Source organism: Xanthomonas sp. WHRI 1810A, from assembly GCF_040202885.1.
In the GTDB taxonomy this organism is placed as follows: Bacteria; Pseudomonadota; Gammaproteobacteria; order Pseudomonadales; family Pseudomonadaceae; genus Aquipseudomonas.
Genome location: NZ_JBEGED010000001.1, coordinates 218,338 through 447,396, shown reverse-complemented (window position 1 = coordinate 447,396; position 229,059 = coordinate 218,338). Strand labels below are relative to the sequence as shown.

Below are 229,059 nucleotides of genomic sequence, written 5' to 3'. Positions count from 1 at the left end.
GGTGATCGGCTACGTGGCGGTAAGCAACTCCTTCGACCTGGCCGCCCTGACGCTGCTGGTGATGTTCAGCCTCTGGCAGATGCCGCACTCGTACGCGATTGCGATCTTCCGCTTCAACGATTACCGCGCTGCTTCAATCCCGGTTCTGCCGGTCAAGCGCGGTATTCGGGTCGCCAAGCTGCACATCCTCATCTACATCCTGGCATTTCTGCTGGCGACCCTGATGTTGACGTTCGGCGGTTACGCTGGCCTCAATTACCTGGCTGTTGCCGCCGCCATGGGCATGTACTGGCTGTACATGGCCTGGACGGGCTACAAGGCTAAAGATGACGTTGTGTGGGCACGCAAGTTGTTTGTGTTCTCTATCTTCACCATCACTGCACTGAGCGTGGCCATGTCGCTGGATTTTCAGGTAACTAAGGAGCTGCTGGTCACTTACGCAGCCCCTTGATTGCACTGATCTGAAACGCAAAGCCCCGTCGTTCGAAAGAGCGACGGGGCTTTTTTATTGCCTGCGCAACCCGGCTCGGCGCGGGCTGCGGTGTGCAGGGAGTTGGCCGGACGAATCTGCCGATGACAAAACCCCTCGATTTGCATCATCATGTATTCGTTATGTATCGGATTGTGGCCAGCGTGCGCGATCCAGTCTCTCGTTATAAAAAAACTAATCATGACTGACGAAAATCATACTTCAGGATATGCGCCGGCGAGAGATTCGACCCCTCTCGTGTCGATCATTGCGCCTTGCTATAACGCGGAAAAGTACCTGGAAGCTGCGCTCGACAGTATTTTTTCTCAGGACTACAGCAACTTTGAAGTCATCATCGTCGACGACGGTTCCACCGACAACAGCGTTGCCATGCTCCAGTCGCTGCAAAGCAAATACAACTTTCAGCTTTATTCCCATCCCAATCAGGGCGTTAGTGCAGCACTGAACCTTGGGCTCAAGTATGCCAAGGGTGTTTACGTTTCAACCCCGGACCTTGATGACATCATGCTGCCGTCGTCGGTGCGGGTTCGTGCGCAATACCTGAACGAGCATCCGGAAGTGGGTTGCGTGGGCGCGCTCATTATTTACATGGACAGCGACGGCAACGACACCAAGTCGCAGAGGCTCGACGGCATCAAGGCGCTGAGCTTCGACGAGATACTGGCTGACGCGCTGGTCGTCGGCGCGCCGGTTTCCCTGTATCGCATGGACGCCCTCAAGGCAGCCAACTTCTATGATCCCGACATCAGGGTTCAGGACTTCCAGATGACGCTGAGAATTGCGCATCAGGGTTTCGGGATTCATATTTTGCCCGTAAGCGTGACGCGCTACCGTCGACACCCCAATAATCTGTCGCGCCGATACAAGGTGCTGCTCGACGCCGACCTGCGCACCATTGCGCCCTATAAATCGCACCCGGCGTACGGACAGGCGCTCACCTCGATTCTCAATAAGGCGTTGAAATATGCTGTTGTGACGGACAAGAAGCACGCCTGGAGCCTGCTGCGCTCAATCCCTTTCCGGCAGTTCAACAAGACCACGCTTCGTCGATTCAAGCGTCTGCTGTTGCACCGTCAGAACAGCCAATGAAGGGTCAGTGGCACTCGTCATTCCTCTCGGACTTTTGAATGAAATTCTTCGAACTCCTGAAAACCCGCCAGACCCGAAAGCGCCTGCGTCAGATGGACAAGCTAGAACGGGCGGCCGAAAAGATCCGCCTGCGTTACCCCAACTACGTTGTAGGCACCGGCACCTACGGCATTCCGGAGGTTTTCGAGTTTGGTGACAAGACCATCCTGCGGGTGGGTTCGTACACCTCCATTGCTGCAGGCGTGCGGATTCTGCTGGGCGGCGAACACCGGACCGACTGGCTCACCACGTACCCTTTCCCGGCAATGATGGCAGGCCTGGAAGATATCAAGGATTACGCGCCGAGCAAAGGCGACGTGGTGATCGGCAGCGATTGCTGGATTTGCGCCGATGCAATGATTCTTTCCGGCGTGACCATCGGACATGGCGCCATTGTCGCGGCAGGTGCCGTGGTCACCCGTGACGTGGCGCCGTTTGCCGTGGTGGGCGGGAATCCCTGCAAATTCATCCGCTGGCGATTCGACGAAGAGACCCGCCAACAGCTGCTGGACGCCGCCTGGTGGGATTGGCCGATGGACGAAGTGAAGTCCGTGGCGCGGATGTTGTCGGGTTCGGACCTTGACGCGTTTCTAGCCTATCTCCAGTCCCGTGAGGCAACGGTAGCAGACCCGGTTTATTCTGCGGCGTCCTTCAACTCCGGCGTCTGATCCTTCGAAGGGCCCAAGACGATAGCCAGATGTCGAAGGTCCTCGATCACCACGCTGAAGCTTTTTCCCGACGGACTTGCCGCCAGCGTGCCCAGCGCAAACACCGTGAAAAACCGTATGTCTTGCGCATGGCTGAGCAGTTCGCTGATGTAACGGCTGGAGCGGTAGGCCTGCATCTGAGCGGGCGAGACGTACAGCGTGGCGGGTTTCCCCTGAAGCCGATCAAAGAACTTGAACTTGAACCCCGCGCCGTATCGCTCAACCAGCCCGCCGCCGTACAGCACCCGACGCTCTTCACCGACCTGCGCGAACTTGATGTGGCGAAAATAGGCCCGCAGCGTTGTTTCACCTTGTCCCGGAACACGCAGGGTCAGCAGGTTGAATTCGTCCTTGGTCAGTTGCGCCTGCGCCTGACGAAAGCTGTCGACCAGTCGTTCAAAATTGTTGGTACGGGTTTCCTTCGGTTTCGTCGGATCAACGGAGCGAGGCTGCGGTGCCGGTGCAGAGGGTTTTGGATCCGGCATGTCGGCAGTGGCGACCGGTGAGATGTCGGATTTCGGTCTTTCCTTGATCGAGGGGTCGAACACATCGATGTAATCATCCAGCTTGTGCTTGGCCTTGCGTAGGGCGCTTTCGGCCTCTGTCTCGCCGGCGATTGTCTGGTCATTGCCCGCAGTGTCTTCATCGACCCATTCACACTGGGCATCATGGGCGTAGTTGGGATTGGCGCGAAAATGCGCAGCGACGAAGGTCGGGTGCTCCTGCGGCTTAACGTCGTAGCGCACACCCGTGATCTTCACCCCGTGTTCACGACAGGCTTCGGTCGAGCATAAAAAATTGAACCGCGTCCGGGGTGGCTCCATTGAGAAATACTCTCGCCGGGCGGCCACAATCGACAGCTCTGCCTGCAACTCGACACAGAATGCGCGGGTGATGCTTCTGCTGGTTTTCATAAGGGCTGTCGAGTCCATGCCGGGGTCGCGGGGGATGATGCTCGAGTTGAAGCGTTATTGCCTACTCCCCAGGCACCGCCAACCATTCGGCCACGACCTTTTGATAGGCGCCGGTCGCTTTGCTGAGCTTCAGCCACTGATCGACGTAGCTTTTCCAGGCGGCATCGTCGCGAGGCAGCAGGTAGGCTTTTTCGCCGTACTGCATGTACTTCGTGGGGTTGACGGTGCACAGGCCCGGCATGCGTTTCTGTTGATAGAGCGCTTCGGACGCGTCGGTGATCATGACGTCGGCTTGCTTGTCCAGCAGCGTCTGAAAGATGGTCTTGTTGTCGTGAAAGGCGAGGTTGGCCTTGGGCAGGTAGGCGTGCACGAAAGCTTCGTTGGTTCCGCCTTGAGGCTCTATCACCCGCACGGATGGCTGGTTGATCTGCTCGATAGTCTGATAGCGGGCCTGATCCTCGCACCGTACGAGCGGCACTTTGCCGTCGATGTCCAAGGTGCTGCTGAATGACGCTTTTTTCAGGCGCTCAAGGGTGACTGAAATTCCGCCGGCCCCGATATCACACTTGCCGGCGACCATGTCGGGCATCAGCGTCTTCCAGGTGGTTGGCACCCACTTCACTTTTACGCCCAGGCTTTGCGCCAGGGCCTGCGCCAGTTCGATGTCGATGCCTTCGTATTGGCCGTCTGGACGCAGGAAGGTGTAGGGCTTGTAGTCACCGGTGGTGCAGACCGCTAACTCACCCTGTTCGATTATCGTGTCCAGGTGAGAGGCAGACGCCTGCGCGTGAGCAATGCTCGACAATCCCAGCAGCAGTCCGGCGCAAAGGCGCTTGTTCATGGTGTCGATCCCTGTTCGATTTGACCCTGTGCGTAGTTTTAAAAGTAATAACGGCAGAAGGGAAGTCAGTGTTTCGGGTTTTGGCTGGTTTTCGCTTTGGCGCGGTAGTGTCGAAACAGCGCAACGCCACACCCCAGCACGACCACGGTCACTGCAATCGGCAAACGATACGGCTTGAGGTTGCCGAGCATTTCCTCAAGGAACTGGCCGGCCCAGTACCCGGCGCACGCGAAAACCGTGGCCCAGACCACTGCACCTACCAGGTTGACCAGCGAAAACCGCAGCGGGGACAGACCACTTGCGCCAATCACCATGGGGCCCACCAGGCGCATGCCGTAGAGAAAGCGCACGGAGAAAATCGACGCCGTTGGATAGCGCTCGATCAAGCCTGAAACACGTTTGATCGTCGCTTCATGACGATGCAGGCGGGGCAGAAGACGTGCGCCGAAATAGCGGCCGACCCAGAACAGGATCTGATCGCCGAGCATGCCCGCAACGCTGGCGTAAGCGATGACTGGCCAGAGACTCAAAATTTGCTGGTGCGCAGCCATGCCGCCGAGCAGCAGGATGGTCTCGCCTTCCAGCAGACACCCGATAAACACCGCCCAATAGCCGTAAGTGGCGAGCAGATAGTTGAGGTCAATGTGTTCAAACATAAGGGAAGAGCGGCCTTTGATGATGAGTTAGCCGCAGGATATTGCAGCGCAGTACGTAGCCCGATTCGGAGCCGCGCAAGCCTTTCGACCAAACGTCTGTAAAAACAGTTCTGCCCCGATGCATGACAAATCGGGATTGCTCAATCGGCGTATTCCGCCTCCAGCGCTGCCAGGTCTTTCTCGATCGCCTTCATCAACATTTCCCACTCGGCCTGAGTACGTTTCAGCGCCTCCCCTTCATGGGAATAAAGGAAATCGATGACATTGGCGGTTTCCTTGGTCCTGCTGGCGCTGGGCTTGAATGCATCCATGCTCAATACGCGTGCGAGCATGTCCAACTCTGTCGCGTAGTTGACCCCATGCCAGTTGTGCTTGATCACCACTTTATCGAGCAGGACGCACTGCTTTTTGAAAGCCCGAAGACTCATGCCGAACGGGCTGGCACTGAGCAGTGTCGTGATCCGAGCGCCCTCGTTGTTGGCCTTATCCACCGCGTTGGGCTCGAAGAACCACTCGTTGAAACTCAGCTCGATTTCACGGAATGCCACGTTGGCTTCCCAAATGATCCCAAGCGCCTTGTTGTGGATCATCTCGTTCTTCCACGCGCGATAGGCCTTGAACGCAAGCCCGACCAAGCCTATTGCCGCCAGGGCCTGCACCAGCGCGCTGACCGAATTGATCACGTCATACGCCCGCGCTGAACCCGATGCAGCCGCGCCCGAGTAAGACTCGTAAAAGACAGCGCCCGTGATTGCCATCAGGGCAAACAGCGCGCAGTAAAAGCCGAACGCGTACGGGTCTTTCATTATTGCTTTTATCCGATCAGCCAGGTTTAGAGAGTGGTCCAACGGCTAGGGATCAGTTAGTTTCAGGCTAGTAGAAGTCGGGGAGATTTGCAGGTGGAGCGGTAGGAGGCAGGATGTAGCGGACGTGGTCTGAGCAAATGTCAGGCACAAAAAAACCGGCTCAAATCTGGCCGGTTTTCTGTTTGTTCAAGCTCGGTAAAGACTTGAATGTGCTGCTGTTTGGTGCCCCGAGGGAGACTCGAACTCCCACTCCTTTCGAAAACGGATTTTGAATCCGCCGCGTCTACCGATTCCGCCATCAGGGCTCAATGGCGGCGAAGTATAGAGAGGGTCCTACCGTTGGTCAATCATGTTTCATGGTCAATTTTCACTATTTCCGCTAAACTTTCGGGCCCTGCTAGACGAACCCCATCATGCGCGTTGCTGACTTTACCTTCGAGCTCCCTGATTCCCTGATCGCTCGCCATCCTTTGGCGGAGCGACGCAGCAGCCGTTTGCTGACCCTTGATGGGGTGAGTGGCGCGCTGGCCCACCGCCAATTCACCGATCTGCTGGAGCACCTGCGCCCCGGCGACTTGATGGTGTTCAACAATACACGCGTGATTCCGGCGCGGTTGTTCGGCCAGAAGGCGTCGGGCGGCAAGCTGGAGATTCTGGTCGAGCGCGTGCTCGACGCCCATCGCGTGCTGGCCCACGTGCGCTCCAGCAAGTCGCCCAAGCCCGGCTCGTCGATTCTGATCGACGGCGGTGGCGAGGCCGAAATGGTCGCGCGTCACGATGCGCTGTTCGAGCTGCGTTTTGCCGAAGAGGTCCTGCCGTTGCTGGAGCGGGTAGGGCATATGCCGCTCCCTCCTTATATAGATCGTCCGGACGACGACGCCGATCGCGAGCGTTATCAAACGGTGTATGCGCAGCGTGCCGGTGCAGTAGCCGCGCCGACGGCGGGGCTGCATTTCGATCAGCCAATGATGGATGCTATCGCGCAAAAGGGTATCGAGACCACGTTCGTGACCTTGCACGTTGGCGCAGGGACGTTTCAGCCGGTTCGCGTTGAGCGGCTTGAAGACCATCACATGCACAGCGAATGGCTGGAAGTCAGCCAGGACGTGGTCGATGCCGTCGCTGCCTGTCGGGCACGGGGTGGCCGGGTGATCGCGGTGGGCACCACCAGCGTGCGGTCGCTCGAAAGCGCCGCCCGGGACGGTGAGCTCAAGCCTTTCAGTGGCGACACCGATATCTTCATCTTCCCAGGCCGGCCGTTCCATGTGGTCGATGCCCTGGTGACCAATTTCCATCTGCCAGAATCCACGCTCTTGATGCTGGTTTCGGCGTTCGCCGGTTACCCGGAAACCATGGCGGCCTACTCGGCGGCGGTGGAGCACGGGTACCGCTTCTTTAGTTATGGTGATGCCATGTTCATCACCCGCAATCCCGCGCCGACCGCTCCACAAGGCCCGGCCCCAGAGGATCAAGCATGAGTCGCACCTGTCGTATGTCTTTTGAGCTGCTGGCCACTGATGGCAAGGCGCGTCGCGGTCGCTTGACCTTTCCCCGTGGCGTCGTTGAAACCCCGGCGTTCATGCCGGTGGGCACCTATGGCACCGTCAAGGGCATGCTCCCTCGGGATATCGAGGCGACCGGCGCGCAGATGATTCTGGGCAATACCTTTCACCTTTGGCTGCGTCCGGGGACTGAGGTCATCAAGCGTCACGGTGACCTCCATGATTTCATGCAGTGGAAGGGACCGATTCTTACCGACTCCGGCGGTTTCCAGGTCTTCAGCCTGGGCGCCATGCGCAAGATCAAGGAGGAGGGCGTGACGTTCGCCTCTCCGGTGGACGGCGCGAAAGTCTTCATGGGCCCCGAAGAGTCGATGCAGGTGCAGCGTGACCTTGGCTCCGATGTCGTGATGATTTTCGACGAATGCACGCCGTACCCCGCGGATGAAGACGTCGCGCGTATCTCCATGGAGTTATCGCTGCGCTGGGCCAAGCGCTCGAAGGTCGCCCACGGCGAGAACACCGCTGCGCTGTTCGGCATCGTTCAGGGCGGAATGCACGAGGACTTGCGCAAGCGCTCGCTTGATGGCCTGGCCGAGATCGGTTTCGACGGCCTGGCGATTGGCGGCCTGTCGGTGGGCGAGCCCAAGCACGAAATGATCAAAGTGCTCGACTACCTGCCAGGGCTCATGCCCGCTGACAAACCTCGTTACCTTATGGGAGTAGGCAAGCCCGAAGACCTGGTCGAAGGTGTGCGCCGCGGAATCGATATGTTCGATTGCGTGATGCCCACCCGCAACGCTCGCAACGGCCATTTGTTTATCGATACCGGTGTGCTGAAAATCCGTAATGCGTTTCACCGTCACGATGATTCGCCGCTCGATCCGACGTGCGATTGCTACACCTGTCAGAACTTCTCGCGCGCTTATCTGCATCATCTGGACAAGTGCGGTGAAATGCTCGGAAGCATGCTTAATACGATCCACAATTTGCGCCATTACCAGCTGCTTATGGCTGGTTTGCGCGAGGCTATTCAACAGGGTACATTGGCCGCCTTTGTCGATGCCTTCTATGCCAAACGCGGGCTTGCAACGCCGCTGCTGGACTGAATGACAGCCGGTCTTTCTGCTTCTATTAAAATTATGCAACTGGAGTGCTAAATGAGCTTTTTCATCTCTTCCGCTTTCGCGGATGCTGCTGCACCTGCCGCAGGCCCAATGGGCGGTGGCTTTGAGTGGATCTTCCTGGTCGGCTTCCTGGTCATCTTTTATCTGATGATCTGGCGCCCGCAGGCCAAGCGTGCCAAAGAGCAGAAAAACCTGCTGGGCAACTTGCAGAAAGGCGATGAAGTTGTAACTTCTGGCGGCATCGCCGGCAAGATCAACAAAGTGACTGACGACTTCGTGGTTATTGAAGTTTCCGACACTGTCGAACTGAAGATCCAGAAGGGCGCTATCGCTGCAACTCTGCCCAAGGGCACTCTGAAAGCCATCTGATTCCAGTCTTTTACCAATCGACGGGGCGCGCAAGGCGCCCCGCGTTATAAGCAGGCGGCGTGATGCTGAACAAATACCCTCTGTGGAAATACATCCTGATCCTGGCAGTGCTGGTGGTCGGCTTTATATATTCCGCACCCAATCTCTACCCTGATGACGCGGCCATTCAGGTCACCGGCGCAAGCACTGCGCTGCAGGTCAATCAGGCTGATCTGGATCGCGTAAGCAAGGCGCTTACCGATGCTGGCATCGCGGTCAAGGGCGCGACCCTGGCCGAGAATGGCAAGGGCGGTTTGTTGCGTCTGACCAAGCAGGAAGACCAACTGCCGGCCAAAGATGTTGCCCGCAAGGCGTTGGGTGATGACTATGTCGTTGCACTCAACCTCGCACAGACGACACCAAAATGGCTGCGCGGCATTGGCGCCACCCCGATGAAACTGGGTCTGGACCTTTCCGGCGGCGTGCACTTTCTGCTCGAAGTGGACATGGACAAGGCGATCAGCGCCCGTCTGAATGTCTACGAAGGCGAAGTAAAGAGCCTGCTGCGCAAAGAGAAACTGCGTTATCGCAGCCTGCCACAGGCCGACGGCGGCATTCAGCTGGGTTTCAGCGATGCTGACGCCCGCGAGCAAGCCCGTGCCCTGATCCGCAAGAGCTTCACCGATTTCGACATTACCCCAAGTGACCGTGGCGAAATGCCGATCCTGCGCCTGGCCATGACGCCGGCCAAGGTCGCGGAAATTCGCGAATACTCTATCAAGCAGAACCTGACCACGGTACGTAACCGGGTCAATGAGCTGGGCGTTGCCGAGCCATTGGTTCAGCGTCAGGGCGCCAACCGCATCGTGGTTGAGCTGCCGGGCGTACAGGACACGGCAGAAGCCAAGCGTATTCTGGGCAAGACCGCTAACCTTGAGTTCCGCCTGGGTGCAGGTCCGGATGACAGCAAAGCCACCACCGAAATGTTTGAGTTTCGTGAAGGTGGCCGTCCAGCTGCGCCGGTCGAGCGTAACCTGATCATTACGGGCGATCAGGTCACCGACGCCAAGGCAAGCTTTGATGAACATGGCCGTCCACAGGTGAACATCAACCTTGATGGTCACGGTGGCGATCTGATGAGCCGCGCGACGCGCGCCAACGTCGGTCGCAGCATGGCGGTGATCTTCATCGAGCAAAAGCCGCTGACCACCTACACCAAACAAACAGTCAACGGCGTCGAAAAAGACGTGCCGGTTCAGACGTTCAAGGAAGAGAAAAAGATCATCAGCCTGGCGACCATCCAGTCGCCATTGGGTGCGCAGTTCCGTATTACCGGTCTGGACGGTCAGGGCGAAGCTTCCGAGCTGGCACTGCTGTTGCGTGCCGGTGGTCTGGCAGCCCCGATGTACTTCGCCGAAGAGCGCACCATCGGTCCGAGCCTGGGTGCTGACAACATCACCAAAGGTATCGATGCTTCCCTGTGGGGCATGCTGTTCGTTTCCCTGTTCATCATCGCCATCTACCGTTTCTTCGGTGTGATCGCGACGGTGGCGCTCGCCTTGAACATGGTCATGCTGCTCGCCTTGATGTCGTTGCTGGGTGCCACACTGACTCTGCCGGGTATTGCGGGTATCGTCTTGACGATGGGCATGGCGGTGGACGCCAACGTGCTGATCTTCTCGCGGATTCGTGAAGAAATTGCCAACGGCATGACGGTTCAGCGTGCGATCAATGAAGGTTTTGATCGTGCCTACACGGCGATTCTCGACGCCAACCTGACGTCGTTGCTGGTCGGCGGGATTCTCTATGCGATGGGCACCGGCCCGGTCAAAGGCTTCGCCGTCACCATGTCGCTCGGTATTTTTACTTCGATGTTCACAGCCATCATGGTGACCCGCGCAATGGTCAACCTGATCTATGGCGGTCGTGACTTCAAGAAGTTGTGGATTTAAGGGGCTGACATGAAACGTACCATCAACTTCATGGGCGTTCGCAATATTGCGTTCGGCATCACCATGCTTCTTACCGTGCTGGCGCTGTTCAGCTGGTTCCATAAAGGGCTTAACTTCGGCCTCGACTTCACCGGTGGCACGCTCATCGAGCTAACGTACGAGCGTCCAGTGGACCTGGGCAAGGTTCGTGAAGAACTGGTCGTCGCCGGTTACACCGAAGCCGTTGTTCAGAGTTTTGGTGCAACCACCGATCTGCTGGTGCGTATGCCCGGTGAAGACCCGCAACTGGGGACTCAGGTCGCGGAGGCGCTGCGCAAGAACGGCGGCGATAACCCGGTCACGGTCAAGCGTGTTGAGTTTGTCGGTCCTCAGGTCGGTGAAGAACTGCGCGACCAGGGCGGCATCGGTATGCTGCTGGCGCTCGGTGGCGTATTGATCTACCTGGCTTTCCGCTTCCAGTGGAAGTTTGCGGTAGGCGCGATCATTTCGTTGATTCACGACGTGGTGGTGACGATGGGTATCGTGTCGTTCTTCCAGGTGACGTTCGACCTGACCGTGCTTGCTGCCGTGCTGGCGATCATTGGCTACTCGCTCAATGACACCATCGTGGTCTTCGACCGGGTGCGTGAGAACTTCCGTCTGCTGCGCAAAGCGTCGCTGATCGAGAACATCAACATCTCCACCACCCAGACCTTGCTGCGTACGATTGCAACGTCAGTGTCGACCTTGCTGGCGATCATTGCACTGTGGGCATTTGGCGGAGACAGCCTGCATGGTTTCTCGGTGGCGCTGTTCATCGGCGTTCTGGCTGGTACCTACTCGTCGATCTACATCGCCAACGTGGTACTGATCTGGTTGAACCTGCGTAGCGAAGATTTGCTGCCCCCTGTAACAGCTGAGAAAGTGGACGATCGCCCGTAAGGCTTTTCTTCCCCGGCTGTCATCCGAAAGGCGCGAGTGTTGAACTCGCGCCTTTTTTTATGCTCCAAGGCTGGGAGTAGCGCGAGCGATCGCGCTGAAGATCCTCAGGAGGTTCAAGTGAACAAATCGTTGCTAGTTGGTGCTGTATTGGGTGCTGTCGGCGTTACTGCCGGGGGTGCTGTCGCCACCTATAGCCTCGTTAAAAGCGGTCCCGAATACGCGGACGTGCTCGCTGTAGAGCCCGTTAAAGAACAGATTAAAACCCCGCGTCAGGTCTGCAAGGATGTGGCAGTGACTCACCGCGCTGCCGTCAAGGATCAACACCAGATCGTCGGCAGCGTCCTGGGTGCAGTTGCAGGCGGTTTGCTGGGTAACCAGGTGGGCGGCGGCAACGGCAAGAAAATCGCCACCGTTGCCGGTGCGGTCGGTGGTGGTTATGCCGGTAACAAGGTTCAGGAAGGCATGCAGAACCGCGACACTTACACCACGACCGAAAGCCGTTGCAACACCGTCAATGACATCAGCGACAAGGTGGTTGGCTACAACGTGAAGTACAAGCTCAACGATAAAGTCGGGCAGGTGCGTATGGACCGTGACCCAGGCGGCAAAATCCCGGTCAACAAGGACGGGCAACTGGAGCTGAGTCAGGCCGAGTAAGGCGCTGACAGGCTGAAGTGACAAAAGCACCCTCGGGTGCTTTTGTCGTTTCAGCCAGACAACAAAAAACCGGCCATGGCCGGTTTTTTGTGAGGCGTCACACGCTTAGCGTTTCAGCGATGCCGGCACGTGCGGAGCGATGGACGTCAGTACCGCTTTAAAGCACTTGGTGTTGCCCGCAACGATGTGGCCCTTCTCAAGGAAATCATGCCCACCGTTGAAGTCGCTGACCAGGCCGCCCGCTTCCTGGATCAGCAATGCGCCGGCGGCCATGTCCCACTCGGACAGTCCCGACTCCCAGAATGCGTCGAAGCGGCCTGCGGCGACGTACGCCAGGTCCAGGCTGGCAGCGCCTGCACGACGGATGCCGGCGGTCTGGCCGACCAGGCTGCGGAACATGCCCAGGTAGCTTTCGAGATTATCCATCTGGTTTTCGCGGAACGGGAAGCCGGTGCCAAGGAGGGCGCCTTCCAGGCTCTTGCGATTGCTGACGCGCAAGCGGCGGCCGTTGAGTGCGGCGCCACGGCCACGGCTGGCGGTGAACTCTTCCTGGCGAACCGGATCGAGAACAACGGCGTGCTCGAGACGACCGCGGTATTTGCAGGCGATGCTGACGGCGAAATGGGGGACGCCACGTACGAAGTTGGTGGTCCCGTCCAGCGGGTCGATGACCCACAGGTAATCGGTGCCTTCGCCGCTGCCCTCATGCAGGCCGCTTTCTTCGCCGAGGATGCCGTGGGTAGGGTAGGCCTTGCGCAGGGCGGTGATGATGCTTTGCTCGGCGGCGCGATCAATCTCGGTTACGTAGTCTTTCGCGTCTTTTTCGTCGACCTTGATGGTATCCAGGCGCTCGATGGAGCGGAAAATCAATTCGCTGGCGCTGCGGGCGGCGCGCAGCGCGATATTCAGCATGGGCTGCATGGATGTATCACCTAGGTCGTTAAAGAGAGCCGAACATTCTATGGGTTATCCCTGCTGATTTCCAGCGCGAGTTCGTCCGCTGGGAGCGGGAAGAGCGCTCGCACTGAGATAAGGTGCATCTGGGCGACGCCCTCCTGGGGGGTAAATCACGCACAGATAAGTATGGCTTCGTGGCATATGCCGGCCTGCTTCTGTAATATTCCCCACCCCTTTCACCTGCCTGTGAGACCTCACCCTTGCTGCGAAATATTCGTGTTGTCCTGGTCGGTACCAGTCATCCAGGAAATATTGGTGGCGCTGCGCGTGCCATGAAGAACATGGGGCTTTCGCGTCTGGTGTTGGTCGATCCCGCGATTTTCCCCAATCACGAAGCCGATGCGCGCGCCTCGGGTGCCAGTGACATCCTCGAGAACGCCGTCGTGGTCGCTACCCTCGAAGACGCCTTGGTGGGCTGTAACCTTGTGCTCGGCACCAGTGCCCGGGATCGTCGTATTCCGTGGCCATTGCTGGACCCTCGCGAAGCCGGGATCAAGACCATCGAGCACGCAGCGCTAGGTGAAGAAATAGCCCTGGTGTTCGGGCGTGAATACGCAGGCCTGACCAACGAAGAGCTGCAGCGCTGCCATTACCACGTGCATATCCCGTCGGACCCTGAATTCAGCTCGTTGAATCTGGCCGCCGCCGTTCAGGTGCTGAGCTATGAAACACGCATGTCGTGGCTTGCCGCTGAGGGGCAGGCGAGCAAGGTCGAGAAGTTCGAAGTCAACTCCGTGCGCAGTACAGAGCTGGCGACAATGGATGAAATGGAAAAATTCTATGAGCATCTGGAGTCGACACTCGTCACCATCGGCTTCCTCGATCCGGACAAGCCGCGTCATCTGATGGCCAGACTGCGTCGGCTCTACGGGCGTTCGGCCGTCAATCGATCTGAAATGAGCATTTTGCGTGGCATCCTCACCGAAACCCAGAAGTCGGCCAACGGTGAGCCCCACAAACGTAAGGATCAGTGATGTTCGAGCGTCTGCGAGAAGATATCCAGAGCGTTTTTCACCGCGACCCGGCGGCACGCAATGCGTTTGAGGTGCTGACCTGCTATCCCGGCATGCACGCCATCTGGTTGCACCGATTGTCCCGTTTCCTGTGGATCAATGACCTGAAGTGGCCAGCCCGACTGGTCTCCAATTTCGCGCGATGGTTGACCGGGATTGAAATTCATCCTGGCGCCAAGGTGGGTCGGCGGTTTTTCATCGATCATGGCATGGGCATCGTCATCGGCGAGACCGCAGAAATTGGTGACGACGTGACGCTTTATCAGGGCGTAACGCTTGGCGGCACCAGTTGGAACAAAGGCAAGCGCCACCCGACGCTGGAGTCCGGTGTGGTGGTGGGCGCGGGCGCCAAGGTGTTGGGGCCGTTCACCGTCGGCGCGGGCGCGAAGGTGGGCTCCAATGCAGTCGTGACCAAGGCGGTGCCGGCCGGTGCGACGGTGGTCGGTATTCCTGGGCGCATCATCATCAAGACCGACGACGAGGCCGAGGCCAAGCGCAAGGTCATGGCCGAGAAGCTGGGCTTTGATGCCTACGGCGTCGGCGAAGACATGCCGGACCCGGTTGCCAAGGCCATCGGTCAATTGCTCGATCATCTGCAGGCGGTGGATGTGCGCCTGGAAGACATGGGTGATGCCCTGAAAAAAATGGGCTGTGAGTACCGCGAGAAGGAGCTGCCTGCCTTGCGCAAGGATGTCTTTGACTGCGTCAAGGATAACGACGAAACCAAGGCGGGATGAAACGCTGGCTCCGATAGTCATGCCAGGAGGCGGTGTGCCCGCCGGGCCGAGTATTTGCTAAGATACGCCCGCTGTTTTGCGGGTAATCCCGACTACTGCGCTAGGTCTTATAGTTGACTTAAATACTCGGGAATAGCATACTCGCCCTCATTCCGAACCCTCTGCGGTATATGCCATGCGACTGACTACAAAAGGCCGATACGCTGTAACTGCCATGCTTGACCTGGCGTTGCACGCGCAGCATGGGCCAGTATCCCTGGCCGATATCTCCGAGCGGCAAGGCATCTCCCTCTCCTACCTGGAGCAACTGTTCGCCAAGCTGCGTCGCAGCAATCTGGTGTCCAGCGTGCGCGGGCCGGGGGGTGGCTATCAGTTGTCCCGCACCATGCAGGGTATCCAAGTCGCCCAGGTGATCGATGCGGTCAACGAGTCAGTAGATGCCACGCGTTGCCAGGGGCTCGGTGATTGCCATGCTGGCGACACCTGTCTGACCCACCACTTGTGGTGCGACCTCAGTCAGCAGATTCACGAATTTCTAAGCGGCATCAGTCTGGCTGACCTTGTAACTCGCCGTGAGGTGCAAGAAGTCGCCCAGCGTCAGGATCAGCGTCGTTGCAACAGCAAAACGCAGCAGCTGGACAAGATTGAAACATCCGCCGTTGAGTGAACGTAGATGAACGCCCGGCGAGCCTGCCCGATAGGAGATATTCAATGAGATTGCCGATTTACCTCGATTACTCCGCGACGACCCCGGTCGATCCGCGTGTTGCGCAGAAAATGAGCGATTGCCTGCTGGTTGACGGAAACTTCGGCAACCCTGCATCGCGCTCCCACGTCTTTGGCTGGAAAGCCGAAGAGTCGGTCGAAAACGCGCGCCGTCAGGTGGCTGACCTGGTCAACGCCGATCCGCGTGAAATTGTCTGGACCTCCGGTGCTACCGAATCCGACAACCTGGCGATCAAGGGTGCTGCGCACTTTTATTCCACCAAAGGCAAACACCTGATCACATCCAAGATCGAGCACAAGGCTGTCCTTGACACCATGCGCCAGCTGGAACGTGAAGGTTTCGAGGTCACTTACCTCGATCCGCAGGAAGACGGTTTGATCACGCCTTCGATGATCGAAGCCGTGCTGCGCGATGACACCATTCTGGTGTCGATGATGCATGTGAACAACGAAATCGGCACCGTCAACGACATCGCGGCCATCGGCGAGCTGACCCGCTCGCGCGGCGTGTTGTTCCATGTTGACGCTGCCCAGTCGACCGGCAAGGTTGCTATCAATCTCGCCGCCCTGAAGGTCGACATGATGTCCTTCTCCGCTCACAAAACCTATGGCCCTAAAGGCATCGGCGCGCTGTACGTGAGCCGCAAGCCGCGTGTGCGCATTGAAGCGACCATGCACGGTGGCGGCCACGAGCGCGGCATGCGTTCCGGTACGCTGGCGACTCACCAGATCGTTGGCATGGGCGAAGCCTTCCGTGTGGCCAAGGAAGACATGGCCGCTGAAAATGTCCGTATCAAGGCGTTGAGCGACCGCTTCTACCGTCAGGTCGAGCATCTGGAAGAGCTCTACATCAACGGCAGCATGACCGCTCGCGTACCGCACAACCTGAATCTGAGCTTCAACTATGTCGAGGGCGAGTCCCTGATCATGGCGTTGAAGGATCTGGCGGTTTCGTCCGGTTCGGCGTGCACCTCCGCGTCGCTGGAGCCTTCGTACGTACTGCGTGCGCTGGGCCGCAACGACGAGTTGGCACACAGTTCGATTCGCTTCACCTTCGGCCGCTTTACCACCGAAGAAGAGATCGATTACGCAGCGCAGAAAGTCTGTGAATCCGTGACCAAGCTGCGCGCTCTGTCGCCGCTGTGGGACATGTACAAAGACGGCGTCGATATCTCGAAAATCGAGTGGGCGGCGCACTAATTTAAAGTCGCCTACCACGCGGGCCCTGCTTGACCAATGGTCAGCATGGCCCGAAGAGCGGCTCACCTGTTGAGAGGATAGATATCATGGCTTACAGCGAAAAGGTCATCGACCACTACGAGAACCCGCGCAACGTCGGCAAGATGAATGCGGAAGACCCTGACGTCGGCACCGGTATGGTCGGCGCGCCGGCGTGCGGCGACGTGATGCGTTTGCAGATCAAGGTAAACGAGCAGGGCATCATCGAAGATGCCAAGTTCAAGACCTACGGCTGCGGCTCCGCCATCGCTTCCAGCTCCCTGGCTACCGAGTGGATGAAGGGCAAGACTCTCGATGAAGCAGAGACCATCAAAAACACTCAGCTGGCCGAAGAACTGGCTTTGCCGCCGGTGAAGATTCACTGCTCCGTACTTGCGGAAGACGCCATCAAGGCCGCCGTTCGCGATTACAAGCTGAAGAAAGGCCTGCTCTAAGCAGTTCTTTGTACGAAGCTTGCGTTCAGTAACTGCTGTGAACTGACTGCTGTGAACCAACAGCAGTGAATTAAGGAGTCCCGATGGCTATTAGCATGACAGAAGCCGCCGCCAGGCACGTACAGCGCTCCCTTTCGGGTCGCGGTAAAGGCGACGGCGTTCGCCTGGGTGTTCGCACCACGGGCTGTTCCGGTCTTGCCTACGTGCTTGAGTTCGTTGACGAAGCGCAGAGTGAAGACACCGTCTTCGAATTGCATGGCGTCAAAGTGATTGTCGATCCCAAGAGTCTGCTTTACCTCGACGGCACCGAGCTTGATTTCGTCAAGGAAGGGTTGAACGAAGGCTTCAAGTTCAACAATCCCAATTCGCGCGGTGAATGTGGCTGCGGCGAAAGCTTCAACATCTGAGGCTTATTGTGGGTACTCCTTGTCACTTCGCTTTATTCGACCTGCAGCCTGGTTTTCTTGTCGACCTTGATGTGCTGGCCACGCGTTACCGTGAGCTGGCCCGTGGCGTGCATCCAGACCGCTTCGCTGACGCGCCCGAGCGTGAGCAGCGTATTGCGCTGGAGCGTTCGGCGAGCCTGAACGACGCCTATCAAACCCTCAAGAGCGCACCCAAGCGGGCGCGTTACTTGCTGGCGATGAATGGCGGCGAGGTGCCGCTGGAAGTCACGGTGCAGGATCCTGATTTCCTGATGCAGCAGATGCAGTGGCGCGAAGAGCTCGAGGACCTGCAGGACGAGGCAGATCTGGAAGGCGTCGCGGCATTCAAGCGTCGATTGAAGACCGCGCAGCAAGAACTGAACGAAAGCTTCGCAGCCTGTTGGTACGATGCTGCACAACGCGAGCAGGCTGAAAGGCTCATGCGGCGTATGCAGTTCCTCGACAAGCTCTCCTACGAAGTGCGCCAGCTAGAAGAGCGCCTCGACGATTAATCCCGCGCTGCTCCTGGCCGCGCGCCTGTGAAATCAGAAAAGCAATGGCTCTACTGCAGATCGCCGAACCCGGCCAAAGTCCAAAACCTCACCAGCGCCGTTTGGCCGTCGGGATTGACCTCGGCACCACCAACTCGCTGGTTGCTGCATTGCGCAGCGGTGTCTCTGAACCCTTGGCTGACGCTGACGGTGAAGTCATCCTGCCGTCTGCTGTTCGCTACCATGCAGATCGCGTGGAAGTAGGGCAGTCGGCCAAGATTGCCGCCGCTACCGATCCTTTCAATACCGTCATTTCCGTCAAGCGCCTGATGGGCCGAGGCGTTGCCGACGTGAAGCATCTGGGTGAGCAACTGCCTTACCGCTTCATCGGTGGCGAATCTCACATGCCTTTCATCGACACGGTCCAGGGCCCAAAAAGCCCGGTAGAAGTGTCTGCCGATATCCTGAAAGTGTTGCGTCAGCGCGCTGAAGCCACATTGGGCGGCGAGCTGGTGGGTGCGGTGATTACCGTCCCGGCTTACTTCGATGATGCCCAGCGCCAGGCGACCAAGGATGCGGCCAAGCTGGCCGGTCTCAACGTCTTGCGCCTGCTCAATGAGCCGACCGCTGCAGCCGTAGCCTATGGCCTGGACCAGAATGCCGAGGGCGTCGTCGCCATCTACGATCTGGGCGGCGGCACCTTCGATATTTCGATTCTGCGTCTGACCGGCGGTGTGTTCGAAGTCATGGCCACTGGCGGCGACAGTGCGCTGGGCGGCGACGATTTCGACCACGCAATCGCCAGCTGGATCATTGCCGAAGCCGGTCTGTCCGGCGACCTCGATCCTTCGGCCCAGCGGAGTCTGCTGCAAGCGGCTTGTGCGGCCAAAGAAGCCCTGACCGACAGCGATTCGGTGGAAGTGACGTACGGCTCGTGGCATTCGGCCCTGACGCGCGAAGCGTTCAACGCGCTGATCGAACCGATGGTTGCTCGCACGCTCAAGGCCTGCCGTCGCGCTGTTCGTGATTGCGGGATCGAGCTGGAAGAGATCGAAGCCGTCGTGATGGTGGGCGGCTCAACCCGCGTGCCGCGCGTACGTGAGGCAGTCGCCGAGATGTTTGGTCGCCCGCCGCTGACCGAAATCGACCCCGATCAGGTGGTTGCCATTGGTGCGGCCATCCAGGCCGATACCCTTGCGGGTAACAAGCGTGATGGCGGTGAGTTGCTGTTGCTGGACGTGATCCCGCTGTCCCTGGGCCTGGAAACCATGGGCGGCTTGATGGAGAAAGTCATTCCGCGCAACACCACCATCCCGGTGGCTCGCGCTCAAGACTTCACCACGTATAAAGACGGCCAGTCGGCCATGAAGATTCACGTCTTGCAGGGCGAGCGTGAGCTCATCAGCGACTGCCGTTCACTGGCGCGGTTTGACCTGCGCGGCATCCCGTCGATGGTCGCGGGCGCTGCGAAGATTCGGGTCACGTTCCAGGTGGATGCCGATGGCCTGCTCAGCGTCGCTGCACGCGAACTGGCGTCGGGCGTTGAGTCGAGCATTCAGGTCAAGCCGTCTTACGGGCTGACCGATGGCGAGATCGCCCGCATGCTCAAGGATTCTTTCCAGTACGCCGGTGATGACAAGGTCGCCCGCGTATTGCGTGAGCAGCAGGTCGACGCCGAGCGCCTGCTCGAAGCCGTGCAGGGCGCGCTGGATGCCGATGGCGACCGCCTGCTGGACGCCGAGGAGCGCATGGTCATCGACCTGCAGATGGAAGAACTGAGTGAATTGATGAAGGGCACCGACGGCGCGGCCATCGAGCAGCAGACCAAGCGTCTGTCGCAAGTGACCGATGCGTTCGCTGCTCGCCGCCTGGACTCGACGGTGAAAGCCGCCTTGTCAGGACGCAACCTGAATGAGATTGAGGAATAACTGATGCCGCAGGTCATATTTCTGCCACACGCCGAGCATTGCCCGGATGGCATGGTTGTAGAAGCTGAGGTCGGTCAGTCGATTCTGGAACTTGCACACGACCACCACATCGAAATCGAAAGCGCTTGTGGTGGAGTGTGCGCGTGCACCACGTGTCACTGCATCATTCGCGAGGGCTTCAACACCCTTGAAGAAGCTGACGAACTGGAAGAGGATTTTCTGGACCGTGCATGGGGTCTGGAGGCGCACTCACGGCTCTCGTGTCAGGCCAAAGTCGGAACCGAAGACCTGACGGTCGAAATTCCGAAGTACTCCCTCAACCATGCCGCCGAAGCGCCGCACTGATTAAGGAAGGCTGTCATGAGCTACGGTTGGAACGATGTACAACGCATTGCGGAGGAGCTGGCCGAGGCCCACCCAGAGGTCGACCCTTACTCGGTGGGTTTCACCAGGCTGCAGCTTATGATCCAGCAGCTGCCGGAGTTTGACGCGACCTCCGGGCGGGTAGGCGAGAAGGTGCTGGAGGCGGTTCAGACGCTCTGGGCCGATGAAATAGACTGATCATCTTCGTGCGTTAGGCAATACACCAGAACCCGCGTATAATTCGCGGGTTTAATTTTTCGCTTTAATCACTGTTTGTGGAGTTACACCATGGCTGTTCAACGTACTTTCTCGATCATCAAGCCTGATGCCGTTGCTAAAAACGTAATTGGCGAGATCACCACCCGTTTTGAAAAAGCCGGTCTGCGCGTTGTCGCTTCCAAGCTCAAGCAGCTGTCAAAGGCTGAAGCCGAAGGTTTCTACGCTGAGCACAGCGCTCGTGGCTTCTTCGGCGACCTGGTTGCCTTCATGATTTCCGGCCCGGTTGTCGTTCAGGTTCTGGAAGGCGAAAACGCCATCGCTCTGAACCGCGAACTGATGGGCGCCACCAACCCTAAAGAAGCAGCAGCCGGCACCATCCGTGCTGACTTCGCTGATTCCATCGACGCCAACGCTGTTCACGGTTCCGATTCCGAAGCAGCCGCTGCTCGTGAAATCTCGTACTTCTTCGCAGCTACTGAAGTAACCGCTCGATAAGCCTTTTGGCCCATGAGCGAGGGTGAATTCATGACAGCATTGACTGGCAAAACAAACCTGTTGGGTCTGACCCAGCCGGAAATGGAAAAATTCTTCGAGTCAATCGGGGAAAAACGCTTCCGCGCCGGTCAGGTAATGAAGTGGATTCACCATTTTGGCGTCGATGATTTCGACGCCATGACCAACGTCAGCAAGGTGCTGCGCGACAAGCTCAAGACCCAGGCTGAAATTCGCGGCCCTGAAGTCGTCAGCGAGGACATCTCCACCGATGGCACCCGAAAGTGGGTGGTTCGTGTCGAGTCCGGCAGCTGCGTAGAGACCGTTTATATCCCCCAGGGCAAGCGCGGCACACTGTGCGTTTCCTCCCAGGCGGGTTGCGCGCTGGATTGCAGTTTCTGCTCTACCGGCAAGCAAGGCTTCAACAGCAACCTCACAGCGGCCGAAGTCATCGGTCAGGTGTGGATTGCCAACAAATCCTTTGGCAGTGTCCCGGCAACCGCCGACCGTGCCATCACCAACGTGGTGATGATGGGTATGGGTGAGCCACTGCTCAACTTCGACAATGTCGTGGCTGCCATGCATCTGATGATGGATGACTTGGGCTATGGCATTTCAAAACGTCGGGTGACGCTGTCCACCTCCGGCGTGGTTCCCATGATCGATGAGCTGTCCAAGCACATCGATGTCTCCCTGGCGCTCTCGCTGCACGCACCCAACGATGCGCTGCGCAATCAGTTGGTGCCGATCAACAAGAAATACCCGTTGAAGATGCTGCTCGAATCCTGCCAGCGCTATATGTCGTCGCTGGGCGAGAAACGGGTGCTCACCATTGAGTACACCATGCTCAAGGACATCAACGACAAGGTCGAGCACGCCATCGAGATGATCGAGCTGCTCAAGGACACGCCTTGCAAGATCAACCTGATTCCGTTCAACCCGTTTCCCCATTCGGGTTACGAGCGTCCGAGCAATAACGCGATCCGTCGTTTTCAGGATCAGTTGCATCAGGCCGGCTATAACGTCACCGTGCGCACCACGCGTGGCGAAGACATTGATGCCGCCTGTGGCCAGTTGGTCGGGCAGGTAATGGATCGCACGCGTCGCAGTGAGCGTTATATCGCCGTGCGCGAACTCAGTGCCGAGGCCGAAGTGACTCAGGTCGCCGCGTCCCGTAGCTGATTGCGACAATTGACTGAAAGGATCTCTATGTCTGTGCGCGCTGCGCTATTGCTGTGTCTTGCCACGTCGCTGGCAGGCTGTGTTTCGTCTGGCAACGTCAATCCGCTGACCACCAGCAAAGGGCGGGACGAGGCGCGTCAGGCTTACGTGCAATTGGGACTGGGTTATCTGCAGCAAGGGCAGGTCGAGCGCGCCAAGGCACCGCTCAAAAGTGCACTGGACCTGGACAGTTCCGACGCTGATGCCAACGCGGCATTGGCCCTGGTGTTTCAGGCCGAGCAGGAACCGGAACTGACCGACAAGTATTACGCCAAGGCATTGTCGGCTCGTTCAAAAGACGCCCGTATTCTCAACAATTACGGCAGTTTTCTTTACGAGCAAAAGCGGTACAAGGAAGCGTACGAGCGTTTTCAGCAAGCCGCACAGGACACCCTCTATGCCGAGCGGGCTCGCGTTTTCGAGAACCTCGGTATGACTGCGTTGATGCTGGGTGATCGCGAAGGCGCACGGGAGCATTTCGCCAAAGCACTGCGACTGGATCAGCAGCAACCGCGTTCGCTGCTGGAAATGGCTGAGTTGTCTTACGAAGACAGGCATTATGTGCCGGCACGTGATTTTTACGATCGGTTTAGCCAACTCAGCGAGCAGAATGCACGTAGTCTCTTGTTGGGTACCCGGTTAGCGAAAATATACGATGACCGCAACAAGGCGGCCAGTTATGGGCTGCAATTAAAAAGACTCTATCCCGGTACGCCGGAATATCAGCAATACCTGTCGGAGCAATGATGAAAGCGGCGCATCCCGAAGTTGTAGCAGCCACTCGCACCAATCCTGGAGAGACCTTACGTCAGGCGCGCGAGAACAAGAACTGGTCGCTGCCAGATGTGGCTCTCAGGTTGAACCTTACCGTGACTTCCCTGAGCAATCTGGAAACCGGCAATTTCGACAAGCTGCCCGGGCACACATTCGCCCGAGGTTATATCCGCGCCTACGCCAAATTGATGGATCTGGATCAGGCGTCACTGGTCAATCAATTCGATCAGTACACCGGCACCGACGGCAAAGGCAGCAACGTTCACGCCCTTGGCCGCATCGAGGAGCCAGTGCGCCTTTCCCACAACATCCTGCGTATCGTCAGCCTGCTGCTGCTGATTGCCTTGGTGGGCGGCGGTTTTGTGTGGTGGCAGGATCAGGCGGCGATGCGCGGCAAAGAGCCTGCGAGCATCGGCATGGAACACGTCGAAGTCGAAAGCGCCGACGGGACGACTCAGATTCATCCGCTTGATGAGCCGGAAGACCAGGCGGTCGCGGACGCGCAGAACGGTAATTCAGCGCCATTACCCCTGAACAACAGCGAGCCCGTTGCGCCATCGGTGCCGGTCAACCCGTCGGCCTCGACGACCACAGCCACGGCACCTGCGACCACGGCGACTGCGCCCGTCCACACAGCAACGACGCCAGCCACCCCCGCTGCGCCAACACGTACTCCGTCAACTCCGACCGCCACAGCGCCGGCCGCGGCCCCGACTGCAACCGCCGAAGCAGCGCCGGTCCCTGCCGGTTCAGGTCAGGTCCAGGTTCAGTTCACTGCCGATTGCTGGACCCAGGTCACCGACGGCAATGGCAAGGTCCTGACCAGTGGCCTGAAGCGCAAGGGCGACAGCATCGACGTCAACGGCAAGCCGCCCCTGACCCTGCGCCTGGGCTATGCCCGCGCAGCTCAGGTGAGTTACAACGGCCAGCCGGTTGATGTCGCACCTTTCACCAGCGGCGAAACTGCTCGCCTGAAGCTAGGGCAATAAGTCATGCACGGCGAATCACCGATCAAGCGTCGCGAATCTCGTAAAATCTGGGTCGGCTCGGTACCGGTAGGCGGCGATGCGCCGATTGCTGTGCAGAGCATGACCAACAGCGACACCAATGACGTCGCGGCTACCGTGGCACAGATCAATCGCCTGGAAGCTGCAGGTGTCGACATCGTGCGTATTTCGGTACCGGACATGGATGCCGCTGAAGCATTCGGGCGCATCAAGCAATTGGTGAAAGTCCCGCTGGTGGCCGATATTCACTTCGATTACAAAATTGCGTTGCGGGTTGCCGAGCTGGGCGTGGATTGCCTGCGCATCAACCCGGGCAACATCGGCCGTGAAGACCGCGTGCGTGCTGTGGTGGATGCCGCGCGTGATCGTGGGATACCAATCCGCATCGGCGTGAATGCCGGTTCGCTGGAAAAAGACCTGCAGAAAAAGTACGGCGAGCCAACGCCGGCTGCGCTGGTCGAGTCCGCGCTGCGTCATGTCGAGCACCTTGATCGTCTGGATTTCCATGACTTCAAAGTCAGCGTCAAGGCGTCCGACGTGTTCATGGCCGTCGAAGCCTACCGCCTGCTGGCCAGGCAAATTGTGCAGCCGTTGCACCTGGGCATCACCGAAGCCGGTGGTTTGCGTTCAGGCACAGTGAAATCGGCCGTCGGCCTAGGTATGCTGCTCGCCGAAGGCATTGGCGACACCATTCGTATTTCGCTGGCTGCTGACCCGGTCGAAGAAGTGAAAGTCGGTTACGACATCCTCAAGTCCCTGCACCTTCGTTCCCGTGGCATCAACTTCATCGCCTGCCCGAGCTGCTCCCGGCAGAACTTCGATGTGGTCAAGACCATGAACGAACTGGAAAACCGGCTTGAAGATCTGTTGGTCCCGCTGGATGTGGCAGTGATCGGTTGTGTGGTGAACGGTCCGGGTGAAGCGAAAGAAGCGCACATCGGCCTGACCGGTGGCACGCCGAATCTGATCTACATCGACGGCAAGCCTGCACAAAAGCTGACCAACGACAATCTGGTGGATGAGCTGGAACGTTTGATCCGTCGTAGAGCGGCCGAGAAGGTCGAGGCCGAGTCTGCCTTGATCCTGCGTAGCTGACAGTGCCGCCAACCCCGTTTCTAAGGATTTTTTGTGAGTAAGTCTTTGCAAGCCATTCGTGGCATGAACGACATCCTGCCGGATCAGACGCCACTGTGGCGCTACTTCGAGGGCACTGTTTCGCGGTTGCTGGATAACTACGGTTATCGCCAGATCCGCATGCCGATCGTCGAGTTCACGGACCTGTTCAAGCGCTCCATCGGCGAAGTCACCGATATCGTCGAAAAAGAGATGTACACCTTCGAAGACCGCAACGGCGACTCCCTCACCCTGCGTCCTGAAGGCACAGCGGCCTGCGTTCGCGCCGTCCTTGAGCACGGGATCATCGGCGGTGGCCAGGTCCAGAAGCTGTGGTACATCGGCCCCATGTTCCGCCACGAGCGTCCGCAAAAAGGCCGTTACCGTCAGTTCCATCAGATCGGTCTGGAAGTGTTCAACCTCGACGGCCCTGACATCGATGCCGAGCTGATCGTCCTGACCTGGCGTCTGTGGGAACAGCTGGGTATCCGCCATGCGGTCAAGCTTGAATTGAACAGCCTGGGCACCAGCGAAGCGCGTGCCCGGTACCGCGAAGCGCTGGTCGAGTTCCTGTCGGCGCGCCTGGATCAGCTGGATGAAGACAGCCAGCGCCGTCTGAACACCAATCCCCTGCGCGTGCTGGACACCAAGCACCCTGAAACCCAGGCGGTGCTGGTTGATGCGCCGAAGCTGGCGGATTACCTGGACGACGAATCGCGGATCCACTTCGAGGGCTTGAAGGCCCGACTGGACGCCGCCGGCATCCCCTACGTGATCAACCCGAAGCTGGTGCGTGGCCTGGATTACTACAGCAAGACCGTTTTCGAGTGGGTAACCGATCAGTTGGGCGCTCAAGGCACCGTCTGTGCGGGCGGCCGTTATGACGGTCTGGTCGAGCAAATGGGCGGCAAGCCCACCACCGGTGTCGGTTTCGCCATGGGCATCGAACGTCTGGTGCTGTTGCTGGAAACACTGGATCAGGTGCCGGCAGAAGTGCTGCGCACGGTGGACGTTTATGTGTGCGCCTTCGGTGAAGCTGCCGAGCTGGCCGCGCTGACACTGTCCGAGCGCCTGCGCGATCAGGCGCCCGACCTGCGCCTGCAAGTTAATGCCGGGGCTGGCAGCTTCAAGAGCCAGTTCAAGAAGGCCGACAAGAGCGGCGCACTGTTTGCGCTGATTCTGGGTGATGAGGAACTGGCGCGCAGAGAAGTGGGCGTCAAGCCGCTGCGTGGTCAGGGCGAACAACAAAATATTGCCTGGGATGCTCTTTCCGAGCACCTGGCCACCTGCATCGTGCAGGGTTGAAGCTGACAAACAGCGGATTTAGCGAATAGGAGTATTGGGGTGTCGAGTAGCGATGATGAACAGCTGGTGGCGGTCAAGGATTGGTGGCAGCGTAACGGCAAGCCGCTGGTAACTGGCGGTCTCCTCGCGCTGATCGTGGTGTTGGGCTGGCAGGCCTGGCAGAAGTATCAGAGCAATCAGTCCCAAGGTGCATCGGCGCTCTATCAGCAGTTGCTGGAAACCGCGTTGACCCCGAGCGGTGAAGCGGATGCCGGTCGTGTCGCCGAAATCGCCGGCAAGCTCAAGAGTGACTTTGGTGGCACGCCTTACGCCCAGTACGGCAGCCTGTTCGTGGCCAAAGTGGCGGTTGATACCGGCAAACTGGATGATGCAGCGGCAGAATTGAAGGCCGTGGCCGACAAGCCGTCCAGCCCGACACTCGGCGAAATCGCGCGTCAGCGTCTGGCCCGTGTCCTGGCGGCTCAGAACAAGCCTGAAGACGCACTGAAGTTGCTCGATGGCGAGGCTGACAAAGCGTTTCTGGCCAGCCGTGAAGAATTGCGTGGCGATCTGCTGGTTCAGCTGGGTCGTACCGATGATGCGCATGCTGCCTACGTAAAAGCCAAGGCGGCACTGTCGGAAGAAGCCGCTGTAGGTGGTCTACAAATGAAGCTCGACGATCTGGCCAAAGGGGATGCGTGACGTGATTCGTTGGAAACATGCAGCATTGCTGGCCCTGGCCATTTTGGCCGCGGGTTGCAGCAGCAACAGCAAGAAGGAATTGCCTCCAGCCGAGCTGACGGACTTCAAAGAAGAAGTGGTCCTGCAAAAGCAATGGAGCCGCTCGGTCGGTGACGGCCAGGGCGAAACCTACAACATGCTGATCCCGGCTATCGACGGCGAATACATCTTCGCCGCCGACACCACCGGTGTCGTCATGTCGGTCAATCGCTCCAGCGGCGACGTGGTCTGGAAGAAAGAACTCGACAAGCCTGTCTCCGGCGCCGTGGGCGTTGGGTTCGGCATGGTCATGGTCGGTACGCTGAAAGGCGAAGTGATCGTGCTCGACGAGTCGACCGGCGAAGAAAAATGGCACGCCCGGGTCACCAGTGAAGTATTGGCGGCCCCGGCCACCAACGGTGACGTGGTGGTGGTTCAGACTCAGGATGACCGTGTGATCGGCTTCGACGCCGCTACCGGTACCCAGCGCTGGATCTACGAGAGCACACCGGCGGTCCTGACCCTGCGTGGCACCGGTGCGCCGATTGTCACCAACCGTCTGGCCGTCGCCGGTCTGTCCACGGGCAAAGTGGTCGCACTCGATACCACCAACGGTGTTCCAGTGTGGGAACAGCGCGTCGCGATTCCACAAGGTCGTTCCGAGCTGGATCGCGTGGTCGATATCGACGGCGGTCTGCTGTTGTCGGGCGGCACGCTGTACGTGGCTACTTACCAGGGCCGGGTTGCAGGTCTGGAACTGGAAAGCGGTCGCATACTCTGGCAGCGCGATGCGTCGAGTTACGCTGGCGTCGCTCAAGGTTTCGGCAGCGTTTACGTGAGCCTGGCCAACGGCACCGTGGAAGGCATCGATGAGCGCTCGTCGACTGCACTGTGGAGCAACGACTCGTTGGCCCGCCGTCAGTTGGGCGCGCCGGAAGTGTTTTCCAGCTACGTTGCCGTCGGCGACATGGAAGGCTATCTGCACCTGCTGAGCCAGGTCGACGGTCGTTTCGTCGGTCGCGAGAAGATTGACGGCGATGGCCTGCGTGCCCGCCCACTGGTATCGGGCAACACCATTTACGTCTTCGGCAACAGCGGCAAGCTCGAAGCCCTGACGATCAAGTAGTGGCTGTCTATGCTGGAGGGGTTTGCCGTGAGGTGCCCCGCTAGCAGCCTTGCTCCGGCAAGGCTCGTGGCACATTGAGTGCCACGCCGAACTCCGGCCGCTGCCTTGCAGCGGCTTTTGTATTTTCTGAAATAACGAAGTGGAGAGCCGCATGGTTCCCGTAATCGCCCTGGTGGGTCGACCGAACGTCGGCAAGTCCACCTTGTTCAACCGCCTGACCAGGACTCGCGACGCCATCGTCGGCGACTTGTCCGGTCTGACCCGTGATCGCCAATACGGTGAGGCCAAGTGGCAAGGGCGCAGCTATATCCTGATCGACACCGGTGGTATCTCCGGTGACGAGCACGGCATGGACGAAAAGATGGCCGAGCAGTCGCTGCTGGCCATCGAAGAAGCCGATGTCGTGCTGTTCCTGGTGGATGCGAAGGCAGGTTTCACCGCCGCCGACCAGATGATCGGCGAGCATTTGCGCAAACGAAACAAGACCTCGTACGTGGTCGCCAACAAGGTCGACAACATCGACCCTGAACTGGCCCGCGCCGAGTTCAGCCCGCTAGGCATGGGCGACGCTATTCCGGTCGCTGGCGCGCACGGTCGTGGCATCACGCAAATGCTGGAAATTGCGCTGAGCTCGTTTCCGAAAGATGACGAGGAAGAAGAGGGCGAACCTGAAATCGTCGCCGAAGGCGAGGAAGCCAAGCGCATTCCTGGCCCTAGCGAGAAAGACGGCATCAAGATCGCCATCATCGGTCGTCCAAACGTCGGCAAATCGACGCTGGTCAACCGCATGCTGGGTGAAGACCGGGTCATCGTATATGACGAGCCGGGCACTACGCGGGACAGTATCTACATCCCGTTTACGCGTAACGACGAGAAGTACACGCTGATCGACACCGCCGGTGTGCGCAAGCGCGGCAAGATCCACGAGGAAGTCGAAAAGTTCTCGGTAGTCAAAACCCTGCAGGCAATCAAAGACGCCAACGTGGTGATCTTCGTGATGGACGCCCGCGAAGGCGTTGTCGACCACGACCTCAACCTGCTGGGCTTTGCGCTGGAAGCCGGTCGCGCACTGGTCATCGCACTGAACAAGTGGGATGGCATGGTGCCGAGCGAGCGCGACTACGTGAAGACCGAGCTGGAACGCCGGTTGTTCTTCGTCGACTTCGCCGATATCCACTTCATCTCGGCGCTGCACGGCACCGGCGTGGGTAACCTGTATCAATCGGTGCAGAACTCGTTCAAGTCCGCGGTCACCCGCTGGCCGACCAGCCGCCTGACGCAGATCCTCGAAGATGCGGTCAGCGAGCACGCGCCGCCCATGGTTGGCAGCCGTCGCATCAAGCTGCGCTACGCGCACTTGGGTGGCGCCAACCCGCCGTTGATCGTGATCCACGGTAACCAGGTCGACAAGGTACCCAAGTCCTACGTCCGTTATCTGGAAAACACCTACCGTCGCGTACTCAAGCTGGTCGGTACGCCGATCCGCATCGAATTCAAAGGCGGCGAGAACCCGTACGAAGGCAACAAGAACACGCTCACGGACCGTCAGGTCAACAAGAAGCGTCGGATGATGTCGCACCACAAGAAAGCCGACAAGAAGCGCCGGGACAAGCGCTGATTGAGTTACGGGGTTTCTCGAAAAGGGCGCCAATGGCGCCTTTTTTTGTGCGCGCTGTTTGGGCTATCCTGCGGGACCCCGAGCCGTCCAGGAGCCGGGTGTGGAGCAGGAACCCCTATGATCACCAGCAAATTGCCTAACGTTGGCACCACCATTTTCACCGTGATGTCCCAGCTTGCAGCCGAAACCGGCGCGATCAATCTGTCCCAGGGATTCCCCGATTTCGATGGCCCGCAGGCGCTGCGCGAGGCGCTCTGCCGACACACCATGGACGGCCACAACCAATACGCACCGATGACCGGCCTGCCCGCACTGCGTGAGCAAGTCGCGGCCAAGATTGCCCGGTCCTACGGCCGGCAAGTCAACGTCGACACCGAGGTGACCATCACCCCCGGCGCCACGCACGGCATCTTTTGCGCGATCCAGACCGTGGTTCAGGCGGGCGACGAAGTCATCGTCTTTGATCCCAGTTACGACAGTTACGAGCCCTCGGTCGAACTGGCCGGCGGTCGCTGCGTTCACGTCCAGCTCAAGGATGGGGATTTCTCCATCGATTGGGAGCAACTCGGCGCTGCGCTAACCCCGCGTACCCGCATGATCATCATCAACAGCCCGCACAACCCCAGTGGTGCATTGATCACCCGCGACGAGCTGGACCAGTTGGCTGCGTTGATTCGGGATCGCGACATTTATCTGGTCAGCGATGAGGTCTATGAGCACCTGGTGTTCGACGGGGTGAAACACGCCAGCGTTCTGGCCCATGAAGAGTTGTACCAGCGCGCCTTTGTGGTCAGCTCGTTCGGCAAGACCTACCACGTGACCGGCTGGAAAACCGGGTACCTCGTAGCGCCGCCGGCATTGACCGCCGAGATGCGCAAAATCCATCAGTTCGTGGGTTTTTGTGGCGTGACCCCGTTGCAGTGGGCGCTTGCGGATTTCATGGCGCAATGCCCCGAACACGTCGAAGAGCTGCCGGCGTTCTATCAAGCCAAGCGGGATTTTTTCTGCGATCAACTGGAGGCGTCACGCTTTGTGTTCCGTCGCTCCCAGGGCACTTATTTCCAGCTGGTGGATTACGCACACATTCGGCCGGACCTGAACGACGTCGACATGTCGCTGTGGATGACCCGCGAGCATGGCGTCGCCAGCATTCCGATTTCTGTGTTTTACCAAAAGCCGCCTGAAGGGCAGCGTCTGATTCGTCTGTGCTTTCCCAAGCGCGAAGAGACGCTGCGTCAGGCTGCGGAGAAATTATGCGCGATCTGACCCTGCTGCCCGATCTGGACATCGCGCTGGTGCAAACCACCCTGGTCTGGCACGACTGCCCGGCCAACCACGCGCACTTTGATGAGCTGCTGAGCGAAGTGCAGGGCGCCGACTTGGTGATCCTGCCGGAAATGTTCACTACCGGTTTTTCCATGGAGTCCGAACGCCTGGCCGAGCCTGCTCGCGGCGTCACCAGTGACTGGATGCTGGCCCACGCCAAGCGGCTGAACGCGGTGATCACCGGCAGTGTCATCACCCGTGCCGAGGACGGCAGTCATCGCAATCGGTTGCTGTGGGCGCGCCCCGACGGCGAGTTGCTGCACTACGACAAGCGCCACCTGTTCCGCATGGCGGGGGAGCACGAGCACTACAGCGCAGGTGAGCGTCAGGTGCAGTTCGAGCTCAAGGGCTGGCGGATTCGTCCGCTGATCTGCTACGACCTGCGTTTTCCGGTCTGGAGTCGCGACGCGCACAACACTGACCTGTTGCTGTACACCGCCAACTGGCCGGGCGCGAGACGGCTGCACTGGAACCGACTGTTGCCGGCCCGCGCGATTGAAAATCTCTGCTACGTGGCCGCGGTTAACCGTATCGGCACCGACGGCAAGGGCTCTGCCTACACCGGCGACAGCCAGGTCCTGGATTTTCAGGGCGAAAGTTTGCTCAACGTCGGGGCGGCAGACGGGGTGTTTCAGGTCACCCTGTCAGCCGGTAGCCTGGCGGCGTATCGGAGCAAATTCCCGGCATGTCTCGACGCTGATACATTCGAGATACAGTAACGCTATGGAGTTGGGGCGGCGGCGGTCGATAGCGGTGGTATCGAAACCGGAGTTCAGTCATGACCACGATCAACGCCTCTTCCCTCAGCACTCACGCCACTGCCTTCGCTGTCACAGTGAAGAAAGACGCCACTGTCACCACTGACAGTGACACCACTGCCACGACGGCCGCCACGGCCAGCGACTCCACTGGGGCTACCGAAAAGGCCGGTGGGGCGGGCGGCAGCGGTGGGGCCGGTTCATCGAGCAGCAGCACGAGCGAAGCGGCCATTGAGAAGCTGGAAGAGCAAATCAAGGAAACCCAGAAACGCCTGCAGGAACAGCAAGAGCAACTGGCTGTAGCCCAGGCCAGCAAAGGCTCCGACGATCAGAAAGCGGCGCGGGTCATGGCCATCGAAGGCCAGATCGCCAGCAGCAGCGCCTCGTTGGCGACGCAAGAAGCCGCTCTGGTGCAGTTGCAGAAGTCCGGCAGCATCAACACTACCGCGTGAATTCATGCAGCACGGTCATGTCCCGTCCTGAAAAACGGGGCTTTCATCGACGTGGGCGGTACGCGGCGGTGGGCTCCAGTTCTGTACACGCTGGCCGATAGCTCCTGTAACAAAACAGGAGTTAGGTCATGACCACCATCAACACGGGTTCTCTGGGTTTTTATTCCAGCGTATTTGCTACAGGGGTTAAAACGGACGATTCCAAAACCAGCGATGCGACTTCGGTCACTGTCAATGTCAGTGGCGTGACCAGCAAGGCAGGGGCTACGGAAGGATTGTCGCCCTCGCAGCAGGCGATCCAGCAGTTGCAGGACCAGATAAAAGAGGCGCAGAAGCGTCTTCTTGAGCAGCAAAAGCAACTGGCTGCCGCTCAAAACAGCAAGCTGCCTGAAACCGAAAAGGCACAGCAAGTCATGGCCATGCAACAGCAGATCACCGCCACCATGGCGCAGGTGTCGACGCTGCAGGGCGCATTGCTGGAATTGATGAAAGGCAGCGTCAGCACCACCGCTTGATAACCGCATTAAACGAAAAAGGCCCTGAAGCATTCACTTCAGGGCCTTTTGCGTTTCCTTCAAGTGCTTAAGCAGCCTTGGCCTCGGCTTGAACCAGCGACCGGTTCAATGCACTGAACAATGCACGGAAGCTTGCCGTGGTGATGTTCTCATCAATGCCGACGCCGTGGACGGCACGGTCGCCATTCACTCGCAGCTCGATGTAGGCAGCGGCCTTGGCCGTGGTCCCCGCACCGATGGCATGTTCGTTGTAATCCATGATTTCCACGCCGACGGGCAGGCTCGACACTAACGCTTCCAGCGCGCCGTTGCCTTTGCCGCGCCAGTGCAGGTTGGTCTCGCCGTCGCCTTTGGCAGACACCTCCACCTCAACAGCGCTGTGGCCGTTCTCTTCCTGCAGACGGTGGCTGACGAGGGCGTACGGCTTGTTCGCCTGCAGGTATTCCTGCTTGAACAGCGCGTAGATCTGCTGCGCTGTCATTTCCAGGCCCAGACGGTCGGTTTCGCCCTGAACCACCTGGCTGAATTCGATCTGCATGCGGCGTGGCAGCGAGATGCCATATTCCTGTTCCAGCAGATAAGCGATGCCGCCTTTGCCCGACTGGCTGTTGACGCGGATGACCGCCTCGTAGCTGCGGCCGATGTCCGCGGGATCAATCGGCAGGTACGGGACTTCCCACATCGCGTCGGGCTTCTGCTGGGTGAAACCCTTGCGGATGGCGTCTTGGTGCGAGCCGGAAAATGCGGTGTGAACCAGATCGCCCACGTACGGATGACGCGGATGGACCGGGATCTGGTTGCACTCTTCGACCACTTTGCGCACGCCGTCGATGTCGGAAAAGTCCAGCTGCGGGTTCAGGCCCTGGGTGTACATGTTCAGAGCGACTGTCACCAGATCGACGTTGCCGGTGCGCTCGCCGTTACCGAACAGGCAGCCTTCGACGCGGTCGGCACCGGCCATGAGGCCCAGTTCTGTGGCGGCAACACCGGTGCCACGGTCGTTGTGGGTATGCAGGCTGATGATCACGCTGTCGCGGCGCGTGATGTTGCGGCTGAACCACTCGATCTGGTCGGCGTAGATGTTCGGTGTGGCGACCTCGACCGTGGCAGGCAGATTGAGGATGACCTTGTTCTGCGGCGTGGCGTTCCAGACTTCGATGACCGCATCGCAGACTTCCTTGGCGAACTCCAGCTCAGTGGCGCTGAAGGTTTCGGGGGAGTATTCGAACTGCCATTGGGTTTCTGGCTGTTGGGCTGCGTATTTGACGAACAGCTTGGCCGCGCTGACGGCGATTTCCTTCACGCCAGCCTTGTCCTGATTGAAGACGATGCGGCGGAAGGAAGGGGAGGTGGCGTTGTACAGGTGCACGATGGCTTTCTTGGCGCCGCGCAGCGATTCAAAGGTGCGAGCGATCAGGTCTTCACGGCCTTGGGTCAGCACCTGAATCGTGGTGTCGTCCGGGATGTGCCCGTCTTCGATCAGGGTGCGCACGAAATCGAAGTCGGTTTGCGAGGCAGCGGGGAACGACGCTTCGATTTCCTTCACGCCCACCTGGACCAGGGTTTTCCAGAAGCGCAGCTTTTTGACGGCATCCATGGGCTCGATCAACGACTGGTTGCCGTCGCGCAGATCGGAACTGCACCAGATCGGCACCTCGGTGATGGTCTTGGAAGGCCATGTGCGGTCGGCCAGATCAATCACGGGAAACGCGCGGTACTTGGTCGAGGGGTCTTTGAGCATGGTCATGTGAGCAGTCCTTTAGATACTGAGGGCCGAAGAAAGGCGGCCAGCCGTTGCGACGTAAGACAAGGGTCGGTTACCGCTATTCAGCCCGGCAGTCGTGCACTGACGAGGTTAAGGCAGCGATGCTGACGCAACAATATGAGGGTGTGAGAGGCTTTCATACCGGCAACCGTAACCAATTGGGGTGAAAGCTGGCAAGCGGCGGAGAAAAATTGGTACGGGTCTTCGGTAAAACGCTTGAATCAAGATTTATAAGCGCATATTTCGCGGATGGCGAGATTTAATTGCTGGGCCGGTTTGCCTTGCGCAATGCTGGCCTGTAGGAGCGCGCTTGCCCGCGATGGCGTCGCATCAGTCGACATCGCGCTGGTCTGAGGGACTGCTATCGCGGGCAAGCGCGCTCCTACACACGTGATGCACTATGGCTGGAACGCACCGATGAAAATCGCCGGGTCCACCCGCGCATCATTGAGGCTGACGTTCCAGTGCATGTGCGGGCCGGTAGCGCGACCGGTCGAGCCGACGCGCCCCACCACGCCCCCGCGCGGCACAGCGTCACCGACCTTCACATCGATCTTCGACATGTGGCAGAACATGCTGATGAAGCCCTGCCCGTGATCGACGAAAACGGTGTTGCCGTTGAAGAAGTAGTTGCCGATCAGGATGACCTTGCCTGCCGCCGGCGCCTTGATCGGCATGCCGGCCGGCACTGCGAAATCCAGCCCCGCGTGGGGGTTACGCTCTTCGCCATTGAAGAACCGCCGCACGCCGAACTTGCTCGACAGCGGGCCGTTCACCGGCTTGTCCAGGATTAGGTTGCTGGGCGTGCCGGGGCTGAAACTGCGATACGCCTGGACCTGCACCGCCAGTTCGCCTTCGATGCGCTTCAAGTCCTCGGGGTCAGGATTGACCTGACGCTTGTTCTTCAGGGTGATGCGCTGTTCCGGGTATTTCTTGCTGCCGACGACGAAGGGTACGTTGCGATTGCCGCTGGCGTCGCTGGCCACCAATTGCTCATTGCCCGGTTTGGCGGTCAGCGGTACGCCCACGATCGCCAGCCAGCGGCTGCCTTGTTCCTTGACCACCATCACCGGTTTGCCCTGATACGTGGCCTTCGGCGCTTGAGTGCCAGTGCCCAGGTCCACGACTGCGACGCCTCCTGGCACCGGCTTGTTGAGCGCGCGGGTGATGAAGCTATCCGAAGGCGCGGCGGCAAACGCCGGCATTGCGAGACAACACGCCAGTGTGGCAGCCAGAAAGGGTCGAGCGAGTAAGCCCAGCATCAATAGATCAATCCAGTAGAGAAAGGGTGACAGGCGTCAGGTGGTTATCTTCAACGCGTACCAGCAGTTCGCCTTCGCCCAGTTTCGCGGTGAGACGCTGGCCCGGCTTGGTCTGTTCGGCATTGCGGATCGCATGGCCCTTGTCGTCCAGCAGAATGCTGTAACCGCGACCGAGCGTGGCCAGCGGGCTGACGACGTTCAGCGTCTGCACCTGATTCTGTAGCTGCAGCTGACGGGTCTTGAGGTTGTCCCGGATGGCTTTCGGCAAACGCTGGGCGAGCAGATCCAGGCGTTGGCGCAGGAACGCCAGGGTCCGCCCCGGATGTTGCGCCGCCAGCCGGCTTTCCAGGTGGCTCATGCGCACCTGGCGTTTGTGCATCTGCTGCTCGAAGGCGCGGCGCATGCGCATGTCCAGATCGTCCAGGCGCTGGGCCCGCTGGCGCAGACGCTCGCCAGGATGACGCAAACGGCGGGAGATACCGTCCAGCCGCAGCTTCTCGCGCATCAGGCGGTCTTGCATGCGGCTGATCAATCGCCGCTGCAGGCTGTCGACCCGGCGATGCAGGTCGCTGGAGTCCGGTGCAAGCAGTTCGGCGGCAGCGGAAGGGGTAGGGGCGCGAACGTCCGCCACAAAGTCGCTGATCGAGACATCGGTCTCGTGACCGACAGCACTGACAATCGGCGTCACGCAGGCGTCAATCGCGCGCGCCACGGCCTCTTCGTTAAAACACCACAGGTCTTCCAGCGAGCCGCCGCCCCGCGCCAGAATCAGCGCGTCGAAGCCGCGTCCATCCGCCAGTTTCAGGGCTCGCACGATCTGCCCGATGGCCTCGCGGCCCTGCACGGCAGTGGGGATCAGGGTCAGTTCGACCTGGGGTGCGCGACGACGAAACACGCTGATGATGTCGCGAATCACCGCGCCGGTCGGCGAGCTGATGATGCCGATGCGCCGTGGGTGCAGCGGCAGCGAGACTTTACGTTCAGCGCTGAACAGGCCCTCGGCGCTGAGCTTCTCCTTCAGTGCATCGAAGGCCAGGCGTAGCGCGCCGTCGCCCGCGGGCTCAACCGTGTCGAGGATCAGCTGATAATCGCCGCGCCCCTCGAACAGCGAGACCTTGCCCCGCACCTTGACCGCCAGACCGTCCTTCAGTGCCTGGCGCACCCGCGCGGCGTTCTGCCGGAACAGTGCGCATCGCACCTGCGCACCGGTGTCCTTGAGCGTGAAATACACGTGGCCGGAGGCGGGGCGTGACAGGTTGGAAATCTCGCCCTCGACCCAGATGTTGGAAAACACATCCTCCAGCAGCACGCGCGCGCGGCCGTTGAGCTGGCTGACGGTGAGGACTTCCCGGTCGAGGCCGAGTCTTGCGAAGGGGTCTTTGATCATGGCGGGCATGATAAAGGTAATGGGGTGTGGCTGACGATCATTGTTGGAGCGAGGCTTGCCCGCGAATGGGTTTCACCTGTGATCAAACCAATACCTGACACAACCTCTTCGCGGGCAAGCCTCGCTCCAACAGAATCTTGTGAAGATCGCTTCCTATATATGTATGGCACACGCCCCCAAGGACTGGTTACAGTCTGCGCCGATCATTTTCAGTCAATCAGTTCGGAAGGGAGGCGCTGTGACCATGGCCGGGTTGTTGGGCGAATTCAGTCAGCTGGGGTTTACCCCGATGGATTGGCTGGTCATTGAATTGGGAGTGATTGCTGCTTATCTGGTGTTCGCCATCGCAGGGTTCGGCACAGCGTTGGTGGCCGGCCCGGTGCTGATTCATTTCATGCCTTTGTCGCGGATCATTCCGTTGCTGGTGATGCTCGACTTCCTTGCTGCCTTCAGCCATTTCCTTCCCTCCCGGCAACAGGTGGTCAAGTCCGAGCTGATGCGGATGGTGCCCTGCATGGCGGTTGGCTGCACCCTTGGCGTGCTCTTTCTGCTCAACCTCAAATCCGATCTACTGCTGTTGCTCATGGGCATTTTCCTGATTGCCTACTCGGTCTACAGCCTGGCGATCAAGATACGTCCTACCCAACTGTCCGCCGGTTGGGCGGTGCCCATGGGGTCTGTCGGGGGGCTGTTCGGCGCCTTGTTCGGCAGCGGCGGCTTCCTGTATGCCATCTACCTGAATGGCCGGCTGACCGACAAGAACCAGGCCCGCGCCACACAAAATGCACTGATCAGTTGCAGCACCATCGTGCGCCTGAGCCTGTTCGTGATCACAGGCGTCTACGCCCAGATATCCCTGCTGTTGCTGGCGGTATGCATTCTGCCAGCGATGATCATCGGCTCCTGGATTGGCCGGCATCTGGTCAGCAGGCTTTCGCGCGAGATGTTTGTGCGGCTGGTGACCTGGCTGGTGCTGGTCAGCGGAGTCACGCTGATTGGCCGTTATCTGGCGGGCTGATGGGTAACCTTGACCTCAGCCGCGACGGCATTAAGCTGCCCACCTCCAGATGATCGTCAGCGACAGGCAGGCCATGAACACCCAAAGCATCATCGTTCCGCAGATATCCAGCTTCCCCGCACGCGAAGCGAAAGCCCGCGCCATCCTGCGCTGGCTGGTCAAGCTGGACGTGGTCGAAGAAGCACTGACCACCTGCGGGCGCAGTTACAACAAGATGGCCTACGCCGTGGCGCCAGGCGCGCGGCGCTTTGTCGAGAACCCCGATGCACTGCCCTTCGGCAAGCCGGTCAACGGGCTGGAAATCGTGTTGAAGCGCTGCATCTATACCCCGCAGCAGGGTTTTGTCGAAGAAGCGGGCTGTCCTGAATGTCGGCGTGAGATCGGCGAAGCACTGTTCGACAGTCTGGAGGAGTGGATGCCGGGTCATACCGACAACTTCATGTGCCCCGAATGCCGGCATGAGGACGACATCAACGGCTTTCTGTTCCTGCAACCCTGCGCTTTTTCCAACCTGGGTTTCATTTTCAATGACTGGCTGGAGGCGGGTTTCAAGCGGAGTTTTCTCGACGATTTCGCCGAGCGTCTGGACCGCCCGGTGTCCTTCGTTAAAGTGCGTCTTTGATCAAGGCCGGGCAGGGCGGGGCAGTGATAGACCGCGTCGATCACTCCGGTGATTAAATAGACTGATCTTTACATTGAGAACGGGTACCTCTCTGAGTATAATGGCGCGCTTCCAATTTCCCGCTCGGGAGCCCCCGCGATGCTGCGTATCAGCCAAGAAGCTCTTACATTCGACGACATTCTCCTAGTGCCCGGTTATTCCGAGGTGCTTCCTAACGAAGTCAGTCTGAAAACCCGCTTGACCCGTGGCATCGAACTGAATATCCCCCTCGTTTCTGCCGCCATGGACACCGTGACGGAAGCCCGTCTGGCCATTGCCATGGCTCAGGAAGGCGGCATCGGGATCATTCACAAGAACATGACCATCGAGCAGCAAGCTGCCGAAGTCCGCAAGGTCAAGAAGTTCGAAGCCGGCGTAGTCAAGGACCCGATCACCATCGAGGCCGACGCTACCGTCCGCGACCTGTTCGAACTGACCCGCCAACACAACATCTCCGGTGTACCGGTCCTGCATGACGGCGAGCTCGTCGGCATCGTGACCTCGCGCGATGTGCGCTTCGAAACCCGCCTGGAAGCCACCGTTCGTGAAGTGATGACGCCTAAAGAACGTCTGGTCACTGTTCGCGAAGGCGCCGACAAGTACGAAGTCCGCGACCTGCTGCACAAGCACCGTCTCGAGAAAGTCCTGATTGTCGACGACAAGTTCGCGCTCAAGGGCATGATGACCGTCAAGGACATCGAGAAATCCAAAGCCTACCCACTCGCCAGTAAGGATGACCAGGGTCGTCTGCGTGTTGGCGCTGCGGTCGGCACCGGCAAGGACACCGGCGAACGCGTGACTGCGCTGGTTGCTGCCGGCGTTGACGTCGTGGTGGTCGACACCGCGCACGGTCACTCCAAAGGCGTGATCGACCGGGTTCGCTGGGTCAAGCAGAACTTCCCTGAGGTTCAGGTGATTGGCGGCAACATCGCCACCGCTGCAGCGGCCATCGCACTGGTCGAAGCCGGTGCCGACGGCGTCAAGGTCGGTATTGGTCCTGGCTCCATCTGCACCACGCGTATCGTTGCCGGCGTCGGCGTCCCGCAAATCAGCGCAATCGCCAACGTGGCCGAGGCGCTCAAGGGCACTGACGTCACGCTGATCGCTGACGGCGGCATCCGCTTTTCCGGTGACCTGTCCAAGGCCATCGTTGCAGGCGCGAACTGCGTGATGATGGGTTCGATGTTCGCCGGTACTGAAGAAGCACCGGGCGAGATTGAGCTGTTCCAGGGCCGTTCCTACAAGGCGTATCGCGGCATGGGTTCGCTGGGTGCGATGTCCCAGACGCAAGGTTCCTCGGACCGCTACTTCCAGGACTCGTCCGATGGCGCTGAGAAGCTGGTGCCGGAAGGTATCGAAGGCCGTGTGGCCTACAAGGGCTCGCTGGCTGCCATCGTCCACCAGTTGATGGGCGGTCTGCGTTCTTCCATGGGCTACACCGGCAGCGCGCACATCGACGAGATGCGTACCAAGCCAGAGTTCGTGCGCATCACCGGTGCCGGCATGGCCGAATCTCACGTCCACGACGTGCAGATCACCAAGGAAGCGCCGAACTATCGCGTAGGTTGATCCGGAATGCATTCGGTCCGACCGGGTGCATTTCCACATTGTGTAGCGGGGCTGTTCAGTACAGCCCCGTGTCGTTTCTGAATTCAGCTCATCGAGAATGACTCATGGCCCTCGACATCCACGCCCACCGTATCCTTATCCTCGACTTCGGTTCCCAGTACACCCAACTGATCGCCCGCCGCGTGCGTGAAATCGGCGTGTATTGCGAACTGCATCCGTTCGACATGGACGATGAAGCGATTCGCGAATTCGCGCCGCGCGGGATCATTCTCGCTGGCGGTCCGGAGTCCGTACACGAAGCCGACAGCCCACGTGCGCCACAAGCAGTCTTCGACCTCGGCGTACCGGTCTTCGGCATCTGCTACGGCATGCAGACCATGGCCGAGCAGTTGGGCGGCAGAGTTGAAGGCTCCGAGATGCGTGAGTTCGGCTATGCCCGTGTCGACGTGGTCGGCAAGAGTCGCATACTCGACGGCATCGAAGACCACGTCGATGCAGACGGCGTGTTCGGCCTCGACGTGTGGATGAGCCACGGCGACAAAGTCACGCAAATTCCGGAAGGCTTCCATCTGCTGGCCAGCACGCCAAGCTGCCCGATCGCTGGCATGGCCGATGACACCCGCGGTTACTACGGCGTGCAATTCCACCCGGAAGTCACCCACACCAAGCAGGGCGGTCGCATCCTCTCGCGCTTTATCCTCGACATCTGCGGCTGTGAAGCGCTGTGGACGCCGTCGAAGATTGCCGAAGACGCCATCGCTCACGTCCGCGCTCAAGTGGGCACCGACAACGTGCTGTTGGGCCTGTCGGGCGGCGTCGACTCCTCTGTGGTCGCAGCGCTGCTGCACAAAGCCATTGGCGATCAACTGACCTGCGTGTTCGTAGATAACGGCTTGCTGCGCCTGCATGAAGGCGAGCAGGTGATGGCCATGTTCGCCGAGAACATGGGCGTCAAAGTGATTCGTGCCAACGCTCAGGACCAGTTCCTCAACAACCTGGCCGGCGAAAGCGATCCAGAGAAGAAACGCAAAATCATCGGCCGCACGTTTATCGACGTGTTCGACGCCGAGTCCTGCAAGCTGGACAACATCAAGTTCCTGGCCCAGGGCACGATTTACCCGGACGTGATCGAGTCGGCCGGTGCCAAGAGCGGCAAGGCCCACGTGATCAAGTCGCACCACAACGTGGGTGGCTTGCCGGAAGAAATGAACCTGAAGCTGGTCGAGCCCCTGCGCGAACTGTTCAAGGACGAAGTCCGCCGCCTGGGCCTCGAACTCGGCTTGCCTTACGACATGGTCTACCGCCACCCATTCCCCGGCCCAGGCCTGGGCGTTCGTATCCTGGGTGAAGTGAAGAAGGAATATGCCGACCTGCTGCGTCGTGCCGACCACATCTTCATCGAAGAACTGCGCAAGGCCGACTGGTACCACAAGGTCAGCCAGGCATTCGTGGTGTTCCAACCCGTGAAATCCGTCGGTGTTGTCGGCGACGGCCGTCGTTACGCATGGGTCGTTGCACTGCGCGCCGTGGAAACCATCGACTTCATGACCGCACGCTGGGCGCACCTGCCCTACGAACTGCTGGAAACCGTCAGCGGCCGCATCATCAATGAAATCGAAGGCATCTCCCGCGTGACTTACGACGTGTCGAGCAAGCCGCCGGCGACGATTGAGTGGGAGTGAGCCCACATGGCTGCATGATAGAACCGGCTTAGGCCGGTTTTTTTATACCTTCACTAGTGTCGCTTAGTCTCACTATAGAAAGTGCCGCATTGTGTTGGCAGCAGCTCTTTGTCGGTGGCTGGATATCGTCAAATAAGGAAGATCAGTATGAAAGTCCTCACAGATGATGAAATTAACGTTGCCTACGCTCACGTCAGGGCAGTAGACGAAGGGCGTGTGGGACCAGATAGAGGAAATTATCTTGCGTTAACGGACGCTGATTTTGAACTTCTCCTGTACAGCATCTATCGAGGGCGTGCATCTGAGTCGTCGTGGTACAGCAATGCTCGCTTGATGGTCACAGGAGCTGATCAAGGGCGGGATGTTTGGCTCACGAAGGATGAACTGCCAGTTGGGCTTATTCAGTGCAAAAAGGTTAAGGCTGGTTTCACCCGGCCGGACACGCTCCGTGAGGTAATCAAGTTCCTTCTAAATGTCGTGCTTGAGCCGGCGCTTATGCCGGACCCGGCCGGTTTCCGATTTATTCTTGCCCTTGCTTCGGATCCTGCCAGCACCACAACCGATTTTTTCGATGCGCCACAGACTTGGCTAACTGCCAATGAAGCAGAGCTTTTAGGTCTGGCTACCGACGTCATTAAAAAGTATGAAGCATTCTCGACGCTGAAGATCGAGGCTGTCATGCCAAGCATAAGGACGGTCCTGAAGAACCTGAAATATGAGCTTCTTAGACCAGTCGACCTCGACGCGTTACTGGAGGGCATTCCTGCTGTCCGTCAGCGGTTTTTCAAAGTTCAACTTGTCGTGGCTGTTGAGGATGCCGAGGCCATGATTGAGGCTCGGTTCGCTGCAGTTGGCTTGGTCTCAAAGAGCACACAAACATTCACCAAAGCTGATGTTGAGGAAGACATTACGCGCGGGTCGCGCGGTCTGGCCGACTGGCCTCAACTGATTTGGGGGCAGCATATAGAGCGACCAGAGTTCGGCGATCTGATCCAGCGGATCAATCGGCATCCTGCAGGCTCCACGCTGGTCGTCGGAGGAGCAGGGACTGGGAAGTCAGCACTTCTCGCTGAGCTGTATTGTGCCCTCAAAGCTCGCGGCCAGATTGTGTTAGCGATAAAGGCCGACATGCTTAGCCCTAATATCGTGAATTTCACCGAACTCGCTCGCGATCTTGGCATGTCAGGTGATATCGAACAGGAGCTTCTCTCACTGGCGGTTGAAGCTCCGGTTGTGCTGATCATTGATCAGCTTGACGCTGTCAGTGAAGTGATGGACCAGAGTTCACAGCGCATGCAGGTCTTACTTCGCCTTGCGTCTCGGCTACAGGAGGCAGAGAGTCAAGAGGGCGATAAACTTCCCATTCATGTCATAGTTTCTTCGCGACCATTTGAGGCGAAGTTCGACGCTCGATTTAGGTTGCTTGATGCAAATGAGTTGCTACTTACTCTGCCTCCGTTCGAGCGGATATCCACACTGCTCGGTGAGCTCGGTATCGACTCCACGGTCGTGCCGGATAGTCTCAAAGAGACGCTGCGTACACCTTTTGCTCTCGGTATATACGTCGATCTTGCCAAATCTGGTTTGAATCCTGCGGATTTGACAGCAGCAAACTTACTTGATCGATGGCTCGACAAAAAACTACCTGTAGGGACCGCGCGCGCTTCGTGTCTGGCGTTCTTGCGCCAGCTCGCAGCTGACATGACGCAGTATGAGAGCCTCTGGCGGCCGGCCGCTTACTATGACCCGGACTACAGCGAGATGCTGCGTTGGGCCGAGTCGATTGGCATCGTCATCCGTGAAGACGCTAGCATTGGATTCAGTCATCAGTCATGGCTCGATGATTTCCAAGCTAAGACACTCCGAACCGCACAAGGGTTGGCTGATTACGCATGGAGTCGCCAAGAAGGGTTATTTGCGCGGGGAACAATCTTGCGCGGCCTTGAGCACATGCGAAGGGTTGATATGGCTTCCTATGAGGTGTCTATTCGCTTTTTGCTACCAAACCCCAAGACACGCAGACATTTGCGCCATCTTGTGGCTGATTATTTGGCGAGTGCTGATGATCCGAGCGCAAGTGATATTGCTTGGATCGATTGGATGGCGCGTAACGATCATGCACTTGCGAATCGGGCATTCAGGCAGGTTGCGATAAGATGGCCGTGCTGGAGGTCAGGGGTGCTGCCGCTTCTTCCTTTTCTTCTACAGGACGAAAAGCATCGCTGGAATGCGACCATGCTGCTCGTTCAAGAAGTTGCTGAAGACTCGAGCCAAGTCATGGATCTGGTCGACCGCTATTGGTCGGATGCTTCACATGACGGAGACGTGTTTAGTCTCTTCGAGCGTTCTGGTATTGCGACCGACCGTGCAATCGCCCATGTCCGTACAATCTTTAATCGAACGACGTTGGCAGATTGGGCAATATCCCGTTACGCCAAGACTTTGCATGAGAACGGTAATACCCGTGTTGCCTTGGATCTCATCTCATTTTGGGCTGAGTTGCAGCCTGCGGATCGGCACAATGGCATCAAGGTTTATGGTATTGAAAAGATTGCCGCAGCCGCACCGCTCTATTGTGCCGAGCGGCTCCTGCCTTGGTTTGTCGGGGTTGCATCGCGAGAGGTTGGTGATGGGCGGCCCGGGCATCGGTATCCGCAATCGATATCTGTTCCATACGATTGGGAATATGATTCTGGCGAGGGGTATTTGACGCAGCTTCTGCGGAGTGTGCTCGAAGAGGCAGCAGTTTCTGACCCGCTAGGTGTGCGCACCTTGCTTGCTACTATCGTTGCTGTAGAAATTGACGAGGTCCAGTCACTAGTGGCCGATACCCTGGCGGCGAACTCGGCTGTATTTGCTGAGTATGCGCTCGCTTTTCTCCTTGCCGATCAGCGGCGTCTTCATCTAGGTAGCAACACGTTCGACGATGAAAGAAGTGTCGGCCACGTGATCTGCGGTTGGTCGTCAAGCACACTGATTGCCCAGATCATTCCCTACCTCTCTCTCGCTGATATTGAGCGGATTCGCGATTACATCGAGACTTGGGAGCCTTGGGGGGAAGAATTACAGGAAGAGCGAGATCCTGCCCATAGAAGGCAATTGCTCCGTTGGTCTGATGAGCGGAGGTTGCGTTTACTTGCCAAACTACCTATGTGCGTGCTGACGCCCCGTCGTCGTAGGCAAGTTAAGGAGTGGCAGGTCGAACAGCCCACGCTAAACGCAAAGCATGGCGGTCGGAGGGTGGCGCAGGTTGTTGGATCACCCATGAGCCACGATCAGATGGCGAAAGCCAGTGATGATGCGATTATCAAAATGTTCGTCGCAGTAAATGACCATACTGGCCGTCATGAGCACCCGAGACACAGGCTGAAGGGCGGTGTTACTGAGTTGTCTCGGGCTTTTGCCGCGCTTGCGAAGTCGTTTCCAGATCGTGTTCTTCGTATAATTTCGCGTTTACAGCCGGGTCTGCACGAGCAGGTTACGGGCGCTGCAATTAGGGAGTTGTCGGCGGTTGAGGCAGTTGACGCTCAGATACAAAAAACTTTGATTTGGGATGCCCAATCCCGTGGCTTTTCGTCGGCTAGCTTTCGCCACGATGTTGCCAGCGCCATGGAGGTACTTGCTAAACGCCTGAAAGGTCTTGAGGGTCGTGACATCGAGTTGCTCAAGGGCTGGCTGCAGCGTGACCCCAATGTGCTGGCCGCAGAAACAATACGTCATGCCGAGTTAAACAAATCCAATCGTGAGCGGAATGAGAAACCAGATCAACGCCCTGAGGCCATGCTATTCGGCCGGGGCGACGGGATGCATTTTGTCCCTCAGCGCAATTTCACGCTGTTGTCAGCGATCGCGGCGGGATATCTCCATCGTGAAGGCGTGGATTGTGATGGTTGGCTCGCGGAGTTGGAGCTACACGTTACTCATCCTGAAGATCCCGAGGTTTGGAGTGCGATCCTAATGTTCAGGTCGCATGAACTTTGGTGGGCGGACGCGGCAAGAGTGGGCGAACTGATTGAGGCGATTTGGCGGAGGTTTCCAGCGGCGTTTGAAGATGCAGCTGTAGTCCAGTCGTTGTGGCGCCTGCGCGTTCGCATGCATACGAGCCTACAGCAGGAGATTGTCAACTTCTGGCTCAGTCATAGGGATCATAAGCTTAGGCAGATTGGTGGTGAGTTCTCTGCTGCTAGCGTGATTGTCGATAGCGCTGCTTCTTGTGGGATGGGCGAGATCGTCGAAGCGGTGATGGCCGGGAATGATATTTCTGCCAGGTCTGGCGTGTTATTTGCGGCTGCAGCGGGGTGGGGTGAACTTGATCTCGATATTCGAAGCCGCTCGCATGCCTACCTCATTTATGTCGCCAGCATTGTCAGCGGGTTCGAGGCTCATGCTCTATCTACAGCTGTAGATCGTGGCGAGCGATTACCTCCCGATGAGATGACGCGAGCCCTGCTGGCTTCTGTTGCAGTAAATATTGATTTGCTCAGAGAATCGATGGGGCTGGTGTTTGTACGCTCGCTTCAGCACCTGTTGCTTTATCCAGGCTTTGAAATGCTTGTGCTTGAAATCGCAGAGGCTGCAACTGAGCTTGCACGTACATCGCCAGATAGGACCGTTGGAGGGTTGTACGACGGCGAATTTATAGGACTTGTGATTGCACTTCAGCGTTCACCAATCGAGATCAAAACTCGTGCGATGACGATCTACGAGCGCCTGCTTGACGCTGAGGTTCACGGTGCAGAGGACGCAGCAGCATTTGCGCTGCGCCGTTAAGGCCCAAGCCGTATCCGCTCAACCCGTCCGCTTCCTGGCCTCCCGCCGCTTGGATGAGACGAGATCCCAATCGGTCGCCAGATTCGATTATGGGCTGATGTTCGCCGGATTCTGGTCTTGATGCGGCAGCTTTATACCGGCGTTGCCCTAGGTAGGTGTTTCCTAGCGATATCACCCACAAGAGAGTTTCCCGTATGGTATTTCTCATGGTCTCGAAATAGCTGTTGCTTTAAAAAGTGCGCTTCCAAAGGTTTAAATGTGCCTATTGATAATAGAGTGGGAATGACCGCCCATGTCATCTCACCACAAACCAAAACCAGGTAAGCCAATAGGCTTACCCGGTTTTTTTATGCATCAAGAGTCAACGTTGACGGGTCATGCCCATCAGCACAAGCGCGCTCGTCAAATCGTTTATGTCTTCAAATCTGCGTCCGCTGACGACCGACCAGCGCGGTCGTTCGATGTAGATGCGATTCCCATCAGATTTTATAGGCGTTGTGACCAGTGTCCCGTCGTTGCTGCGGTGAATGATCGCCGGCGTCATGCCGCGATCGTCCACCAGGAACATGCCGGGCCTACGTAGGGTTTGCTCGAAGTCCTCAGGTGTCGCTGCGGGTGGCGCCGCCGGACCTCTGGTCGGCATGCTCAGGCGCAGATCGCTTTTGATGACGCCCTGAGGTCTGCCAAGATTGTCGGTCATTTCCTGGCCGGGGTCGGGCTCTATCCGGGTGGTTTCGGTGAGGGCCACGTCTTCAACGCGCACCCCGATTGCCCCTTCCAGTTCGCTCACGCCTGCGATATCTGCGTAGGTGTTCGCGTGAGCGTTGCCCACCAGGGCGATCCATTTCTTCCCGCCCGTTGCTGCCTGTTCGGCATCGATAACGGTTTTCGCGAAGAAATTCATGACCTTCACCCGCAGGTGTTGATCGTACAGGCCCTGCAGTCGGTAGCTCGCCATGCAGTCGATCGGGCGTATGCGAATATGGTGCTTATTGGCGGCCTTGAGCAGGGTCATGAAGTTGAACTGACCAGACGGGTCGGTGCGATGGCCTTTGTCCAGGTCCCTCACGTAGTCGGCAAGCTCTTCAGGCATCTCGCCGGTACGCGTAAAGGTGGCCAAGTCTGCCTGATGAAAGTCGCTGAGAAGGTGTTCCATGTACAGCGTCTTGACCTTCAACTTGGCCAGCAGCGGCATGTTTTCGATCAGGAATTTCTTGCTGCCGATGCTCGCGTGGCTTTCACCGATCACGATCCCTTGAGTGCGCGCCAGGAGATTTTTCATCGTCGTCTTGATTGGCTCAGCGGCCTCGATATCGGGAACGTGCGGACGAGGGGGCAGCTCCGGTTGTCGATAGAACATTTGGGTATCGGCACACAGCTGGCGGCGGATGCGCTTGAATTGGTCATAGGGGTCGCGGGCATTGAGGTCCGGCACCCCGTAGGCCTCATCCACGTCTTTGCCCGCGAACAAGGCACCGTTTTTGACCTGCGGCCGCAGTGCCTCGGGGATTTCATAGGGACTGGAGAACGGCGGCGTTTCAGGAGCAACCGTCCCGGAGCGGCCCCAACCCAACCTGCCAAATATCTTGCCGCCTCCCTGCAAGCCGGTTCGAGTGACCGGACGCCATTCCCCAAATGCGTTGAGCCTTACCGGCATATTCCGATAGAACGAGAACGGGTTCTGTGGATCGATGATGACCCAGCTTTGCAGCTCATTGACATAGCGCACCGCATACGCGAACTCGTCGATCTCAATGAAGGTTTCGCCGCGCTCAGTCAGATAGATGCCCTTCATCCGGCCTTCTTCGGCGATGGGTTCCCAAGCGTTGAGGATCATATTGGTTTCGAACGGTGCGAGCAGTGTGGCTGATTCGACCGGGTAAACAGGACCGGGCTCCAAAACCGACAGATCTGCTATCGGGACTTCGGGTTCAGGGTCGGCGGGTGATAGAGACTCGTCGATGATCTCACCATTCAATCCGGGTTCCTGTACTTCTCCGCCTTCGGCCGCGTTGGCGTCCAATAGAAAAAGGCCGTTGAACAGCGCTTCGACACCTGCACTGACTGCCCCGATCACGCCTGCCTTGCGCTCGGCCGTCGTGTGGCCATTGACCGCCTGATCGATGTTCAGACTCATGTCCGCGAGCCCGGCGCCCACTGCCGCCAGCGCAATCGGCCAGTCAAGGGCGGCAAGGGCGCCGCTGATGCGGGTGAAATCCTTGAGATAGCCCAGCCACATCTGCTTTCGCAGCTCTGCGTTGGATCGCAGGGAAATCTCGGCGTCGGCCTGCATGCGCGTCCGGGTTGAGTCACGCAGCCAGGTGAACGGGTCGCCTGTCAGCGTCCGGGTCTTCTGATTGATCACACCGGGATGGGCCGTTCCCCAAGTGCTGTAAAGCAAGTCCAGGGCACGCAAAAGACCGGCGTTGTCGTCAGCCTCCCCACGGACAGACAGCGGGAAATGGCTCATGAACCTGGCGCGATTCTGCGGGCGGTTGTTCTGCGAAAGCAGCCACCAATGCAGGTCCGTGGCGGTGTCGAAGGCATGGAACGCCTGGACTTCCCCCGGTACGTAGAGGATTTGCCTCCCGGATTCATGAACGATGCGCAGGATGTCGCTGGCTTCGTGCCCGACAACGTCAAACGTGCGGAAGCTGACTTCGCCAGTGGCGATGAATTCCGATTGCAGCGTGTGCAGGTTCACCGGGCCAGCGATATCAACACCTGCCGCCTGGAACAGGATTTCCAGATCGTTGCGGGTCAGCCAGCCTGCGGTGTGGTCTTCCAGCGCCTTCCCCAGAAAGACTTCCTTGCTCAGCGTCCTGAAAGCATCGGCGTGGTGATGCCAGTACGTCTGCAACTGATCGTGATAGCGCGTTTTGAAATCGATAACCCAGAAGTCGTTCAGCACCTCGGCTGGCAGCATCCTGACTTCGTTATCCTCGTCGTACCTCTCCGCGTGAGGGCCGGCAATATAGAAACCGCCGAGCATCTGCAACGTGTCGGCGTTGTCCTGATCGTGAGGGTTAAAGCGGTGCATGGCCAGTTGCGGCAGCGTCATCGATTCGTAAGGTGGATCGACATGCTGCCAACCGGTGAAGGACCGAGGACTGCTGAGAGCGGTGTGAAATCGGTGCCAATACACCCGGTCCGGCTCGATGTCGGAAGTGTGGTGTTTCGTGAGGATGTCCTGCGCGATGGTGCGTGCCATTTCGCGCACGTCGGGACAAGCCTCGACCAAATGCCGACTCATCTCGACAAGCGTGGAAATGTCCTGAGTGTCTTGCCGGGTGGACGGATACCCTTGGGGAGCGTTCATATTCGTCATCCTTGATGAATGGAGCGCATAGCGTGGTGCGAATCGAAACTCAATTGGTACTGCATATGTACCGCACCGTCCGTTTGCTTAAATTTCTGTAAGTGCAGGTGTATCGTGTCCGCCCTGCATCGTTGCCCGGATGCGTCCCTTCATTACCCGTGAGGTCGCTGTATTCATGTCTTTCACCCGTCGACAAATACTCGGAGGTCTGGCCGGTCTTGCCGTCGTCGGGTTGGGCGCCGGTGGCGCTTCGCGTTATTGGCTGGGCCGCACCAGGCCGGGGGAGGGGCATGATTACGAGCTGATCGCCGCGCCGCTGGACGTCGAATTGGTTCCGGGCCATCAGACGCCGGCCTGGGCGTTTGGCGGGTCGGTGCCGGGCTCGGAGTTGCGTGTCAGGCAGGGCGACTGGCTTCGGGTGCGCTTCATCAATCATCTGTCTGTAGAGACCACGATTCACTGGCACGGTATCCGCCTGCCGCTGGAAATGGACGGCGTGCCGTATGTGTCGCAGCTGCCGGTCAAGCCGGGGGAATACTTCGACTACAAGTTCCGTGTCCCGGATGCCGGCAGTTACTGGTATCACCCCCATGTCACCAGCAGCGAGCAGCTTGGCCGTGGGCTGGTGGGGCCGTTGATTGTGGAGGAGCGCGAACCCACCGGTTTTGCCCATGAGCGCATCATCAGCCTGAAAAGCTGGCACGTGGACGAAGAGGGCGCCTTCACGCCGTTCAGCAGCATTCGAGAGGCCGCGCGCGAAGGCACGGCGGGGCGGTTGTCGAGCATTAACGGCATTCCCCAGGGCATCGTTGAGTTGCCAGCCGGGCAGATCGTGCGGGTGCGGATTCTCAACCTCGACAACACCGTCACTTACCGCTTGAACCTGCCGGGCGCCGAAGCGCAGATATACGCCCTGGATGGCAATCCGGTGAAACCGCGGCCCTTGGGCAAGGATTATTGGCTCGGGCCGGGCATGCGTATTTGTCTGGCGATCAGGGCGCCGGCGGTGGGGGAGGAAATCGCGCTGCGCAATGGTCCGGTGCGACTGGGCACGTTCCGTTCCGTCGCCAACGAAGACACACCCGGCGACTGGCCGCCTGAGCTGCCGGCCAATCCCGTTGCCGAGCCGGATCTGGCCAACGCGGAAAAGCTCAACTTCAATTTCGAATGGGTGGGGGCGGTTTCGGTCAATGTCGATAACGGCAAGCCGCCCAGCCTGTGGCAGATCAACGGCCAGGCGTGGGACATCACCGATAAAACCTGTGCGGACCGTCCGATCGCCAGGCTGGAAAGGGGCAAGAGCTACATCTTCGAACTGAAGAACATGACCCAGTATCAACACCCGATCCATTTGCACGGCATGAGCTTCAAAGTCCTTGCTTCGGATCGCAGAAAGATCATCCCGTATTTCACCGACACGTTTTTGCTGGGCAGAAACGAGCGCGCACGCGTCGCGCTGGTAGCGGATAATCCCGGCGTGTGGATGTTCCACTGCCATGTGATCGATCACATGGAGACCGGTCTCATGGCAGCTATCGAGGTTTCGTAATGCGCCAACCGCAAATCATTGACCGCAGCCGCGATCAGCATTTCATGCGCGAAGCGTTGGCGCTTGCCGCTCAAGGCGCGCTGCTGGGCGAAGTCCCGGTGGGGGCGGTGCTCGTACACGACGGGGACATCATCGGGGGCGGTTTCAACTGCCCCATCAGTGGCAGCGACCCCAGCGCCCATGCCGAAATGGTCGCCATCCGCGCCGCCGCCCAGGCGGTCAGCAATTACCGATTACCCGGCAGCACACTCTACGTGACCCTCGAACCGTGCAGCATGTGCGCGGGCTTGATCGTCCACTCCCGCATCAATCGCGTCGTGTTCGGCGCCCTGGAGCCGAAGGCCGGGATTGTGCAGAGTCAGGGACAATTCTTTACCCAGTCGTTTCTCAATCACCGCGTGCTGTTTGAGGGCGGGGTGCTGGGCGAGGAATGCGGGGCGATGTTGAGCGAGTTTTTCAGGATGAGACGCGCGAAGGGGTAAAGGCGACTGGAGGACGTCGGGGTTACAGCGGCGCCTTTTCCTCAGGCGGTTTGCTTTTGTCCACGCCCGGCACGTGCAGGTTGCTTTCGGCGACCTGGCTGCCTTCCAGTTGAGGCTGGGTGACCCAGGTGAGGATGTCGTAATAACGGCGGATGTTGGCCACAAAGCTGACCGGCTCTCCGCCTCGGGCATAGCCGTAGCGGGTTTTGCTGTACCACTGCTTCTGCGCCAGACGCGGCAGCATCTTCTTCACGTCCAGCCATTTATTCGGATTGAGCCCCTCGTTCTCCGCCAGCTTCCGCGCGTCTTCCAGATGGCCGCTGCCGATGTTGTAGGACGCAAGCGCCAGCCATGTACGATCCGGCTCCTGAATCTTTTCATCCAGCTGATCCTTCACGTAGGCCAGGTATTTCGCGCCGCCCTTGATGCTTTGCTTGGCATCCAGCCGGTTGGAAACACCCATGGCCTGCGCGGTGCTTTGGGTCAGCATCATGAGCCCGCGCACGCCGGTCTTGGAGGTCACGCTCGGTTGCCATAACGATTCCTGATAACCGATGGCCGCCAGCAGGCGCCAGTCAACCTGCTCTTCCTTGGCCGATGACTGAAAACTCTTTTCGTACTTGGGCAAGCGCTCCTGCAGGTGCTGGGCGAAGGTGTACGCACCGACGTAACCCAACACATCCACATGGCCGTAATAACGGTCCTTCAAGCGCTGGAGCATGCCGTTTTTCTGGACTTTATCGAGGAACGCGTTGATCTCGTTGAGCAGGCTATTGTCGTCACCCAGTGCTACCGCCCAGCGTTGATCGCGGCCATCGCCCAGGTCGAAGGCCACGCGCACGTTGGGGAAGTAAACCTGGTTCATCGCCAGCTCGTTGGAGTCGACCAGCGTGAGATCGATCTGACCCTCATCGACCATGCGCAGCAGGTCAACGACTTCAACCTGATCAGATTCTTCGTACTGCAATTGGGGATATTTCAGTTTCAGCGCCGCCAGTTGTTCGGCGTGACTGCTGCCTTTAAGCACCAGAATGCGCTTTCCCACCAGGTCACCTGGATCGGTGGGGCGGTTTTGACCGTTGCGGTAGATGACCTGGGGCGTGACTTCAAGATACTGATGGGAGAAACGCACCTGCTGTGCGCGCCGATCCGTGCTGACCAGGCCTGCCGCTGCAAGGACGGGGCCGCCCGGTTTGTTCATCTGGTCGAACAGGTCGTCCAGGTTGTCGGCGGTTTCGATCTTCAGCTCTACGCCCAGGTCGTCGGCGAAACGCTTCACCAGTTCGTATTCGAAACCGGTTTCGCCGTTGCGATCCTGAAAATAAGTGGCCGGGCTGTTACGGGTGACGACGCGCAAAACGCCATCCTCCTTGACTCGTTCAAGCGTGTTGGGTTTTTCAACACACGCACCGAGCAGCAGGAAGATTCCGGTTGCGATGAGCCACTTGGCGCAGCGTGGGCGGATATCTGATTGGGAAAACATCGGTGCAGTATACGCAAAGCAGCCTGAGCACCATATCTCGACAGCAAAGGCTGCGTCTGTTAGAGCAGCGACCGGGTGCGCGCTCATGACGCACACAGGGCCGCGCCGACATTCGGGTGCGTTCGATGCAGTCGTTTCGGGTGCCGACGGTGGCGGTTTACGCTAGAATGCACGGCCTCAAAGCACACCCCTTCCCCGAGGCTGTCCCGACGATGTTGATCCTGCGTGGTGCTCCCGCCCTTTCTGCTTTCCGCCACAAGAAATTACTGGAGCAGCTGAACGCTAAAGTTCCAGCTGTTCGTGGCCTGTATGCTGAATTCGCCCACTTCGCTGAAGTCGCCGGTGTTCTGACCGACGAAGAGCAGCAGGTCCTCGCCCGTCTCTTGAAATACGGCCCGAGCGTGCCGGTTCAAGAGCCACGCGGCCGCTTGTTTCTGGTCCTTCCGCGTTTCGGCACGATCTCGCCGTGGTCCAGCAAGGCCACCGATATCGCCCGTAACTGCAGCCTGACCAAAGTCCAGCGCCTGGAACGCGGCATTGCCTTTTATGTAGAAGGCCAGTTCAGCGACGCCGAAGCCCGGCTGATCGCGGACAGTCTGCACGACCGCATGACGCAGCTGGTGCTGGACACGCTGGAGCAGGCCGCCGGCTTGTTCCGCCACGCCGAACCCAAGCCGCTGACCGCCGTTGACGTGCTGGGTGGCGGTCGTGCCGCACTGGAAAAAGCCAACGTCGAACTGGGTCTGGCCCTGGCCGAAGACGAAATCGATTATCTGGTCACCAGCTTCAACACGCTCAAACGCAACCCCCACGACATCGAATTGATGATGTTCGCCCAGGCGAACTCCGAGCACTGCCGTCACAAGATCTTCAACGCCAGTTGGGACATCGACGGCCAGAGCCAGGAAAAAAGCCTGTTCGGCATGATCAAGAACACCTACGTCATGCACAGCGAAGGCGTGCTGTCGGCGTACAAGGACAACGCATCGGTCATCGTCGGCAGCGTCGCCGGACGGTTCTTTCCGGACCCTGACACCCGCGAATACGGCGCGGTTCAGGAGCCTGTCCATATCCTGATGAAGGTGGAAACCCACAACCACCCGACCGCGATTGCGCCATTCCCGGGTGCTGCCACCGGCTCCGGCGGCGAGATCCGCGACGAAGGCGCGACTGGCCGCGGTGCCAAGCCCAAGGCGGGCCTGACCGGTTTCACTGTCTCCAACCTGAACATTCCGGGTTTCGTCCAGCCGTGGGAAAAGCCATACGGCAAACCCGAGCGCATTGTGACCCCGCTGGACATCATGATCGAAGGCCCGCTCGGTGGCGCGGCGTTCAACAATGAGTTCGGACGTCCGGCGCTGACCGGCTATTTCCGTACCTTCGAGCAGACCATCACCACCCCTCAGGGCAATGAAGTCCGTGGTTACCACAAGCCCATCATGCTGGCGGGCGGCATGGGCAACATCCGTGAAGGCCATGTCCAGAAAGCTGAAATCAAGGTCGGCGCCAAGCTGATCGTGCTCGGTGGCCCGGCGATGTTGATCGGTCTGGGCGGCGGCGCAGCTTCTTCCATGGCTACCGGCACCAGCTCGGCCGATCTGGACTTCGCCTCGGTTCAGCGTGAAAACCCTGAAATGGAGCGTCGTTGCCAGGAAGTCATCGACCGTTGCTGGCAGCTGGGCGAACAGAACCCGATTGCGTTCATCCACGACGTAGGCGCAGGCGGTCTTTCCAATGCCTTCCCGGAACTGGTCAACGATGGCGGTCGCGGCGGTCGCTTCGAACTGCGCAATGTGCCCAATGACGAGCCGGGCATGGCCCCGCTGGAAATCTGGAGCAACGAATCCCAGGAACGCTACGTCATGGCGGTCAGCGCCGAGAACTTCGAGCGCTTTAAAGCCATCTGCGAACGCGAGCGTTGCCCGTTTGCCGTCGTTGGCGAAGCCACCGAAGAGCCGCAACTGACGGTCACTGACAGCCATTTCGGCAACAGCCCGGTGGACATGCCGCTGGAAGTGCTGCTGGGTAAAGCCCCGCGCATGCACCGTTCGGCCGTGCGTGAAACCGAGCTGGGCGACGACTTCGACCCAAGCACGCTGGACATCGAAGAAAGCGTGCAGCGCGTGCTTCGTCATCCAGCCGTGGCCAGCAAAAGCTTCCTGATCACCATTGGCGACCGCAGCATCACCGGTCTGGTCAATCGCGATCAAATGGTTGGCCCATGGCAGGTGCCTGTGGCTGACGTAGCCGTAACCGCCACCAGTTTCGACGTCTACACCGGTGAAGCCATGGCGATGGGTGAGCGCACGCCGCTGGCCCTGCTGGATGCTCCGGCGTCCGGGCGCATGGCCATCGGCGAGACGCTGACCAACATCGCGGCCTCGCGCATCGGCAAGCTGTCCGACATCAAATTGTCCGCCAACTGGATGTCCGCAGCCGGCCACCCGGGTGAGGACGCGCGTCTGTACGACACGGTCAAGGCCGTCGGCATGGAGCTGTGCCCAGAGCTGGGCATCACCATTCCGGTGGGCAAGGACTCGATGTCCATGAAAACCCGCTGGAGCGACGAGGGCACGGAAAAAACCGTAACCTCGCCGATGTCGCTGATCGTGACAGGCTTTGCGCCGGTCACTGACATTCGCGGCACGATGACCCCGCAGTTGCGCATGGACAAGGGCGTCACCGACCTGATTCTCATCGATCTGGGTCGCGGTCAGAACCGCATGGGTGCTTCGATCCTGGCGCAGACCCACGGCAAGCTGGGCAAGATCGCACCGGACGTGGACGACGCCGAGGACCTCAAGGCCTTCTTCGCCGTCATTCAGGGCCTGAATGCAGACGGCCATCTGCTGGCTTATCACGACCGGTCCGACGGCGGTCTGCTGGTGTCGGTGCTGGAAATGGCCTTCGCGGGTCATTGCGGCCTGAATCTGAAACTCGATGCTCTGGCTGAAAGCAAATCCGCCATCGCCTCGATCCTGTTCAACGAAGAGTTGGGCGCGGTGATTCAGGTCCGTCAGGACGCCACCCCGGATGTGCTGGCACAGTTCAGCGCGGCAGGCCTGGGCGGCGGTTGCGTCGCGGTCATCGGTCAGCCGGTGAACAACGACGACGTGCACATCAGCTTCAACGACGAACCGGTGTTTACCGGCCAGCGCCGTTTGCTGCACCGCCAGTGGGCCGAGACCAGCTATCAGGTCCAGCGCCTTCGCGACAACGCCGAATGCGCGGATCAGGAATTCGATGCTCTGTTGGAAGAAGACAATCCGGGTCTGAGCGTCAAGCTGGGCTACGACGTCAACGACAACATTGCCGCGCCTTACATCAAGAAGGGCGTTCGCCCACAGGTGGCGGTGCTGCGTGAGCAGGGCGTCAACGGTCAGGTGGAAATGGCCGCCGCGTTTGACCGCGCCGGGTTCGCCGCAGTCGACGTGCACATGAGCGACATCCTCGCCGGTCGCGTCGACTTGAATGAGTTCAAAGGGCTGGTCGCCTGCGGCGGCTTCTCCTACGGCGACGTGTTGGGCGCGGGCGAAGGCTGGGCCAAGTCGGCGCTGTTCAACACCCGTGCACGGGACGCGTTCCAGGGCTTCTTCGAGCGTCAGGACAGCTTCGCGCTGGGCGTTTGCAACGGTTGCCAGATGATGTCCAACCTCAGCGAACTGATCCCGGGCAGCGAGTTCTGGCCGCACTTCGTGCGCAACCGATCCGAGCAGTTCGAAGGCCGCGTGGCGATGGTGCAGATTCAGGAGTCGGCGTCGATCTTCCTGCAGGGCATGGCTGGTTCACGCATGCCGATCGCCATTGCTCACGGGGAAGGCCACGCTGAATTCAAGAGCCCGGAATCGCTGCTCGAAACCGATCTGTCGGGCACTGTCGCCATGCGTTTTGTCGACAACCACGGCAAGGTCACCGAAAGCTATCCGGCCAACCCGAACGGCTCGCCGCGCGGGATCACCGGCCTGACCACTCGCGACGGTCGCGTCACCATCATGATGCCGCACCCTGAGCGCGTGTTCCGTGCGGTGAACAACTCATGGCGCCCGGAAGAGTGGAACGAAGACGGCGCGTGGATGCGGATGTTTAGAAACGCCCGCGTCTGGGTCAATTGACGCCCCATGTACAAACTGGCGTTCTTCGTGCCGCCGAGCCATGTGGAGCAGGTCAAAAGCGCTGTATTCGCCGCCGGTGCGGGGCGAATTGGCGCTTATGACTGCTGCGCTTGGCAGGTGCTCGGTCATGGCCAGTTTCGCCCGCTGGACGGCAGCCAGCCGTTCATTGGTCAGGCCGGGAAGATCGAGCAACTGGAGGAGTGGAAAGTCGAGATGGTGGTCGCAGATGACCTGATTCATCAGGCGGTGGCTGCGCTCAAGCACAGCCACCCCTATGAAACGCCAGCGTACGAAGTCTGGAAGCTGGCGGATTTTTAGACGATTCGGCGCCAGGCCTGGCCCGTCATCTTGCTGCGACCAACCCCCGCAACGCCTCGCTCAACCCCGGCGCTCGTTCCCCCACCAACACGTGCCACACACCGTTTCCGACGTTCCTCACGCCTTGACAGCCCAGCGCCTCCAACTGGCTCACCGCAATGTGTTGTCCGTCGTTGAGTTGCACCCTCAGCCGTGTAAGCGCAACGCACTCCACTGCGGCCAGGCCTTTGCCGCCCAGCGCCTTGAGCCACTGAGCCGCCTGGGCTGGATCAATCGCCACGCGGCTGACGGGGGTGTCCCCTGCCGCCTGTGACAAATCAGCGGTCGCGTGCGGCAACGCCCTGCGCAGTTCATCGGCAATACCATCGGCCATCGGCCCCACAACCACTTGCAGACTGCCAGCATTGCCTGGCCGCACCACCGCCATCGCCCCCAAGGCCTTGAGTTCGGCGTCATTGGCCTTTTTGCGATCAACCAGCTGCAGGCGCAGACGGGTGGTGCAGGCATCGATGCTCAGCAGGTTTTGAGCGCCGCCCAGCGCACCTATATAGGCGCCGGCGCGGTCGCTGTGGGCGACGGGCGTGATGGCGGTGACCACGCCTTCACGACCGGGCGTCTTCAGATTCAGACGCCGAATGCACTGGTCGAACACCACGTAATACACCACGAAATACACGGCCCCCAGCGGGAAAATCATCCAGCCATTGGTCGAACGGCCCCAGCCCAGCGCCATGTCGATGGCCCCGCCTGAGAAGGTGAACCCCAGGCGGATGTTCAACAGGTCCGTCAGCGCCATGGACAGCCCCGTCAGCAGCGCGTGAATCACATACAGCAGCGGCGCCAGGAACATGAACGCGAACTCGATGGGCTCGGTGACGCCGGTCAGGAACGAGGTCAGCGCCATCGACATCAACACGCCACCGATCAACTTGCGCTGGCCCGGCAGGGCATTGCGATACATCGCCAGACACGCCGCCGGCAGACCGAACAACATCACTGGAAACATGCCGGTCATGAATTGCCCGGCCTTGGGATCGCCGGCGAAATAACGCGCCAGATCCCCGGTGACCACGCGTCCCGTTTCCGGATCGGTGAACGTACCGAACACGAACCACACCAGATTATTGAGTATGTGATGCAAGCCGGTAATGATCAGGATGCGGTTCATCACGCCGAAAAAGAACGCTCCAATGCTTCCGCTTTCCAGCATCAGCTGACCCAGGCTGTTGATGCCCTGCTGAATCGGGGGCCAGATCAGGCCGAAGATCAGCCCGAGCAACACCGCCGACAATCCGGTGACGATCGGGACAAAGCGTCTTCCACCGAAAAACGCCAGATAGGCGGGCAGCGCGACGTCTTTGAAGCGGTTATACAGCCCGCCGGCCAACAGGCCGCTGATGATTCCCGCCAGCATGCCCATGTCGATCTGCGGATCGAGCACCTTTAGCGTCGCCGTCATTACCAAGTAGCCGATGGCACCGGCCAGCCCGGCGGTGCCGTTGTTGTCTCGGGCAAAACCGACCGAGATACCGATGGCGAAAATCAGCGCCAGATTGCTGAAAATCGCGTTGCCCGCGGCATGAATGACTGCGATGTTCAACAGATCGGTATCGCCCATGCGCAGGAGCAAGCCGGCGATGGGCAGTATGGCGATGGGCAACATGAGCGCACGGCCAAGGCGTTGCAGGCCTTCGATGAAGTGCGGATACACGGCGTCTCTCCTTGATTATTGTTGTGAGAAATGGCTCTGCCGGGCCAGGCTTTACCGGGCAAATTCACTGCAGGCCTGGCGCACCTCCGCGGCACTTCCCAACGTGAGAAGCCGTTGGGCCAAGCGCTCGCAGTCCCCGGTATCAAGCTGGCGAACCCGTGCCTTGATTTCGGCCAGTTGTGGTGAGCTGACCGATAGCTCACGCACGCCGAGCCCGATCAGCGCCGCCGTGGCCAGAGGGTCGGATGCCACCGCGCCACAGACACCGACCCAACAGGATTTGCCTGTTGCGGCTGCGCACGTCATGGCAATCAGCCGCAGCAGTGCAGGGTGTAGCGCATCGACGCGACCTGCGAGGCCTGCATGGTCTCGATCCATCGCCAGGGTGTACTGCGACAAATCATTAGTGCCGATAGAGAGAAAATCTGCATGTTCGGCCAGTTGCCCGGCCATCAACGCCGCTGAGGGCACCTCAATCATCACCCCCAGCTGCGGACGTGCGGCGATGCCCATGTGCGATGCCAGCGCGTCCAGCCGCTGACGCACGGCGATCAGTTCACCGACCTCGCTGATCATCGGCAGTAGAATCTGGCAGCGACTCAATGGCGTGACCTGCAGCAGCGCACGCAGTTGTTGATCGAGTAACTCAGGTCGCGCCTGCCCCAGGCGAATCCCGCGCAAACCCAGCACCGGGTTGGCCTCAGGCGCGAGTGGCAGATAGTCCAGTTGCTTATCGCCGCCAATGTCGAGGGTGCGGATAATCACCGGTTTATCCTCCATGGCGTCGAGCACCGCCTGATAGGCCGCAAGCTGCTCGTCCTCACTGGGGGCGGTGCGTCGTTCGAGGAACAGAAATTCGGTGCGCAATAGCCCGACGCCGTCGGCCCCTGCCTCCAGGGCCAGCCGCGCCTCGCTGGCCGAAGCGACATTGGCAGCGATGTCCATGGTCACGCCGTCCCGCGTGGTGGCAGGCAATCGGGACTGTTGCTGGTGATGATGACGTTGCTCTATACGTCGGGCTTGCAACGTGGCGACCTGCTGCAGTCGCGCCGGGTCGGGCATGAGCTCCAGCTGTGCATTGTCGGCGTCCAATACCACTGTCTGCCCGGCCAATGCGTGGGTCGACGTCAGCAACGACCCGCCCACGGCCACCACACAAGGCAGGCCCTTGGCACGGGCAAGAATGGCAACGTGAGACGTCGCACCCCCTTCGGCCACGCACACCCCGGCGATGTGATGCTCGCTCAACAACATCAGGTCCGATGGCGTCAATTCCTGAGCAATGACGATGGCGTGGGGCGAGATGACCAGCGGCCGATCCGCCCCCAGCAGTTGGCGCAATACTCTCTGACGCAAATCCCGCAGGTCATTGGCGCGCTCGGCCAGCAAAGCGTTGTCGAGCGCCTGAAGCCTGGCGCATTGCGCCATCAGCGCCTGGCTCCATGCATGGCTGGCCGAGCGTCCCTGTTCGATGGCGCCATAGGCGGCATCCAGTAGCGCCGGATCATCCAGCATGGCCAGGTGAGCGGCGAAAATAGCCGCGGCTTGCGGGTCCAGGGTCGGGCGCGATTGTTCAAGCATCACCGCGATATGCGTGCGGACTTGATCCAGGGCGCCATCGAGTGCCTGATGCTGTTCGCTGGCAATGTGGTTGCCGAGGTCATCCTCCAGCTCGATAACATCCAGCCGAAAGAGTGGGCCACAGGCCAGCCCCGGGGATGCCGTGATGCCGGTCAGCACATCTGTTTTGATGCCGTTCGAGGTCGCGGGCGTGAGTAGGGGAGACGTCGTCGGTGTGTAGGGTTTTTCATCGGCAGTCGGGGTCGACAGGGCCTTGAGCAAAGCGTGCAATGCCACTTCGCTGTCATGGCCCAGGCAGATCACTTCGACTTCATCATGCTCGGCCACGCCCAGACCCATGATGGCCAAAACGCTGTCACTGGAGGCACTGGCCCCCGCAAAACGCAGCTCGGTCTGACTGGCGAATTGACGGGCAGTCTGACGCACCAAAGCAGCCGGTCTTGCGTGCAGGCCACCCTGATGGCCGACACGAATGACGCCCCGTGAAGACTGGGTCAAGGCCCTGTCGGTTGGATCACTGGCGTCAGCGTGGGCGAGCCTCGTCACGCGTAACAACGGTTCGCCGACGTTAACCGTATTCACAGGCTGGACAGGCGTCAGTTCAAAGCCCTCGCCGTTGAGCAGAATCAGCGCACTGATCAGGCTGCGGCTGTGCACGGCGACCTTGTCCAGGTCAAAGCGCACCAGCGGCTGACCTTCGGCGACGCGCTGACCGGCGGCGACCAGCGCTTTGAAGCCGTCGCCATTGAGCGTGACGCTGTCGATGCCAATGTGCATCAGCCATTCGGCGCCATTATCGGCGCGCAACGTGATGGCATGGCCAGTGCGAGCGACATTGACCACAACCCCTGCGCATGGGGCGTGCAGGCAATCGTCCAGCGGGTCGATGGCCAGTCCGCCGCCCATGGTGCCACTTGAAAACACCGGGTCCGGGATATCCGCCAGGGCGATCACCGGTCCACTGAGTGGGGCGCTGAGGGTCATTTCTTTATTGTTATGCATGACGTCGTCCTTGTGCCGCGTGGCGAATCAGTGGGTCCGGGTGACTTTGCTCAAATGGCGCGGTTGGTCCGGATTCAGGCCGCGCGCCTGTGCAAGCCCGGCGGCCATGACGTAAAAGCTCTGGATGGCGAGAATCGGATCGAGCGCAGGGTGATCGGCGCAGGTCAGGGTCAGGTCACGCTCGGCGACGTCAGCCGGGGCGGCCAGCAGCACCTGCGCGCCACGCTCGCGCATGTCGCCCGCCAGCCTCGATAGTCCCGCCTGCTCAGCGCCCCGAGGGGCGAAGACCAGCATCCGATAGTGCTCGTCCACCAACGCCATGGGGCCGTGGCGCACTTCTGCGCTGCTGAATGCTTCGGCCTGAACACCTGAGGTTTCCTTGAACTTGAGTGCCGCTTCCTGAGCAACGGCAAAGCCAAGGCCGCGGCCAATCACCATCAGGCGCTGGCAATCCTTCAGAGCGGTAATTGCGCCTGACCAGTCCTGCTGCGCTGCCTGTTTAAGACGCTGGGGCAGTGATTGGCCCGCGCTCAGCACGTCTGCGTCCTGCGCCCAATGGGCGACCAGCCGGGCGCTGGCGCTCAACGTCGCGATAAAGCTTTTAGTCGCCGCCACGCTCAGCTCGGCGCCTGCGTGCAACGGCAATGCGTATTCGCAGGCCTGCTCCAGCGGTGAGCCCTGGGCGTTTACCATCGCTGCCGTCAGCGCTCCGGCTGCACGCAGGGCTTTGATACTGTCCACCAGATCCGGGCTTTGCCCTGACTGGGAGAATGCAATGGCTGGCTGGCCGCTGACCCGCATCGGCGAGCGGTGCAGCGTGATGACCGACATCGGCAAGGACGCCACCGGGACGCCGATCAGTTGCATGGCCAGGTAGGCGAAATAGCTGGCAGCGTGATCCGAGCTGCCGCGGGCCACTGTCATCACAAGGTGCGGGGCTGTCTGGCGCAGGCGCTTGGCCAGTGCGACCACACCGGGTTCGCTCATGTCCAGCTGGGCTTGCACGGCATCGCCGGACGCCAGGGCTTCATCAAGCATTTTTGAGTTCAAGGGTTTCTCCTTCGACCATAACCGCGTTGAGGGTGAGGTCACGATCAAGGAATACCGCATCCGCCCAGCTGCCGATTTGCAGGCGGCCTCGATCCGCGAGGCCCAGATAGTCGGCTGGGTATTGCGACAGGCGTTGCGAGGCTTCGGCCAGTGGCAAGCCTATCTTCACCAGGTTGCGCAGCGCCTGATCCATGGTCAGCGTACTGCCGGCCAGGGTGCCGTCGGCCAGACGCACGCCGCCCATGCATTTGGAGACGGTGTGGCTGCCCAATTTGTATTGGCCGTCGGGCATGCCCGTGGCCGCGGTGGAATCGGTCACGCAATACAGACAGGGGATCGAGCGCAGCGCCACGCGCATGGCGCCGGGGTGCACGTGCAACAGGTCGGGAATCAGCTCGGCGTATTGCGCATGGGCCAGCGCCGCACCGACGATGCCGGGCTCGCGGTGATGCAGCGGGCTCATGGCGTTATACAGGTGAGTGAAGCTGCTGGCGCCCGCATCCAGCGCGTTGACCCCTTCCTCATAGCTGCCCAGGGTGTGGCCAATCTGCAGGCGCACGCCTCGATCGGACAGTGCGCGAATGAGCGCTAGGTGCCCGGCGATTTCCGGCGCGATGGTGATGACCTTGATCGGCGCCAGGCTCAGGTAGTGCTCGACTTCCCCCATCAGTGCGGTGTGCGCGTGATTAGGTTGCGCACCCAGTTTTCCGGGGTTGATGTACGGGCCTTCCAGATGCACGCCCAGAAAACGCGCCCTTTCATGGCCACGGTCCACGCAGTAGTCACCGAGCTGGGAGAGTACGGTTTCGATCTCCTCAGGCGGCGCGGTCATGGTGGTCGCCAGCATGGAAGTCGTGCCAAAACGCAGATGGGTCCGGGCAATGGTTGCAAACCCTGAGGCGCCTTCCATGATGTCGCTGCCGCCGCCGCCATGGACATGCAGGTCAATGAAGCCGGGCAGCACGTAAGGCAGATCGTTTTGCTGCGGATCGCAAGGTCGGCCGCTGACGGCAGTCACACGTCCCTTGTGGTGCTCGAGCTGGCCACGGACCCAGCCGTTTGGGGTGAAGATGTTGTGCTCGGACATAAAGGCTCCGGTTTTTTTCAACGCGCGGCTCAACGCCTTAACGGCGCAACTCGGCGACGAAGTCGTAGTAGTCATCGCGGCAGTAGGTGTCGGTCAGTTCGATGGGCGTGTTGTCTGCGAGAAATCCAATCCGCGTCATCAGCAGCATGGCGGTGCCGGTTTCGATCCCGACCAGTTCCGCCATCTGAGCCGATGCGTTCACCGCGCGGATGTGTTGCAGCGCACGCACCACCGGCCGGCCAATCGCATCCAGATGCGCATACAGCGAATCGCCGATGGCAAGGGGATCAGGGAGCAAGGAGGCGGGCAGGGCGCTCATTTCGACCGCCATGACAATGCCATCGGCCTTGCGCAGACGTTTCAGGCGCGCAACGTTGTCAGACGGCGAAAGGCTCAGGCGAATCAGTTGCTCATGGGTGGGCAACGTGATCTCGCGCTCCAGCCATTGCGAACTCGGCGTAAAACCCTTGAGGCGCAGCATTTCGCTGAAGCTGGACAGGCGTGAAAGCGGTTGCTCAAGGCGTGGGGTGATGAAGGTGCCGGAGCCCTGGTTGCGCCGAATGAGGCCTTGTTCGAAGAGCACTTCAAGGGCTTTGCGTGCCGTGACGCGGGAGATGCTGAGGGTTTCACTCAGGCTGCGCTCGGAGGGCAGCGCTTGATCGGCTTTCCATTGGCCGGAATGAATCGCCGCTTCCAGATTGCGCGCCAGTTGCAGATAAAGAGGCGTGGCCTGGGTGTCGTCGGGTCGCAAGGATAGGATCGAGTGCATGAGTGGTTTCCGAAGTCGTTGTATTTATTCTCGGACAATGCCCCGAAAACTAATACCACTTGAATACCACGTCAATGCCATTGATAGGATTTGTTGTCACTGGCTGGTGACTTGACCGCTGCCTCACCAGCGCGCGTTAGCTGCTGAACATCAGGTGTTCTAAGGCCGAATCTCAATCATCGTCCCGTCCTTCACCAGATCCCACACCTCACGGATATCGCTGTTCTTCATGGCGATGCAGCCGTTGGTCCAGTCCAGTGTCTGGAAATACCACTCGGGGTACTGCTCATCCACCGGCGTTCCGTGGATCATGATCATGCTGCCGGGGTTCACGCCTTCGCGTCGGGCGCGGGCCGAGTCGGTGATGTTGGGGTAGGAAATGTGCATCGACAGGTTGTAGTTATCGCTGGTCTTGCGCCAGTCCAGCCAATAGAAGCCTTCCGGGGTGCGTTGATCGCCTTCCTGAAGCTTGGTGCCCTTGGGCGCTTTGCCCAGCGACACCCGATACGTCTTGAGCGCCTCGCCCTTGCTGATCAACTGCAACTGATGCGCGGACTTGAGCACCAGCACTTTGTCGATGGTGCGATCGGCGATGTTTTCGGTATTGATGACCTTGTTGCCAATGAACTTCTGTTCACTGCCTTTGGGGACGATGGTCTGCGTGAACGAAGCCTGCGACAGCGAAACGAACGACAGACAGAAAAGGGCAAGCAACCAACGCATCGAGACGGTATCCATGAAGACCGCGAACAGCTCGCGCGTCGGTTATTGATCAGGTGGTCATGACGGGGCGCGACGTCGGCAGGCAATCGGTATGCACCGGAAACACGCCGGTGAGCCGGTCAGCGAAGTAGCATTCTAGGGTACGCCTGACCGTGTGGAAAGCCAGCTCGCTCCACGGTATGTCGGCTTCGTCGAACAGCCGGACCTCCAGGCTTTCAATGCCTGCGGCAAAGTCCAGATTCAGCATCTCGGCGCGATAGAACACGTGGACCTGACTGATGTGCGGCACATCGATCAGCGTGTACAGCTGCAGGTTACGCAACGTGGCGCAGGCTTCTTCGACGGTCTCCCGGCGAGCGGCCTGTTCGACACTCTCGCCGTTTTCCATGAAGCCGGCCGGCAGCGTCCAGAACCCCAGGCGCGGCTCGATAGCGCGTCGGCACAGCAAGACCTTGCCTTCCCAAACCGGAAGACAGCCCGCCACGATGTTCGGGTTCTGGTAATGAATGGTGTGGCAGTGCTCACACACGTAGCGCAAACGGCTGTCGCCTTCGGGGATGCGCTGGATGACCTGTTCGCCGCAATGGCTGCAGAAATTCATGATCGAACCGGATTGTTGAGTCAGCGGCTATCTTGGCGCGCGCCGAGGGTGATCGGCAAGCTGCGCTTTTGGCCAGGTCGGTAACTTGTCCTGCAAGGACTTGGGCGGGTCGTCGCTTTGGTGCATGATGCCGGGTAGGCAACAGATCGAGATTTCCCATGCTGGACGACATCATTCGCCGAATTGGAAGCCATACGCCGGGCACGCTCACCTCCGATGCACGCTTCCCCGAAGCGGCCGTGCTCCTGCCGATCACCCGCAGTGACGAACCGGAACTGGTGCTGACCCTGCGCGCCAGCGGCCTGTCCACCCATGGTGGCGAAGTGGCGTTTCCGGGCGGTCGTCGCGACCCCGAAGACCCTGATCTGGTCTTCACGGCATTGCGCGAAGCCGAAGAAGAAATCGGCCTGCCGCCTGGGCTGGTGGAGGTGGTCGGTCCGCTGAGCCCGCTGATTTCCAAGCACGGCATCAAAGTCACCCCTTACGTCGGGCTCATTCCCGACTTCGTCCAGTACAAGCCGAACGATGATGAAATCGCCGCCGTGTTCAGTGTGCCGCTGGCGTTTTTTCGCGAGGACGCCCGGGAGCACACCCATCGCATCGACTACCAGGGCCGCAGCTGGTACGTGCCGAGCTACCGTTTTGGCGAGTACAAGATCTGGGGGCTGACCGCCATCATGATCGTTGAGCTGATGAATGTGCTCTACGACACAAACATAAGCCTGAACACACCGCCGCAACGCTCCGCCATCGAAAATCTGAAATCCTGATTCTTGCGTTCATTCACTCACGAGCCATTGCTCGCCCGCGGCCGTTGCGCCATGAGGACAATAATATGAAATACCGCCTGGGGGATTCCCGCGTCGAGACTCATCCGCAGAGCTGGGTCGCACCCACCGCCACGCTGATCGGCAAGGTCAGGCTGGAGGCCAACGCCAGCGTCTGGTTCGGTGCCGTGCTGCGCGGCGACAACGAGCTGATCCATATCGGCGAAAACAGCAACGTTCAGGATGGGACGGTGATGCACACCGACATGGGCTCGCCGCTGAACATCGGCAAGAACGTGACCATTGGCCATAACGTCATGCTTCACGGCTGTGACGTGGACGACAACACGCTGATCGGCATCAATTCAGTGATCCTCAATGGCGCGAAGATCGGCAAGTACTGCATCATCGGCGCCAATTCGCTGATCGGCGAAGGCAAAGTGATTCCCGATGGCTCGCTGGTCATGGGGTCGCCGGGCAGGGTGGTGCGCGAGCTGACCGATGGGCAGAAGAGGATGCTGGAAGCCAGCGCTGCGCATTACGTCCTCAACGCCCAACGCTATGCGCGGGACCTGGCTCCGCAGGACGAGTAATGAACACCGAGACGGCCCCTAACGAAAAGCCTGTGCGTTCGCCCTGCGTGAATATTTGTGCGCTGGACGATCAGGACGTGTGCACCGGTTGCCAGCGCACCGGTGCCGAGATTACAGCCTGGGGCCGCATGGACAACGCTGCGCGGCGTGTAGTGTTAGGGCTGTGCGATGAGCGGGCGCTGGCGAGTGGGGTGATGACTTCTCTTCTGTAGGAGCGCGCTTGCCCGCGAAAAACTGAACAGACATCACACCTATATTTGGCATAAGGATGTCATCGCGGGCAAGCGCGCTCCTACACGGATGCAACTACACTTATCCGCCGCCACCCCCAATCCCCGGGCTTCATGTTAAATTGCGCGCCCTTTCTTCACTGCGGTTGCTCGCCCACGGCGGGTTGCCCTCGATTTCTGCTCCATGAGGACCTGACATGACTCAAATCGGAACGCCACTGTCGCCGACTGCGACCCGGGTATTGCTCTGCGGTTGCGGCGAGCTTGGCAAGGAAGTGGTCATCGAGCTGCAACGCCTGGGCGTCGAAGTCATCGCCGTCGACCGCTATGCCAACGCCCCCGCCATGCAGGTCGCGCACCGCAGCCACGTCATCAACATGCTCGACGGCGCAGCCTTGCGGGCCGTGATCGAGGCCGAAAAGCCGCATTACATCGTCCCGGAAATCGAAGCCATTGCCACCGGCACCCTGGTGGAGCTGGAGTCCGAAGGCTTCACCGTGATTCCGACCGCACGCGCTGCGCTGCTGACCATGAACCGCGAAGGGATTCGTCGTCTGGCTGCTGAAGAGCTTGACCTGCCGACCTCGCCTTATCACTTCGCTGACAGCTTCGAAGCCTACAAACGAGCCGTCGAAGACCTCGGCTTCCCGTGCGTGGTCAAGCCAGTGATGAGCTCGTCGGGCAAAGGCCAGAGCCTGCTCAAGACCGACGCCGACATCCAGAAAGCCTGGGATTACGCGCAGGAAGGCGGCCGCGCCGGCAAAGGTCGCGTGATCATCGAAGGCTTCATCGATTTTGATTACGAAATCACCTTGCTGACCGTGCGCCACGTCGGTGGCACCACGTTCTGCGCGCCGGTCGGCCATCGTCAGGAGAACGGCGACTACCAGGAATCCTGGCAGCCACAGGCCATGAGCCCGGTAGCGCTGGCGGAATCGGAGCGTGTTGCCAAGGCGGTCACCGAAGCACTGGGCGGTCGTGGTCTGTTTGGCGTTGAGCTGTTCATCAAGGGTGATCAGGTCTGGTTCAGCGAAGTCTCGCCGCGCCCCCATGACACCGGGCTGGTGACGCTGATTTCCCAGGACTTGTCCCAGTTCGCGCTGCATGCACGGGCCATTCTTGGCCTGCCGATCCCGCTGATTCGTCAGTTCGGGCCTTCGGCGTCGGCGGTGATCCTGGTGGACGGCAAGTCGACCCAGACCGCGTTTGCCAATCTGGAGCAAGCGTTGAGCGAGCCCGACACCGCGCTGCGTCTGTTCGGCAAGCCGGAAGTCAACGGTCAGCGCCGCATGGGTGTGGCGCTGGCTCGCGATGAGTCCATCGAAGCCGCCCGCGCCAAAGCCACTCGCGCATCAAGAGCGGTGAAGGTGCAGCTGTAAGCGCTAACCGCCACGAAAAACGGCGCCCCTCGGGGCGCCGTTTTTGTTTGAGTATTGAAACCATCCCCCGTAGGAGCGCGCTTGCCCGCGATTGCGGTCTGTCATTGAGTGCTATCGAATCTGACACACCTTATTCGCGGGCAAGCGCGCTCCTACAGGTCAGGCATCAGCTGATGGTATCCAGATCCCGATGGCGGGTTTCCTTTAGGCACAGCACCGCAATCAGACTGAGCAGCGCGGCCGCCGACACATACCCGCCAACCCAGCTCAGGCCGCCCATTTCCACCAGCTTCTGCGCAAAGAACGGCGCCACGGAAGCGCCGACGATGCCGCCGATGTTGTAGGCCGCTGACGCACCGGTGTAACGCACCTGCGTAGGAAACAGCTCTGGGAGGAGGGCACCCATGGGGGCAAACGTCACGCCCATCAGAAACAGCTCGATGGACAGAAACAACGCCACTGCCCACGTGGTGCCGTAGGTCAGCAGCGGCTCCATCAGAAAGCCCGACGCAATCGCCAGCACGCCACCGATGATCAACACCGGTTTGCGTCCGAAGCGGTCGCTCGCCCAGGCCGAGAGCGGGGTCGCCAGGGCCATGAACAGCACCGCGAAGCACAGCAGCGCGAGGAAGGTTTCCCGCGTGTAACCCAGGGTTTTTACCCCGTAACTGAGCGAAAACACCGTCGAAATGTAGAACAGCGCGTAACACACGACCATCGACGCAGCGCCCAGCAGCATCGGCGCCCAGTGCTGCGAAAACAGCTCGGCGACCGGCATTCTTACCCGCTCGTGACGCGCCATGGCCTTGGCAAAGACCGGGGTTTCCTCCAGCTTCAAGCGCACGTACAAACCGATGATCACCAGCACCGCGCTGAGCAAGAACGGGACACGCCAGCCCCAGGCGCGGAATTGCTCGTCGTCCAGCGTCATGGCCAGGGTGAGGAACAACCCGTTGGCTGCGAGAAACCCAATCGAGGGGCCCAACTGCGGAAACATGCCGAACCAGGCACGCTTGCCTTTGGGAGCGTTTTCGGTGGCGAGCAATGCCGCGCCGCCCCACTCACCGCCCAACCCCAGGCCCTGCCCGAAGCGCAGCACGCACAACAGAATCGGGGCCCAGGAGCCGATCACGTCATAACCCGGCAATACGCCAATCAGCGTGGTGCACACGCCCATCAACAGCAGCGAGGCGACCAGGGTCGATTTGCGTCCGATGCGGTCGCCAAAGTGGCCGAAGAGCAACGACCCGAAGGGGCGTGCGAGGAACGCGATGCCAAACGTCAGAAACGCCGACAGCATCTGTGCGGTACTGGACGTTTGCGGGAAGAACACCGGGCCGATTACCAGCGCCGCCGCAGTGGCGTACACGTAGAAGTCGTAGAACTCGATGGCGGTGCCGATGAAGCTGGCCGTCGCAACCCGGGTGGCGGAGTTGGCAGGCCGTGCCTCGGTGTCGTCGCTCGGCTGATAGGCGGAAGTTGTCGTCATGCGGGTATCCCCGGGCTGTCATGTTGCCTGTCAGGCGCCGTCGACAAATCTTGAACGCGCTGGGGCAAACGTTAATTATTTTGGGTGCTGCGGTGAACAGGTTAGCCCGTATCCGGGCATGGGTAGCGTCCGTTTCAGTGCACGGCCTTGGTCGTGGTGTTCTGCCACATCATGACCCGCGTGACCCGGTTATCCTCGCTTTCCAGGGTTTCCAGTCGATACGGCCCAATCTTCAGGCAGACCGAGCTTTCGGGAATGCTTTCCAGCGCTTCGGTAATCAGGCCGTTGACCGTCTTCGGGCCGTCGGACGGCAAGTGCCAGCCCAGGCTTTTGTTCAGGTCGCGAATCGAGGCTGCGCCATCCACCACCAATCGGCCGTCGGCCTGCGGGTGGATGTGCGGGTTTTTCATCGACTGCTCGCTTTCGAACTCGCCCACGATCTCTTCAAGAATGTCCTCCAGGCTGACGATGCCGAGGACCTCACCGTACTCGTCGACCACCACGCCCATGCGCCGCTGTTGCTTGTGAAAGTTCAGCAATTGCAGCTGCAACGGGGTGCTTTCCGGGACGAAGTAGGGCTCGTAGCAGGCGGCCATCAGCTCTTCCTTGGTCAGCTGGCCGCGCGGCAGCAGGTGACTGATGACCCGCGTGTTTAGGACGCCTTCTACCTGATTGATGTCGTTGTGATAGACCGGCAGGCGGGTGTGCCGCGAAATGATCAGCTGTTCGGTGATGTGCTCGATGCTCTCATCCAGATTGACGCCGTCCACTTCACTGCGCGGCACCAGGATGTCGTTGACCGTCATGCTGTCCAGCGCATAAATCCCCGAGATCACTTGCGCGCGGCCTGATTGCGGCACGGTGTGTTCCTGATAGACCGTGGCCCCAGCGTCATCGTCGTCATCGACCGGGGAGTGGGCGTGGCGCTTGGACAGGAAGGGCCGCAGCAGCAATTTGGAGATGTTTTTGTACAGCCAGGTCAGGGGTTTGAGCAAATGCATCGGCGTGCGCAGCAAGCTGTTGCCCAGCAACAGAATGGATTCTGGACGGCGAGCCGCCAGTTTGCGCGGGATGAATTCGGCCACGATCAGCAGCACGCTGGTGACCAGCAGCCAGGCAATGGTCGGGCCGTTGAAGTACCAGGTGTTGAGGGCGACGAGGGTGGCGACGACCGTGATCAGCGCTCTGATCATGGTATTGGCCAGAATCAGGCTGTTGAGGTTGAACGCCAGCGTCGGCTTCGGTGGGTCGCTCATCCGTGCTTTCGCAGCGAAGGCCCGCAGCTGATGATGAGCTGCCTCTACTGCCGTCAGCAGTCCGGACCACAACGTCAGCAGCGCCAGAATTGCGAGCATCGTGCCCATCGGCAGGTTATCCATGATCAGCGCCCGTCAGATGTGCAGAATGTATTCACGTACCAGCTTGCTGCCGAAATAAGCCAGCATCAGCAGGCAAAAGCCGCCAAGGGTCAACCGAATGGCCTTGTGCCCGCGCCATCCCAGGCGGCTACGGCCCCACAGCAATACGCTGAAGACAATCCAGGCGAGAATCGACAGCAGCGTCTTGTGCACCAGGTGTTGAGCGAACAGGTTCTCGACAAACAGCCAGCCGGAAATCAGCGACATCGACAGCAGCGTCCAGCCGGCCCACAGGAAGCCGAACAGCAGGCTTTCCATGGTCTGCAGCGGCGGGAAGTTCTTGATCAACCCGGACGGGTGTTTGTTTTTCAGCTGGCGATTCTGCACCAGCAACAGCAGCGCCTGGAACACCGCGATGGTGAACATGCCATAGGCGAGGATGGACAGCAGGATGTGGCCAATCAGGCCCTGCTCGGCAACGATGGGTTGCAGTGTGCCCGCCGGGGCAAATTGAGCCATCAGCGTGGTCAACAGGCCAAGCGGAAATAGCAGGATCAGGAGGATCTCCACCGGAATCTGAATGCAGGCGAGCAGCGTCACGACGATGACCGCGACCGCAATCAGGCTGGCGGCGCTGAAGAAATCCAGGCCCAGGCCGATCGGACGCACCAGTTGGCCGACCAGGGCGCTGGCCTGGCACGCGACGGCCAGCGTGCCGATCAGGCACAGCAGCCATTTGTCGACCTTTGCGCCCTGGCGCAGGCGCAGGCCTTGATAAGCGGTCGCAGCGGCGTAGAGGACGGCGGCGGCGAGACTGGGTAGCAGGCTGGGTGACAAGGGGAACATAGATCCTGGTGGGCGTGCCCGAAAGGCGCTGAGTTTGGCATAGAACCGACCCGTCACAAAAGACCACGTACGAAAGACCACATAAGCAGACTCCCTGTGGTGTCCGTGACGCAGACTCTTCGCTATAATCCGCGACCTGTTCCAGCCACAGGCTCGCCGAGCGCTGTTCATCCGCACTGTGTTCATCCGGTGCTTTATATAACAGAGTCTTCACGGGCCGGCCGCATAACCGGGGTTCGCCACGAACCTAAAGGATCGCGCATGTTTGAAAATCTGACAGATCGTCTCTCGCAGACCCTGCGCCAGGTCACTGGCAAGGCAAAGCTGACCGAAGACAACATCAAGGACACCCTGCGTGAAGTACGTATGGCGTTGCTCGAAGCCGACGTTGCCTTGCCGGTGGTCAAAGACTTCGTCAACAAGATCAAGGACCGTGCGGTCGGTACCGAGGTGTCGCGCAGCCTGACCCCGGGCCAGGCGTTCGTGAAGATTGTCCAGGCTGAACTCGAAGAGATGATGGGGGCTGCCAACGAAGAGCTGACCCTCAACGTCACACCGCCTGCGGTCATTCTGATGGCGGGCCTGCAGGGTGCGGGTAAAACCACCACCGCGGCCAAGCTGGCCAAATTCCTCAAGGAACGCAAAAAGAAGACCGTGATGCTGGTCTCGGCGGACGTCTACCGTCCAGCGGCCATCAAGCAGCTCGAAACCCTGGCCAACGACATCGGCGTGACGTTCTTTCCGTCTGATCTTAGCCAGAAGCCGGTGGACATCGCCGAAGCGGCCATCAAGGAAGCGCGGCTCAAGTTCATTGATGTCGTGATCCTCGACACCGCCGGCCGCCTGCACATCGACGCCGAAATGATGGGCGAGATTCAGGCGCTGCACGCGGCGGTCAAGCCGGCCGAGACCTTGTTCGTGGTTGACGCCATGACCGGCCAGGACGCCGCCAACACGGCCAAGGCCTTCGGCGATGCGTTGCCGCTGACCGGTGTGATCCTGACCAAGGTCGACGGCGATGCCCGTGGCGGTGCCGCATTGTCGGTACGCGCCATCACCGGCAAACCCATCAAGTTCATCGGTATGGGCGAGAAGAGCGACGCCCTCGAGCCGTTCCACCCGGACCGTATTGCTTCGCGCATCCTGGGCATGGGCGATGTGCTCAGCCTGATCGAGCAGGCCGAACAGACCCTCGACAAGGACAAGGCCGACAAGCTGGCCAAGAAGCTGAAGAAGGGCAAGGGCTTCGACCTCGAAGACTTCCGTGATCAGCTTCAGCAGATGAAAAACATGGGCGGCCTGGGCGGACTCATGGACAAACTGCCGAACATGGGCGGCATGAACCTGGCGCAGATGGGCAACGCTCAGGGCGCGGCAGAGAAGCAGTTCAAGCAGATGGAAGCCATCATCAACTCGATGACCCCGGGCGAACGCCGTGACCCCGAGCTGATCAGCGGCTCGCGCAAGCGCCGTATCGCCATGGGTTCCGGCACTCAGGTGCAAGACATCGGGCGTCTGATCAAGCAGCACAAACAGATGCAGAAGATGATGAAGAAATTCTCCGCCAAGGGCGGAATGGCGAAAATGATGCGCGGCGTGGGCGGCATGATGCCCCGTGGCGGCATGCCAAAAATGTAATTACGCCGCGCGCAGGTTGCCCTGCGCGCGCACTTGCTTTGGGAGGTCACTCCCACTGACCCGCATTTGCGGGGATTCGCCGGCCTTCCTGTAAGGCAGGCTCATGGCAAATCTGGATGACACACTTGCACTCGACCTAAAAAGTCGTTTGCAAAAGTTTGCATTTTCCTTAGAATATGCGGCCTTTCGGGCACCCGTGCCCGCTGTGCATCTTTAGATTTGCAGCTCCGACTACAGGAAATTGCTCAATGCTAACAATCCGTCTTGCCCTTGGCGGCTCCAAGAAGCGCCCGTTCTACCACCTGACTGTGACCGACAGCCGTAACCCACGCGACGGTTCCCACAAGGAACAGATCGGTTTCTTCAACCCGGTTGCCCGTGGTCAGGAAATCCGTCTGTCCGTGAACCAAGAGCGTCTGGCCCACTGGCTGAGCGTTGGTGCACAGCCTTCTGAGCGTGTTGCTTCGCTGTTGAAGGAATCTGCTAAGGCTGCGGCCTGAGCAATATGAACGCGACGCCAGCTGTTGCTGATGATTTGATCGTTATCGGCAAAATTTATTCTGTTCATGGCGTTCGCGGCGAAGTGAAGGTGTATTCCTTTACTGATCCGACTGAAAACCTGTTGCAGTACAAAACCTGGACGCTCAAGCGCGAAGGCACTGTGAAACAGGTAGAGCTGGTCAGTGGACGCGGGAACGACAAGTTCCTGGTCGCAAAGCTCAAGGGTCTCGATGACCGCGAAGAAGCTCGTCTTCTGGCCGGTTTTGAAATCTGCGTGCCGCGTAACCTGTTCCCTGAACTGACTGACGGCGAGTACTACTGGTACCAGCTTGTTGGTCTGAAGGTCATCGACCACCTGGGGCAATTGCTCGGGCAGATCGATCATCTCCTTGAAACCGGCTCGAACGACGTAATTGTGGTCAAGCCCTGCGCTGGCAGTCTGGATGATCGCGAACGCTTGCTGCCCTACACGGCGCAGTGTGTGTTGGCAGTCGACCTGAATGCAGGCGAGATGAAGGTGGATTGGGACGCGGATTTCTAAGCAATGGCTAGCCTGCGCATAGAAGTGATCAGTTTGTTTCCCGAGATGTTTTCCGCCATCAGCGAATACGGCATTACCAGCCGCGCGGTGAAACAGGGGCTGTTGCAGCTTACTTGTTGGAATCCGCGGGACTACACCACGGATCGACATCACACTGTGGACGATCGCCCGTTTGGCGGTGGCCCGGGCATGGTGATGAAGATCAAGCCCCTGGAAGATGCTCTGGTTCAGGCCAGGCAGGCAGCGGGGGAGGCGGCGAAGGTGATTTACCTGTCGCCACAAGGCCGCAAGCTGGATCAGTCTGCGGTACGCGAGCTGGCGCAGGAAGAAGCACTCATCCTGATCGCAGGTCGTTATGAAGGCATTGACGAGCGTTTTATAGATGCTCATGTCGATGAAGAGTGGTCCATTGGTGACTATGTGTTGTCTGGCGGCGAGCTGCCGGCAATGGTCCTGATAGATGCGGTAACACGGCTGCTGCCTGGAGCTTTAGGGCATGCGGACTCCGCGGAGGAGGATTCCTTCACGGACGGTCTGCTGGATTGCCCGCATTACACCCGACCGGAGGTGTATGTGGATCAGCGTGTTCCCGACGTATTGCTTAGTGGCAATCATGCACACATCCGGCGTTGGCGTTTACAGCAGTCCCTCGGGCGGACCTATGAACGACGCGCCGATCTTCTGGAAAGCCGCTCGCTTTCTGGAGAAGAGAAGAAGCTGCTGGCGGACTACCTTCGCGAGCGGAACGATAGTTAACGTATCGATGGTAAATCCTGATGATTTACCTTAGGAGCACAGCATGACTAACAAAATCATCCTTGCACTCGAAGCAGAGCAGATGACCAAAGAGATCCCTACCTTTGCCCCGGGCGACACTATTGTCGTTCAGGTGAAAGTGAAGGAAGGCGACCGTTCGCGTCTGCAGGCGTTCGAAGGCGTTGTAATTGCCAAGCGTAACCGTGGTGTGAACAGTGCGTTCACTGTTCGTAAAATCTCCAACGGTGTTGGCGTTGAGCGTACTTTCCAGACCTACAGCCCGCAAATCGACAGCATGGCTGTGAAACGTCGCGGTGACGTTCGCAAAGCCAAGCTGTACTACCTGCGTGACCTGTCCGGTAAAGCAGCTCGCATCAAGGAAAAACTGGCTTAAGTCCAGCTTCCAGATGCAAAAGAAGCAGCCTTCGGGCTGCTTTTTTGTTGCCTGGCAAAAATACGCTTTAGTGCACATAACCGTGAGAAGGAGCTTGCTCGCGATCCGTCTAACCAGCGACAGAGATGTATCGGGGGTGCGAACGTGTCGCGAGCAAGCCCCTCCCACGGGTTTTGTGTAGAGCCCCTGGATATGAAAGACTGCCCACCCTTCGCATCCGCTCAAGCCTGAACCCCATGCCCGCCATCGACCACCCCATGATCGACCGTTTTCTCGATGCCCTGTGGCTGGAGAAAGGCCTTTCTGACAACACCCGCGATGCTTACCGCAGTGACCTGACGTTATTCAACGGCTGGTTGCAGGAAAAGGGCATCGACCTGCTGGGCATCAACCGCGACGCAATACTCGACCATCTGGCCTGGCGCGTGGATAACGCGTACAAACCGCGGTCTACCGCGCGTTTCCTGTCCGGGGCGCGCGGGTTCTATCGCTACCTGCTGCGCGAAAAGCTGATCGCCGTTGACCCGACTTTGCAAATCGACATGCCGCAGCTCGGCAAGCCACTGCCCAAATCCCTGTCGGAAGCTGACGTCGAAGCGCTGCTGGCGGCGCCTGACCTGAGTGAAGCCATTGGGCAGCGCGACCGTGCGATGCTGGAAGTGCTGTACGCCTGTGGATTGCGGGTCACCGAGCTGATCAGCCTCACGCTGGAACAGGTCAATCTGCGTCAGGGCGTGCTCAGGGTCATGGGCAAGGGGAGCAAAGAGCGGTTGGTGCCCATGGGCGAGGAAGCCATCGTCTGGCTTGAACGCTACATGCGCGACGCGCGTCACGAACTGCTGAACGGGCGCCCTAGCGATGTGATGTTCCCCAGTCAGCGGGGCGACCAAATGACGCGGCAGACCTTCTGGCATCGCATCAAGCACCAGGCCAAAGTCGCGGGGATCAACAAATCCCTGTCACCGCACACCCTGCGGCACGCATTCGCCACGCACCTGCTCAACCACGGCGCCGACCTGCGCGTGGTGCAGATGCTGCTCGGCCACAGCGACCTCTCCACCACCCAGATCTACACCCATGTCGCCCGCGCCCGGCTGCAGGAAATGCACGCCAAACACCATCCGCGGGGCTGAGCCCCACTGCAATTTACGACGCGTCTTACTTCAACGGCGTCTGCCTTGCGGGCCTTATGTGATAGGCTTTGCCGGTTTCGCAGGCAGGAGCAGCAGAAAACATTGTCGGGCGTCCATGCCCAGCGTTTTCGATGTCCCGTCTGCCCACCGTTCGAGGAGTTTTCATGCGCGTGACTCGTTTTATTGCCGCCGCCGCAGTTGTGCTGGCAAGTACTTTCAGCCTGTTCGCTCAAGCGGACGAAGCGGCTGACAAAGCCATTCGCAAAACCCTGGAATCGCTCAATCTGGAGTTGCCGGTCGAAAGCATTGGCAGCAGTCCGTTGAACGGTCTGTACGAAGTCAAACTCAAAGGCGGTCGCGTGCTCTATGCCAGCCCCGACGGCCAGTTCGTGATGCAGGGCTACCTGTTCCAGATTCAGGACGGCAAGCCGGTCAACCTGACCGAGAAGACCGAGCGCCTGGCCATCTCCAAGACCATCAACGGCATCCCGGCCGGTGAAATGGTGGTCTACCCGGCGATCGGCGAAACCAAATCCCACATCACCGTCTTCACCGACACCACGTGCCCGTATTGCCACAAGCTGCATGCCGAAGTACCTGCGCTGAACAAGCTGGGTATCGAGGTTCGTTATGTGGCGTTTCCGCGTCAGGGCCTCGGTTCGCCCGGCGACGAACAGCTGCAGGCGGTCTGGTGCTCCAAGGATCGTCGCGGCGCCATGGACCGCATGGTCGACGGCAAGAACATTTCCGCGCCCAAGTGCGACAACCCGGTCACCCGCCAGTATGAAATGGGCCAGTCGATCGGGGTGACCGGTACGCCGGCCATCGTCCTGACTGACGGTCAGGTGATTCCGGGCTACCAACCCGCACCGCAAGTGGCCAAACTGGCGCTCAGCGTCAAGTGATCTGCTGGTTGCGGTGCGCCGCGACCAACATTGAGGCGCCGCACGTGCTGTCGCTTCATCAATAGTAAGCCGCTGTTAACCGCGGCTGTTGCCACGGCCGGCCTCGAGTCGGCCGTTTTATGGGGAGTTCATAGTGAAACCGGTCAAAGTAGGCATCTGTGGGCTGGGGACTGTCGGTGGCGGTACCTTCAACGTACTAAAGCGTAACGCCGAGGAGATTGCCCGCCGCGCCGGGCGTGGAATCGAAGTGGCACAAATTGCCCTGCGTACGCCAAACCCCAATTGCCAGATTACCGGTACCCCCACCACGACCGACGTGTTCGCCGTGGCCAGCAATCCCGAAATCGACATCGTCATCGAGCTCATCGGCGGCTACACCGTCGCGCGCGAACTGGTGCTCAAGGCCATCGAAAACGGCAAGCATGTGGTCACCGCCAATAAGGCGCTGATCGCCGTGCACGGCAACGAAATCTTTGCCAAGGCCCGCGAGAAGGGCGTGATCGTTGCGTTTGAAGCGGCCGTCGCCGGTGGTATCCCGGTGATCAAGGCCATTCGTGAAGGCTTGTCGGCCAACCGCATCAACTGGGTGGCGGGCATCATCAACGGCACCGGCAACTTCATCCTCACCGAAATGCGCGAGAAGGGTCGTACGTTCCCTGACGTGCTGGCGGAGGCCCAGGCGCTGGGCTACGCCGAAGCCGATCCGACGTTCGACGTCGAAGGCATCGACGCTGCACACAAACTGACGATTCTGGCGTCCATCGCCTTCGGCATTCCGCTGCAGTTCGACAAGGCCTACACCGAAGGCATCACACAGCTCACTACCGCCGACGTGAACTACGCCGAAGCGCTGGGCTATCGCATCAAGCACCTGGGTGTTGCCCGAAGCACTGCCGCCGGTATCGAGCTGCGCGTTCACCCGACGCTGATCCCCGCCGACCGGCTGATCGCCAACGTCAATGGCGTGATGAACGCGGTGATGGTCAACGGTGATGCTGCCGGGTCGACCCTGTTCTATGGCGCGGGCGCCGGCATGGAGCCGACCGCCTCCTCGGTGGTGGCCGACCTGGTGGACGTGGTGCGTGCGCTGACCACCGATCCCGAGAACCGTGTGCCGCACCTGGCGTTCCAGCCGGATTCGTTGTCCGCCCACCCGATTCTGCCGATCGAAGCCTGCGAAAGCGCGTACTACCTGCGCATTCAGGCCAAGGATCATCCGGGCGTGCTGGCACAAGTGGCGAGCATCCTGTCGGAGCGTGGCATCAACATCGAATCGATCATGCAGAAAGAAGTCGAAGAACAAGACGGCCTGGTGCCGATGATTCTTCTGACTCACCGTGTGGTCGAGCAGCGCATGAATGATGCGATCCAGGCGCTCGAAGCCCTGCAGGACGTGGTTGGACCGGTGGTTCGCATCCGCGTCGAACACCTTAATTAACAGCAGCTGCAAGCTATAAGCGGCAAGCCGCAAGAGGGACGCCAGTCGTGCAGTCCAGCTTGTAGCTTCCAGCTTGAAGCTTTCAGCTCAAACCGAAGGTTTGAAAACATGCGCTACATCAGTACCCGTGGCCAGGCACCGGCCCTGAATTTCGAAGACGTTCTGCTGACGGGTCTCGCCAGTGATGGCGGCCTGTACGTACCGGAAAACCTGCCGCGCTTCACTCAGGAAGAAATCGCGTCCTGGGCAGGCCTGCCGTATCACGAGCTGGCGTTTCGGGTCATGCGTCCGTTCGTCACCGGCAGCATTCCCGATGCCGACTTCAAGAAAATCCTCGAAGAAACCTACGGCGTCTTCACCCACAGCGCCATCGCGCCACTGCGCCAGCTCAATGGCAATGAATGGGTGCTCGAACTCTTCCACGGCCCGACGCTGGCGTTCAAGGATTTCGCCTTGCAACTGCTGGGGCGCTTGCTGGACTACGTGCTCGCCAAGCGTGACGAGCGGGTCGTGATCATCGGAGCGACTTCCGGCGATACAGGCTCTGCGGCCATCGAAGGGTGTCGCCAGTGCGACAACGTCGACATCTTCATCCTACACCCGAACAACCGAGTTTCGGACGTGCAGCGTCGCCAGATGACAACCATCTTCGGCGACAACATCCATAACATCGCCATCGACGGCAACTTCGATGACTGCCAGGAAATGGTCAAGAACAGCTTCGCGGACCAGGGCTTCCTCAAAGGGACCCGTCTGGTCGCAGTGAACTCGATCAACTGGGCGCGGATCATGGCCCAGATCGTTTATTACTTTCATGCGTCGCTGCAACTGGGCGGCCCGGCCCGTTCGGTGGCGTTCTCGGTGCCAACCGGCAATTTCGGCGATATCTTCGCCGGTTACCTGGCACGCAACATGGGCCTGCCGATCAACCAGTTGATCGTCGCCACCAACCGCAATGACATTCTGCACCGCTTCATGAGCGGCAATCAGTACGTCAAGGAAACCCTGCACGCCACGCTGTCGCCTTCGATGGACATCATGGTGTCGTCGAACTTCGAACGCCTGCTGTTCGATATGCACGGCCGCAATGGCGCAGCGATCGCCGGGCTGATGGACAACTTCAAGCAGGGTGGCGGCTTCAGCGTCGACGAAGAGCGCTGGACCGAAACCCGCAAACTGTTTGATTCACTGGCCGTCACTGACGAGCAGACCTGCGAGACCATCGCCGAGGTCTTCGCCAGCACCGGCGAACTGTTGGACCCACACACAGCGATTGGGGTGAAAGCCGCGCGGGACTGCCGTCGTAGCCTGGACACACCGATGGTGATCCTCGGCACCGCGCATCCGGTGAAATTCCCCGAGGCCGTGCTCAAGGCCGGTGTAGGAAAAGCACTCGAGCTGCCTGCACATTTGTCTGATTTGTTCGAGCGAGACGAACGCTGCACCGTGCTCCCGAATGATCTCAAAGCCGTGCAGGCCTTCGTCAGCCAGCACGGCAACCGGGGCAAACCCTTGTAAGGGTATCTTCGTGTAACAACTTCAGGCCCGCCACTCGGCGGGCCTTCTCATTTGTGCGTGCCACACTTCGGGGATTAGTCACCTTACGGATGAGTCTGGCTGTGAAGCAATCAAGGATGTACGCCACCAAGGCGTTCATGAATTACCCCTCAATGACCCGAATGCTGGCCGCAGCATTGTTGCTGCTGTGCGGTATCCAGAGTCAGGTCGTTATGGCAGCGCAAAGCCTGCCGTTCAAGCTCGTTGCCCCCTTTCTTACGCTGCAGCCATTGCTGCTCGATGGCACCGACCGCCGCTGGCTGACTGCGCGAGGGCCGCTTCGTGTGGGCATCGCCATCGCCGACCATGAGCCAGTGGACATCACCAGCGACCGCAACCGTTATCAGGGCCTCAGCGCCGATTACTTGAGTCTGGTGAGCGCCAAACTGTCGGTCCCGGTGGAAGTGGTCGGGTTTGCCAAGCGTGAAGAGGCCATTGCCGCGTTGCGCGGCGGCGCTATTGATGTGCTGACCAGCGCCAACGGGTTTGAGCGGGGCGTAAAAGACCTGGCGTTCACCCAGGAATACATGCCGGACCGTGCAGTAGTGGTCGGTCGTGGAGATGACGCCAGTCTGTCGGGGTCGCTCAAAGGCAAACGCGTGGTGCTGCTAGATGGCTACGCCGACGCGAACACGGTGCACGCGGCGTATCCGGACAGCGACATCATCCTCGCGCCCAACCTGTACAGCGCGCTCGAAGCCCTGGCGCAGGGTGACGTTGACGCGTTCATCGGCAACGAAGTCATCGTCCGGTCCTACAACTCCCTGCGACCGTACCTGGGATTGCAGATCAAATTCGAAGGCGCGTTACCTGCAGTGGGCTTCGCCTTTGCCACCCGCCAGAGCGACCAGCGCCTGCTCAACATGATGAACGGCGCTTTGAGCAGCCTCGATGAGTCCGTTTCCCGGGAAGTGCTGGGACGATGGACGGCGGGTCTCGGCGCGGACTTGTTGCGCCAGCGCATGAACTTCAGCCCCCTCGAACAGCGCTGGATCCGCCGTCATTCGCAGGTCACCGTGGCTGCCGGCCAGTTGCCCCCTTACATCTACCAGGCCGCCAATGGTCAATGGGTGGGATTGAATGTCGATGTGCTGAACCGGATTTCGCGCATGAGCGGCCTGCAATTCGTGTACAAACCGACCGCCTCGACCCAGCAAACCCTCGACATCCTGCGACGCGGCGAGGCCGATATGAATACCAGCCTGGCCGAGACGGCGGAACGCAAGCAGTTGCTCGATTTTACTTACTCCTTTGGTGGCAACAGCTGGGTGTTCGTGGTGCACGAAGACGACTCGCCCAAGATCAGTCTCCAGGCGCTTTCCGGGAAAGTGTTGGCATTGCCCGCCCGGCACGCGCTGGAGGAGACCATCCGCAGCGAGTACCCGGCCATCAATTTGCGCCTGGTGCAGACCTACGACGAGGCGCGGCGACTGGTGGAGTCCGGTGAGGCGCAGGCCACCATCCAGAGCGAGGCCGCCGCCTGGCTGTATCCGCCGGGCAAGCTGAAAGTCGGGCGCAGTGTCGAGGGACGCTGGTCGCCCGATCGATTTTCGGTGGTCAAATCCCAGCCCGAGCTGTTGAGCATTCTGAACAAGGCGCTGGAAGAGTTTCCGGTCGCCGAGATGCGCGCCATCCGGCTCAAGTGGCTGGGTGCAACGATTGCCCAGCCGTCAATCTGGCAACGTATTCCGCCGTGGGTGTTCTGGGCAGTGGTCGTCGCGTTGCTGATGGTGCTGGTGTCGTTCGGCTGGAGCAGCCGCTTGAAGCATCAGATACGTGAGCGCTTGCAGGCCGAAGAACAACTCAATGATCAGCTGGCGTTCCAGCGGGCGCTGCTCGACGGCATCCCCAACCCCATTTATGTGCGCGACCTTCAGGGGCGTCTGATTTCCTGCAATCGCAGTTATGAGGACAGCGTCGGCATCAGCTTCGAGCAAATGAACGGCCGGCGGCTGATTGATGTGGACCTGATTCCCAAGTCCAGCGCTGAGCAGTTGCACGGCGACTACCTGACGTTGTTACAGACCCAGCAGCCCGTGTTCGCCGATCGCAGCATGGAACTGTGCGGCAAGCCGGTCGACGTCTATCAATGGACAGTGCCGTTTCATCGCGCTGACGGCCAGTTGCAGGGCTTGCTCGGTGGTTGGATCGACATCACCGAGCGAAAGCACCTGGAAGCGCAGCTCAAGGAGGCGCAGCGGCAGGCTGAGCAGGCGAATCAGTCCAGCACGCCGTGACGCGCCATCACCCCAGTGCACGGCAGAAAGAACTTTCCAGTGACGCCGATGGTCATTGATTAGCACCTTTGCATTCAAACTGTTGAGTGGTGATCCAGATGGAAAATATCAGCTTGTTACTCAGCGAAGCGCTGGCTCCTTACCAAGCCCGTCTCGGGCCTGCTGGCGCACAAGGCGAGCGACTGGTGACATTGCACACCGCAGCCGGTGCGACGGTCATTGAACGTGTGTTTTCTGCCGCTCAGCTGTCAGGCCGACGCCAGCTGACGGATGTCGTGGACGGGTTGCATCGCGACTTGATGGTTGCCGAAGGCCGTATCGAACCCTGCGTGATCGCTGCCATGAAAAATGCGACGCAGGTCGCAGCGTTCGTCGCTGCACGGTGAATTGTCCACTCAGATGGGAACCTTGGGCTGGAACAAGGCTCCTATTGAGTACGGCAGGTTCAACCATTGTGCTCCGGTGATTGGTACCTGTCGTACGGGCCCAAATGGGCCGCGGTTTACCCCGAACAGTCTCCCCGCTGCTCGGGGTTTCTTTTTGCCTGTGATTTGAGCAGAACGCTGCCTTGCTGCCTTGCTGCCTTGCTGCCTTGCTGCTTCTGCCGAAGGCGTGGGAGCGAGGCTTGCCCGCGAGGGGCGCAGAATCCGCCCCAAAGCAGCTCTCTCAGGTCGCCGAATCACCGGGTTAGCCGAGTTCACGGCCGGTTCCCGGCAGATCGCTGGCAAGCCAGGCTCCCACGGCTCCAGCCAGAATCAAAACTACAGCCAGGCGTCGAGCATCAAATCGCTCACTGATTGGCAAAAAACGTCTTCGCGTCTTCCAGATACTCTTCGCGCCTGGCCATCCACTCGGCGTAGAAGCCAATCAGCCGGGTCGTGCGCAGCACACGCATTTCACGGTTGATGATCGCCATGGCCTGGCGGCCTTTCTCGCTGTTCGAGCAGCCCACATGGGCGAACTGGTATTTGGGCGAGTCCTTGACGGGGATGAATTCCAGGTCGCTCACCGGGATACCCTGCTGTTGCGCATGAAAGCGCGCTTCCGGCCAGTAGCTGATCATGGTCTGGAACCGCCCCGCGCGCTCCATCTGCAACATGCTGCCCACCGCCGCATTGCCGTAATGCAGGACGATGTTGTCTCGCGTCGATTGCTGCAGGACGTTGTCGATGACCGGGCCGTAGCTGCGTCCGGCAACGATCCCGACCTTCACCGCATGGCTGGCCAGCAGGGCCGCCAGATCGATATGCCCGTCTTCGCTGACGAACGGGGCCAACAGCGCGTCGTGTTTGTGTTCGGTGACCAGACCGTTGGCGGGCGTGGCATAGATGGGGATGGAAAACAAAATGGTTTTCGCCCGTTCAGCGGTCCACAGAAGCGTCGGGTCGCAGGCGAAGATCTCGGGGTCGTTAAGCATCTGCGTCCCGCGGGCACGGTTGACGTGCACGATCTGATGATCGTATTCGGGCATCCGGGCGATCAGTTCGGGCATCAGTTTGTCGATGGCGCCCTGGCCCTGCAAAGGCCCGGAAATGATGTTCAACGGCGGAAAGTCCCGCAGCACCCAGATCAGCGTGTCTTTGGCCTGGCTTTCACGCGGGAGGGCGCCGAACACCGTCGTCGCCATCATCAAAACAAAGAGACAAGGCCGGGCAGGCCGCCAGGATCGTTTGACCATGTAGTGCTGTAGTCCCTGAAAATGAGTCCGAAATCCGAAGGCGCCGATCTCGCTAAAACGGCATCGGCGATGTGGTTCATGGATTTGACAGCGACAACGCTGGCATGAGTAAAGCATTGCTCGCAGGACGCGGCACCCTCTATTTATGTCAGCCGGTCGCCCGATCCTTCGAGTTCGTTCGTTCAATGAGGTTGCATCGGTTAGACTTGCCGCCTTTCCTGTCTTCAGAAGCCCGTTCATGGCCCAGCCGTCCACGACCTACAAGTTCGAACTCAATCTCACCGACCTTGATCGCTCGGTCTACGAGAGCGTCAAACAGACCATCGCCCGGCACCCTTCGGAAACCGAAGAGCGCATGACCGTCCGCTTGCTTGCCTACGCCTTCTGGTACAACGAGCACCTGGCGTTTGGGCGGGGTCTGTCGGATGTCGACGAACCTGCCTTGTGGGAAAAAAGCCTCGACGACCGCGTCCTGCACTGGATCGAAGTCGGTCAGCCAGACGCCGATCGCCTGACCTGGTGCTCTCGTCGCACCGAACGCACCAGCTTGCTTGCCTATGGCAGCCTGCGTGTCTGGGAAGGCAAGGTGATCCCCGCGATCAAGACCTTGAAGAACGTCAACATCGCCTCCGTCCCTCAGGAAGTACTGGAAACGCTGGCCAAGGACATGCCCCGCGTCATCAAGTGGGACGTGATGATCGACGAAGGCACGATGTACGTGACCGACGATCGCGGCCAGCACGAAGTACAGCTGCAATGGCTGGCCGGCGAGCGCGGCTGATCGACGCCGGGCCACACCGTCACACGCCATCCGTTTGGAACACCTGGAACCCGCATGCGCATTGAAGCTCGTCTGTTGCCCGACACCTTGCCCTTTCTCGGCGATCTGCCACCCCTGCTGACCCGGCTGTATGCAGCGCGCGGCGTGCTCTCGCAGGATGAACTGGACAAGGGCCTGGCGCGGTTGATTCCCTATCAGCAGCTCAAGGGCATCGACGCGGCGGTGGACCTGCTGGTGACTGCGCTGCAACAGCGCCAGCGCATTCTGATCGTGGGCGATTTCGACGCCGACGGCGCCACGGCAAGCACCGTCGGCGTGCTCGGTTTACGGTTGCTGGGCGCCGCGCATGTGGATTATCTGGTGCCGAACCGGTTCGAGTTCGGTTACGGCCTGACCCCGGAAATCGTCAAGGTCGCCCTGGAACGCACCCCTGACTTGCTGATGACCGTGGACAACGGCATCTCCAGCGTCGATGGCGTGGCGGCGGCCAAGGCAGCGGGGTTGCAGGTGCTGGTCACCGATCACCACTTGCCGGGCCACGAGTTGCCTGACGCAGACGCCATCGTCAACCCCAACCAGCCCGGCTGCACCTTCCCCAGCAAGGCGCTGGCCGGCGTGGGCGTGATCTTTTACGTGCTGATGGCGTTGCGTGCGCGGCTGCGAGACATCGGCTGGTTCGAAGCCAACGGTCAGGCCCAGCCCAATCTGGGTGAACTGCTGGACCTGGTGGCGCTGGGTAGCGTGGCTGACGTCGTGCCGCTGGACGCTAACAACCGCATCCTCGTCCATCAAGGCCTGATGCGAATTCGTGCCGGTCGTGCGCGGCCCGGTCTGCGAGCGATTCTGGAAGTGGCCAAGCGTGAGCCCTCGCGCATCACCTCGACGGACCTGGGCTTCATCATCGGCCCACGGCTCAACGCGGCCGGTCGTCTGGACGACATGAGCCTGGGCATCGAATGCCTGCTGTGCGACGACGAAACCCTCGCCCGGGAAATGGCCGTGCAGCTGGACGAGATGAACCAGGACCGCAAATCCATCGAACAGGGCATGCAGCGCGAAGCACTGGCGCAGCTCAAGGATCTGCCCATCGAGTCCATGCCGTTTGGCCTGTGTTTGTATGAGGCGGAGTGGCACCAGGGCGTGATCGGGATTCTCGCCTCGCGCATGAAAGAACGTTATCACCGCCCGACCATCGCGTTCGCCAGCGCCGGGGAGGGCGTGCTCAAGGGGTCGGCGCGCTCGGTGCCGGGCTTTCATATTCGCGACGCACTGGATGCTGTGGCGGCGAAACACCCTGAGCTGATCAGCAAATTCGGCGGCCACGCCATGGCAGCGGGGCTGTCGCTTCCGGCCGAGAACTTCCCGGCGTTCGCCGAAGCGTTCGATGAGGAAGTACGCCGCCAGCTCAAGGAAGAAGACTTGACCGGGCGTTTGCTGTCTGACGGGACGCTGGCGGTGGAGGAGTTTCACCTGGAACTGGCCCGCGCCCTGCGCAATGCCGGCCCGTGGGGACAGCATTTTCCGGAGCCGCTGTTTCACGGGGTCTTCCAGTTGGTCGAGCAACGCGTCGTCGGCGAGCGGCATTTGAAGATGGTGCTCAAGACCGAGTGCGGCAGCGTCAAGCTCGACGCTATCGCCTTTGGTGTCGACCGTGACGTCTGGCCCAACCCGACGATTCGCTGGGTCGAACTGGCCTACAAACTGGACCTCAACGAATTCCGCGGCAATGAAACGGTTCAGCTGCTGGTGGCGCACCTGTCTGCGCGCTGACCGGTGCGCAGCGCAGACGGTCGGAACCCTCGGATCGCTCAGGTTGTCGACTAGGCTCACGGTTCTGAAAAGACAATGTGCCTGGAACCCGATTCTTCAACTTGAGAGGTCCCCATGAGCCTGCTGCTTGAACCCTACACCCTTCGCCAACTGACCCTGCTCAACCGCATCGTGGTCTCGCCCATGTGCCAGTATTCCTGTGTCGACGGCCTGGCCAACGACTGGCATCTGGTGCACCTGGGCAGCCGCGCGGTCGGCGGCGCCGGGCTGATTTTTACCGAAGCCACCGCGGTCACCGAGGACGGTCGCATCACCCCTGAAGACCTGGGTTTGTGGAACGACGAGCAGATCGAGCCGCTGCAGCGCATCACCCGCTTCATCGACGCCCAGGGCGCCGTCGCCGGCATCCAGCTGGGTCACGCCGGCCGCAAGGGCAGCACTTGGCGTCCCTGGGTCGACCAGCAAGGCAGCGTGCCGATGGACCAGGGTGGCTGGCAGGCGTTTGGCGCCTCCGCTATCCCGTTCGACCCGAACCACCGTGCGCCGACACCGCTGGATGAAGCGCAGATCAAGGACATCATTCAAGCCTTTGTGGACTCCGCCAAGCGCGCCCTGACCGCGGGTTTCAAAGTGGTCGAGATCCACGCGGCCCATGGTTACCTGCTGCACCAGTTCCTGTCGCCGATCAGCAATCAGCGTACCGATCAGTACGGGGGCTCATTCGAGAATCGTATCCGCCTGACCCTCGAAGTCACCGAAGCTGTTCGGGCGATCTGGCCGCAAGAGTGGCCGTTGTTCGTGCGCGTGTCCGCCACTGACTGGGTCGAAGGCGGCTGGAATGCGGATGACACCGTTGAGCTGGCGCGTCGCTTGAAAACCCTGGGCGCGGATCTGATCGACGTCTCGTCAGGCGGTACGGCGGCCAAGGCGGAAATCCCGGTAGGCCCGGGTTATCAGACCCGATTCGCCGAACGCGTGAAGCAGGAAGCGGACATCGCCAGCGGTACGGTGGGCATGATCACTGAGTCGGCTCAGGCTGAACACATCCTGCGCACCGGTCAGGCGGATTTGATCTTCCTGGCCCGCGAGCTGTTGCGCGACCCGTACTGGCCGCTGAGCGCCGACGAAGACCTGGGCGGCCGCAAAGCCACCTGGCCGGCCCAGTACCAACGCGCGACCCATCGCGATCAGCCGATTCATGAGTCTGATTTGCGCGATTGATCCGACGCCAGAATGCAGCGCGGGCCAGCTTGCGGGACAGGATTAACAGCGCTTTTAGTGCTCGCTTTGCCTTTGTTCAGATAGTACGGAGTGTCAGATTTTACGACCGGTTCCCGGCCGATCGCTGGCAAGCCAAGCTCCCACGCCCTCCGGGCAGAAGCGGAACGGCGCGCGCTTGGGCTTTTGATTCTGGCCGAAGGCCGTGGGAGCGAGTCTTGCCCGCGAAAAGGTCGGCACGGACGATGCACCTCAGCGCCTGAAGACCCTTCGCGTGCGAGCCTCGCTCCAACAGGGTTCATCATCAATCCTGAGCATGCCCACGCTCAGCGTGGGCATGCATCAGATGACACTCCGCGTCACAGTGGCGACGCGGAGCGTGGGGACGATCATCGATTCTCGGCCCGATGAACCGCTTCTGCCGAAGGCGTGGGAGCTGGCTTGCCTGCGATCTGGCGCGCAGCGGCAGCGAAACCTGCCGATGCGTTATCAACTGACACACCACGGTCGCCAAGTTTCAGGGCCGCGTCTGATCGATCATCGATTCTCGGCCCGATGAACCGCTTCTGCCGAAGGCGTGGGAGCTGGCTTGCCTGCGATCTGGCGCGTAGCGGCAGCTAAACCTGCCGATGCGGTATCAATCGACACCACGGTCGCCAGGTTTTAGGGCCGCTTTTGATCGTGCCCACGCTCCGCGTAGGCATGCATTCAACGACGCTCCGCGTCCCAGCTGTGACGCGGAGCGTCGAGGGTGGCGTCACCACGCCGAGCTTGGGAACGATCCATTTGACGCACTGCGAATGCTGTAGGAGTGAGCTTGCTCGCGATTACGGTGTGTCAGGCACCGTTGTAGTGTCTGACCAAACGCATCGCGAGCAAGCTCACTCCTACAGGAAAGGGTCTCGCTTTTCCGGGCGGCTAGCGCCCGCCCATAATTGCAATGTAGTCCTGGGTCCAGCGGCTGTAGGGCACGAACTTGCCGCCCTCGGCCTGCGGGGTTTTCCAGAAGGCGATCTGGTCGAACAGGCTGAAGCCGTTGGTGGTGCACCCGCCAGCGCCCAGCAGTTCACTGGCCTTGCACGCCTCGGGCACCACCGGCAAGGAGCCGAACCAGGCCGCTACATCGCCCTGGACTTTGGGTTGCAGCGACCAGTCCATCCATTTGTACGCGCAGTTGGGGTGCTTGGCCTCGGCGTGCAGCATGGTGGTGTCGGCCCAGCCGGTGGCGCCTTCCTGGGGGATCGTCGAGGCCACGGGTTGTTTATCCGCCTGCAGCCCATTGACCATGTAGCCCCACGAACTGGAGGCCGCCACGCCTTCGTTCTTCACGTCACTCATCTGCACCGTCGCGTCGTGCCAGTAGCGGTGGATCAGCGGATGCTGTTTGCGCAGCAGATTGAGCACCGCCTCGTACTGGGTTTCGGTCAACTGATACGGGTCTACGATCTTCAGATCGGGTTGCGCGGTTTTCAGGTACAGAGCGGCGTCGGCGATGTAGATCGGCCCGTCATAGGCCTGCACCCGGCCCTTGTTCGGTTTGCCATCGGGCAGGTCCTGAGGCTCGAACACCACACTCCAGCTCACGGGCGGGGTCTTGAACACGTTGGTGTTGTACAGCAGCACGTTCGGTCCCCATTGATACGGGGTGCCGTAGGTCTGCTTGTCGACGACGTACCACTGGCCGTCCACCAGGCGGGGGTCCAGGTTCTTCCAGTTGGGGATCAACGTGGTGTCGATGGGCTGCACGCGCTTGCCGGCAATCAGCCGAAGGGACGCATCGCCCGACGCGGTGACCAGGTCATAGCCGCCCTTGGTCATCAGGCTGACCATCTCGTCGGAGGTCGCCGCGGTCTTGACGTTGACCTTGCACCCGGTTTCCTGCTCGAAGCCGGTCACCCAGTCGTAGGCCTTGTCGCTTTCCCCGCGTTCGATGTAGCCCGGCCACGCGACGATGTCCAGTTGCCCCTCTCCGTCGCCGACAGCCTTGAGGGTTTCAGCGGCCTGCAACGCGGCGCTGGCGAACAACGCGGTGATCACAGCGCTGAGGAGCGCGGTCTTGTGCACTGACATGGGGTTCCCTCTTGTTCAGATGATGATCGGGGCAGGGTGAAGGGATGAAACCGGCGCAACGGCCCAGGTCGACGGGCTACTCGTTTTTTTGTCGAATGCGCTGAGTCTATATCGTTTTAGTCGAAGGGCCATTCGAGGCCGCAACATCTGGAAGCACACCCGAAAACAGCCGGTGAACAGTTCGTTTTAATCTGCGAGCCGTTGAATTTTCCGACGACAACTCAGGAGAACTCCCATGAATACACGTGGCTTGCTCGATCAATTACTCAAATCCGGTCAAGACCTGCTGCAGAACAAGGCAGGCGGCGCGGCGCAATCCCCCTCCAAAGGCAGCGGCCAGGGCGGATTGAGTGACCTGTTGGGCAAAGTGGGGGGCGGCAATCTCGGCGGCTTTTTGTCCGGTGCCGGCGGCGGGGCAGCGGCGGCAGGGGCGATGGGCTTGCTGCTCGGCAACAAAAGCGCGCGCAAGATGGGTGGCAAGGTGCTGACCTACGGCGGTCTGGCCGCGCTGGGCGTCATTGCCTACAAGGCGTACGGCAACTGGCAGGCAAATCAAAGCGGCACGCCGCAGACCGAACCGCAAACCATTGACCGCGTGCCACCGGCGCAGGTTGAACAGCACAGCGAAGCGATCCTTCGGGCGTTGGTGGCCGCGGCCAAGGCGGACGGTCACGTGGACGACCGCGAACGTGAACTGATCGAGGGCGAATTCACCCGCTTGACCGGCGATCAGGAATTGCAGCACTGGCTTCACGCCGAACTGAACAAACCGCTGGACCCGTCGGACGTGGCCCGCGCCGCCAAAACCCCGGAAATCGCCGCCGAGATGTACATCGCCAGTGTGATGATGGTGGACGAAGAGCACTTCATGGAGCGTGCGTATCTCGATGAACTGGCCAAGCAACTGAAGCTCGACCCCGCGCTCAAGACCGAACTGGAAACCCAGGTTCGGCAGGCGCAGTAACTTTCTCAGCAGACAGAAGACCTGTTTGAGCGAGGCTTGCCCGCGAAGCCGTTACAGGCATGGCATGTTCATCGCCTGCGAACTCCTTCGCGGGCACGCCTCGCTCCAACAGTTGATGGCTATACACCAACACCCCTGCCAGCCACCGACCCGTGGGAGCGGACCTGTCCGCGAATAGTCCGAAACACCCACCCCCGCTCTCGCGCCTGATCAACCGTATTCGCGGACAGGTCCGCTCCCACTTTGATCCGCCATAGGGCTCGTGCGCCAGTCCGCAGCATCTCGCTATCAAGCAACCGCCCCTGATGCCGACAACCTGTCAGAAGCGTCTGATATCCGTACCGAATATTCAGTTAATCATGTCAGAAACAGTCAACTAACTGCGTAGGTCGCTGGGCTATACTCCTGCTCGCTTTGGACCGTCCGTCGGTCCGCTTCTTGAACCCAGCAGGGCGCTGGCGTTGAACTCTTGAGGGCTGACTGTGAAGAACTGGACGTTGCGTCAACGGATTTTGGCGAGCTTTGCCGTGATCATCGCCATCATGCTGCTGATGGTGGTGGTGGCTTACACACGCCTGTTATCGATTGAGTCCAGTTCGGAGTCGGTCAGCAACGACGCGCTGCCGGGCGTTTATTACAGCACCCTGACCCGCAGCGCCTGGGTAGAAAGCTACCTGCGCACCCTGGAATTGCTGGGCGAAGACGAAGGCCGACCGCTGACCAAGGACGAAAAGGACCAGTATCAGGAATTTGAAACACGCCTGAATGCGCAGATTGCCAACTACCGGAAAACCATCTTCGATGCAGGCGATCAGGCGGGCATCGACGGCTTTGAGAAGCTGCATCTAGCCTTCAATAAAGGGCTCGACGACACGTTGCGCGCCTATGAAGTCAACGATTTCAATGCGGCCCGGCAGATCTTCAAAGAGCGCGTGACCCCCGTGTGGGTGGAAGGTCGTCGTCAGCTCAACGACATCATCCTGATGAACAAGAAAGTCGCAGACGATGCCACCGACGCCATTTCGTCGGCGGTCAAGAGCGCCAAAATCAGCATGGGCCTGTCCCTGCTGCTGGCGGTCCTGGCGGCCGGCGCCTGCGGCCTGCTGTTGATGCGGGCGATCCTGGCGCCGATGACCCTCATCGTCCGTATCCTCGACACCATGCGCACGGGTGACCTCAGCAGCCGCCTGAACCTGGGCCGCAATGACGAATTCGGGGCGGTGCAGTCCGGGTTCAACGACATGGTGGTTGAGCTGGCGGCGTTGGTGTCACAGGCGCAGCGCTCTTCCGTGCAGGTCACCACCTCGGTCACCGAGATCGCGGCCACCTCCAAACAGCAACAGGCCACGGCCACCGAAACCGCCGCCACAACCACCGAAATCGGCGCGACGTCCCGGGAGATCGCGGCCACTTCCCGCGATCTGGTGCGCACCATGACCGAAGTCACGTCCGCCGCCGACCAGGCCTCCGTACTCGCAGGCTCCGGGCAACAGGGCCTGGCGCGCATGGAGGAAACCATGCATTCGGTGATGGGCGCCGCAGACCTGGTGAATTCCAAGCTGGCGATCCTTAACGAGAAGGCCGGCAACATCAACCAAGTGGTGGTGACCATCGTCAAGGTCGCCGACCAGACCAACCTGTTGTCCCTCAACGCCGCCATCGAGGCCGAAAAAGCGGGTGAGTACGGTCGCGGTTTTGCCGTGGTCGCCACCGAAGTGCGGCGCCTGGCGGACCAGACCGCGGTCGCTACCTATGACATCGAACAAATGGTGCGCGAGATCCAGTCGGCGGTCTCGGCCGGGGTCATGGGCATGGACAAGTTTTCCGAAGAAGTGCGTCGCGGCATGTTTGAAGTGACGCAGGTGGGCGAGCAGCTTTCCCAGATCATCCATCAGGTGCAGGCCCTCGCGCCGCGCGTATTGATGGTCAACGAAGGCATGCAGGCCCAGGCCACCGGCGCCGAGCAGATCAATCAGGCGCTGGTGCAACTGGGCGATGCCAGCAGCCAGACCGTGGAATCCCTGCGCCAGGCCAGCTTTGCCATTGACGAGCTGAGCCAGGTCGCGGTGGGCCTGCGCGGCGGCGTCTCGCGTTTCAAGGTCTGAGTCGCGCCGATGATCGAACATTCAGCCAGACGCGGATCGCCCGTGTTGCCCAAGGCCAAGCTGTTTCTGTTGTTCCGCATCGGCGCCGAGCGCTATGCGGTGGAAGCGGTGGACGTGGCCGAAGTGCTGCCCCGGCTGAACCTCAAACCGATTGCCCAGGCGCCGCACTGGGTGGCGGGGGTGTTTGCCCATCGCGGCGCAGTGGTGCCGGTCATCGACCTCAGCGCTTTGACGTTCGGCCATCCGGCGCAATCGCGCACCAGCACCCGACTGGTGCTGGTGCATTACCGGCCCGAAGCTGATCAGCCGGCGCGGTTGCTTGGTCTGGTGCTGGAGCAGGCCACCGACACCCTGCGCTGCTCGCCCGCCGAGTTCAAGGATTACGGCGTGGACAATCGCCAGGCCCCGTACCTTGGGCCGGTGCGCGAGAACGAACACGGCCTGTTGCAGTGGATCCGGATTCAGGACCTGCTCAGCGCCCCGGTGCGTGAATTGCTGTTTCCGGCACAGCCGCTGACGGCTGAAGCGTTGGAGGCCATGCCATGAGCGAAGACACGCGCTTTTTTGCTTTCCTCAAGGACCGTATCGGACTGGACGTGGCCTCGGTGGGCGAAGCCATCATCGAGCGCGCCGTTCGCCAGCGATGCAGCGCCTCCCACGCCGCCGACAGCGACGCCTACTGGCACCTGCTCAACGGCTCGGCGGACGAACAGCAGGCGCTGATCGAAGCGGTGATCGTCCCCGAAACCTGGTTTTTCCGTTATCCGGAGTCCTTCGCCACCCTGGGCAAACTGGCCCTGGCGCGCCTGACCGAACTGGCGGGCGCCCGGCCGCTGCGCATCCTCAGCCTGCCGTGTTCCACCGGCGAAGAGCCGTATTCCATCGCCATGGCGCTGTTCGATGCTGGCGTCGCACCCTTGCAGTTCAAGGTCGACGCGGTGGACATCAGCCCGCTGTCGATCCAGCGCGCGCGCCGGGGTGTGTATGGCAAAAATTCGTTTCGTGGGGACCAGCTCGGTTTTCGCGACCGCTACTTTGAGCCGGTCATGGACGGCTTTCGGCTCGATGAACGTGTGGCCGATCGCGTGGATTTCCAGCCGGGCAACTTGTTGGACCCGCAGATGCCGCTGGCGCAATCGGCCTACGACTTTGTGTTCTGTCGCAACCTGTTGATCTATTTCGACGTGCCCACCCAACGCCTCGGGTTCGAAGCGCTGATGCGCATGACCCGCGAGGAAGGGGTGATGTTCATCGGTCCGGCCGAGGGCAGCCTACTGGGGCGCATGGGCATGAGCTCCATCGGGATACCGCAGTCGTTCGCGTTCCGTCGCCGGCCCGATACGGTGGTCGAACAACCTGTCGCGGCCGTCACCTGGCCGACGGCCGAGCGCGTCAAAGCCCCGATCAAACCGCCGGTGTCGGCGCCGGTCCGGCTTCCGGTCCGAGCCCCCGTGAAGCCGCTCGCCAGCGCCCCTGCGTCCGGCGCAAGTTCCCAAAGCGGCGACGCCAGCGCCGCGCTCGACGCCATCAAGGCCCTCGCCAACGCCGGCAAAACCGCTGACGCCAAGGCCGCCTGCCACCGCTACTTGCAGCAGTACCCGCCGGTGACGGCGGTGTTCTACTGGCTCGGGTTGCTCAACGAAGTCGCAGGCGATGCCGTCCAGGCCATGGGCTTTTATCGCAAGGCGCTGTACCTGGAGCCGCTGCACGCCGAAACCCTGGCACACATGGCGGCGTTGCTGTCGAGCCAGGGCGACGTGGCCGCTGCCCGGCGCCTGCAGGAGCGTGCCGCGCGTGGCGCGAACACTGAAGGACGCAATCGATGAGCGGACCGCATAGCGAATTGATGCTCACCGATGACGCCCACGCCATCGATGACTGCTGGAACCGGATCGGCATCCACGGTGATCGCTCATGCCCGTTGCTGGTGGAGCATATTCACTGCCGCAACTGCTCGGTCTACTCGGCCGCGGCCACCCGCTTGCTGGACCGCTACGCCCTGACCGTCCAGGACCGCGCGGTCGAGCAGTCAAGCCTGCAGGCGGGCGAAATCAAAACCCGCTCGATTGTGGTGTTCCGTCTGGGCGAAGAATGGCTCGGCCTGCCCACCCGTTGCCTGGTGGAAGTGGCGAACGTGCAGGCGATTCACTCCTTGCCGCACCAACGCTCCCGCGCGCTGCTGGGCGTGGCCAACGTGCGTGGCGCGCTGGTGGCGTGCATCTCGCTGGTGGAATTGCTCGGCCTCGACAGCGCCACCGGCCTGGCCGCCTCGGGGCGCATCACGCCGCGCATGCTGATCCTCGCCGCTGACGGCGGGCCCGTGGTAGTGCCGGTGGACGAAGTCGACGGTATCCACGCCATGGAAGAACACCTGCTGGACGCCGCCTCCGGCCCCGGTCAGCACGCCACCGCCAAATTCACGCGGGGTGTGTTGCAGTGGAAAAACCGCAGCCTGCGCCTGCTGGATGAAGAGCAAGTGCTGTCCGCCGTGAACCGGAGCCTCACATGACCCCCGACTGGATGCGTGACGCTTCGCTGTTCGAGCTGTTTACCCTGGAGGCCGAAGCGCAAACCCAGGTGCTGAGTGCCGGGCTGCTGGCGCTGGAGCGCAATCCAACGCAGGCCGATCAGCTGGAAGCGTGCATGCGCGCCGCCCACTCGCTCAAGGGGGCCGCTCGAATTGTCGGGGTAGATGCCGGCGTGAGCGTGTCCCACGTGATGGAAGATTGCCTGGTCAGCGCCCAGGAAGGCCGGCTGCGTTTGAAGCCCGAGCACATCGATGCCTTGTTGATGGGGACCGACCTGCTGATGCGGATCGCCACGCCCGGTGCGAGTGGCGTGGGCCCGGCCGATGTCGACGGCTACGTCGCGCTGATGAACGATTTGCTGACGCCTGGTGCGAATACCGGTGCGTCGCAGGGGGCGTTGCCCTCCATCGATGAACTGCTGCTGGCCAACGCGCAATTGCTGATGGGGACCTCGGCACCCGCGCCCGGCCTGCTGGAAGACGTACCGTCGCCCGAAGTGGCAGCGCCCGCGGTTGAAAGCGAGCCGGACGCCGACCCCAAGGTCGACCCTCGACGGGGCGAGCAACGCAGCCCTCAAGGTGGCGAGCGGGTGCTGCGGGTCACCGCCGAGCGGCTGAATAATCTGCTGGACCTGTCGAGCAAATCGCTGGTGGAAACCCAGCGGCTCAAGCCTTATCTGACCGCGATGCAGCGGGTCAAACGCTCGCAAAGTGGGGCCAGTCGTGCCCTCGACAGCCTGGAAGCGTTGCTGGAAAGCGCTGTCGATCCGGACGCACACAAAGCGCTGGAAGACGCGCGTCGGCTGTTGAGCGAAGCCCAGCATTTGCTGATCCAGCAGACCGCCGATCTCGATGAGTTCGGCTGGCAGGCGGGTCAGCGCGCGCAACTGCTGTACGACACCGCACTGGCGTGCCGCATGCGGCCGTTTGCCGACGTGTTGGTGGGGCAGGCGCGGATGGTGCGGGACCTGGGGCGCACGCTGGGCAAACAGGTGCGGCTGGAAATCGACGGCGAGAAAACCCAGGTCGACCGTGACGTACTGGAAAAGCTCGAAGCGCCACTGACCCACCTGCTGCGCAACGCGGTGGACCATGGCATTGAATTCCCCGAGCAACGCCTGGCGATGGGCAAGCCCGCTGAAGGGCTGATTCAGCTCAAGGCCTCGCACCAGGCCGGGTTGCTGGTGGTGGAGTTGATCGATGACGGCGGCGGCGTCGATCTCGAAAAACTGCGCACCAGCATCATCGATCGCAAACTGTCGCCGGCCGAAACCGCTGCGCAGCTGAGCGAGGAGGAGCTGCTCAGCTTTCTGTTCCTGCCCGGTTTCAGCATGCGCGACAAGGTCACTGAAGTGTCCGGCCGTGGCGTCGGGCTGGACGCGGTGTTGCACATGGTCCGGCAGCTGCGCGGCGGTGTCGAACTGGAGCAGCGTGCAGGCGAGGGCAGCCGGTTTCACATCGAGGTGCCGCTGACCCTGTCGGTGGTCCGCAGTCTGGTGGTGCAAGTGGGCGGCGAAGCCTACGCGTTCCCGCTGGCGCACATCGAACGCATGCGCGACGTACAGGCCGACGAGATCGTGCAACTGGAAGGGCGCCAGCACTTCTGGCACGAGGAGCGGCATGTGGGGCTGGTCGCCGCCAGTCAGTTGCTCAACCGACCGCAGGATCAGAGCCCCGAAGAAGTGCTCAAAGTCGTGGTCATTCGCGAGCGCGATGCGGTGTACGGCGTGGCGGTGGAGCGCTTTATCGGCGAGCGCACGCTGGTGGTGCTGCCGCTGGACCCGCGCCTGGGTAAAGTGCAGGACATCTCCGCCGGCGCGTTGCTGGACGACGGTTCGGCGGTGCTGATCATTGATGTTGAAGACATGCTGCGCTCGGTGGAGAAGCTGCTGAACACCGGGCGCCTGGAGCGCATTGACCGGCGTAACCATCAGGCCAATGCGGCGCCGCGCAAGCGCGTGCTGGTGGTCGACGATTCATTGACCGTGCGCGAACTGGAGCGCAAGTTGCTGCTCGGTCGCGGCTACGAAGTGGCAGTGGCCGTGGACGGCATGGATGGCTGGAATGCCCTGCGCGCCGAAGATTTCGATTTGCTGATCACCGACATCGACATGCCGCGCATGGACGGTATCGAGCTGGTGACCTTGCTGCGCCGCGACAGTCGCCTGCAATCGTTGCCGGTGATGGTGGTGTCGTACAAGGACCGGGAAGAAGACCGTCGTCGCGGGCTGGACGCCGGCGCGGATTATTACCTGGCCAAAGCCAGCTTTCATGACGACGCGCTGCTCGATGCGGTCGTCGATCTGATCGGAGAGGCGCACGGATGAAGATCGCTATCGTCAACGACATGCCCATGGCCATCGAGGCGCTGCGCCGAGCGATTGCTTTCGAGCCGGCGCATGAAGTGGTCTGGGTGGCGCGCGATGGCGCGGAAGCGGTTGAGCGCTGCGCGGCCCTGACGCCTGACCTGATCCTCATGGACTTGATCATGCCGGTGATGGACGGCGTCGAGGCGACTCGGCGTATCATGGCCGCCACGCCGTGCGCCATCGTGATTGTCACGGTAGACCGTGAGCAGAACGTCCACCGCGTGTTCGAGGCCATGGGCCATGGCGCTCTGGACGTGGTCGACACGCCTGCCATCGGTGGCGGCAACCCGAAAGAAGCGGCGGCGCCTTTGTTACGCAAAATCCTTAATATCGGTTGGCTGATCGGCCAGCGCGACAGCCGCGTGCGTGCCGCGCCTGCGCCCATGCGTGAAGCTGCGCAACGTCGGGGGCTGGTGGCCATCGGGTCGTCGGCCGGCGGCCCGGCCGCGCTGGAAGTGTTGCTCAAGGGGCTGCCCAAAAAATTTCCGGTGGCCATTGTGTTGGTGCAGCATGTGGACCAGGTATTTGCCGCCGGCATGGCACAGTGGTTGAGTTCGTCGTCGGGCCTGACGGTGCGTCTGGCGCAGGATGGAGAGCCGCCGCAACCCGGCGAAGTCCTGCTGGCGGGGACCAACCACCATATCCGCCTGTTGAAGAACGGCACGCTGGCTTACACCGCCGAGCCGGTCAACGAAATTTATAGGCCCTCGATCGATGTGTTTTTCGAGAGCGTGGCCAGTTACTGGAACGGTGATGCAGTGGGTGTCTTGTTGACGGGTATGGGCCGGGACGGCGCGCAGGGCCTCAAGCTGATGCGTCAGCGGGGGTTTCTCACCCTCGCCCAGGACCAGCAAAGTTGTGCGGTATACGGTATGCCCAAAGCGGCTGCCGCCATCGACGCCGCCAAGGAGATTCTCCCGCTGGATGCGATTGCGCCTCGCTTGAAAGAGGCATTGATCCAATGATTATCCAGGTGGCTTCACAGTCCGTCTGTGACCAGGAGACTGTTAATGCATGACTTGCAGTTGGATGACGTGAAGACGTCCGACGAGAACGCCGCGATGGTGCTGTTGGTCGACGATCAGGCCATGATCGGCGAGGCCGTGAGGCGCGGGCTGGCCCATGAAGACAACATCGATTTTCATTTTTGCGCCGATCCGCATCAGGCCATCCATCAGGCCGAGCTCATCAAGCCGACGGTCATCCTGCAGGATCTGGTGATGCCGGGCCTGGACGGGCTGACGCTGGTCCGCGAGTACCGCAACAACCCGCTGACCCGGGACATACCGATCATCGTGCTGTCCACCAAGGAAGATCCGCTGGTCAAGAGCGCGGCCTTTGCGGCCGGCGCCAATGATTACCTGGTCAAGCTGCCGGACACCATCGAACTGGTGGCGCGCATTCGCTATCACTCGCGTTCCTACATGACGCTGCTGCAACGCGACGAAGCCTACCGCGCGCTGCGGGTCAGCCAGCAGCAATTGCTCGACACCAACCTGGTGCTGCAACGGTTGATGAACTCCGACGGCCTGACCGGGCTGTCGAACCGTCGCCACTTTGACGAATACCTCGAGCTGGAATGGCGCCGCGCCATGCGTGAGCAGGGTCAGTTGTCGCTGATGATGATCGACGTGGATTACTTCAAGGCCTTCAATGACAGCTTCGGTCACCTGGAAGGCGACGAAGCGCTGCGCCAGGTGGGTAAGGCCATCCGCGCCTGCAGCAGTCGTCCCTCGGACCTGCCCGCACGTTACGGCGGTGAAGAGTTTGCGGTGGTGTTGCCCAACACCTCCCCCGGTGGCGCGCGTCTGCTGGCCGAAAAGCTGCGCCAGACCGTTGCCGGGATGAACATCCCCCACAACGCCCCCGTCCCGGGCTCCGTGCTCACCGTCAGCATCGGCCTGTCCACCGTCGTCCCCGAAGTCGGCAGCCACAGCCGGCAACTGATCCAGAGCGCCGATAAGGGGCTGTATGCGGCCAAGCACAATGGGCGTAATCAGGTGGTGGTGGGGTAGGGTGCCTGCAAAATGGGCTTCGCAACCCTGCCCAACGGCCTGCCATCCTGAGGCAGGCTAGCGTATACTCGCCGGCTTTGAAAAAATCGCCTGCGAGTGCTGCCTACCATGGAAATCAACCCGATTCTGAACAGCATCAAAGACCTGTCCGAGCGCTCCGAAACCATTCGGGGGTATCTTTGACTACGATCACAAACATGATCGTCTGACCGAAGTTAACCGCGAGCTCGAAGATCCAAACGTCTGGAACAAACCCGAATACGCACAGAGTCTGGGCCGCGAGCGTTCGCTGCTGGCACAGATCGTCGACACCCTGGATGAAATGTCCACCGGGCTGGTCGATGCCAAAGACCTGCTGCTGATGTCCGCCGAAGAAGAAGACCAGGCCGCCGTCGATGACGTCGCCGCCGAAGTCGAGCGCCTGCGCGAGTCGCTGGAGAAGCTCGAATTCCGCCGCATGTTCAGCGGTGAGATGGACCCCAACAACGCCTACCTCGACATTCAGGCCGGCTCCGGTGGCACCGAAGCGCAGGACTGGGCCAACATCCTGCTGCGCATGTACCTGCGCTGGGCCGACAAGCGTGGCTTTGAGGCCATCATCATGGAACTGTCCGCCGGTGAAGTCGCCGGGATCAAAGGCGCCACCGTGCACATCAAGGGCGAATACGCCTTTGGCTGGCTGCGTACCGAAATCGGCGTGCACCGTCTGGTGCGCAAGAGCCCGTTCGACTCCGGCAACCGCCGCCACACCTCGTTCTCGGCCGTGTTCGTGTCGCCGGAAATCGATGACAACATCGAAATCGACATCAACCCGTCGGACCTGCGCATCGACACCTATCGTTCATCGGGTGCCGGTGGCCAGCACGTAAACACCACGGACTCGGCGGTACGTATCACCCACGTCCCGACCAACACCGTGGTCAGCTGCCAGAACGAACGCTCCCAGCACGCCAACAAAGACACCGCCATGAAAATGCTGCGGGCGCGCTTGTACGAGCAGGAAATCCAGAAGCGCAACGCCGCGTCGCAAGCGGTCGAAGACACCAAGTCCGACATCGGCTGGGGTCATCAGATTCGTTCGTACGTACTGGATGCCTCGCGGATCAAGGACCTGCGCACCAGCGTTGAACGCAGCGACTGCGACAAGGTGCTCGACGGCGACATCGACGAATACCTGGTCGCGAGCCTCAAGCAAGGGCTCTGACTGCGACCCACCTGTTGCGGGCGCGACCCTCTGAAGGAGCGTCGCTTGCCCGCGAACCCCGGATAAGCCGGGGGCAACGAACCTGTGATGGAAAATCAAAAGACATGAGCGACCAACAACTCGACCCGCAAGCCCTGCAACAGGAAGAAAACTCCCTGATCGCCCTGCGCAAGGAAAAGCTTGCCGCCGAGCGCGCCAAGGGCAATGCCTTCCCCAATGACTTCCGCCGCGACAGCTACTGCAACGACCTGCAGAAACAGTACGCGGACAAGACCAAGGAAGAGCTGGCAGAGGCTGCAATCCCGGTCAAGGTTGCCGGTCGCATCATGCTCAACCGTGGCTCGTTCATGGTGATCCAGGACATGACCGGTCGCATCCAGGTCTACGTCAACCGCAAGACCCTGTCCGAAGAAACCCTGGCCTCGGTCAAGACCTGGGACATGGGCGACATCATCGCGGCCGAAGGCACCCTGGCCCGCTCGGGCAAGGGCGACCTGTACGTCGAGATGACCACCGTGCGCCTGCTGACCAAGTCGCTGCGTCCGCTGCCCGACAAGCACCACGGCCTGACCGACACCGAACAGCGCTATCGCCAGCGTTACGTCGACCTGATCGTCAACGAAGACGTGCGCGAGACCTTCCGCGTCCGCTCGCAGGTCATTGCCCACATCCGCAGCTTCCTGATGCAGCGCGACTTCCTCGAAGTCGAAACGCCGATGCTGCAGACCATCCCCGGTGGTGCCGCGGCCAAGCCGTTCGAGACCCACCACAACGCGCTGGACCTGGAAATGTTCCTGCGTATCGCGCCGGAGCTGTACCTGAAGCGTCTGGTCGTGGGCGGATTCGAGAAGGTGTTCGAGATCAACCGCAACTTCCGCAACGAAGGCGTCTCGACCCGTCACAACCCCGAGTTCACCATGCTTGAGTTCTATCAGGCGTACGCGGACTACGAAGACAACATGGACCTGACCGAAGAGCTGTTCCGCGAATTGGCGCAGCTGGTCCTGGGCAGCACCGACGTGCCATACGGCGACAAGGTGTTCCATTTCGGCGAACCGTTCGTGCGGTTGTCGGTGTTCGATTCGATCCTCAAGTACAACCCCGAGTTGACCGCAGGCGACCTGAACGACATCGACAAGGCCCGCGCCATCGCCAAGAAAGCTGGCGCCAAGGTGCTGGGCTTCGAAGGCCTGGGCAAGCTGCAGGTGATGATTTTCGAAGAGCTGGTCGAGCACAAGCTGGAGCAGCCGCACTTCATCACGCAGTACCCGTTCGAAGTGTCGCCGCTGGCCCGTCGCAACGACGACAACCCCAACGTCACCGACCGCTTCGAGCTGTTCATCGGCGGCCGCGAAATCGCCAACGCCTATTCCGAGTTGAACGACGCGGAAGACCAGGCCGAGCGTTTCATGGCCCAGGTGGCTGACAAGGACGCGGGCGACGACGAAGCCATGCACTACGACGCCGACTTCGTGCGTGCGCTGGAATACGGCATGCCGCCGACAGCGGGCGAGGGCATCGGCATCGACCGTCTGGTCATGCTGCTGACCAACTCGCCGTCGATTCGCGACGTCATCCTGTTCCCGCACATGCGGCCCCAGGCGTAAGCGCTGAGTAAGAAAGCCGCCTGTGTTGGGCGGCTTTTTTTTTGTCTGTTCAGCGAGTGTTCGGTAGCCTGCACGAATGCTATCGCGGGCAATCGCGCTCCTACAGTTGAGCGCAAACCCTGTAGGAGCGCGCTTGCCCGCGAAGGCGTCGGTTCAGGCGATAAAGATTCCAATCCATCCCAACGCATCAAAGAGGAACCCCCGTCGTGAATCGCACCCTCGCTCAAAAGGGCGCCGCCGGCCTGGCAACAGCCGTGGCAGAGAGTGTTCAGTATCAGGGCCGCAAGGCCAGTCGACAGGGAAGCGAACAGCGTCGACAGCAGATTCTCGATGCCGCCATGCGCATCGTCATCCGTGACGGGGTGCGTGCCGTGCGTCATCGCGCGGTGGCTGCCGAGGCCGCCGTGCCGCTGTCGGCCACCACCTATTACTTCAAGGACATCGACGACCTGCTCACCGATGCCTTCGCCCAGTACGTCGAGCGCAGTGCGGCCTACATGGCCAAGCTGTGGGCCAACACCGAAGTGGTGCTGCGCGACATGCTCGCCGGCAACGACGGCAGCCCACACGCCCGCGCGCGACTGGTCGATGAAATCGCGCGCATGGTCATGGACTACGTCCGCCATCAACTGCTGACCCGCCGCGACCAATTGATCGCCGAGCACGCTTTTCGCCACGAGGGGTTGATCAACCCGCGTCTCGGCGCGCTGGTCAGTGCGCATCAAGCGATTCTGTTGCAGGGCAGCAGCCAGTTTCTGGAGGTCATGGGCTCTAAACAGCCGCAACTGGACGCTCAAGTGTTGACGGGCATTATCTGTCGGATGGAGTATCAGGGCCTGCTCAACGGACCACAGCCTCACGCCGACCAGGACATGCTCGCTATTCTCAGCCGCCAGATGCATCTGGTGCTGGGCACTGCGCAACCCCTCGGCACATGAGATCGCTCATTTTCAGGAGAATCCGATGAAAGCCTGGCGCGTGCTGCTCGCCTTGTCATTCGTGTTGTTGAGCGGATGCCTTGTGACGTTCAAGGACCCCTTGCCCGCCAATGATGCCGCCCCGACCCGGCTGTTAGGCACCTGGACCAGCAAAAATGCCTGGGGCGAACCGCTGGAACTGGAAATCACCCGCGCGGGCGTCAATCAGTACAAGGCCGTCAGCTACCGCAAGGGCGATCGCAAGAGCCGCGACGAGTACGCCTTCACCGTCGCCCGTCATGGCAGCCGCTGGTACCTGTCGGCGGCGTTGCCCGAAAAGTACGGCGGCAATTACGGCATGGCCGGGTTCGAGTTGATCGACAACGACGCGTCGGCCGATGAGTTGGTGGTCTACGACCTGGACGTGGATCGACTGCAGCAATGGGTCGACCAGAAATTGCTCGACGGGCAAGCGACAGACACGGAGAAGGGCGCCGGCGTGCTGATCACCACCGCGCTGGACAAGGTGTTCACCTATCTGGACGATCCTGCCAACTCCGATGTGTTTCTCAAGGCCGCGCAATACCAGCGCATCAGCAAGCAGTAGTGCTGCTAATCACAAGGGAATCTTGAGTGGACGAATACCAGCAAACCATTCGCGCGTTATCCGACCGTATCGTCGTGGCGCAGACGCCCATCCGTGTACTCGACGCGGTGAAGTGGGACGAATCCATCAAGCAGGGTTTCCTGGCCGCAAAAGGCAAACAGTTGCCCGCTGTGGACCGTGCGTACTACGAAAACCGCTCCCTGGGTTTTGACTCAGGCGCAGTCAAGCTTGAATTCCAGAACATCGAGCGCGACATCACCCGGCAACTGGGGCAGTTCAACCCGGTCGGGCAGATCATGCGGCGCATGTGCAAGGAATACCGGATGGTGATCCGGATGCTCGAAGCGCGGGGCACGCCGGATTTCGGCTTGATCTCTCAAGAGCTGTACGGCTCTGCGTCCGACGCCTTCCACGCCGGTGACCCGACGCTGGCCGACCTGGGTCTGATGCTGTCGGACTACCTGAACAACATTGCTGGCCGCGGCGATTTGAAGGACGAGCCGAAGATTCTGACCGCCAAAGACGCCGTGGACCTGTTGCAGAGCCGGTTGAACCGCGTGTTCGGCGAAGCGGAGGGCACGATTCGGGTGTTCGAGTCCGACGGGATCGTGGCCGATGCCGCCGCCGGCGCCGATTACATCAAAATCCGAAGCGACGCGATGTTCAACGAGCGCGACGTCAGGGCCCTGGAAGTCCACGAAGGCTTGGTCCACGTCGGCACCACGCTCAATGGCCAGAATCAGCCGATCTGCACCTTCCTGTCCAAGGGGCCGCCATCGTCCACGGTCACCCAGGAAGGGCTGGCGATCCTGATGGAAGTGATCGCGTTCGCGTCCTATCCCAGCCGTCTGCGCAAGCTCACTAACCGCACCCGGGCGATTCACATGGCCGAAGAGGGCGCGGACTTCCTGCAGGTGTTCGAGTTCTACCGCGAGCAGGGCTTCGGCATGCAGGAAAGCTACGGCAACGCCAGTCGCGTGTTCCGGGGTTCGGTCCCCAATGGTCTGCCGTTCACCAAGGATTTGTCCTACCTGAAAGGCTTCATCATGGTCTACAACTACATTCAGCTGGCCGTGCGCAAAGGCAAGCTGGAACAGGTGCCGTTGTTGTTCTGCGGCAAGACCACGCTGGAAGACATGCGCACGATGCGTCAGTTGGTGGACGAAGGGCTGGTGGTCGCGCCTAAATACCTGCCCGAGCAGTTCCGCGACATGAACGCGCTGTCGGCGTGGATGTGCTTCTCCAACTTCCTCAACCACCTGAGCCTGGACCGGATCGAGGCGGATTATTCCAATATCCTGTAAAAAAAGGCCCTGTTGGAGCGAGGCTTGCCCGCGAAGAGGCCGGTACATCCGATCGATGCGGTGCCTGATTCACCACTTTCGCGGGCAAGCCTCGCTCCAACAGGGGTGCGCGTCTGCCAGATCTACATTCAAATAAAAAGGAACGCGCTTGAAGCCACTCTTCGTCCTCGTCTTGATGCTCACCCTATCCGGCTGCAGCCAACTGCTGTTCTACCCCGAACGCGGCTTGCCACTGACACCTGACAAAGCCCATCTCCCTTACCGCGACGTCACCCTGACCGCCGCCGATGGCACTCAACTGCGCGGCTGGTTTTTGCCGGCCAAAGAGGGTGTCTCGGTCAAAGGCACGGTGCTGCACCTGCACGGCAACGGCGGCAATATGGCCTGGCATCTGGGCGGCACCTGGTGGCTGCCGGAACAGGGCTATCAAGTGCTGCTGCTGGACTACCGCGGCTACGGGCTGTCCCAGGGCGAGCCGAGCCTGCCGGCGATCTATCAGGACATCGACGCGGCGTTCGACTGGCTGAACAAGGCGCCCGAGGTGCAGGGCAAACCCTTGGTGGTACTGGGGCAGAGCATCGGCGGGGCGCTCGCCGTGCATTACCTGGCCGAGCATCCCCGGCAGCGTGCGCGGGTCAAGGCGCTGGTACTTGACGGCGTTCCGGCCAGTTACCGCGAGGTCGCGCGCTACACGCTGGGTACGTCCTGGCTGACCTGGCCGTTCAAGCGTCCGTTGTCGTGGGTCATCCCTGACACTGACAGCGCCATCAACGGCATGCCGCAATTGGCGGGCACACCGATGTTGCTGTTTCAGAGCATGGATGACACCCAGGTGCCGCTGTACAACGGCATCAGTTTGTATCAGGCCGCGCCGCCGCCCCGGGTGCTGCAGCTGACGCGCGGTGCGCACGTGCAGACCTTTGGCGATCCGACCTGGCGAGCCGTGATGATTCGCTATCTGGAGGATCCGCAGCACTTCGATGGCTTGCGGCGTCTGGCCGAGGTGCCCAATTATCCAGACGCTGGCACCCGCCCGGCACCTTCCGCCGAGGCCCCGCAATGAGCGAAGAACGCAACGCCATTCCGCTGATCATCACCGGTGTCGGCTGCATCCTCGGGACGGTCGGTGCGTTGTGGTACTACGGCTATCTGCACTTTGCCCGGCCCGAAGACGCGTTGTTGCTTGACCAGTTCACCCTGCTCAAAACCGTGCCGGGGCAGGACTACAAAGTTGCCCTTGAACCGGCGGCACAAGTGGCGCAGTGCATCGATGGGGTGATGGTGCTGTTCGACACCGAGCAGAAGGGCCTGACCGGTGTGCTGCTCAACAGCAAGCAACAGGCGGTGCGCTGCATGGGGCAGGAGACGCCGCAGCAGTTGTTGCCGTGACATTCCGCTATGTCCAGAACCTGTGGGAGCGGACCTGTCCGCGAAGGGGTCGGTACATTCGCCGGATTTGTAGCGTCTGATACGCCGTATTCGCGGACAGGTCCGCTCCCACGTGGAAGGCGTGATCGACCGTCAAACCGGCTTCATAGCCACAAAAAAAAGCCCCGCCTGTGATCCACAGGCGGGGCTTTTGGTACCGCGTCAGTCGATTACTGCATCGAAGCGCGTGGTGCTACCGGCTGGTTGTCGTTGGAAATGGTCACTTCCACACGACGGTTCATGGCACGGCCGGAGTTGCTGGTGTTATCAGCAACCGGGTATTCCTTGCCATAACCCTGGGACACGATCCGCTCTGGACCGACACCCATTTTCACCAGTGCCATGCGCACAGAGGCGGCACGACGCTCGGACAACGACTGGTTGTAAGACGCCGAACCGCTGCTGTCAGTGTAACCCTCGACGATCACTTTGCGATCAGGGTTTTCCTGCAGGAACTGCGCAAGCTTGTTGACGTTGACCAGACCGCTGGATTTCAGCTCGGCCTTATTCAGGTCAAACAGCACGTCGCCGAAGGTCACCAGGGTGCCGCGTTCGGTCTGCTTGGCGTTCAGGCTGTTCTGCAGGGCCTTGATCTGAGCATCGCGAGCGTCCAGACGCGCTTGGGCACGCTGGGCCGCAGCGCCTTTGAGGTCTTCTTCAGCGGTTTTCAGGTTGATGGTCTGCTTGGCCAACTCAACGCGCTGGTTGGTCAGATAGGCCAGCTGGTCGACCTTTTTCTCGTCTTCGCTGGAGCGGTACGCGGCGTCAGCCTTGTCCAGCCATTCGCTGGCGTCTTTGGTTTCCAGCGCGGCCAGGGTGCTGGCCTTCGGATTGCTTTGCAGCGCGGAGTAGTTGGTGCGGGCTTGTTCCAGGTTCACGTTCGGTGGCGTGGAGCATGCAGCCAGACCAACGCTCAGGGCCAGCAGGGCAGGGATAAGTACTTGTTTACGCATAATAGGTTCGTCCTTTAAATCAATGGCCAATGCTTGAGGTGCGTGCGATTACTGGGTGACAGGCTGGATCTGGCGCATGCCGTCTTCACGCAACTCGTTGACGCCCTGACGCGCGTCCTGCACAGCTTTCTGAGCCTTGGCGGCCTGAGCCTTACGCTCGGCTACGCGGGCATCCCACTCAGCTTGCTCGGCGTATTTTCTGGCTTCGTCGTATTTCTTTTCCTGCATGGCAAGTTCAGCTTGCTTGAACTTGTCCTGAGCCGACTTCATCTCGACTGCTGCGTATTCGGTGCCACCGGCGGTGACGGCGGCGTTGACGGCCGACTGGGTCACTGCGTACTGCTCCGACGGGGGATTGCCCGCGCAACCGGCGAGAATGAAGCTGGTACCTACAGCCAGCGCGGCCAGTTTCAGCCCGCGCAGGCCATTGAACTTGGTTTTGGCAGTGGTGGTGTTCATGGTGGTCAACTCCATTGTGTAACTCCTGAATACTAGGTTTTGTCCGTGACAGGGGGTGCACCGTGACGGTCTGGCCCTGAGGCCGCGAGCCGCTACCATCGGTCGGATGTTCCTGCCATGGCTAACTGCTCCGACCTTCGCAGTTTTTGAATAGTTCAGCCGTTTTGCACCTGAATGTGCGCGATGTTGTTACGTGGTGTAAGTTTGACGCTGCGAAATTGACACAAGAAAAGACACGCCGAGCCCAAAGGATCGGGCTGGCGTGGAGATATCGCGTGACAAAAAACGACGTCGTGATCAGTGCTGCGGGCTGTCCTGCTGCTCGGACAAATCCTGCAGATAACGCTTGGACAATTCGAGAAACCGAGGGGTAGGGCCGACGTCTTCGTACAGCGGATCGCCTTCCTCGTCTGTGGCGACGACATGCTGCCCTTTGACGTAGGGGAAGCTCGCTTCCAGTTCTTCCAGTGCTGCGCCGATCAGCTCGCCCAGGAGTTCCTCGGGAACGCGTTTGGGGTACATCTCGGCAATCGCGGCCAGCCTGGCTGCGGCCTCAACATCCAGGTGAACCTCGTAGCCGGTCTTCGTCAGGCGACCTTTGGCCGTCTGTTCCCAATGATTTGCGAGTTCGCGAATTTTCATACTGACCTCTTCAAGGACCCGCGTGATGGCGGGTGCTGGTGCATGGATGAGACTAGCTGTATCCCGGCAGTCGGTAGGCAAAGGGTTGCGTGGCTGTATGAATATGTCGCTCTATACGCATACATAGAGAGGGATTTTCCCCACGCGTTCAGTTTCGAGCCCGTTCAGGCTGAACCGTCCCCGAATAAAAACGCTAAGGAGAAGGGCGAGATGGCTGATATCGACGCACGTTTGCGTGAGGACGTTCACCTGCTGGGTGAGCTGTTGGGCAACACGATTCGCGATCAGCGCGGCGCTGATTTTCTCGAGAAGATCGAGCGTATCCGCAAGAGCGCAAAGGCGGGGCGACGCGGGTCGACGCAGAGCACCGAGCAGTTGAGCTCAAACCTGGAAGGCCTGAGCCAGGACGAATTGCTCCCGGTGGCCCGGGCGTTCAACCAGTTTCTGAACCTGGCCAACATCGCCGAGCAGTATCAACTCATCCATCGCCGCGACGACAGCCAACCGCAGCCGTTTGAATCTCGCGTGTTGCCCGAGCTGCTGGACCGCCTCAAGCAGGCCGGTCACGCGCCTGAAGCCCTGGCCCGGCAAATCGGCAAGCTGCAAATCGAACTGGTCCTCACCGCGCACCCCACCGAAGTGGCGCGCCGCACGCTGATCCAGAAATACGACGCCATCGCTGCCCAGCTGGCCGCGCTGGATCACCGTGACCTCAACACCCAGGAGCGAGCGCAGATCACCGAACGCCTGCAGTTGCTGATCGCCGAAGCCTGGCACACCGAAGAAATCCGCCGCACCCGCCCCACGCCGGTTGATGAAGCGAAATGGGGCTTTGCCGTCATCGAGAATTCCCTCTGGCAGGCCATCCCCAATTACCTGCGCAAGGCCGACAAAGTGCTGCACGCCGCCACTGGCTTGCACTTGCCGCTGGAGGCAGCGCCGATTCGCTTTGCGTCGTGGATGGGCGGCGACCGCGATGGCAACCCCAACGTCACCGCCGCCGTCACTCGCGAGGTCTTGCTGTTGGCGCGCTGGATGGCCGCTGACCTGTATTTGCGTGACGTCGATCAACTGGCGGCCGAGCTGTCCATGCAGCAGGGCAACGCGGCCTTGCTCGCGTTGTCGGGCGACAGTGCCGAACCCTATCGCGCAGTGCTCAAACAGCTACGCGAACGGCTGCGGGCCACGCGTAACTGGGCCCATGCGTCGCTCGCCGAGACCCAACCTGCGCCCGACAGCGTGCTGCACAGCAATCGCGATCTGCTGGAGCCCCTGCAGGTGTGCTACCAGTCCCTGCACGAATGCGGCATGGGCGTGATTGCCGACGGGCCTTTGCTCGACTGCCTGCGACGCGCCGTAACCTTCGGTTTGTTTCTGGTGAAGCTGGACGTGCGCCAGGACTCCACCCGCCACCGTTCGGCGATGACCGAAATCACCGATTACCTGGGCCTGGGCCGTTACGAGGACTGGGACGAAGAGGCGCGCATCGATTTTCTGCTGCGTGAATTGAGCAATCGCCGGCCTCTGTTGCCCGACCATTTCAAACCGGCTGCCGACACCGCCGAAGTGCTGGCGACCTGCCGCGAAGTCGCCGCGGCACCGGCGGCGTCCCTGGGCTCCTACATCATCTCCATGGCGGGCGCGGCGTCGGATGTGCTGACGGTGCAATTGCTGTTGAAAGAGGCCGGCCTGCAGCGACCGATGCGGGTTGTGCCGCTGTTCGAAACCCTCGCGGACCTCGATAACGCCGGTCCCGTGATCGAGCACCTGTTGAGCCTTCCGGGCTACCGCCTGCGCCTGCACGGTCCGCAGGAAGTGATGATCGGTTATTCGGATTCGGCCAAGGATGCCGGCACCACGGCCGCGGCCTGGGCGCAGTATCGGGCCCAGGAGAAACTGGTGGAGATCTGCCGCGAGCAGCAAGTCGAGTTGCTGCTGTTTCACGGCCGGGGCGGTACGGTCGGTCGCGGCGGCGGACCGGCGCACGCGGCCATTCTGTCGCAGCCACCGGGATCGGTGTCCGGGCGTTTCCGCACCACGGAACAGGGCGAGATGATCCGATTCAAGTTCGGACTGCCGGACATCGCCGAGCAAAACCTCAATCTGTACCTGGCCGCCGTGCTGGAGGCGACCCTGCTACCGCCGCCGATGCCGGAGCCGGCGTGGCGCACGATGATGGATCAATTGGCGGGCGACGGGGTGGCGGCCTATCGCGCGGTGGTCCGTGAAAACCCTGAATTCGTCGAATACTTCCGCCAGGCCACCCCGGAGCAGGAACTGGGTCGTCTGCCGCTGGGCAGTCGTCCGGCCAAGCGCCGTGAAGGCGGGGTCGAAAGCCTGCGGGCGATCCCGTGGATCTTCGCCTGGACCCAGACCCGTTTGATGTTGCCGGCCTGGTTGGGCTGGGAAGCAGCATTGGGCAAGGCGCTGGAACGCGGGCAAGGCGAGGTGCTGGCGCAGATGCGCGAGCAGTGGCCGTTCTTCCGGACCCGCATTGACATGCTCGAGATGGTCCTGGCCAAAGCGGACAGCGATATCGCCCAGCTGTATGACGAACGCCTGGTTGAGCCGGGACTGAAACATTTGGGTACCCATCTGCGCGACCTATTGTCGCAGGCGTGCAAAGTGGTGCTGGGGCTGACCGGTCAGGATCAACTGCTGGCGCACAGCCCCGAAACCCTGGAATTCATCAGCCTGCGCAACACCTACCTCGATCCTCTTCATCTATTGCAGGTGGAGCTGTTGGCGCGCTCTCGCGCACAGGATGCGACGCTGGACGGCCCCCTTGCGCAGGCACTGCTGGTGTCTGTCGCGGGAATCGCCGCCGGGCTGCGCAACACAGGCTGACGCAAAACGCTCGGCGCTCGGGCGGCACTGAGCCTGTAGCCCTGGCGCGAGGTGGATTGGAAACGGCGCTTGCTCATCCGGTTGCGCCGTGTCCCGAGGGCTTGCTAAACGCCAGCAAGCTACCGATTTATCTGGGGTTACTGCGACTTTTGGCGGCTTGTGCCACCTGTGTCGGCTGTGTATCTTGATCAGCCTTTGGCCGTTGGGTCAGTATTTCTTATTTTTAGATTGGCCCCACGAGGCGAATCCGACGACATCTTTATAAAAATTGAGGAGCACAACAATGCGCGTGATTCTGCTGGGAGCTCCCGGGGCCGGTAAAGGTACTCAGGCAAAGTTCATCACCGAAAAATTCGGCATCCCGCAAATTTCCACCGGCGACATGCTGCGCGCAGCGGTCAAGGCTGGCACCGACCTGGGCCTGAAAGCCAAGAGTGTCATGGACAGCGGCGGCCTGGTCTCCGATGACCTGATCATCGGCCTGATCAAGGATCGTCTGTCGCAGCCCGACTGCGCCAATGGCGTACTGTTCGACGGCTTTCCACGCACCATTCCTCAAGCCGAAGCACTGCTGGCCGCCGGCCTGACCATCGACAACGTGGTCGAAATCAAGGTCGACGACGAAGAGATCGTTCAACGTATTTCCGGCCGTCGTGTCCATGAAGGCTCGGGCCGTGTCTATCACGTGATCTACAACCCGCCTAAAACCGAAGGCCTGGACGATGTGACCGGCGAGCCGCTGGTGCAGCGCAAGGACGACGTTGAAGCCACCGTGCGCCATCGTCTGTCGGTCTACCACTCGCAGACCAAGCCGCTGGTGGATTTCTACGAAAAGCTCGAAACCAAGAATGGCAAGCCCAAGTGCAGCCATATCGAAGGCGTAGGCTCGGTTGAAGCCATCACCGCCAAGGTGCTGGAAGCGTTGAGCTGATCACACGATCGGTGCAGTGAACGACGGCCCGCTTGCGGGCCGTAGTTGTTTATAATGCGGCACTTTTTTGCACACACCCTGGAAACCCCGATGAGCACCTTGCTGGCCCTGGATACCGCCACTGAAGCCTGTTCAGTCGCTTTGCTGCATGACGGCAAGGTGCTGACTCACTACGAGGTGATTCCGCGCCTGCACGCTCAGCGCCTCTTGCCCATGATCAAAGACCTGCTGGCCGAGGCGGGTGTCAGCCTGTCGGCGCTGGACGCGATCGCGTTCGGTCGCGGGCCGGGTGCCTTCACCGGTGTGCGGATCGCTATCGGCGTGGTGCAAGGCCTGGCGTTCGGTCTGGACCGTCCGGTGCTGCCGGTCTCCAACCTGGCGATGCTGGCGCAGCGGGCCTACCGCGAGCATGGCGCCCATCAGGTGGCGGCCGCCATTGATGCGCGCATGGACGAGGTCTACTGGGGTTGCTATCAGGCGACCGCCGGGGAAATGCGCCTGGCGGGCAGCGAAGCGGTACTGCCCCCGGAGCAGGCGGCCTTGCCGGCGGATATGGGCGGCGACTGGTTTGGCGCAGGCACCGGATGGGGTTATGCCGAGCGCATTCCCGTGACGCTGACCGGCGCCGATGCCGAGATGCTGCCCCATGCACAGGATTTGCTGACGTTGGCCACCTTCGCCTGGCAGCGCGGCGAAGCGATCATCGCCGACCAGGCCCAGCCGGTTTATCTGCGGGACAAAGTGGCCACCCCGAAAGCGCGATAACCGCTGTGTGCGTGTCGGAGTGAGGCTCGCCCGCGAAGCTTCTGATCCATTCACCTCAGCAAAAACTTCGCGGGCAAGCCTCGCTCCAACCTGCACACACGCCATTAATGCGACCCAAGTCACACGCTTCACGACCGTTCGGCAATAAAAGCGCATTTTCTGCCCGTGTTTTTAAACATTAGGTAATAAGTGTGGTCTAGTTAACGTCCACAGGTTTGCTTAATGCTGGCCTGTGAGATTAAATTGCCACTACGAGACGCCGAGTAAGTATCGATGCGCATCACTGGTCCTTCCCAACAGTCGTACCCCGTCAAACGCAAACCGCGTAAAGGTTCTGCGCAGGTCGACGCCAGCTTTGAAGAAGACAGTGTTATCGAGGTCGTTGCGCAGCCGTCGTCCCGTAGAGGTGGCACCACGGCCAACGTACCGGCCCGCCAGCAAGACATCATCTTCCCCCGCGCCATGAGTGCTCGAGTGGCCTACGCGTTGAGCAGCTACCTGACGACATCCACGTTTGGCGACTGGGACCTTGAGGTCGCAGGACTCGATCTGCACGTTTGAACACCGCCCACCCGCCTTACTACCTCGGTTGCCCGTCCTGGAGTGAAAACGCCTGGCGCCAGTCGCTGTACCCCGAAGATGCCCGCCCCACCGATTTCCTCGCGCTGTATGCCCAGGTGTTCAACGCCGTGGAAGGCAACACCACGTTTTACGCCAGCCCTTCGCCGGGCACGGTGCAGCGCTGGGCTGACGTGATGCCCGAGCACTTTCGCTTCACGGCCAAGTTTCCCCGTGACATCAGCCACGGTGGCGACCTGCGCGATCATTTGGTCGAGGTGGAGAACTTCGTCCAATTGCTCGCGCCGCTGGGCCCGCGAATTGCCCCGCTCTGGCTGCAGCTGTCGGCAAGCTTCACGCCGTCGCGCCTGGGTGAACTGGCGGCGTTCATCGATGCGCTGGAGCGGCCGCTGGCGGTGGAAGTGCGCCACCTGGCGTTCTTCGACAAAGGCGATGACGAGAAATACCTCAATCGCCTGCTGCTGGACCGTGGGGTGGAGCGCATCTGTCTGGACTCCCGTCCGCTGTTCAGCTGCTTCTCCACCGAGCCTGCCGTGCTGCTCGCGCAGTCGAAAAAACCCAAAGTCCCGCCCCGACCTGCTGCCCTGACCCAATTCCCGCAAGTGCGCTTCATTGGCCGACCTGAGCTTGAGGCCAACGACAGCTACATCGAACAGTGGGCGCAAAAAGTCGCGGGCTGGATCGAGGAAGGACGTACGCCCTATGTGTTCCTGCACACCCCGGACAACCTCCAGGCACCGGATCTGGCGCGACGTTTTCATCAGCAACTGATGACGCTGCTGCCCGGACTGCCTGCGCTGCCCGAGCTGGATCGCGGGCCACAGGTCGAACAGCTCGGTCTGCTCTGAGTAACGATTGGCAACGTATCCCACTGAACTGCTGTGTAGGAAAGTGCACTACTGTGTGCCATCCCGATCCTCAGAGGCCGAACCCATGGAACCGTCACAGCTTCTCCGCGCCCACGCTTTTAAAGCCCTGCATGAGCGTCAAGGGGCATTTGTCATTCCCAACCCGTGGGACGCGGGTTCGGCAAAGATGCTCGCTGCCATGGGTTTTCAGGCGTTGGCCACCACCAGTGCAGGGCTGGCGTTTGTCTTGGGAAGGGCGGACGCTGAAGGGGCGCTAAACCGCGATGAATCGTTGGCCAATATTGCGACCATTGTGTCCGCCACCCCACTGCCGGTGGCGGCGGACCTGGAGAACTGTTTCGCCGATACGCCGCAAGGTTGCGCAGACACCTTGTTGAAAGCGGCCGCCACCGGCATCGTTGGTGGCTCCATCGAGGATGCCAGCGGCCAGGCGGATGCACCGATTTATGACTTCGAACTGGCGGTCGCGCGGGTCAAGGCGGCGGTCGCAGCAGCTCGCAGCTTGCCATTCCCGTTCATGCTCACGGCCCGTGCGGAAAACCTTTTGCACGGCCGCGCCGATCTGCACGACACCATCAAACGCCTGGAAGCCTACGCTGACGCAGGCGCAGACGTGCTATACGCCCCAGGCCTGCGCACCCGCGAAGACGTTATCGCCGTCGTGCGTGCGGTCGCGCCGAGACCGGTGAACGTGTTGATGGGATTAGGCGGGGTAACGCTGAGCGTGGCGGACTTGGCCGATTGCGGGGTCAAGCGCATCAGCGTCGGTTCGTCACTGGCTCGCGCGGCGTGGGGCGGTTTCTACCGCGCTGCCGAAGAGATCCGCACCGCAGGCACGTTCAGCTACGCGCAGGATGCGCTGCCGTTCGATCATCTGAACAAGCTGTTTAAAGGCTAACGGTGCGCGGTTCTTGGGTATTTCTGCTGTTGCTGTTGGCCTGTGGGGCGGCGGCGGTTTCGGTGTGGCGAGGCTGGCTGGACGTGCCGCCGCGCTTCAATCCCTGGGCGCCGCTGGATGTGCGGGACGCGCCGAATCTGCTGACGACCTACAAACTGGCGCGGCTTCGGGACGATCCGGCGCTGTGCGATCAGGCGTTGCGCACGTCATCCCTGCGCTTCAGTCATCAGGCCGACAGCCCGGCCGACGCCAAATGCCCGCTCACCAACACGCTACGGATTCAGGGGGGTGATGTGGCCCTCAGCAGCAGTTTTCTCGCCAGTTGTCCGCTGGCGGTGGCGTATGCGCTGTTTGATATTCACGCGCTGCAACCGGCGGCGCAGCAGGTGTTCGGGCAGAAGGTGACGCAGGTCGATCATCTCGGCAGCTTCGCCTGTCGCAATGTCTACGGACGGGCGCAAGGGCGGCTCAGCCAGCACGCGACTGCCAATGCGCTGGACATCGCGGGGTTTCGGCTTGCGGACGGTCAGCGGGTTTCGGTGCTCAAGGACTGGAAGACTGAAGGCGATGACGCGCGCTTTCTCAGGCTGGTGCGGGACGGGGCGTGCAAACACTTCAACACCGTGCTCAGCCCGGATTACAACGCGGCGCATCGTAATCACTTTCACGTGGATATGGGGGGATGGCGGGTGTGTCGGTGAGTCGCGCAGGTAGTTTTTGTAGGAGCGCGCTTGCCCGCGAATTGCGGTGGGTCAGAACAGAAGATGTTGGCTGAGAGTAAGCAATCGCGGGCAAGCGCGCTCCTACAAGTGAAGCGATCCTGCGGGTGACTCTAAAGCCGCTTCGCCAACAAGTTGGCTCCTACAGCGGCGAGTGTTTTGTCAGATGGAGCGGGCGGTTCCCGAAGATCAAGCCGCCAAGCGCAGATTCTGCAACACCACCGGCCGTGCCCAGCCGTTGTCGAAGTCCAGATTGCGCTGTTGTTCGATCATTTCGCTCACGCTGAACGGTTCGGCAGGCTTGTCGGCCAGGTCCCATTCCAGCTCGGCGATGGGCAGGAACAGCGCGCGTGGCTCAGGGCCGGGACCGGGTATGACGCTGTCGTCATACGGCGCCAGCACGGTAGGGCGCACCCAGCTGCTGTCGAATTCCAGGTTGCGCTGTTGCTCGATCAACTCGCTGGCGCTGAACGGTGCGGCGGGTTTGTCAGCCAGGTCCCACTCCAATTCTGCGATCGGCAGAAACAGCGGTTCAGGCGGGTTGCGCTCGGTGTCCTGCACCGGTAACGCTCGTTGGTCGACGATCTTGTCCAGTGTTGTCCCGCCAGCCAGAGGCTCAACGGTTGTGCTGTCCGTCGTCGTTTGGAGCTGGAACGCCGGGGCTTCGCCCGCGGTGTCGTCGATCTCCTGCGCCATCGCCCGCGCGAATGCATCCTGCCAGAGCTGCGTGACGCCGCTCAAGGTCTGGGTATTGCGTACGCTGTAGTCGCCAACGTACGTCAAGTAACCTAGGGAGGATGATTGCTGAATGTCTGACATAGCGCTCAGTACATACCGTGGGTTCTGGCAAAATGCCGGATACTTTTGTTATCGGCAGTCGTTGCCAATCATTAAGAAAATTTGGGCGTGTGGACACAATGAGTGAGCAACAAGCGGGCAGCCGCATTCGGGTCCAGGCGCTGAGCGTCGACGGGCAGGCGCAGGCCGAGCAATGGGCGCAGCGCCTGGGGTTGCCATTGGACGACGCCGAGGCCGATTTTGCCCTGCAGGTGACCGAGGCCGGCCTGCAATTGCAGCAGTTGAGTGAAGAGGCGCCGGGGGCGGTGCGGGTGGATTTCGTCGAAGGCGCGGTGGCCCATCGACGTTTGTTCGGTGGCGGCAGCGGCCAGATGATCGCCAAGGCCGTGGGCATCCAGCCGGGCGTGCGGCCCAGGGTACTCGACGCAACGGCGGGGCTGGGCAAGGACGCGTTCGTGCTGGCGAGCCTGGGGTGCGAGATGAGCCTGATCGAACGTCAGCCCATCATCGCCGCGCTGCTGGAAGACGGCCTCGCCCGGGGACGACGGGACCGGGAGGTCGGGTCGATCATCAGCCAGATGCGCCTGTTGACCGGCAATGCCATCGAGCTGATTCGCGCCTGGGAAGGGGAGCCGCCGCAGGTGATCTACCTCGACCCGATGTTTCCCCACCGAGAGAAAACCGCGTTGGTGAAGAAGGAAATGCGCCTGTTCCGGCCCCTGGTCGGTGATGATCTCGACGCGCCGGCGTTGCTCGAAGCGGCGTTGGCCCTGGCGACCCACCGCGTTGTGGTCAAACGTCCGCGCAAAGCGCCCTGCATCGATGGCCCGAAACCGGGTTATGCACTGGATGGCAAATCCAGTCGCTACGATATCTACCCGAAGAAGGCGTTGAAGTCGTAGGGCAATTGCGCTGCCGTGCGTGGGCCCTTGTTGGAGCGAGGCTTGCTCGCGAATGGGGGGTGTCAGTGGATGAATGCGTAGTTGGCAAAACGCCTTCGCGGGCAAGCCTCGCTCCAACGGGGTCCATATGGCATCCCTTCCTGGTATCAAAAGAGCAGCCCGTTCGGATAGTTTCCCGATCGACGCTCGGCCACTACCATCTTCCCGTTCTTGGCCACGGTGCCGACAGGGAAGCAATCATGAGCGAAATGGATGATCTGGCCGCGTTCGCGATGCTGGTTCAAGCGAACAGTTTTACCCTCGCCGCGCAATGGCTGGACACCAGCACCAGCCAGCTGTCCAAACGCATCAGCAAGCTGGAAAAAAGCTACGGCGTGCGCCTGTTACACCGCACCACCCGCAGCCTGACGCTGACCTCCGCCGGCGCCATTCTGTTGCCCGAAGCGCGTGCACTGGTGGTGCAGCGGGACCGGGTGCGCGACGCTATGGCTTACCTGAGCGACAGCGTGTCCGGCGTCGTACGCCTCACGGTGCCGGTGGGGCTGGGGGAAAGTTTATTCGAGGGGCTGCTGGCGGGGTTCGCGGACAGCTACCCGCAGCTGCAGGTGGAAATGGACCTCACGGACGATTTCAGGGACTTGCGCCGCGACGGGTTTGACCTGGGCATTCGCTCCAGCGTCGGGATCGACGAGCGTCTGGTGGCCCTGCCGCTGGTGGCGCTGCAGGACGTGACCTGCGCCAGCCCGGCCTACGTGGAGCGGTTTGGCGCACCGCAATCGCCCGAGGAGCTGCGGGCCCATCGCTGTCTGCTTCAGCGCCATTTCGGCGGTCGCGAATCCTGGGTGTATCACCAGCATCACGAAGTGCAGCGGGTCCCTGTCAGGGGGATGTTCGCCAGCAATCACCGTGGGCTGTTGAAGCGGGCGGTGCTGAACGGGTCAGGCATTGCCCGATTGCCGTCCTGCATGATCCATGAAGAGCTCGCCGATGGGCGCCTGTACACGCTGCTGCGCGATTACCAGACACCCACCTCGTCGCTGTTTCTGGTGCATCCGTTCGAGGGGCAGTTGCCGCGCAGAACGCAAGTCGTCGCCGACTACCTGACCCAGTGGTTTGAGAGATCGGGTCAGGTGCAGGAGAATTTCAGCTAAATACAGCGGCGGGTTACTTCAGGTTCCCGCTCAGGAATTGCTGCAACCGTTCGCTCTTCGGATTGCCTAGCACTTCGTCCGGGTGGCCCATTTCCTCGACCTGGCCCTGGTGCAGGAACACCACTTGATTGGCCACTTTGCGCGCGAAACCCATTTCGTGGGTCACCAGGATCATGGTCCGGCCTTCTTCAGCCAGCCCTTGAATCACTTTCAGTACTTCACCCACCAACTCCGGGTCGAGGGCTGAGGTGGGCTCGTCGAACAGCATGATTTCCGGTTCCATCGCCAGGGCGCGGGCGATGGCGACACGCTGCTGCTGGCCCCCGGACAGAAACGCCGGGTATTGATCCGCGACACGTGCCGGCAGGCCGACCTTGTCCAGGTACTTGCGGGCGCGCGCCTCGGCTTCGACCTTGGACACCCCCAGCACCCGGCGCGGGGCCATGGTGATGTTTTCCAGCACCGTCATGTGGCTCCACAGATTGAAGTGCTGGAACACCATCGCCAGCCGCGTGCGGATGCGTTGCAACTCGGCCGGGTCCGCCACGCGCATGCCACCGACATCGCTGACCATGCGCACTTGCTGGCCATCCAGGCTCATGGCGCCGTCGTTGGGTTGTTCGAGAAAGTTGATGCAGCGCAGGAACGTACTCTTGCCCGAGCCACTGGCGCCGATCAGGCAGATCACGTCGCCCACGTTGGCCTTGAGCGACACGCCCTTGAGCACCTGATGGTCGCCGTAGCTTTTATGCAGGCCGTCGATGGTCAGTTTGTACATGACTGGCAATCCTTAAGGTGAAAGTAGGTAGCCGCTGCGGTAGGCCTCGACACCGGCGATATGGGCAACGACCATACCGGCCGTGGCCATGCGGCGCAGGGAGCGAGCGTACATCAGGCCGGGGTTGAGCGCGTGAATAGGCGTGACCGCATCGCTGATCGGGTCGATGACCTCGGCGAGCAACTGCCCCGCTTCAACGTGCTCGCCCGGCTGGGCGCAAAATACCAGCAGGCCGCCGGCCGGCGTGGCAACCGGTTCGACCGCCGCCAGTGGCGTGGCCGGGTACAACAGTTGCGGTTGATCCTCGGGTTCGCCGGCAATGGCGCCGTAGTGCATCAGGTAACTGATGATCGCCTGACTGTCGCGGCTGCCAAGTGCGTGATTGACGTCGCCCTGGCCGCGCAACTCCAGGGTCACTGAAAAGCTGCCCAGCGGCAGATCGAAGCGGCCGGTGAAGCGCTGCTGCAACTGCCACCACACCAGCGTGAAGCACTCGTCGAAAGACTGGCCGCCGGAGTCGGTCGCCAGCAGGCTCGCCTGGGAACCCAGATAGCGCGACAGCGCCTCGACCTGCGGCCAGGCTTCGGGCGTGGTGTAGAGATGTTCCACCGCTTCGAAATCGCAATGCAGGTCCAGCACCATATCGGCGTCACAGGCCAGGCGCTGCAGCGTCAGGCGCTGGGATTCCAGCTGGGTCGCGGGGACGCGGGCGTTGAGCGCGGCGAGTAACGTCGTGCGGATCAACTGCACGTTGTGCGCGTTGTGGTCGGTCAGTGACGATTCGATTTCATCGCCCACCTGCTGGCTCAAATCGACGAACCAGCGGTTGAAGTTCTGCCCGCTCTCCAGGTCGTATCGACCCAACGGGATGTCCATCAGCACCTGTTCCAGGCCAATGGGGTTGGCCACCGGGACCACCACGATTTCACCCAGCAGTTGACCGGCATTTTCCAGCTCGGCCAGCCGCTGCTTGAGGTACCAGGCCACCAGCATGCCGGGCAACTCATCGGCGTGCAGGGACGCCTGGATGTAGATTTTGCAGGCGCCGTTTTCCGGGCCGTAGTGAAAACTGTGAATCTGCCGCGCCGTGCCTGGCACCGGCGCCAGCAAATCATGGGTCTGGTGTCGCATTGAAAAGTCCTGGTGAGGCGCGCCGGTGAGACGCCGCCTTAGTGAGAGGGGCCGAGAAACGCCAGCCAGCGGCGCTCTGCGAGTCGGAACAGGCCGACCAGAATGAAGGTAATCGCCAGGTAGATCAGCGCCGCGATGCCAAACGACTGGAACGTCAGGAAGGTCGCCGAGTTGGCGTCGCGCGCTACTTTCAGGATGTCGGGCACCGTGGCGGTGAAGGCTACGGTGGTCGAGTGCAGCATCAGAATCACTTCGTTGCTGTAATACGGCAGCGAGCGACGCAGGGCCGACGGCATGATGACGTAGGCATACAGCTTCCAGCCTGTCAGACCGTACGCCTTGGCCGCTTCGACTTCGCCGTGATTCATGCTGCGGATCGCGCCGGCAAAAATCTCGGTGGTGTAGGCGCAGGTGTTCATGGCGAAGGCGAGGATGGTGCAGTTCATGGCATCGCGAAAGAACGCGCCGAGCATGGGCTGCTCACGCACAGCAGCGATGCTGTAAATGCCGGTGTAGCAAATCAGCAGCTGGATATACAGCGGCGTCCCGCGGAACAGGTAAGTGTAGAACTGCACCGGCCAGCGCACGGCGGGGTTGCGCGACACGCGGGCAATGGACAGCGGAATCGAGACGATGAAGCCAATGGCGATGGACGCGCTCAGCAACCACATCGTCATGGCCAGACCGGTGATGTTCTGGCCGTCGGTGTACAGAAACGCGCGCCAGTATTCCTGAAGCAACTCAATCATCGTTGCGCCTCCCGGCTGCCCGCTGCGTAACGCCGTTCAGCCCAGCGCAGTGCGAAGTTGGATGCACTGGTGATCAACAGGTAGATCAGCGCCGCGAGCACCAGAAAGTAGAACAGTTGATACGTGCTTTTGCCGGCGTCCTGCGCCGCTTTCACCAGATCGGCCAGGCCGATGATCGACACCAGAGCCGTGGCCTTGAGCACCACTTGCCAGTTGTTACCGATCCCGGGGAGCGCGAAACGCATCATCTGCGGGAACACCACGTAGCGAAAACGCTGGCTGCGGGACAAGCCGTAAGCGGTGCAGGCTTCGACCTGACCACGGGGCACCGCGAGGATTGCGCCACGGAAGGTTTCGGTGAAGTACGCGCCGTAAATGAAACCCAGGGTGATGACGCCCGCGCTGAAAGGATCGATTTCGATGTAGTCCCATTCCATCGCGTCGGTCAGGGTACTCAGCCAGGTTTGCAGGCTGTAGAAGATCAACAGCATCAGCACCAGATCGGGCACGCCACGAATCAGGGTCGTGTAGACCTGAGCGGGTACTCGCAGGAGGGCGGATTTGGAGAGTTTGGCACTGGCGCCGAGCAGGCCGAGCACGATGCTCACCAGCAGCGACATCAGGGAGAGTTTGATGGTCATCCAGGTGCCTTCGAGCAACAGCGGGCCGAAGCCTTTCAAGCTGAATGCTGACAGTCCCAGGTTTTGCAGGAGGGTTTCGAACATGTGCAACCTATACAGTCAATAAAACGCCCGTTGTCAGCGGGGGCATTCTCGCTGAAATCAACGGGCGTTTGTTTTCTTATTTACCGCTGTACAGATTCAGATCGCCGAAGTGCTTTTTCTGGATCTCGGCGTATTTGCCGTCGTCGTGTAACGCTTTGATACCTTTGTCCAAAAGCGCTTTCAGGTCTTTGTTACCTTTGGAGATACCGATGGCGGTTTTGGCCGGCAGCAGTGGGCTGTCGATGGGCTTGCTGACTTCGTAGCCGGCGCCTTGTGGCGACTTCAGGAAGCCCAGCTCAGCTTGCAGCATGTCTTGAACGGAGGCGTCGAGACGGCCCGATACCAGGTCGGCGTAAACCTGATCCTGGTTAGCGTAGGCCTGGGTTTTCACGCCTGCCTTGTCCAGCACGGCCTTGGCGTAGGCTTCCTGGATGGTGCCTTGCTCGTAGCCGACGGTTTTGCCTTTGAGCGAGGCCGGGTCTTCAGTGAAGCCAGCGCCTTTCTTGAACACCAGCGACGTCGGGCCGGAGAACAGTTCGTTTGAGAAGTCGATGACCTTCGAACGGGCCTCGGTGACGGTCATCGAGGAGATAACGCCGTCGAACTTGTTGGCTTTCAGGCCAGGGATCATGCCGTCGAAATCGCTCTCGACCCACTTGCACTTGACCTTCAGCTCAGCACAGATCGCGTTGCCCAGATCGATGTCGAAGCCTACCAGGCTGCCGTCAGCGGCTTTCGATTCAAAAGGTGCGTAGGAAGGATCGACGCCAAAACGCAGCTCCTTGTATTCCTTGGCCATTGCATTACCAGCGGCCAGACAGATGGCGAGTGCAGAAAGGGTCAGCCATGCTTTTTTCATCGTTCAGTCCTTAAAACCAAATTGAGCGTTGGGAACACGCGAAGGCTTGCTACCGGCGAGTGCCAGACGGCAAATAGACAGCAATTTCCGAACCAAAGATACAAACGTGCGTTTTAAATGTACGCCGTTGTCGCAATGATGACTTTGCGCCATCTTTTGCGCATTTTGGGCGCCGTCAAATGCAGGGAGAGTATCTACATTGGGGCAGCGACGCCTTTTCTCACTCTGTAGGAGCGCGCTTGCCCGCGATTGCGGTGTAACAGGTTGGCCTAATGGTGGGTGAACAAATGCCATCGCGGGCAAGCGCGCTCCTACTCCGACCAAACTGGTGCGCTCGAACATGAGCGCCCCAAAACGGTGCTCAGCTTAGCAAGTCCTGCAACGTCGCCAGGCTGTCGGCTTCGGCCACCGGCTTGTCCTGCCGCCACCGAAGCATCCGCGGAAACCGCACCGCAATCCCGCTTTTATGCCGTTTGGACAGGGCGATGCCTTCAAAGCCCAGCTCAAACACCAGCGTCGGCGTGACACTGCGCACCGGGCCGAATTTCTCGACGGTGGTCTTGCGAATGATTGCATCGACTTTGCGCATTTCCTCATCGGTCAGGCCGGAATACGCCTTGGCGAAGGGCACGAGGGTCCGTTCGCTGGCCTCTTCGGGGCCGTCCCACACGGCGAAGGTGTAGTCGCTGTACAGGCTGGCGCGCCGACCATGACCGCGCTGGGCATAAATCAACACCGCGTCGACGCTGAAGGGGTCGACTTTCCACTTCCACCAGACACCCATGTCCTTGGTACGCCCCACGCCGTACATGGAGTCCCGGGCCTTGAGCATCATGCCTTCAACGCCGAGGCTACGTGATGCCTCGCGCTGTTTGCCCAGGTCCAGCCAGTCCTTGCCGCTGAGCACCGGGGAGGGCAGCAGCACCGGGCTCTGGCAGGTGTGAATCAGGGTTTCCAGTTGCGCGCGGCGCTCATGTTGCGGGCGGCTGCGCCAGTCATGCTCCTGCCATTCCAGCAGGTCGTAGGCGAGGATCACCACCGGCACGTCTTCGAGAATCTTCTTGCCCAGGGTCTTGCGGCCGATGCGCTGTTGCAGCAAAGCGAAGGGCTGAACCGATGGGGACGCGACATCGGGTGTGCCGGGGGCCAGGGATTCGAGGGCGAACCCTTCGGCATTTTCGGCCTCGATCACCGGCGCTTTCCACACCACGATCTCGCCGTCGATCACCGTGCCGTCCGGCAGGCACTGGGTCAGGCTGTGCAGTTCGGGGAAGCGTTCGGTGACCAGCTCTTCGCCCCGGGACCAGATCCACAGGCGGCCTTCACGCTTGACGATCTGCGCGCGGATGCCGTCCCACTTCCATTCCACTTGCCAGTTCTCCGCCGGCCCGAGCAGGGTCTCGAACTGATCCACCGGCTGCTGCAAGGCGTGGGCGAGAAAGAACGGATACGGCTGGCCGCCCCGTTGCGCGTGTTCGTCGGCGGATTCGGCGGCGATCAGTTTCAGGTAGCCCTCGGCACTGGGCCGATGAGACAAGTCGGTGTAACCCACCAGCCGCTGCGCGACGCGTTTGCTGTCGATATCGGCCAGCGCGGCGAGGGCGCGCGTCACCAGCAACTTTGACACGCCAACCCGGAAACTGCCGGTGATCAGCTTCAGGCACACCATCAGGCTGAGGCGATCCAGCTGCGCCCAGAACATCGGCAGCCGCGCCATCAACTCTTCCGGTGGCAGGCCGCGCAAGGGCAGCAGTTTGTTTTCCATCCACGTTGCCAGGCCTTCGTCAGAACTGTGTTCGGCCTCGGGCAACAGCAGCGACAGCGTTTCGGCGATGTCGCCCACCGCCTGATAACTTTCCTCGAACAACCATTCCGGGAGCGCCGACAAGGTGATCGCCTGTTCCCTGAGCAGGCGAGTCGGCACCAGTTGCCGAGGCCGACCGCCGGACAGAAAGTACACCGCCCACGCCGCATCTTCCGGCGCTGCAGCGGCAAAATACTGCTGCATGGCCGCCAGTTTGGCGTTGCTTGACGTCGTGGCATCTAGCATCGAATACAGCTCAGCGAACGCCTTCATGCCTGGGCCTCGTCGGCAGGTTCGGGCGTGACGGGGGTCTCGTCTTCCTCAGCGCCGTATTCGGTAGTGAAGCCTTGCGCGTCGAGGCCTAATTCTCGCAGATAACGCACCAGAATCGCTACTGAGCCATGGGTCACCATCACCCGCTCTGCGCCGGTGTTTTCAATCGCCCACAACAGCCCGGGCCAGTCGGCGTGATCGGACAGGACAAAACCCCGGTCCACACCGCGCCGACGTCGCGGGCCGCGCAGCATCATCCAGCCGCTGGCGAACGCATCGCTGAATTCGCCGAAGCGCCGCATCCACGTGCTGCCGCCAGCGGAGGGCGGCGCAATGATCAATGCCTGACGCAGTACCGGGTCGGTCTTTTTGAAGTCGCCGGCGTATTGCGTTTCGGGGATGCGAATGCCGGCTGCGCGGTAGACGCGGTTCAGCGGTTCCACCGCGCCATGGACCAGAATCGGGCCGATGCTGGGGTCGATGCCGTGCAGGATGCGTTGCGCCTTGCCGAAGGAGTAGGCGAACAGCACGCTGGCCTTGCCCACGGCGGCGTTGGCGCGCCACCAGTCGTTGATGCCGGTGAAGATTTCAGACTGCGGCTGCCAACGGTAAATCGGCAGGCCGAAGGTGGATTCGGTGATGAACGTGTGGCAACGCACCGGCTCAAACGGCGCGCACGTGCCATCTGGTTCGACTTTGTAATCGCCGGACGCCACCCAGACTTCGCCTTCGTATTCCAGACGCACCTGAGCCGAGCCCAGGACGTGACCGGCCGGGTGCAGGCTCAGCTTCACGCCGTGGTGGGTGATGCTTTCGCCGTATTCAAGGGTTTGCAGGTTGATGTCCTGACCCAGTCGCGAACGCAGGATGCCTTCCCCGGGTGCTGCGGCCAGGTAGTGTTTGTTGCCGGTGTGCGCGTGATCGCCATGGCCGTGGGTGATGACCGCGCGTTCCACCGGACGCCACGGGTCGATATAGAAATCACCGGGTGGGCAGTACAAACCTTCGGGGCGGGCGACGACAAGATCCATGGGATAACCAGATGGAGGGGCTTGTCAGTTATGAGCGGGAGGGGCGGGTGATCGTTCCCCTTTTCAACATCTGATGATCGCGCTGTGGGAGGGCGCTTGCTCGTGATGAGCATGCCTACGTGGATTGCTCTTTGTAGGAGCGCCCTTGCCCGCGAAGGCGTTGTGTCAGTCACCATCATCGTTTCTGACACACCCTGATCGCGGGCAAGCGCGCTCCTACAGGAATCGATGAACGTGCGTACGCTCATCGGTGGCTTTACTTCCCGGGCGTCAACGTCAACCGCGCTTTGCCATACACCTTCTCGAAGTTCTGCGGCTGCATCGGGATCGACAGGTACTGGCCCTTCAGCCAAGGCTCGATGCCATCGGCATAATTCGGGCTGGCGGGGTTGCCGGATTGGCCTGCGCCGTTCTGGCTCATCATCGGCTCCTGCTGCGAGAAGTCGACGATGAGGCGCAAGGTCGTAGCCTGCACGGCGTCGAAGTCCTGACCCCAGCGATAGCCCGACGCGTTCAGCGTGGTGTGATCGCCGCCCGCTGCCACAGGGCCCTTGACCACTTCGGCTTTGCTGCCGCCCAGTGCTGCGGCCAACTGCGCGCTTTGGCTGGTCCAGCTGTAACGGTGCAGTTTGCCCCACTGCCACGCCTTGTGGTCGGCGCCCAACAGGCTGTCGCCGGAAGTGATCGCCGCTGCCAGACTGCGCGCCAGAATGGCCGGTTTGTCTTCCTTCTGCGGGGTTTTTACGTCATCCCAATACGGACTGTCCTCACGCCCCAGCAGGTGATCGGCCTGTGCCGAGTAGGACAGTTCGGCATCCTGCACCAGTGCTTTCCACGCCAGGCTGCTTTCCGGCCCCAGCTCATCGAGGAAAATCTGCCTGGCGCTTTCTTGCAGGAACAGCTCGTACACCGCGGCATCGGACGACGTCGGCGACAGTTTGCCGTCGAATGCCATCAGCCGGGTGTAAGCCTCCCGGGCTTTGTCTCGCTCTGGCGCGGGCAGGGCATCGATGGCCTTCTTCAGCGGCTGGGACATGCCAGGCGCCTCGAACATCTTCTTCAGCTTGGCTGCAAATGTTGTGGTCTGGTCGTATTGCATGGCGATGGTGCTGCGGCTGTCTTGCTTGCCGCTGTTAGCCAATGCTGCCATGCGCTCGGCACGTTCAGGGTAATCCCATGAATTGGACAGCTGCATGCCGTAACCCTTGGGCACCGTGCGGTTGTTGGCGTTACCGATCCAGCCCGATTGCGGGGCCTGATCGTAGGGATGCAGCATCGCGTCGGCGAACCCGTCCCAGTCGAAACGGCTGTCCCAACCCGGCGACGGCATCAAGCCCAGGCCTTCACGGCGGTTCGGGTATTTACCGGTGACCTGCCAGCCAACGTCGGATGCATCGGCGAACACCATATTCAGCGTGATCGCTCGGACCTCGCGGGTGGTGTCGAACGCACGCTCCACGCTTTGAGCGCGGGTCAGGTCAAACAGGGCATCGAGTGTCTTGTCGTCTTTGGCGTCCGGGGTCTGCAGCACCACGCCCAGCCCCGCGCCTGCCTGCGCAGCACTGCCGTTGAGCAGGGCGCCGTGGCGGGTGGCATAGGCCGCTTCACGCACCGGGCGCTGACCTTTGACGAAATAGGTTTCCTCATGGGCGGCAGCGGCCAGCCATTTGCCGTCAGCCATGTACATCAGGCGATTGTTTTCGCGTTTAATCTTTTCCAGGAACAGGTCCTGGTTGTCGCCCAGTGCCGGGCCCATGCCCCACGCCAGCTTGCCGTTGAAACCCGACAGGACCAGCGGCAGACCGGCCACGGTCACCCCGGCAGCCTGATACTTCGGCGCGCGGATCTGCACGACATTCCACAGCGATGGCAAGGTGGTCGGCAGTTGACTGTCGGTGGCCAGCAGACTTTTGCCGGCCCGCGCGCGCGGTGGCGCGACGACCCAGTTGTTCGAAGCGGCCACGCCCAGCAGGTTGAGGTCGGACAGCTGCAGCGCTGCCTTGTCCAGATCGGAGAGGCCCGGCAGTTGCGTGCCGAGGTTCAGCCCGGCGAGCTTTTCGGCTTCGGCGACGGGCAGTTCTTCGTCCGGGTAGGTCGGCAGCAGCCAGGCCAGTTTGTCGGCACCGACCTTCTGCGCCAGCACCAGCGAGGAAATTTCTTCCTGCAGGTTCACCGACAGGCTGAAGTTCAGCAGGCTGAAGATCAGCGCCGAATCCTCAGGCTTCCAGTATTCCGGTTTGTAGCCCGCGTCGGTCAGGTCGGCCGGCAGTTTGTCGCGGTAGCGGAACAGGTAGGCGTTGACCCCGCGCGCATAGACTTCAAAGAAGCGCTTGAGACGCGGCGACGAGGCGGCGTACAGCTCGCCAGCATTCTGCTTGAGGTTGGCCGCGCGCATCATGCGGTCCAGATCGAGGGCGCCGGGGCCTGCGATCTCCGACAGACGACCCTGGGCCAGCAAGCGCATCTGCACCATTTGGCTGATGCGGTCGGTGGCGTGCACATAACCGAGGGTGAACAGCGCGTCGTGGAAGGTGTTGCTCTCAATCAGCGGCATGCCCTGATTGTTGCGTCGCACCGAGACGTTCTGCGCAAGCCCCTTGATGGCGAACACGCCGCTGGTGGGCGCAAGCGTGCTGCTGTCACCCCCATTCAACTGGCAACCGGCAAGGCTCAAAAGCCCCGTCATGGCTGCGGCGACGCCGAACCGGTTTTTGACACATAAAAGGGCTGGCGAGGCCATGTTGAAGCTCCTGCGGGGGAAGGCGTACGAAAGGCGCTACGTTAGTGAGCGGGCAGGCGGCACGCAAGCAGGCAGCAGGAGTTTATTTCGGGAAATGTCGAGCGGGGAGGGTGGGAAAAGTCCACCTGGTGAAACGAAGCGCAAAAAAACGGCCTGATTCACAGGCCGTTGGCAATGCGGGCGGGGATCAGGCGCCGTGGCATTTCTTGAATTTCTTCTCGCTGCCGCAAGGGCATGGGTCGTTGCGGCCTACGTCCTTCAGCGCGTTGCGCACGGGCTCCTGAGGTTCGTGATTGCAGTTCGGGCCGTGGACATGGCCGTGATCGTGATGATGATGTTCATGGGCGTGATCGTGGTCATGGTCGCAATCAGGACCGTGCACGTGGGCTTGCTGGTTCATCGGGTTACTCCGGAATTAAATCGGCGGGGATTATCTCGCCGTTGCGGCCAAGACGCACGCTATGTCCGAATAAAAATCCGGTCTTGAGCTTGCCTTCCAGTCGGTAACGAATAGGCTCTTTGGCATTGCCGAGCATTTTCGAGATGTCCTTGAGGTGCTCCCACAGGTTGGTGCGCACCGGCACCGAGAAGTTTCGATGGCTATGGGCCTTGACGACGAACCAGTCGCTGTACTCGCCTTCGCTCAGCAGGATGTCATTGAGCAGGATCTTGTAACGCAGGCCGCGCACCAATACGCCCGAGTCATTGGGGTTATCGACGCGAAAGCGCAGCTTGAAGTCCTGGCGCAGCAGTTTGGCCTTGACCACGTCGACTTTCATCAGTCGAACGTCAGGGTCCTGGTAACTCCCGGTGATCCAGGTCGAGCACCCGGTCAAACCCAGCAGCATCGCCAGGCCGAGCACTTGTAAAACGCGTGCCTGAGAAAACATTCATTTACTCCCTGTCGGGCTTGAGTCTAGCAATGGACCGATTGAGGGCAACTCGCAGTCTCGTCATGCTGTCTGAGAGAGATGCGTCGAAGGAGTATTGACCCGTGAAGTTATACGAAATTGTATTTTCAGGCCAATTGGTACCCGGGGCTCAGGCAGAGAAGGTTCAGGCCAACCTGGGCAAATTGTTCCAGGCGGACGCTCAGCGCGTGGCGCTGCTGTTTTCAGGGCGGCGTCTGGTGCTCAAGAACAACCTGGATCAGGCCGGTGCCGAGAAATACCGCTCCACCCTGGAACGCGCCGGCGCGTTCGCTGAGGTGGTGCAGATGCCGGCGGAACAAGCGGTTGAAGCGCACGCTAACACCGGGGTCGAGGTGGAGGAGGTCGAACTCGCGCCGCCACCTGACGAGCCTACCTGGACGCGCAAAGCGGCGTCACTGGCCGACCGTCCCAGCAATGGGAATACCGCTCGCAACACTAAAGTCGAGCCGCGGGATGTGTACATGGCCGCGTTTGTGGAAGTCGAGGCGCCGGATTTCTCCATCGCCGAACTGGGCAGCGACGTACAGGAGCCCAAGGCCACTGCAGCAGCGCCTCAACTTGATCTGTCCGGGCTGAGCCTTGCACCTACTGGCAGCGACATCGAATCATTGAAGCGCCCGGCCGCAGGGCCAGTGCCTGATACCTCGCACTTGAGCCTGTCCAAGAACTGAAGCCACGTTTCCCTTTAGGAGCTGCCGAAGGCTGCGATTGCGTTCTGCCTGACACACCGCATCGCAGCCTCGCTTTAGCTCGGCAGCTCCTAAATGGATCATGTTCAGCCGACGTACGCCGCGCAGCATTTCTTGAATTTTTGCGAGCTTGCGCAGGGGCAGGCGTCATTGCGGCCGGCTTTGAACGGCACCGTCGGGTCGATGAAGTACCAGCGGTCCTGATGCTGCACAAACGCTGAGCGCTCGCGATGGCTGTGCTCGCCGGCGTCGTCGTGCCAGCGGGCGGTGAAGGTCACAAACGCGTGCTCGGGTCTGCCGCCGAGTACTTCGGCGGCCTCCACTTCAAGCCCCAGCCAGGTGCTTTGCGCGCTCCATTGACTGATCGCCGCCCGATCAAGGCCGGGGGCTTGCGCAGGTAATGTGGTCGCCACCAGATAATCGATCAACCCCAGCACATAAGCGCTGTAGCGCGAGCGCATCAGTGCTTCGGCGCAGGGCGCGGGCTGGCCGGCGTGGTAATGCCCGCAGCAGGCGTCCAACAGATTGCCGCTGCCGCAGGGACAGGATGAACTGCTCATGAGGCTTTTCTCACCACCAGTATTTGCCGAAGTTTTCCGGATTCGCCCAAAAGCGGGCATTCAGCCAATCCGGGACCTGTTTGTATTCGCGCAGATCGTAGGTGAACAGGGTCAGGACTTGATCGTCGCGCTTGAAGCGTTCGCTCAGTTGCAGCGCCAGTGAATAAAAATCGGTGGTCTGCCACTGAGCGGCGTGAAGATCGGCCAGCACCGCGATGCGGCTGGCGTTGAGGTTGCGAATCCCGCCCAGCAGCTCCAGACCCTGACGCTTGGAAATGTGCTCCAGGCAGTCGACCACCAACGCCAGATCGAAGCGTTGCGCAGCCAGCGCCGGGGGAAGAGGTCCGGGCGCAGCCAGTGACAGCTCGGTGTCCGGGTGGGCCTCTTGAAACGCCTGCAACGCCGGGAACATCTGGGCACCGATCAGCAACAGACGCTTGGGCGCATGCAGATCCAGCAAGGCGGCCAGCGCCTGCTGCGGCGTGCGGGTTGAGTAGCTATCGGTCATCTAAATCCCTCAATTAAGCCCCCAAGACTAGCTTGCTCAACCCAGATGGCCTAGTGCTTGAACTTTTTCCCGTGCCGCCATGACCAAACGTACGGAGTGCAGGCAATTGGCTATGTAAAAAGAGAACAGTGTCCATCTCAGGGTTACCCGGTACGCAGTGGCATCGCAATCAGTGCCCGTACCTGCCGTTCATGCTCTTCAAAGAGCGTTTCGAGCCAGATTTCACCCTGTATTACCGGGCGCAGACGCGCTGAAGTGGAAAACTGCCATCGCCCCGTCTTTACTCCACCCCAGTCGGTTTTAGCCGATACCAAAGGAGAAGAACTGTATGAGCATGATTCGGACAGCATTACCTCTGATTTTGGTTACAAGTGTATTGACGGGCTGTGCGGGCCTGCAAAAGACCGACTGGCCTCTGTGTGCGGCGGGCGGTGCGTTGAGCGGCGCGGCGCTCGGCGCGTTTCAGAGCGCGTCTGTGGCAGGGGGGCTGGGTGCGGCGACCGGCGTCATGGCCGGCGCGTATTGCTGGGTTCACGGCGATGGCGATGATGACGGCGACGGTGTGTTGAACAGCGTCGACAAGTGCCCCGATACGCCCAAAGGCACGCGCGTCGATGCGACCGGTTGCCCGATCGTACCGGCCGCACCTGCACCTGTTGTAGAAACTGCGGTTCAACCCAAAGAAGAAGTCATCACCATCCGTGATGTGCATTTCGAGTTCAACAAGGCTGTCCTGACCTCCGCCGACAAGGTGCAGCTGGACATGGTCGCCACCCGCCTGAAGACCGAAGCTGCGAACGTGCAATTGCATGTCAGCGGACACACCGACAGCGTGGGCGGCGATGCTTACAACCAGAAGCTCTCGGAAAAACGTGCCAATTCCGTGACTGACTATCTGATCAGTGCCGGTATCGCGCGCAGTGCGTTCGTGTCGGTGGAAGGCGACGGTGAAGCCCGTCCGGTTGCAGACAACAAAACGGCTGAAGGGCGCGCGCTCAACCGTCGTGTAGAGATCAAGATCAACCGTTGATCACGGCACGTTGCCAGGCAACAAACCTTTAGAAAACCCTGGCCTGGTGCCGGGGTTTTTTACGCGGTCGTTTGCTTGCTGACCGCGCTCGCGCAACTATTTTCATGGGCTTCTGGCATAGTCGTGGCCGTCGCCGTACTGTGCGCCGGGAAATCTCGTTCCATGTTCAAAAACGGGTTTGAAGAACAAAACAGCAGGGGCGTGACATGAGGGTGTTTTGGGGTTTGGGAAAGATGTTGACGCTGGGGTTCTGGGCGGTGGTGCTGATCAATCAGGTCGTGATGCTGCCTAACCCTTTCGATGTGTTGGTCAGCCTGGCGGGCAGCCTGCTGGCGCTGACGCATGTGCTTGAATTGTTTCTGTTCAACGGCAGCCTGCGCGGCCGTGCGCAACCCTGGCGTGACCGGGTGCTGATTCTGCTGTTCGGTATTTTTCATCTGCAATCTTTCGGTCGTCGTCCTGCGGAGGTTCAACATGCGTAATGGATGGCTGGTGACGGCCGCGCTGGTCTCGGCGTTGGGCAGTTCCTGGGCGATGGCGCAGACGATTTCGGTCCAGGCCCATTCCCTGATGCGTTTGCCCAACAGCACCAGCGTGCTGCAGCTTGACCGTCTGGAAGTGGCCGATTACGGCACGTTGCTGATCCCCGCCGGGCTGACCCAGGTGACGGTTGACCAGTTGGTGCTGGGCCACGAAGCGCGCATCGCCATCGTGCCCAGCCAGCAGCCGTTCAATTTCCAGATCAAGCAGGGCGAGCTCGGCACCGGTAGCCAGATCACCGCGCGCGGCGCACCGGGTACGTTCAGCAAAGCGCCGCTTCCGGGGCGCAATCTGACGCTGCGCATTGAGCAACTCAGCGCCGAGGTGTTGTCCGTCGACGCACGGGGCGGCTCCGGGGTGCCAGGGTTTGCCGGGCTCGATGGCGGTAATGGCGAAGATCCGGGGTGTACCTTTGGCGCGGCCAGTCGCGGTACCGATGGCGACGATGGCAGCAGCGGTCATGAAGGCGCGGCAGGGGGATTAGTCCGTCTGGAACTGCCGCGTGACTTTCCGGAGGACCGTGTGAAGGTCAATGTCGCAGGCGGTGCCGGCGGGTTGGGTGGCGCAGGCGGGAAGGGCGGCAGAGGCGGTTCATCGAAGGGTTGCATCGTCTATCGCGCCGACGGCGCCAAAGCGGGCAAGACCGGCGAAAAAGGCCAGGACGGCGCGAAAGGCCCGGCCGGTGCGGTATATTTGAAGCAGCTCTGACAGCAAACACGTGTAGGAGCGCGCTTGCCCGCGATTGCGGTATGCCTGTGCCAGAAATGTCGTCTGGCACAACGCTTTTCGCAGGCAAGCGCGCTCCTACAGGGTAAAGGTCAGCGGCCTCAAAACATCGGGCGGGCCGCCGCGATGCACACCACCGCAATCCCCACCAGCAGGTTCGCACCCACCAGCCGCCGAATCTTGCCCAGCGCTGCCACGCCCTCCGGCCACTGCTGTGCTTCAACCGCCTTGCGCAGTTCAGGCAATTGCACCGACTGAATTTTGATGAACAGCGCCACCATCACGATGTACAGCCCGATCATTATCTGCACGTAGCGCGGCGCGGTTTCAAACCCGGAGAACGTCATCTGGATCATGCCGATACCCGTGACCGGCAGCATGACCACCGCCATCCACACCCACACAAAGAACCGCGCGAACACCTGCAGCCACAATTTCAGGCGGATCGGCCCTTCAAGGGCAGCGATGACCGCCGGTCGCAGGATCATCCACGCGAAAAACATGCCCCCGACCCAGAGGATTGCTGCCAGCAGATGGAGGGTGTAGACGAGGGCGGTCGGTGACATGCGGAACTCCGTTCTGCGCGCAAGGATTAAGCGCGGTATGATAGCCGCCCGCTGGAACTACTGACGATATATCCAGCAGTTTTGCAGCGTGATGTACCGCATGACGCCTGTCAGCACCTGTTTAAGCGCCCGAGCGAAGACCGTAGCCCGATGATCAGCACCGAACTCAAATCCCAGATTCAAGGCGCCTACTCACGTTTCCTTGAAGCCAAAAGCCTGAAACCGCGGTACGGCCAGCGTCTGATGATCGCCGAAGTCGCCAAGGTATTGGGCGACATCGACACCGACGAGGAAGGCCGTCGTTCGGGCGACCCGGCGGTGGTGGCAGTGGAAGCGGGCACCGGCACCGGCAAGACGGTGGCGTACGCCATCGCGGCGATTCCCACGGCCAAGGCGGCGGGCAAGCGTCTGGTGATCGCCACGGCCACCGTCGCGCTGCAAGAACAAATCGTCTACAAAGACCTCCCCGACCTCATGCGCAACAGCGGCCTGAACTTCACGTTCTCGCTGGCCAAGGGGCGTGGCCGCTACATGTGCCTGTCCAAGCTGGATGTACTGCTGCAGGAAGGCGACGCCCAGAGCGCCACGGCGCAGCTTTTCGAAGAAGAAGGCTTCAAGATCGAAGTCGATGAGGCCAGTCAGAAGCTCTTCACCACGATGATCGAGAAGCTGGCCGGCAACAAATGGGACGGCGACCGCGACAGCTGGCCCCAGGAGCTGGCCGATCAGGACTGGGCGCGCCTGACCACCGATCACAGCCAGTGCACGAACCGCCATTGTCCGAACTTTCAACAATGCGCCTTCTATAAAGCGCGTGAGGGCATGGGAAAAGTCGACGTGATCGTGACGAACCACGACATGGTGCTGGCCGATCTTGCTTTGGGTGGCGGCGCGGTGTTGCCCGACCCCCGGGACACGCTTTACGTGTTCGACGAAGGTCACCATCTGCCGGACAAAGCCATCGGCCACTTCGCCCATTATTCGCGTCTGCGCTCCACCGCCGACTGGCTGGAAACCACCGCCAAGAACCTCACCAAGCTGCTCGCCCAGCACCCGTTGCCGGGCGATCTGGGCAAGCTGATCGAGCAGGTGCCGGAGCTGGCGCGGGAGATCAAGACCCAACAGCAGTTCATGTTCACCGCCTGCGAGCAACTGGCCGACTTCAAGGCCGGCGAAGACATGGAGGGCCGCGAGCGCCCTCGTCATCGTTTCGTCGGGGGCGTGGTGCCTGAGCACATGCGCGAAATGGGCATCGAACTGAAGAAAGGTTTCGCCCGGCTGGATGACCTGTTCACCCGGCTGACCGAACTGCTCAAGGACGGCATGGACGGCGAGGTCAACATCGGCATCGCCAGCCATCAGGCGGAGGAGTGGTACCCGCTGTTTGGCAGTCTGCTGGCCCGCGCCCATGGCAGTTGGGAGTTGTGGACGGCCTTCACCGCCGAAGACCCGGAAAACAGCCCGCCGATGGCCCGTTGGCTGACCCTGGCGGACAGCGGTTCGCTGTTCGACATCGAGGTCAACGCCAGCCCGATCCTGGCCGCCGAAATGCTGCGTCGCAATCTGTGGAACGTGGCCTATGGCGCGCTGGTGACGTCGGCCACGCTCACCGCCCTGGGCAAGTTCGACCGCTTCCGCATGCGCGCCGGGCTGCCCAAGGGCGCGGTGACTGCCGTGGTGCCCAGCCCCTTCCATCACGCCGATGCCGGTGTGTTGCGGGTGCCCGACCTCAAGGCCGATCCGCGCAACGCCGCCGAGCACACCGCCGCGATCATTCGTGACCTGCCGGATCTGGTGGAAGGCTCCAAAGGCACGCTGGTGTTGTTCTCCTCGCGCAAGCAGATGCAGGACGTGTTCGACGGGCTGGAACGGGACTGGCGCAAGCGCGTGTTCATTCAGGGCAACCTGTCCAAACAGGAAACCCTGAACAAGCACAAGGCGCGGGTCGACGGCGGGGATGCCAGCGTGCTCTTCGGTCTGGCGAGCTTTGCCGAAGGCGTCGACTTGCCCGGCGCCTACTGCGAGCACGTGGTGATCGCCAAGATTCCGTTTGCCGTGCCGGATGATCCGGTCGAAGCCGCGCTGGCCGAATGGATCGAAGCCCGGGGCGGCAACCCGTTCATGGAAATCGCCGTGCCGGATGCGTCGTTGCGCCTGATTCAGGCCTGCGGCCGTCTGCTGCGCACCGAAGCCGATCGCGGCACCATCACGCTGCTGGACCGACGTGTCGTCACCCAGCGTTATGGCAAGGCGATCCTCAATGCGCTTCCCCCGTTCCGCCGCGAAATATCCTGATAGGCGTCGGGATTAATCGTACAGGGCCGTGTCTCACGTCGATCTACCCCTTCGTTGCAAGGACACGGTTTGTTGGAGCGAGGCTTGCGCGCGAATTGTTTTCCAGACGATTAAACAGTTGCCGGTTACAACGCGTTCGCGGGCAAGCCTCGCTCCAACATACTTAGCCGTGGCATCAAGACCACATCAGGAGCACCCGATCACATGATTCGCCGTTCATTGCCTGCTGTCCTCGCTATTCTCTGCGCCGGACCCGCCGTTGCCGCACCCGACGGCCAGCAGACGCTGTTCAATTTCGTGCGGCCCGCCGACGTTGTTCAGGTCACGACCCAGGACGCCAGCCTGCCGCAATCCAACGCCGAGCAAACGCCCGAAGGCGAAGTGTTGCGCCGCGTCACGTTCAATCCGGTGGCCAAACCCAGCGTGCGTTTGACGCCTCAGGCCGGGGTCTGGGACTGGTCAGCCGACAGCACCATGACCTTGCGCCTCCAGAGCGCAATGGACTGGGCGCTGACGCTGTATGTGCAGATTCAGAGCACGGACGGCAAGACCCTCAACAGTCGCATCGACTTGCCGGCCGGCCCAGCTCAGACATTGTTCGTGCCGTTGCGCGCCAGCTCGCCGATGAGCCAGGGCATGCGGGCCGGGCCGCCGATGCCGTGGACGTTCGAGGGCCAGCGGGTGCTGCTGGCCGACAGCGAAGGCGAGCTGAACCTGAGCCAGGTAGCGTCAGTGACGGTCTCGATGTCCCAGCCCAATGTGGCGCAGAGCGTGTTGATCGAGCGCTTTGGGGTGCAGGAAGGTGACGCCTTGCAAAAGGCGGTCTACGGCAATCTGGTGGACGCCTATGGGCAGTACAGCCGAGGCAAATGGCCGGAAAAGATCACCAGCGACGATCAGCTCAAGGCTTCGGCCAGCAAGGAGTCACAGCAGCTCAAGACCTGGCTGGCAGAGCGTCCCGCCCACGATAAATTCGGTGGCGTGCTCAAGGGTCCGAGCTTTGAAGCCAAGGGCTTTTTCCGCACCGAAAAACGCGACGACCGCTGGTATCTGGTGACCCCCGAGGGGCATCCGTTCTATTCGCTGGGGGTCAATGCCGTGACCGCCAGCGACAGCCAGACCTACATTCAGGGCCGTGAGGTCATGTTTGCCAGCCTGCCGCAGGGTGACGAGCCGTTGACCGCGTTCTACGGGCAGAGCGACGACAACCGCGACACCGGCGCGAACCGCAACCGTCAGTTTGATCAGGGCCGCTGGTTTGATTTTTATGGGGTGAATCTGCAACGCACCTATGGCGTGCCCACCTGTGCAGAGGCCGTCAAGACAGAAGAACCGGCCGCGACGGCACCGGCCACCGCGTGCAAACCGGCCAGCGTCGACGCCGCGCGCTGGGTCGACCACACCCTCAATCGCCTGCAAGCCTGGGGTTTCAACACTATTGGCAACTGGAGCGACCCGGGCCTGGGCCTCAAGGACCGCATGCCCTACACGCTGCCGCTGTCCATCGTTGGTGATTACGTCAGCATCAGCACCGGTCAGGACTGGTGGGGCGGCATGCCCGATCCGTTCGATCCGCGTTTTGCCATGGCCACTGAACGCGCGGTGGCGATTGCCGCCCGCGACCATCGCGACGATCCGTATCTGATCGGCTATTTCGCCGACAACGAACTGGCCTGGGCCTCGCCGGGTGAGGGCCCGAAAGCCCGATACGCCCTGGCGTACAGCACGCTCAAGCAGACCACCGACGTTCCGGCCAAGCGGGCGTTTCTCAAACAGCTGCGCGACAAATACCGCAATCAGGAAGGGCTGTCGAAAGCCTGGGGCATTGATCTACCAGCGTGGGAGTTGATGGAAGATCCGGGGTTCGAGCCGCCGCTGCCCAGCGCTGAGCACCCGGAGATCGAAAACGATTTCAAATATTTCCAGCGGGTGTTCGCCGAGACCTATTTCAAGACCATTTCGGACTCGTTGAAATGGCACGCGCCCAACCATCTCTTGCTGGGCGGCCGGTTTGGCATCACCACGCCTGAAGCGGTGGAGGCCTGCGCCCGGTATTGCGACGTGCTGAGTTTCAACTTTTACACGCCAAAGCCTCAGGATGGATTCGACTTCGCCAAGCTGCGGGTGCTGGACAAGCCGGTGATGGTCACTGAGTTTCACTTCGGCTCCCGTGATCGCGGGCCGTTCTGGGGTGGGGTCATGGAAGTCGCCAAAGAGGAGGACCGCGGCCCTGCGTACGCCAATTTCCTGAAAAACGCCCTGGCTGAGCCATCGATTGTCGGCGTGCATTGGTTCCAGTACCTGGACCAGCCGGTGTCCGGGCGCAGGCTCGACGGGGAAAACGGTCACTTGGGGTTGGTGGGCATCACCGACGTGCCCTATCAAGGGTTTGTCGAGGCGGTGCGCAAGAGCAATAACCAGGTGGCGGAGGTGTTGGGCAAGGCCGCGCCGAAATAAAAACCGTAACCCTGTAGGAGCGCGCTTGCCCGCGATTGCGGTGGATCAATGACAGATTCATCGGCTGACACAAAGCAATCGCGGGCAAGCGCGCTCCTACATGGGTGTTGCAGGTTCCCAAAGCATCCAATCGCTGGAACAATGCACGCCATTTTCAGGCAGCGGCGATCGGGAGCGGCACGTGCAGATTCAGGGTCATTTCGAGCTTCAATTCGAGGCAGTGCGCGAGGCCTTCGCGTCGCTGTTCGACGATCCTCAAGAGCGTGGCGCCGCGCTTTGCATTCAGATTGGCGGGCAGAGCGTGGTTGATGTGTGGGCGGGCACGGCCGACAAGGACGGCGCCGAAGCCTGGCACACGGACACAATCGCCAACCTGTTCTCCTGCACCAAACCCTTCACCGCCGTCGCCGCCCTGCAACTGGTGGATGAGGGCAAGCTGCACCTGGACAAGCCGGTCGCGGATATCTGGCCAGAGTTCGCCGCCGCCGACAAAGGCCGTATCACCTTGCGTCAACTGCTTTGCCATCAGGCGGGGTTGCCCGCCCTTCGCGAGATGCTGCCCGCCCAGGCGCTTTACGACTGGCAGGCCATGATCGCCGCGCTGGCCGCCGAACAACCCTGGTGGACGCCGGGTGAGGGGCACGGCTATGCCGCGCTGACCTACGGCTGGCTGGTGGGCGAAATGATTCGCCGCGCTGACGGTCGTGGGCCAGGCGAATCCATTGCCGCGCGTATCTCCCGTCCGCTGGGGCTGGATTTCCATGTTGGGCTGGCGGACGAAGAGTTCTACCGCGTTGCCCACATCGCCCGTGGCAAAGGCAATACCGGCGACGAAGCCGCGCAGCGCCTGGTGCAGACGACGATGCGTGAGCCCTCGTCCATGACCGCGCGCGCCTTTACCAACCCGCCCTCGGTCATGACCAGCACCAACAAGCCGGAATGGCGCCGCATGGAACAGCCCGCCGCCAATGGCCACGGCAATGCCCGCAGTCTGGCTGGCTTCTACAGCGCATTGCTCGATGGCCACCTGCTGGAAGCGGAACTGCTCAATGAGCTGACCCGCGAGCACAGTGTCGGCCAGGACAAAACCTTGCTGACCCAGACGCGCTTCGGCCTGGGCTGCATGCTCGATCAACCTACCGTGCCTAACGCGACCTACGGCCTCGGCGGCAAAGCCTTCGGTCACCCGGGAGCGGGCGGCTCGACGGGGTTCGCCGACCCTGAGCGTGATGTCGCCTTCGGCTTCGTCACCAACACCCTCGGCCCCTACGTACTGATGGACCTGCGTGCGCAAAAACTGGCGCGCGTCCTTGGTGAGTGTTTGCAGTAGGTATCGCTGATAAGTGCTTGTTTACAACCGACTGTCAGTTAAATGGCCGATATGCGCGCCGTAGGGCAGTTTCCTTTTCCACCTGATCGTTTTTGCGTGTTATATGGGCGCTGCTTCGTTCATTTTCTGATCAATTATTTTTCCGGGTCATACATGTCTACCAATAAAAGCGTTGCTCTCGCCCTTTGTCTTGCCGTAACCGGTTGCGCCCAGACGCCCCAGAATCAGTCGGCAGATACCGCGCCGTGGTGGTCGTTCGGTGCCGGCAAAACCGCCGACTCCACACCTAACAAGCCCGAAGTCAAACCCGCCGTTGCCGAAGTGAAGAAGGCTGATTCCGAAGCCGGCACGCACTGGTACTGGCCGTTCGGTTCTGACCACGGCACCACTGAAACCAAGCCGGAACTGGCCGCGACCCAGCCTGCAGCCAAATCAGCGCCTGCGGTTGCCAGCGCAAGCGACGGCAACAAGTGGTGGTGGCCGTTCGAAGAGAAGAAAGACGCGGCCCCCGTCGTGCCGAAGATCGATCCGAAGGTGACGCAGGCCTGGCTCGATCAGAACGAGCCGCGCATGCGTGACGCCATTCAGGGCAGCAAATTCGAGCTCGAACGCCGCGAAGACGTTCTGGTGATTACCGCGCCGGTGGACAGCACGTTCAACCCGGACCGTCCTGCCATGCTCCTGCCCACCAACCTGGGCCCGATCACCAAGCTGGCGAAACTGCTCGAAAGCGATCCGAAGACCGCTGTACTGGTCCTGGGCCACTCCGATGTGGCCGGTGACGCGCCGCTGAAAATCAGTACCGAACGTGCGCAGTCGATTGCGGCGATTTTCCGCCTCAGCGGTCTGCAGCGTAACCGCCTCAACCTGCGTGGCATGGGCGATCTTCAACCCCGCGCCGCCAGCGACAGCGCGCCGGGCCGTGAATTGAACCGCCGCGTCGAAATGATCATGACCCCGCAGGACACCATGGTTGCGCTGCTGGCCAAGTACAACATGCCGGCGCCCGCGCCGATTATGGTCGCGGTCCAGAACCCCAAGCCTGTCGTGGCCGCGCCGGTTGTTGCACCGACCCCGGCAACAAAAGCCGCGCCGGTCAAAAAGGCCGCTGCCCCCGCGAAGAAAACCACGGCGGCCAAGGCGCCGGTGAAGAAAGCGGCCGTCAAGAAGACCACACCGGCCAAAGCGGCGCCCGCCAAAGCCGCCGTCAAGAAGAAGACCGATACTCAGGCCAACGCGAACTGACGTAACATCGGCATCCCGACAACGGATGCCGATTAAGGAAGCACGTGATGAGTGAGCGTCTGGCCGACATGCGCCGCAACTACGCCCGCGACGGTTTGACCGAAGCCCAGGCGACGGATGAGCCGTTTGCACTGTTTCACCGCTGGTTCGATGAGGCGGTGAAAACGGAGCAGGCGCCGGTGGAGGCCAACGCCATGACCCTGGCCACGGTCGATGCCGACGGACGGCCGCACAGTCGCGTGCTGTTGCTCAAGGGGCTCGACGCCCAGGGCTTCACCTTCTTCACCAACTACGACAGCGCCAAGGGCCAGCAACTGGCTGCGCGTCCGTTCGCGGCCATGACGTTTTTCTGGCCGACGCTTGAGCGCCAGGTGCGTATCGAAGGACGGGTTGCCAAAGTCTCCGCGCAAGAATCCGACGCCTACTATCGGGTCCGTCCGCTGGGCAGCCGACTGGGTGCCTGGGCTTCGCCACAAAGCCGGGTGATCGCGGATCGGGCCGAGCTGGAAACCCTGCTCGCCGCGACAGAGCAACGTTTCAGTGATACCCAGCCCGCATGTCCGGAGCATTGGGGCGGCTATCGCCTTGTCCCCGACCGCATCGAATTCTGGCAAGGGCGCCCGAGTCGTCTTCACGACCGATTGAATTACCGGTTGGTGCAGGACCAGTGGTTGCTCGAACGCCTGGCACCTTGACAGTCCACCGCCGGCTCGATTTCTCGTTGAATCAAATCAGTGCACAATCGTCCAAATCGGTAGACGCCGGCGTGTCTGTATCACGCCTGAATGAACGTAAATTATCGGTACAGGGCCGTGACATCGGTTGGCGTCGCGGAGTTTAATGGCCGCCTGTTCCTCTGGAGATATTGTTATGCGTAAGTCTGTTCTGTTGGTTGCGTCGTTCACCGCCATGGCGCTGACACTGGGCGGCTGTACTTCAAGTCTGACCGGCGATTCCTACTCCCGTGATGAAGCCCGGACAGTTCAGACCGTTCGTTTGGGTACTGTCGAGTCATTGCGTCCGGTGAAGATCGAAGGCACCAAGACCCCGATCGGCGCTGGCGCCGGTGCAATCGTCGGTGGTGTAGGCGGCAGCGCGATCGGTGGCGGTCGCGGCAGCATCGTGACGGCAGTGATCGGTGCGGTGGCGGGTGGTCTGTTGGGTTCGATGACCGAAGAAGGTCTGACCCGCACCCAGGGCGTGGAAATCACCGTGCGTGAAGACGACGGCACCATGCGCGCCTACGTTCAGCAGGTTCAGGAAAACGAGATTTTCCGGGTCGGCGACCGTGTTCGCATCATGAGCGTCAACGGCACCAGTCGCGTCACTCGCTGAGTCTGATCGGGTCTTCCAGTGCTGATGTAAAGTGTTGTTACACAAAAACGCCCCGACTGTTCGGGGCGTTTTTTATGGGCGATCTTAAATCGCGATACCCAACATACTCTTCGCCAGCGCCTCGGCAATCCGAATGCCGTCCACGCCTGCTGACAAAATCCCGCCCGCGTAACCTGCGCCTTCGCCGGCCGGAAACAGGCCTTTGACGTTCAGGCTTTGCATGTCGTCGCCACGGGTAATGCGCAGCGGGGACGAGGTGCGGGTTTCGATCCCGGTCAGTACGGCATCATGCTGGGCGAAGCCTTTGATCTGCTTGTCGAACGCCGGCAGTGCTTCGCGGATCGCCTCGATGGCGAAGGCGGGCAGGGCGTCGGCCAGGTCCACCAGCTTCACGCCCGGCTTGTAGGACGGTTCGACGCTGCCCAGTTCACTGGACGCCTTGCCGTTGATGAAATCCCCTACCAACTGCGCTGGCGCTTCGTAGTTGCTACCACCCAGCACGTAGGCCAGCGATTCCAGGCGTTCCTGCAGTTCGATCCCGGCCAGCGGGCTGCCTGGGTAGTCCTCGTCCGGCGTGATGCCGACCACGATGCCCGAATTGGCGTTGCGCTCGTTACGCGAATACTGGCTCATGCCGTTGGTGACGACGCGATGAGGTTCGGAGGTGGCGGCCACCACGGTGCCGCCCGGGCACATGCAGAAGCTGTAGACCGAACGGCCATTCTTGGCGTGGTGCACCAGTTTGTAATCGGCCGCACCCAGCTTCGGGTGACCGGCGTACTTGCCCAGCCGGGCCCGGTCGATCAGGCCCTGCGGGTGTTCAATGCGGAAACCCACCGAGAACGGCTTGGCCTCCATATACACGCCACGGCCGTGAAGCATGCGGAACGTGTCCCGTGCGCTGTGGCCGAGGGCGAGAATCACATGACGCGACTCGAGGCGTTCGCCGCCCTCCAGCACCACGCCGTGCAGTTGACCGTCTTCGATGAGGACATCCGTTACACGCTGCTGGAAACGCACCTCACCGCCCAGGGCGATGATTTGCTGACGCATGTTTTCCACCACGCCAGTCAGGCGGAAGGTGCCGATGTGCGGTTTGCTGACGTAGAGGATTTCATCCGGCGCGCCCGCTTTGACGAACTCGTGCAGCACTTTGCGGCCGTGGAATTTCGGGTCCTTGATCTGGCTGTAGAGCTTGCCGTCGGAAAAGGTGCCTGCACCGCCTTCGCCGAACTGCACGTTGGATTCGGGCTTCAGCACGTTCTTGCGCCACAGGCCCCAGGTGTCTTTGGTGCGCTGGCGCACTTCGGTGCCGCGTTCGAGGATGATCGGCTTGAAGCCCATCTGCGCCAACAGCAGGCCGGCGAAAATACCGCAGGGGCCGAAGCCGACCACGATCGGGCGTTCAGTGAGGTCGGCAGGCGCATGGCCGACGATCTTGTAGCTGACATCCGGCGCAGGGGTAACGTGGCGGTCATTGGGCAGGCGCGCCAGCACCGTGGCTTCGTCACGGACTTCTACGTCAACGGTGTAGATGAATTGCAGTTCGGAGGATTTCTTGCGCGCGTCGTAGCTGCGCTTGAACAGCGTGAAGTGGATCAGTTCATCGCTATCGATCCCCAGGCGTTGCAGGAGCGCGGGGCGCAGCGCTTCGTCCGCATGTTCCAGGGGAAGTTTGAGTTCGGTGATTCGTAACATTGAAAAGTCCAGGTTCCGGGGCCGCAGGTTCTGCCCGGCAGCGCTACAAGAACCGGCGATTATAAGCCGAATCGGTTGGCCAGCGCAGGAGTGGGGTGAATCGATCTGATAAGCGCCGAGATCTGTTGGAGCGAGGCTTGCCCGCGAAGGGGTGTCGGCGCAATACCTGTTTAATGCTAAAACAGCTTCGCGGGCAAGCCTCGCTCCAACAAGGGTTGTTCATTTCGCGGGCAAGCCTCGCTCCAACAAGGGTTGTTCATTTCGCGGGCAAGCGCGCTCCTACAGAGGTGGTGGGGCTCAATCGTTACGGGCACCGCCGTAATAGGCGCAGCCCTTCTGCACCTGGCCATTGACCCGCAATTGCGCGGTGAGGTGCTGGACCGAACCGTTGACCGGGTCGACGCAGCGTTGCGGTGCGACCCACAGTTCGACGTGCTGGTCATTGGCATCGGTCACCAGATTGAAGCGACCGTCCGGCAACTGCTCTTCCATGTACGGCACGGCGAACGGCTCTTTGCCTTCGCGCTCAAGCACCATGCCCTTGCCGCTGGCGTTAAGGTTCCACTTGGGGCCGTTGCCGCTGGCGTGAATGGTCAGGCGCTTGAAGTTGGGGTCCATGCAGGCGTCGCTCGGGCGCTCGACACGGTAAAACTGATACAGGCTCAGCTCACCCTCAGCGCCCGCGGCCTTGCTGGCGACGAAGTTGCCGCGCACGTCGGCGAACGCTTTGCCGCTCTTGTCCACCACGGACGCAGCTTCCTGAAGAATGCCGGTATTGCCTTTGTCCTGCACCACGTACAGACGATGTTCGTCGCAGGGCTGGAACATCAGCTTGCCGTTCTGGCCGGTCAATTCGCCCTGCATGCGGATCATCCCCGCCGTGGACACCTTGGCTTCATCAGACGATGGCGCCAGCATCTGGCATCCGGCGAAGAGTGGCAGCAGGGCAAACATCACAACAGAACGAGCAGCGAACATGGGGCGGGTCTCCAGACAAGTGCCGCCACGTTACTCAGCCTGTTCACGCATCACAAGGGGCGATTGGCCCGCGTGATAAGTCCGTCCCGTTTGAAGCCCCTGGAGGAACGGAGCGACGCGCCTAGCGCGCCGGATTCAAGCGAATGCGCACCGGCGGCTTTTCATCCAGGCTCAGGTCCACGCTGTAGCGTTCGGTACTGATCATCAGCAACTTGCCGTCCAGTTCAATGCGCGCGTTGACGGCATAGGTGTGGCCGTCCTGAATCTGCTTCTGGTCATAGGTCAGGTGAAACGGCAACGGCACCTGTCCCTGAATCGGTCCGCTCTGCCTGGCCAGGGTCTGGGCCGGGGCATCCGCGACCGACACGTCCTGCAACGTGACCGTCAGCGTTGCAGTGGGTGGCAGGGCAATGCGTTGCAGGTAGAACACCTCGCCGTCCAGTTTGCCGCTGACAGGTGCCGGGGCGTGAGCACAGGCGGTCAACAGGGTGGCCATCAGGGTCATCAAAATCGGTTTCATGCAGGAAATCCTTATCGTCAGGCGCTCGCGACAGGCGAGCGCCCTTTTATTACTTTAGCCAGCTCAGAGAACCGGCGGCGTCTCGGAGGTTTCGTCATTGCGGTGCAGAGCGACTTGCCGGATCGACAGACGAATCTCCGCGGGCAGCACGCGTTTGGCCGCACCTTCGGCCAGTTCGCCCAGCAAGGCGTGGTAGCCGAGCCGGCCGGCCGCGTCCTTGCGCAATACGCCCTGGTCCAGCAGCGACTGAATGAAGTGACGGAACAGGCTTTTGTCGAAAAACTCCGGGGCGTTGAGGCCGTGCAGAATCGACAGGCGCTGGGCCATGACCGTACACAGGTCTTCCAGCTCTTCGGCGGTCAGGGTGTTGCGGCCGCTGTTGAGCAGCAGCGAAATGGCCATGTAGAAGCGCTGCAACGTTTGCGCGATGGCCCGGGACAACAGGGTCAACAACACAAAGTGGCGTGAGCTTGGCGCGGGACGCAGGTAAACGTCGGTTTCCAGGCGCAGCAGCCCTTGTTCGACGAACGCCTCCAGCCACTGATCGACGACCGCGTCCAGTTCGTCCATCGACCAGCGAATGAACAGCTCCGACTGCAAGTACGGGTACAGTGCGCGGGTGTAACGCAGGACCTGCTCGCGACTCATGCGCGACGAGCTCTGAAAGAAGCTGGCCAGCAGCGAGGGCAGGGCGAAGATGTGCAGCACGTTGTTGCGGTAGTAGGTCATCAGAACGGCGTTGGGCTCGTCCAGATACAGAATCTGGCCCAAGGCGTCTTTCTGCTCGGCCAGCAGGCTCATGCTCTTCACGTGTTCGATCAGGGCGCGGCCATCACCTTCGGGCAGCGTGGTGTGCGGCGAGTAGGGCACACGTCGCAGCAGCGTGAGGTACAGGTCCAGCACCCGCGCCAGGGCTTGATCGTCCAGGGCGTGGCGTTGCGTCGAGAGCAACGCCAGCGCCACCAGATTGACCGGGTTAATGGCCGCCGCTTCGTTCAGACCCTGGGCCACGCGCTCACCCAGGCGGTAGGTGGTCTCGTGCAGCCACGCCGGCTTGAACTGCGGGCCCAGTGACTGCGTGCGCCAATCGGGTTGCTCATCGTCGAGAAATTGCGCCAGTTTGATGGGCTCGCCGAAGTTGACCGACACCTGCCCGAACTTCTGCTTGAGCGCACCGATGACTTTGAAAATATCGAAGATCGATTCTTTCTTCTTCGCCGCGCCGCGCAGCTCACCCAGGTAGGTACGGCCTTCAAGGACGCGCTCGTAGCCGATGTACACCGGGACGAAGACGATCGGCATCCGCGCGTTGCGCAGGAAGCTGCGCAGCGTGATGGCCAGCATGCCGGTTTTCGGCTGGAGCATGCGCCCCGTGCGCGAGCGGCCGCCTTCGACGAAGTACTCCACCGGGAAGCCCTTGGTGAACAGGGTGTGCAGGTATTCGTTGAACACTGCGGTGTACAGCGGGTTGCCCTTGAACGTGCGGCGCATGAAAAACGCGCCACCGCGTCGTAACAGACTGCCGATCACCGGCATGTTCAGGTTGATGCCCGCCGCCACGTGAGGCGGGGTCAGGCCGTTGCGAAACAGCAGATAAGACAGCAGCAGGTAATCGATGTGGCTGCGGTGACAGGGGACGTAAATCACCTCATGCCCTTGCGCAACGTTCTGCACGCCCTCGATATGACTGACCTTGATGCCGTCGTAAATCTTGTTCCAGAACCAGCTCAGCACCACTTCCAGAAAGCGGATCGCCGTGTAGGTGTAGTCCGAGGCAATTTCGTTGCCGTAATGCAGGGCTTTTTCCCGCGCCTTGGCTTCGGGAATCTTCTCGCGCTCGGCTTCCTCGAGGATCGCTTGCTTGACCAGAGGGTCGGCCAGCAGGCCCTTCACCAGATTGCGCCGGTGGGACAGGTCCGGCCCGATGACCGCGGTTTTCAGGTTGCGGAAATGCACCCGCAGCAAGCGTTGCGCCATGCGCACCGTGCGTTCGTAGCCTTTGTTCTGGTCAACCAGTTCGCGCAAATGAATCGGCGCGGAAAACTGCACGCGGGTCTTGCGGCCCAGAATCAGAATCGTGATGAGTTTTCGCAGCCGCCCGGTGACCGCCCAACTGTCGGCAAACAGCAGTTTCCAGGGACTGTCCTCTTTATCCGGCGACTGGCCCCAGAACACGCTGACCGGGATGATTTGCGCGTCCTCGGCGGCGTTCTGTGTCACCGCACCCACCAGCCGCTCCAGGGTCGGCGGCGCGCCGCGTTTGTCCTGACGGCCGAGCCAGTCAGGTGCCGGGGTCAGGTGAAAGAAAGCGGCAGGCTCGGTCAGATTACCCACCGCTACCGACAGCACAGGCCTGGGCAGACCGGCCTTGCGGCATTCGGTGTCGAGCACCGCCAGATCGCTGAGGGAAGGATTTTGCAGGCTGTAGAACACCGGCCGGCTGCGGTCCAGGTTGAGGGTAAAGGACGATTGATTGATCGTCTCCGAACGGATCCACAGGTACAGCAATCGACGCACGGTGCCGAACACAAGACGGCGGAACGGGGAACGGGTCATACGGAATCTGCAAAAAAGGGGCGAGGCCCGCGAGGGCGCCAGTTTGCCGTATCTATCCGCACAGTGCACATGTTGGAGCGAGGCTTGCCCGCGAAGGCGGTGTATCAGACAACGATGAGTCGACTGACACAAAGCCTTCGCGGGCAAGCCTCGCTCCAACAGTGGGCTATAGGAGGGCGACCTACGCCGTGCGCCAGGTGATCTCTTCTTCACCATCCGCGCTGATGCGCATCCAGCGATCCGCCGCTTCGTCGGCTTCCTCTTCGACCCAGGTCCCGGGGGCGCAGCGCACTTCCACGTTGAGGGCGGCAAAGGCGGCGCGGGCGCAGGCGATGTCGTCTTCCCACGGGGTTTGATCGCTCTCCAGCAGCAGGCTGTTCCATTTGCCTACGGCTTTTGGAAACCACGTCACCGGGACGCCGGCCGCGCTGCACTTCCAGGTCTGGCCCTGTTGCGCCCAGTCGCTGCACGGGCCGATGGCCGACGTCAGCCAGGCGGTAATGGCCTTGTGGTCAACGTCGCTGTCTTTCAGGTAAATCTCGATATCGGGTTGGCGCATGGATGCCTCGTCAGTGTTCTTGAAAATCCATTCGCGGATTCAGTCTTGAGTCAGGTGTTCAGCCGGTCAGGTCAGCCGCTGGCGGCTCACCCCAGGACAAAATAATCGTAGCGCATCGACACCGTGACCTCGAAAGGCTCGGCCTGCTCGATGACCGCCGCCCGGCGCTCGGCACTGGCGCGCCAGCCGTGGGGCGTCATGGCCAGCAGGTTGGCGCGGGCCGGGCCGTCCGCCAGGCTCAGGGTGTAACGCAGGGTTTCGCTGTGGGCCAGCGTCATGCCGTCCGGCACCAGGGCCAGGTGTTTGTCGTCGGCGTAATCCCGCACTTCGTCGTACAGCCGTTCGCGCAATTGCATCAGGTGTTCGTTGGTCGGTCCTACGCGCATCAGTCCACCGCCGGGGCTCAACAGCCGCTTGGCTTCTTGCCAGTCGAGAGGGCTGAACACGCTGGCGATGAACTGGCAGCTGTCGTCCGGCAACGGCACCCGGGCCATGCTGGCAATCAACCACGTCAGTGACGGGTTGCGGCGGCAGGCACGCTTGATGGCTTCACGGGAGATGTCCAGCGCATAACCTTCGGCGTCCGGCAGCGCCTCGGCGATCTGCGCGGTGTAGTAGCCCTCGCCGCAGCCGATGTCGAGCCAGCGCTGGGGTTTGTATTCGGCGGCCAGCTCTGCCAGGCGTTTGGCCACCGGGGCGTAATGCCCGGCGTTGAGAAAGTCCCGGCGGGCTTCGACCATGGCTTGATTGTCGCCAGGGTCGCGGCTGTTCTTGTGCTGCACCGGGAGCAGATTGAGATACCCCTGACGCGCGCGGTCGAAACGGTGGCCGACCGGGCACACCACGCCGTTATCCGCTGCATCCAGGGCGGCTGAGCAAATCGGGCAGGTCAGCATCACGCGAGCAACTTGACCAGGGTCTGGTAGTAGATCTCGGTCAGCACGTCGAGGTCGCTGGCCAGGATGCGTTCGTTGACCTGATGGATCGTCGCGTTGACTGGGCCCAGTTCCACCACCTGAGTGCCGAGGGTGGCGATAAAGCGCCCGTCCGACGTGCCGCCGCTGGTGGACGCCTTGGTCTCGCGACCGGTGACCTGCTTGATGCTCGCCGCCACCGCATCCAGCAACGCGCCGGGTTCGGTGAGGAAGGGCAGGCCGGACAAGGCCCATTCCACGTGCCAGTCCAGCTGATGCTTGTCGAAAATGTCGGCCACGCGTTTCTGCAGGCCTTCGACGGTGGATTCGGTGGAGAAGCGGAAATTGAACACCGCCACCAGATCACCGGGGATGACGTTGGTCGCGCCGGTGCCGGAATTGAGGTTGGAGATCTGGAAGCTGGTGGGCGGAAAGAACGCGTTGCCTTCGTCCCAATGCTCGGCGGCCAGTTCGGCCAGCGCAGGGGCGGCCAAATGAATCGGGTTCTTCGCCAGATGCGGATAGGCCACGTGGCCCTGAATGCCGCGAACGGTGAGGGTGGCGCCCAATGAACCGCGACGGCCATTCTTCACCACATCGCCCACCAGTGTCGTGCTCGATGGTTCGCCGACGATGCACCAGTCCAGACGCTCCTTGCGCGCCGCCAGCCGTTCCACCACCGCTTTGGTGCCGTGGTGCGCCGGGCCTTCTTCGTCACTGGTGATCAGGTAGGCAATTTTGCCCTTGTGATCGGGGTATTCGGCGACAAAGCGTTCGCTGGCGATGATCATCGACGCCAGGCTGCCTTTCATGTCCGCCGCGCCACGGCCACACAGCATGCCGTTTTCATCGATCGACGCGCTGAAGGGGTCGTTCTGCCACGCCTGCACCGGGCCGGTGGGCACCACGTCGGTGTGGCCGGCGAAACACAGCACCGGACCGTCCTGCGTGCCATGGGTTGCCCAGAAGTTATCCACATCCTCGATGCGCATCGGCTCCAGCGCAAAGCCGGCAGCGCCCAGGCGTTTCATCATCACGGTCTGACAGTCGGCGTCCAGGGGCGTGACCGATGGGCGACGGATCAGGTCGCAGGCGAGTTGGAGCGTGGGCGAAAGGTCGGCTGGGGCTGTCATGAAAGGTCCGATGAAATGAAATTAAAACCCGTTGGAGCGAGGCTTGCCCGCGAAGGCAGCGGGTCAGGTGTAGATGAGGCGGCTGACACAACGCCTTCGCGGGCAAGCCTCGCTCCAACCGTGCAAAAAAGGGGGACATCTTAAAGCAAAACGGCAGCCCGAAGGCCGCCGTTTGGCTATGCAGTGACCCGCCTCAGACCGCTACCGGCTCAACCACGGCCTTGGGTTTGGGCAGCGATGACAGAAACGCCATGATCAAGGCCGCCAGGTAAGGCAGCGATTGCACCAGCAGCATGGCGACCCAGAAGCGCATGTCATTGCTGGGCAGGCCTTGCACCAGGCAGATGCCGGCCGCCGCGCCCCACAACAGCAGCATGATGAACACCTCTTCGCGGGCCTCGGAAATGGCGACCAGGAAACCGTGGCTGGTCGCGTTTTTCGGGGTGCGGAAGAACGGGATGCTGGTGGTGAAGAACCCGTACAGCACCGCTTTGGCGATGGTGTGCGACAGCGCCAGACCCGCCAGTGCGGCGGCGAAGGCGTCCTTGAGGTTCACCCCCACGGCGCGGCGATACAGGAAGATGATCTTGCCGACCTTGAAGAAGAACAACGCCAACGGCGGAATCGCGAAGATCAGCAACGGCGGATCGACCCGCTTGGGCACGATGATCATCGCCGACGACCACATCAGCGCGCCGACGGTGAAGAAGATGTTCATGCCGTCCGCCACCCACGGCAGCCAGCCGGCCAGGAAGTGATAGCGCTGGCCACGGGTCAGTTCGGTGTCCTTGCCGCGCAAGAGGCTCGCGGTGTGGCGCTTGATGATCTGGATCGCGCCATACGCCCAGCGGAATCGCTGCTTCTTGAAGTCAATGAAGGTGTCCGGCATCAGCCCTTTGCCGAAGCTGTTGTGGGAATAAGCAGCCGAAAGGCCTTTTTCGAAGACCCGCAGGCCCAGTTCCGCGTCCTCGCAGATGCACCAGTCGGCCCAGCCGAGTTCTTCGAGCACCGAGCGACGGGTCATGGTCATGGTGCCGTGCTGAATGATCGCGTCGCGGTCGTTGCGGGTGACCATGCCGATGTAGAAAAAGCCTTTGTATTCGGAGTAGCACAGCTTTTTGAAGGTGCTTTCGTTCTGGTCGCGGTAGTCCTGGGGCGACTGCACCACCGCGATTTTCGGGTCGGCGAAGTGCGGAACCATGTGTTTGAGCCAGTTGCGGTCGACGCAGTAATCCGAATCGATCACGGCGATGACTTCGGCATCGGGGGCGGTGTGCGGGATCAGGTAATTGAGTGCGCCGCCCTTGAAGCCGGCCAGGGGCGCGACATGGAAAAACTTGAAGCGCGGGCCGAGCATTTCGCAGTGCGCCTTCACCGGCTCCCAGACCGCCGGGTCCCTGGTGTTGTTGTCGATCAGCAACACTTCGAAGTCCGGGTAGTCCAGCGCGGCGAGGGCATTGAGGGTCTGTTTGACCATCTCCGGAGGTTCGTTGTAGCAGGGCACGTGGACAGAGACTTTCGGTCTGTAGGCGCTGTCCGTTTCGACCGGCAGGAATTCCCGACGGCGCTTGTGGGTCCAGACCGCTTCCGCCAGTTCATGGGCTTCGGTGAGCAACACGATGAACACGCCGAGCGCGCCCAACGCCAGTAAAAAGCCCACCAGCAGGCTGAACCATGTGCTGTATTGCTGGCTGTAGTCGTAACCGATCCACACCAGCACCGACCCGCACAGGAAGGCGATGAAGGTCAGGAACGTGCGGCCGCGTTGACGCAATGCCGAGCCGTCGATCAGCAACAGGGCCAGGGACAGCATCGCCAGCACCGCTGAGCCGGTGGCCAGCACGCGCCATTGCGGGATCGCCACCACCGGCCCTTCAAAGTTGAATTTCTGCTGGCGGTTGGCGTTATACACCCCCCAGTACGCCCCCACCGAGCCTTCGTCGCTGGCCTTCCACGGCTGGTCGAACGCTTCGATCACGAAGTAGTTGAAACCCTGACGGTTGAGTTTATTGACCAGCGTGCGCAGGTAAACCGCCTGATCGGCCGGCGTCGCGTCCGCACCACCACGCATGTGTCCGTTGCTCGGCCAGCCGACTTCCGACAGCAATAACGGCTTTTTCGGAAACATGCGCTTCAGCTCTCGCGCCCGGTCGAAGACGAATTGCCCGGCATCGGCCATGGGGACGAATTCCCAGTAGGGGAGAATGTGCGCGGCAATTAGATCGACGTGTTTACCCAGCTCCGGGTTGTCTTTCCAGATGTGCCACTGCTCCGAAGTGGTCACCGGGACTTTCACCGCCGCGCGCACCCGATCGATCACGGCGATCAGCTCTTTGACCGTGATTTCCTTGCGGAACAGCGCTTCGTTGCCCACCGTGACCCGAACCACACTGCGGGTGGTGTTGGCCAGTTCGATGGCGCGGGTGATCTCACGCTCGTTGCGTTCCTGGTCCGGACTGATCCAGATGCCGAGGGTGACGCGCAGGCCGAACTCTTCGGCCAGCTTGGGGATGTTACCCAACGGGCCGTCCACGGAATAAATCCGGATGCTGTCGGTTTGTTTACTGATCAGCTCCAGGTCCTGGCGCATTTCATCGTCGGACGGATACACGCCTTTCTGTGGGTTTTGACCCAGACGAAAGGGCGAATAGGAGAAGCCCGAGATTTGTTCCGGCCAGTTCGGCGCCGTGATCGGGCGATTGATCAGCGCCCAGAAACCGGTGAACAGCGCAGCGATTGCCACGACCACGACCAGGTTGAGTCCAAATTTACGCGATGACATAGATGTTTCGGGTTCCGAAAGGTGGAACAAGCGATAACCGAAGCACTTCGGTGGGCTTGATTTTTGTCAGCCAGTGCGGCGTGAAGTTCGATTGAGCTGTTGATGTACTTTTTGCAATGGGCATTAAAGCAGATACGACGGTCATCCCTGTAGGAGCGCGCTTGCCCGCGATTGCATTTTTTCGGTAACCCTAGATGGATCTGACACACCGCGTTCGCGGGCAAGCGCGCTCCTACAGCCTGGGGTGTGACGAGACTTTCCGACCAGCCCCCCGCATCAACGGATGTCCTTAACGGCAGCACGCCCTATAATGCGCGCCGGTTTTTGGGGTATTGGTCATGAGCACAGAAGATCCGCGATTTGCTGGCGTCGCCCGTTTGTATGGCATCGAGGGCCTAGAGCGGCTGCGTGCCGCGCATGTGGCGGTGGTGGGCATCGGCGGCGTGGGCTCGTGGGCCGCGGAAGCCATGGCCCGCTGCGGCGTCGGCGAAATCTCGCTGTTCGACCTGGACGACGTGTGCGTGAGCAACAGCAACCGCCAGTTGCACGCCCTGACCAGCACCGTTGGCCGGGCGAAGGTCGAGGTCATGGCGGACCGGCTGCGGGAGATTAACCCCGACTGCGTCGTCCACGCGGTGGCTGACTTCGTCACCCGCGAGACCATGGCCGAGTACATCACGCCCGACATCGACTGCGTGGTCGATTGCATCGACAGCGTCAACGCCAAGGCCGCGCTGATCGCCTGGTGCAAGCGCCGCAAGATTCAAATCATCACCACCGGCGGCGCGGGCGGGCAGATCGACCCGACGCTGATCCAGGTGTGTGACCTCAACCGTACCTTCAACGACCCGCTGGCTTCAAAAGTGCGTTCGACCTTGCGCCGGGATTACGGCTTCTCGCGCACCGTCACCCGCCATTACAGCGTGCCGTGTGTGTTTTCCACCGAACAGCTGCGCTACCCCAAACCGGATGGCAGCATTTGCCTGCAGAAAAGCTTCGTGGGCGACGGGGTGAAGCTCGATTGCGCCGGCGGTTTTGGCGCGGTGATGATGGTGACCGCTACGTTCGGCATGGTGGCGGCCACCAAAGCCGTGGACAAAATCGTCGCCGGCGTGCGGCGGCCGTCCGACCGGATCAAGCCCGCCGCAACGCCTCAGCCCGCCAGCTGACGCATCCGCTGCAGCACGGCGTTGAGCCCGTTGCTGCGCGATGGCGAGAGCTGGCGACTGAGGCCCAGTTGATCGAACCAGGCGTGCAGGTCAACCGTTTGCAGTTCATCCGCTGACAAACCGTTGACCCGCGACAGCAGCAGCGCCACCAGCCCACGGATGAGCCGCGCATCGCTCGCCGCCCGAAACTGCCAGCGGCCGTCGCTGAAATCGCCCAGCAACCAGACTTTGCTCTCGCAGCCGTCCACCAGATGCGTGTCGGTTTTCTCGTCTTCGGCCAGCGGCGGTAAACGCTCGCCCCATTGCATCAACAGCCTGGCGCGTTGCTCCCAGCTCAAGGCTGCGCTGAATATATCCAGGGCGGCCTGTGCGTCGGTGGGCAAGGTCATCGCAGCAGCTCCAGGGCCTGATCCAGCGCAGCGAAAAATCGCGCGAGGTCGTCGGAATCGTTGTACATCCCCAGCGACACACGAATGGCGCCGGCCTGCCCCAGGCTTTTCATCAGCGGGATGGCGCAGTGATGACCGGCCCGCACCGCAATGCCCTGTTCGGTGAGCAGGTGCGCCAGATCAGCGTTGTGCACGCCCGCGACCACGAAGCTGGCGAGCGCCAGCTTTGGATTCCCGAGCAGTTGTACTCCGTCGCGGGCCAGCAGGCCCTCGCGCAGCAAGGTGTGAAGCCCGGCTTCATGCACGGTGATGGCGTGAGCGTCCAGACCGTTAAGGTAATCAAGCGTCGCACCCAGCCCGATCACCCCGGCAATCGGCGGGGTGCCGGCTTCAAATCCCAGCGGCGCGGGGCGGAAGGTGGCCTCGTGATAACTGGTCTGCAACAGCATCTCGCCGCCGAATTGCCAGTGCCGCAACGTCGCCAGCGCCTCCTCGCGGCCAAACAGCACGCCGACGCCATCAGGCCCGTACAGTTTGTGGCTGGAAAATACATAAAAATCGCAGCCCAGCGCCTGCACGTCCTCCCGACCGTGCACCGCGCCTTGCGCGCCATCGACCACGGTGATCGCGTCGTGGGCCTTGGCCAGCGCCAGCAATTCGGCCAGCGGCTGCCAGGCGCCTAGCACGTTGGATAATTGGCTCACCGCCAACAGGCGGGTGCGCGGTCCGATCAGTGTGGCTGCGGCGTTCAGGTCGATCAGCCCGGTGTCAGACAGGGGCAACACCACCAGTTTCAAATCGCGGCGCAGCGCCAGTTGCTGCCACGGCAACAGATTGGCGTGATGCTCCAGTGCGCTGATGACGATCTCATCGCCAGCTTCAAACACGTGCTCCAGCCCATACGCCAACAAATTGAGCGCCGACGTCGCGCCGTGGGTGAAGACGATGTGCCCGGATGAGCCGACATTGAGCCACCGGCCGACAGTACTGCGGGCGTCCTCAAACGCCTGCGTTGCCTGCGCGCCCGGCAAGTGCTGCGCACGGTGTACGTTGGCGGCGCCATTGGCGTAGTAATGGCTCAGGGCGTCAATCAGGCGTTGGGGCTTTTGTGCGGTGGCGGCGCTGTCCAGATAGGTCTGGCCTTGCGCGTGCAGGGCGGCGATGGCCGGAAAGTCAGCGCGCCAGGGAGAGGGAAGCAGCATGGTCGGGAACTCGGTTTGCGCTTATCGGCTGAAGCGGAAAAGGTGCGACTCCCTGCTTCTGCCCGGAGGGCGTGGGAGCTTGGCTTGCCAGCGATCGGCCAGGCACTGGCCGCACTAGTCGGGACATCGGCCGGATCTGGCACACCGCATTCACCGGTTTTGCTGCCGCTGCGCGCCAGATCGCGGGACAAGCCTCGCTCCCACGGCCTTCGGCCAGAATCAAAAGCGAGCGTCATGTCGCCTTCAGTCGCCGCGTTTTGGCGGCGAATAAAGGTATGGGTCAGTTATGAGCGTGCAGCGCTTCGTTCAGCTCGATGGCCGACTTGTGGGTTTTGCATTCCACGGCGCCGGTTTGCGAGTTGCGACGGAACAGCAGATCAGGCTGACCGGCCAGGTCACGCGCCTTGAGCACTTTGACCAGTTCGTTGTTCTCGTCCAGCAGCGCGACCTTGGTGCCTGCGGTGACGTAGAGGCCAGATTCAACCGTGTTGCGGTCACCCAGTGGAATGCCGATACCGGCGTTCGCGCCGATCAGGCAGCCTTCGCCGACCTTGATCACGATATTGCCGCCGCCGGACAGGGTGCCCATGGTGGAGCATCCGCCGCCCAGGTCCGACCCTTTGCCGACGAACACGCCCGCCGATACGCGGCCTTCGATCATGCCCGGGCCTTCGGTGCCGCCGTTGAAGTTGACGAAACCTTCGTGCATCACGGTGGTGCCTTCGCCGATGTAGGCGCCCAGGCGCACACGCGCGCTGTCGGCGATACGCACACCGCTCGGCACGACGTAGTCGGTCATTTTCGGGAATTTATCGACGGAGAACACTTCCAGCAGCTCGCCTTTCAAGCGCGCTTCCAGCTGACGTTGTGGCAGCTCCACCAGGTCAATGGCGCCCTGGCTGGTCCATGCCACGTTCGGCAGCAGCGGGAAGATGCCCGCCAGGTTCAGGCCGTGCGGCTTGGCCAGGCGGTGGGACAGCAGATGCAGCTTGAGGTACGCCTCGGGCGTGGAGGTCAGCGTGGCGTCTTCGGCCAGCAGCGTGGCCACCAGCGGCTTGTGGCTTTCAGCCAGACGGGTCAGCAGTGCGGCCTGGGCGGCGTCGACCGATTTCAGCGCATCGGCCAATTTGGACGCCAGGTCAGTGGTGAAGGTGATGGCCTGGTTGCCACCGGTGTAGCCCAGGACCGGGGCAACGGCTGCGATCATTTCGGCAGACGGATTGATCAGCGGCAGCGCGTAAAACACTTCCAGCCATGTGCCTTGACGGTTTTGTGTGCCGACGCCGAAGGCCAGGCTGAACAGGGAAGTGGACATGTAAATACCTCTTAACGATTAAAGGCTATCTCAATCAGGCGATAGCCGCTGCGTACAGTTCGGGTTTGAAGCCAATCAGGGTTTTGCCACCGAGATCGAGCACCGGGCGCTTGATCATCGATGGCTGGGCAAGCATCAGCTCGATGGCCTTCTCTTGGTCGAGATCGGCTTTCTGAGTGTCGTCGAGTTTGCGGAAGGTCGTGCCCGCGCGGTTCAGTACCACCTGCCAGCCGTGTTCGTTGCACCACTGGGTCAAGTGCTCGCGATCAATGCCTGCCGCTTTGTAGTCGTGGAAATCGTAACTCACCGAATGTTCGTCGAGCCAGGTGCGAGCCTTCTTCATCGTGTCGCACGCTTTGATCCCAAACAGGTGCAGCGTGTTGTTGTCATCAGCCATGAACGTGCCGCCGGTGAGAGGGATTGAAAAAACGGTCACGGATTATGCCACGGACAAACCAATTGGGCGTGGCCCGGTGGCGGGTTTCTGCCGCCAATACTTGTACAGCCACCGTTTAAACGCCGGGTCAACCGTGAAGCGACAGCCTAACCCGTTAAGATGGCACTTCGAAGCTGCACTGCAGTCAGTCTCTGGGCCTTGTCCAGAACTCGCCCGATCAGGAACGTTTACCGATGCAAACAGCCTATACCGTCCTTATCCTGCTGACGCTGGTAGGCCTCTCACGGTTGGTCGCACGGGTGATTCCCTTGCCGTTGCCGCTGGTGCAGATCGCCGCTGGCGCGTTGCTCGCCTGGCCGACCCTGGGCCTGCACGTGGCCATGGACCCTGAACTCTTCCTCTTTTTGTTCCTGCCTCCGCTGTTATTTTCAGACGGTTGGCGCATGCCAAAACGTGATCTCTGGCGCTATCGCGGGCCGATTCTGACGCTGGCGGTCGGTTTGGTGATCTTCACGGTGGTCGGTGCCGGCTATTTCATTCACTGGATTTTGCCGACCATCCCACTTCCGGTCGCCTTCGCACTGGCGGCGGTGCTGTCGCCTACGGACGCCGTCGCGGTTTCAGCCATTTCCCAGGACCGCTTGCCTGCGCCGATCATGCGTCTGCTGCAAGGCGAGGCGCTGATGAATGATGCGTCAGGCCTGGTGACGTTCAAATTCGCCTTGGCGGCGGCGATCACCGGGGTGTTTTCTCTGGCCGATGCCAGCCTGACGTTCGTGCTGGTGGCGGTGGGCGGCTTGGCAGTGGGGGTGGCCCTGAGCTGGCTGGTGGGCCGTCTTCGCAGCTGGATGATCGCGCGCGGATGGGATGATCCGGCGACCCATGTCGTGTTCATGCTGCTGGTGCCGTTTGCCGCCTACGTGCTCGCCGAACGACTGGGCGCGTCGGGTATTTTGTCGGCCGTGGCGGCGGGGATGATGCAAAGCTGGGTCGACCTGCTGCCTCGTCAAACCACCACCCGGCTGCTCAATCGCAGCGTCTGGACACTGCTGGAGTTTGCTTTCAACGGGCTGATTTTTCTGCTGCTGGGCCTGCAACTGCCGGACATCATCAGCGCAGTCACCCATGATCAGGTCACGCTGTGGCCGACGCTGATGTGGCGCTGCCTGGACGTGCTGGTGATTTTCCTGGTTCTGATCGCGCTGCGTTTCATCTGGGTGCAAAGCACCTGGCGGCTGATCATTGCACTCAGGCAATGGCGCGGTCGTGGGGATGACTCGCTGAAACTGACCACCCGGTCTTCGTTGTTATTGACCGTGGGCGGCGTGCGCGGGGCGGTCACCCTGGCCGGTACGCTGTCGGTACCGATGTTGATATCCGCCGGTGTGAATTTCCCCGAGCGTGACTTGCTGATCTTCATCGCGGCGGGGGTGATTCTGCTGTCGCTGGTGGCGGCCAGTGTGGCGCTGCCGATATTGTTGCGCGGGGTCGAGAACAAGCCCGACCTCAAGATGAAGCAGGAAGTGCGTGACGCCTGGAAGCACACCGCCGAGGCGGCGATTCATGCGCTGGAAAGCGAGGAAATGACCGACGCCACCGTGTCGCCGGATGCGGCTCAGGCGGTGCTCGCCACGGAGGTCAAGGCGCGGATCATGTCGGAATATCGGCAGCGGCTGGAAATGTTCAACGACACCGCCGAGGCCCAGGCACTGGCGTTCCAGATGGATGTGCTGGAGCGCAAGATGCGCATCACTGCGCTGCGGGCCCAGCGGCTTGAGTTGTACCGGCTGCATCGTCATCACCAGATCGGGGATGACGTGCTGCGGCAGGTGCTGGCGGAGCTGGACCTTAACGAGGCGAATCTTGGCATTGTTCGATAAGCGCGCGGGCCCCTGTGTGCGGGACCCCTGTAGGAGCTGACGACCCTGATGGAGGCTGCGATGGCGGTGTGTCAGATGTACTGCATCGCAGCCTCCCGTAGGGTCGTCAGCTCCTACAACGTGGGACGATCAACCGGTGTGTTAACCCGGACTCCTGCAAGTCCAACGTCCAGTTTCAGATTCCATTCAATACCTGCGCGATCAACGCTTCTGAACGAAATCCCTGATCCGCTCAGCCGCTTCGATGCACTCGGCCAGCGGCGCAACCAGCGCCAGTCGTACACGTCCTGCGCCCGGATTAAAGCCGTCCACGTCGCGGGACAGGTACGAACCCGGCACCACGGTCACGTGTTCGGTCATGTACAGATCGCGGCAGAACACGGCGTCGTCGGTGCCCACGTCAGGCCACAGGTAGAAACCGCCGTCCGGGCGTTGCACGTCCATTACCGGTGACAGGATCTCCAGCACCGCATCGAATTTCTCGCGGTACAGCGTCCGGTTGGCGCGCACGTGCTCCTCGTCATTCCAGGCCGCGATACTGGCCAGCTGGGTCTGAACCGGCATGGCGCAACCGTGGTAGGTGCGATACAGCAGAAACGCCTTGAGAATCTCGGCATCGCCCGCCACGAACCCTGAACGCAGGCCCGGCAGGTTCGAACGCTTGGACAGGCTGTGGAACACCACGCAGCGTTTGAAATCCTGACGCCCCAAAGCCACGCAGGCGCTGAGCAAGCCGGCAGGCGGCGTCGCTTCGTCAAAATACAGCTCGCTGTAGCATTCGTCCGCGGCGATCACGAAATCATGCTTGTCGGCCAGTGCGATGAGCTTTTTCAGCACGTCCAGCGGGATCAGGGCGCCGGTCGGGTTGCCCGGAGAGCACAGGAACAGAATCTGGCAGCGGTCCCAGATGTCATCGGACACCGCGTCAAAATCCGGATTGAAACCATGGCTTTTCAGGCAGGGCAGGTAGTGCGGCTGAGCGCCGGCGAGCAATGCTGCGCCTTCGTAGATTTGATAGAACGGGTTGGGGCTGATCACCAGACCGTCGTCGCTGCGATTGACCACCGTTTGCGTGAACGCGAACAGCGCTTCACGGGTGCCGTTTACCGGCAGGACGTGCCGTGCCGCATCGAGCCAGCCGCCCGGCACACCAAAGCGCCGCTCGCACCAGCCGGTAATGGCTTCGCGCAGTGGGGCAATCCCTGCGGTGGTGGGATAGACCGCCATCTGATCGAGGTTATCGGTCATCGCCTTGGCTACGAAAGCAGGCGATTGATGCTTGGGCTCGCCAATCGACAGCGCGATGGGGCGCTTGGCCGGGGTTGGCGTGACGCCGCCGAGCAGGGCGCGAAGCTTTTCGAACGGGTAGGGCTGAAGCTGTTGCAGAGCGTTATTCATCGGGTGTCGGTCTCAATAAGCAGGGCGCCCGGGTCCGGTTGGCCGGGAAGGCAGGCGCCGATGAATCGAATGTTCAGGCCATCAAATGCTGATGCGCCACTCGCCGCCGGGCTCCGGATTGACGCTGAGCTGTTCGACGATCGCCGCCTGCAGCCGAGTACACAGCTGAGGGTCGGACAACGGCTGATTGTTCTCGTCGGTGATGAAAAACACGTCTTCCACGCGTTCGCCCAAGGTGGCGATCTTGGCGTTCTGCAGGGATACGTCGAACTCCAGGAAGATCTTGCCGATGCGTGCGAGTAGCCCCGGACGGTCCGGCGCGCTCAGTTCCAGCACGGTGACCGGGCGCTGGGCGTCGTTGGAGATCGTCACTTGGGGCGGGAACGCGAAATGCTTGAGCTGACGGGGCACCCGGCGCTTGATGATCGTCGGGTATTCGTCCGGGTTGCGCAGCGCCTCGGTCAAACCATTGCGAATGTCCTGGATGCGCTGAGGGTTGTCGCCGATCGAGCCCCCTTCACTGTCGAGCACGATGTAGGTGTCCAGGGTAAACCGGCTGCTGGAGGTGATGACCCTCGCGTCATGGATGTTCAGGTTCAACTGGTCCATGGCTGCCACGGTCACCGCGAAGAAATCGTGCTGGTCGGGGGCATAGATGAAGATCTGGGTGCCGCCCTCGAATTCCCGTTGCGTGGTTTCCTTGATCAGCACCAGCGGCCCGCCATCTGCCGGCTGCTGCAGGATGGCGTCGCTGTGCCAGGCCACGTCGCCGGCGGTATGGCGCAGGAAATAATCATCGCCCAGTTGCGACCACAGCTGCTCGACGTCGTCCGGGTCGGTGCCGTTGCGCACGAGAATATCCAGCGCGGCGATTTGCGTGCGACGGATCTGCTCTTCGCGGTCCACCGGGTTTTCCAGACCGCGCTTGAGGGCGCGCTTGGTCTCGGTATAGAGCTGGCGCAACAGGCTGGCACGCCAGGAATTCCACAGCGTCGGGTTGGTGGCGTTGATGTCGGCGACCGTCAGCACGTACAGATAATCCAGGTGCACTTCGTCGCCGACGAACTGGGCGAAATCGTGGATCACCTGCGGATCGGACAGGTCCTTGCGTTGCGCGGTGGTGGACATCGCCAGGTGGTGTTGCACCAGCCAGACGATCAGGTCTGTGTCCCACGTTGGCAGGTGATGACGAACGCCGAACGCCTGGGCATCGTGTGCGCCCAGTTCCGAATGGTCGCCGCCACGGCCCTTGCCGATGTCGTGGTACAGCCCGGCCAGATAGATCAGCTCGGGCTTGGGCAGCCGGGCCATGATCTTGCTGGCCAGCGGGAATTTTTCTGACACCTGTGTGTACTGCAGCTTACGCAGGTGCTTTATCAGGTTCAGCGTGTGCGCGTCGACGGTATAGATGTGGTACAGGTCGTGCTGCATTTGCCCGATGATGTGCCCGAATTCCGGCAGGTACAGCCCGAGAATGCCGTAACGGTTCATCCGTCGCAGGTTGCGGTGGATGCCGATTTCACATTTGAACAGCTCGATGAACAGGCTGGTGTTGCGGATATCGTTGCGGAAGTCGTCGTTGATCAGGTGCCGGTGCTCACGCAGCAGGCGAATTGTGTCCGCCCGCACGCCCTTGATTTCGGGGCGCTGAGCCATCAGCACGAAAATCTCCAGCATCGCGAACGGCGTGCGCTTGAAGACGTTCGGGTGCGTGGCTTCGATGTAGCCGTCGTGCAACTGAAACCGCGAGTTGATCGATTCGGCCTGCGCGTTCTGATCGTCCGAGAGAATGACTTCTTCGAAGTGCTGGATGATCAGGTCGCTCAGCTGCGCAATGCTCATGACCACCCGGTAGTACTTCTGCATGAAGCGCTCGATCGCCAGCTTCGCGTCACTGTCCTGATAACCCAGCAGCCGTGCGATCGCGCTTTGATGATCGAACAGCAGACGGTCTTCGGAGCGTCCGGCCAGCATGTGCAGGGCGTAGCGCACTTTCCAGAGAAAGTCCTGGGAGGAGGCCAGCAGGTTGTTTTCGCTCTCCAGCAGAAAGCCTTCACCGGCCAGAGCGTGCAGGTTCAGCGTGCCGTACTGGCGGCGGGCGACCCACAAGATGGTTTGAATGTCCCGCAGGCCTCCCGGAGAACCCTTTACGTTGGGCTCCAGGTTGTATTCGGTGTCGTTGTATTTGTGATGACGGTTCTTCTGCTCGGCGCGCTTGGCCAGAAAGAACTCCTTGCTCGGCCACATCTCGCGTGGGCTGGTGACTTCCAGCATGCGCTGGCGCAGGCGCTCGGGGCCGGCAATGGTGCGGCTTTCCATCAGGTTGGTGATCACGGTCAGGTCGGCACGGGCCTCGACGGCGCATTCATCGACCGAGCGCACGCTTTGCCCGACTTCCAGACCGATGTCCCACAGCAGCGTCAGAAAACGCTCGATGGGCTCGCGGAAAACCTCATGGTCGGCGCTGTCCAGCAGGACCAGCAGATCGATGTCGGAATAGGGGTGCAGTTCGCCACGGCCGTAGCCACCGACCGCCAGCAGCGCGATGTCGGCGTCCTCACTCCAGTCGAAGTGGTCCCACGCCTGCTGCAGGATGTTGTCGACGAACCAGGCGCGGTCTTCGATCAGTCGACGGATGTCGCGCCCGGACTTGAAGCGGGCGTCCAGCACGTCATGCGCTTGACGAATGGCTTTCTTGAACGCGGCGATCGGGCTCGCTTTCAGCGCCAGTTCGGCCTGAAACTGGCCGCGATCGAACAAATCTGGGTCCACCTGCGGCATCGAACTGCTTTCCTTCTATCTATATCGGGCCGTACATCATCTACGTCGGCGCAGGTATCAGGCCGACGTGCGGGCGATCGTGTCGTCGCTGCGAAGGGTGAAGATTTCGTAGCCATCGGCGGTGACGAGCACCGTGTGTTCCCATTGCGCGGACAGCTTGCGGTCCTTGGTGATGGCTGTCCAGCCATCGCCCAGCAGACGCGTTTCAGCCTTGCCCTGGTTGATCATGGGCTCGATGGTGAAGGTCATGCCTTCCTTGAGTTCGATGCCGGTGCCGGCCTTGCCGTAGTGCAGGACCTGGGGTTCTTCGTGGAACACCTTGCCGATGCCATGGCCGCAGTACTCTCGCACCACCGAGAAGCCGTTCTTCTCGGCGTGCTTCTGGATCACTTCGCCGATGTCACCCAGGTGGGCGCCCGGTTTTACCACTTCGATGCCCTTGTACAGGCATTCCTGAGTGATGCGGGAGAGGCGTTCAGCCCACTCCGGCACTTTACCGACATGAAACATCTTGCTGGTGTCGCCGTGGTAGCCATCTTTGATGACCGTGACGTCGATGTTGAGCACGTCGCCGTCCTTCAACGACTTTTCATTGGGAATGCCATGGCACACGACGTGGTTGATCGAGGTGCAGATGGACTTCGGGAAACCTTTGTAATTGAGGGGTGCGGGAATGGCTTTCTGCTCGTTGACGATGTAGTCATGGCAAAGGCGATCCAGTTCATCGGTGGTGACGCCAGGCTTGACGTGGGGGGCGATCATCTCCAGGACGTCGGCGGCCAGACGTCCGGCGATGCGCATCATTTCGATGTCTTCAGGGGTTTTGACGGTAACGGTCATACAAGGCTCTCTAAGCGCGGCGGGGCCGCTGCTGAACACGAAAAGCACGATTCTACCAGACCGTTGAAGGTGCGGTTATCATCGCAGCCTATATAGAAGGTGCCAGAGCAGGCGGGGGTCCTGCACGAGACGCGAAAACACTTCGCGAAACAGGCGCTTATTTCGTATTTTGTTATCAGGGGCTTTTGTGATATAAAATGCGCCGCTTTCCGGGGTACGTCCCGGGAGCTTAAACCCACACACGTGTCGACACGATGACCTGGGTGCCCTCGGCTCGAGCCGTTGGTTGGTCATTGGGATACGTGGAGGCCTAACCCGACTTATCAAGGAACTATCATGTCCCAAGTCAATATGCGCGATATGCTGAAGGCCGGTGTGCACTTCGGTCACCAAACCCGTTACTGGAACCCGAAAATGGGTAAATACATTTTCGGCGCGCGTAACAAGATCCACATCATCAACCTTGAAAAAACCCTGCCTATGTTCAACGAAGCGTTGACCTTCGTTGAGCGCCTGGCTCAGGGCAAAAACAAGATCCTGTTCGTCGGCACCAAGCGTTCAGCTGGCAAGATCGTTGCCGAAGAAGCTGCACGTTGCAACTCGCCGTACGTCGATCACCGCTGGTTGGGCGGCATGCTCACCAACTTCAAAACCATCCGCGCTTCCATCAAGCGTCTGCGTGATCTTGAAATCCAGGCTGAAGACGGTACCTTCGCCAAGCTGACCAAGAAAGAGGCGCTGATGCGTACTCGCGATCTGGAAAAGCTGGATCGCAGCCTGGGTGGTATCAAGGACATGGGCGGTCTGCCAGACGCACTGTTCGTTATCGACGTTGATCACGAGCGCATCGCGATCACCGAAGCCAACAAGCTGGGCATCCCGGTAATCGGCGTTGTCGATACCAACAGCAGCCCGGAAGGCGTTGACTACATCATCCCAGGCAACGATGACGCAATCCGCGCTATCCAGTTGTACATGGGTTCGATGGCTGACGCTGTAATCCGTGGTCGCAACAATGTTGCTGGCGGCACCGACGTTTTCGTCGAAGAAGCTCCAGCAGCAGCCGTGGTTGAAGGCTGAGTAGCTAACGCCTAGCGTTTACTCAGTACGCAAAAAGGGGGCTCTGCCCCCTTTTTGCCACCTCGAAAACCCTCTGGCGTTGCCGTCGATCAAATGGTCATCTGCAGCTGTCAGCATGGATTTTCCAGAATTTGAACGCCCGCGCAAACGGGTGGAATGGTTGAAGACCTATCCAAGAGGATTTTGAAATGGCAGAGATTACTGCAGCGTTGGTCAAAGAACTGCGCGAGCGTACCGGCGAAGGCATGATGGACTGCAAGAAGGCCTTGACCAAGGCTGGCGGCGACATCGAAAAAGCCATTGATGACATGCGTGCTTCGGGCGCCATCAAGGCCGCCAAGAAAGCAGGCAACGTCGCTGCTGAAGGCGCTATCGCCGTCAAGGTAAGCGCAGACGGCAAGCGCGCCAGCATCATTGAGGTCAACTCGCAGACTGACTTCCTGGCCCTGCAAGACGACTTCAAGAACTTCGTCAACAGCAGCCTGGAAAAAGCCTTCGCTGACAAACTGACTGATGCCGCTCCGTTGATCGAAGCACAGGAAGTCGAGCGCACCGCGCTGGTTGCCAAGGTTGGCGAAAACGTCAACATCCGTCGCCTGGCGAGCATCGAAGGTGATGTGGTCAATGCCTACCTGCACGGCAACAAGATCGGCGTAGTCGTCGTTCTGAAAGGCGGTGACGCAGAGCTGGCCAAAGATATTGCCATGCACGTGGCTGCAAGCAACCCTGAGTTCCTGTTCCCTTCGGAAGTTTCACCTGAAGCGATCGAGCGCGAGAAGGGCGTCTTCCTGCAGTTGAACGAAGACAAGATCAAAGGCAAGCCAGCCGAAATCGTTGAGAAAATGGTTGGCGGTCGTATCACCAAGTTCCTCGCCGAGGCTAGCCTCGTTGAACAGGCGTTCGTCAAGAACCCGGAAATCAAGGTGGGCGAACTGGCCAAGAAAGCCGGCGCTGAAATCGTTTCTTTCACCTACTTCAAGGTAGGCGAAGGCATCGACAAGCCAGTGGACAACTTCGCTGAAGAAGTTGCTGCTCAAGTAGCTGCCAGCAAGAAGTAAGACGGTTATCCCGCTGTCGCCCCAAAGAGGCTGCCCGCTCACGCGCGCAGCCTCTTTGTCAAAGCGGCCGAGGGAATTTGTTTTTCAGGGAGCGGCTTGCAACGCTGCGTTTCCCTGAGGTGGTAGCCTAGAGTTGGCGCAAGCTGAAATCAGCTCGCAACGTAGATTTTTTTTAAACGCCGCAGGAGAGATTCGCAATGGCTCAGCAGGGCAGTGGTTATCAAGCTCGCTATAAACGCATTCTACTCAAGCTTAGCGGCGAGGCCCTGATGGGGTCGGAAGAATTCGGTATTGATCCTAAGGTTTTGGATCGTATGGCGCTGGAAGTCGGCCAGTTGGTGGGTATTGGTGTCCAGGTCGGTCTGGTCATCGGCGGCGGCAACTTGTTCCGTGGCGCCGCACTGAGTGCAGCGGGCATGGATCGGGTTACCGGCGATCACATGGGCATGCTTGCCACTGTGATGAATGCGTTGGCGATGCGTGATGCGCTGGAACGCGCCAATATTTCGGCCATCGTCATGTCTGCCATTTCCATGGTGGGTGTGACCGATCACTATGACCGTCGCAAGGCGATGCGCCATCTGAATGCCAAGGATGTGGTGATTTTCGCCGCAGGTACCGGCAATCCGTTCTTCACGACCGACTCGGCCGCGTGCCTGCGGGCAATCGAAATCGATGCCGATGTCGTGTTGAAGGCGACCAAGGTCGATGGCGTGTACACTGCGGACCCATTCAAAGACCCGCATGCCGAGAAGTTCGATCATCTGACTTACGATGAAGTTCTGGATCGCAAGCTGGGCGTAATGGATCTGACGGCGATTTGCTTGTGTCGCGACCACAAGATGCCGCTGCGTGTATTCAATATGAACAAGCCCGGCGCCCTGCTGAACATCGTGCATGGCGGCGCTGAGGGCACCCTGATCGAGGAAGGCAAACAATGATCAATGAAATCAAGAAAGACGCCCAGGCGCGTATGCAAAAATCTCTCGAGTCGCTTTCTCAGGCGTTTGGCCAGATCCGAACCGGCAAAGCGCACCCGAGCATCCTGGGCAGCGTGATGGTGCCTTACTACGGCTCCGACACCCCGTTGAGCGGTGTTGCCAACGTAACCGTCAAGGATTCCCGGACCCTGCAGGTCGTGGCGTTTGAGCGCAACATGCTCGGCGCTGTCGACAAGGCTATCCAGAGTGCCGGCCTCAATCTCAACCCGACCAACCTGGGTGAGATGCTGCTGATTTCCATGCCAGCCCTGACCGAGGAAACCCGCAAGGGCTTCACGAAGCAGGCGCGCAGTGCTGCAGAAGATGCCCGGGTTGCCGTGCGCAACATTCGTCGCGATGCCTTGGGCGAATTGAAGAAACTGGTCAAAGACAAAGAAATCAGCGAGGACGAAGAGCGTCGTGGCGCGGCAGACATTCAGAAGCTGACCGATAAGGCTGAAGCTGACATCGACGCGGCGACCAAGACCAAAGAAGCAGACCTGATGGCCGTTTAAGGGGCCGGAAGCTTTCATGGATAAGACAAAGCTGGCTGAACCATCGTCTGTGCCGCGTCACGTCGCGATCATCATGGACGGTAATAATCGTTGGGCGAAAAAACGTCTGCTGCCGGGTGTCGCCGGTCATAAAGCGGGCGTGGACGCTGTGAGGGCGGTCATCGAGGTGTGTGCCGAGGCCAAGGTCGAAGTATTGACCCTGTTCGCCTTCTCAAGCGAAAACTGGCAGCGTCCGGCTGAAGAAGTCGGCGCGTTGATGGAGTTGTTCTTCACGGCGTTGCGTCGCGAGACCAAGCGCCTGAATGACAACGGCATCAGCCTGCGGATTATCGGGGATCGCTCACGCTTTCATCCCGAGCTGCAAGCAGCGATCCGTGAAGCGGAAGCACGCACGGCCGGTAATAACCGTTTCGTTCTGCAGATTGCCGCCAATTATGGCGGTCAGTGGGATATTGCCCAGGCGGCACAGCGTCTGGCGCGTGAAGTTCAGGCGGGGCATTTGCGTCCTGAGGACATCACGCCCGAGTTGTTGCAGACTTGCCTGTCGACGGGTGATTTGCCGCTGCCCGACCTCTGCATCCGGACCGGTGGCGAGCACCGCGTGAGCAATTTCCTGCTGTGGCAGCTGGCGTACGCCGAGCTGTACTTCTCCGACCTGTTCTGGCCGGACTTCAAACACGATGCCATGCGCAAGGCGCTGGCCGATTTTGCTTTGCGCCAACGCCGCTTTGGGAAAACCAGCGAGCAGGTAGAAGCTGGAGCCCGAGCTTAATGTTGAAACAACGGATCATCACGGCGCTGATTTTGCTGCCGATCGCTCTGTGCGGTTTTTTTCTGCTCACGGGCGGCAGCTTCGCGCTGTTCATCGGTGTGGTCGTCACGCTGGGTGCCTGGGAATGGGCGCGTCTGGCAGGGTTTGAGGCGCAATCTTCCCGGGTGCTTTATTCGGTTGTGGTCGCTGTTCTGCTGTTCCTTCTTTATCTGCTTCCGGCACTGGCGCCTTGGGTACTGGTGGCGGCCCTGCTTTGGTGGGTGGTTGCGACCTGGCTGGTGCTGATCTACCCGGAGTCCAGCGAGCACTGGTCCACCGCCATCTGCAAACTGGTCATCGGCTTGCTGATCCTGTTGCCCGCGTGGCAGGGGTTGATCCTGATCAAACAATGGCCGCTGGGCAACTGGCTCATCCTGTCGGTCATGGTGCTGGTGTGGGGCGCGGACATCGGCGCCTATTTCTCCGGCAAGGCCTTCGGCAAGCGCAAGCTGGCACCGAAGGTGAGCCCGGGTAAAAGCTGGGAAGGGCTCTACGGAGGACTGGTCGCCAGTCTGCTCATCACGGCGGTGGTCGGTATCTTCCGCGGCTGGTCTGCTTCGCAGTTCTTCTTTTCCCTGATCGGCGCCGCCATCGTGGTGCTGATTTCCGTGGTTGGCGATTTGACCGAGAGCATGTTCAAGCGCAAATCCGGCATCAAGGACAGCAGTAACCTGCTGCCCGGCCATGGCGGGGTGCTTGATCGGATCGACAGCCTCACCGCTGCAATCCCCATCTTCGCCTTGTTGCTGTGGGCAGCGGATTGGGGCGTGATGTGAGCCAGCCACAGCAGATTACCGTGCTGGGCGCCACGGGCTCCGTCGGTCTCAGCACCCTGGACGTCATCGCCCGTCACCCTGACCGCTACCAGGTTTTTGCACTGACCGGCTTCAGCCGTCTCACCGAATTGCTGGCGCTGTGTGTCCGGCATAAGCCGCAGTTCACCGTCGTGCCGACCCAGGCGATCGCCGATGGGCTGCAGTCCGAACTGCAGGCTGCGGGTCTGGGGACGCGCGTACTGGTGGGGGAGGGCGGACTCTGCGAAGTGTCGGCTCACCCAATGGTGGACACGGTCCTGGCCGCCATTGTCGGCGCGGCAGGTTTGCGTCCGACGCTGGCCGCTGTAGAGGCCGGGAAAAAAGTACTGCTGGCCAATAAAGAAGCGCTGGTCATGTCCGGCGCCTTGTTCATGCAGGCGGTTCGCCGTAGCGGTGCCGTGCTGTTGCCCATCGACAGTGAACACAACGCGATCTTTCAATGCCTGCCTGGCGATTACGCCAATGGCCTGGGCGCTGTCGGCGTGCGGCGCATCCTGCTGACGGCGTCAGGCGGCCCGTTTCGTGAAACCCCGTTGTCCGAACTGGCCGGTGTGTCGCCAGAGCAGGCTTGCGCTCATCCCAACTGGTCGATGGGCCGCAAGATCTCCGTCGACTCGGCGAGCATGATGAACAAGGGCCTGGAGTTGATCGAGGCCTGCTGGTTGTTCGATGCCCGGCCGGCGCAGATCGAAGTGGTGATCCATCCTCAAAGCGTTATTCACTCGATGGTGGATTACGTAGACGGTTCGGTGCTGGCGCAGTTGGGCAATCCGGACATGCGCACCCCCATCGCCCATGCCCTGGCCTGGCCCGAGCGCATCGATTCAGGCGTTGCGCCGTTGGATCTGTTCACCATCGCGCGCCTGGATTTTCATGCGCCTGACGAAGTGCGCTTCCCATGCCTGCGGTTGGCGCGGCAAGCTGCGGAGACCGGCGACAGTGCTCCGGCGATGCTCAATGCGGTCAACGAAGTCGCCGTGGCTGCGTTTCTGGACCGGCGGATTCGTTATCCGGAAATCGCGAGTATGATCGACGAGGTTTTGAATCAGGAGCCTGTGGTGGCTGTGGGCGAGCTTGAGGCTGTCTTCGCTGTCGACGCGAAGGCCCGCGGGCTGGCCGAGCAGTGGCTCAGCCGCAATGGGCGTTGAGCCGGCCATGCTATTGAATACATGTCAGTGGATTTGCGCATGCTTGGATGAGCCCCTGCCAGGAGAACAGCAATGAGCGCGCTATATATGATTGTTGGCACCCTGGTTGCGCTGGGTGTGCTGGTAACCTTTCACGAGTTTGGCCATTTTTGGGTGGCTCGGCGTTGTGGCGTCAAGGTATTGCGGTTTTCGGTCGGCTTCGGGATGCCACTTCTTCGCTGGCATGACCGCAAGGGCACCGAGTTTGTAGTGGCTGCCATTCCGCTGGGTGGCTACGTCAAGATGCTGGATGAGCGCGAAGGTGAGGTTCCACCCGAACTCGTCGATCAGTCCTTCAATCGAAAGTCTGTCTATCAGCGCATTGCGATCGTCATCGCAGGGCCTGTGGCCAACTTTCTGCTGGCCATTATATTTTTCTGGATACTCGCCATGCTGGGCAGCCAGCAGGTGCGTCCTGTCATCGGTGCTGTCGAGCCGGGCAGCATTGCCGACAAGGCCGGGCTGATGTCGGGGCAGGAAATTGTCTCGGTCGACGGTGAACCAACGTCCGGCTGGGCAGCGGTTAATCTGCAATTGATCCGCCGTTTGGGCGAAACAGGCTCCATCGCACTGCGGGTGGCTGAGCAGGACGCTACCGCGCAATCCCCGCATCAGTTGGTCTTGAGCGATTGGCTCAAGGGCGCTGACGACCCTGATCCTATCCGTTCACTTGGCATCCGCCCCTGGCGTCCGGCGTTGCCCCCCGTACTGGCTGAACTCGATGCCAAGGGACCGGCGCAGGCTTCCGGCCTGAAAACCGGCGATCGACTCCTGGCAATGGACGGCCAGCCGGTCAGCGAGTGGCAGCAGGTGGTTGACTGGGTTCGTACCCGTCCTGAAACCCGAATTACATTGCGCGTCGAGCGTGACGGTGCGCAAATCGACGTTCCGGTGACTCTGGCCGCGCATGGTGAGGGCAAGGCCGCTACCGGTTATCTCGGGGCAGGCGTCAAAGGTGTCGAATGGCCACCCGAAATGCTTCGCGAGGTCAGTTACGGTCCTGTAGCCGCCATTGCAGAGGGCGCGCAGCGTACTTGGACCATGAGCGTACTGACCCTCGATTCGCTCAGGAAAATGTTGTTCGGCGAGCTGTCTGTAAAAAACTTGAGCGGACCGATAACCATTGCTAAAGTGGCGGGCGCTTCGGCCCAGTCGGGTGCAGGTGACTTCTTGAATTTCCTTGCTTATCTGAGCATAAGCCTGGGCGTTCTCAATTTGCTGCCCATTCCAGTGTTGGACGGGGGGCACTTGTTGTTCTATCTGATCGAGTGGGCGCGTGGTCGTCCCCTGTCAGAAAAAATACAGGGCTGGGGTGTCCAGATCGGAATCAGTCTGGTGGTCGGAGTGATGTTGCTCGCACTGGTCAACGATCTCGGACGACTGTAAAAGCTACATCGAATTGTGAATCTGCCGCATTTTGCGGCAGTTTGTTTATTGCCAGTTGGAATAAGAAAGGACTTCATGAAACGTCTGCTGCTAACTGCGGTTCTTGCCGTACTGATGATCGCCGAAGTTCACGCCGAGTCCTTCACTATCTCCGATATCCGTGTCAATGGCCTGCAGCGGGTATCCGCTGGCAGCGTATTTGGTGCGCTGCCGCTGAACGTGGGTGAGCAAGCGGATGATTCGCGTCTGGTTGACGCTACTCGTGCGCTGTTCAAAACCGGTTTCTTTCAGGACATTCAACTGGGTCGCGACGGTAACGTCCTCGTCATCACCGTTGTCGAACGTCCTTCCGTCTCGAGCATCGAAATCGACGGCAACAAGGCAATTACCACTGAGGACCTGATGAAGGGCCTCAAGTCATCAGGTCTGGCAGAAGGCGAGATCTTCCAGCGTGCGACCCTCGAGGGCGTGCGTAACGAGCTGCAGCGTCAGTACGTTGCTCAGGGCCGCTACTCCGCCGAAGTTGCGACCGAGGTCGTTCCTCAGCCCCGCAACCGCGTGGGCCTGAAGATCAACATCAACGAAGGCGCCGTGGCTGCGATCCAGCACATCAACGTGGTGGGCAACAAGGTTTTCGCCGATGAAGACCTGATCGACCTCTTCGAGCTGAAAACCACCAACTGGCTCTCTTTCTTCAAGAACGATGACAAGTACGCTCGGGAAAAGCTTTCCGGCGACCTTGAGCGTCTGCGTTCGTACTACCTCGATCGCGGCTATATCAATATGGATATCGCCTCCACCCAGGTCTCCATCACGCCTGACAAGAAAAGCGTCTTCATCACCGTCAACATCAATGAGGGTGAGAAGTACAGCGTCAAGTCGGTCAAGCTTAGCGGTGACCTCAAGGTTCCGGAAGATCAGGTCAAATCACTGTTGCTGGTCAAGCCGGGCCAGGTGTTCTCCCGCAAGGTGATGACCACGACGTCCGAGCTGATCACCCGTCGTCTGGGTAACGAGGGTTATACCTTCGCCAACGTCAACGGCGTACCGGTTGCGCATGACGAAGACCACACCGTTGATATCACCTTTGTGGTGGACCCGGGCAAGCGCGCTTATGTCAACCGCATCAACTTCCGCGGCAATACCAAGACCGCCGACGAAGTGCTGCGTCGTGAAATGCGTCAGATGGAAGGTGGATGGGCTTCCACCTACCTGATCGACCAATCGAAAACCCGTCTTGATCGCCTGGGCTTCTTCAAGGAAGTGAACGTCGAAACCCCACCGGTACCCGGCACCGATGATCAGGTTGACGTCAACTATGCCGTGGAAGAGCAGGCCTCCGGTTCGATCACCGCCAGCGTCGGTTTCGCCCAGAGCGCAGGGCTGATCCTGGGTGGTTCGATCAGCCAGAACAACTTCCTGGGTACGGGTAACAAGGTCAGCATTGGCCTGACCCGCAGCGAATACCAGACCCGTTACAACTTCAGCTACGTTGATCCGTACTTCACGCCGGACGGTGTGAGCCTGGGTTACAGCGCGTTCTACCGTAAGACCGACTACGACGACCTGGATGTCGACGTGGCGAGCTACTCGGTGAACAGCCTGGGTGCCGGTATCAACATGGGCTACCCGATCAACGAAACCTCGCGTCTGAACTTCGGTCTTTCGGTGCAGAATGACGAAATCAGCACCGGTCGCTACACCGTTGACGAGATCTTCGACTTCGTTAACCAGGAAGGCGACAACTACCTTAACTACAAGGCCTCGGTGGGCTGGTCCGAGTCGACGCTGAACAAAGGCACCTTGCCGACCCGTGGTTCGTCCCAGAGCCTGACCCTGGAAACCACGATTCCAGGCAGCGATCTGTCGTTCTACAAGCTTGATTATCGCGGTCAGCTGTTCCACCCGATCAGCACCAATTACACCCTGCGCCTGCACTCGGAGCTGGGTTATGGCGACGGTTACGGTTCGACCTCCGGTCTTCCGTTCTACGAGAACTACTACGCCGGTGGCTTCAACTCGGTACGTGGCTTCAAGGACAGCACCCTCGGTCCGCGCAGTACGCCTAGTAGCGGCAGGAACCCAGGCACCATTGCCGACCCGGATCAGGATCCACTGCCGTTCGGCGGTAACGTCCTTGTCACCGGCGGTGTCGAACTGTTGTTCCCGCTGCCGTTCATCAAGGATCAACGCTCCCTGCGGACCTCGTTGTTCTGGGACGTCGGTAATGTTTTCGACTCCAACTGCAAGTCGAGCGACCGAACCACGAGCGGCGAAAAAGTCAAATGCAACGACGTAGACTTCTCCGGAATGGCGAGCTCCGTTGGTGTGGGTGTGACCTGGATTACCGCGCTTGGCCCTTTGAGCTTCGCTTTGGCGATGCCGGTCAAGAAACCGGACAACGACACCGAAACCCAGGTTTTCCAATTCTCTCTTGGTCAGACTTTCTAAGCGTCTGATCACCGATAACGACAACGGATTCTGTAGGAGTACATCGTGCGTAAGTTGACCCAATTGGCATTGCTGGCAGCGGTTTTGATTTCCACTCCCGTCTTTGCCGACATGAAAATCGCTGTACTGAACTATCAAATGGCGCTGCTGGAATCTGACGCAGCCAAGAAATACGCCGTTGATGCCGAGAAGAAGTTCGGCCCACAGCTGGCCAAGCTCAAAACGCTGGAAAGCAGCGCCAAGGGTATTCAGGACCGTCTCGTTGCCGGTGGCGACAAGATGGCCCAGCCGGAGCGTGAGCGTCTTGAGCTTGAGTTCAAGCAAAAGGCCCGTGACTTCCAGTTCCAGTCCAAGGAGCTGAACGAAGCCAAGGCCGTTGCTGACCGCGAGATGCTCAAGCAACTCAAGCCAAAGCTGGATCAGGCTGTGGAAGAAGTGATCAAGAAAGGTGCCTTTGATCTGGTGTTCGAGCGCGGTGCTGTGATTGATGTCAAACCTCAGTACGACGTCACTCGCCAGGTCATCGAGCGCATGAATCAGCTGAAGTAACTTCATGACCGCGACTATCAAGCTCGGCCAACTGGCCGAGTTCCTCGGCGCCACGCTTCGTGGCCCCGCGGACAAGGACATATCCGGACTGGCCACTTTGCAAGAGGCCGGGCCCGGTCAGGTCAGTTTCCTGGCCAATCCGCAATATCGTAAATTCCTCGCCACGACCCACGCCTCTGCAGTGCTCCTGAAGCCTGAAGATGCAGACGGTTTTGCCGGGGACGCGCTTCTGGTCGCCAATCCGTACCTCGCGTATGCACGGATTTCCCACCTGTTCGATCCAAAGCCCAAGGCCAGTGCCGGCATTCACCCGACTGCCGTCGTGGCGGATGACGCCTCCGTTGACCCCACCGCCAGCGTGGGTGCTTTCGCCGTGATTGAGAGCGGAGCGCAGATTGCTGCCGGCGTCACCGTGGGTGCGCATTGCTTCATCGGCGCGCGCTGCATCATCGGGGAAGGCGGCTGGCTCGCCCCCCGCGTGACGCTGTATCACGATGTTCGCATCGGTCAGCGCGTGGTCATTCAGTCAGGTGCAGTGCTGGGCGGCGAAGGCTTCGGTTTCGCCAACGAGAAGGGTGTCTGGAACAAGATTGCACAAATTGGTGGCGTCACCATCGGCGACGACGTGGAGATTGGCGTGAACACCGCCATCGACCGTGGCGCGATGGACGACACACGGATCGGCAACGGCGTGAAGCTGGATAACCAGATTCAGATCGCGCACAACGTCCAGGTCGGTGATCACACCGCCATGGCGGCCTGCGTAGGGATCTCCGGCAGCTCGAAGATCGGCAAGCATTGCATGCTCGCGGGTGGCGTCGGGCTGGTGGGGCACATCGAGATTTGCGACGGGGTTTTCATCACCGGAATGACCATGGTCACCCGGTCGATCACCGAGCCTGGCTCCTATTCATCAGGCACCGCGATGCAGCCAGCCGCCGAATGGCGCAAGAGCGCAGCGCGGATGCGTCACCTCGATGAGATGGCGCGTCGTCTGCAGCAGCTGGAAAAGATTGTTGAGGCCGTGACCTCAGGCGGTAAAGCTTCATCTGATGGCTGATACCTTTTTCTTATCAAGCGTGCATAGCCGATACACTGCCTCCTTGATTTGCTAGAGGAGTGCCGCGCAACCGCCGCGCACTCCCAATCTTTACTACAGGCTTCCTCTCGAAATGATGGACATCAACGAAATTCGTGAATACCTGCCTCACCGTTACCCGTTCCTGTTGGTGGATCGAGTGGTGGAGCTGGATGTTGAGAACAAAAGGATTCGCGCCTACAAGAACGTCAGCATCAATGAGCCGTTCTTCAACGGCCATTTTCCGCAGCACCCCATCATGCCCGGCGTCCTGATCATTGAAGCCATGGCGCAAGCAGCCGGGATTCTCGGGTTTAAAATGCTTGACGTGAAACCTGCCGATGGCACGCTCTATTACTTCGTGGGCTCTGACAAGCTGCGCTTCCGCCAGCCAGTGCTGCCGGGTGACCAACTGATCCTTGAAGCGAAGTTTCTCAGCTGCAAGCGTCAGATCTGGAAGTTCGAGTGCCAGGCGTCGGTAGACGGCAAACCAGTATGCTCCGCAGAAATTATCTGTGCGGAACGTAAACTATGAGTTTGATTGACCCTCGCGCAATCATCGATCCGACAGCCGTCCTGGCTGACAGCGTTGAGGTCGGCCCTTGGTCGATCGTCGGAGCCGGTGTGGAAATTGGCGAGGGTACCGTGATCGGTCCACATGTGATCCTTCGCGGACCGACCAAAATCGGTAAGCACAACCACATCTATCAGTTCTCCTCGATAGGTGAGGACACCCCTGACCTGAAATACAAGGGCGAGGCGACCCGCCTGGTCATTGGCGATCACAACGTGATTCGTGAAGGGGTGACGATTCATCGCGGCACGATTCAGGACCGCGCGGAAACCACGCTGGGCGATCACAACCTGATCATGGCCTACGCCCATATCGGCCATGACAGCGTCATCGGCGATAACTGCATCCTGGTCAACAACACGGCCCTGGCCGGTCACGTCCACGTCGACGACTGGGCGATCCTCTCCGGCTTCACACTGGTTCATCAGTATTGCCGTATCGGCGCCCACAGTTTCTCGGGCATGGGCACCGCCATCGGCAAGGACGTTCCGGCGTTCGTCACCGTATTCGGCAACCCGGCTGAGGCGCGCAGCATGAACTTCGAAGGCATGCGCCGTCGTGGGTTCTCCGAAGCATCCATCCATGCGCTGCGCAGTGCCTACAAAGTGGTTTATCGCAAAGGGCTGACAGTCGATCAGGCCATCGCCGAGCTCGCTGAGCCTGCCGCCCAATTCCCCGAAGTCGCTTTGTTTCTTGAGTCCATCCAGACTTCGACCCGCGGCATCACCCGCTAATCATGGCTGCCCTGCGTGTCGCACTGGTTGCCGGCGAAGCCTCGGGCGATATCCTGGGCTCAGGGCTGATGCGTGCCCTCAAGGCCCGTCACCCGGACGTCCAGTTTATCGGCGTCGGCGGTCCGCTCATGGAAGCCGAAGGGCTGACCTCCTATTTCCCCATGGAGCGCCTGTCAGTCATGGGACTGGTGGAAGTCCTCGGCCGCCTGAAAGAGTTGCTGGCTCGCCGCAAGGCGTTGATTCAGACGCTCATCGGCGAAAAGCCCGACGTCTTCATCGGCATCGACGCGCCTGATTTCACTCTCAACATCGAACTCAAACTGCGGCAGGCCGGGATCAAGACCGTCCATTACGTCAGCCCGTCGGTGTGGGCATGGCGGCAGAAACGCGTGCTCAAGATTCGCGAAGGCTGCGACCTGATGCTGACGCTGCTGCCGTTCGAAGCCCGTTTCTATGAAGAGCAAGGCGTGCCGGTGCGGTTCGTCGGCCATCCGCTGGCCGACACCATCCCTCTGGAAGCCGATCGTGAGGGCGCTCGCGCTCAACTGAAGCTGGGCAGCGAGCCGGTGGTTGCGCTTATGCCCGGCAGTCGCGGCGGTGAAGTCGGGCGTTTGGGCGCGCTGTTCTTCGATGCTGCCGAACACTTGCTGGCAGCGCGTCCCGAGCTGCGCTTTGTGTTGCCCTGCGCAAGCCCTCAACGACGCGCGCAGATCGAGCAACTGCTTGAGGGACGCGACTTGCCATTGACCTTGCTCGACGGTCAGTCCCATGTGGCGCTGGCGGCCTGTGATGCGGTGTTGATCGCCTCGGGCACGGCCACGCTGGAAGCGCTGTTGTACAAACGACCGATGGTGGTCGCTTATCAAATGGCGCCGCTGACCTTCTGGATTCTCAAGCGTATGGTGAAAAGTCCGTACGTCTCCCTGCCCAATCTGTTGGCCCAGCGTTTGCTGGTCCCGGAACTGTTGCAGGATGCCGCCACCGCCGATTCGCTGGCCCGCACGTTGCTGCCGTTGCTCGAAAGCGGCGCAGCGCAGACCGCCGGTTTCGACGAAATTCACCGGACCTTGCGTCGCGATGCATCCAATCAGGCCGCCGAAGCGGTGCTGAACCTGATTGGCGCCTCGTCTACACAATGAGTACGCGTCAAATGCAAATGGGTTTGAACTTCAATCTGGTCGAAGAACTGGTCGCCGGCGTCGATGAAGTGGGCCGTGGCCCGCTCTGCGGCGCCGTCGTGACTGCTGCAGTGATCCTCGATCCCCGGCGTCCCATCCTGGGGCTCAACGATTCAAAAAAGCTCACTGAGGCCAAGCGCGAAAGGCTGTTCGACGAGATTTGCGAGAAAGCGCTGTGTTGGCACATCGCCCGAGCGGAGGTCGATGAGATCGACGAGCTCAATATCCTTCACGCCACCATGCTGGCAATGAAGCGTGCGGTCGAAGGTTTGATCATCACGCCGAAACTGGCGTTGATCGATGGCAATCGTTGCCCGCAACTGTCGGTGCCCAGTGCCCCGGTGATTCAGGGCGACGCCCAGGTCCCGGCCATTGCGGCGGCATCGATTCTGGCCAAGGTCAGCCGAGATCGGGAAATGGCGGCCATGGAGCTGATTTATCCGGGCTACGGGATCGCCGGGCACAAGGGGTATCCCACCCCGGTGCATCTTGAAGCCCTGGCGCGCCTGGGTCCGACGCCGATTCACCGGCGCTCGTTCGCGCCTGTGCGGGCCGCCTACGACGCCCGTGACATGATGATCGCCACCTCGCTCACGCCGTTGCCGTTCTACTGATCGTGCTGATGTTTTGATAAGAGGTCGGTACACTCCGGCCCTCGTTTTCTGTGCTTGATAGGATCACCCATGCCGGCTTCTTTTGTTCACCTGCGCCTGCACACCGAATATTCCCTGGTTGATGGTCTGGTCCGGGTCAAACCGTTGGTCAAGGCACTGACCGCGATGAATATGCCTGCGGTGGCGGTGACCGATCAGCACAACATGTGTTCGCTGGTCAAATTCTATAAGGCAGCCATGGGCGCGGGCATCAAGCCGATCTGCGGCGCCGATCTGTGGCTCGCCGGCAGGGACAAGGACGCTGCGCTAAGCCGGATCAGCCTGCTGGTCATGAACGCCAAGGGTTACCGCAACCTCACCGAACTGATCTCCCGTGGCTTCATCGACGGGCAGCGCAATGGGCTGGTGATCATCGAGCGTGAATGGATCGCCGAAGCCAACGAGGGTTTGATTGCCCTGTCCGCTGCCAAAGAAGGCGAGATCGGCATGGCCTTGCTGGGCGGCAATCCGGGCGAGGCTGATCTGCTGCTCAAGGAATGGATGGGCGTTTTCCCGGACCGTTTTTACATTGAGGTCCAGCGCACCGCCCGCATCAACGACGAAGAACACTTGCACGCGGCTGTGGCCCTGGCCGAGCGTCACGGTGCGCCGCTGGTGGCGACCAACGATGTGCGCTTCATCAAGCAGGAAGATTTCGAAGCCCACGAAACCCGCGTATGCATTGGCGAAGGCCGTGCCCTTGATGATCCGCGCCGCTCGCACAATTACAGTGATCAGCAATACCTGAAAAGCGCCGCCGAAATGGCCGAGCTGTTCAGCGACCTGCCGGATGCGCTGGAAAATACCGTCGAGATCGCCAAACGCTGCAACATCGATGTGAAGCTGGGCACGGCCTTTCTGCCCAACTTCCCGATTCCCGATGGCATGACCATGGATGAGTATTTCCGCAAGGTGTCGTTCGATGGTCTTGAAGAACGCCTTGCGGTCCTCTGGCCCCGGGAGACCACGCCCAACTACGAAGAAAAGCGTCAGGTGTATGTCGACCGGCTGAATTTCGAGCTGGATATCATCATCCAGATGGGCTTTCCCGGTTACTTCCTGATCGTGATGGACTTCATCCAGTGGGCCAAAAGCAACGGCGTGCCGGTGGGGCCTGGCCGGGGTTCGGGTGCCGGATCGCTGGTCGCGTACGTGCAAAAAATCACCGACCTTGACCCGCTGCAATACGACCTGCTGTTCGAACGATTCCTGAACCCGGAACGGGTCTCCATGCCCGACTTCGACGTCGACTTCTGCATGGACGGTCGTGATCGGGTGATCGATTACGTGGCCGAGAAATACGGCCGCAATGCCGTGAGCCAGATCATCACCTTCGGTTCCATGGCGGCCAAGGCGGTGGTCCGTGACGTGGCGCGGGTGCAGGGCAAGTCCTACGGGCTGGCGGATCGCCTGTCGAAAATGATTCCGTTCGAAGTCGGCATGACCCTCGAGAAGGCGTATGAGCAGGAAGAGATCCTGCGTGACTTCCTCAAGGTCGACGAAGAAGCCGCCGAAATCTGGGAAATGGCACGCAAGCTCGAAGGCGTGGTGCGTAACGTCGGCAAGCACGCCGGTGGTGTGGTTATCGCGCCGACCAAGCTGACCGACTTCTCGGCGATCTATTGCGATGAAGAAGGCGGCGGCCTGGTCACTCAGTTCGACAAGGATGACGTTGAAGCCGCAGGCCTGGTGAAGTTCGACTTCCTCGGGTTGCGGACGCTGACCATCATCGACTGGGCGCTCAAGACCATCAACCGCGACCGCGCCAAGGTCAATGAGCCGCCGCTGGACATCGCGTTCATTCCGCTGGACGACGCCCCGACCTACGAGCTGCTGCAGAAAGCCGAGACCACGGCGGTGTTCCAGCTTGAGTCGCGCGGCATGAAAGAGCTGATCAAAAAGCTCAAGCCCGACTGCCTGGAAGACTTGATCGCCCTGGTGGCGTTGTTCCGTCCGGGCCCGTTGCAGTCCGGCATGGTGGATGACTTCATCAACCGCAAGCACGGTCGCGCAGAACTGTCGTACCCGCACATCGATTATCAGTATGAAGGCCTCAAGCCGGTGCTGCTGCCGACATACGGCATCATCCTGTATCAGGAACAGGTGATGCAGATCGCCCAGGTGATGGCGGGCTACACGCTCGGCGAGGCGGACATGCTTCGTCGTGCAATGGGTAAGAAAAAGCCCGAGGAGATGGCCAAGCAGCGGGGCGGTTTCATTGACGGGTGCAAGACCAACAATATCGACCCGGACCTGGCCGGTAACATTTTCGACCTGGTGGAAAAATTCGCTGGTTACGGCTTCAACAAATCCCACTCGGCGGCGTACGGGCTGGTTTCCTACCAGACTGCGTGGCTGAAGAAGCACTATCCGGCGCCGTTCATGGCGGCGGTGTTGTCTGCGGACATGCACAACACCGACAAAGTCGTGACGCTGATCGAGGAGGTGCGCACTATGAAGCTGCGCCTCGATCCCCCGGACGTGAACAGCTCTGAATTCAAGTTCACCGTGGACGACGATGGCCGCATTCTGTATGGCCTTGGCGCCATCAAGGGCGTGGGCGAGAGTCCGGTCGAGGCGATCACTGAAGCGCGGATGGACGGCCCTTTCACCGACCTGTTTGATTTCTGCGCCCGTGTGGACCTCAAGCGCGTCAACAAGCGCACGCTCGATGGCTTGATTCGCAGCGGCGCGCTGGACCGTCTCGGGCCGTACTTTTTTGACGAACCCAAACCGTATCAGGCCAACATCGACCGTAACCGCGCGGTATTGCTGACTGCGCTGGCAGAGGCGATTCAGGCCGCCGAGCAAACTGCGCGCAGCCATGACAGCGGCCATGCCGACCTGTTTGGCGGTCTGTTCGTGGAAGAAGATACCGATGTGTATGCCAACTATCGCGCCACGAAGGAAGTCACGCTCAAAGAGCGGCTTCGCGGGGAAAAGGAAACCCTGGGGCTGTACCTGACTGGCCACCCGATCGATGAATACGAAGGCGAGATCAGGCGCTTTGCCCGTCAGCGCATCGTCGATCTAAAGCCGGCTCGGGACACTCAGACGGTTGCCGGCCTGATCATCAACCTGCGGGTGATGAAGAACAAAAAAGGCGACAAGATGGGTTTCATCACCCTCGATGACCGCTCCGGACGTATTGAGGCGTCGCTGTTTGCCGAAGCCTTCCACTCCGCCCAGTCGCTGTTGCAGACCGACGCGATGGTCGTGGTGGAAGGGGAGGTCAGCACGGACGACTTCTCCGGTGGCCTGCGTTTGCGGGCCAAGCGTGTCATGAGCCTGCAGGAGGCGCGCACCGGTCTGGCTGAAAGTTTGCGCCTGACCGTGCGCAGCGAAGCGCTCAAGGGCGATCGGCTACGCTGGCTGGGCGAGCTGTGCAAAAAGCATCGCGGCGCCTGTCCGATTACACTCGACTACACCGGGCTGGACGCCAAGGCGTTGTTGCAGTTTGGCGAAGCGTGGCGAATTGATCCCGCAGACAGCTTGATTCAAGCGTTGCGTGACCAGTTCGGACGAGAGAACGTCTTCCTGCAGTATCGTTGAACGCACAGGCGCGGGCAGGAGCGATTGCCGCAAGGCAGGCTTCATGCAGCGCTTGTTCTCAGCCCTGAATTTTTAATCTCGACCTGAATGCGCCATCTCCCTTATGGTATGGCGCTTACGGATCAACCGGCCGGCCTCTTGGCCGTCGACCCAAGACGGATGCCTATGAACCCGAACTTCCTGGATTTCGAACAGCCGATTGCTGACCTGCAAGCCAAGATCGAAGAGCTGCGTCTGGTTGGCAATGACAATTCGCTGAACATCGGCGACGAAATCTCCCGACTGCAAGAGAAGAGCAATACGCTCACCGAAAGCATTTTCGGCAATCTGACCAGTTGGCAGATCGCGCGCATGGCGCGTCATCCACGCCGCCCGTATACCCTGGATTACATCCAGCACATCTTTACTGAATTCGACGAGCTGCACGGCGACCGGCACTTCTCCGACGATGCTGCCATCGTCGGCGGCATTGCCCGGCTGGAGAATCAGCCGGTGATGGTCATCGGTCACCAGAAAGGCCGTGAAGTGCGCGAGAAGGTTCGCCGCAACTTTGGCATGCCGCGTCCTGAAGGCTATCGCAAGGCCTGCCGTCTGATGGAAATGGCCGAGCGTTTCAAGATGCCGATCCTGACCTTCATCGACACCCCGGGCGCCTACCCAGGCATCGACGCCGAAGAGCGTAACCAGAGCGAAGCGATTGCCTGGAACCTGCGCGTCATGGCCCGTCTGAAAACCCCGATCATCGCCACCGTGATTGGCGAGGGAGGCTCAGGCGGTGCCTTGGCGATTGGCGTTTGCGACCAGTTGAACATGCTGCAGTACTCCACTTACGCCGTGATCTCGCCTGAAGGCTGCGCTTCCATTCTGTGGAAAACGGCCGAGAAGGCGCCGGACGCCGCTGAAGCCATGGGTATCACGGCAGATCGCTTGAAAGGCCTGGGCATCGTCGACATGGTCATCGGCGAGCCTCTGGGCGGTGCGCATCGTGATCCCGCCAAGGCGGCTGCTTCGATTCGTGAAGAGTTGAGCAGTCAGCTGTCCATGCTCAAGGGGTTCAACACCGACGAGCTGCTGGCTCGCCGTTATGATCGCCTGATGAGCTACGGGATCTGATCCAGCGCTTTTGGTTGTGACTGTCCGGCCAGCGTTACGCAGGGTCTTTCCAGCATGAGCAAGCCGGACGCCATCAAAAAAGAACTCACCGCCCGTCTGCTCTCGCGCCTGGCCTCCTGGCGCGAGGCAGCCGGTTGGCGCATCGCCTTCTCCGGTGGCCTCGATTCCACCGTCCTGCTGCACCTGCTGGCGGACCTGTCCCGGCACGAATCCCTTCCCCCGCTGCACGCGTTGCATATCCATCACGGCCTGCAAGCCGCTGCCGACACCTGGCCGGCGCACTGCCGTCGTGTCTGTCAGATTCTGGACGTTCCGTTGCAGGTCATTTCGGTGCAGGTTCGTTCTGGCCCGAGCATCGAGCAATCCGCCCGTGAAGCACGCTATGCCGCGTTCAGTGAGGCGCTGCTGGAGGACGAGGTGTTGCTGACCGCCCAGCACCGGGACGATCAAGCCGAGACCTTGCTGTTCCGCTTGCTGCGCGGCGCTGGCGTGCGCGGGCTGGCGGCGATGCCTTTTGAGCGCAAGTTGGGCCTGGGCAGATTGTTGCGCCCGCTGCTGGATGAGTCCCGCGAGCGGCTTGAGGCCTACGCCCGGGAACAGGGCTTGAGTTGGGTGGAGGACCCGAGCAATGAAAACGGGCGCTTCTCGCGCAACTACCTGCGGCACCGGGTCATGCCACTGCTGACCTCGCGCTGGCCGCAGGCGGTGGCGAGCATGGCGCGTACGGCCAGTCATCTGGCCGAGGCGCAGACACTGCTGACGGAAATGGCGGAACAGGACCTGGCGCAAGCGACCACCGACTCGCCTTTCGACTGGCTGAACATCCCCTCGCTGGCGCTGGCCCCGCTGGAGGCATTGTCACCGGCGCGGCAACGCAACGCGCTGCGTCATTGGCTCGGCTCACGAACCCGTCTGCCCGACAGTGATCACTGGGCCGGCTGGGACAGCCTGCGCGATGCCGGGCCCGACGGCCGCCCGATCTGGCGTCTGACTGACGGGCAACTGCACCGTGCCGAAGGCCGCATCTGGTGGCTCGAAGGGGTCTGGATGCGCAATGTCAGCGGCGCTCACGCCTGGGCTGTCCCCGACGATGCGTTGATCCTGCCGGGCAATGGCCAACTGATGTTCATTGGCGAGCCGCCCAAGGGTGGTTTGCATATGCACTACCGGCAAGGCGGCGAGGTGATGAATCTGCCCGAGCGCGGTCGACGTGATCTCAAGCGACTGCTGAACGAGCGCGGTGTGCCGGTTTTCCTGCGCGGCCGATTGCCGCTGTTGTACCGCGGCGAAGAGTTATTGGCCATCGCCAACCTGCCCGGACTGGACGCAGAGCCCCGTGGCCACTGGCGTTTGCACTGGGCGCCACCGACGAATGACCAAAGTTTGAGCTGAAAGGGCGTTTCCGGTAGACTACGCTCCCTTCTTGATACAGCTTATGTCGAGTCATTCCGATCGATGAAAGTTGCCGATTACCAGCCAGTCTTTACTGGGCGATTCTCAAAATGTGGCGAGCTATGGACAGGCCTTTTTTCGGTCGGTCGTTTCCGGCGCAACAGTTTCAGAAATGCACTGTGAGGCACGCAGGATATCGGGGGCTTCGGCCTTCCTTCGCTTTCCCCGGCGGCTCTGACCGCTTTAACGCAGACTTCTAGGGTTTTTCATGACGCGCTACATCTTCGTCACGGGCGGTGTTGTTTCTTCATTGGGGAAAGGCATTGCTTCGGCTTCATTGGCGGCCATCCTGGAGGCGAGGGGACTTAAGGTCACCATGCTGAAACTGGATCCGTACATCAACGTCGATCCGGGCACCATGAGCCCTTTCCAGCACGGTGAAGTGTTTGTGACCCACGACGGGGCCGAAACGGACCTGGACCTGGGTCACTACGAGCGCTTCATTCGCACCACCATGACCCAGAACAACAACTTCACAACCGGACGCGTTTACGAACACGTCCTGCGCAAAGAGCGCCGTGGTGATTACCTGGGCGCGACCATTCAGGTCATCCCGCACATCACCGACGAGATCAAGCGCCGCATCATCAAGGGTGCCGGCGACGCGGATGTCGCACTGGTCGAGATCGGCGGCACCGTGGGTGACATCGAGTCGCAACCGTTCCTCGAAGCGATTCGTCAACTGCGCTTCGAAGTCGGCGCACGCCGCGCGATGTTGATGCACCTGACACTGGTGCCCTACATCGCGACCGCGGGTGAAACCAAGACCAAGCCGACGCAACACTCGGTCAAGGAATTGCGTTCCATCGGTCTGCAGCCTGACGTGCTGGTCTGCCGCTCCGATCACCCGATCGATATCTCGTCGCGTCGCAAGATCGCGCAGTTCACCAACGTCGAAGAGCGTGCCGTTATCGCGCTGGAAGACGCCGACACCATTTACAAGATTCCCGGCATCCTGCACTCGCAAGGCCTGGACGACTTCGTCGTCGAGCGCTTCGGTCTGCAATGCTCGGGCGCGGATTTGTCCGAGTGGGAAGCAGTGGTCGACGCCAAGCTCAACCCTGAGCACGAAGTCACCATCGCCATGGTCGGCAAGTACATGGAGCTGCTGGACGCCTACAAGTCGCTGATCGAAGCGATGAGTCACGCCGGCATCACTAACCGCACCAAGGTCAATCTGCGCTACATCGATTCCGAAGACATCGAAAACCAGGGCACCGGCCTGCTGGAAGGCGTGGACGCGATTCTGGTACCGGGCGGCTTCGGGCTGCGTGGCGTGGAAGGCAAGATCACTGCCGTTCAGTTCGCTCGCGAAAACAAGGTGCCGTACCTGGGTATCTGCCTGGGCATGCAAGTGGCGGTCATCGAGTTCGCACGTAATGTGCTGGGCTGGAAAGACGCCAACTCCACCGAGTTCGATCGCAGCAGCCCGCACCCGGTTGTCGGCCTGATCACCGAGTGGGAAGACGCCACCGGCGCGGTCGAAACCCGTACCGAAACCTCCGATCTGGGCGGCACCATGCGTCTGGGTGCACAGGAATGCCAGCTGGAAAATGGCTCACTGGTGCATGACTGCTACGCCAAGGACGTGATCGTCGAGCGTCACCGTCATCGTTATGAAGTGAACAACAACCTGCTGCCGAGCCTGATCGAAGCCGGGCTGAAAATTTCCGGTCGTTCCGGTGACGGCGCGCTGGTTGAAGTGGTCGAAGCGCCGGATCATCCGTGGTTCGTGGCCTGCCAGTTCCACCCGGAGTTCACCTCGACGCCACGTGACGGTCATCCGCTGTTCAGCGGTTTCGTCAAGGCAGCGCTTGTTCAACACCAGAAAAAAGCCTGATAGGGAACTCATTACATGGCACAGAAAATCATCCGCGTCGGTTCCATCGACATTGCCAACGACAAGCCCATGGTCTTGTTTGGCGGCATGAACGTCCTGGAATCGCGGGACATGGCCATGCAGGTCTGCGAAGAATACGTGCGGGTTACCGAGAAACTCGGTATCCCTTACGTGTTCAAGGCGAGCTTCGACAAGGCCAACCGTTCCTCGGTGACGTCTTACCGCGGGCCGGGCCTGGAAGCGGGCATGCGGATTTTCGAAGAGATCAAGCGCACCTTCAACGTGCCGGTGATCACTGACGTGCATGAGCCGGATCAGGCCGCAACGGTGGCTGAAGTCTGCGACATCATTCAGTTGCCGGCGTTTTTGTCCCGTCAGACCGACCTGGTGGTGGCGATGGCCAAGACCGGTGCGGTGATCAACATCAAGAAGGCCCAGTTTCTCGCGCCCCAGGAAATGAAACACATCCTGGCCAAATGCGAAGAGGCGGGTAACGACCAGTTGATCCTGTGCGAGCGCGGTTCGAGCTTCGGCTACAACAACCTGGTGGTGGACATGCTCGGCTTCGGCATCATGAAGTCGTTCGAATACCCGGTGTTCTTCGACGTGACCCACGCCCTGCAAATGCCGGGCGGTCGTTCGGATTCGGCGGGCGGTCGTCGTGCCCAGGTCACCGACCTGGCCAAGGCCGGCATGAGCCAGGGGCTGGCAGGGCTGTTTCTCGAAGCCCATCCGGACCCGGACAACGCCAAGTGCGACGGTCCGTGTGCGTTGCGCCTGAACAAGCTCGAGCCGTTCCTGACCCAGCTCAAGACCTTGGATGACCTGATCAAAAGCTTCCCGTCAGTAGAAACCGCGTAAGACAGGCTTTTCCGGCACTGCACCCTCCGGTAAAGTGCCGCTCGTTTGATTCCCGACCAATGGGTCGGGAATTTTGTCGTTTCAGGGCCTGCCCGTTGTCCTAGAGCCTTGAGATGCTCAGCCGTTTCCTCGCTGCGTCGTTTTCGTCAATCCTGGAGTGTTCACAACAATGGCAAAAATCGTCGACATCAAAGGTCGTGAAGTTCTCGACTCCCGTGGCAATCCCACCGTGGAAGCAGACGTGCTCCTCGACAACGGCATCATCGGCAGTGCCTGCGCGCCGTCCGGTGCTTCCACCGGCTCGCGTGAAGCACTTGAGCTGCGTGATGGCGACAAGGGCCGTTACATGGGCAAGGGCGTACTGAAAGCGGTCGCCAACATCAACGGTCCGATCCGCGACCTGCTGATGGGTACGGACCCGGTTGATCAGAAGGCGCTGGACCACGCGATGATCGCGCTGGACGCCACTGAAAACAAAGCCAGCCTGGGTGCCAACGCGATCCTCGCTGTGTCGCTGGCCGCCGCCAAGGCTGCCGCCCAGGATCAGGACCTGCCGCTCTACGCGCACATCGCCAACCTGAACGGCACGCCGGGTGTCTACTCGATGCCGGTCCCGATGATGAACATCATCAACGGTGGCGAGCATGCCGATAACAACATCGACATTCAGGAATTCATGATTCAGCCCGTCGGCGCCAAGACCTTCTCCGAAGGCCTGCGCTGGGGCACTGAAATCTTTCACCACCTCAAAGCCGTGCTCAAGGCCCGTGGCCTGAACACTGCAGTGGGCGATGAAGGCGGTTTCGCACCGAACCTGAACTCCAACGCCGACGCGCTGGACGCCATCGCCGAAGCAGTCGCCAATGCCGGTTACAAGCTGGGCACCGATGTGACCCTGGCGCTGGATTGCGCGGCCAGCGAGTTCTACAAGAACGGCAAGTACACGCTGAGCGAAGAAGGCGAGTACGACTCTGCCGGTTTCGCTGACTATCTGGCGGACCTGGTCAGCAAGCACCCGATCATCTCAATCGAAGACGGTCTGGATGAATCCGATTGGGCAGGCTGGAAAGTCCTGACCGACAAGATCGGCGACAAGATCCAGCTGGTGGGCGACGACCTGTTCGTGACCAACACCAAGATCCTGAAAGAAGGCATCGACAAGAAGATCGCCAACTCGATCCTGATCAAGTTCAACCAGATCGGCACCCTGACCGAAACGCTCGAAGCCATTCAAATGGCCAAGGCAGCCGGTTACACCGCGGTGATCTCCCACCGTTCGGGCGAAACCGAAGACTCGACCATCGCCGATCTGGCCGTGGGCACGTCTGCCGGGCAGATCAAAACCGGTTCCCTGAGCCGCTCCGATCGTATCGCCAAGTACAACCAGCTGCTGCGTATCGAAGAGCAATTGGGCAGCAAGGCACCTTACAATGGTCGCGCCGAGTTTCGCGGCTGAGTCGGAGATGGTAAAAAGGCAGCAGGCGTTGTAGGGGGATTCGTTTTTTTAAGCGAGTTTTCAAACGTCCTGATCCATGAGCCCGGTGAACACCGGGCTTTTGGTTGTTTCGCTTGGTCGGCTCTGCTGTCTTTTCTTCACCGGGTAACTGATATTTCCAATGCGCAGTCCTAATTGGTTGTTCCTTGTTCTGCTCTTGCTGCTTGCTGGTCTGCAATACCGTCTGTGGGTCGGTAACGGTAGCCTGGCGCAGGTGGCCAGCCTGACTCAGCAAATTGCCGATCAACATGCCGAAAACGATGTCCTGCTGGAGCGTAACCGTGTCCTTGACGCGGAAGTGCTGGAGCTGAAGAAAGGTCTGGAGACCGTCGAAGAGCGTGCCCGTCACGAACTGGGCATGGTGAAGGACGGCGAAACCCTCTACCAGTTGGCGCAATGACGTTGGTGCAATGACAGATTCCATTCCTGCCTTTTGGGCAGTGATTCCCGCAGCGGGCATTGGTGCTCGCATGGCGGCAGACCGTCCCAAGCAGTACCTGACGCTGGGCGGCCTCACCATTCTGGAACACAGCCTGCTTTGTTTTCTCGATCACCCCCGGCTCAAGGGATTGGTGATCAGCCTGGCCGTGGACGATCCGTACTGGCCGACGTTGCCCTGCGCCCTGGACTCGCGAATCGTGCGGGTGGATGGCGGCAAAGAGCGTTCGGGTTCAGTCCTCAACGCGTTGCTGCACCTGCATGCCCACGGCGCTGACGATAACGATTGGGTGCTGGTGCACGACGCGGCGCGGCCTAATCTGGCGCGCAGCGATCTGGATAATCTGCTTGGCGAACTGGCTGACGACCCTGTCGGCGGCCTGCTTGCCGTGCCGGCCAAAGACACCCTTAAGCGCGCTGACAGCAATGGGCGCGTGACCGAGACCGTCGACCGCAGCCTGATCTGGCAGGCCTACACGCCGCAAATGTTTCGCCTGGGGGCGTTGCATCGGGCGTTGGCGGACAGCCTGGTGTCGAACGTCGCGATCACCGATGAAGCGTCGGCCATTGAGTGGACCGGGCAATCGCCGCGCCTGATTGAAGGGCGGGCCGACAACATTAAAGTCACGCGCCCGGAAGATCTGGAGTGGTTACGGCAGCGGCGTGGGGATTTCAATCGATAATCTGTAGGAGCGAACTTGTTCGCGAAGCAATGGATCTGGCTCGGCGCAAAGCCGCTTCGCCAACAAGTTGGCTCCTACAGAGACTCATCCGTTGCGGCCTCTTTTCACAAATATTCCTCCCGCATCGCCAACCCCGCCTTCAGATAATCCACCAGCTTCCTCACCTTGGGCGACAGATGCCGTTGCTGGGGATACAGCCCCCACACTGCCGTGTTGGGCGGTTGGTGCGCTTCGAGCAACGAGATCAGCGCGCCGCTCTTCAGATGCCCCAGCACGTAATAGTCCGGAAGCTGACAGATCCCCGCGCCATGCAGTGCCGCGTCCAGCACCGCCTGACCACTGTTGCAGCGCCAATTTCCGTGAATGCGTTGGGAAAATTCCTTGCCGTTCTGCTGCAACAACCACGTATCCGAGCTACCGATCAGGCAGTTATGCCGACTCAGTTCCGACACACTGTGCGGGCGACCGTAGCGCTGAACGTAGGAAGGCGCCGCGCACAGGTACATCCTGCGCGGCGCCAGGCGCGTCGCGACCAATCGCGACTCCTGCAGACGGCCAAGCCGGATCGCCAGGTCCATGCCCTCGTGCACCAGGTCCAGCGTGTTGTTGGTCAGCTCGATGTCCACGCGCAATTGCGGGTACTCGTCCATGAAACGCGTGACCAGAGGCGCGATAAAGCGCTCGCCGTACGCCACAGCGCAAGTCATGCGCAGCAGGCCTTTGGGTTCGCTGGTGAGATCGCCCACCGCGCGCAGCGCTTCTTCGCGCCCGTCCTGCAACCGTTGGCAGTGATGCAGAAAGGTCTGGCCGGCCTCGGTCAACGCCACCCGCCGTGTGCTGCGGTACAGCAGCTTGGTTTGCAGACGCTCCTCCAGCCGCGCGATCTGCCGACTGATGTGCGACGACGACATGCCGAGGCGCTCAGCGGCCGCGGTGAACTGTCCACACTCGGCCACGGCGACAAACTCGTCCATACCTTCCCAGCTGTTGGCGTGCATCGATTGTCCCTGTACAGCACTAATGTTTTGCTTTCGGCCTGATTATTCATCATTCATCGATGTATTACACTCCATGGCTTGTGCTTACTTCGCTGGAGAAAATTTGATGATCAAGTCACGCGCCGCTGTAGCCTTCGGCCCCAACCAACCGTTGCAAATCGTTGAAGTGGATGTCGAGGCGCCCAAAGCGGGTGAGGTGCTGGTCCGTATCGTGGCCACCGGCGTCTGCCACACCGATGCCTACACCTTGTCCGGCGCGGATTCCGAAGGGGTGTTCCCATGCATACTCGGGCACGAAGGCGGCGGTATCGTCGAGGCCGTGGGCGAAGGCGTGACCTCGCTGGCAGTAGGCGACCATGTGATCCCGCTGTACACGGCCGAGTGCCGCGAGTGCAAATTCTGCCTGTCCGGCAAAACCAACCTCTGCCAGAAAGTGCGCGCCACCCAGGGCAAGGGCCTGATGCCGGATGGCACCACGCGTTTCAGCTACAACGGCGAGCCGGTTTACCACTACATGGGCTGCTCGACCTTCTCCGAGTACACCGTGCTGCCGGAAATTTCCCTGGCCAAGATCCCCAAAGAAGCGCCGCTGGAAAAGGTCTGCCTGCTGGGTTGCGGCGTCACCACCGGCATAGGCGCCGTGCTGAACACTGCCAAGGTTGAAGAAGGTGCAACCGTCGCCGTGTTCGGCCTGGGCGGCATCGGCCTGGCGGCGATCATTGGTGCGAAGATGGCCAAGGCGTCGCGCATCATTGCCATCGACATCAACCCGGCGAAATTCGATGTGGCACGTGAGCTGGGCGCTACCGATTTCATTAACCCCAAAGAACACGACAAGCCGATTCAGGACGTCATCGTCGAGCTGACTGATGGCGGCGTGGACTACAGCTTTGAATGCATCGGCAATGTGGGCCTGATGCGCGCGGCCCTGGAATGCTGCCACAAGGGTTGGGGCGAGTCGGTCATCATCGGCGTTGCGCCGTCCGGCCAGGAAATCTCTACCCGTCCATTCCAGCTGGTGACCGGCCGCGTCTGGCGCGGTTCGGCGTTCGGCGGCGTAAAGGGGCGCACCGAACTGCCAAGCTACGTCGAGAAATCCCAGACCGGCGAGATCCCACTCGATACCTTCATCACCCACACCATGGGCCTGGACGCAATCAACGAAGCGTTCGACCTGATGCACGAAGGCAAGAGCATCCGTACCGTCATTCATTTCTAAACAGCAGCTTCAAGCTGCAAGTTTCAAGCTGCAAGCGGGCGCGCGTATGACCCTTCTTGCAGCCTGTAGCTTGCGGCTTGCAGCTGGGAGCCTGCGACCATGACCCTTGAAAATCTCTCGTGCCAGAAAAGCTTCGGCGGCTGGCACAAGCGTTACAAGCATCATTCCGATGTGCTCGGCTGTGACATGACCTTCGCCGTTTACCTGCCGCCCCAAGCGGAGCAGGGCGGCAAACTGCCGGTGGTGTACTGGCTGTCCGGACTGACCTGCACCGACGAAAACTTCATGCAGAAGGCCGGCGCCCAGCGGGTGGCCGCCGAGCTGGGGTTGATCATCGTTGCCCCCGACACCAGCCCGCGCGGCCCCGACGTTCCGGGCGATCCGGACAATGCCTGGGACTTCGGGCTGGGTGCCGGTTTTTACCTCAATGCCACGCAGCAACCCTGGGCCCGGCATTACCACATGCACGACTACGTGGTGAACGAGCTGCCCGCGTTGGTTGAAGCCCATTTCCCGGCGTCCGATGTGCGCGGCGTCAGCGGTCATTCGATGGGCGGTCACGGCGCATTGGTGTGTGCCTTGCGCAACCCCGGTCGCTACCAGTCGGTCTCGGCGTTCTCGCCCATCACCAATCCGATGGATTGCCCGTGGGGGCAGAAAGCCTTCTCCCGTTTCCTCGGTGAAGACCGTGCTCGCTGGCGCGAATGGGACAGCTGCGCCCTGATCGCCGAAGCGACCGAGAAGCTGCCGATCCTGGTGGATCAGGGTGATCGGGATGATTTCCTGGCCACTCAACTCAAGCCTGAAGCGCTGATCCAGGCGGCGAAATCCGCCGATCATCCGCTTGATCTGCGGTTGCAACCGGGCTATGACCACAGCTATTTCTTCATTGCCAGCTTCATCGAAGACCACCTTCGTCATCATGCGCGCGCCTTGATGCGCTAATGAGCAACAAAGTAGGTAGAATCACGCCCTGACTTTTTCAGGGCGTTTTTTTATGCGTATTGGCCACGGCTACGATGTGCACCGTTTCGCTGAAGGCGATTTCATTACCTTGGGTGGGGTGCGGATTGCGCACAAGTCCGGTCTGCTTGCCCATTCCGATGGCGACGTGCTGCTGCATGCGCTAAGCGATGCGTTGCTGGGGGCTGCTGCGCTGGGCGACATCGGTAAACACTTCCCCGACACTGACCCGCAATTCAAGGGTGCGGACAGCCGCGTCCTGTTGCGCCATGTCCTCAAGCAGTTGCAGGCCAAGGGCTGGAAGGTCGGGAACGTCGACGCCACCATCGTGGCCCAGGCGCCGAAGATGGCCCCGCACATCGACGCCATGCGTGCCTTGATCGCCGCTGACCTGCAGGTTGATCTCGACCAGGTCAACGTCAAGGCCACCACCACCGAAAAGCTCGGGTTTACCGGCCGTGAAGAAGGCATCGCGGTGCACGCCGTTGCATTGTTGATTGCCGCATGACCGAACTCGAGCTGCTGGGCCCGCGTGCTTACGGAGACGCCTTGGGCACTGCCGTCCTGAAGGCCATTACTGAAGACTTCCAGGTCGATGAAGTGCTGGACATACCGTTGTCCGGCGATGGCGAACACCTTTGGCTTTGGGTGGAAAAGCGCGGCCTGAATACCGAAGAGGCAGCCCGTCGACTGGCCAAGGCCGCTGGCGTGCAATTGCGTACGGTCAGCTATGCCGGGTTGAAGGATCGCCAGGCGCTGACCCGTCAGTGGTTCAGCATCCAGTTGCCCGGCAAGGCCGATCCGGACCTGTCCGCCGCTGAAAACGACACGCTGAAAATCCTCAAGAGCACACGGCACAAACGTAAATTGCAGCGCGGCGCCCACGCCGCCAACGGCTTCACGTTGCGCCTGACTCAGTTACACGCTGATAAGGCGGCGCTGGACCAGCGGCTTGAATCGATCAAGCAGCAGGGCATCCCCAATTACTTTGGTGCCCAGCGTTTCGGTTACGACGGTGGCAACGTCGGCGAAGCGCGGCAGTACGCCGAGCGCAAGGCCCTGCCCGAACAACGTAACGTGCGGTCGCGGCTGCTGTCGACGGCCCGCAGCTACCTGTTCAACAAGGTGTTGGCCGCCCGCGTCAGTGATGGCAGCTGGCAGCGTGCACAGGTTGGCGACTTGCTGGCCTTTACCGACAGCCGCAGTTTTTTCCCGGCCGGCGAGGCAGAATGCAGCGATCCGCGTCTGGCGATCCTCGATCTGCACCCGACAGGGCCACAGTGGGGCGAGGGCGATTCGCCCGCCTCAGGTGTGACCGCCGAGCTTGAAAACGCTGTCGTTGCCGACGAAGCGGTGTTGCGTGACTGGTTGATCAGAGCCGGCATGGAGCACGAGCGGCGCATCCTGCGACTGCCCATTGGGCAGTTGACGTGGCATTATCCCGAGCCTGACATTCTGCAACTGGAATTCGTTCTACCGGCCGGATGCTTCGCCACCGTTTTGGTGCGCGAACTCGTCGATCTGGCGCCGGTGGGGCAGACGGACAGCTCATGCGTATTCTGATTTCAAATGACGACGGGGTCACTGCACCCGGTCTGGCTGCGCTCTATGGCGCGCTGGCTGACTATGCCGAGTGCGTGGTCGTGGCGCCCGATCAAGACCGAAGCGGCGCGAGCAGTTCGCTGACGCTGGATCGGCCGTTGCACCCCCATACGCTGGATAACGGCTTCATCAGCGTCAACGGCACGCCGACCGATTGCGTTCACCTCGGGCTCCATGGCCTGCTGGAGGTCGAGCCGGACATGGTGGTGTCCGGGATCAACCTGGGCGCTAACCTGGGCGACGATGTGCTGTATTCGGGCACGGTCGCAGCGGCACTGGAAGGACGATTTCTGCAACGGCCTTCATTTGCCTTTTCATTTTTGTCACGTCAGGTCGATAACCTCGCAACCGCTGCTCATTACGCCCGATTGCTGGTCCAGGCTCATGAGCAACTCGATCTGCCACCTCGCACTGTATTGAATGTGAATATTCCGAATCTGCCGCTCGAACACATCCGCGGCATCCAGCTGACCCGACTTGGGCACCGCACGCGTGCTGCGGCGCCCGTGCGCGTGGTTGACCCCCGTGGCCGGGCCGGCTACTGGATCGCTGCGGCCGGTGACGCCGAGGATGGCGGACCGGGCACGGACTTCCATGCGGTGATACAAGGTTATGTATCGATCACCCCGTTGCAGCTGGATCGAACCTATCAGGACGGTTTCAACAGCCTGAACGCTTGGCTGGAGGGAATGGCCTGATGTCGCGTGAACAAGATGACCTGTTGCGTCGTGGCGTGGGAATGACCTCCCAGCGTACGCGTGAGCGTTTGATTCAACGTTTGTATGAAGAGGGCGTGTCCAACGCGCAAGTGCTGGACGTGATCCGCAAGACGCCTCGCCATTTGTTCGTGGACGAAGCGCTGGCGCACCGCGCCTACGAAGACACCGCGCTGCCCATCGGTCATAACCAGACCATTTCCCAACCGTACATGGTGGCCCGCATGAGCGAATTGCTCCTGGCGGCAGGCCCCCTGGACAAAGTGCTGGAGATCGGCACCGGGTCGGGTTATCAGACCGCCGTCCTGGCGCAGTTGGTCGAGCGGGTCTTTTCGGTTGAGCGGATCAAGGTGCTTCAGGACCGCGCGAAGGAACGACTGGTCGAGTTGAACCTGCGCAATATGGTCTTCCGATGGGGTGACGGTTGGGAAGGTTGGCCGGCGCTGGCACCCTACAACGGTATTATCGTCACCGCGGTGGCCACCGATGTGCCTCAGGCGCTGCTTGATCAGCTGGCACCCGGCGGCCGCCTGGTCATTCCGGTGGGGTCTGGCGAAGTGCAGCAGTTGATGCTGATCATCCGTGAAGAAAACGGTTTCTCACGTCACGTCCTCGGCGCCGTACGTTTCGTGCCGCTGCTCAATGGGCCACTGGCATGACGCTCGTTTTGCGCGGGTACTGAATTCTCATCCATGCCGTCGGTCTACAGGCTGGCATTTTGACGCTTAGCGAGATTCGAGTGCCTGCAACCACACCAGCGCATACCAACACCAGTTATCGTCAAGCTGTCAGTCGTGCATACGGCACAATGGACAGCTTCAATTCAGTCACCAGTAAAGGGAGTGGCGGGTGAGTCTCACAGTCATTCGGCAGCGTATGTCTTCAACAAGTTTTCAGCGGCTGGTGACTGGCATTGCCCTCAGTGTCCTGTTGGTCGGCTGCTCCAGCACTCCGACCGGGGGCGTGCGGGTTGTCGACCGCAATGGCAAACCCGTCGCACCTCAGCGTCAGCCGGTGACCACCGGGCAATACGTGGTCAAGCGTGGGGACACGCTGTTTTCCATCGCATTTCGTTACGGTTGGGACTGGAAAGCCCTGGCCGCTCGCAACAGCATTCCCGAGCCTTTCACCATTCACGTCGGTCAGACGATTCGCTTTGACGGTCGATCAAATGCCTCTTCGGGGAGCGTTGCTTCCGCGCCGGCTGTAGTCCCGCAGACCACCACCCGCAGTTCGACGTCTCCTTCGGGCTCGGTCAAAACCACGGTTATCTCCCGGCCCGTGGGGGTTGCACCCGTGGTTGCGACGACCCCGGCGACCACTCCGGTCGTCGCTGGCGTGAAGTCTGCGAGCGGTTGGGCATGGCCGACAAATGGCATTGTGATCGCCAGATTTTCTTCAAACGGTAGTTTGAATAAAGGAATTGATATCGCTGGGGATTTGGGACAGCCTGTTTTGGCTGCGTCTGATGGCTCGGTGGTGTACGCCGGGAGTGGCTTGCGGGGCTACGGCGAGTTGATCATCATCAAACACAGCGATACCTACGTCAGTGCTTACGGTCACAACCGTAGGCTGTTGGTTCGGGAGGGGCAGCAGGTCAAGGTCGGGCAAACAATTGCCGAGATGGGATCGACGGGTACTGACCGGGTGAAACTGCATTTTGAGATTCGCCGACAGGGTAAACCTGTAGATCCTGTGGAATTTTTGCCGCGTCGTTGATCAGTTGTCAGCCTGTTCCTGCCGTAGAGGGAACAGGCTCAAGCGTTGCCATGGAAGAAACAGGCGCCGCTAGAGCTTGAGGTCGAACTCACCAAAGGACTATAACAATGGCTCTCAGCAAAGAAGCGCCGGAGTTTGACATAGACGATGAAGTTCTCCTGATGGAGCATCCAATCGTCCTGGACACCGCACCGGACAAGAAAAAAGCTGCGCCTTCTGTCCGTGCCAAGGCCAAAAACTCCACAGCGCTCAAGCAGCACAAATACATCGACTACACACGGGCGCTTGACGCCACTCAGCTTTACCTCAACGAAATCGGTTTTTCTCCCTTGCTCTCGCCGGAAGAGGAAGTCCATTTTGCGCGTCTGTCGCAAAGCGGCTGTCCGGCCGGGCGCAAACGCATGATCGAAAGCAATCTGCGGCTGGTGGTGAAAATCGCCAGGCGTTACGTCAATCGCGGCCTCTCATTGCTGGACCTGATCGAAGAGGGCAACCTTGGCCTGATTCGAGCGGTCGAGAAATTCGATCCGGAGCGCGGTTTCCGTTTCTCTACCTACGCGACCTGGTGGATTCGTCAGACCATCGAGCGCGCCATCATGAATCAGACCCGCACCATTCGGTTGCCGATTCATGTGGTCAAGGAACTCAATGTGTACCTGCGGGCCGCACGCGAGTTGACGCAAAAGCTCGATCACGAACCTTCTCCCGAAGAAATCGCCAACCTGCTGGAAAAGCCCGTCGGCGAGGTCAAGCGCATGCTGGGCCTGAACGAGCGGGTGTCATCGGTTGATGTGTCTCTGGGGCCTGATTCAGACAAGACCCTGCTCGATACGCTGACGGATGATCGCCCGACCGATCCTTGCGAGTTGCTTCAGGATGACGATCTGTCGCAGAGCATTGATCAGTGGCTGTCGGAGTTGACCGACAAGCAGCGTGAAGTGGTCGTACGCCGCTTTGGCTTGCGCGGGCACGAAAGCAGTACGCTGGAGGACGTAGGCCTGGAGATTGGTCTGACCCGTGAGCGGGTCAGGCAGATTCAGGTCGAGGGCCTGAAGCGCCTTCGTGAAATTCTTGAAAAAAACGGCCTGTCGAGTGAGTCACTGTTCCAGTGATGCAGTGACGGGCAGTGCCGTTTAAGTGTCAGAAAAGCCCCGATCATTCGGGGCTTTTTTATGGGCGTTCTCGCGGTATGTCTTGCATGAGCGCTCGCGGCACATTGGATTTCTCATATAAAACGTCCAGCAGCCTGACCTCCCTTTCGAGCGTAAGCCATCGCTTACTCGTGGTGTAAGCGATGGCTTTGTCGGCGGGAGCGATATAGAGCCATCAAGCGTAGGACCGATCTTATCTATCTGAATTGGCTGAATATTTTCTGGAGAAGTCCTGGGCCGCAGGTATTTTTTTGAAAGGTTTGCCGGGTTGCTCGCGGCGTTCAAACCACTAGTATCAGCACTGTGTCGAGGGATCGACGCAAGCGGTCAAGGAAGACTGCTCAGGGACATCGCAGGAAGCGATTCATCAGGATGATGAATAGGATTAAAGGGATTATGGAAAAAATGTGGGCGGGTCATACCGCCCCTTTTTTCGCCTGCAGAAAAGTGCTCAAGGGCCAGAAAGCACAAAGGGCCTCGAAAGGCCCTTTGCGCAGAGGTTCCTGAATCAGCGTTCCAGGTCAGCAATCTTCCCGGTCTTGCCGTCCCATTCCTTGGCATCAGGCAGTGCGTCTTTGCGCTCTGTGATGTTGGGCCAGATGTCCGCCAGTTCGGCGTTCAGTTCGGTAAAGATCTCCATCCCGGCAGGCACTTCGTCTTCCGAAAAAATCGCGTTGGCAGGGCACTCAGGCTCACACAGCGCACAGTCGATGCACTCATCCGGGTGAATCACCAGGAAGTTAGGGCCTTCGTAGAAGCAGTCCACCGGACACACTTCTACGCAGTCGGTGTACTTGCACTTGATGCAGTTGTCGGTGACGACGAAGGTCATTTCTAATTCTCTCCTCAGGCGGCGGCAGCAAAGCCCAACACACGGGGCTGCTAGGTTCGGGAAGTGCCCCGGCCGTTAAAACTCAGCTTGCCGACCATCGCTGCTGGCAGATGCGCCTCGCATGCGTTGCCCGGCCCTGGTTCGCTTCGTTTAAACGCGGCCCGGATTCTGTGAAGCCAGGCTAAAAGCTCACAGCATCCCAAACCGCGCGGGATTCTAGCAGCTTGTTACGTTTCTCGTTAGAGCCGTGTTTGCAGTCCGTACAACAACTCCAGCGCCTGACGCGGCGTGAGATCGTCGACTTTGACCTTCGACAGCTCTTCGAGCACCGGGTGCGGCAAACTTGCAAACAGATCGCTCTGCATCGGAATCGCAGGCTTGCCGGGTTTCGCCTTGGGCCGCTCGTGGGGCAGGCTGGTGGTCTCCAGGCGATGGAGATGCTCTTTGGCGCGGCTGATCACCTTGGTGGGGACGCCGGCCAATTGCGCAACCGCCAGGCCATAGCTCTGGCTGGCAGGCCCGGGCAGGACGCGGTGCAGGAACACGATGCGCTCGTTATGCTCGGTTGCATTGAGGTGCACGTTGGCGACCAGCGGTTCGCTTTCGGGGAGCACCGTCAGCTCGAAATAGTGCGTCGCAAACAGTGTGTAGGCGCGCAACTGTGCCAGACACTCGGCCGCCGCCCACGCCAGCGACAACCCGTCGAAGGTGCTGGTGCCGCGGCCTACTTCGTCCATCAGCACCAGGCTTTTGTCGGTTGCGTTGTGCAGAATGTTCGCGGTTTCGCTCATCTCCACCATGAACGTCGAGCGCCCGCCCGCAAGGTCATCGCTGGAGCCGATCCGGGTAAAAATCCGATCAACCAGCGACAGCTCGCACTTGGCCGCCGGCACGTAACTGCCGATGTGCGCCAGCAGCACGATCAGCGCCGTCTGGCGCATATAAGTCGACTTACCGCCCATGTTCGGGCCGGTGATGACCAACATGCGGGTGTTGTCGTCCAGCGCCAGGTCGTTGGCGACGAAGGGCGAGGCCAGCACCTGTTCAACCACCGGATGACGGCCCTGTTCGATGCGCATGCACGGCTCATCCACAAAGCGCGGGCAATTCAGGTCCAGGTTCAGAGCGCGTTCGGCCAGGTTGCTCAGCACGTCCAGTTCTGCCAGCGCGGCGGCAGTGTCCTGCAGGGGCGCAAGATGGCCGATCAAGTCTTCGAGCAAGGCTTCGTAGAGCATTTTTTCCCGGGCCAGGGCACGGCTCTTGGCCGACAGCGCTTTGTCTTCAAAGGCTTTCAGTTCCGGCGTAATAAAGCGTTCAGCACCTTTGAGCGTCTGGCGCCGAATGTAGTCGGCCGGGGCTTGCTCGGCTTGTTTGCTTGGCAGCTCGATAAAGTAGCCGTGCACCCGGTTGTAGCCGACCTTCAGGTGCGACAGACCGGTGCGGGCTTTTTCCCGGGCCTCCAGGTCGATCAGGAACTGGCCGGCGTTTTCGCTCAAGGACTGCAAGTCGTCGAGCTCAGCGTCGTAACCGGTTTTCAACACGCCGCCGTCGCGGATCACCGCCGGCGGGTTGTCATTGATCGCCCGTTGCAGCAGATCTGCCAGCTCCGGATAGGTGCTGGCGGTGAGTGCCAGCTGTTGCAAGTGCGGCGTGTCCAGCTCGGCCATGGCCTGTTGCAGTTCCGGGAGCGCACCCAGTGCGTCACGCAACCGCGCCAAATCCCGGGGACGCGCGTTGCGCAAACCGATCCGCGCCAGGATTCGCTCGATATCGCCGATTTCCTTCAACTGCGGCTGCAGGTTTTCAAAGCGGTAGCGCTCGAGCAGGCAGGTGATCGATTGCTGACGCGCCTGAAGGATCGTCAGGTCCCGCAGCGGGCGATTGAGCCAGCGTGTGAGCAGGCGCGTGCCCATGGCGGTCTGGCAGCGGTCGACCACCGATTGCAGCGTGTTGTCGCGTCCACCGGACAGATTGGTGTCCAGCTCCAGGTTGCGGCGGCTTGCGCCGTCCAGCACGACTGTATCGTCCAGGCGCTCATGACGCAGGCTGCGCAAATGCGGGAGGGCAGTGCGTTGGGTTTCCTTGGCGTAACCCAGCAGGCAGCCCGCGGCGCCGATGGCCAGGGTCAGGTTCTCGCAGCCGAAGCCCTTGAGGTCTTGGGTCGAGAACTGCTGGCACAGGCTTTTGTGCGCCGAGTCACGCTCGAAATCCCAGGGCGCGCGGCGACGTGAGCCGCGGCGTTTCTCGGCCGGCAGCCCTTGGGGCCAGTCATCGGGAATCAACAATTCCACCGGATTGATGCGCTCAAGCTCGGCCAGCAGGTTTTCCCAGCCCTTGATCTCCAGCACGCTGAAGTTGCCGCTGGTGATGTCCAGCACGGCCAGCCCGAACAGACGCTCATCGCCCAGTACGGCGGCAATCAGGTTGTCACGGCGCTCATCGAGCAAGGCCTCGTCGCTGACGGTGCCGGGAGTGATGATGCGCACCACCTGGCGGTCAACCGGGCCCTTGCTGGTGGCTGGATCACCGATCTGTTCGCAGATCACCACCGACTCGCCCAGTTTTACCAGCTTGGCCAGGTAGCCTTCCGCCGCGTGGTACGGGATGCCGCACATGGGGATGCTCTGGCCGGCGGACTGGCCTCGCGCGGTCAGCGTGATGTCCAGCAGCTTCGCGGCCTTTTTGGCGTCTTCGTAGAAGATTTCGTAGAAGTCCCCCATCCGATAAAACATCAGTTGGTCTGGGTGCTGATTTTTCAGCTTCCAGTACTGTTGCATCATGGGGGTGTGCGCGGAGAGATCGGAAATTGCTTTATTCATCAGGTATTTAGGCAAATTCGTTGGAAGGTGGGGCAAATAGGACTCAGTGGGCGGGAATACCACCTACGTGGCCCGCCGACGTGTCCGATTGCTTTTGCGATGGGCGCAAGGTTACCACGCACGCTGGCGGGTCGCAGGTCCCGCTCAATCGTCACCCTTCATTTCAATGGGCTGTTTTTTTCGTAGTCCTGTCTAGGCTGTCGATATCGCCGTCGGATTGGGTACGGCGCTAATCAAAAAGGACTTTGTATGAAGAGAAAACGTGGAAGGGATTCGGTCAACGGGCGCTTTATCCCTCTTGAAGAAGCGCTGCGCCGCCCGAAGGAGACGATTATAGAAACCGTCAGGAAACCCTGCCCTCAGAAACACCGTGCCGAAGACAAGGAGCCGGCATAGTGACGATCCACCCAGCGGCTACCTCGGTAGCCGCTCCTGACCTTGCACCAGAATCTGCCTCGTGTACGGTATCGTTTTTACCCACCCATACAGGAAGACGCGCTGTGGACAACATCACGCAACTGGCGGCCGCACTGGGTGAATCCTTGCAGCGTTCCGGCGCCCAGGTGACCACCGCCGAGTCCTGCACCGGCGGCGGTATCGCGGAGGCGATCACCCGAATCCCCGGCAGCTCGGCCTGGTTTGAAGCCGGTTACGTGACGTACTCCAATGCGCAGAAGACCAGGCAGCTAGGTGTACCGGGTGAATTGTTCGGTACCGTGGGTGCCGTCAGTCGGGAAGTCGTGGAGGCCATGGTGGTCGGCGCACTGGAAAAAAGCGCTGCCCGGTTCGCAGTGGCGGTCAGCGGTGTCGCAGGTCCGGATGGCGGCTCACCCGACAAACCGGTCGGCACCGTATGGATTTGCTGGGGCGCGGGCGAGCGACTGTCCTCCCGGCGCTGGCAGTTCGAGGGAGACCGTGACGCCGTTCGCCGCCAGACGGTGGAGGCTGCCCTGAAGGGGTTGGTACAACTGGCCTCTGGAGAAATACCGCCTCGGGGGTAGGCGCGCGCTGAACCCTGTGGAATAATACTGGCTACTTATACAGTTATATCGGCCGCCAGGCCCCAACTTATTACGTGAGGACTTCAATGGACGACAACAAGAAGAAAGCCTTGGCTGCGGCCTTGGGTCAGATCGAGCGTCAGTTCGGCAAAGGTGCCGTAATGCGCATGGGTGACCACGACCGCCAGGCTATTCCTTCTATCTCCACCGGCTCGCTGGGGCTCGATATCGCATTGGGCATCGGCGGCCTTCCAAAAGGCCGGATCGTTGAAATCTACGGTCCGGAATCTTCCGGTAAAACCACGCTTACCCTGTCGGTGATCGCCGAGGCCCAGAAAATGGGCGCCACCTGCGCGTTCGTCGACGCCGAACACGCCCTCGATCCTGAATACGCGCTCAAGCTGGGCGTCAACGTCGACGACCTGCTGGTATCGCAGCCGGACACCGGCGAGCAAGCGCTGGAAATCACCGATATGCTGGTGCGTTCCAATGCCATTGACGTCATCGTTGTCGACTCCGTCGCCGCACTGGTACCGAAGGCGGAAATCGAAGGCGAGATGGGCGACATGCACGTCGGTCTGCAAGCGCGTCTGATGTCTCAGGCCCTGCGTAAAATCACCGGCAACATCAAAAACGCAAACTGCCTGGTCATCTTCATCAACCAGATCCGTATGAAGATCGGTGTGATGTTCGGCAGCCCGGAAACCACCACCGGTGGTAACGCGCTGAAGTTCTACGCCTCGGTCCGTCTGGACATCCGTCGTACTGGCGCGGTGAAGGAAGGGGATGAGGTCGTGGGTAGTGAAACCCGTGTCAAAGTCGTCAAGAACAAGGTGGCTCCGCCGTTCCGTCAGGCCGAGTTCCAGATTCTCTACGGCAAAGGCATCTACCGTAACGGCGAGATCATTGACCTGGGCGTTCTCCATGGCTTCCTCGAGAAGTCCGGCGCCTGGTACAGCTATCAGGGCAGCAAGATCGGTCAGGGCAAGGCCAACTCCGCCAAGTTCCTGCAGGACAACCCTGAAATTGGCGCCACCGTCGAGAAGCAGATCCGCGAAAAACTGCTGACGGCTGCACCTGACGTCAAGTCTCAATCCACTCGTGTTCCTCAGAACGATGTGGCTGAAGTCGAAGACGCCGACATCTGAGTGCACTCATGTCGGCCGTGCTCGATACACCCGTTGCCATACGCCGTACTGCCATGGACCTGCTCGCTCGCCGCGAGCATGGTCGGGTAGAGCTGACGCGAAAGTTGCGTCAGCGCGGTGCTCCCCCCGAGTTGATCGAGCCCGCCCTCGACCGTTTGACGGAAGAGGGTCTCCTCTCGGAATCCCGCTACCTCGAAAGCTTCGTTTCCTACCGTGCCCGCTCAGGCTACGGGCCTTTGCGTATTCGTGAAGAACTCAGTCAGCGCGGTCTGCCACGACCCGACATCGAACTGGCGCTGAAAGAGTGCGGGATTGATTGGCATGAGAAGCTGGAAGACACCTGGCGCCGCAAGTTCTCTGGCCAGCTGCCTTCGGACGTTAAAGAGCGAGCCCGGCAAGGACGCTTTCTGATCTACCGGGGCTACTCAATGGATATGATCGGCCGCCTGTTAAGCGGCCGTGGCAACGACGACTGAGGCAAGGGCCTTCGCTTGTCGGATTCAGACGCTTACGTTTCCTGCAAAGGCTGGCGCGCGTAAGTCGCGTCGACTTTTGACGGGGTGGCCCAGTTTTCTGCTCGGTTGATGTAGTTCACCAGTTCGCGCAATCGCCCCTGATTTCTACCGTTGAAACTGAAGGCCAGACGCGTCAGATGGCTGAACTGAGCGTCATCGTGTTCCTGCCCCTGATAGACGTGTTGATGAAAATCATCATTCAGGCGCAAATCTGCGAATGCATCCTGGATATGCGCCAAAGCTGCTTCGTTCAGCGCGTGACGCATTCGGATGACGAACTGTTTCTTCAGCCAGCGGGTTGAGTGGAAGTTGCTGTAGAACTGATTGATTTCCTCGACGGCTTCATCCGCGCTGTAAACCAGCTTCAACAGGTTCATGTCCCTGGCCAGGATGTAATGGTTGCCTTCAAGTTCTTCCTTGATGAAGTTCAAGGCTCCCTGCCAGAACGTGCCACCTGGTGCATCCAGCAAGACAATCGGTACCAGCGGGCTCTTTCCGGTCTGAACCAGCGTCAGCACTTCCAGCGCTTCATCCAGTGTGCCGAAGCCGCCCGGGCAGAGCACCAGCGCATCCGCTTCCTTGACGAAGAACAACTTGCGGGTGAAGAAGAAATGGAACGGGAGCAGGTTGTCAGTACCGTCCACGGTGGCATTGGCGTGCTGTTCGAACGGCAGGGTGATATTGAAGCCCAGGCTGTATTCCAGACCTGCACCTTCGTGGGCCGCCGCCATGATGCCGCCGCCCCCACCCGTGATGACCATCAGGTCTGAAGCCGCCAACCTGGCGCCCAGTTCTCGGGCCAGGGCATAAATGGGGTGTTCAGGCGGAGTGCGGGCTGACCCGAAGACGGTTACTTTGCGCCGGCCCTTGAACGCATCGAGCACGCGGAAGGCGTTTTCGAGTTCGCGCAGTGCCTGCAAGGTGATTTTGGCATTCCAACGATTGCGGTCTTCCTGCGCCATTCGCAGGACCGTGAGCATCATGTCGCGATACAGCCCGGCGTTGGGGCTGTCGGGCGCGACCTGGTTGATCTGGTCTTCGACCATGCGAACGAATTCGACGCCATTGCCCTGGAAATGGGAAGACAACGCATCGTTTAGGTTGGACGGCATTCAAGCTTTCTCCTTGTGCAGAATCATCGATCCTGTCTCCACTGACCGGATCGCGGCGCGTCATGCATCGCTGCTGGTGGCCTCTTATGGAGCTCTTGGCGTCGATAATGGGCTGATAACGTCAGCCGTGGCAACACTCGTTCTGATATGAAAGTGTGTCCACCCGCCCGTCGGACTATCCATTTGAATGATGGCAATCTGTTTTACTGAACACTGCAGCCGAGTAAGCCAATGAATCTGGATAGCGCTGAACGGCACGCAGCAGGCGTGGCCTCCAGAAGGCATTCATCGAGGCTGGCGCGTGATCGGATATGCGGCTGGCCATGGAGGCGATACATGGAAATCATCAAGCTGGAAGTCGATCCGCATGTCTACAACCTCCTCATCGAGGCGGCCCACATCAATCGTACGACCCTTGAACAGGAGTGCTTGAGGCGCCTGGCATCCGGCGGGAGGCAATCGTATTACATGCAGGCGCTGCTGGCCGAGATGCGCGCCGAAGATCAACAACGGCGCGCGTTGAAATCAAAAGGCTGACACTTACTTCTTGACGGGCTTGGCAGGCTTTGCGGCGCAATCGGCAGCGGTGAACACCTGGCTGGTGATCGGCCGATTGGTCTTGTACTCGGAGAACTGATACTTGAGCGTCGCACCTTTGCTCATCAACTGGCGATAGCCATTGTTGTGGCAGACGCTATTGCCCAACTGACTGCGCACGGCATCAGGGTTGGAGCGCATCTGTTGCGCCTGGCCTGACTGCACACTCAGGTGGTTGATCAGCTGTTTGCCGTCAACGGTGTAGCCCTGGTCCAGAATGTCTTCGTTGATCGCCCGTGGCGTGCCGACGCTGCTTTCCTTCGCAACAGTTTCCAGCATTTTGCTCAGTTCGAAATCCTGCTTCGACGCGGCGTGGGCGCAAAGCGGAGCGACGAGTAAAAGCGTGAGGGTAGGGGCGATAAGGCGCAGCATTAAATTCTCCTGGTTCAGTGAATGGGCGTTGGACCCAACATAGGTAAAGGCGTTCACTGCGGCTGTGGTGCGTTTGAAGCGCCGCAGTATAGGTGAGCCGCAGCGTCAGGCACCAGCCAGCGCACCGGTTCTGATAGAATCCGCCGACTTTTTTACTCGGACTTTCATGTGTCGACCCACCTCTCCTGCACCCGGAATGCCCGCCGGACATCGACGCCATGAGCCACGCCGTATCCCGCCTGCGGGCCGAGCGCCTGGCCCGCAGCACCAAGCCATTCATCGCCCGGGGATCCCGCGCGCCTCGATGCGCCCGATGCCGGGTGATCGACAGCTACTGCCTGTGCGCCTGGAAACCCAAGGTCGAGGCCCGCTCCGGCATGTGCCTGTTGATGTACGACACCGAGCCCATGAAGCCGACCAACACCGGCTGGCTGATCGCCGATGTGATTCAGGACACCCAGGCGTTCGGCTGGTCGCGGGTCGACGTGGATGAGCAATTGCTCGCCTTGATCAGCGACCCGCAATGGCAACCCTACATCGTGTTCCCGGGGGAATTTGTCGCTCCGGAACGCGTGGTGACCCAGGTTCAGATTGAGGACAACAGGCGTCCGCTGTTCATTCTGCTGGACGCGACCTGGAACGAAGCCCGCAAGATGTTTCGCAAGAGTCCTTACCTGAACCACCTGCCGGTGTTGAGCCTGCAGCCGGAGCAAATCTCCCGGTATCGCTTGCGGCGCTCCAAGCGCGATGATCATTTCTGTACGGCCGAAGTGGCGGCGTTGTGCCTTGAACTGGCGGCGGATCAACAGGCGGCAGGGGTGCTCGATGCCTATCTCAACGTCTTCAGCGCGCACTACCTGGGCGCTAAGTTCCAACGTCCGCTCGACCTGAACGATGCATCACACACGCACCTCAAAGCCTTTCTGTCACCACAGTGACCGGTGTGGGGTGGCCGCCATGCTTGCCGGGCCACAACTGAGCCAGCAGCATGCCGGCCAGCATCAACCCGCACCCGACGTAACCACGCATCTGCAGCGACTCGCCCAAGACCCAAGCTCCCGCCATTGCTGCAAAAACCGCCTCCGTCGAGAAAATGATGGCGGCGTGAGAGGCGATGGCGTCTTTCTGGGCGATGACTTGCAGCGTGTAGCCAATCCCCACCGCCACCACACCGCCATACAGCAGCGAGGGCAGGGCAGCGCCGATGGACGGCAAATCGATGGGTTCAAGGCAGACCGCCAGGATCAAGCTGACCACCGAGCAGGTGACAAACTGCAGAAAGGCCAGCCGGATCGGGTCGTGGCGGCTGGCAAAGATGCCCACCAACACCACGTGCCCGCCCCACACGAACGCGCCGATCAATTGCAGCCAATCCCCGGACGCCACCTGGAAATTATCGCCCACACTGAGCAGACCCATGCCCACCACCGCCAGAACGCAGCCAATCCAGGTTCCGGCACTGGTTCTGTGCCCCAGCATCAGGCCAAGCAACGGCACGACAATCACGTACAAACCGGTGATGAACCCCGAGTTGGTGACGCTGGTAAACAGCAGCCCCACTTGCTGCAGGTTGATGCCCAACGCCAGCGCGATCCCCATGATGATGCCGCCCCGCAGCAGTCCTCGCGTCAGCAGCGGTTCGTACGGCAGCCCGTCGGCCGGGCGGCGCAGGATCAGCGGCAACAGGCACAGCGAACCCAGTGCGAAGCGCAGCCCGGAAAACAGGTACGGCCCGATGTGATTCATGCCGGCGGTCTGCGCGACGAAGCCCAAACCCCAGATCATGGCTGTGAGCAGCATCAGCAGATCGGCGCGAATGGCTTGTTTTCTCATGGTGGGGCTCGACAGGTCAGGGGGCGCAGACTGTGCCGTAAACCGCCAAACTTGACCACCCCGGTTTGGCTGGGCATCCTTGGCGCCGCGTGACCGCACGCGCATTTTTTTGCCTGCCTGGCGTTGATTGCGTCCCTGTTGGCGCAGTGTGTATGTACTGGCATTCCCGGATGCCACCGCGTGGGCTGAATCCTTCAGCGCTCGCTTATAAAAACAGGATCATTAAATGACCTACGAAATCCTGATCGCCGATGACCACCCTCTGTTTCGTAGCGCCTTGCATCAAGCTCTATCGCTGGGGCTCGGGCCGGACGTGCGGTTGGTCGAAGCAGAGAGCATTGCCGATCTGGAAGCGCGGCTGAACGAGAAGTCGGATTGGGATCTGGTGCTGCTGGACCTGAACATGCCCGGCGCATACGGGTTCTCCGGACTGGTGCTGTTACGCGGGCAGTACCCGCAAGTGCCGGTGGTGATGGTCTCGGCGCAGGAAGAGGCGTCGGTGGTGGTACGGTCACGTGAGTTCGGCGCCAGCGGGTTCATTCCCAAGTCCAGCTCCCTTCAGACCATTCAGCAAGCGGTGCGGCTGGTGCTTGACGGTGACGTGTGGTGGCCGCCCCAGGTCAATGAAACCATCAGCGTTTCGCCGGAAGCCAAGGCGGCAAGCGCAGGCCTGGCCAGTTTGACGCCGCAGCAGTTTCGCGTGCTGACGATGGTCTGCGAAGGGCTGCTGAACAAGCAGATTGCCTATGAGTTGAGCGTGTCCGAGGCGACCATCAAGGCGCACGTCACGGCGATTTTCCGCAAGCTCAACGTGCGCACCCGCACCCAGGCTGCGTTGTTGTTGCAGCAGCTGGAATCCATTTCCCCCAACTGATGCCTTGGCACCGGTTGTTTCAGGGCAGTTGACCGTCGGTCTTAACGCATTTTTGACCGCCGCTGAATTAGCCTCCACCGTCCTTATGATTAGTAGCCTTATTTATGTCGTCGCCCTTCAAAGGCCAAACCGGCCTCAAACGTATCCTCAACGCTTCGGGTTATTCCCTCGACGGCCTGACAGCAGCTTTCAAGGGCGAGGCCGCCTTTCGGCAACTGGTCCTGCTCAACGTCATCTTGATCCCGCTCTCGTTCCTGTTTCACGTCAGCCGTGTCGAACGGGCGTTATTGATCGCGGTGTGCCTGCTGGCGCTGATCGTCGAGTTGCTCAACTCGGCCATTGAAGCGGCCATCGACCGGATTTCCCTGGACCGCCACCCGCTGTCGAAAAACGCCAAGGACATGGGCAGTGCCGCGCAGTTCGTTGCGCTGGCGATGATCGCCAGCGTCTGGGCGCTGATCCTGCTGGGCTGATCAGGCGATGCTGGGCAGCACGATCTCGTCGCTGCGGCGCACGCCCTCGGTGAATGAGCGACACAGGTCGAGGAATTCGCGAATCGCCGAGGTCTGATATTTCTGTTTGTGCCAGATGAAATAGAACTGCCGGACCAGATCCAGCTCCGGCGTTTCCACGGCCACCAGACTGCCTCGTCGAAACGCGTCCCGCAGCGCCAGCCGTGAAATACAGCCAATTCCCAGCCCTGATTCCACCGCGCGCTTGATCGCTTCGGTGTGCTCCAGCTCCAGACGCACATTCAGGCTGTTGAGATGGTGGCGCATGGCTTGATCGAAGGTCAGGCGGGTGCCGGAACCCTGCTCGCGCAGAATCCACGCTTCACGGGTCAGCTCTTCCAGGCTCGCCTTGCCCCGGGAGGCCAACGGGTGCTGCGGCGCGCAGAACACCACCAATTCGTCCTCGACCCAGGTTTGCACCTCGATGTCCGGGTGACTGCAATCGCCTTCGATCAGGCCCAGGTCGATTTCGTAATGGGCCACCTGCTGCACGATGTTGGCGGTGTTCTGCACGTGCAGCTTCACCTGGCTTTCGGGATGGCGCTGCATGAAGCTGCCGATCAGCAGGGTCGCCAGGTAATTGCCGATGGTCAGGGTGGCGCCCACCGCCAGCGAGCCGAAGCCTGACTTGCCGTTGAGCAGATCTTCGATTTCCTTGGCCTGGTCCAGCAGCGCCACAGCCTGGGGCAGCAGCTGCCGACCGGTGGCATTGAGGCTCAGGCGTTTGCCCGCGCGATCGAACAGCTGGCAGCTAGACTGACGCTCCAGCTCGGTGATTGACGTGCTGGCCGCCGATTGCGAGAGCGACAGCAGCACGGCAGCACGGGAAACGCTTTCCTGCTGGGCGACGGCGACGAAGACCTGGAGTTGACGAAGCGTAAATCGCATATCTATATAACCGATAACCCATATCTTAATAATTCAGTTAACAGATATTGTGTCTGCCACTAGAATGTCGCGCAATGGCGCATTCACCGGCGCACGCACTATTTCAGGAGTTCCCACGTACCATGAGCAACATGAATCACGAGCGTGTCCTCAGCGTCCATCACTGGAACGATACGCTCTTCAGTTTCAAGTGCACCCGTGATCCAGGCCTGCGCTTCGAGAACGGTCAGTTCGTCATGATCGGTCTGCAGCAGCCAAACGGGCGCCCGCTCATGCGTGCCTACTCGATTGCCAGTCCGAACTGGGAAGAGCATCTCGAGTTCTTCAGCATCAAGGTCCCGGACGGTCCATTGACCTCGCAACTTCAGCACTTGAAGGAAGGCGACGAGATCATCATCAGCAAGAAGCCTACGGGCACGCTGGTGCTGGACGACCTCAAGCCGGGCAAACACCTTTACCTGCTCAGCACCGGTACGGGCCTGGCGCCGTTCATGAGTGTGATTCAGGACCCGGAAACCTACGAGCGTTTCGAGAAGGTCATCCTCTGCCACGGCGTGCGTTACGTGAACGAAGTCGCTTACCGCGAGTTCATCACCGAGCACCTGCCGCAGAACGAGTTCTTCGGTGAATCGCTGCGGGACAAGCTGATCTACTACCCGACCGTTACCCGCGAGCCGTTCGAGAACGTAGGCCGTCTGACCGATCTGATGCGCAGCGGCAAGCTGTTCAGCGACATTGGTCTGCCGCCAATCAACCCGCAGGATGACCGCGCCATGTTGTGCGGCAGCCCAAGCATGCTCGACGAGACCAGCGAAGTGCTCAACAGCTTCGGCCTGACTGTATCGCCCCGCATGCGTGAGCCGGGTGATTACCTGATTGAGCGGGCGTTTGTAGAGAAATAATGACCATTGCAGCCTCTGAATAAGAGGTTGTCAGATCCGGCCTTTTCGCGGACAGGTCCGCTCCCACGGTTTTTGTATGACGGTGGGAGGGGAGTTGTCGGCGAATAAGCCAGTGCAGACGCTGCAATTTGGCGTGTGACAAAAAAACCGCCTGGAGGTCACGGACCAGGCGGTTTTTTTGTGGGCGGCATCTGGCGGGGCGACGTCGGCATCACGCGCCCGCCAGCACCACCTCCAGCACCCGGATCAGGCCCGGTTGCGGATAATGCCAGCGCACGTCCACGTCCCAGAACTGCGCGCCGTAGCGACGCTCAGGCATCGGCGTCTGATACGCCGGACGCGGGTCCTGCGCCAGGCACTGCTCAATCAGCTCGATCATGGGTTCACTCAGGCGCAGGCCATGCGCTTGCGCCTGAGTCATTGCGGTCGCGTCCCACTCCACGGTAATCAACGCGGGCGCGGCGCCGGCCATGCTATTGGTGGCTTCACTGACGATGTCGGCATACGGCACGTAGGGCTTGATATCCAGCACCGGCGTGCCGTCCAGCAGATCGATGCCGGATAGCCACAGCCTTCCGGCTTCGACCTTCTCCAGCTTCACCACCGATTGCCCCAGCCCGTTGGGCCGATGGGTCGCGCGGGTCGCGAACACGCCCATGGACTGGTTGCCGCCCAGCCGTGGAGGCCGGACTTTCAGGCGCGGCTTGTCTTCCAGCGCCTGATGAAACACGAACAGCAGCCAGATGTGGCTGACCTGTTCGAGCCCTTGCACCGCGTCGCCCTGATTGAAAGGCGCGACCAGCTCCAGAACGCCACGCGCGGCCGGCGCCAGATGAGGCTGACGCGGGATCGCGAACTTTTCCTTGAAGCAGGAACGCACGTAGCCGACAGGCGAGACGTTGAACGTGTCAGACATCAGGGGACGTCAGCCTTCAGCCACGCACGCGCAGGGTCAGACCCTTGAGGAAGTTGCGCAGCAGTTGATCGCCGCAGGCGCGGTAGTTGGTGTGGCCGAACTTGCGAAACAGCGCGCTCAGTTCAGGTTTGGATACCGGAAAGCCGGCCGCCTTGAGGATGGCGTGCATGTCTTCTTCTTTAAGTTCGAAGGCGACACGCAGTTTTTTCAGTACGGTGTTGTTGGTCATCGGCAGCTCGGTGGGCACCGCAGGACGGCTTTCGTCCTTGCCGCGCTTGAAGAGCACCAGACCATCCAGGAAGTGAGCCATGATCTCGTCGCTGCACGGCTCGTAGCCTTCTTCTTCGTCCTTTTTGGTGAACGCAATGACGTCGGCCTTGGAGACCTCCAGACCGCCGAGCTTGATGAGGTCCACGACTTTGCCGTCGCTGATATCGAGCATGTAGCGGACGCTACGCAGTACATCGTTGTTCATCATGGTGTTGGATCCTGGGCAATCGGGTTAAGCGGCGCGGAGCACCCGCGCGTCACTGAAAGAGGGTGGGGCAGGGTCAGAATTTTTCTTTGTCGGTCATGTAGCGCCACTGGCCTTCCGGCACCTTGCCGATCGACACGCCGCCGACACGGATCCGGCGCACCGAGACGACCTTCAGCCCCACCGCTTCACACAGCTGGGCGATCACGCCCGGTTGCGGATTTTTCATGGCGAAGCGCAGGCGGGTCTCGTTCTGCCAGCTGGCTTTGACTTTGGGCAGTTCCTTGCCCTTGTAAGTCATGCCGTGGTTCAGGCGGTTGAGGCCGTGTGCAACCATGTCTCCGGCGACCTCGACCACGTACTCCTGCTCGATCTTGCTGCGATCGTCCGTGAGCTTGCGCAGGATTTTCCAGTCCTGACTGAAGATCATCAGTCCGCTGGCGTTGGCCTGCATAGTCGAAATCGGTTCCAGACGCAGAAAGTGCCCCTTGAGCGGACGCTTGCTGAAACTGTGATCCGCCGACAGGGTGCCGGGCGTGATCAGACTGAGCGCGACATCGTCGGCCATGCCCGCAGGCTTGTTCAGCAAGAGCGTTACCGGTTCCGGCGCATCGGCTTTGGCCTCCGGGCTCAGCTCGACTTTCTGGTTCTCGACCTTGAATTGCGGCTCCTCGATGACCTGGCCATCGACAGTGACCCAGCCACCTTCAATGAACAGCTCGGCCTCCCGACGGGAGCAGCCGACCAGTTCGATCAGGCGTTTAGAGAGGCGAATGGGGTCAGTCATGAGAAAAGCCGTTACAAAGAGGAAAGGCGCCCATTGTACCCGTGCATGCGCCGTTAATCGCGGCAACATTGAAAATGCACCGCAGATGGGCGTCCATTCACGGGCTTTTTTTCGAGCACAGCGGGGCTGGCTGTGGTCTGCTCGTCATCCCCAGACGCTTTTGACCCCGGAGTGTGTACATGGCCAAGTGGTTTCCCGCATTGCTATTGACTGTGAGCCTGCCGTTGATGGCCGCTCAACCCCCTGCCTACGGTCCGCAACTGGAAGGGTTTCAATACCCGTTCCCCGCGCAGAACTTCGCTTTTGATTCTCAGGGCAAACAGGTCCAGATGGGTTACATGGACATCAAGCCCACAGGCACGCCCAATGGCCGCAGCGTGGTGCTGCTGCACGGCAAGAATTTCTGCGGCGCGACCTGGGAGGGCACCATCAAGGCCCTGACGTCCGTCGGTTATCGCGTTGTCGCCCCGGATCAGATCGGCTTCTGCCGTTCCAGCAAACCGGCGGACTACAGCTACAGCTTCGAGCAGCTGGCGCAGAACACCGAGGCGCTGCTGACCCATCTGGGCATCGATCACGTCACGGTGGTCGGGCATTCCATGGGCGGGATGTTGGCGACGCGCTTTTCGCTGTTGTACCCCGAAAAGGTCGATCAGTTGATGCTGGTCAACCCGATTGGCCTGGAAGACTGGAAAGCCAAAGGCGTGCCCGATCGCAGCTTCGATGACTGGTACGCGCGCGAGCTCAAGACCAATGCCGACAGCATTCGCAAATACCAGCAGTCGACGTACTACGCCAACGAATGGCGGCCTGAGTTCAACCACTGGGTCGACATGCAGGCGGGGATGTTCAACGGCAAGGGCAAGGAAGAAGTCGCGCGGGCGTCGGCGCTGACCTACGGGATGATCTTTAATCAGCCCGTGTTCTACGACTTCGAAAAGCTGAAGGTGCCGACGGTGCTGCTCATCGGCCAGAAGGACAATACCGCTATCGCCAAAGACGCCGCGCCTGAAGCGTTGCGCAAAGAGCTCGGCAATTATCCCGAGCTGGGCAAAGCGGTCGCCAAGCGCATTCCGGGCGCGACCCTTGTGGAGTTTGCCGGGCTGGGGCACGCCCCGCAGATTCAGGACCCCGAGCAGTTCAATCGCGTGCTGATCGACAGCCTGAAACGCTGATCCACTTGTAGGAGCGCGCTTGCCCGCGACGGCGGTGTGTCAGGCCAGAACAGCTTGGTTGACCCACCGCCTTCGCGGGCAAGCCTCGCTCCAACAGTTCAGCGGGGCTTGCGCAAGCGCATCCGCAACATGGGGTAGGGCCGTCCCAGCCCGTCCACTTTTGAACGACCAACCACCTCGAACCCTTGCTTGCTGTAGAAGCCAAGGGCCTGGGGGTTTTGTTCGTTGACGTCCAGTTCATGGATGTCGAAATGCTCGATGGCGTAATTCAGCAGCTTTTTCCCCAAGCCCTGGCCTCGCGCCTCAGGGGCGATGAACAGCATTTCCAGTTTCCCCACCGTGGTCCCGGCAAATCCCATGATCTTCAGATTGGAATCACGCAGGCTGACCAGACTGACCGCGGCCAGGTATTGGGTAAGCAACAGGTTCTTGAGCAGCGCGATGTAGCCGTCCGGGAGGAAGTCGTGAGTGGCGCGGACTGAATCTTCCCAGACCTGAGTCAGTTCAGCGAAGTCATGTGCGTTCGGCAAATAGATGACGGACGGGTGAGGCATGTTCCCGGGCTCCCATGGCGGCGGTGCAGGGCGTTATGTCATCAAGATAGCCACAAAAAACAAACCCCGCCGTTCTGAGGGGCGGGGCTGTATGGGCAAACGCCCGTCCGTCAGGCGATCAGAGCGTCTCGGCCCACAGATCGTACTCGTCGGCATCGATCACGCGGCACATGACTTTGTCGCCGGGCTTGAGGTCCTTGTCGCTTTCAACGAAGACGCTGCCGTCGATTTCCGGCGCATCGAAGAAGCAGCGGCCGACAAAACCGTGCTCGTCGACTTCATCGATCAGCACTTCGATTTCCTTGCCGATTTTCATCTGCAGGCGTGCAGCGCTGATGGCCTGCTGGTGCGCCATGAAGCGATCCCAGCGTTCCTGCTTCACATCTTCCGGAACGATGGCGGCATCCAGCAGGTTGGCCGGCGCGCCTTCCACCGGGGAGTACTGGAAGCAACCGACGCGATCAAGCTGCGCTTCGGTCAACCAGTCCAGCAAGTATTGGAAGTCTTCTTCGGTTTCCCCCGGGAAACCGACGATGAAGGTGGAGCGGATCACCAGGTCAGGGCACTGCTCGCGCCAGTTCTTGATGCGCGCCAGGGTCTTGTCTTCAAAGGCCGGCCGCTTCATCAGCTTGAGGATCTTCGGGCTGGCGTGCTGGAACGGGATGTCCAGGTACGGCAGGATCTTGCCGGCGGCCATCAACGGGATGATTTCATCGACGTGCGGGTACGGGTAAACGTAGTGCAGACGCACCCAGACGCCCAGGGTGCTGAGTGCCTGGCACAGCTCGGTCATGCGGGTGCGGACCGGCGCGCCGTTCCAGAAGCCGGTGCGGTACTTGATGTCGACGCCGTAGGCGCTGGTGTCCTGGGAAATCACCAACAGCTCTTTTACGCCGGCTTTGACCAGGCGCTGCGCTTCGTCGAGCACATCGCCCACCGGGCGGCTGACCAGCTTGCCGCGCATCGAGGGGATGATGCAGAAGCTGCAGCTGTGATTGCAGCCTTCGGAGATCTTCAGGTAGGCGTAGTGGCGCGGGGTCAGCTTGACCCCTTGCGGCGGCACCAGATCGATCAGCGGGTTGTGATTGAGGTTCGGCGGCGCGGCGTCATGTACGGCGTTGACCACTTGCTCGTACTGCTGCGGGCCGGTGACGGCCAGAACACTGGGGTGAACGTTGCGGATAACGCTTTCGTCCACGCCCATGCAGCCGGTCACGATGACCTTGCCGTTTTCCGCCAGCGCTTCGCCGATCACTTCCAGCGATTCGGCCTTGGCGCTGTCGATGAAGCCGCAGGTGTTGACCACCACGACGTCAGCGTCTTCGTAGGTGGGCACGACTTCGTAGCCTTCCATGCGCAACTGGGTGAGGATGCGCTCGGAGTCGACAAGTGCCTTCGGGCACCCAAGAGATACGAATCCAACCTTCGGTGCGGAAGGCGTGGTAACGATGGACATGACTAACCTCGGCGTAGAGTGCCCAGGCTGTTGGCCGAGACACTGACTGGGCGCTTTGTGCGCCTCTGATCAAAAAGTGCGCAATTCTAGCGATGAGCCGCTCGATTGACCAGTGTTATACAGAGAATTACGACGAGTGCTGCGCTATGCTTCGCCGCGCTACGCCCCTCGCCCCTGCGGTGGGTCACAGCGGATTTTTCGGTGAGCGCGCGGGTCAATCTCATCGCGCACTATCGCGACGCTCGGGTCATGGTTTCAGGAGTGGTAAATGGGTCACGAAAGCAGTTCGGCAGAAACCGGGCATCATCCGGCCAAACCCTTGAGTTTGTTGGTGGCGGCGGTGGGTGTGGTGTATGGCGACATCGGCACCAGCCCGTTGTATACGCTCAAAGAGGTGTTCAACGGCAACTACGGTGTGCAAGTCAGCCATGACGGGGTGCTGGGCATTCTGTCGCTGATCTTCTGGTCGCTGATCTGGGTCGTGTCGTTCAAATACATGGCGTTCGTCTTGCGGGCCGATAACCAGGGCGAGGGCGGCATCATGGCCTTGACGGCGCTGGCCCGGCGAGCCACCGCCAAATACCCCAAGTTGCAGGCGACGATGATTGTCTTCGGGCTGTTTGGTGCCGCATTGTTTTACGGTGACAGCATGATCACCCCGGCGATCTCGGTCTTGTCGGCCATCGAAGGCATGGAGCTGGCGTTCGACGGGCTTGAGCATTGGGTCGTTCCGATCTCTCTGGTCGTACTGGTGGGGCTGTTTCTGATCCAGCGCCACGGCACCGCGCGGATCGGCATTCTCTTCGGCCCGGTGATGGTGACCTGGTTTGTGGTGCTCGGCGCGCTGGGGCTCTACGGCATCCTCCAGCAACCGGAGGTCCTGCACGCGGTGAACCCGGTGTGGGCCGTGCGCTTCTTCATTGTGCACCCGGGCATCGGCGTGGCGATCCTTGGCGCGGTGGTGCTGGCGCTGACCGGTGCCGAAGCCCTGTACGCGGACATGGGCCATTTCGGGCGCAAGCCGATTTCCCGCGCCTGGTTTGTGCTGGTGCTGCCGGCCCTTGTGCTGAACTACTTCGGTCAGGGCGCGCTGGTGCTGCAGGACCCCGAAGCGGTGCGTAACCCGTTCTATCTGCTGGCGCCGAGCTGGGCACTGCTGCCGTTGATCGCGCTGTCCACGCTGGCCACCGTGATCGCCTCGCAGGCGGTGATCTCGGGCGCATTCTCGATGACCCTGCAGGCGATTCAGCTGGGTTACATCCCGCGCATGTTCATCCAGCACACTTCCAGCGATGCCCAGGGCCAGATCTACATCGGTGCGGTGAACTGGTCGCTGATGGTGGGCGTAATTCTGCTGGTGCTGGGCTTCGAGTCGTCGGGCGCGCTGGCGTCGGCGTACGGTGTGGCGGTGACAGGCACCATGTTATGCACCACGATACTGGTGTCGTCGGTGATGCTGTTGCTGTGGAAATGGCCGCCGTTGTTGGCGGTGCCGATCCTGGTGGGTTGTCTGTTGGTGGACAGCCTGTTTTTCGCGGCCAATGTGCCCAAGATCTTTCAGGGCGGTGCGTTTCCGTTCATCGCCGGCATTGCGCTGTTCATCCTGATGACGACCTGGAAGCGCGGCAAGCAGTTGCTGGTGGAGCGCATTGACGAGGGCGGTCTGCCGTTGCCGATCTTCATCAGCAGCATACGCGTGCAGCCGCCCCACCGCGTGCAAGGTACGGCGGTTTTCCTGACTGCCCGGGCCGATGCTGTTCCCCATGCGCTGCTGCATAACCTGCTGCACAATCAGGTGCTGCACGAGCAAGTGGTGCTGTTGACGGTGGTGTACGAGGACAGTCCACGGGTTCCGCCCAGCGAGCGCGTCGAGGTAGAGGTCTATGGCGAAGGTTTCTTCCGGGTGATCCTGCACTTCGGGTTCATCGACGAGCCCGACGTGCCTGGGGCCCTTGCGCTGTGTCATCTGCCGGAGCTCGACTTCAGCCCCATGCGCACGACGTACTTCCTCAGCCGCGAGACCGTGGTGTCATCCAAGCTGGTTGGGATGGCCCATTGGCGTGCAGGGTTGTTTGCGTTCATGTTGAAAAACGCCAACGGCAACTTGCGCTTCTTTAAACTGCCTTTCAATCGGGTGATCGAGCTGGGCACCCAGGTCGAGATGTAAGGCGAGGGCGGTTGACCACTCCGCCCGAATAGCGCGCATAAAAATCCCCGCAGTCTCACGAGTGCGGGGATTTTTTTGGCTGGGCAAACGGCTGTTATTGCGCCGGGACTTTGCCCTGACGCTTGTTGATGGCGTCGATCAGGCGTTTGGCCAGGGCCGGGTAGTTCTCGTCGAAGTGATGCCCGCCCGGCAACTGCAGCTTCTCGCCCGGTGCGGTGGCTTCGGTACAGCCGCTTTCGTCCTTCTCTTCAAGGCCGTACACGCACAGCACTTTGGCCGCGGGCAGCTTGGCCATCTCAGGGCCGGTGGCCGCTTCTTTGCCTGCTGCGCCAAGCCAGCCTTCCACTGCAATCTCGAAGCTGCCGGTGCGGGCAAAGGCCAGCAGGACAATCGCGTCCACCCGGTTTTGATCCTCTGCGTCCAGGCGGTTGTAGATCGCGGGCAGTACGTCCGCGCCAAACGAGTAGCCCATCAGAATGAAGCGTTTGGTGCCCCATTTCTGCCGGTAATGGGCCATCAGATCAGCCAGGTCAGTGGCGGTCTGCTCAGGCGATTTGTGCTCCCAGTAATAACGCAGCGTATCGATGCCCACGGTGGGGTAGCCCACTTTGGCCATCTCGCCGGCGACATCTTTGTCCAGGTCGCGCCAGCCGCCGTCACCGGACAGGAACAGCGTGACCGTGTCGCTGGTCTGCCCGGCAGGCACTTCGACCACGGGCAGGTGAAGGCCGCCATCATCATCGCTACCGCCCACCAATTGTTTGCGCAGGTCGGTGTTCAGCACCTGAGGCAACTTGATGTCGTAGTCGGTGATGCTGGTCTCGGCGTTGGGCTGGTCGCGGACCAGTTTGGCGGCGGTGTCATCCGGCCAATCGTTCCACGAGGACAGCCAGTGACCGTGCGCGGCCGATTGCGGCAGGTTGTCGTGGCAGCCCGGGTCTTCAAGATTGAGACCTGCGGAGATGGCCACGGCCTTGTCGTCGGTCTGCGCTGCGAGCCAGCGCCAGGCCATGATCGCGCCCGGGCCGATACCGGCGACCAGAGTGGCCGGCTTATCGAGTTTGCCCAGCGCTTGCTTGAACGTTTGGTCCTGCAGTGTGCAGTCGTCCTTGGGCAACACCACCTGCACGATCTGCGCAGAACCGTCACGGCTCAGTGCCAGCAACTGTTTTTCACTCAAGGCGTCATCCGCCGTGACCGCGAGGGCCACGTGGGCCTTGGCGCTCGACGGCGGGATGGCCCGGATCAGTGCGGCACCGTTGTCGAGTTTCAGCGTTTCCAGCGTCGCCTGCGGGGCGGGGCGGTTCCACAGCCAGACTGCCAGTGCAGCGGCAAGAATAATCAGGCCAGCGAGCAAAAACCGCCAGTAGCGTTGAATCATCAGCGTTTCACCAATCCAGTCAGGCCGCCTGCAATCAGGGCGGCGGTATCAGCCAATGCCACCAGCGGATCAAGTCCGGCGGGCACGGCCATATAGCGAGGTTCCCAGTCAGGCTGGAATTTGTCTTTGAAACGGCGCAGACCCTGGAAATTATAGAGCTGCTCGCCGCGGCTGAAGACCATGGAGCCCAGGCGTTGCGTCAATGGCGCGCCGCGTCGTGGCTGCAGGCCGGACAACGGCACCATGCCCAGGCTGAAGCGTGCGTAGCCTTCTTTTTTGTAATGCAGGATCAGGCCGACCATCATGAATTCCATGGTCAGCTTCGGCGCCTCGGGGTGCGCGCGCATCAGGTCCAGGCTGGCCAGATCATTTCGCGACGTCTCCAGCAGGTTGGAAAACGCCACCGGTTTGCCCTGGAAATGGATGATGGCAATCCGGAAATGCTTGAGGTATTCCGGGCTGAAGCGACCCAGCGAAAAGCCTTTCTCGCGCACGTTCTTGCCGGTCAGCCAGGCGTCGGAAATGACTTTCAGCTCATCGAGCGGTGCTTGCCCCACTTCATAGATTTCCAACGACAGACCATCGCGACCACCCCGGTTCCAGGTGTAGCGCAGGTCTTTCATTTCCTTGCCTTTGGCTTCGATGTCGAACTTGTGCAGATCGACCCGTGCCTCTTCGCCCAGCTTGATCGCCGTCAGGCCGATGTCCATGTAGAACGGCAGGTTCTCGGCGCGCACCTGATAAAAGACAGGGCGTGCATGGTGAACGTCGCACAGGTCACGAAACTGCCAGATCAGCTCGGCGCGTTGCTGCGTGGGGCCGATGGGGTCATACAGCGCCACCAGGCTGCGGCCGCGATGGGCGTACATGAGGAAGGCGTTGCCGTCGGGGTGCATCAGCACGGCTTTGTCGCCGGTCAGGACCAGGCCGCCATCCGGCTGGTTGGAGGCATTGATGATCTGCGCGGCTTTGGCCAGTTCCTCCTCGTCGGGCAGGTGGATGACCGGGCGCGCGGTGCGCAGCAACCAGGTGAGCGACACGATCACCAGCAGCACTGCGCTGCCCAGTGCTGAACGCAGACCCCGTGGGGCATCCGCGTCCAGGGTGAATTGCCACCACAACTGATGGCTATAGGGGACGTCCTGGTAGGCGAACAGCAGCAGCCAGAACGAAGCCCCCAGCACGCAAATGCTGGACACCAGATAAAGCGGCGAAAACGGCAGTTCCAGCAGACGGCTCTTGCGATAGAAGGAGCGGCGGAAAATGGCCAGCAGGCAGGCGGTCAGCAGCAACATGCTGGCCTCTTCCCAATCGAACCCCTTGAGGATCGACAGGACCGAACCGACGAACAGCAGAATCGTGGTCAGCATCCACGCGGCGGACAAGCGACGACGCAGGCCTTGGGCCAGCAACAGACACAGCACGCCGATCAGGCTGGCGCCAAAGTGCGAGGCATCGATCAGGCGATGGGGGATCAGAAAGCCCAGGCTCTCCAGGCGCGTATCGATTTCAGGCGTGGCGCCGGAAAACAGCAGCACCACCCCGGACAGGAACACCAGCAACGCGAGAATCGGCGCGCCCAGACCCGAGGCCACGCGAATGGCTTGCTGGGTAAAGATCAGGCGTTTTGCTTCGCTGTAGAGCAGGACCAGGCAGGCGACGAGCAGCGGCAGCACCACATAGATCAGGCGATACAACAGCAGCGCGGCGGCCAGCGGTGCGGCGCCCAGCTCATCGGCGAAAGCGGCCAGCAAAATGGCTTCGAACACGCCCACGCCGCCGGGTACATGGCTCAGCACACCCGCAGCCAGCGCCAGCAGGTACACCAGCAGGAACGCCCCGAATGGCGGTGCCGATGGCAGCAGCATGTACAGCACAACCGCAGCGGCCGCGACATCCAGTGCGGTGATGACCAGTTGCATCAGTGTCAGGCGCAGGCCTGGCAAACGCAGGGTGCGGCGCCCGGCGCGAACCAGGAGGTTATGCGGGACCGTTTGCTCAGGCAGGCGCCGACGGTAGGTCGCAAAACCCAGCAGTGCGCTCAGGGCCAGGATGATCACGGACACCGTCGCCAGCACCGGCACGGAGACATGCAGTGCCAGGGAGGCGGAAGGCAGGTCGCTCAAGGTTGCCAGCGCAGCGAGCGGCGGTAACGCACAGCCCAGCGACAGGCTGGCAAACAGCGTCATGCGGGCGACTTCGCCAGCCCCCAGGCCGTGACGTGAATACAGCCGATAGCGAACGGAGCCGCCCGACAGCATCGACAGACCGACCGCATTGCCGATGGCGAATGCGCAGAAGCCGCCCATGATCAGGGTCTTTCTGGGCAGATCCACGTTGGCGTAGCGGCTGGCGGACCATTCATAGCCCAGCAGAATAATGAAGCCCACGACGGTGGCGAGTACGGCACCCAACAGCGATGGGGCCGGCACACTGAGCAGGGAGTCCTGCAGGGCATAGATGTCCAGCTCGGCCAGCATGTGCCGGCAGGCGATCAGGGCCACTGCGAACAACAATAGCGTGACACCGAGCCCGATGGACTGACGGTTCTTGCTCACAAGATCGAGCAGGCGCCGGCGAGCAGGGGAGGGTGATGGATGAGCCGTGACTGCTTCGGCATCGTTGTCTGACGGGTTGGCGCGCATCAATCACTCCTTGGATCGTGCGCGACAGGATGGAGGTATACAGCCAAGTTACCAATCCCTACGCAAAAAATAATTCAGGATGTTAGCGCTTCAACGTCTGAGGGGCGAATAAGACACAAACGTTTCGGCAGCTATTCAGTCTAGGTTCAGGTGATCACTACCCTATCGGCACGAAGACCGAAAACTGTCGGGCTATGAAAAATACAGTCGCAATCAGTCGGATACCCACCACCTGTCGTCCTGTGACAACCGGGCGGGTGGGCTGTTCGGTGCTTTTCACCAAGGCAAAAAAAAGGCCACTCTTTCGAGTAGCCTTTCTTTCTTAACGTTGGTTGCGGGAGCCGGATTTGAACCGACGACCTTCGGGTTATGAGCCCGACGAGCTACCAGACTGCTCCATCCCGCGTCTGTGTGGCGGCATTCTACAGTCGAACGCCAAAGTGTCAACCTTTAATGCTAAAGCTGCACGAAATACCCTGAGCCAGTGGATCAGCCCACTTAAGTGGCGGCTGCATAAGGCTTTTATTCCAGCGACTGTCGACGCCCTCTATATAAGGCGGTGTTCAGGAAGCTGCCGCCGAAAAAGACACGCGCACAAAAAAGGCCACTCTTTCGAGTGGCCTTCTTCGATGTTGGTTGCGGGAGCCGGATTTGAACCGACGACCTTCGGGTTATGAGCCCGACGAGCTACCAGACTGCTCCATCCCGC

The 229,059-nt window shown here is 60.5% G+C and carries 204 protein-coding genes and 3 tRNA genes (1 of these 207 only partly in view); 136 read left to right on the top strand and 71 right to left on the bottom strand.

Annotated elements, in window-relative coordinates:
• From cyoE to ABQX22_RS02015, 3 genes are all read left to right on the top strand, one after another.
• On the top strand, window positions 1–451 hold the 3' portion of the coding sequence (cyoE, locus tag ABQX22_RS02025) for a heme o synthase (RefSeq protein WP_349795965.1). 440 nt of this gene lie to the left of the window's left edge; only the last 451 of its 891 coding nucleotides appear in the window; its start codon lies beyond the left edge, outside the window; the stop codon is at window positions 449–451.
• Window positions 452–670: 219 nt separating this feature from the next.
• A complete protein-coding gene (locus tag ABQX22_RS02020) occupies window positions 671–1,579 on the top strand; it encodes a glycosyltransferase family 2 protein (RefSeq protein ID WP_349795963.1) in 909 nt (302 codons plus the stop codon).
• A gap of 38 nt (window positions 1,580–1,617) precedes the next feature.
• Complete coding sequence (locus ABQX22_RS02015) at window positions 1,618–2,286, top strand: CatB-related O-acetyltransferase (RefSeq protein ID WP_349795961.1); 669 nt, start codon at window positions 1,618–1,620, stop codon at window positions 2,284–2,286.
• Here ABQX22_RS02015 and ABQX22_RS02010 read toward each other — a convergent pair.
• From ABQX22_RS02010 to ABQX22_RS01990, 5 genes are all read right to left on the bottom strand, one after another.
• A complete protein-coding gene (locus tag ABQX22_RS02010) occupies window positions 2,253–3,239 on the bottom strand; it encodes a hypothetical protein (RefSeq protein WP_349795959.1) in 987 nt (328 codons plus the stop codon). The genes ABQX22_RS02015 and ABQX22_RS02010 overlap by 34 nt on opposite strands.
• 61 nt (window positions 3,240–3,300) lie before the next feature.
• The gene (locus ABQX22_RS02005; RefSeq protein ID WP_349795958.1) at window positions 3,301–4,080 is read right to left on the bottom strand and encodes a transporter substrate-binding domain-containing protein; all 780 of its coding nucleotides are present in this window, start codon (window positions 4,078–4,080) and stop codon (window positions 3,301–3,303) included.
• A gap of 65 nt (window positions 4,081–4,145) precedes the next feature.
• Window positions 4,146–4,736: a DedA family protein gene (locus ABQX22_RS02000; RefSeq protein ID WP_349795957.1), complete on the bottom strand. Its 591-nt coding sequence runs from the start codon at window positions 4,734–4,736 to the stop codon at window positions 4,146–4,148.
• A 140-nt stretch (window positions 4,737–4,876) separates the two neighbouring features.
• Window positions 4,877–5,542 (bottom strand): hypothetical protein, encoded by a 666-nt coding sequence (locus ABQX22_RS01995; protein ID WP_349795956.1) that lies wholly within the window; start codon window positions 5,540–5,542, stop codon window positions 4,877–4,879.
• Between the two features lie 220 nt (window positions 5,543–5,762).
• Window positions 5,763–5,847, bottom strand: a tRNA-Leu gene (locus ABQX22_RS01990).
• A 108-nt stretch (window positions 5,848–5,955) separates the two neighbouring features.
• Here ABQX22_RS01990 and queA point away from each other — a divergent pair.
• From queA to ABQX22_RS01960, 6 genes are all read left to right on the top strand, one after another.
• The gene (gene queA, locus ABQX22_RS01985) at window positions 5,956–7,020 is read left to right on the top strand and encodes a tRNA preQ1(34) S-adenosylmethionine ribosyltransferase-isomerase QueA (protein ID WP_349795955.1); all 1,065 of its coding nucleotides are present in this window, start codon (window positions 5,956–5,958) and stop codon (window positions 7,018–7,020) included.
• On the top strand, window positions 7,017–8,150 hold the full coding sequence (tgt, locus tag ABQX22_RS01980; RefSeq protein ID WP_349795954.1) for a tRNA guanosine(34) transglycosylase Tgt: 1,134 nt from the start codon (window positions 7,017–7,019) through the stop codon (window positions 8,148–8,150). Before queA ends, tgt begins: the two co-directional genes overlap by 4 nt.
• Window positions 8,151–8,201: 51 nt before the next feature.
• Window positions 8,202–8,537: a preprotein translocase subunit YajC gene (gene yajC / locus ABQX22_RS01975; RefSeq protein ID WP_020292183.1), complete on the top strand. Its 336-nt coding sequence runs from the start codon at window positions 8,202–8,204 to the stop codon at window positions 8,535–8,537.
• Window positions 8,538–8,599: 62 nt separating this feature from the next.
• Window positions 8,600–10,468, top strand: a complete 1,869-nt coding sequence (gene secD, locus ABQX22_RS01970) for a protein translocase subunit SecD (protein ID WP_349795952.1) — start codon at window positions 8,600–8,602, stop codon at window positions 10,466–10,468.
• Between the two features lie 9 nt (window positions 10,469–10,477).
• On the top strand, window positions 10,478–11,389 hold the full coding sequence (gene secF / locus ABQX22_RS01965; RefSeq protein WP_349795950.1) for a protein translocase subunit SecF: 912 nt from the start codon (window positions 10,478–10,480) through the stop codon (window positions 11,387–11,389).
• 117 nt (window positions 11,390–11,506) lie between these two features.
• Window positions 11,507–12,046 (top strand): glycine zipper 2TM domain-containing protein, encoded by a 540-nt coding sequence (locus ABQX22_RS01960; protein ID WP_349795948.1) that lies wholly within the window; start codon window positions 11,507–11,509, stop codon window positions 12,044–12,046.
• Between the two features lie 105 nt (window positions 12,047–12,151).
• Here the strand turns inward: ABQX22_RS01960 and suhB are convergent, their stop codons facing one another.
• The gene (gene suhB, locus ABQX22_RS01955) at window positions 12,152–12,967 is read right to left on the bottom strand and encodes a type III secretion system regulator SuhB (RefSeq protein WP_349795946.1); all 816 of its coding nucleotides are present in this window, start codon (window positions 12,965–12,967) and stop codon (window positions 12,152–12,154) included.
• A gap of 236 nt (window positions 12,968–13,203) precedes the next feature.
• Here suhB and trmJ point away from each other — a divergent pair, with 236 nt between their 5' ends.
• From trmJ to ABQX22_RS01840, 23 genes are all read left to right on the top strand, one after another.
• Entirely contained in the window at window positions 13,204–13,977 is a 774-nt protein-coding gene (gene trmJ, locus ABQX22_RS01950) for a tRNA (cytosine(32)/uridine(32)-2'-O)-methyltransferase TrmJ (RefSeq protein ID WP_349795944.1), read from the top strand.
• On the top strand, window positions 13,977–14,753 hold the full coding sequence (gene cysE, locus ABQX22_RS01945; protein ID WP_349795942.1) for a serine O-acetyltransferase: 777 nt from the start codon (window positions 13,977–13,979) through the stop codon (window positions 14,751–14,753). Before trmJ ends, cysE begins: the two co-directional genes overlap by 1 nt.
• Before the next feature lie 175 nt (window positions 14,754–14,928).
• Window positions 14,929–15,420 carry a Fe-S cluster assembly transcriptional regulator IscR gene (gene iscR, locus ABQX22_RS01940; RefSeq protein ID WP_349795940.1) on the top strand — a complete coding sequence of 164 codons (492 nt, stop codon included), beginning with the start codon at window positions 14,929–14,931 and terminating at the stop codon, window positions 15,418–15,420.
• Window positions 15,421–15,464: 44 nt separating this feature from the next.
• Entirely contained in the window at window positions 15,465–16,679 is a 1,215-nt protein-coding gene (locus ABQX22_RS01935) for an IscS subfamily cysteine desulfurase (RefSeq protein WP_349795938.1), read from the top strand.
• 86 nt (window positions 16,680–16,765) lie between these two features.
• Complete coding sequence (gene iscU / locus ABQX22_RS01930; RefSeq protein WP_037012495.1) at window positions 16,766–17,152, top strand: Fe-S cluster assembly scaffold IscU; 387 nt, start codon at window positions 16,766–16,768, stop codon at window positions 17,150–17,152.
• Between the two features lie 83 nt (window positions 17,153–17,235).
• Window positions 17,236–17,559, top strand: a complete 324-nt coding sequence (gene iscA, locus ABQX22_RS01925) for an iron-sulfur cluster assembly protein IscA (RefSeq protein WP_349795936.1) — start codon at window positions 17,236–17,238, stop codon at window positions 17,557–17,559.
• On the top strand, window positions 17,529–18,089 hold the full coding sequence (gene hscB, locus ABQX22_RS01920; protein WP_349795935.1) for a co-chaperone HscB: 561 nt from the start codon (window positions 17,529–17,531) through the stop codon (window positions 18,087–18,089). The genes iscA and hscB overlap by 31 nt, the downstream gene beginning before the upstream one ends.
• Before the next feature lie 44 nt (window positions 18,090–18,133).
• Window positions 18,134–19,996 (top strand): Fe-S protein assembly chaperone HscA, encoded by a 1,863-nt coding sequence (gene hscA / locus ABQX22_RS01915; protein WP_349795933.1) that lies wholly within the window; start codon window positions 18,134–18,136, stop codon window positions 19,994–19,996.
• 3 nt (window positions 19,997–19,999) lie between these two features.
• Window positions 20,000–20,341 carry an ISC system 2Fe-2S type ferredoxin gene (gene fdx / locus ABQX22_RS01910; protein ID WP_349795931.1) on the top strand — a complete coding sequence of 114 codons (342 nt, stop codon included), beginning with the start codon at window positions 20,000–20,002 and terminating at the stop codon, window positions 20,339–20,341.
• 15 nt (window positions 20,342–20,356) lie between these two features.
• Window positions 20,357–20,557, top strand: a complete 201-nt coding sequence (gene iscX, locus ABQX22_RS01905) for a Fe-S cluster assembly protein IscX (RefSeq protein WP_349795930.1) — start codon at window positions 20,357–20,359, stop codon at window positions 20,555–20,557.
• A gap of 90 nt (window positions 20,558–20,647) precedes the next feature.
• A complete protein-coding gene (gene ndk, locus ABQX22_RS01900; RefSeq protein ID WP_002552482.1) occupies window positions 20,648–21,073 on the top strand; it encodes a nucleoside-diphosphate kinase in 426 nt (141 codons plus the stop codon).
• A 12-nt stretch (window positions 21,074–21,085) separates the two neighbouring features.
• A complete protein-coding gene (gene rlmN, locus ABQX22_RS01895) occupies window positions 21,086–22,252 on the top strand; it encodes a 23S rRNA (adenine(2503)-C(2))-methyltransferase RlmN (protein ID WP_441005228.1) in 1,167 nt (388 codons plus the stop codon).
• Between the two features lie 27 nt (window positions 22,253–22,279).
• Window positions 22,280–23,038, top strand: a complete 759-nt coding sequence (pilW, locus tag ABQX22_RS01890; protein ID WP_349795921.1) for a type IV pilus biogenesis/stability protein PilW — start codon at window positions 22,280–22,282, stop codon at window positions 23,036–23,038.
• Complete coding sequence (locus tag ABQX22_RS01885; protein ID WP_349795919.1) at window positions 23,035–24,054, top strand: RodZ family helix-turn-helix domain-containing protein; 1,020 nt, start codon at window positions 23,035–23,037, stop codon at window positions 24,052–24,054. The genes pilW and ABQX22_RS01885 overlap by 4 nt, the downstream gene beginning before the upstream one ends.
• 3 nt (window positions 24,055–24,057) lie before the next feature.
• Complete coding sequence (ispG, locus tag ABQX22_RS01880; protein WP_349795917.1) at window positions 24,058–25,167, top strand: flavodoxin-dependent (E)-4-hydroxy-3-methylbut-2-enyl-diphosphate synthase; 1,110 nt, start codon at window positions 24,058–24,060, stop codon at window positions 25,165–25,167.
• A 33-nt stretch (window positions 25,168–25,200) separates the two neighbouring features.
• Entirely contained in the window at window positions 25,201–26,490 is a 1,290-nt protein-coding gene (gene hisS / locus ABQX22_RS01875) for a histidine--tRNA ligase (protein WP_349795915.1), read from the top strand.
• A 39-nt stretch (window positions 26,491–26,529) separates the two neighbouring features.
• Window positions 26,530–27,171 (top strand): tetratricopeptide repeat protein, encoded by a 642-nt coding sequence (locus tag ABQX22_RS01870; protein WP_349795913.1) that lies wholly within the window; start codon window positions 26,530–26,532, stop codon window positions 27,169–27,171.
• Window position 27,172: 1 nt separating this feature from the next.
• Window positions 27,173–28,315 carry an outer membrane protein assembly factor BamB gene (gene bamB, locus ABQX22_RS01865; RefSeq protein WP_349795912.1) on the top strand — a complete coding sequence of 381 codons (1,143 nt, stop codon included), beginning with the start codon at window positions 27,173–27,175 and terminating at the stop codon, window positions 28,313–28,315.
• Window positions 28,316–28,466: 151 nt separating this feature from the next.
• Window positions 28,467–29,933: a ribosome biogenesis GTPase Der gene (gene der, locus ABQX22_RS01860; protein WP_349795910.1), complete on the top strand. Its 1,467-nt coding sequence runs from the start codon at window positions 28,467–28,469 to the stop codon at window positions 29,931–29,933.
• A gap of 117 nt (window positions 29,934–30,050) precedes the next feature.
• Window positions 30,051–31,199, top strand: coding sequence for a pyridoxal phosphate-dependent aminotransferase (locus tag ABQX22_RS01855; protein WP_349795908.1), 1,149 nt, complete (start codon window positions 30,051–30,053; stop codon window positions 31,197–31,199).
• Entirely contained in the window at window positions 31,187–31,978 is a 792-nt protein-coding gene (locus ABQX22_RS01850) for an amidohydrolase (protein WP_349795906.1), read from the top strand. Before ABQX22_RS01855 ends, ABQX22_RS01850 begins: the two co-directional genes overlap by 13 nt.
• Window positions 31,979–32,037: 59 nt before the next feature.
• On the top strand, window positions 32,038–32,469 hold the full coding sequence (locus tag ABQX22_RS01845) for a hypothetical protein (protein ID WP_349795904.1): 432 nt from the start codon (window positions 32,038–32,040) through the stop codon (window positions 32,467–32,469).
• A gap of 128 nt (window positions 32,470–32,597) precedes the next feature.
• On the top strand, window positions 32,598–32,984 hold the full coding sequence (locus ABQX22_RS01840) for a hypothetical protein (protein ID WP_349795902.1): 387 nt from the start codon (window positions 32,598–32,600) through the stop codon (window positions 32,982–32,984).
• A 67-nt stretch (window positions 32,985–33,051) separates the two neighbouring features.
• Here ABQX22_RS01840 and leuA read toward each other — a convergent pair whose 3' ends face one another.
• The 3 genes from leuA to xseA all read right to left on the bottom strand — a co-directional run bounded on the left by leuA (window position 33,052) and on the right by xseA (window position 37,398).
• Entirely contained in the window at window positions 33,052–34,731 is a 1,680-nt protein-coding gene (gene leuA, locus ABQX22_RS01835) for a 2-isopropylmalate synthase (RefSeq protein ID WP_441005227.1), read from the bottom strand.
• A gap of 416 nt (window positions 34,732–35,147) precedes the next feature.
• Window positions 35,148–35,954, bottom strand: coding sequence for a peptidoglycan DD-metalloendopeptidase family protein (locus ABQX22_RS01830; RefSeq protein ID WP_349796430.1), 807 nt, complete (start codon window positions 35,952–35,954; stop codon window positions 35,148–35,150).
• A 64-nt stretch (window positions 35,955–36,018) separates the two neighbouring features.
• Window positions 36,019–37,398, bottom strand: a complete 1,380-nt coding sequence (gene xseA / locus ABQX22_RS01825) for an exodeoxyribonuclease VII large subunit (protein WP_349795900.1) — start codon at window positions 37,396–37,398, stop codon at window positions 36,019–36,021.
• A gap of 244 nt (window positions 37,399–37,642) precedes the next feature.
• Between xseA and ABQX22_RS01820 the strand changes: the two genes are divergently transcribed.
• The 5 genes from ABQX22_RS01820 (at window position 37,643) to ABQX22_RS01800 (ending at window position 47,098) form a co-directional block, all read left to right on the top strand.
• Window positions 37,643–38,416, top strand: coding sequence for a sulfite exporter TauE/SafE family protein (locus ABQX22_RS01820; RefSeq protein ID WP_349795898.1), 774 nt, complete (start codon window positions 37,643–37,645; stop codon window positions 38,414–38,416).
• Between the two features lie 73 nt (window positions 38,417–38,489).
• Window positions 38,490–39,038, top strand: coding sequence for a hypothetical protein (locus ABQX22_RS01815; RefSeq protein ID WP_349795897.1), 549 nt, complete (start codon window positions 38,490–38,492; stop codon window positions 39,036–39,038).
• 138 nt (window positions 39,039–39,176) lie between these two features.
• Window positions 39,177–40,646 carry an IMP dehydrogenase gene (gene guaB / locus ABQX22_RS01810; protein WP_349795895.1) on the top strand — a complete coding sequence of 490 codons (1,470 nt, stop codon included), beginning with the start codon at window positions 39,177–39,179 and terminating at the stop codon, window positions 40,644–40,646.
• A gap of 104 nt (window positions 40,647–40,750) precedes the next feature.
• Window positions 40,751–42,328, top strand: coding sequence for a glutamine-hydrolyzing GMP synthase (guaA, locus tag ABQX22_RS01805; RefSeq protein WP_349795893.1), 1,578 nt, complete (start codon window positions 40,751–40,753; stop codon window positions 42,326–42,328).
• Window positions 42,329–42,475: 147 nt separating this feature from the next.
• Window positions 42,476–47,098 (top strand): ATP-binding protein, encoded by a 4,623-nt coding sequence (locus ABQX22_RS01800; RefSeq protein ID WP_349795891.1) that lies wholly within the window; start codon window positions 42,476–42,478, stop codon window positions 47,096–47,098.
• Window positions 47,099–47,459: 361 nt separating this feature from the next.
• On the opposite strand, the gene ABQX22_RS01795 is transcribed toward ABQX22_RS01800, so the two are convergent.
• Window positions 47,460–50,417: a membrane-targeted effector domain-containing toxin gene (locus tag ABQX22_RS01795; protein ID WP_349795889.1), complete on the bottom strand. Its 2,958-nt coding sequence runs from the start codon at window positions 50,415–50,417 to the stop codon at window positions 47,460–47,462.
• A gap of 175 nt (window positions 50,418–50,592) precedes the next feature.
• Between ABQX22_RS01795 and ABQX22_RS01790 the strand changes: the two genes are divergently transcribed.
• Window positions 50,593–51,966 carry a multicopper oxidase family protein gene (locus ABQX22_RS01790; RefSeq protein WP_349795887.1) on the top strand — a complete coding sequence of 458 codons (1,374 nt, stop codon included), beginning with the start codon at window positions 50,593–50,595 and terminating at the stop codon, window positions 51,964–51,966.
• Window positions 51,966–52,448 (top strand): tRNA adenosine(34) deaminase TadA, encoded by a 483-nt coding sequence (gene tadA, locus ABQX22_RS01785; protein ID WP_349795885.1) that lies wholly within the window; start codon window positions 51,966–51,968, stop codon window positions 52,446–52,448. Before ABQX22_RS01790 ends, tadA begins: the two co-directional genes overlap by 1 nt.
• A 22-nt stretch (window positions 52,449–52,470) precedes the next feature.
• Here the strand turns inward: tadA and mltF are convergent, their stop codons facing one another.
• On the bottom strand, window positions 52,471–53,931 hold the full coding sequence (gene mltF, locus ABQX22_RS01780) for a membrane-bound lytic murein transglycosylase MltF (protein WP_349795883.1): 1,461 nt from the start codon (window positions 53,929–53,931) through the stop codon (window positions 52,471–52,473).
• A gap of 212 nt (window positions 53,932–54,143) precedes the next feature.
• Here mltF and purL point away from each other — a divergent pair, with 212 nt between their 5' ends.
• Together purL and ABQX22_RS01770 are read left to right on the top strand one after the other, a co-directional pair.
• Window positions 54,144–58,043, top strand: a complete 3,900-nt coding sequence (gene purL, locus ABQX22_RS01775) for a phosphoribosylformylglycinamidine synthase (RefSeq protein WP_349796428.1) — start codon at window positions 54,144–54,146, stop codon at window positions 58,041–58,043.
• Window positions 58,044–58,049: 6 nt separating this feature from the next.
• Window positions 58,050–58,361 (top strand): YqfO family protein, encoded by a 312-nt coding sequence (locus ABQX22_RS01770; RefSeq protein ID WP_349795881.1) that lies wholly within the window; start codon window positions 58,050–58,052, stop codon window positions 58,359–58,361.
• Window positions 58,362–58,386: 25 nt separating this feature from the next.
• On the opposite strand, the gene nagE is transcribed toward ABQX22_RS01770, so the two are convergent.
• The 7 genes from nagE to ABQX22_RS01735 all read right to left on the bottom strand — a co-directional run bounded on the left by nagE (window position 58,387) and on the right by ABQX22_RS01735 (window position 66,885).
• Window positions 58,387–60,072 carry an N-acetylglucosamine-specific PTS transporter subunit IIBC gene (gene nagE / locus ABQX22_RS01765; protein WP_349795879.1) on the bottom strand — a complete coding sequence of 562 codons (1,686 nt, stop codon included), beginning with the start codon at window positions 60,070–60,072 and terminating at the stop codon, window positions 58,387–58,389.
• Window positions 60,073–60,123: 51 nt separating this feature from the next.
• Entirely contained in the window at window positions 60,124–62,655 is a 2,532-nt protein-coding gene (gene ptsP, locus ABQX22_RS01760) for a phosphoenolpyruvate--protein phosphotransferase (RefSeq protein ID WP_349795877.1), read from the bottom strand.
• Between the two features lie 27 nt (window positions 62,656–62,682).
• On the bottom strand, window positions 62,683–63,705 hold the full coding sequence (locus ABQX22_RS01755) for an SIS domain-containing protein (protein ID WP_349795875.1): 1,023 nt from the start codon (window positions 63,703–63,705) through the stop codon (window positions 62,683–62,685).
• Window positions 63,686–64,792, bottom strand: a complete 1,107-nt coding sequence (gene nagA, locus ABQX22_RS01750) for an N-acetylglucosamine-6-phosphate deacetylase (RefSeq protein WP_349795873.1) — start codon at window positions 64,790–64,792, stop codon at window positions 63,686–63,688. Before nagA ends, ABQX22_RS01755 begins: the two co-directional genes overlap by 20 nt.
• Window positions 64,793–64,829: 37 nt before the next feature.
• Window positions 64,830–65,561 (bottom strand): GntR family transcriptional regulator, encoded by a 732-nt coding sequence (locus tag ABQX22_RS01745; RefSeq protein WP_349795871.1) that lies wholly within the window; start codon window positions 65,559–65,561, stop codon window positions 64,830–64,832.
• A 159-nt stretch (window positions 65,562–65,720) separates the two neighbouring features.
• Window positions 65,721–66,284, bottom strand: coding sequence for a L,D-transpeptidase family protein (locus tag ABQX22_RS01740; RefSeq protein ID WP_349795869.1), 564 nt, complete (start codon window positions 66,282–66,284; stop codon window positions 65,721–65,723).
• A 49-nt stretch (window positions 66,285–66,333) separates the two neighbouring features.
• A complete protein-coding gene (locus ABQX22_RS01735) occupies window positions 66,334–66,885 on the bottom strand; it encodes an NUDIX hydrolase (RefSeq protein WP_349795867.1) in 552 nt (183 codons plus the stop codon).
• 158 nt (window positions 66,886–67,043) lie between these two features.
• Between ABQX22_RS01735 and ABQX22_RS01730 the strand changes: the two genes are divergently transcribed.
• The 4 genes from ABQX22_RS01730 to purT all read left to right on the top strand — a co-directional run bounded on the left by ABQX22_RS01730 (window position 67,044) and on the right by purT (window position 69,854).
• Window positions 67,044–67,655 (top strand): CoA pyrophosphatase, encoded by a 612-nt coding sequence (locus ABQX22_RS01730; RefSeq protein ID WP_349795865.1) that lies wholly within the window; start codon window positions 67,044–67,046, stop codon window positions 67,653–67,655.
• Between the two features lie 65 nt (window positions 67,656–67,720).
• Window positions 67,721–68,245, top strand: a complete 525-nt coding sequence (locus tag ABQX22_RS01725; RefSeq protein ID WP_349795863.1) for a gamma carbonic anhydrase family protein — start codon at window positions 67,721–67,723, stop codon at window positions 68,243–68,245.
• Window positions 68,245–68,457 (top strand): DUF1289 domain-containing protein, encoded by a 213-nt coding sequence (locus ABQX22_RS01720; RefSeq protein ID WP_349795861.1) that lies wholly within the window; start codon window positions 68,245–68,247, stop codon window positions 68,455–68,457. The genes ABQX22_RS01725 and ABQX22_RS01720 overlap by 1 nt, the downstream gene beginning before the upstream one ends.
• Before the next feature lie 215 nt (window positions 68,458–68,672).
• Window positions 68,673–69,854: a formate-dependent phosphoribosylglycinamide formyltransferase gene (purT, locus tag ABQX22_RS01715; RefSeq protein ID WP_349795859.1), complete on the top strand. Its 1,182-nt coding sequence runs from the start codon at window positions 68,673–68,675 to the stop codon at window positions 69,852–69,854.
• A 166-nt stretch (window positions 69,855–70,020) separates the two neighbouring features.
• Here the strand turns inward: purT and ABQX22_RS01710 are convergent, their stop codons facing one another.
• The 3 genes from ABQX22_RS01710 to ABQX22_RS01700 all read right to left on the bottom strand — a co-directional run bounded on the left by ABQX22_RS01710 (window position 70,021) and on the right by ABQX22_RS01700 (window position 73,538).
• Window positions 70,021–71,343: an MFS transporter gene (locus ABQX22_RS01710; RefSeq protein ID WP_349795857.1), complete on the bottom strand. Its 1,323-nt coding sequence runs from the start codon at window positions 71,341–71,343 to the stop codon at window positions 70,021–70,023.
• Between the two features lie 134 nt (window positions 71,344–71,477).
• Window positions 71,478–72,722, bottom strand: a complete 1,245-nt coding sequence (locus ABQX22_RS01705) for a transporter associated domain-containing protein (protein ID WP_349795855.1) — start codon at window positions 72,720–72,722, stop codon at window positions 71,478–71,480.
• Window positions 72,723–72,734: 12 nt separating this feature from the next.
• The gene (locus tag ABQX22_RS01700; protein ID WP_349795853.1) at window positions 72,735–73,538 is read right to left on the bottom strand and encodes a cytochrome C assembly family protein; all 804 of its coding nucleotides are present in this window, start codon (window positions 73,536–73,538) and stop codon (window positions 72,735–72,737) included.
• Window positions 73,539–73,808: 270 nt separating this feature from the next.
• Between ABQX22_RS01700 and ffh the strand changes: the two genes are divergently transcribed.
• The 11 genes from ffh (at window position 73,809) to ABQX22_RS01645 (ending at window position 85,033) form a co-directional block, all read left to right on the top strand.
• A complete protein-coding gene (ffh, locus tag ABQX22_RS01695; RefSeq protein ID WP_349795852.1) occupies window positions 73,809–75,185 on the top strand; it encodes a signal recognition particle protein in 1,377 nt (458 codons plus the stop codon).
• A 248-nt stretch (window positions 75,186–75,433) separates the two neighbouring features.
• Window positions 75,434–75,685 (top strand): 30S ribosomal protein S16, encoded by a 252-nt coding sequence (gene rpsP / locus ABQX22_RS01690; RefSeq protein ID WP_081565778.1) that lies wholly within the window; start codon window positions 75,434–75,436, stop codon window positions 75,683–75,685.
• A 5-nt stretch (window positions 75,686–75,690) separates the two neighbouring features.
• The gene (gene rimM, locus ABQX22_RS01685; protein ID WP_349795851.1) at window positions 75,691–76,227 is read left to right on the top strand and encodes a ribosome maturation factor RimM; all 537 of its coding nucleotides are present in this window, start codon (window positions 75,691–75,693) and stop codon (window positions 76,225–76,227) included.
• 12 nt (window positions 76,228–76,239) lie between these two features.
• Window positions 76,240–76,983, top strand: coding sequence for a tRNA (guanosine(37)-N1)-methyltransferase TrmD (trmD, locus tag ABQX22_RS01680; protein WP_441005235.1), 744 nt, complete (start codon window positions 76,240–76,242; stop codon window positions 76,981–76,983).
• Window positions 76,984–77,026: 43 nt separating this feature from the next.
• Complete coding sequence (gene rplS / locus ABQX22_RS01675) at window positions 77,027–77,377, top strand: 50S ribosomal protein L19 (RefSeq protein ID WP_003175895.1); 351 nt, start codon at window positions 77,027–77,029, stop codon at window positions 77,375–77,377.
• Window positions 77,378–77,613: 236 nt separating this feature from the next.
• Window positions 77,614–78,510 carry a site-specific tyrosine recombinase XerD gene (gene xerD, locus ABQX22_RS01670; protein WP_349795839.1) on the top strand — a complete coding sequence of 299 codons (897 nt, stop codon included), beginning with the start codon at window positions 77,614–77,616 and terminating at the stop codon, window positions 78,508–78,510.
• A gap of 164 nt (window positions 78,511–78,674) precedes the next feature.
• Window positions 78,675–79,415, top strand: coding sequence for a thioredoxin fold domain-containing protein (locus ABQX22_RS01665; RefSeq protein WP_349795837.1), 741 nt, complete (start codon window positions 78,675–78,677; stop codon window positions 79,413–79,415).
• A 133-nt stretch (window positions 79,416–79,548) separates the two neighbouring features.
• Window positions 79,549–80,853 (top strand): homoserine dehydrogenase, encoded by a 1,305-nt coding sequence (locus tag ABQX22_RS01660; RefSeq protein WP_349795835.1) that lies wholly within the window; start codon window positions 79,549–79,551, stop codon window positions 80,851–80,853.
• Between the two features lie 108 nt (window positions 80,854–80,961).
• Complete coding sequence (gene thrC, locus ABQX22_RS01655) at window positions 80,962–82,371, top strand: threonine synthase (RefSeq protein WP_349795833.1); 1,410 nt, start codon at window positions 80,962–80,964, stop codon at window positions 82,369–82,371.
• Between the two features lie 101 nt (window positions 82,372–82,472).
• The gene (locus ABQX22_RS01650) at window positions 82,473–84,647 is read left to right on the top strand and encodes a transporter substrate-binding domain-containing protein (RefSeq protein WP_349795831.1); all 2,175 of its coding nucleotides are present in this window, start codon (window positions 82,473–82,475) and stop codon (window positions 84,645–84,647) included.
• Window positions 84,648–84,745: 98 nt separating this feature from the next.
• Window positions 84,746–85,033 (top strand): DUF3509 domain-containing protein, encoded by a 288-nt coding sequence (locus ABQX22_RS01645; RefSeq protein ID WP_349795829.1) that lies wholly within the window; start codon window positions 84,746–84,748, stop codon window positions 85,031–85,033.
• A 404-nt stretch (window positions 85,034–85,437) separates the two neighbouring features.
• Here the strand turns inward: ABQX22_RS01645 and ABQX22_RS01640 are convergent, their stop codons facing one another.
• Window positions 85,438–86,262 carry a TIGR02285 family protein gene (locus ABQX22_RS01640; RefSeq protein ID WP_349795827.1) on the bottom strand — a complete coding sequence of 275 codons (825 nt, stop codon included), beginning with the start codon at window positions 86,260–86,262 and terminating at the stop codon, window positions 85,438–85,440.
• 301 nt (window positions 86,263–86,563) lie between these two features.
• Here ABQX22_RS01640 and ABQX22_RS01635 point away from each other — a divergent pair, with 301 nt between their 5' ends.
• From ABQX22_RS01635 to ABQX22_RS01625, 3 genes are all read left to right on the top strand, one after another.
• The gene (locus tag ABQX22_RS01635) at window positions 86,564–87,106 is read left to right on the top strand and encodes a YaeQ family protein (protein ID WP_349795825.1); all 543 of its coding nucleotides are present in this window, start codon (window positions 86,564–86,566) and stop codon (window positions 87,104–87,106) included.
• A 54-nt stretch (window positions 87,107–87,160) separates the two neighbouring features.
• Window positions 87,161–88,876, top strand: a complete 1,716-nt coding sequence (gene recJ, locus ABQX22_RS01630) for a single-stranded-DNA-specific exonuclease RecJ (RefSeq protein ID WP_349795823.1) — start codon at window positions 87,161–87,163, stop codon at window positions 88,874–88,876.
• 114 nt (window positions 88,877–88,990) lie between these two features.
• The gene (locus ABQX22_RS01625) at window positions 88,991–90,097 is read left to right on the top strand and encodes an NADH:flavin oxidoreductase/NADH oxidase (protein ID WP_349795821.1); all 1,107 of its coding nucleotides are present in this window, start codon (window positions 88,991–88,993) and stop codon (window positions 90,095–90,097) included.
• A gap of 915 nt (window positions 90,098–91,012) precedes the next feature.
• On the opposite strand, the gene ydcS is transcribed toward ABQX22_RS01625, so the two are convergent.
• On the bottom strand, window positions 91,013–92,164 hold the full coding sequence (gene ydcS, locus ABQX22_RS01620; protein ID WP_349795819.1) for a putative ABC transporter substrate-binding protein YdcS: 1,152 nt from the start codon (window positions 92,162–92,164) through the stop codon (window positions 91,013–91,015).
• Between the two features lie 235 nt (window positions 92,165–92,399).
• Between ydcS and ABQX22_RS01615 the strand changes: the two genes are divergently transcribed.
• From ABQX22_RS01615 to ABQX22_RS01545, 15 genes are all read left to right on the top strand, one after another.
• Window positions 92,400–93,128, top strand: coding sequence for a tellurite resistance TerB family protein (locus ABQX22_RS01615; protein WP_349795817.1), 729 nt, complete (start codon window positions 92,400–92,402; stop codon window positions 93,126–93,128).
• Between the two features lie 482 nt (window positions 93,129–93,610).
• On the top strand, window positions 93,611–95,233 hold the full coding sequence (locus ABQX22_RS01610) for a methyl-accepting chemotaxis protein (RefSeq protein ID WP_349795815.1): 1,623 nt from the start codon (window positions 93,611–93,613) through the stop codon (window positions 95,231–95,233).
• Window positions 95,234–95,242: 9 nt separating this feature from the next.
• Complete coding sequence (locus ABQX22_RS01605; RefSeq protein WP_349795813.1) at window positions 95,243–95,779, top strand: chemotaxis protein CheW; 537 nt, start codon at window positions 95,243–95,245, stop codon at window positions 95,777–95,779.
• Window positions 95,776–97,059, top strand: a complete 1,284-nt coding sequence (locus ABQX22_RS01600) for a CheR family methyltransferase (RefSeq protein ID WP_349795812.1) — start codon at window positions 95,776–95,778, stop codon at window positions 97,057–97,059. The genes ABQX22_RS01605 and ABQX22_RS01600 overlap by 4 nt, the downstream gene beginning before the upstream one ends.
• On the top strand, window positions 97,056–97,742 hold the full coding sequence (locus tag ABQX22_RS01595; RefSeq protein ID WP_349795811.1) for a chemotaxis protein CheW: 687 nt from the start codon (window positions 97,056–97,058) through the stop codon (window positions 97,740–97,742). Before ABQX22_RS01600 ends, ABQX22_RS01595 begins: the two co-directional genes overlap by 4 nt.
• A complete protein-coding gene (locus ABQX22_RS01590; RefSeq protein WP_349795809.1) occupies window positions 97,739–100,087 on the top strand; it encodes a hybrid sensor histidine kinase/response regulator in 2,349 nt (782 codons plus the stop codon). The genes ABQX22_RS01595 and ABQX22_RS01590 overlap by 4 nt, the downstream gene beginning before the upstream one ends.
• Window positions 100,084–101,094, top strand: a complete 1,011-nt coding sequence (locus tag ABQX22_RS01585; RefSeq protein ID WP_349795807.1) for a chemotaxis response regulator protein-glutamate methylesterase — start codon at window positions 100,084–100,086, stop codon at window positions 101,092–101,094. Before ABQX22_RS01590 ends, ABQX22_RS01585 begins: the two co-directional genes overlap by 4 nt.
• 45 nt (window positions 101,095–101,139) lie before the next feature.
• A complete protein-coding gene (locus ABQX22_RS01580) occupies window positions 101,140–102,144 on the top strand; it encodes a PleD family two-component system response regulator (RefSeq protein WP_349795806.1) in 1,005 nt (334 codons plus the stop codon).
• 108 nt (window positions 102,145–102,252) lie between these two features.
• Window positions 102,253–103,348, top strand: a protein-coding gene (gene prfB / locus ABQX22_RS01575) for a peptide chain release factor 2 (protein WP_349795804.1) whose coding sequence is annotated in 2 segments (ribosomal slippage) — window positions 102,253–102,315 and window positions 102,317–103,348 — 1,095 coding nt in all. Because the reading frame shifts where the segments join, the coding sequence is not laid out codon by codon here.
• A 104-nt stretch (window positions 103,349–103,452) separates the two neighbouring features.
• On the top strand, window positions 103,453–104,955 hold the full coding sequence (gene lysS, locus ABQX22_RS01570; protein WP_349795802.1) for a lysine--tRNA ligase: 1,503 nt from the start codon (window positions 103,453–103,455) through the stop codon (window positions 104,953–104,955).
• A gap of 206 nt (window positions 104,956–105,161) precedes the next feature.
• On the top strand, window positions 105,162–105,893 hold the full coding sequence (locus ABQX22_RS01565; RefSeq protein WP_349795800.1) for a TetR/AcrR family transcriptional regulator: 732 nt from the start codon (window positions 105,162–105,164) through the stop codon (window positions 105,891–105,893).
• A 25-nt stretch (window positions 105,894–105,918) separates the two neighbouring features.
• Window positions 105,919–106,479, top strand: a complete 561-nt coding sequence (locus ABQX22_RS01560; protein ID WP_349795798.1) for a hypothetical protein — start codon at window positions 105,919–105,921, stop codon at window positions 106,477–106,479.
• A gap of 26 nt (window positions 106,480–106,505) precedes the next feature.
• Window positions 106,506–107,783 carry a flavohemoglobin expression-modulating QEGLA motif protein gene (locus ABQX22_RS01555; protein ID WP_349795796.1) on the top strand — a complete coding sequence of 426 codons (1,278 nt, stop codon included), beginning with the start codon at window positions 106,506–106,508 and terminating at the stop codon, window positions 107,781–107,783.
• 148 nt (window positions 107,784–107,931) lie between these two features.
• Window positions 107,932–108,846, top strand: a complete 915-nt coding sequence (locus tag ABQX22_RS01550; RefSeq protein ID WP_349795794.1) for an alpha/beta hydrolase — start codon at window positions 107,932–107,934, stop codon at window positions 108,844–108,846.
• Window positions 108,843–109,172, top strand: coding sequence for a hypothetical protein (locus ABQX22_RS01545; RefSeq protein WP_349795792.1), 330 nt, complete (start codon window positions 108,843–108,845; stop codon window positions 109,170–109,172). The genes ABQX22_RS01550 and ABQX22_RS01545 overlap by 4 nt, the downstream gene beginning before the upstream one ends.
• 209 nt (window positions 109,173–109,381) lie before the next feature.
• Here the strand turns inward: ABQX22_RS01545 and ABQX22_RS01540 are convergent, their stop codons facing one another.
• The 3 genes from ABQX22_RS01540 to ABQX22_RS01530 all read right to left on the bottom strand — a co-directional run bounded on the left by ABQX22_RS01540 (window position 109,382) and on the right by ABQX22_RS01530 (window position 111,265).
• Window positions 109,382–110,164, bottom strand: coding sequence for an OmpA family protein (locus ABQX22_RS01540; protein WP_349795790.1), 783 nt, complete (start codon window positions 110,162–110,164; stop codon window positions 109,382–109,384).
• 48 nt (window positions 110,165–110,212) lie between these two features.
• Window positions 110,213–110,638: a DUF4398 domain-containing protein gene (locus tag ABQX22_RS01535; RefSeq protein ID WP_349795788.1), complete on the bottom strand. Its 426-nt coding sequence runs from the start codon at window positions 110,636–110,638 to the stop codon at window positions 110,213–110,215.
• Window positions 110,639–110,920: 282 nt separating this feature from the next.
• Window positions 110,921–111,265 (bottom strand): hypothetical protein, encoded by a 345-nt coding sequence (locus tag ABQX22_RS01530; RefSeq protein WP_349795786.1) that lies wholly within the window; start codon window positions 111,263–111,265, stop codon window positions 110,921–110,923.
• A 210-nt stretch (window positions 111,266–111,475) separates the two neighbouring features.
• On the opposite strand from ABQX22_RS01530, the gene ppc reads away from it, so the two are divergent.
• The 7 genes from ppc (at window position 111,476) to ABQX22_RS01495 (ending at window position 118,855) form a co-directional block, all read left to right on the top strand.
• Window positions 111,476–114,112: a phosphoenolpyruvate carboxylase gene (gene ppc / locus ABQX22_RS01525; protein WP_349795784.1), complete on the top strand. Its 2,637-nt coding sequence runs from the start codon at window positions 111,476–111,478 to the stop codon at window positions 114,110–114,112.
• Between the two features lie 283 nt (window positions 114,113–114,395).
• Window positions 114,396–115,043: an adenylate kinase gene (adk, locus tag ABQX22_RS01520; RefSeq protein ID WP_349795782.1), complete on the top strand. Its 648-nt coding sequence runs from the start codon at window positions 114,396–114,398 to the stop codon at window positions 115,041–115,043.
• A gap of 90 nt (window positions 115,044–115,133) precedes the next feature.
• Window positions 115,134–115,808 carry a tRNA (adenosine(37)-N6)-threonylcarbamoyltransferase complex dimerization subunit type 1 TsaB gene (gene tsaB / locus ABQX22_RS01515; RefSeq protein WP_349795780.1) on the top strand — a complete coding sequence of 225 codons (675 nt, stop codon included), beginning with the start codon at window positions 115,134–115,136 and terminating at the stop codon, window positions 115,806–115,808.
• Between the two features lie 273 nt (window positions 115,809–116,081).
• The gene (locus ABQX22_RS01510; RefSeq protein ID WP_349795778.1) at window positions 116,082–116,369 is read left to right on the top strand and encodes a hypothetical protein; all 288 of its coding nucleotides are present in this window, start codon (window positions 116,082–116,084) and stop codon (window positions 116,367–116,369) included.
• Window positions 116,366–117,235, top strand: a complete 870-nt coding sequence (locus ABQX22_RS01505; protein ID WP_349795776.1) for a DUF72 domain-containing protein — start codon at window positions 116,366–116,368, stop codon at window positions 117,233–117,235. Before ABQX22_RS01510 ends, ABQX22_RS01505 begins: the two co-directional genes overlap by 4 nt.
• 85 nt (window positions 117,236–117,320) lie before the next feature.
• Window positions 117,321–118,154, top strand: coding sequence for an isocitrate lyase/PEP mutase family protein (locus tag ABQX22_RS01500; protein ID WP_349795774.1), 834 nt, complete (start codon window positions 117,321–117,323; stop codon window positions 118,152–118,154).
• A gap of 2 nt (window positions 118,155–118,156) precedes the next feature.
• On the top strand, window positions 118,157–118,855 hold the full coding sequence (locus tag ABQX22_RS01495; RefSeq protein ID WP_349795772.1) for an extensin-like domain-containing protein: 699 nt from the start codon (window positions 118,157–118,159) through the stop codon (window positions 118,853–118,855).
• Window positions 118,856–119,062: 207 nt separating this feature from the next.
• Here the strand turns inward: ABQX22_RS01495 and ABQX22_RS01490 are convergent, their stop codons facing one another.
• Window positions 119,063–119,692: a hypothetical protein gene (locus ABQX22_RS01490; protein ID WP_349795770.1), complete on the bottom strand. Its 630-nt coding sequence runs from the start codon at window positions 119,690–119,692 to the stop codon at window positions 119,063–119,065.
• Between the two features lie 98 nt (window positions 119,693–119,790).
• On the opposite strand from ABQX22_RS01490, the gene ABQX22_RS01485 reads away from it, so the two are divergent.
• Together ABQX22_RS01485 and ABQX22_RS01480 are read left to right on the top strand one after the other, a co-directional pair.
• Entirely contained in the window at window positions 119,791–120,573 is a 783-nt protein-coding gene (locus ABQX22_RS01485) for a class I SAM-dependent methyltransferase (protein WP_349795768.1), read from the top strand.
• A 239-nt stretch (window positions 120,574–120,812) separates the two neighbouring features.
• Entirely contained in the window at window positions 120,813–121,724 is a 912-nt protein-coding gene (locus ABQX22_RS01480) for a LysR family transcriptional regulator (RefSeq protein WP_349795766.1), read from the top strand.
• Window positions 121,725–121,737: 13 nt separating this feature from the next.
• Here ABQX22_RS01480 and ABQX22_RS01475 read toward each other — a convergent pair whose 3' ends face one another.
• From ABQX22_RS01475 to ABQX22_RS01430, 10 genes are all read right to left on the bottom strand, one after another.
• On the bottom strand, window positions 121,738–122,502 hold the full coding sequence (locus tag ABQX22_RS01475; protein ID WP_349795764.1) for an ABC transporter ATP-binding protein: 765 nt from the start codon (window positions 122,500–122,502) through the stop codon (window positions 121,738–121,740).
• Window positions 122,503–122,514: 12 nt separating this feature from the next.
• The gene (locus ABQX22_RS01470; protein WP_349795762.1) at window positions 122,515–123,633 is read right to left on the bottom strand and encodes a succinylglutamate desuccinylase/aspartoacylase family protein; all 1,119 of its coding nucleotides are present in this window, start codon (window positions 123,631–123,633) and stop codon (window positions 122,515–122,517) included.
• 38 nt (window positions 123,634–123,671) lie between these two features.
• Window positions 123,672–124,382, bottom strand: a complete 711-nt coding sequence (locus ABQX22_RS01465; RefSeq protein WP_349795760.1) for an ABC transporter permease — start codon at window positions 124,380–124,382, stop codon at window positions 123,672–123,674.
• The gene (locus ABQX22_RS01460; protein ID WP_349795758.1) at window positions 124,379–125,107 is read right to left on the bottom strand and encodes an ABC transporter permease; all 729 of its coding nucleotides are present in this window, start codon (window positions 125,105–125,107) and stop codon (window positions 124,379–124,381) included. The genes ABQX22_RS01465 and ABQX22_RS01460 overlap by 4 nt, the downstream gene beginning before the upstream one ends.
• A gap of 76 nt (window positions 125,108–125,183) precedes the next feature.
• Complete coding sequence (locus ABQX22_RS01455; protein WP_349795756.1) at window positions 125,184–125,966, bottom strand: transporter substrate-binding domain-containing protein; 783 nt, start codon at window positions 125,964–125,966, stop codon at window positions 125,184–125,186.
• 361 nt (window positions 125,967–126,327) lie between these two features.
• Window positions 126,328–128,043: an ATP-dependent DNA ligase gene (locus ABQX22_RS01450; RefSeq protein ID WP_349795754.1), complete on the bottom strand. Its 1,716-nt coding sequence runs from the start codon at window positions 128,041–128,043 to the stop codon at window positions 126,328–126,330.
• Window positions 128,040–129,074 carry a ligase-associated DNA damage response exonuclease gene (locus ABQX22_RS01445; RefSeq protein ID WP_349795752.1) on the bottom strand — a complete coding sequence of 345 codons (1,035 nt, stop codon included), beginning with the start codon at window positions 129,072–129,074 and terminating at the stop codon, window positions 128,040–128,042. The genes ABQX22_RS01450 and ABQX22_RS01445 overlap by 4 nt, the downstream gene beginning before the upstream one ends.
• Before the next feature lie 256 nt (window positions 129,075–129,330).
• Window positions 129,331–131,814 carry a penicillin acylase family protein gene (locus tag ABQX22_RS01440; RefSeq protein WP_349795750.1) on the bottom strand — a complete coding sequence of 828 codons (2,484 nt, stop codon included), beginning with the start codon at window positions 131,812–131,814 and terminating at the stop codon, window positions 129,331–129,333.
• A 187-nt stretch (window positions 131,815–132,001) separates the two neighbouring features.
• The gene (locus tag ABQX22_RS01435; protein WP_349795748.1) at window positions 132,002–132,214 is read right to left on the bottom strand and encodes an SEC-C metal-binding domain-containing protein; all 213 of its coding nucleotides are present in this window, start codon (window positions 132,212–132,214) and stop codon (window positions 132,002–132,004) included.
• A gap of 4 nt (window positions 132,215–132,218) precedes the next feature.
• Window positions 132,219–132,704 (bottom strand): LEA type 2 family protein, encoded by a 486-nt coding sequence (locus ABQX22_RS01430; protein ID WP_349795746.1) that lies wholly within the window; start codon window positions 132,702–132,704, stop codon window positions 132,219–132,221.
• 104 nt (window positions 132,705–132,808) lie between these two features.
• Here ABQX22_RS01430 and ABQX22_RS01425 point away from each other — a divergent pair, with 104 nt between their 5' ends.
• A complete protein-coding gene (locus tag ABQX22_RS01425; RefSeq protein WP_349795744.1) occupies window positions 132,809–133,417 on the top strand; it encodes a hypothetical protein in 609 nt (202 codons plus the stop codon).
• Window positions 133,418–133,521: 104 nt separating this feature from the next.
• Here ABQX22_RS01425 and ABQX22_RS01420 read toward each other — a convergent pair whose 3' ends face one another.
• Together ABQX22_RS01420 and ABQX22_RS01415 are read right to left on the bottom strand one after the other, a co-directional pair.
• Window positions 133,522–133,995, bottom strand: a complete 474-nt coding sequence (locus ABQX22_RS01420; protein ID WP_349795742.1) for a YchJ family protein — start codon at window positions 133,993–133,995, stop codon at window positions 133,522–133,524.
• A 10-nt stretch (window positions 133,996–134,005) separates the two neighbouring features.
• Window positions 134,006–134,503: a DUF6231 family protein gene (locus ABQX22_RS01415; protein WP_349795740.1), complete on the bottom strand. Its 498-nt coding sequence runs from the start codon at window positions 134,501–134,503 to the stop codon at window positions 134,006–134,008.
• Window positions 134,504–134,831: 328 nt separating this feature from the next.
• On the opposite strand from ABQX22_RS01415, the gene ABQX22_RS01410 reads away from it, so the two are divergent.
• The 3 genes from ABQX22_RS01410 to ABQX22_RS01400 all read left to right on the top strand — a co-directional run bounded on the left by ABQX22_RS01410 (window position 134,832) and on the right by ABQX22_RS01400 (window position 136,781).
• Window positions 134,832–135,533, top strand: coding sequence for an OmpA family protein (locus ABQX22_RS01410; RefSeq protein ID WP_349795738.1), 702 nt, complete (start codon window positions 134,832–134,834; stop codon window positions 135,531–135,533).
• A gap of 206 nt (window positions 135,534–135,739) precedes the next feature.
• The gene (locus tag ABQX22_RS01405; RefSeq protein WP_349795736.1) at window positions 135,740–136,015 is read left to right on the top strand and encodes a DUF1145 domain-containing protein; all 276 of its coding nucleotides are present in this window, start codon (window positions 135,740–135,742) and stop codon (window positions 136,013–136,015) included.
• Window positions 136,008–136,781, top strand: coding sequence for a hypothetical protein (locus ABQX22_RS01400; RefSeq protein ID WP_349795734.1), 774 nt, complete (start codon window positions 136,008–136,010; stop codon window positions 136,779–136,781). The genes ABQX22_RS01405 and ABQX22_RS01400 overlap by 8 nt, the downstream gene beginning before the upstream one ends.
• 119 nt (window positions 136,782–136,900) lie before the next feature.
• On the opposite strand, the gene ABQX22_RS01395 is transcribed toward ABQX22_RS01400, so the two are convergent.
• A complete protein-coding gene (locus ABQX22_RS01395) occupies window positions 136,901–137,365 on the bottom strand; it encodes a CopD family protein (protein WP_349795732.1) in 465 nt (154 codons plus the stop codon).
• Between the two features lie 150 nt (window positions 137,366–137,515).
• On the opposite strand from ABQX22_RS01395, the gene dinG reads away from it, so the two are divergent.
• The 6 genes from dinG (at window position 137,516) to ABQX22_RS01365 (ending at window position 146,027) form a co-directional block, all read left to right on the top strand.
• A complete protein-coding gene (dinG, locus tag ABQX22_RS01390) occupies window positions 137,516–139,660 on the top strand; it encodes an ATP-dependent DNA helicase DinG (RefSeq protein WP_349795730.1) in 2,145 nt (714 codons plus the stop codon).
• A gap of 204 nt (window positions 139,661–139,864) precedes the next feature.
• Window positions 139,865–142,117, top strand: coding sequence for a beta-agarase (locus tag ABQX22_RS01385; protein ID WP_349795728.1), 2,253 nt, complete (start codon window positions 139,865–139,867; stop codon window positions 142,115–142,117).
• A 181-nt stretch (window positions 142,118–142,298) separates the two neighbouring features.
• Complete coding sequence (locus ABQX22_RS01380; RefSeq protein ID WP_349795726.1) at window positions 142,299–143,447, top strand: serine hydrolase domain-containing protein; 1,149 nt, start codon at window positions 142,299–142,301, stop codon at window positions 143,445–143,447.
• A 153-nt stretch (window positions 143,448–143,600) separates the two neighbouring features.
• Window positions 143,601–144,692, top strand: coding sequence for an OmpA family protein (locus ABQX22_RS01375; RefSeq protein ID WP_349795724.1), 1,092 nt, complete (start codon window positions 143,601–143,603; stop codon window positions 144,690–144,692).
• A gap of 47 nt (window positions 144,693–144,739) precedes the next feature.
• Window positions 144,740–145,387: a pyridoxamine 5'-phosphate oxidase gene (gene pdxH, locus ABQX22_RS01370; protein WP_349795722.1), complete on the top strand. Its 648-nt coding sequence runs from the start codon at window positions 144,740–144,742 to the stop codon at window positions 145,385–145,387.
• Between the two features lie 175 nt (window positions 145,388–145,562).
• Window positions 145,563–146,027: a glycine zipper 2TM domain-containing protein gene (locus tag ABQX22_RS01365; RefSeq protein ID WP_349795720.1), complete on the top strand. Its 465-nt coding sequence runs from the start codon at window positions 145,563–145,565 to the stop codon at window positions 146,025–146,027.
• Window positions 146,028–146,111: 84 nt separating this feature from the next.
• Here ABQX22_RS01365 and ABQX22_RS01360 read toward each other — a convergent pair whose 3' ends face one another.
• The 8 genes from ABQX22_RS01360 to ABQX22_RS01325 form a co-directional block, all read right to left on the bottom strand.
• A complete protein-coding gene (locus ABQX22_RS01360) occupies window positions 146,112–147,725 on the bottom strand; it encodes an NAD(P)/FAD-dependent oxidoreductase (RefSeq protein ID WP_349795718.1) in 1,614 nt (537 codons plus the stop codon).
• A gap of 297 nt (window positions 147,726–148,022) precedes the next feature.
• The gene (locus tag ABQX22_RS01355; protein ID WP_349795716.1) at window positions 148,023–148,703 is read right to left on the bottom strand and encodes a COG3650 family protein; all 681 of its coding nucleotides are present in this window, start codon (window positions 148,701–148,703) and stop codon (window positions 148,023–148,025) included.
• Between the two features lie 121 nt (window positions 148,704–148,824).
• Window positions 148,825–149,223, bottom strand: coding sequence for a YbaY family lipoprotein (locus tag ABQX22_RS01350; protein WP_349795714.1), 399 nt, complete (start codon window positions 149,221–149,223; stop codon window positions 148,825–148,827).
• Window positions 149,224–149,286: 63 nt separating this feature from the next.
• Complete coding sequence (plsB, locus tag ABQX22_RS01345) at window positions 149,287–151,779, bottom strand: glycerol-3-phosphate 1-O-acyltransferase PlsB (protein WP_349795712.1); 2,493 nt, start codon at window positions 151,777–151,779, stop codon at window positions 149,287–149,289.
• A gap of 181 nt (window positions 151,780–151,960) precedes the next feature.
• Entirely contained in the window at window positions 151,961–152,338 is a 378-nt protein-coding gene (locus tag ABQX22_RS01340) for a hypothetical protein (RefSeq protein WP_349795710.1), read from the bottom strand.
• 86 nt (window positions 152,339–152,424) lie between these two features.
• The gene (locus tag ABQX22_RS01335) at window positions 152,425–153,234 is read right to left on the bottom strand and encodes a putative RNA methyltransferase (RefSeq protein ID WP_349796426.1); all 810 of its coding nucleotides are present in this window, start codon (window positions 153,232–153,234) and stop codon (window positions 152,425–152,427) included.
• The gene (gene dapE / locus ABQX22_RS01330; RefSeq protein ID WP_349795708.1) at window positions 153,234–154,385 is read right to left on the bottom strand and encodes a succinyl-diaminopimelate desuccinylase; all 1,152 of its coding nucleotides are present in this window, start codon (window positions 154,383–154,385) and stop codon (window positions 153,234–153,236) included. The genes ABQX22_RS01335 and dapE overlap by 1 nt, the downstream gene beginning before the upstream one ends.
• Window positions 154,386–154,578: 193 nt before the next feature.
• Window positions 154,579–157,167 (bottom strand): glycosyltransferase, encoded by a 2,589-nt coding sequence (locus ABQX22_RS01325; RefSeq protein WP_349795706.1) that lies wholly within the window; start codon window positions 157,165–157,167, stop codon window positions 154,579–154,581.
• 338 nt (window positions 157,168–157,505) lie between these two features.
• Between ABQX22_RS01325 and tcdA the strand changes: the two genes are divergently transcribed.
• The gene (gene tcdA / locus ABQX22_RS01320; protein ID WP_349795704.1) at window positions 157,506–158,336 is read left to right on the top strand and encodes a tRNA cyclic N6-threonylcarbamoyladenosine(37) synthase TcdA; all 831 of its coding nucleotides are present in this window, start codon (window positions 157,506–157,508) and stop codon (window positions 158,334–158,336) included.
• Here the strand turns inward: tcdA and ABQX22_RS01315 are convergent.
• The 4 genes from ABQX22_RS01315 to ABQX22_RS01300 form a co-directional block, all read right to left on the bottom strand.
• Window positions 158,321–158,725: a SufE family protein gene (locus tag ABQX22_RS01315; protein WP_349795702.1), complete on the bottom strand. Its 405-nt coding sequence runs from the start codon at window positions 158,723–158,725 to the stop codon at window positions 158,321–158,323. The genes tcdA and ABQX22_RS01315 overlap by 16 nt on opposite strands.
• Entirely contained in the window at window positions 158,722–159,927 is a 1,206-nt protein-coding gene (locus ABQX22_RS01310) for an aminotransferase class V-fold PLP-dependent enzyme (protein ID WP_349795700.1), read from the bottom strand. Before ABQX22_RS01310 ends, ABQX22_RS01315 begins: the two co-directional genes overlap by 4 nt.
• A 280-nt stretch (window positions 159,928–160,207) precedes the next feature.
• Entirely contained in the window at window positions 160,208–161,242 is a 1,035-nt protein-coding gene (dapD, locus tag ABQX22_RS01305) for a 2,3,4,5-tetrahydropyridine-2,6-dicarboxylate N-succinyltransferase (protein WP_349795698.1), read from the bottom strand.
• Window positions 161,243–161,276: 34 nt separating this feature from the next.
• Window positions 161,277–161,678, bottom strand: a complete 402-nt coding sequence (locus ABQX22_RS01300) for an ArsC family reductase (RefSeq protein ID WP_349795696.1) — start codon at window positions 161,676–161,678, stop codon at window positions 161,277–161,279.
• A gap of 194 nt (window positions 161,679–161,872) precedes the next feature.
• Between ABQX22_RS01300 and ABQX22_RS01295 the strand changes: the two genes are divergently transcribed.
• On the top strand, window positions 161,873–163,519 hold the full coding sequence (locus tag ABQX22_RS01295) for a Na+/H+ antiporter (RefSeq protein WP_349795694.1): 1,647 nt from the start codon (window positions 161,873–161,875) through the stop codon (window positions 163,517–163,519).
• Between the two features lie 201 nt (window positions 163,520–163,720).
• Here the strand turns inward: ABQX22_RS01295 and dapC are convergent, their stop codons facing one another.
• The 3 genes from dapC to map form a co-directional block, all read right to left on the bottom strand.
• A complete protein-coding gene (dapC, locus tag ABQX22_RS01290; protein ID WP_349795692.1) occupies window positions 163,721–164,917 on the bottom strand; it encodes a succinyldiaminopimelate transaminase in 1,197 nt (398 codons plus the stop codon).
• 81 nt (window positions 164,918–164,998) lie between these two features.
• A complete protein-coding gene (locus ABQX22_RS01285) occupies window positions 164,999–167,698 on the bottom strand; it encodes a [protein-PII] uridylyltransferase (protein ID WP_349795690.1) in 2,700 nt (899 codons plus the stop codon).
• Between the two features lie 57 nt (window positions 167,699–167,755).
• Window positions 167,756–168,538 (bottom strand): type I methionyl aminopeptidase, encoded by a 783-nt coding sequence (gene map, locus ABQX22_RS01280; RefSeq protein ID WP_349795688.1) that lies wholly within the window; start codon window positions 168,536–168,538, stop codon window positions 167,756–167,758.
• A gap of 336 nt (window positions 168,539–168,874) precedes the next feature.
• Between map and rpsB the strand changes: the two genes are divergently transcribed.
• The 23 genes from rpsB (at window position 168,875) to ispD (ending at window position 195,021) form a co-directional block, all read left to right on the top strand.
• Entirely contained in the window at window positions 168,875–169,618 is a 744-nt protein-coding gene (gene rpsB, locus ABQX22_RS01275) for a 30S ribosomal protein S2 (protein ID WP_349795686.1), read from the top strand.
• 188 nt (window positions 169,619–169,806) lie between these two features.
• Window positions 169,807–170,676, top strand: coding sequence for a translation elongation factor Ts (tsf, locus tag ABQX22_RS01270; protein ID WP_349795684.1), 870 nt, complete (start codon window positions 169,807–169,809; stop codon window positions 170,674–170,676).
• 197 nt (window positions 170,677–170,873) lie between these two features.
• A complete protein-coding gene (gene pyrH / locus ABQX22_RS01265) occupies window positions 170,874–171,617 on the top strand; it encodes a UMP kinase (protein WP_349795682.1) in 744 nt (247 codons plus the stop codon).
• Complete coding sequence (gene frr / locus ABQX22_RS01260) at window positions 171,614–172,171, top strand: ribosome recycling factor (protein ID WP_349795681.1); 558 nt, start codon at window positions 171,614–171,616, stop codon at window positions 172,169–172,171. Before pyrH ends, frr begins: the two co-directional genes overlap by 4 nt.
• A 16-nt stretch (window positions 172,172–172,187) precedes the next feature.
• Window positions 172,188–172,943, top strand: coding sequence for a polyprenyl diphosphate synthase (gene uppS / locus ABQX22_RS01255; protein WP_349795679.1), 756 nt, complete (start codon window positions 172,188–172,190; stop codon window positions 172,941–172,943).
• Window positions 172,943–173,758, top strand: coding sequence for a phosphatidate cytidylyltransferase (locus ABQX22_RS01250; protein WP_349795677.1), 816 nt, complete (start codon window positions 172,943–172,945; stop codon window positions 173,756–173,758). Before uppS ends, ABQX22_RS01250 begins: the two co-directional genes overlap by 1 nt.
• Window positions 173,755–174,945 carry a 1-deoxy-D-xylulose-5-phosphate reductoisomerase gene (ispC, locus tag ABQX22_RS01245; protein ID WP_349795675.1) on the top strand — a complete coding sequence of 397 codons (1,191 nt, stop codon included), beginning with the start codon at window positions 173,755–173,757 and terminating at the stop codon, window positions 174,943–174,945. The genes ABQX22_RS01250 and ispC overlap by 4 nt, the downstream gene beginning before the upstream one ends.
• Before the next feature lie 72 nt (window positions 174,946–175,017).
• The gene (gene rseP, locus ABQX22_RS01240; RefSeq protein ID WP_349795673.1) at window positions 175,018–176,370 is read left to right on the top strand and encodes a sigma E protease regulator RseP; all 1,353 of its coding nucleotides are present in this window, start codon (window positions 175,018–175,020) and stop codon (window positions 176,368–176,370) included.
• A 75-nt stretch (window positions 176,371–176,445) separates the two neighbouring features.
• Window positions 176,446–178,821 (top strand): outer membrane protein assembly factor BamA, encoded by a 2,376-nt coding sequence (gene bamA, locus ABQX22_RS01235; protein ID WP_349795671.1) that lies wholly within the window; start codon window positions 176,446–176,448, stop codon window positions 178,819–178,821.
• A 45-nt stretch (window positions 178,822–178,866) separates the two neighbouring features.
• Complete coding sequence (locus ABQX22_RS01230) at window positions 178,867–179,370, top strand: OmpH family outer membrane protein (protein WP_268799918.1); 504 nt, start codon at window positions 178,867–178,869, stop codon at window positions 179,368–179,370.
• Window positions 179,371–179,374: 4 nt separating this feature from the next.
• A complete protein-coding gene (gene lpxD, locus ABQX22_RS01225; protein ID WP_349795669.1) occupies window positions 179,375–180,430 on the top strand; it encodes a UDP-3-O-(3-hydroxymyristoyl)glucosamine N-acyltransferase in 1,056 nt (351 codons plus the stop codon).
• A gap of 112 nt (window positions 180,431–180,542) precedes the next feature.
• Complete coding sequence (gene fabZ / locus ABQX22_RS01220; protein ID WP_349795667.1) at window positions 180,543–180,983, top strand: 3-hydroxyacyl-ACP dehydratase FabZ; 441 nt, start codon at window positions 180,543–180,545, stop codon at window positions 180,981–180,983.
• Window positions 180,980–181,756 (top strand): acyl-ACP--UDP-N-acetylglucosamine O-acyltransferase, encoded by a 777-nt coding sequence (gene lpxA, locus ABQX22_RS01215; protein ID WP_349795665.1) that lies wholly within the window; start codon window positions 180,980–180,982, stop codon window positions 181,754–181,756. The genes fabZ and lpxA overlap by 4 nt, the downstream gene beginning before the upstream one ends.
• Window positions 181,757–181,758: 2 nt before the next feature.
• On the top strand, window positions 181,759–182,895 hold the full coding sequence (gene lpxB / locus ABQX22_RS01210; RefSeq protein ID WP_349795663.1) for a lipid-A-disaccharide synthase: 1,137 nt from the start codon (window positions 181,759–181,761) through the stop codon (window positions 182,893–182,895).
• An 11-nt stretch (window positions 182,896–182,906) separates the two neighbouring features.
• Window positions 182,907–183,548: a ribonuclease HII gene (gene rnhB, locus ABQX22_RS01205; RefSeq protein WP_349795661.1), complete on the top strand. Its 642-nt coding sequence runs from the start codon at window positions 182,907–182,909 to the stop codon at window positions 183,546–183,548.
• 69 nt (window positions 183,549–183,617) lie between these two features.
• Complete coding sequence (dnaE, locus tag ABQX22_RS01200; RefSeq protein ID WP_349795659.1) at window positions 183,618–187,139, top strand: DNA polymerase III subunit alpha; 3,522 nt, start codon at window positions 183,618–183,620, stop codon at window positions 187,137–187,139.
• 165 nt (window positions 187,140–187,304) lie between these two features.
• The gene (gene accA / locus ABQX22_RS01195; protein WP_349795657.1) at window positions 187,305–188,252 is read left to right on the top strand and encodes an acetyl-CoA carboxylase carboxyl transferase subunit alpha; all 948 of its coding nucleotides are present in this window, start codon (window positions 187,305–187,307) and stop codon (window positions 188,250–188,252) included.
• Between the two features lie 54 nt (window positions 188,253–188,306).
• Window positions 188,307–189,644, top strand: a complete 1,338-nt coding sequence (tilS, locus tag ABQX22_RS01190; protein WP_349795655.1) for a tRNA lysidine(34) synthetase TilS — start codon at window positions 188,307–188,309, stop codon at window positions 189,642–189,644.
• A gap of 268 nt (window positions 189,645–189,912) precedes the next feature.
• Complete coding sequence (locus ABQX22_RS01185; protein WP_349795654.1) at window positions 189,913–191,544, top strand: CTP synthase; 1,632 nt, start codon at window positions 189,913–189,915, stop codon at window positions 191,542–191,544.
• 15 nt (window positions 191,545–191,559) lie between these two features.
• The gene (kdsA, locus tag ABQX22_RS01180; protein ID WP_349795653.1) at window positions 191,560–192,405 is read left to right on the top strand and encodes a 3-deoxy-8-phosphooctulonate synthase; all 846 of its coding nucleotides are present in this window, start codon (window positions 191,560–191,562) and stop codon (window positions 192,403–192,405) included.
• 169 nt (window positions 192,406–192,574) lie between these two features.
• The gene (gene eno, locus ABQX22_RS01175; protein ID WP_349795652.1) at window positions 192,575–193,861 is read left to right on the top strand and encodes a phosphopyruvate hydratase; all 1,287 of its coding nucleotides are present in this window, start codon (window positions 192,575–192,577) and stop codon (window positions 193,859–193,861) included.
• A gap of 160 nt (window positions 193,862–194,021) precedes the next feature.
• Window positions 194,022–194,300, top strand: a complete 279-nt coding sequence (gene ftsB / locus ABQX22_RS01170; RefSeq protein WP_331189073.1) for a cell division protein FtsB — start codon at window positions 194,022–194,024, stop codon at window positions 194,298–194,300.
• Between the two features lie 10 nt (window positions 194,301–194,310).
• The gene (gene ispD, locus ABQX22_RS01165; RefSeq protein ID WP_349795651.1) at window positions 194,311–195,021 is read left to right on the top strand and encodes a 2-C-methyl-D-erythritol 4-phosphate cytidylyltransferase; all 711 of its coding nucleotides are present in this window, start codon (window positions 194,311–194,313) and stop codon (window positions 195,019–195,021) included.
• Window positions 195,022–195,125: 104 nt separating this feature from the next.
• Here ispD and ABQX22_RS01160 read toward each other — a convergent pair whose 3' ends face one another.
• A complete protein-coding gene (locus ABQX22_RS01160) occupies window positions 195,126–196,019 on the bottom strand; it encodes a LysR family transcriptional regulator (protein WP_349795650.1) in 894 nt (297 codons plus the stop codon).
• 109 nt (window positions 196,020–196,128) lie between these two features.
• On the opposite strand from ABQX22_RS01160, the gene ABQX22_RS01155 reads away from it, so the two are divergent.
• The 8 genes from ABQX22_RS01155 to rpoS all read left to right on the top strand — a co-directional run bounded on the left by ABQX22_RS01155 (window position 196,129) and on the right by rpoS (window position 203,350).
• A complete protein-coding gene (locus ABQX22_RS01155; protein ID WP_441005234.1) occupies window positions 196,129–197,238 on the top strand; it encodes an S-(hydroxymethyl)glutathione dehydrogenase/class III alcohol dehydrogenase in 1,110 nt (369 codons plus the stop codon).
• Between the two features lie 99 nt (window positions 197,239–197,337).
• On the top strand, window positions 197,338–198,183 hold the full coding sequence (gene fghA / locus ABQX22_RS01150; protein ID WP_349795647.1) for an S-formylglutathione hydrolase: 846 nt from the start codon (window positions 197,338–197,340) through the stop codon (window positions 198,181–198,183).
• A gap of 52 nt (window positions 198,184–198,235) precedes the next feature.
• Window positions 198,236–198,709, top strand: coding sequence for a 2-C-methyl-D-erythritol 2,4-cyclodiphosphate synthase (gene ispF, locus ABQX22_RS01145; RefSeq protein ID WP_349795645.1), 474 nt, complete (start codon window positions 198,236–198,238; stop codon window positions 198,707–198,709).
• Window positions 198,706–199,764, top strand: coding sequence for a tRNA pseudouridine(13) synthase TruD (truD, locus tag ABQX22_RS01140; RefSeq protein ID WP_349795644.1), 1,059 nt, complete (start codon window positions 198,706–198,708; stop codon window positions 199,762–199,764). Before ispF ends, truD begins: the two co-directional genes overlap by 4 nt.
• Window positions 199,752–200,501, top strand: coding sequence for a 5'/3'-nucleotidase SurE (gene surE / locus ABQX22_RS01135; RefSeq protein WP_349795642.1), 750 nt, complete (start codon window positions 199,752–199,754; stop codon window positions 200,499–200,501). The genes truD and surE overlap by 13 nt, the downstream gene beginning before the upstream one ends.
• The gene (locus ABQX22_RS01130; protein ID WP_349795640.1) at window positions 200,501–201,178 is read left to right on the top strand and encodes a protein-L-isoaspartate(D-aspartate) O-methyltransferase; all 678 of its coding nucleotides are present in this window, start codon (window positions 200,501–200,503) and stop codon (window positions 201,176–201,178) included. Before surE ends, ABQX22_RS01130 begins: the two co-directional genes overlap by 1 nt.
• A 190-nt stretch (window positions 201,179–201,368) precedes the next feature.
• Window positions 201,369–202,238 (top strand): peptidoglycan DD-metalloendopeptidase family protein, encoded by an 870-nt coding sequence (locus tag ABQX22_RS01125; RefSeq protein WP_349795638.1) that lies wholly within the window; start codon window positions 201,369–201,371, stop codon window positions 202,236–202,238.
• A gap of 107 nt (window positions 202,239–202,345) precedes the next feature.
• Window positions 202,346–203,350 (top strand): RNA polymerase sigma factor RpoS, encoded by a 1,005-nt coding sequence (gene rpoS / locus ABQX22_RS01120; RefSeq protein ID WP_349795636.1) that lies wholly within the window; start codon window positions 202,346–202,348, stop codon window positions 203,348–203,350.
• A gap of 547 nt (window positions 203,351–203,897) precedes the next feature.
• Here the strand turns inward: rpoS and fdxA are convergent.
• A complete protein-coding gene (gene fdxA / locus ABQX22_RS01115) occupies window positions 203,898–204,221 on the bottom strand; it encodes a ferredoxin FdxA (protein ID WP_349795634.1) in 324 nt (107 codons plus the stop codon).
• A 239-nt stretch (window positions 204,222–204,460) separates the two neighbouring features.
• Window positions 204,461–207,040 carry a DNA mismatch repair protein MutS gene (gene mutS / locus ABQX22_RS01110; protein ID WP_349795632.1) on the bottom strand — a complete coding sequence of 860 codons (2,580 nt, stop codon included), beginning with the start codon at window positions 207,038–207,040 and terminating at the stop codon, window positions 204,461–204,463.
• Between the two features lie 500 nt (window positions 207,041–207,540).
• On the opposite strand from mutS, the gene ABQX22_RS01105 reads away from it, so the two are divergent.
• The 3 genes from ABQX22_RS01105 (at window position 207,541) to recX (ending at window position 209,665) form a co-directional block, all read left to right on the top strand.
• Complete coding sequence (locus ABQX22_RS01105; RefSeq protein WP_349795630.1) at window positions 207,541–208,041, top strand: CinA family protein; 501 nt, start codon at window positions 207,541–207,543, stop codon at window positions 208,039–208,041.
• An 86-nt stretch (window positions 208,042–208,127) separates the two neighbouring features.
• On the top strand, window positions 208,128–209,189 hold the full coding sequence (gene recA / locus ABQX22_RS01100; protein WP_349795628.1) for a recombinase RecA: 1,062 nt from the start codon (window positions 208,128–208,130) through the stop codon (window positions 209,187–209,189).
• 8 nt (window positions 209,190–209,197) lie between these two features.
• Window positions 209,198–209,665 carry a recombination regulator RecX gene (recX, locus tag ABQX22_RS01095; RefSeq protein WP_349795626.1) on the top strand — a complete coding sequence of 156 codons (468 nt, stop codon included), beginning with the start codon at window positions 209,198–209,200 and terminating at the stop codon, window positions 209,663–209,665.
• A gap of 32 nt (window positions 209,666–209,697) precedes the next feature.
• Here the strand turns inward: recX and ABQX22_RS01090 are convergent, their stop codons facing one another.
• A complete protein-coding gene (locus ABQX22_RS01090; protein ID WP_349795624.1) occupies window positions 209,698–210,816 on the bottom strand; it encodes a TIGR00730 family Rossman fold protein in 1,119 nt (372 codons plus the stop codon).
• Window positions 210,817–211,152: 336 nt separating this feature from the next.
• Between ABQX22_RS01090 and ABQX22_RS01085 the strand changes: the two genes are divergently transcribed.
• Window positions 211,153–211,353: a hypothetical protein gene (locus tag ABQX22_RS01085; RefSeq protein WP_349795622.1), complete on the top strand. Its 201-nt coding sequence runs from the start codon at window positions 211,153–211,155 to the stop codon at window positions 211,351–211,353.
• A 3-nt stretch (window positions 211,354–211,356) separates the two neighbouring features.
• On the opposite strand, the gene ABQX22_RS01080 is transcribed toward ABQX22_RS01085, so the two are convergent.
• Window positions 211,357–211,785, bottom strand: a complete 429-nt coding sequence (locus ABQX22_RS01080; RefSeq protein ID WP_349795620.1) for a quorum-sensing-regulated virulence factor family protein — start codon at window positions 211,783–211,785, stop codon at window positions 211,357–211,359.
• Window positions 211,786–212,003: 218 nt separating this feature from the next.
• Here ABQX22_RS01080 and ABQX22_RS01075 point away from each other — a divergent pair, with 218 nt between their 5' ends.
• On the top strand, window positions 212,004–212,723 hold the full coding sequence (locus tag ABQX22_RS01075; RefSeq protein WP_349795618.1) for a tRNA-uridine aminocarboxypropyltransferase: 720 nt from the start codon (window positions 212,004–212,006) through the stop codon (window positions 212,721–212,723).
• On the opposite strand, the gene ABQX22_RS01070 is transcribed toward ABQX22_RS01075, so the two are convergent.
• Entirely contained in the window at window positions 212,698–213,618 is a 921-nt protein-coding gene (locus ABQX22_RS01070) for a DMT family transporter (protein WP_349795616.1), read from the bottom strand. The two genes, ABQX22_RS01075 and ABQX22_RS01070, sit on opposite strands and share 26 nt — an antisense overlap.
• 226 nt (window positions 213,619–213,844) lie before the next feature.
• On the opposite strand from ABQX22_RS01070, the gene erdR reads away from it, so the two are divergent.
• Together erdR and ABQX22_RS01060 are read left to right on the top strand one after the other, a co-directional pair.
• Window positions 213,845–214,492 carry a response regulator transcription factor ErdR gene (erdR, locus tag ABQX22_RS01065; protein ID WP_349795614.1) on the top strand — a complete coding sequence of 216 codons (648 nt, stop codon included), beginning with the start codon at window positions 213,845–213,847 and terminating at the stop codon, window positions 214,490–214,492.
• Window positions 214,493–214,596: 104 nt separating this feature from the next.
• On the top strand, window positions 214,597–214,965 hold the full coding sequence (locus ABQX22_RS01060; RefSeq protein WP_349795612.1) for a diacylglycerol kinase: 369 nt from the start codon (window positions 214,597–214,599) through the stop codon (window positions 214,963–214,965).
• Here ABQX22_RS01060 and ABQX22_RS01055 read toward each other — a convergent pair whose 3' ends face one another.
• Window positions 214,966–215,892 (bottom strand): LysR family transcriptional regulator, encoded by a 927-nt coding sequence (locus ABQX22_RS01055; protein ID WP_349795610.1) that lies wholly within the window; start codon window positions 215,890–215,892, stop codon window positions 214,966–214,968.
• A gap of 122 nt (window positions 215,893–216,014) precedes the next feature.
• Here ABQX22_RS01055 and fpr point away from each other — a divergent pair, with 122 nt between their 5' ends.
• Window positions 216,015–216,794, top strand: a complete 780-nt coding sequence (gene fpr, locus ABQX22_RS01050) for a ferredoxin-NADP reductase (RefSeq protein WP_268799950.1) — start codon at window positions 216,015–216,017, stop codon at window positions 216,792–216,794.
• 211 nt (window positions 216,795–217,005) lie between these two features.
• Here the strand turns inward: fpr and tsaA are convergent, their stop codons facing one another.
• From tsaA to ABQX22_RS01035, 3 genes are all read right to left on the bottom strand, one after another.
• Complete coding sequence (gene tsaA / locus ABQX22_RS01045; RefSeq protein ID WP_349795609.1) at window positions 217,006–217,710, bottom strand: tRNA (N6-threonylcarbamoyladenosine(37)-N6)-methyltransferase TrmO; 705 nt, start codon at window positions 217,708–217,710, stop codon at window positions 217,006–217,008.
• Window positions 217,711–217,726: 16 nt separating this feature from the next.
• Window positions 217,727–218,188 (bottom strand): DUF1456 family protein, encoded by a 462-nt coding sequence (locus tag ABQX22_RS01040; protein WP_349795608.1) that lies wholly within the window; start codon window positions 218,186–218,188, stop codon window positions 217,727–217,729.
• Between the two features lie 73 nt (window positions 218,189–218,261).
• Window positions 218,262–218,972 (bottom strand): rRNA pseudouridine synthase, encoded by a 711-nt coding sequence (locus tag ABQX22_RS01035; protein ID WP_349795606.1) that lies wholly within the window; start codon window positions 218,970–218,972, stop codon window positions 218,262–218,264.
• A 179-nt stretch (window positions 218,973–219,151) separates the two neighbouring features.
• Here ABQX22_RS01035 and ABQX22_RS01030 point away from each other — a divergent pair, with 179 nt between their 5' ends.
• The gene (locus tag ABQX22_RS01030; protein WP_349795604.1) at window positions 219,152–220,147 is read left to right on the top strand and encodes an alpha/beta fold hydrolase; all 996 of its coding nucleotides are present in this window, start codon (window positions 219,152–219,154) and stop codon (window positions 220,145–220,147) included.
• Window positions 220,148–220,245: 98 nt separating this feature from the next.
• Here the strand turns inward: ABQX22_RS01030 and ABQX22_RS01025 are convergent, their stop codons facing one another.
• Both ABQX22_RS01025 and rimO read right to left on the bottom strand, forming a co-directional pair.
• On the bottom strand, window positions 220,246–220,701 hold the full coding sequence (locus ABQX22_RS01025; RefSeq protein ID WP_349795602.1) for a GNAT family N-acetyltransferase: 456 nt from the start codon (window positions 220,699–220,701) through the stop codon (window positions 220,246–220,248).
• Between the two features lie 118 nt (window positions 220,702–220,819).
• Window positions 220,820–222,157: a 30S ribosomal protein S12 methylthiotransferase RimO gene (gene rimO, locus ABQX22_RS01020; protein WP_349795600.1), complete on the bottom strand. Its 1,338-nt coding sequence runs from the start codon at window positions 222,155–222,157 to the stop codon at window positions 220,820–220,822.
• Window positions 222,158–222,425: 268 nt separating this feature from the next.
• Here rimO and ABQX22_RS01015 point away from each other — a divergent pair, with 268 nt between their 5' ends.
• Window positions 222,426–224,324 carry a potassium transporter Kup gene (locus ABQX22_RS01015; RefSeq protein WP_349795598.1) on the top strand — a complete coding sequence of 633 codons (1,899 nt, stop codon included), beginning with the start codon at window positions 222,426–222,428 and terminating at the stop codon, window positions 224,322–224,324.
• A 94-nt stretch (window positions 224,325–224,418) separates the two neighbouring features.
• On the opposite strand, the gene ABQX22_RS01010 is transcribed toward ABQX22_RS01015, so the two are convergent.
• The 4 genes from ABQX22_RS01010 to ABQX22_RS00995 form a co-directional block, all read right to left on the bottom strand.
• Window positions 224,419–225,705: a virulence factor family protein gene (locus ABQX22_RS01010; RefSeq protein WP_349795595.1), complete on the bottom strand. Its 1,287-nt coding sequence runs from the start codon at window positions 225,703–225,705 to the stop codon at window positions 224,419–224,421.
• Entirely contained in the window at window positions 225,705–228,350 is a 2,646-nt protein-coding gene (mprF, locus tag ABQX22_RS01005) for a bifunctional lysylphosphatidylglycerol flippase/synthetase MprF (RefSeq protein ID WP_349795593.1), read from the bottom strand. The genes ABQX22_RS01010 and mprF overlap by 1 nt, the downstream gene beginning before the upstream one ends.
• Window positions 228,351–228,679: 329 nt before the next feature.
• Window positions 228,680–228,756: transfer RNA gene (locus ABQX22_RS01000), tRNA-Met, on the bottom strand.
• Between the two features lie 227 nt (window positions 228,757–228,983).
• Window positions 228,984–229,059: transfer RNA gene (locus ABQX22_RS00995), tRNA-Met, on the bottom strand.

What these genes read in the sequence shown, in the direction of transcription:
- ABQX22_RS01130 (WP_349795640.1), top strand. Translation starts at nt 200,501, where the DNA reads ATGTCGCGTGAACAAGATGACCTGTTGCGTCGTGGCGTGGGAATGACC.
- ABQX22_RS01710 (WP_349795857.1), bottom strand. Translation starts at nt 71,343, where the DNA reads ATGACGACAACTTCCGCCTATCAGCCGAGCGACGACACCGAGGCACGG.
- ABQX22_RS02010 (WP_349795959.1), bottom strand. Translation starts at nt 3,239, where the DNA reads ATGAAAACCAGCAGAAGCATCACCCGCGCATTCTGTGTCGAGTTGCAG.
- ABQX22_RS01295 (WP_349795694.1), top strand. Translation starts at nt 161,873, where the DNA reads ATGCAAACAGCCTATACCGTCCTTATCCTGCTGACGCTGGTAGGCCTC.
- ABQX22_RS01025 (WP_349795602.1), bottom strand. Translation starts at nt 220,701, where the DNA reads ATGCCTCACCCGTCCGTCATCTATTTGCCGAACGCACATGACTTCGCT.
- ptsP (WP_349795877.1), bottom strand. Translation starts at nt 62,655, where the DNA reads ATGCATAACAATAAAGAAATGACCCTCAGCGCCCCACTCAGTGGACCG.
- ABQX22_RS01325 (WP_349795706.1), bottom strand. Translation starts at nt 157,167, where the DNA reads ATGTCATCGCGTAAATTTGGACTCAACCTGGTCGTGGTCGTGGCAATC.
- purT (WP_349795859.1), top strand. Translation starts at nt 68,673, where the DNA reads ATGACTCAAATCGGAACGCCACTGTCGCCGACTGCGACCCGGGTATTG.
- ispF (WP_349795645.1), top strand. Translation starts at nt 198,236, where the DNA reads ATGCGTATTGGCCACGGCTACGATGTGCACCGTTTCGCTGAAGGCGAT.
- ABQX22_RS01085 (WP_349795622.1), top strand. Translation starts at nt 211,153, where the DNA reads ATGGAAATCATCAAGCTGGAAGTCGATCCGCATGTCTACAACCTCCTC.
- ABQX22_RS01375 (WP_349795724.1), top strand. Translation starts at nt 143,601, where the DNA reads ATGTCTACCAATAAAAGCGTTGCTCTCGCCCTTTGTCTTGCCGTAACC.
- ABQX22_RS01735 (WP_349795867.1), bottom strand. Translation starts at nt 66,885, where the DNA reads ATGAATTTCTGCAGCCATTGCGGCGAACAGGTCATCCAGCGCATCCCC.
- ABQX22_RS01420 (WP_349795742.1), bottom strand. Translation starts at nt 133,995, where the DNA reads ATGAGCAGTTCATCCTGTCCCTGCGGCAGCGGCAATCTGTTGGACGCC.
- ABQX22_RS01460 (WP_349795758.1), bottom strand. Translation starts at nt 125,107, where the DNA reads ATGTTCGAAACCCTCCTGCAAAACCTGGGACTGTCAGCATTCAGCTTG.
- secF (WP_349795950.1), top strand. Translation starts at nt 10,478, where the DNA reads ATGAAACGTACCATCAACTTCATGGGCGTTCGCAATATTGCGTTCGGC.
- ABQX22_RS01790 (WP_349795887.1), top strand. Translation starts at nt 50,593, where the DNA reads ATGTCTTTCACCCGTCGACAAATACTCGGAGGTCTGGCCGGTCTTGCC.
- ABQX22_RS01070 (WP_349795616.1), bottom strand. Translation starts at nt 213,618, where the DNA reads ATGAGAAAACAAGCCATTCGCGCCGATCTGCTGATGCTGCTCACAGCC.
- ABQX22_RS01445 (WP_349795752.1), bottom strand. Translation starts at nt 129,074, where the DNA reads ATGGATCTTGTCGTCGCCCGCCCCGAAGGTTTGTACTGCCCACCCGGT.
- tilS (WP_349795655.1), top strand. Translation starts at nt 188,307, where the DNA reads ATGAGCAAGCCGGACGCCATCAAAAAAGAACTCACCGCCCGTCTGCTC.
- ABQX22_RS01015 (WP_349795598.1), top strand. Translation starts at nt 222,426, where the DNA reads ATGGGTCACGAAAGCAGTTCGGCAGAAACCGGGCATCATCCGGCCAAA.
- guaB (WP_349795895.1), top strand. Translation starts at nt 39,177, where the DNA reads ATGCTGCGTATCAGCCAAGAAGCTCTTACATTCGACGACATTCTCCTA.
- ABQX22_RS02005 (WP_349795958.1), bottom strand. Translation starts at nt 4,080, where the DNA reads ATGAACAAGCGCCTTTGCGCCGGACTGCTGCTGGGATTGTCGAGCATT.
- ispG (WP_349795917.1), top strand. Translation starts at nt 24,058, where the DNA reads ATGCACGGCGAATCACCGATCAAGCGTCGCGAATCTCGTAAAATCTGG.
- ABQX22_RS01465 (WP_349795760.1), bottom strand. Translation starts at nt 124,382, where the DNA reads ATGATTGAGTTGCTTCAGGAATACTGGCGCGCGTTTCTGTACACCGAC.
- ABQX22_RS01665 (WP_349795837.1), top strand. Translation starts at nt 78,675, where the DNA reads ATGCGCGTGACTCGTTTTATTGCCGCCGCCGCAGTTGTGCTGGCAAGT.
- ABQX22_RS01935 (WP_349795938.1), top strand. Translation starts at nt 15,465, where the DNA reads ATGAGATTGCCGATTTACCTCGATTACTCCGCGACGACCCCGGTCGAT.
- mltF (WP_349795883.1), bottom strand. Translation starts at nt 53,931, where the DNA reads ATGTTTTCCCAATCAGATATCCGCCCACGCTGCGCCAAGTGGCTCATC.
- ABQX22_RS01160 (WP_349795650.1), bottom strand. Translation starts at nt 196,019, where the DNA reads ATGCACGCCAACAGCTGGGAAGGTATGGACGAGTTTGTCGCCGTGGCC.
- ABQX22_RS02015 (WP_349795961.1), top strand. Translation starts at nt 1,618, where the DNA reads ATGAAATTCTTCGAACTCCTGAAAACCCGCCAGACCCGAAAGCGCCTG.
- iscA (WP_349795936.1), top strand. Translation starts at nt 17,236, where the DNA reads ATGGCTATTAGCATGACAGAAGCCGCCGCCAGGCACGTACAGCGCTCC.
- ABQX22_RS01615 (WP_349795817.1), top strand. Translation starts at nt 92,400, where the DNA reads ATGAATACACGTGGCTTGCTCGATCAATTACTCAAATCCGGTCAAGAC.
- ABQX22_RS01855 (WP_349795908.1), top strand. Translation starts at nt 30,051, where the DNA reads ATGATCACCAGCAAATTGCCTAACGTTGGCACCACCATTTTCACCGTG.
- ftsB (WP_331189073.1), top strand. Translation starts at nt 194,022, where the DNA reads ATGCGCAGTCCTAATTGGTTGTTCCTTGTTCTGCTCTTGCTGCTTGCT.
- ABQX22_RS01590 (WP_349795809.1), top strand. Translation starts at nt 97,739, where the DNA reads ATGACCCCCGACTGGATGCGTGACGCTTCGCTGTTCGAGCTGTTTACC.
- pilW (WP_349795921.1), top strand. Translation starts at nt 22,280, where the DNA reads ATGTCTGTGCGCGCTGCGCTATTGCTGTGTCTTGCCACGTCGCTGGCA.
- recA (WP_349795628.1), top strand. Translation starts at nt 208,128, where the DNA reads ATGGACGACAACAAGAAGAAAGCCTTGGCTGCGGCCTTGGGTCAGATC.
- erdR (WP_349795614.1), top strand. Translation starts at nt 213,845, where the DNA reads ATGACCTACGAAATCCTGATCGCCGATGACCACCCTCTGTTTCGTAGC.
- ABQX22_RS01285 (WP_349795690.1), bottom strand. Translation starts at nt 167,698, where the DNA reads ATGCCGCAGGTGGACCCAGATTTGTTCGATCGCGGCCAGTTTCAGGCC.
- ABQX22_RS01360 (WP_349795718.1), bottom strand. Translation starts at nt 147,725, where the DNA reads ATGTTACGAATCACCGAACTCAAACTTCCCCTGGAACATGCGGACGAA.
- ABQX22_RS01600 (WP_349795812.1), top strand. Translation starts at nt 95,776, where the DNA reads ATGAGCGAAGACACGCGCTTTTTTGCTTTCCTCAAGGACCGTATCGGA.
- ABQX22_RS01415 (WP_349795740.1), bottom strand. Translation starts at nt 134,503, where the DNA reads ATGACCGATAGCTACTCAACCCGCACGCCGCAGCAGGCGCTGGCCGCC.
- ABQX22_RS01845 (WP_349795904.1), top strand. Translation starts at nt 32,038, where the DNA reads ATGACCACGATCAACGCCTCTTCCCTCAGCACTCACGCCACTGCCTTC.
- ABQX22_RS01705 (WP_349795855.1), bottom strand. Translation starts at nt 72,722, where the DNA reads ATGGATAACCTGCCGATGGGCACGATGCTCGCAATTCTGGCGCTGCTG.
- rplS (WP_003175895.1), top strand. Translation starts at nt 77,027, where the DNA reads ATGACTAACAAAATCATCCTTGCACTCGAAGCAGAGCAGATGACCAAA.
- ABQX22_RS01720 (WP_349795861.1), top strand. Translation starts at nt 68,245, where the DNA reads ATGAACACCGAGACGGCCCCTAACGAAAAGCCTGTGCGTTCGCCCTGC.
- lpxD (WP_349795669.1), top strand. Translation starts at nt 179,375, where the DNA reads ATGACCGCGACTATCAAGCTCGGCCAACTGGCCGAGTTCCTCGGCGCC.
- hscA (WP_349795933.1), top strand. Translation starts at nt 18,134, where the DNA reads ATGGCTCTACTGCAGATCGCCGAACCCGGCCAAAGTCCAAAACCTCAC.
- ABQX22_RS01535 (WP_349795788.1), bottom strand. Translation starts at nt 110,638, where the DNA reads ATGGAGTTGACCACCATGAACACCACCACTGCCAAAACCAAGTTCAAT.
- lpxB (WP_349795663.1), top strand. Translation starts at nt 181,759, where the DNA reads ATGGCTGCCCTGCGTGTCGCACTGGTTGCCGGCGAAGCCTCGGGCGAT.
- ABQX22_RS01740 (WP_349795869.1), bottom strand. Translation starts at nt 66,284, where the DNA reads ATGCGTTGGTTGCTTGCCCTTTTCTGTCTGTCGTTCGTTTCGCTGTCG.
- ABQX22_RS01545 (WP_349795792.1), top strand. Translation starts at nt 108,843, where the DNA reads ATGAGCGAAGAACGCAACGCCATTCCGCTGATCATCACCGGTGTCGGC.
- purL (WP_349796428.1), top strand. Translation starts at nt 54,144, where the DNA reads ATGTTGATCCTGCGTGGTGCTCCCGCCCTTTCTGCTTTCCGCCACAAG.
- ndk (WP_002552482.1), top strand. Translation starts at nt 20,648, where the DNA reads ATGGCTGTTCAACGTACTTTCTCGATCATCAAGCCTGATGCCGTTGCT.
- lysS (WP_349795802.1), top strand. Translation starts at nt 103,453, where the DNA reads ATGAGCGACCAACAACTCGACCCGCAAGCCCTGCAACAGGAAGAAAAC.
- ABQX22_RS01725 (WP_349795863.1), top strand. Translation starts at nt 67,721, where the DNA reads ATGAAATACCGCCTGGGGGATTCCCGCGTCGAGACTCATCCGCAGAGC.
- ABQX22_RS01605 (WP_349795813.1), top strand. Translation starts at nt 95,243, where the DNA reads ATGATCGAACATTCAGCCAGACGCGGATCGCCCGTGTTGCCCAAGGCC.
- ABQX22_RS01315 (WP_349795702.1), bottom strand. Translation starts at nt 158,725, where the DNA reads ATGACCTTGCCCACCGACGCACAGGCCGCCCTGGATATATTCAGCGCA.
- ABQX22_RS01335 (WP_349796426.1), bottom strand. Translation starts at nt 153,234, where the DNA reads ATGCTGACCTGCCCGATTTGCTCAGCCGCCCTGGATGCAGCGGATAAC.
- ABQX22_RS01595 (WP_349795811.1), top strand. Translation starts at nt 97,056, where the DNA reads ATGAGCGGACCGCATAGCGAATTGATGCTCACCGATGACGCCCACGCC.
- rlmN (WP_441005228.1), top strand. Translation starts at nt 21,086, where the DNA reads ATGAGCGAGGGTGAATTCATGACAGCATTGACTGGCAAAACAAACCTG.
- ABQX22_RS02000 (WP_349795957.1), bottom strand. Translation starts at nt 4,736, where the DNA reads ATGTTTGAACACATTGACCTCAACTATCTGCTCGCCACTTACGGCTAT.
- ABQX22_RS01080 (WP_349795620.1), bottom strand. Translation starts at nt 211,785, where the DNA reads ATGCTGCGCCTTATCGCCCCTACCCTCACGCTTTTACTCGTCGCTCCG.
- cysE (WP_349795942.1), top strand. Translation starts at nt 13,977, where the DNA reads ATGTTCGAGCGTCTGCGAGAAGATATCCAGAGCGTTTTTCACCGCGAC.
- ABQX22_RS01310 (WP_349795700.1), bottom strand. Translation starts at nt 159,927, where the DNA reads ATGCTGCTTCCCTCTCCCTGGCGCGCTGACTTTCCGGCCATCGCCGCC.
- uppS (WP_349795679.1), top strand. Translation starts at nt 172,188, where the DNA reads ATGGATAAGACAAAGCTGGCTGAACCATCGTCTGTGCCGCGTCACGTC.
- tsaA (WP_349795609.1), bottom strand. Translation starts at nt 217,710, where the DNA reads ATGTCTGACACGTTCAACGTCTCGCCTGTCGGCTACGTGCGTTCCTGC.
- iscX (WP_349795930.1), top strand. Translation starts at nt 20,357, where the DNA reads ATGAGCTACGGTTGGAACGATGTACAACGCATTGCGGAGGAGCTGGCC.
- dnaE (WP_349795659.1), top strand. Translation starts at nt 183,618, where the DNA reads ATGCCGGCTTCTTTTGTTCACCTGCGCCTGCACACCGAATATTCCCTG.
- iscR (WP_349795940.1), top strand. Translation starts at nt 14,929, where the DNA reads ATGCGACTGACTACAAAAGGCCGATACGCTGTAACTGCCATGCTTGAC.
- pdxH (WP_349795722.1), top strand. Translation starts at nt 144,740, where the DNA reads ATGAGTGAGCGTCTGGCCGACATGCGCCGCAACTACGCCCGCGACGGT.
- ABQX22_RS01035 (WP_349795606.1), bottom strand. Translation starts at nt 218,972, where the DNA reads ATGACTGACCCCATTCGCCTCTCTAAACGCCTGATCGAACTGGTCGGC.
- ABQX22_RS01400 (WP_349795734.1), top strand. Translation starts at nt 136,008, where the DNA reads ATGCGTAATGGATGGCTGGTGACGGCCGCGCTGGTCTCGGCGTTGGGC.
- ABQX22_RS01060 (WP_349795612.1), top strand. Translation starts at nt 214,597, where the DNA reads ATGTCGTCGCCCTTCAAAGGCCAAACCGGCCTCAAACGTATCCTCAAC.
- recX (WP_349795626.1), top strand. Translation starts at nt 209,198, where the DNA reads ATGTCGGCCGTGCTCGATACACCCGTTGCCATACGCCGTACTGCCATG.
- ispD (WP_349795651.1), top strand. Translation starts at nt 194,311, where the DNA reads ATGACAGATTCCATTCCTGCCTTTTGGGCAGTGATTCCCGCAGCGGGC.
- secD (WP_349795952.1), top strand. Translation starts at nt 8,600, where the DNA reads ATGCTGAACAAATACCCTCTGTGGAAATACATCCTGATCCTGGCAGTG.
- ABQX22_RS01485 (WP_349795768.1), top strand. Translation starts at nt 119,791, where the DNA reads ATGAGTGAGCAACAAGCGGGCAGCCGCATTCGGGTCCAGGCGCTGAGC.
- mutS (WP_349795632.1), bottom strand. Translation starts at nt 207,040, where the DNA reads ATGAATAAAGCAATTTCCGATCTCTCCGCGCACACCCCCATGATGCAA.
- rpoS (WP_349795636.1), top strand. Translation starts at nt 202,346, where the DNA reads ATGGCTCTCAGCAAAGAAGCGCCGGAGTTTGACATAGACGATGAAGTT.
- der (WP_349795910.1), top strand. Translation starts at nt 28,467, where the DNA reads ATGGTTCCCGTAATCGCCCTGGTGGGTCGACCGAACGTCGGCAAGTCC.
- rpsP (WP_081565778.1), top strand. Translation starts at nt 75,434, where the DNA reads ATGCTAACAATCCGTCTTGCCCTTGGCGGCTCCAAGAAGCGCCCGTTC.
- surE (WP_349795642.1), top strand. Translation starts at nt 199,752, where the DNA reads ATGCGTATTCTGATTTCAAATGACGACGGGGTCACTGCACCCGGTCTG.
- ABQX22_RS02020 (WP_349795963.1), top strand. Translation starts at nt 671, where the DNA reads ATGACTGACGAAAATCATACTTCAGGATATGCGCCGGCGAGAGATTCG.
- ABQX22_RS01250 (WP_349795677.1), top strand. Translation starts at nt 172,943, where the DNA reads ATGTTGAAACAACGGATCATCACGGCGCTGATTTTGCTGCCGATCGCT.
- xseA (WP_349795900.1), bottom strand. Translation starts at nt 37,398, where the DNA reads ATGATCAAAGACCCCTTCGCAAGACTCGGCCTCGACCGGGAAGTCCTC.
- ABQX22_RS01090 (WP_349795624.1), bottom strand. Translation starts at nt 210,816, where the DNA reads ATGCCGTCCAACCTAAACGATGCGTTGTCTTCCCATTTCCAGGGCAAT.
- rimO (WP_349795600.1), bottom strand. Translation starts at nt 222,157, where the DNA reads ATGTCCATCGTTACCACGCCTTCCGCACCGAAGGTTGGATTCGTATCT.
- ABQX22_RS01850 (WP_349795906.1), top strand. Translation starts at nt 31,187, where the DNA reads ATGCGCGATCTGACCCTGCTGCCCGATCTGGACATCGCGCTGGTGCAA.
- mprF (WP_349795593.1), bottom strand. Translation starts at nt 228,350, where the DNA reads ATGCGCGCCAACCCGTCAGACAACGATGCCGAAGCAGTCACGGCTCAT.
- ABQX22_RS01010 (WP_349795595.1), bottom strand. Translation starts at nt 225,705, where the DNA reads ATGATTCAACGCTACTGGCGGTTTTTGCTCGCTGGCCTGATTATTCTT.
- frr (WP_349795681.1), top strand. Translation starts at nt 171,614, where the DNA reads ATGATCAATGAAATCAAGAAAGACGCCCAGGCGCGTATGCAAAAATCT.
- ABQX22_RS01410 (WP_349795738.1), top strand. Translation starts at nt 134,832, where the DNA reads ATGAGCATGATTCGGACAGCATTACCTCTGATTTTGGTTACAAGTGTA.
- lpxA (WP_349795665.1), top strand. Translation starts at nt 180,980, where the DNA reads ATGAGTTTGATTGACCCTCGCGCAATCATCGATCCGACAGCCGTCCTG.
- ABQX22_RS01350 (WP_349795714.1), bottom strand. Translation starts at nt 149,223, where the DNA reads ATGAAACCGATTTTGATGACCCTGATGGCCACCCTGTTGACCGCCTGT.
- ABQX22_RS01560 (WP_349795798.1), top strand. Translation starts at nt 105,919, where the DNA reads ATGAAAGCCTGGCGCGTGCTGCTCGCCTTGTCATTCGTGTTGTTGAGC.
- ABQX22_RS01820 (WP_349795898.1), top strand. Translation starts at nt 37,643, where the DNA reads ATGGCCGGGTTGTTGGGCGAATTCAGTCAGCTGGGGTTTACCCCGATG.
- fghA (WP_349795647.1), top strand. Translation starts at nt 197,338, where the DNA reads ATGACCCTTGAAAATCTCTCGTGCCAGAAAAGCTTCGGCGGCTGGCAC.
- iscU (WP_037012495.1), top strand. Translation starts at nt 16,766, where the DNA reads ATGGCTTACAGCGAAAAGGTCATCGACCACTACGAGAACCCGCGCAAC.
- kdsA (WP_349795653.1), top strand. Translation starts at nt 191,560, where the DNA reads ATGGCACAGAAAATCATCCGCGTCGGTTCCATCGACATTGCCAACGAC.
- dapE (WP_349795708.1), bottom strand. Translation starts at nt 154,385, where the DNA reads ATGACAGCCCCAGCCGACCTTTCGCCCACGCTCCAACTCGCCTGCGAC.
- fpr (WP_268799950.1), top strand. Translation starts at nt 216,015, where the DNA reads ATGAGCAACATGAATCACGAGCGTGTCCTCAGCGTCCATCACTGGAAC.
- ABQX22_RS01585 (WP_349795807.1), top strand. Translation starts at nt 100,084, where the DNA reads ATGAAGATCGCTATCGTCAACGACATGCCCATGGCCATCGAGGCGCTG.
- ABQX22_RS01365 (WP_349795720.1), top strand. Translation starts at nt 145,563, where the DNA reads ATGCGTAAGTCTGTTCTGTTGGTTGCGTCGTTCACCGCCATGGCGCTG.
- leuA (WP_441005227.1), bottom strand. Translation starts at nt 34,731, where the DNA reads ATGACCATGCTCAAAGACCCCTCGACCAAGTACCGCGCGTTTCCCGTG.
- ABQX22_RS01645 (WP_349795829.1), top strand. Translation starts at nt 84,746, where the DNA reads ATGGAAAATATCAGCTTGTTACTCAGCGAAGCGCTGGCTCCTTACCAA.
- rpsB (WP_349795686.1), top strand. Translation starts at nt 168,875, where the DNA reads ATGTCCCAAGTCAATATGCGCGATATGCTGAAGGCCGGTGTGCACTTC.
- ABQX22_RS01770 (WP_349795881.1), top strand. Translation starts at nt 58,050, where the DNA reads ATGTACAAACTGGCGTTCTTCGTGCCGCCGAGCCATGTGGAGCAGGTC.
- ABQX22_RS01470 (WP_349795762.1), bottom strand. Translation starts at nt 123,633, where the DNA reads ATGCGACACCAGACCCATGATTTGCTGGCGCCGGTGCCAGGCACGGCG.
- tadA (WP_349795885.1), top strand. Translation starts at nt 51,966, where the DNA reads ATGCGCCAACCGCAAATCATTGACCGCAGCCGCGATCAGCATTTCATG.
- ABQX22_RS01840 (WP_349795902.1), top strand. Translation starts at nt 32,598, where the DNA reads ATGACCACCATCAACACGGGTTCTCTGGGTTTTTATTCCAGCGTATTT.
- ABQX22_RS01995 (WP_349795956.1), bottom strand. Translation starts at nt 5,542, where the DNA reads ATGAAAGACCCGTACGCGTTCGGCTTTTACTGCGCGCTGTTTGCCCTG.
- ABQX22_RS01540 (WP_349795790.1), bottom strand. Translation starts at nt 110,164, where the DNA reads ATGCGTAAACAAGTACTTATCCCTGCCCTGCTGGCCCTGAGCGTTGGT.
- xerD (WP_349795839.1), top strand. Translation starts at nt 77,614, where the DNA reads ATGCCCGCCATCGACCACCCCATGATCGACCGTTTTCTCGATGCCCTG.
- ABQX22_RS01395 (WP_349795732.1), bottom strand. Translation starts at nt 137,365, where the DNA reads ATGTCACCGACCGCCCTCGTCTACACCCTCCATCTGCTGGCAGCAATC.
- dapC (WP_349795692.1), bottom strand. Translation starts at nt 164,917, where the DNA reads ATGAATAACGCTCTGCAACAGCTTCAGCCCTACCCGTTCGAAAAGCTT.
- ABQX22_RS01435 (WP_349795748.1), bottom strand. Translation starts at nt 132,214, where the DNA reads ATGAACCAGCAAGCCCACGTGCACGGTCCTGATTGCGACCATGACCAC.
- ABQX22_RS01385 (WP_349795728.1), top strand. Translation starts at nt 139,865, where the DNA reads ATGATTCGCCGTTCATTGCCTGCTGTCCTCGCTATTCTCTGCGCCGGA.
- ABQX22_RS01500 (WP_349795774.1), top strand. Translation starts at nt 117,321, where the DNA reads ATGGAACCGTCACAGCTTCTCCGCGCCCACGCTTTTAAAGCCCTGCAT.
- ppc (WP_349795784.1), top strand. Translation starts at nt 111,476, where the DNA reads ATGGCTGATATCGACGCACGTTTGCGTGAGGACGTTCACCTGCTGGGT.
- ABQX22_RS01510 (WP_349795778.1), top strand. Translation starts at nt 116,082, where the DNA reads ATGCGCATCACTGGTCCTTCCCAACAGTCGTACCCCGTCAAACGCAAA.
- ABQX22_RS01185 (WP_349795654.1), top strand. Translation starts at nt 189,913, where the DNA reads ATGACGCGCTACATCTTCGTCACGGGCGGTGTTGTTTCTTCATTGGGG.
- yajC (WP_020292183.1), top strand. Translation starts at nt 8,202, where the DNA reads ATGAGCTTTTTCATCTCTTCCGCTTTCGCGGATGCTGCTGCACCTGCC.
- rimM (WP_349795851.1), top strand. Translation starts at nt 75,691, where the DNA reads ATGAACGCGACGCCAGCTGTTGCTGATGATTTGATCGTTATCGGCAAA.
- tcdA (WP_349795704.1), top strand. Translation starts at nt 157,506, where the DNA reads ATGAGCACAGAAGATCCGCGATTTGCTGGCGTCGCCCGTTTGTATGGC.
- ABQX22_RS01530 (WP_349795786.1), bottom strand. Translation starts at nt 111,265, where the DNA reads ATGAAAATTCGCGAACTCGCAAATCATTGGGAACAGACGGCCAAAGGT.
- ABQX22_RS01030 (WP_349795604.1), top strand. Translation starts at nt 219,152, where the DNA reads ATGGCCAAGTGGTTTCCCGCATTGCTATTGACTGTGAGCCTGCCGTTG.
- map (WP_349795688.1), bottom strand. Translation starts at nt 168,538, where the DNA reads ATGACCGTTACCGTCAAAACCCCTGAAGACATCGAAATGATGCGCATC.
- ABQX22_RS01745 (WP_349795871.1), bottom strand. Translation starts at nt 65,561, where the DNA reads ATGCACTCGATCCTATCCTTGCGACCCGACGACACCCAGGCCACGCCT.
- eno (WP_349795652.1), top strand. Translation starts at nt 192,575, where the DNA reads ATGGCAAAAATCGTCGACATCAAAGGTCGTGAAGTTCTCGACTCCCGT.
- rseP (WP_349795673.1), top strand. Translation starts at nt 175,018, where the DNA reads ATGAGCGCGCTATATATGATTGTTGGCACCCTGGTTGCGCTGGGTGTG.
- tsaB (WP_349795780.1), top strand. Translation starts at nt 115,134, where the DNA reads ATGAGCACCTTGCTGGCCCTGGATACCGCCACTGAAGCCTGTTCAGTC.
- pyrH (WP_349795682.1), top strand. Translation starts at nt 170,874, where the DNA reads ATGGCTCAGCAGGGCAGTGGTTATCAAGCTCGCTATAAACGCATTCTA.
- ABQX22_RS01795 (WP_349795889.1), bottom strand. Translation starts at nt 50,417, where the DNA reads ATGAACGCTCCCCAAGGGTATCCGTCCACCCGGCAAGACACTCAGGAC.
- ABQX22_RS01450 (WP_349795754.1), bottom strand. Translation starts at nt 128,043, where the DNA reads ATGAAGGCGTTCGCTGAGCTGTATTCGATGCTAGATGCCACGACGTCA.
- ABQX22_RS01480 (WP_349795766.1), top strand. Translation starts at nt 120,813, where the DNA reads ATGAGCGAAATGGATGATCTGGCCGCGTTCGCGATGCTGGTTCAAGCG.
- ABQX22_RS01405 (WP_349795736.1), top strand. Translation starts at nt 135,740, where the DNA reads ATGAGGGTGTTTTGGGGTTTGGGAAAGATGTTGACGCTGGGGTTCTGG.
- ABQX22_RS01885 (WP_349795919.1), top strand. Translation starts at nt 23,035, where the DNA reads ATGATGAAAGCGGCGCATCCCGAAGTTGTAGCAGCCACTCGCACCAAT.
- ABQX22_RS01635 (WP_349795825.1), top strand. Translation starts at nt 86,564, where the DNA reads ATGGCCCAGCCGTCCACGACCTACAAGTTCGAACTCAATCTCACCGAC.
- nagA (WP_349795873.1), bottom strand. Translation starts at nt 64,792, where the DNA reads ATGTCCGAGCACAACATCTTCACCCCAAACGGCTGGGTCCGTGGCCAG.
- ABQX22_RS01455 (WP_349795756.1), bottom strand. Translation starts at nt 125,966, where the DNA reads ATGAAAAAAGCATGGCTGACCCTTTCTGCACTCGCCATCTGTCTGGCC.
- ABQX22_RS01625 (WP_349795821.1), top strand. Translation starts at nt 88,991, where the DNA reads ATGAGCCTGCTGCTTGAACCCTACACCCTTCGCCAACTGACCCTGCTC.
- ydcS (WP_349795819.1), bottom strand. Translation starts at nt 92,164, where the DNA reads ATGTCAGTGCACAAGACCGCGCTCCTCAGCGCTGTGATCACCGCGTTG.
- ABQX22_RS01355 (WP_349795716.1), bottom strand. Translation starts at nt 148,703, where the DNA reads ATGTTCGCTGCTCGTTCTGTTGTGATGTTTGCCCTGCTGCCACTCTTC.
- truD (WP_349795644.1), top strand. Translation starts at nt 198,706, where the DNA reads ATGACCGAACTCGAGCTGCTGGGCCCGCGTGCTTACGGAGACGCCTTG.
- thrC (WP_349795833.1), top strand. Translation starts at nt 80,962, where the DNA reads ATGCGCTACATCAGTACCCGTGGCCAGGCACCGGCCCTGAATTTCGAA.
- suhB (WP_349795946.1), bottom strand. Translation starts at nt 12,967, where the DNA reads ATGCAGCCCATGCTGAATATCGCGCTGCGCGCCGCCCGCAGCGCCAGC.
- ABQX22_RS01055 (WP_349795610.1), bottom strand. Translation starts at nt 215,892, where the DNA reads ATGCGATTTACGCTTCGTCAACTCCAGGTCTTCGTCGCCGTCGCCCAG.
- fabZ (WP_349795667.1), top strand. Translation starts at nt 180,543, where the DNA reads ATGATGGACATCAACGAAATTCGTGAATACCTGCCTCACCGTTACCCG.
- tgt (WP_349795954.1), top strand. Translation starts at nt 7,017, where the DNA reads ATGAGTCGCACCTGTCGTATGTCTTTTGAGCTGCTGGCCACTGATGGC.
- fdx (WP_349795931.1), top strand. Translation starts at nt 20,000, where the DNA reads ATGCCGCAGGTCATATTTCTGCCACACGCCGAGCATTGCCCGGATGGC.
- dapD (WP_349795698.1), bottom strand. Translation starts at nt 161,242, where the DNA reads ATGTCCACTTCCCTGTTCAGCCTGGCCTTCGGCGTCGGCACACAAAAC.
- ABQX22_RS01815 (WP_349795897.1), top strand. Translation starts at nt 38,490, where the DNA reads ATGAACACCCAAAGCATCATCGTTCCGCAGATATCCAGCTTCCCCGCA.
- fdxA (WP_349795634.1), bottom strand. Translation starts at nt 204,221, where the DNA reads ATGACCTTCGTCGTCACCGACAACTGCATCAAGTGCAAGTACACCGAC.
- tsf (WP_349795684.1), top strand. Translation starts at nt 169,807, where the DNA reads ATGGCAGAGATTACTGCAGCGTTGGTCAAAGAACTGCGCGAGCGTACC.
- ABQX22_RS01440 (WP_349795750.1), bottom strand. Translation starts at nt 131,814, where the DNA reads ATGGCCTCGCCAGCCCTTTTATGTGTCAAAAACCGGTTCGGCGTCGCC.
- recJ (WP_349795823.1), top strand. Translation starts at nt 87,161, where the DNA reads ATGCGCATTGAAGCTCGTCTGTTGCCCGACACCTTGCCCTTTCTCGGC.
- ABQX22_RS01490 (WP_349795770.1), bottom strand. Translation starts at nt 119,692, where the DNA reads ATGTCAGACATTCAGCAATCATCCTCCCTAGGTTACTTGACGTACGTT.
- ABQX22_RS01800 (WP_349795891.1), top strand. Translation starts at nt 42,476, where the DNA reads ATGAAAGTCCTCACAGATGATGAAATTAACGTTGCCTACGCTCACGTC.
- queA (WP_349795955.1), top strand. Translation starts at nt 5,956, where the DNA reads ATGCGCGTTGCTGACTTTACCTTCGAGCTCCCTGATTCCCTGATCGCT.
- ABQX22_RS01475 (WP_349795764.1), bottom strand. Translation starts at nt 122,502, where the DNA reads ATGTACAAACTGACCATCGACGGCCTGCATAAAAGCTACGGCGACCAT.
- ABQX22_RS01830 (WP_349796430.1), bottom strand. Translation starts at nt 35,954, where the DNA reads ATGCCGGCGTTTGCCGCCGCGCCTTCGGATAGCTTCATCACCCGCGCG.
- hscB (WP_349795935.1), top strand. Translation starts at nt 17,529, where the DNA reads ATGTGGCTGCGGCGAAAGCTTCAACATCTGAGGCTTATTGTGGGTACT.
- adk (WP_349795782.1), top strand. Translation starts at nt 114,396, where the DNA reads ATGCGCGTGATTCTGCTGGGAGCTCCCGGGGCCGGTAAAGGTACTCAG.
- plsB (WP_349795712.1), bottom strand. Translation starts at nt 151,779, where the DNA reads ATGACCCGTTCCCCGTTCCGCCGTCTTGTGTTCGGCACCGTGCGTCGA.
- dinG (WP_349795730.1), top strand. Translation starts at nt 137,516, where the DNA reads ATGATCAGCACCGAACTCAAATCCCAGATTCAAGGCGCCTACTCACGT.
- ABQX22_RS01075 (WP_349795618.1), top strand. Translation starts at nt 212,004, where the DNA reads ATGAGCCACGCCGTATCCCGCCTGCGGGCCGAGCGCCTGGCCCGCAGC.
- ABQX22_RS01730 (WP_349795865.1), top strand. Translation starts at nt 67,044, where the DNA reads ATGCTGGACGACATCATTCGCCGAATTGGAAGCCATACGCCGGGCACG.
- accA (WP_349795657.1), top strand. Translation starts at nt 187,305, where the DNA reads ATGAACCCGAACTTCCTGGATTTCGAACAGCCGATTGCTGACCTGCAA.
- bamA (WP_349795671.1), top strand. Translation starts at nt 176,446, where the DNA reads ATGAAACGTCTGCTGCTAACTGCGGTTCTTGCCGTACTGATGATCGCC.
- ABQX22_RS01430 (WP_349795746.1), bottom strand. Translation starts at nt 132,704, where the DNA reads ATGTTTTCTCAGGCACGCGTTTTACAAGTGCTCGGCCTGGCGATGCTG.
- guaA (WP_349795893.1), top strand. Translation starts at nt 40,751, where the DNA reads ATGGCCCTCGACATCCACGCCCACCGTATCCTTATCCTCGACTTCGGT.
- ABQX22_RS01040 (WP_349795608.1), bottom strand. Translation starts at nt 218,188, where the DNA reads ATGATGAACAACGATGTACTGCGTAGCGTCCGCTACATGCTCGATATC.
- rnhB (WP_349795661.1), top strand. Translation starts at nt 182,907, where the DNA reads ATGCAAATGGGTTTGAACTTCAATCTGGTCGAAGAACTGGTCGCCGGC.
- ABQX22_RS01580 (WP_349795806.1), top strand. Translation starts at nt 101,140, where the DNA reads ATGCATGACTTGCAGTTGGATGACGTGAAGACGTCCGACGAGAACGCC.
- ffh (WP_349795852.1), top strand. Translation starts at nt 73,809, where the DNA reads ATGTTTGAAAATCTGACAGATCGTCTCTCGCAGACCCTGCGCCAGGTC.
- ABQX22_RS01340 (WP_349795710.1), bottom strand. Translation starts at nt 152,338, where the DNA reads ATGCGCCAACCCGATATCGAGATTTACCTGAAAGACAGCGACGTTGAC.